We start from the raw sequence: 197,389 nt of genomic DNA, 5'->3' as shown, positions 1-197,389 counted from the left end.
TGCCGGCCGTGGGGAGACCATGCACGAGTCCGTCCGGAACTCCTCAGAGGAAGTCAGGTCAGCGGACCAGAGCCGGGTATGGTCGAACCAGACGCCGGTGCCAAGGGAATCGACGACGGTGGCATACCGCTCTATGAGCCGACCATCGTCGAGGAGGTGCGCATCCCATCGGACGCCCATGGTGGGTCGAGGAGGAAGCGGCACCGAACCGAGCGCCGTCCCGCTGGCATCGAACCGGCTGAGGCGCTGGTTACCGCGGTCATTGACGACGATGATCCCCGAACTGGTGACCACGAAGCCCATGCCGTCCAACAGCTCGCCGGGGCCACCCCCCTTTCTGCCGAAGCTGCGGACTGGCTTTCCGTTGCGATCCAGCAGGTGGAAGCGCTCGTCCTGATAGTCGAAGTGGACAAGCGTGTCACCTGGGAGCATGCCTAGTCCGAAGTTGGCATCGAAGGAGTGCGGACCCTCGGCCTCGCCGCCCACGCGCCATTCTTCCCGAAGGGTCCAGGTCGGCAGTGGGCTAGCACTCGGTGCGCGATCGCCACAAGCAGCGAGCCCTACGAGGCTGGCGAACACGATGAACCAACGGGCTGGGGGCACCGGGGCTCCAGGACGGGCTTCAGTGCTCATTGTGGTCGCAGCGCGGTATCCGGTCGCGACTTGATCAAGCCCATCTTGTCGTCGGGGCCTGCGCGGACCCATACCTCGTCACTGATCGGCCCCACCGAGACCCCGCCGAGAATCCGGCCCACAGAATCCACGCGCACCCGCAGGGGGGTACCGAACACGGCAACTATGAGCGAGTCGCTGCCTCCCCGGCGTACGGTGGATGGGAACGTCCTGCCACTCGTCAGCCAGAAAACCGGTGCGTCGGCCGTCCCGCCATTGGATACCGCCCGACGCGTGAGCAGCTCCTTCAGGGCCAAGGCATTGGGGAACATCGGCAGGACCTCTGCGCTTGCCGCGACACGTTGAACCCCCGCCGCGGATGTCACGATCATCGAGTCGCGCGCTACGGCAATCCGCCTCCACCGAAAGCGAGAGCCGGGCTCGGGGTCATTAGGCGCGTACGTAGTAGACTCGAAAAAGCGCACCGTGTTGCGCGGGCCCAGTATCAGGCGATAGTCAGTGTGGGCGCCCTCCGGCAGATTGTCCAATCGTCCCCTCAACGTATCTCCGATGCGTTCAAAGCGATCGAGAAACATCGTGTCCGACGATCGCGCCTGCACCCGTGCCACCGGCGGAGCGGCTGGTGACATTCCTGGCGGCGGGGGCCCTGGCGGGGGTGGCGCCGGCGGCGCGGGCGCGGCACCCCGCCGGACAATGTGGATGCCACGCTCGGGGACGGCCTGGCAGGACGCGGCGTCGCTGACGGTTGCCAGGAGCATCAACCCGATTGTGACACCGGCCGCGAGTGGGGTTCGCGTGGCGGGCATGAGGCGTCCTCCAACGATGGTAGCAGAGTAGACGAGGGCTCCGGAGAACTGGGTCAACGGCTACGCTGCACAGGGGACGATATGCCACTCGGGGCTGCTCCGACGTGGCCCGCTGGCTGGAAACTATCTGACCAGCGCCTTTGGCAGCACGGCGCTGTAAACCTCAGAAGCCGATGCCGCACTGAGATAGATCCTGCCCCGCGAGAGATCGGGGGCAATCCGCCACACGTCCTTAGCTCCGGCGAAGACCAGATCCGCAAAGACTCTGCCACTGGAATCAGCGACGAGGACACGCGCATCGGCGTCGGGCGGGTTCCTGAGCAGTGCCCACGCCATGCCGCCGGCAACTCAGACATCTGCGAAGTAGAGCAACGGGTGAAACCGGGGAGGCTGCGACTCCTCCTGATTCCGCCTTCGATACTCCTCGAGAATGGGCGCGGCGGCAGAATCCGCCAGGCGCACCACCGCCTTCCGTTTGCCGGTGCGTTCGTAGACTGCGAGTTCCGGAACAGATGCGAAGGCCAGCCAGTAGAGCGAGTCCGCGGTCATTGCCGCAGGACATCATTGGCGTAGTAGGTTGGCACTTTGGACTGCGCAGCCAGCTGCCGGAACGTGCCGAGGTCGTACTCGCGGTTGAATGCCGCCAGGGGCTCACTAATGGTATGCGCCACCGCTCCTGACGGCGTCAGAACCCGGAGGAGCGTCCCCTCGGCGCCTGCGGTCGGAGCCAGGATGCCGCCGTCGGGATTCATGGCGACTCGCCCCAGTCCGATCCATCTGGAGCCGGGCTCGAGCCCAGGGCCCTTTCCATCGTCGAGGGAACGCTCGTGCGGCCATTCCCGACGTTCAGGGTGAGCAGCGTGTCACCGACGAGCTGAAGGCCGAGCGGGGTGAGCAACTGACCTGGCCCCTTCCCCGGTTCCCCGATCCGCCGCACTAGGGCGCCAGTGGAGGGTCGATCACCATGATCGAGGAGGGCAAGAACGGCAAGTTGCCCAGAGGGCAGCATGACCATGTCTGCCGGCCGGAACAACAGGCCATCATCGGCGCTTGCGACCGTGCTCGACCACGAGACGGTGGGACACTTGATCAACCTTTGGAGCACTCCTGGTACAGGACGAGCGCCAAGGGCGAGGACGAGGCTGACGGGAGGCGAAGCTGGATCATGGGATTCTCCCCCTCGAATGGTGATCGAACGACGTGCGTTTCGGCGGCAGGGGGCTTCTTAGGGCGCGACACTGCCGCGGTTCGGTGCAACACTTGTCCAGCCGCTCCCCGATTCCACCACCGGCCAGATCTCACCGCTCGCGGCGAGTTCAGCTGCCCGCTTCCGGTTGAGTCGTTTCATCACGGCGAGCGTCCCACCATACAACAGTACGCCTTCGAGGGCCGCCGCCAGCGGAGCAGCCCACCACACGCCGCCTTCCGAAATCGCGAGCACGACACCAGCGCCGACCGACAGGATGGCGAGTCCCCCCCCAGCACCAGCCCGGGCGCGGGCCGTTGCCGACTCGTGGAGTGCTCCTGCACCCCCCCGGAAGCCTTCAAGGCCAAGGGGCAGGCCCCTGGCCGGGCTCCGGGCGCGTAGAGTGGCCCCCCCCCCGCGCCCGGCCGGCGCCGCCCCGCAATGCGTCGCCTGCCTACCCCGGTTCGGACCAACGCGAAGGCCGCGAGTCCGAGGGGACGCCCCACCCGACCCTCGCGACAAGGGGAGAGCTGCAGGCGACTGAAGGAGAGGCTCCTCCCGGGGCCCGGGGCGGGGCCGCGCGCACCCCCGGCCCGCGCGCCGGCGGCCCCCCCCCCGCAAAGGCTACTGGGCGCGTGCCGGACCGCCAGGCCCCTACCGCAGCAAACGCCTGTTAGGGTGCAATCGACTTTGGGGTGTCAGTGCCGGCCGGTAGCGCCCCGCGTCTCGCGACCCGTTGGATACCAAGTCCTGTCACACCGCCAATGACGGAAAACAGCGCTGCGCCAATGGCGAGGTCGCCGACCGAGATGCCCGGCATCGATCGTCTGGCAACAACCGCCACGAGGAGAAAGACCAGCGCGCCGCCAATCCCGCCGAATCCGATGGCACGTCGTGCCCGGAGCTCCGCGCCGTTGGGGTCGGGTCGCCAGAGGCCAAGGACGACACCGAACGCCGCCCCCGCGATCAAGCCATAGAAGCCGAAGAGGCCGAAGACCGGCATCGGCGACCAGGCGCCCACTCCCCGGCCAGAGGCAATGGCCCCAATCAGGTTGAGGACCACTCCGACGAGCCCCCAGCAGGCCGCGGAGATCAGGGCGAGCTGGAACACTGCGCGAAGGCGTCGGGAAGTGCTCATTGGATACCTCGTGATGGCACCCTGACGGCGTGCGGTTCCGCGGCGGGGCCCATCGCGGCCACCGTGTACCTTCGCTACTTCACCCCAAGCCAGTAACTCACCTTCAGCGCCAGGAAGTTGTCTCCGTCCGCGCCGATCGCATCAAACAGCCGTCCCGCACTGACCACCGTGCCGTAGGGGGTGAACTGCTGGCGGTTGTTCTGCCAGATGACAAACGCCGTGCTCCCCGGTTGCCACTCCCAGCGAAGCACCAGGTTCGAGCGGAAGGAGAGCCGGTTGAAATCGAGATTCGGGAGGGCGAAGCTCTGCGCGCCATCCGTCACGGTATACGAGCTGTCCGGATTGCGGACAATCCCCGTCCCGGATCCTGCCGCACCATACTCCCGAAGCAGTCGGCTCCTTGGTGCAGCGAGCTCGCCAAACGTCGAGTACTTGCCGCTCGCCGCGAAGGGCTCGGCGTACGCCTCGACGGTGAAGTTGGCGGTGATGGCGTAGTTGAGCCGGAACCGCGCCGAGAGTTGGCTCCGCTCGACGGTCGCGAAGGTGTAGCGGCTGCCGAAGGTCGCCGCCGAGCCGCCGCTCCTGGTGGTGACGTACTGCCGGGTGTCCATGGAGCTCGTGTAGGTCGGGTCGACGGACGCCTGCCAGCGCGCGCCAGGCCGCACCGACAACGTCGAGCGCGCGCTCCACGACCAGCCACCGAGTTCGTCGTCGGTGTGGCCAAGGTTCACGCTCCAGGTCACCGGAATGTTCGGACGGCTATTGAAGCCGCTCGTGATACTCCACGAGTTGGGGGTTCCCATCAGCGGACCGCCGCGGGTGAGCACATCGCTCGTGGAGCGGAGACTGTAGGAGAGGTTGAGGGAGGCCCGCGTGAAATTGTTGAAGGTGAGGTTGGAGCTGAGGCTGGCGTTGGAGTACTGGCGCACCCCGCCGAAGTTCCATCCCGACCGCGTGGCCAGATTGAGCATGTAAAAGCGGTATGCCTTCTTCGGCCTGGCATTGCGCACGCCGAAATCCGCGTTGAAATCGATGTCGTCGGCCGTCTGCATCCGCCCCAGATCGTTGATCTCGAAGCCGGGTGATCGGGCGAGTAGCTGGATGCCCCAGAACGAATAGCCCGCGTTCTTGTCGTGACGGAGCGAGGCGGTATAGCCACTGAGCGAGGTGCGACCCGGGGTGTACCGGATGTGATCCTGGTCCGGCCGCTGGAAGAAGTGCGCGCTGCCGCGCTGCAACCGCGCGATGGCGGTCGAATCGCCCTGGACGTAGCTGCCCCCGAGAAAGCCCGTGAGCTCGTACTTCCCTTGCTGGGTCCGGAGCTTGAAGTCGAGGCCACCGCTGAAGGCGTCGCGAGCGAGGATGTCCTGCAGGCCACCGCGTTCGTCGACGAAATGATGCGCGTGGGTGAGATTGATCCCGGCATTCGACTGCTGCTTCCCGAAGTCCTGCTGCATCCGGACCACGGCAAACGCACTCGCCGGTTCGACGGCGACGGCATCGGAGCGCTCGGGGAGGGAATCGTAGGAGCGCGCCTGTTCCGTCGGTGTCACTGCCGCGAGCATGCCGATCGAGAGCCCCGGTGTGAGCCGCCCAGTGACCTTCGCGGCCGAGAGAATGGTGGTGTTGCTCGGCTGATCGACGAAGTCGCCGCTGGTCGTTCCTCGCGGCGGTGCGCCGATGCGGCGACTGTAGAAATAGACTGGCCGGTTGATGAAGTTCTGGGCCAGCCCGGTGAGCGCCTCCGCCCCTTCGGTGAAGAACGGTCGCCGCTCGGTGAAGACCGTCTCGAAGGCGGAGAGATTCACGTCCGCCGGATCGGCCTCGACCTGACCGAAGTCGGGGAGCACGGTGGCATTCAGTGTCAGGTTGGGACCCAGCCCCATCTTGAGATCGCCCCCCACGCGCCCGGATGCCTTCTCCTCGAAGGGATTCCGGGGGTTCACATTGGCGCGGTATGTCAGCCCGCCGGTGACGTAGGGGAGCAGCTCCAGGCGCCGTGCCACGGGAATCCCGCTGATCCCCTCGAGCTGCCCGAACTTCGAGAAGAACCCTGCCACGTTCCGGGGGATCAGGACCCAGCTGTTCTTCTCGTTCTTGTCGGGCATGTTCCGCGTGAGCTGCAGCCCCCAGATCTGATTATCACCCTGGTTGAAGCGCAACTGTGAAAACGGGATCCGCATCTCGGCAGACCACCCCTGGTCGTCCACCCGAGCGTGGGCGCTCCAGACCGGCTCGTACTGCGCTTCGCGCCCACCCTCCTGGTCCTGCGGGTGGTACCAGTCGCCGCGCACGCCGCCGGAGTTGACCGAGAAGGAGTACCCGGTCTGGCGGTCGTGGTACGGGTCGAGCGACACCGTGAAGACTTCGGCGTCGCTCTCGGAGTCGCGCCGACTAATCGAACGGCGAATCGCGTGGGCGTCCGGCAGGTGCATCCGCGCAGCGATGTCGAGCGCGTCGTCGTCATAGAGGATGCGGACCTGGGTCCCCACGCTCGGCGCCTTGCCCTCGTCGGGGTCCCGCTGCACGAAATCCGAAATGACCGTCGCTCCGGCCCAGGCGGCATCGTCGAGCAGGCCATCGATCTGTGGTGCCTGGCCCGTGAGTCGCGAGGCGCGGGTGGACTTGGGCGGCGATTGTGCGACGAGCACGTGCGCCGGCGCCATCGTCAGGATGGCGACCAGGGCGGATCGCGTGATGGCTGGATGGATGGTCAGATCCCGCTCAACAGGTGAAAGGCATGCTTCGCGTGGGCTTCCCAAGGATGTGGGCAGTGGTCACAGGGGGCAAGAGTGACTGATGTCAGCCCTCGGCGGACCCAGCCAGGTAGCTGATCGCGCTGTCCCTATTGGCGAACTTGGCGGCGACCATTCGACCATCAGCATGCTCGATGACAACGGTCACCGCGATGGCACCGGATTGCGCCCTCGCTGCACCGCGGGGGTGTGCACCCGCCGAGCTCCCGCGCGAGCGCACCACCTCGGCCCGAAGGATCGCGGGTGTGACGCCGGCGGCGAGCAGCGTTTGGGCGGCGATCCCCTTCTCTTCGCGGAGAAGGCCGAGGAGGAGGTGCTCGGTGCCGATGTAGGTATATCCGAGTTCACGGGCCTCGACCATCGCGAGTTCCAACGATTTCTTGGCGCGCGAGGTGTAGGGCAACTCGGTGTCGGCGATGACGCTTCGACCAGGCGTCAGCCCTGCCAGCAGGTTGGTCCGAAGGTCAGGAATCGAGACCGGGAGGGCCTCGAGCGCCGCCAGGCCGCGGCCGCCGACGCGGAGCAGGCCGAGCAGCAGGTGCTCGGGGCCGACGTACTCGTGGCCGAGGAGGCCTGCCTCCTCACGGGCATACTGGAGTCCATGCCGAACACGGTCGGTGAAGTTGAATCCGTCCAAGGGAACCCCCTAGCGCTTTCAGAGATTTATGTGCACCTGCCAACGTCGGATGCTTCGGCGCCTGTCGCGCCCGGTTCACGAGCGGGCGCGGCGCCCCCAGGGGCGAGGTCGGCCCCTGAAGGAGGGAGCCTCGGTCCCCCCCCCCGCCCCCCCACCCCCCCCCCCCGGCCCAAGCCCCCCCCCCTTCTCAAACACCCGGCCCCCCGCCTCGGGCGACCTCCCTCCTGGGCCTTAACAGCCTCCCGCACCATCTCGATCGTGATCCCGTGGCGGGCGAGCGCTTCGGCGGCGACCCCGTGTCGTTCTCGCAGCAGACCCAACAGGAGGCAGGTCGCTGTCACTGAGGCCGTATTGAGATCCCGTGCTTCCACGATCGCGCATTCGATCACGTCATTGATCCGATGGGTGTGCGGCAGTTCCGGTACGTCCTCGACTGCCAGGGTACGATCGGCGGACTGCTCTTGGGGCGAGAGGCCGAGCATGGTCAGCGTCGTACTGCGCACCTGGCCAGGCTCCATACCTACACGACTGAATGTGGTGACAAGATCGGCCTCCGGAACGTCCAAGAGGGCCAGCAACACGTGCTCGGTCCCGATGATACCGTGTCGAAGCTCGGCCGCTCGCGGCCGGCCTGGGAGAGCACTCGCTGTGCTCCCCCCGTGAAGTGGACATCGGCCATGCTGCCTCCTCGAGGAATGTTGGTCGCGGTTTACTGCCCTGCGGGACCACTAAGTCCGTAGATCACCACCGTCCGCTTCGCTGTTCCGAACTTCATCCGTCCTGCCACGTAGTCTGACCCGATATCGATCGGCTGGAAGGCCGTCGGCATGGTGACGTCGCTGATCCATCTCCCTGCCGGGTTGAACACCGACCACTTGGTCGGAACGATGGGGTCATCCACGAATGAGCCGGCGCTGATCGCGTCATCGAGATGCGCCTCCCGGACCCACAGATTCCCGTCTCGGGCGACCAGACACTGAGCGAAGGCCGGCAGCGCGTCGGCCCACGGCTGCTCGCGCACCCGCTGAACTCTCTTGAGCGAGTCGGCGCCGCGGGTCGTCACCCAGATCCTGCTCCACTCGACGACCCAGCGCTCCCAATCGCTGTCGGTCACGGCCGTCGGCTTCCACGACCTTCGGACGATCGCTTCCAACTGACCGCGTTCCGAGTAGGCGCGAAACGCGTACTCGGTGCCGAACCCATGGTAGAAGCGCCCCGATCCGGCACACACCGCGCTGATCGGACTGAGCCACACCGCAAAGGGGCTGCTGTCGACTGTCTCGAACGTGATGTACGGCATGGGACCGAGGTCTCGGATCACGGCACCATCGCGGTCCACCAGCATGAGGGCGGTGGAGTCAACGAACTGCGTTCCGGCCGGGTGAGGCTTCGGCCTTGGCAGCATGAAGAATGCACCGCCGCCATTGCTGAGCGTGCCGACGTTGAAGCCACCCTGTCGCGTTGTTGCCGGTGGGTCGCGAGCTGGCGGAGCGAGTCGCCCGTGATGGCGATCCGTCCCGTGTAGTCGAAGTGACGGACTGCGATGGTATCGCCGCTCAGCAGCGCGAGCCCGTGATCGTCGCCGCCCACCGCGTGCGGGTCCCGCTCTCGGCGAGCGCATGCAGGAGTTTTCCGGGCATCAAAAAGCCGGAATTCTGGAGCCTGCTTTGCCGCCACGATGATCCGCCCATCCTTGAGCCGAAGGACGCTGGCCACCCCGCCGAAGTCATAGTCCGGGCGACCATCAGGCATGAAGGAGAGAATCGGAGCCTTCGAGAGCTGCATACTGCGTGTGCCGCTCAGCAGAGGGGCGGTGTTCTCCACAATGCGCACGCCGGCACTGTCGCGTACGGACTGCGCAGCGGCCTTGCACGAGCCCGCCCGAGGAGAGCAGGGTGAACGCCATCGTCACGGGACTGGCGGGCGCTGGGCATTGTCTCCCCTACCCGGTGGAAGTGCGTGAGCATAGGACGACTGGAACTAGCGTCCGTGTGATCGCTACGTGAGCCACCATCCAGAAGACACAACCCACAGTGAGCACCGGAACACCATGGGCACGTCAACGAATGACGCTACGTTCCTGGCATTGCGACGCAATGTCCCTTCGATGACAGCCAGGTATCACCTGAAGACAGTGACGCCTCACGGCGTGCGATGCTGCGGAGGGCGTGCCAAGGCGCGCGCGGGCCTTCGTAGTGCTACGGCGCGTGGGCCGAGGCGTCTGGGCCCGACCGCAGTAAACGCTTGTTCTGTGGCGGACTACCCGTGAGTGGCAGACCAAGCCTCGCGACCAGTCTCCGACTGACCGCCGGATAAGCAGGCGGCCGGGTCGGTCTTTGTCCGGGCCCTCGCCAACCGTCCAGCCAACGGGGAGCGCATACTCCTTCAGCCAGCGTTCCAACTCGGCCACCGGAAGCTCCAATTGGTCGGCCTCCGTCTCAAAGAGAATGACGTCGGTCGGCGTCCAACCAAAATGCGTCGCAGCCTCGATGAGGCACTGCAGTTGGTTCGCGAGACCGTGTCTGGCGCGAGCAAGGTGGTCGTCCTTGAGTGCGTGAATACCCCACGACCCGATCATGCCGGGTTCGGCGAGTGGGGCGACCATGAGCGGTTTCCGAGCCTCGGCAAGTAAAGTGCGCGCCATCGGCCAGCCGGCACGTCGCCCTTCCGGGACGAACACCCACTCCCGAGGGGAGGACGGCGGGTCCCTCGGCTGCTGAACAAACCTGATGACCTGAAGAGTCAACTCAGCACACAAGTCCATAGTGCCACACGCCTCTTTATGGGGACGTTGTTGAACGCTCGGCGCCGGACTGCGAATAGCCACCTGACGCCGTGCGTTTCTGCGGCGAGGCCAGGTGAGGCCGCCGCGTACCTCAATGTAGATCAGGCGCCCGCCGGCCGAGCCGCCATCGCCTCGTCCGCAGCAAACGATGGTTATGCCGCTCCTACCCCAGCAAAGTGCCCTACCGTCAGAATTGCCTCTGAATACATGAAGCCAGAAGTGAACCAATCGTCCCCAGGACGATTGCCGCCACACCCGAGACCAATATCGCGATCAGCGGATGGCTGCGCACCCAATCAGCGGGCTGGAGTTGACCCGGTGCCGTGGAGACCGCACCATTTGCGACGGAGGCTTTACCCACGGCACAACCCGAGTAACCCGAGGAGGTCCGCCTGCAACTAATGGCCCTGGTCCGCGTAGGTCGGACCCCGGAGTCGCTGGCCAATGAGTTTGAGCCGAGTGCCGAGGCGATTCGCATTTGGCTCGAGCAGGCCGACCTCGACAGTGGCCGCCGGACCGACGGCCTGACGACCGACGAGTCGGCCGAGCTGGTGCGCCGGGGTCGCGAACAAACCAGGTCACAATCGAGCGCGAGATCCTTTGAAGAGCCGCGGCCTGGTGATACTGGCGCTCCCTGCGGTCGCCGCACGGCATACCGGCACGATATCCAGCATGTCGACGGATTCGTGAGGGATCACCAGGCCACGTATTCGGTGGCGACGATGTGTCGCCTCTTCCAGGTCTCCCCGAGCGGCTTCTATGCGTGGCGCGAGCGGCCGCCCTCGCGGCGCGCGCAGCGCGACGCGGCACTCCTACAGCACCTACGGACCTTTCACGCGCGCTCCGATGGCACGTACGGCCACCTGTGGGACATCGCCATCCATCTCGGCCAGAAGCGCGTGGCGAGCGTGATGAAGCAGGGCAGGCGCAGGCGGCGTGACATCCCAACCCGCCACCACTCCGCGAAAGCGGGTCAACTCCCATCTCACGTGCTATCTTCGCGCACCCAGAAGGTTGTGAACAACCACTGAAGGCACCCCGTCTCCATCATGTGTCGTACCGAGTACGTAATCTTTTCCAATATCCTTCGGGCTAAATCTCGCTGGCATGCTAACGTCTCCCAGCCAAACCCCGGTGCTGTCAAATACGCTCCACAAACTTGGAACCAGCGGAAGCGAGTTCAGCGCCCCGGCGCCCGCAGCGTCCCAGTCACGCACAAAGTTCTCGACGTCAGATTTGGTCACAGCAACCGGGCTCCAAGCACGGCGGATCACGTGCAGAAGTGCGCCGTGAGCCGAGTACACTCGGATGGTGTATTCAGAGCCGAATCCGACGTAGAAACGGGCTCCGTCGCTAGCGAAGACAGCGGTGGGCCCGAACCAGACCGGCTGTGGCATTCCATCCTTCGCCCCTAGTTCCATTCCCGGAACTCTGCCGAACGACGCCCTGAGCGTGTTGCTACCATCTACAATCGCAACGGTGATTGGAGTCTATCCATCGACTCCCGGTCGCTCTTGCCTGTGGAGGCGACAAGGCGGCGATGCCCCTAAATCCGTTCCCGTTCAAGGCTGTAATTACTCGACGAATTCCGGGTGCATCGAAGTTGCCTGGCGGACTTGCTATCCCAACCCGGCTTAAGTACTTGCCAAAACCAGAAAAGTAGGACAAATCGCCTCCGCTCGACCCAGCGACCAAAGTGTCACCAAGCAGCGTCGCAAAATAATTCAGGTCCTGAAACTCACCTGGCCCGGAGCCACGACGACCAACCGACTTCAGGAACTTACCTTCGGCATCAAAAAACCGGAGCGATCGACTCTCCCCCTCTGCGACCACCGTGACGCCGTCCCTCAGCCGTGCCGCACCCACGATTCGGCTGAATTCATAGACTTCGCCCTCCTGACCCCCAATAGTCAAGATCGGGTCAGGCGATAGGCGGATACGACTTCGTCCCTCCCAAGTGGGCCGCAAATTCGGAATTGTGCGGGGTGATTGCGACACCGTAGGAAACACGACACACAAGTGATCCCGTGAGTAGCATTGGGACCGCCAACACCTTAATGGTAAGCATATTTCATAGTCTCTGGGTGAAGACCTGCAACATAGCCAATCGTCACTCGTCAACCGTCAACCGTCAACCGGGACGGCTATTCGGATTGATCTGGATATTTATCCGGCATATCCAAAGAACGAGTCGTTAGCTCCTCAGCTTTCGTCTCACCGACCGGGCAGGGACACCACGGTGCAGGGTAGCTTGGCCAGCGACTTGGCCTCGGCCACACTCACAACCACGAGTTTGCCGTGTCCGCGCGGACAAGCGGTCGGCTGGACTCTACGCCGCCCTTGCCTGCCCTGCCTCAACCCTGATCGGTAGCTGATTGTCGACACTGCAGTGCCGTTGACACAACTACTTTCGCATACTGAACGGGACGGGACGCCGGAGTTCAGCACTTCTACATGTCACCGACTGTTGTCTGCGCTGCGAGCAAAGCCGTCAGACGATCAGCCTGGCCCTTTGGGATTCTAGTGTGAAATACCACGTCACCCGACTGAGCTACAATCTGAATAGCACTTCTGCCAACATCTACTCGCAACGTGGGATCTCGTTCGAGTGCGTCCATCCATGCCTCGTCGGTCCCAATCTTCAGCGCCTCCTTCGCTACCCGAACCGACAAACCAGTGACAGTGTACGCGAGGTGAACGCAACCGTTCGGAGCACACTTGCCGTGATGCTCGCCCTGCGCATCGTTCGTGACAAACCAATTAAAGTCGGTATGAGTTCCAACTGGACAACCGTTGTTGCCATTGCCGATTTCACACGTGAAGCAACGGCCGTCCCCTTCCCCCTCAGACTGAGAGGACTGTTGCGCCGATAGCACTTGCGGAGACGCGCCCAACAGAAAGAACATCACCAGCCCTGGCACAATCGCTCGGAATACCATGACTACCCCCTTATCTACGTAAAAGGTCGATGCGCCACACAGTCACGACCGGCGTCCCGTCCGCTCGTTCATCATACGATGTCAAATATCCACGGCCAGCCATCCCTGCAACCATGAACGGCATTGTGTCGACCGCAACGACTCGCCGTCTACGTAAAGTCGATTACCTCAACTACAGTGTGAAATCGATCTTTGGGCGCTGCGGCCTTCCCACCAGCGGCAACCGGTCGCCACGTTGGTGAGGGAATTAGAGTCGCGACCCACACGCTGTCGCGATTCGATTCCCATACTGCTTGGGCAATAGTAGATGGCCGAATCGATGAATAGCCGCCACTCGGCTCCCGGTCAGGGGCAGACTCAGCTAGCCACGGGGCGGTCCGCACGAAAACCTCCACAAGTTGTCGGGCCGAATCATAGACCTCCAGTCGTGCCGACTGCGGATGCAACACCAAGAGGCCGCCGCCCGGACGACCAGAGACTAGCCGCGACATCTTCCAGGACTCGCTCATTGAAAACAGTTCATCCCCACCAAACCGGGCTAGCAGTTGCCCCGAGGCGCCATATTCCTGCAAGGGAATTCCGGCCCCCTTCGCATCCATCAAGGTACGGTTCGTGACGAGATTGCCATTCTCAAGAAGCGTTGCTCCGCCCAGCGTCGGACCGCTTCCGGAGAACGGGAGCTCGATCATTTCGCCACTGGCTTTCACGATCGTCCGCCGGTTGAGCAATGGATCAAGCACTTGGATCGTACCCAGCGCCCCTTCAAGGAGAGTGCATCCTGAAACTCACCTGGACCGGCCCCTTTCCGTCCGAGCCTTTCGATGAATCTGCCGCCGAGTCGAATCGGAATGGATTCGCTCCGCCTGGTCGGACAGGACGATCGACCCGTTAGTCAACCTCAAGGCGGAAGGCGGATAGCCGGAGAGATTACCATGCTTTCCGTCGATTGTCGTTACGATCATCCATCCAATCGAGCACTGACGGCACGAGGCGCGGGGATCTATTGATGCTTGAGACGTGAGACGCCCAGACAGACTTAAGAGCAACATTATCGATGATACTGAGGTCGACCGCATGCATAGCTCCTATGGCAGTTCACGACCGTTGGACGGCTTGCCATCTTTGACGGCGTCTGCAAGCAACCGCTCGCTACTGAGTGCCCGCAAGAACGCAACGAGATCGCGCGACTCTTCGGCAGAGAGGCGCAACGGTTTCATCGTGACATCCCGATTGGGGTTAGGATTCCCCCCGAACATAGAACGCGACAACATCCTCGAGGCTTTCCAGGCTCCCGTCGTGCATGTACGGGGCGGTTAGCGCCACGTTTCGCAAACTGGGTGTGCGAAACGCGCCCCAATCGCGTGGGACGCCGGTGACCAGATATCGGCCCAAGTCCCGCATCTCGCCTGCAGAATAGCCAACCCCGAGATTGTGGAACCGATGGTCGAAGAAGGGAGCTCGCCCTTCATCCACGTTCGAGGTAAGGGTAGGGACATGGCAGCCGCTACAATTGGTCTTGGGGCCGCGGAACACCTCCCAGCCCCGTCGTTCTTCTGCAGTAAGAGCAGTGGAATCGCCGCCAAACCAAAATCTGTCGAATCGCGAGTCGCTGTAAATCAGCGTGCGCTGGAAGGCGGCAAGGGCATCAGCGAAACCAGCAAGATCAGGGGCGCGCCCGAATACTTGACGGAACATCTCGACGTACTCCCGGTCGGTCGCGATTCGCAATAGTGCCGCATGGATGGGCATACCCATATCCCCATCCTCTTGGAACACGCCCAAGACCTGTTCTTCCAATGTTGCGCGACTACCATCCCAATTGAAGGAGAGCGCCAGCCCTATATTGGCCAACGAAGGAGTGTTTCTGATTCGTGCCTCTTCACCTATCCCAAAGCTAAGCTTTCTGGGTTCAGCGAAGCCATGTGACGGTTGATGGCATGATGCGCAGCTTATCGAGCTATCGCGTGACAATCTGCGATCGAAAAACAATCGACGCCCAAGCTCCTCGCGCCCAGCCACGAGGTGGGCCGATCGTTCGACCCGAATTGGCGGCTCAGCGCGCGAGATGGCTAGGCGCCCGACGATCACCAAAGGAAGCAATACGCTTACCATGCCTCGGATCATGGGAACCGAACCTGGAGGACGGAGCCCCCGAGTGCAGGGACAGTGTGATGGAAGCTAGAATCTGGTGTCAGGAGCGTGGAGGCCGAGGCGCATCCTCTCGGCACGCGCGGGAAGCAAGGAGCATTAGACCGGTCGGTCAGCACCCGAATATCCTTCCTTGATCCTCACTTGGTGCACCCTGGGACGCGACGGCGTAGTCCCCAGTGTCCTCGCTGGCGCCTCGATCTCCTGAGTCAGCCCGAACACGATCCTCGCGAGATGGCTTGATCGCAGAAGCTCGTTTACACTTGGTTGGTTGTTGCGCATCGGAAACACGAACACCGTGGCGTCTGCCGGGACCGCCTGCGTGCGATTCCCCGCGAGATCTTCACCCTCGGTCCGTATCCACACATTCGCGCCGCTTGGAAACGGGCCCAGGACGGCCCACGTCAGGACCGACGCGATGGCCTCTCGACGGTCCATCGCATGAACTGTCCGATGCCACGTCCTGCCGGAATCGATGGAAACTTCGGTCCGTACGCTGCCTTCATCGATTGCGGTGTGCTCATCCCCAACCGTGACCCGGACCCCCAACGTCCGGTCGTTGAAGAAGATGACCAGGCGATAGTTTGAAAGGAGCGGGGGCGTTACATCACTTGTGAAACCATTCCGCATGGTCAATCACGGAGCCATCACGTCGGCAACCAGGGTCACACTGATGTTGACGAAGCTCCTCGAGTAAGACGATCGAGGAACAACGACTGCAATTGCTTTACCACGGTATCGCCTGGCTGGAGGACACCGAAGTGCCTGACTTGGCAAACCGTGGATTCGCCAGCCGAAGGCTGGCGAGAAGTCTGGTACGCCAAGACGCTTGCAACCCGCGGCCGCTGTTGTTCACGAACCTCAAGGCCTACAAACACAGTGTCGCCTTCGTACTTCCGGAGGGCGCCAAACTAATCGCACCCGAACATTGTTCGATAGGTCAGCGTCTCCGTTGATCGGTTCCAAAGCCACCCGAATCGCGAAGGCCTTCCCTTCCCGTTGAAGTCGATCGACCAATCGAGTAGTGAATGAGTCTTGAGGGATTTGCAGGACCACCCCGACGCCCCCCCCAGTGGAATAGGCCGGAATCACAGGCCTGGCGATTTCGGCAGGCACAGGAACTTCATGCTCGCCCAAATCGCTTGACACCCAGAGCCTAATCTTCGCGACACCAGGAACACTGCCTAGGTTTAGAACTCGAACCCACTCCCGCCCAAGCACCGCGCGCCCGTTCCCTGTCATCAGCAATGGCGAGGTCCGGGGTCAGTTGCGTCGGGCTGACATTCGTACTCCAGACAATGTGGGCCGTGTCCGGCCGCCAACCATCCAAGGCACGGTTGCTAGCAATAGGCATTGTAGGAACAACCCGAATGCAGTTGACAAGCCACCAGAACTCACCATCGAGCAACCCCTAGCGAACTGCGCGAGCTCTGATAGCTCTCCGCCGGAGTACCAGCGCGTGAGTCATCTGAGGTCTCATCCATGAAATCGGGGTGTGCCATGTCGCTCTCCGATTGAACAGCCCATGCCGTCCCGCGTCGACCGCATCGGTTACCGCTCAGACAACAGCAACGATACCGTCCCCCATAATTTCGTCAACTAGGACAAATGCTAGTCAATTGCTAGGAAGGCCCATCGGCGGCCTTCGCGCCGATGCGTGCAAAGAACTCCTGCCATTTGGGGCGCTCCCAACGACCAATCCCGACGATCTTGCGGAGCTTCCGATGTGGTAGTCGACGGTTCTGACATCGATGTGAAGTGCCTTGGCGATCTCATTCCGGTTCAGTCCGTGCGCCAAGAACTCGAGAATCCGCAACGCGACGATTGGCAGGTCGTGGTTCGCGGCACGCGGGGAACGGCGTGGCGGCGGATGCAGATCACGCCCCATGTAGGTTTCCCCCTTCGCAACAGCATCGACGGCGTCGAATACCTCCGCGAAGTCGGAGCGTTTGCCCAGAAAGCCATGGGCCCCGCCCTCAAGCATCGCCTGGCCCAGGAACCACTCGTCAATCGCGGTCACGATGATGACACGCACGGCGGGCTGCATTCCGTACCACCGCGGCAGATATTGGTTTACGGATCCTTCGGTACCCCAACTCAGGTCGAGAATTGCGACGTCGAATCCGCCACGACGAAATGCCGCGTCCACCTCGGCGATGGTGGATCCGCCCGGGACGACGTCGTAGACATCGGCGAGCGAGCGCTCCAACGCCTCGCGGAACATGCGGTGATCATCGGCAACTAGGACGCGGAGGCGATCAGGCACGGCGACTCCCAGGGTGAGGGGTGAAGGGGTATTGCAACCCACCCCGAAACACGCCCACAACCCGCCACCCCCGCCACCCGCCCCAAGCGAGCCGGCGCCGGCGTCGATAGTTCACTGGTCACTGATTACTGGCTTCCCTCTCCTCTCCGCCGGCAATCGCACAGGTCGTCGCCCGAGGCGACAGGCGTCGGACGCAGCAAATGCTTGTTGGACAGTGCCTCGGTACTGATGTCAGCTATCCCTGGATCCATTGAGATAGCTGGTCGCGCTGCCCCGATCGGCAAACTTGGCGGCGATCATTCGACCATCAGCATGCTCGAGCACCACGGTCACCGAGACGGCACCAGATCGCGCCGCTGCGCCACCGGAGTTTGCGTCCGCCGAGGTCCCGCGCGAGCGTACCACCTCGGCCCGAAGGATCGCGGGCGTGACGCCGGCCGCGATCAGCGTTTGCGCGGCGAGCCCCTTCTTCGCGGAGCAGGCCGAGGAGGAGGTGCTCGGTGCCGATGTAGGTATATCCGAGTTCCCGGCCCGACCATCGCGAATTCCAACGACTTCTTGGCGCGAGGTGTACGGCAAGTCGGGGCGGTGATGACGCTTCGACCTGGGGTCAGCGCGGCCAGCAGGTTGGTCCGGAAGGTCAGGGATGGAGACCGGGAGGGCCTCGAGCGCCGCCAGGCCTGCGTCCGCCGACGGAGCAGACCGAGCAGCAGGTGCTCGGGGCCGACGTACTCGTGGCCGAGGAGACCAGCTTCCTCACGGGCCAACTGGAGTCCATGCCGGACACGGTCGGTGAAGTTGAATCCATTTTCCAAGGGAACCCCTCGCGTTGCCAGGGATGGTGTACCGCCCTACCACTTCTCCATGCGCACGTCCGCCAGCACACCCGACAGGTCGTTGAACAGCAGCGACGTCGGCTTCGCCGGCATCGGTGGAAGGGCGATCTCGGTGAGCGGCCCCTGCACCTTCACGCGGAGCCGCGCCACCCCCCCGCCCTCCAGCTCGATCTTGATCGGCACGTACGCCAGGAACGTCTCCGACACGTTCTGCTGCTTCACCCGGAGCTTCACCACGTACTTCCCCGCCTCGCCCGGAGCGGCACTCCATGCCACCCGGTACTCGGGGATCGCGGTCGTGGTGAGCCACTGATCGAAGAACCAGTCGAGCGGACTCCCTGCATGCTGCTCGGCGATCCGCCGGAAGTCGTCGGTCGAGGCGGCGCGCCCCTTGTAGGTCTGGAAATAGTCGCGCATCGTGGCCTCGAACTTCTCCTCCTTCATGGTGCGGAGGTCGAGCATGAGGATCCGAAGCATGTGCAGCGCCCACGCGCCCTTCTGGTACACCACCAGGCCGTACTCCGAGCCGTCCGCCGCCGTCGCGGTCCGATAGCCCAGGCCGACCGGGCCGACCTCACCCTGCCGTGCGCGAAGGTCGGTCTTCCAGAGATCGAGTTGATCGAAGTAGTACTTGCTCTTCTTCAGTGCGATCTGCGTGTACCAGAGCCCGGAGAAGTTGGAAAAGCCCTCGCTCAGCCACTGGTCGCGGTAGCTGGCGAAGTCGACCCCAATCCCCCACCACTGGTGTGCCACCTCGTGGGCGCGGAAGAACTGGTTGAAGTCGCCGCTCGCTCCCTCGTCATCCGCAAAGGTGGAGTAGCTCAGGTGGATCAGGCCGGGAAAGGCCTCGCCATGCCCGTAGGGGATGATCGTCGCATACAATCGCTTATGGTCGGTCTCCCCGAACACCGCCGTGAAGAACTCTGCCGCCTGGGAGACGTCCTGGCCGACCGATTCCTTGGCCTTCGCCATCGAGCGCATCCCGAACGAACGCAGCGCCTGGTCGGAGTGGAGCACGACGACCTCGGGACGCTTCCCGTTGCTGGGGACGACGTGGTCCTCGAAGAAGCCGAGGTTGAACGAGACATTGCGCATCGGGCGGTCACTCACCCAGTGCGTGGTGAGGGACTTGTTGGCGACCGAGGAATCCCGGAGCACGCCCGCCGCGGCGAAGCGGTACGACTCGGGGGTGTGAAAGGTCAGGTCGAAGTTGGCCCGCTGGCGATTGTCGAGGGGCCGCGGGTACCACTGCGACGATGCCTTGAGGAAGAAGAAGTCGCCGTAGCGATCGATCAGGTCGCCGCCATACACCAGGCGGACGGTCGTCGACCCACCGGCCGGGAGTGGCTCCGGCAGACGGAGCCAGAGCAGCGTGCCGTCCTTCGCCTTCTGGAGCGCCAACGCTCGGCCGTCGGGCAGGACGGCCGAGTCGACCGCGATCTTGGGCGCGAGGTAGAACGGCAGCCAGGGACCGACCGCCTCGCTGGCGGTGATCTTCATGCTGGTGATGGCCGAGAAGCGCGCCTCGCCCATGCCGGTCCGGGCAATGGTCGCATCGATGCGATAGTCGGGCGCGGCGTAGGGCGCGTTCACGTCCGAGCCGTCGGTCGGCACCGGCGCCGGGCCGAACTGGGCGGCACTCTCGGTGGTACGCAGCCACCCCACTCGGCGCGCCTTGGTGAGGAGTCGCACCGGCTCGGTGCTGAAGGGATCGATCTGCAGCATCACCGGGTTGCCGCCATCCCGGTCGATGTGGGCGTAGAAGGCGCCGGCCTCGTTGTTGTTGAGGAGCGGCAGCATCAACTCGGGGCTGAAGCTCTCGTCCTCCGGCGGCCTGATGAACGCCAAGGCGTCGTTGGCGAGCCGCGCAGCCGCCAGCACCGGCGGCTGCGGCCCGAACTTCACGCTGCGTTCCAGCTCGGCGAGGGTCGAGTCGGTGAAGAGGAGGAAGACGCGCTTGATCTTCGCATTGACGGTGGAGTCACCGACCAGCCGATCGAGCTGGCCGCGCTCGATGGCGGTGGGTGCGGTGAACCGGAACGATCCCGTGCCCACGAACATCGCGGCGACCACGCGGCCGTTCACCGGCCTGGCGAGCGAGAGGGTCCCGCTCTCCAGCGTGATCGTCCCGGTGCCCCGGGTGAGGACCAGGTTGGTGACGGTGGCGCCGCGTGCCGGGTCGGGCTCGAGGTCGAGCAGGGTCTTGAACAGGGCGCGGGGCGTGTCGGCTGGGCCCTGGGCGGCCAGCGGACCGCAGGCCAGCGAGAGGAGCGCAAGTGAGAGTGAGAAGTGATGCATCAGTGCGCCTTGTCAGGGAGATGATGTGGTACTTCGCGTCAGGCCCCGACCGTAGCATAGGCCTGTTAGCCGGGGCGCAGGACAACGCTACGGCGTCCAGGCCCAATTGGACCTGAAGACACGCTTAACACGCGGGAAGGCAGTCCAGCTGCGTTCTTCCCACATGCTCCTCCCGTCAGGGCTCTCCTTACCCTCTTTGGCGAGTTGATCATAGACCTCCCCGCTTATGTACGAATGATATGGGCTGGACCGAATCGCACTGAGCTTGGCTGCCACATTCGGGCAACGTCCTACCCACACGAGGTCGTTGTTTCCTCGGATGCCCGCCCGAACGGCCAGAACGCTACTCGTGTCCACTCCCGTGCAATGAACGAGTTTGTAGCTGCCGTTTGCCAGAGAGGAGTACTTCGCCAGCAGCTTGGGTTTGAGCAAATTAAGAAACGCCCAGTTGATCTTGAGAGCGGCCTTAACCGCAGACGTATTCTTGTAGTTGCCAACGAAGATCCCCATCACCCTATCCCCGTCAAAGCTGCGTATTGATCCGCCCTCGTGGCGGAGAATGCGCGTACTCATGGCGAGGAAGGCACGAAAGACCTTGGCGGCCACCCGTGCGTCGTAGTCCATCGCAAGCTCAGTAGAATCAGCAAGGTCCGCGTACGCGATGGTGGCATCAAGCTTCACCCCACCCCAGTAAGGGCCACATCTGTGGTCTCGGGCACCACCTGCCCGTCACGTAGGTTCCACTTCTGGTTGAGAATTTCTTCCATTTCAACGGCAAGCTCATCCTTGAATGCCACTCACTACCTCACCACGGCATCCGCCGCCCGGTTGGCGACAACAAAGGACGCCAGTGTGATAAGCCAGGGCACTATCGACCATGCCGTGAACAGAAACGCAGTCTTGAGGTGGTCAAACTTCTGGGTCAGGATCTGCGAATTCAACCACACCTGACCCAGTGTATCGCTCAGGACAGCCGTGCGGTTCTGGCTCTTGTACGCCTCAATGAACTTGCCCTCGGTCCTCGCGGCTATTTCTCGAAAGTAGATCAACGACTCTCGCCCACCATCAAGTTGCGGGAAGGACGCACGATAGAGGTGCCAGAGACTCGCTGCAAGCAACAACAGTGGTATCGCGGCGAAGAGGAGTCTTGCCTCCCAAAGTGCCAGTCTCGGTGTCTTGGTCGCTAGGAATGCGAGCATGGCAAGGTCCACACCTAACAAGACTGAAATCTTTGCGTCAACTCGTGCGAAAAACGCCATCACAAAGTTGAGCTGCTCTCTTGCGAGAGAGTGTCGACTTCTGTTTCGTCCATACCCCCTACACATCCTAGGGAAACCCGCTCATTCGTGTAAAAACCCTGTACTTCTATCGCGGCGCGCTCGCCGCGCAGCTGCAGCAAGTGCCTAGTAGGCTGCGCTTCCCTCGCACTACTTTGTTGGCGCATCCCAATGCGGCGGAACAAGAGTCTGGCTAATTGCGGGATGACACTGAACAGACGAAACGAGCAATTGCTCCAGTCTTGCAATCATGATCGCTAGAACGTGGCGGAACTGCTTGGATGCGATTCCGGACCCTGCCATCGTTGCTGCATCCTGGTTAAAGCGGTCATAGGGCAAGAAGGGAGCAGCCAGCTCTCGAATGCGGTCCCGATGCGGAGGCTGGTCGAGAGATCCCTTCGCTGCTTCGTGAGCGAATGTGTTTCGTATCTTACGAACCAAGTGCAGGGCACGAGCATAGTGGTCGTCGATGAGTCCCAGACGATAGACTAGGTGGATGCGAGAGCTAAACGTGCTGAGTCCACCGCTATTCTCAAGAAGGTCATCAACAGAACTGGTGCAAGGCGCAAGTACTCGCTGCAAAACTTGAAAGAGTACCAAGTCAAGCTTAGCTGCTCCGACGATCACTGCAGCACGGTCGCTTTCCGGCTGAAATCTGCAATGAATTCTTTCAATGCATCCATGTCCGGCTTGCCCTGCGCAAGCTCGCGGCCGACCATAGTCTCCCTCCGTTTTTGTCCGCCGTACGTGCAATGGGCCGGCAGCCCGTGCGGCCCAATCCTCCACGAACGGTAGCCCCTACAGGCTAAGACGGGAACCGGTGGCGGTTTCCCACGCCAAGCCACCGGGTCCTCGCCCGGCGCCCCAGAATCGCTCCGCCGATCGCGACCTAGCGCCTCCTCCCCTCCCCCATGCCCAGAGGTCGCCGCCCCGGGTCGGGACGGGCTGCCACAAGGGCTGCAGCCGGCCAATCCGACCCTCACAACACGACCCTCCACACTGTACCCGAGAACGACTACCTGTCAGTGAGCAGGAGTCCTATGGAGCACTTTCAGGGGGGAATTGGGGTTGGGGGACTGCCCATCGGAGACGAGGGTGGCGGGGGTGGTGCATTCCGAGCGCGAGGCCGGAGGAGGCGACTGTGCGCGTCACACGCAGGGTCTCGGGATGCGGAACACTTGCCAGCACAGCGCCCGGGGAAGCGCCGCGCAGAGCGTACCAACCCTCGGCGCCGCCTCGAAGAGTCAGGCTACCGGGGTGCGACCAACTCGTACACCACCAGATGATCCGCCCCGTCCTTGTCGGTGCGCCACAGCAGGACGCCGCCGGCAGTGAACGCGATCGCCGGGGAGTCCGCTGGCAAGATCAGGCGCCCGAGCAGCTTCCCAGCGGTGTCGAAGGCGGTGTAGATGTGCGGCTCGGTGCGGCGCTTTCGGAAGCTCTCGACCCAGAGTCGCCCGGTCGGATCGACGGCAATGCTCGCGGTTGTTGGCCAGAGAGGCGGCCGCGGGGCGAGCCGATCCTGGTCCGCATTGTAGGCCTTGTTCGCAGCACTGTTGCCCGCACGAGGGGAAACTGCCGGCGTGAGCGCCATCTTCTCGGCCGAGGTGAGCTCCTCGATCGGATCGGCGCTGCGAATCCGGTGGGTCAGCGTCCCCTCAGCGGTGTACACCCGAACTTCGTGCACCCGTGGATCGCTGAGGAAGAGCTTGGTGCCCTGCGCCACGACGGTGGAGAAGCTGGGGAGGAAGCGGTCGGGGGTGGACTGCCAGAAGGGCCCGAGGGTTTGGGTCGTCTTGCCGTCGAGCCGGCGGCGGACCAACTGCATGTAGCGATCGCCACCCACACTCGGCGCGGCGGTGACCAGCACGAAGGTGCCGTCGTCGAAGCATCCTCCACCCCAGGGAAGGTCCGCGCGGCCGACGGCGACGCTGCGCACGATCCGCGCATTGGGGGCGACGACGGTCACGCGGCCGTTGATGGGATCGTTGACGACGAGGGTGTCGCCTCTGGTCCGGCAGATCCCAGTGATCTGCTGGAACTCACTGGGGCCCCCGCCCTTCCGGCCGACGACGGCGAGTTGCCGCCCTCCAGGGTTGAAGAAGCGGATGCGCGATTCATCGATCACCGCCCACCGGCCGTCCGAGAGGCGGACGCCGTTGAGGTAGCCCCCATTCGGGGAAAACTCGTCGTCGGGCGAGGCCTTGAGGCCCCCGAGATCCAGGGTTGGCTTGGCCGCGAGGGTGAAGGCGATGGGGGCCGACCGGCGGGCGACGTTGTCGACGATCCGGACGCCGTCGACCAGTCGGCCGCCGGGGCCCTGTGCCGCCACCCCGCCAACCGCGCCCACCACGAGGATGGCAGGCCAGACGCTACCGGACAGCAAACACATTGGAAAACACGGTGTCTTCGGCGCCGATGCGCAAACGGAAGTTGCCGGTGGTGGTCGGGGTCGAGAAAATGAATGTGTAGGCGGCCCCATTCGCCAGGAGAAAGTCCGGCTGCGCGCAGTCGCTCCCTCGGCGCGGGACCTCAGTCCACCCAGCGTCTGTTTGCCGCTCAGTTTGGACGTAGCACGAGATGGCTCCGACATGGATCGGGGCCCCGCTGTGGTTCACCAACTGCGCACTCGCCCCGGAGCTGACGGCGAGATCCTTGGGCACGAGGATGAAGACCGACTGGGCCGAGCTCCCGGTTGGTGAGTCGCTGCATGCTACGCACAGGGCAGCCAGAAGACTAGCAGAGATACTCTTGAGCAGGTCCATGGTCCCTCCCAACGGTGGTGCGGCGCACTGGCGCCAGGCTCCATGTCACTTGCCGTACCCTCCGCCAAGAACAGCTCGAGAGGGCGCTCTGCTCGACAATTGATTGGCGTACCAGCCCTGGACGATCTGTCGCGAGCATCTCAGCGACCCAGACACGCAGGATGGCTAAGCGGGGGCCGATGCACATGCCCCATGCCCCATGGCACTGTGATCGCTCGCTAACTCACCGACGGAGTCGGCTGAGTCGGCAACATGCCCCTAAGTTCCGCCGACACCTGCAGCCCATAAATCTCTACAAGTGGTGCGAGTTGAAAGCCCGTCGACTTACGGAGTTCAGCGAGAGCGTCTCGAAATTCGCACCATGCTGGGTCGCGCTCGTCGCAGCTTAGGCAGCGCAAATCATAGCGTTCGACTCGGTCATAGAATACGAGGATGGTCTTATTGAATGCCGCCAGGACCTGGTCGAGCGGCGTTCCAACAACCTCGACACGCAAGGCAACAATGCTTGCGCGGAGTTGCCCCAGTGATTCGAGCACGCGACCAGGACAATCCGCATCGAAGCGCACCCAAAAGAGGCGTTTGTCCTCAAGGACATCGAATAGCCGCTTCGCAACCCCCGGCGCGACTGCCTGGGCCTGAAGCAGACGAATGCTCCGCGCGTACCCCCTTGCTACAAACCTCAGCGATGAAAAGTTCATGGTCCGCTCGCCAACGCAGCAGCAGCTCAGCGGGATACCTTACCTCGTCCTTGTCAACAAGGTCCCCGCACTCGCGGCATAACCACACTCCGTTGGCGACTCCCTTTCGCTGTGAGGGCTCCTGTGCCACGTCGTAGCGAGGTCCGCCAGGCGCGGCAGCATGAATGTGCGCTGCATGCCCGGTGGTCAATGCCTTCTCTGGGTCCGAATGAGGCCCTGTGGTGAGTTTCCGGCAGGCAGGGTTCGAGCACAAATGCGCCGCTCGGTTCGCAAGTGTCCGCTTCACGCGCACTGCAAAATTATCGCGAGTAGACATCGGCCAGACCCTCCCACGCGCGCACGGCTAGAGTTCCTGCGGCATAGCCACAAGCGCGCAGCCGCTAGCCTGGCGACAATTGCAACGTCCATTTCATTTCACGAATGAAACCGAGCAGACTCGTCGTCGGTACGCCGTAGTGGAGGCAGACATTCGGGATCTTCGGCTTGTCCGCAGTGCCGGCTGCCTTCTCACCTGTAACCACAGTCGCATTTCGCACTCCGTGCAAGAGCGATCACAAGGGATCCGCAATCGATCTATTCTTTCTCGTGTCAACGAGACGGGGAAACTCCGCGAGGATCTCCGCCACGGCGATCTGCTGCGCGGTGTCCAGCGGAACAATCAGACCTTTGACACCCTTGACCCACTTGCTAAGGCTGTCGTCCTTCTTGAGGACCTCCCGGAGTACTTCGTCCGGACAGACAATCGTACCTGTCGCCGCTAGGTCGGAAAGTCTCTCCCACATCGTGGGAACAACATCGACAGGATAGTGCCGATTCCACCCGTCCAACAACGCGCTTGTGTCAAGGCAATAGACCGGCACTAGACCGGAACCTCATGCTTAGAGACGAGGGCGGCTCGAACCTTCTCGAGTTCCCCCATCTTGACACCCAAGTAGTCAGAAAGATCGCTCCCCGTAATGCGCTCCTCATCATACGCATCAAGGACGAGCCGACTGTATCGCCGGCCGTTCCAGGCAATCACTTTGCGGAAATGCGGCACGGGGGATTGCTTCTTGCGGGTGACCAGAGAGTCGTATTCTGCGAGAAAGTCACGCCGCATAGCTTCGTAAAAGGCTGGCGTCGTCCTTCCTGCCAGGAGCACTGCTCGAAGTAGTACTTCCCGGCTTACCGAGTACCTATTCGCGAGATTCTCGAGTTGATCCGCAGACCACTCTGGTCCCGTGTGGCGCCGCACTTCAGGCTCAACGAGTAGGTAATCCGCCGGCACGAGGGCCGCGCCTGCAACCCTATTACAGTACACCTCTATCGCGTCCGACGGTCCATTCTGGCCTGTTTGCTCGTGGAGGTCACACAGCCCGGTCGAACGCAATACGAGGTGGGCGAGTTCGTGGAACAGAGTGAACACCCGGCCGCGAGGCGACTCCTGCGTATTCAGTAAAATGAACGGAAGTGGCTCGTGAAATTCCGAATATCCTCGAGCCTCGCTCGTCTTGACACCTGTGACTTGGAACACAAGCACCCCGACCCGCTCAACAGCCGCCTTCCATCCGTTCAGCGCATCATACGGCTGCGCCCAGGCGAATTGGTCTGCCATCGAGATGCCCAACCATTCCCGGAGCGCCGCTGCCACGACTGCTGCCGGCGCCGTACGCTCCGCCGCGAGACTAACCCCGGGGGCACGTTCATCCAGCTCCCGCAAGAGCTCGACTGCGACCTCCCTCCTCTGTCGAGCACGACGAATCTCGAACATCAGCTGGGGTGAGGGTTGCCCTGGTTTCTGTGCCCGCAACCCGCCTGAAGTCCCGCATGGCTTCGAACTTCTTGGGCGCGGTTGGTAGAAAGAAGACCGCGAGAGGACGCCTGTACACCTCCGCCGCCTTTCGAAGTTGTGCGACTGTTGGATGGACCTCGCCTGCCTCCCACTCCGCAAGTTGATCCAAGTCTATCCGCAAACGACGCGCAGCGTCGGCCATCCCGAGCCCTGAGCCTCTCGGCCCCAGACTAGGACTTCTGGCGTCGCCAACGCATCCACAGAACGAGACATCGGACTCCAGGGGAAGGGCACTCCGCTCAATTAAAAACCCAATGATCTGCGCCGAACACCGCCGACTTCTCCATCAAGGGCCGGCTACTCCGGCTCGTTCCCTCTTGAAGCAGCTGCAGGTGGGCCGACGCGAGCGCTGGCTAGCTCGCCGGAGGTCATCCGTCTCGTACTGACGGCGCGAAGGTCGTCGCGAGGTGTTCCATCTCATAGACAATACGGAGCAGCTGTGCCGTAAAGGTGAGGGTGCCCTCGGCACGCATGCGATCTGGGCTTTGCAGGCGGTGCTGGGAATCGTTGCCATGATCCTTGATCAATCTGATCCACCCCGCATCGGGGAGTGACGTAACCGCTTTGCTCGAGGTACTCCAGGTACGAAGCGAACGTCTGGCCCTCTTTCGCTCCCTTGTCGACAGCAATGTGCATGAGCAGCTTTCGGCACATTGCCTCAGCCGCTGTGTTAGCGTTTACCGACAAACATCGCCGTGCCTCGCCGTATGCGGCCTCCACGTCTGACGGAAGGCCACGGAGCGGAGGGCCGAACGCTACCCCCGGGAAGATCTCACCGCGGCCAGTAGCCACCGATCCTTCATGGCATTTCGAGCATTGAAGAAACTTCAACAGCCGGCCGATCCCGTCGCCCACGGTTGCAATGACCGCGCTGGACACCTCAGCCCCGCAATATGCGCATGTGAAGGGTTCCCAAGACTCGGCCGATGAGCCGTCCGGCCTACTAAACACCTTGTGCCCAAATCTCAGACTCATGACTCCTCGACCTCTTGGTAGTGACCCCTGCGCGGTTCTGGGGCGGAGCGCATAAAGGTCCGCGCTGGCCCTCGGAAGGCTGCAGGGCCCGGGCCAAGGCAGTTGACCCTCACGGAAGAAAAGGCGACTGAGATGGCCCGACCTAGCGCAGACGCTCATCCAAATAGTGGATCAGGGAGCGGGCCGCATTTATCGCAAGCATCGCTTCTGCTGGTTCGAGCACAGCGGGATTCGGATGCGCACCACTTGCTTGATTGCGGAGAGTCCCGAGCGCGTCAAGAATCGTGGCAAGAGCCGAGAGAATCCGTCGCGAATCGGCTCCGCGTACTCCTAAGCCTTGCAAGTTCGGGTGTGCTTCGCGCAAGCTCTTGAAGAGTTCGGTCGGGGACGCTGTCTGGCTGGCAGAGGCGCCTTCCCGCTCGAGCGCCGCCCTTAGATAGCCATGAACCGCAGTATGGACGCGATCGAACGCATGCTCTGGCCCGCGCCCCCGGAGCAACAGCTCCGCGTCGGCCAGCGAGCGCTCGACTGCCTCTGAGGTCACTTGAGGGCGATGGAACTGCTACCGGAAGGGGACCTTCCTCTGTGTCGAGCTCCATCACGACGAACCGGACGTATGTACCAAGCTCGCTGATCGTCTCGGCTATTGCTTTGAACGGTTGCTCTATGGTCTTGTCGTTTTGAAGCTCACTCAACGAAACGTACTGCTCCAACGTGGCCGTCAATCGGAGGACCGCAAACTCATCCTTGAAGTAGTTAGTACCACTCAGTAGATCGAAGGGATATTGATCGAGAGCCGTTGCCGCCTTCATCTGCCGACGCGCGACCAGTAGCCGCGAGGTTGAGGCCCTCAGTTTCTTCCAGTCATCCGGACTAAGCGCATCACCAAGCACCTCTGTCAAAGAGGCTCCACCGCCGTGGTACAAATAGATCATACGGGACTCATGAGTTGGGCCAGCCAATGTGTGTTGGACGCGCAGTCATCGCGCCCCAATCCCTAAGGAACGGTACCCCCGACCGACCCCGACCGGAACCGTGGCGGATTTTCCAGTCACGTAGGCCCTGGCCCTCTGCCCCAAGGAGCCACTCCAACACACCAGGACGAGACCCCCTCCAAGCCGCCTCCCCACCTGGGAACACAAAAAGGGCGCAAAGATCAGCCCTCGATCCCCGCGCCCCGCCTCTACCCCACCCCCGACTCTCCCCCTAATGCGGCTCCCGCACCGACCTGACCCGCCTCGGATGCACCCGCTCGATCAGCTCATGCACCGCCCGCCCCCGGTGCGAAACCTTCCCCTTCGCCTCCCGCGTCGCCTGGCCGAAGCTCATCCCCAGGTCATCACTCCAGAAGAGCGGATCGTACCCGAACCCCCCATCGCCCTCGGGAGCACGCAGGATCCGCCCCTCGGTGACCCCGGCCACCACCAGCGACGTCCCCTCCGCCGGCTCCGCCCACGGCCACTCCGCACCCGCCGGCCGGTGCAACACCAGCACACACCGATACCGCGCCGACCGCGCCGCGTCCGGCACATCCCTGAGCGCCGTCAGAAGCGCCGCGTTGTTCGCCGCCGTCACCAGATGATCAGGGCCATCCATCCCGGCAAAGCGCTTGGAGTAGACCCCCGGCCCACCCTCAAGCGCATCCACTTCCAGCCCGCTATCATCAGCTAGCGTGACCACGCCGCTCCGCGCCGCAAACCACTCGGCCTTGAGCGCCGCGTTCTCCGCGAAGGTGTGCGCCACCTCCAACACGTCCTCGTCCGGATGCTCCGCCAGCCCGCACTGATCCGGCGACCTGACATCCACCCCCAACGGCCCCAGCAGCCCCCGGAACTCGGCCACCTTCCCCACGTTCCGAGAGGCCACCAGGAGGACCGTCACAGGCCGAGCGCCGTCCGCTGCAGCGCGAAGAGCTCGTTCATGCCGCCCTGCGCCAGGTCCAGCAACCGGTCCAGCGCCGCCCGATCAAAGGTCCCGTGCTCGCCCGTCCCCTGCACCTCGACAAAGTCATGCGGCGCCAGCATCACGACGTTCGCATCCACCTCGGCGTCACGATCTTCCAGGTACGCCAGGTCGAGCCGCTGCTCGCCAGCCACCGTCCCGACCGACACCGCCGCCACCAACCGCCCGAACGGCGACGGCTGACCGGTCTTCTCCGACAGCCAGGTGCAGGCATCGTGCAGCGCCACGCACGCACCGGTGATCGAGGCGCAGCGCGTCCCGCCATCGGCGGTGAGGACGTCGCAGTCGACCTTGATGGTGTACTCGCCAAAGGCGAAGGTCCCCATCGCCGCGCGCAGCGACCGGCCAATCAGGCGCTGGATTTCATGCGTGCGCCCGCCGGGGCCGTTCCGCTCACGCGAGGTCCGCTCCGCCGTGGCGCGCGGCAACATGGAATACTCGGCCGTGACCCACCCCTGCCCGCTCCCCTTCTTGAACGGCGGGACGCCCGTCTCGACGGAAGCGGTGCAATGCACCAGCGTGCCGCCCATCCGCACCAGGCAGGAGCCCTCGGCGTACGGGTTGGCGCGGCGCTCAAGAACGGTGGGACGAAGCTGGTTGGGCTGACGACCATCAGGGCGTGACACGAAGGCGCTCCACAAGGCGGGTAGTCGAACGATCCGGCAACAACGGAATGATCACGACACGACCACCGCGCGCACGCACGGTGTCCGCACCAACAACGGTATCAGGGCTGTAGTCGCCGCCCTTCACCAGGACGTCGGGCTGCAATGCGGCAATGAGCTGCGCAGGAGTGTCCTCGTCGAAGAGGACCACGCAGTCCACACAGGCGAGCGCGGCCAGGACCCGGGCGCGGTCGGCAGCAGGGACGATTGGCCGCTCATGCCCCTTGTCGAGCCGGCGCACCGAGGCATCGGTGTTGACGCCGACGATCAGTGCATCGCCCAGGGCGCGCGCCGACTCGAGGACGTGAATGTGGCCGGCATGGAGGAGGTCGAAGACGCCGTTGGTGAAGACCACCTGCCCCGTGGCTCCCTGGCGCCAGCGTGCGGCGTCGCCCTGGGAGCGCAGCTTTGTGGCGGTATCGGCCAGCGAGCTCAGGGCTCGCCCCCGACGATCTTCGGCGCAAACTTGAACACCTTCTCGCCATACAGCGGCAGCGTCACGCGCTCGGTGTACTTTGACCGAGATCACGACGCCACCCGAGGGATCGAGTCGCTTGACGATGATCTTCTTGGCGTCGGGCGGGAGGCCGATGGTGTCGGCCACGGCGCGGAGGCGCGTCAGGATCTGCGCGTCGGTGAGCGTCGTGCTGAAGCGTGCCGCGGAGGTCATCTCGTCGCGGAACTGCTCGTAGCGAAACCACGGCCGCCCAAGTGCGATGCCGACGTAGACCGCCGTGCCGATGATGAGCAGCGTGACCAGGCAGCCGAGGGTGCTGCCACCGCGACGCGCGGCTACCATCGGGACTGCGCCTTGTCGACGATCGAGTTCACCAGAAACTCCAGCGCCTTCTTGCGGCCGTCGGCCTCGCGGCCCGGTTCGTAGTCGCCCCGTGCACTGAGGCTGCGTTCCTGGAAGATCATCCGCCCGTCCTTGTTGGCGACCATTTCGATCGCGATGGTGACGGAGAGTTGCCGCCGGGTGACCTGGACACTGCCACCGGTGCCGGTGCCGGAAAAGGAGGTCGGCTCGTCGGGCTCGTAGTTCGTGATCCGTCCGCGGACCACGAGGTCGGCCTTCGCCTCGGTGGCCGCGCGGAGTCCGAGGCGCCGCTCGACGGCTTCGCGAATAGCGGCGTTGACCTGCTGGCCAAGCGTCGCGTCCGACGTCTCGTTGTCGAAGGGGAGCACCGCCACGGTCTTGATCTCCGCCGGCAAGCCGCCGCCGGAGCGGAAGCCGAAGCTGCAGCCCGCGAGGGTCAGCGCCAGAACGATGAGACTAGAGCGAATCGCGCGGTGCATCCCAGATCTCCGCCGAAAACGACCCCGGCTTCGTCACCCGCGTAAATGTCAGATCGAGTCGCGCTGGCCCACTGGGGACGTCCAGTCGCGACTTGAGGAGCACGCCATCCGGACCGAAGGTGGTGGTCACGATCCCGATCCGCTTCCCCGCTTGCCGCACCTCGGCCATCAACCGCAGGCCGTCGCGACTGCGCAGGTAATCCACAGTATCGGCGCCACTGATGTAGCGCCAAGCAGTGACCTTCTCATCCCGCAGGCCACGGAGGTCGACCACCCCGGCAGGGGGACGCGCCCGGCCCAACATGGCCCAGAGGAGCGGATAGCTCGGCACCAGCTTGTCGACCTGATCCTTGGGCTGGACCCACTGCGCCGAGTCGCCGATGACGACCGCCGCGCCGCGCCCTGCGCCGAGCGGGCCGCGGAAGTCGAAGCGGAGGGAGTCGGCGCCGGCCACCGAGGCGCTCCCCTGCCCCTTGGCGGCGGCGGAGCGCTTGTCGGTGAAGACGAAGCGGAAGCGGATCTCCTGGTTGCCCCCGGGCTGCGTTTCGGCCGCCCAGCGGCGCGCCTCGACGTCCGTGAGGGCACCCATACCAGATGGGGCGAGGGCACCAGGGGCGCCGCCACAGGCGGTCAGCAGGAGCAGCGGGAGGAAGCGGAGTCGTTGCATTGCCCGCAAGTTCGCCCCGGAGCGGGAGGGACTCAACCCTCCCTCATCGATGGATGCTGCGAATGACGTCGCCCTGGGTGACCCGCAGGAGGGCCGCGTAGCTCCCGGCGACCTTGCCGAAGATGGTGTAGCGCCCGTCCAGGTGCGGCTGCGGCGAGACATTGATGAACCACTGGCTGCCCCCGGTCTCGGGGCCGGAGAGGGCCATCCCCGCCATCGGGACGTCGTAGCGACGGCGGTTGAACTCGTCGCGAATGGCCCACCCCGGCCCCCCGCTCCCGGTCCCGCTCCGATCGCCGTCCTGGATGACGAAGTTCGGGACGACACGGTGCCACCGATTGCCGTCGAACCACCGCCGGTCCACCAGGCGGAGGAAGTTGGCGACCGTGAGCGGCGCCTCGCGCCCGAGCAGCTCGAGGTCGATGGTGCCGCGACCGTCGAGCTCGACCGTCACGTGCGGATTCTCCTTGGCGAGGACCAGGGTCCGGACGATCACCCGGTACTCCTCGAGGCTACGCCCCGTGACGACCGGCAGCGCTGGCCCCCAACGCTCCGCGAGCGCCGGCCAGCTGCGTGCCGCGTCGCGCCGCAGCAGCATCTCGGCGGGCGGCGTGAAGAAGTCGCGGCGGCTCGGGTCGCCGAGCTGCTGCAGCACATCGGGCACGCGGCGCGCGAGCCCCGCCATGGTGGCAAGCACCGCCTGCTGGGCATCGCGTTCGACGTCGGCCGCCCCGAGGCGCCACGCCGCGAGGAGGAGGTCGAGGTCTTCCACGCGCGCATTGGCGCCGAGGACGCCGGCGGCGGTGGCACGCACTTCGGGCGCGGCACTCCGGAGACGCTCACGGGCGGCCGCGACGACGGTGGAGTCGGTGCGCGGACGTGCGCTCCGCCACGCTCCCAACGCGGCGGCCTGGACCCGCGCATCGGCATCCTGCAGGCCGGCCTGGAAGACGGCGTTGCCGGTGCTGCTGATGCTGCCCCATCCCTCGTAGGCGGCCATCCGCTCGCGGACGTCCTGCGAGGCCTGCCAGACGGCGGCGCGCTTGGCGAAGCGGGCGGTGTCGGCGCGGGCAAGCGCCGAGAAGGCGACGCGACGCATCGCCCAGGAGGCACCCTGCTTGTCGAAGAGGCCATCGAGCGCGGCCATCGCGGCCTCGCCGCGCAGCTCGCCGAGCGCGGTGGTGGCCTGCACGCGGACGTTGAAATCGGCATCGGTGAGGAGGCGAAGGACGCCGGTCACTTCGGCGGAATCGCGCCAGCTGCCGAGCGCCTGCAGGGCGCTGATCTTCACGCCGGGGGAGGCGTCCTGGAGGGCGCGGCGCAGTTCGCCGAGCACGGTGGCCGCGGGGAGTCCGGCGCTGTCGGCGTAGGCCTTCGTGTAGGAACGGAGCGCGGCCTCGCGAATGAGGGCCATCTTGTCCCGCGCCGAGCGGAGCAGGCCGTTGCCGGCCGTCGGCGCCTTGAGCCGTGCGAGGGTGTAGGTGGCGCGCCAGCGGAGGTCGTCATTCGGATTGGTGAGGAACGGCAACATCGCCGCGACGGGCGCCTGAGCCGCGAGCTTCCACGATTCGAGCAACGCCGTCGGCAGCAGAAGGTCTCGCCGTGCGGCCGGCAGCGAGGTACGGCCCCCGATGATCTCGGTGAGCATCCCAACGGCCGCACTGCCGCCGGAGCGGGCCAACGCGGCGGAGGCCTCGCCGGCGGCGGCTGCATCGAGGGAGTCGGGTTGACGGAGTCGGGCGATGATCGCCGCGGCGTTGTTGCTGTCGGCCAGGAGGCCGAGTGCGAAGAAGGCGTCGGCGACGACGTTCTGGTCGCGATCGCCGAGCGCTTCGACGATGAGCGGTGCGCCGCGACGATCGCCGATGCGGCCAACCGCGACCACCGCGGTGCGGCGCACCAGCGGGTCCGGATGGCCGATGGCGCGTGCCATCGCGGTGAGGTCGAGTTGCCGGCGGTCCTCCGCCATCAACAGCGGGGCGAGCGCCTCGACCAGCGCAGGGTCCTGGGCGGTGAGCGGTGCGGCCAGCAGCGCGAGGCCAGTGGCAGCGAGCAGGAGCGGGGAGAGTCGCATCAGAGGCGCACCGGGTCAGGAATGGGTTGCAACCGTTCGGCGATGCCCTCAGGGAGGCGGCCGAAGGCGAAGGTGTCGTCCATCACCAGCATGGCGGTGCTGCCGGTCGCCAGGAGCTCGCCGGTTTCGTCGTGTTCGACGGCGTAGCCGAAGGTGACGCGCCGGGAGGCCCGCTCGCGCACCCAGGTGCGCACCCGGACCGGGTCGTCGTAGCGCGCCGCTCGGCGGTAGCGGATGGTGAGCTCACCGACCATCAGGCGGAAGCCGAGGGTCTCCAGGTCGCGATACGAGAGCCCCGTCTGCCGGAGATGCTCGGTCCGCGCGACGTCGAACCAGACCAGATACCGGGCATGGTAGACCACGCCCATCTGGTCGGTCTCGGAGTAATCGACCCGGCGGCGGATGGTGGTGATTCCGGCGCCATCGGTTGCAACGGTCGGCTGCATCGTCCACCTTTCGCGCCGTGACAGCGCACCGTGTGGTAGTGGTCGGGGATGCCCACCTTGGGGCGGCCCCCGTGGCGGACGAGGAGGCGATGCTCGCCTTCCTCGACGCCGTCCCGTCGCTGGGTGACGCGTTGCTCGTCACCGGCGACCTCTTCGACTTCTGGTTCACCTGGCGCCGAGTGATCCCGCGGCAGGCGATCCGCACCACCGCCGCCCTGGTCCATCTGGCCCGACGCTTCCCGGTGATGATGGTCGGCGGCAATCACGACCGCTGGGGCAGCACCTTCTGGGACCAGGAAGCGGGGCTCCGCTTTGACGCGCATCGGCTCGAATGCGACGTGGCCGGCCAGCGCGTCCTGATGGTCCACGGCGACGGGCTGCATCAGGAGCACTTCCGCGCCAACGTGCTCAACCGGCTGATCAACTCGCCGACCATCATCCGTGCCGTCGCGACGCTGCCGGCCTCGCTCACCTTCTGGGCCGCCGACCGGTTGCAGCACAACCCGACGTACGCCGCCGCCCATCCGGAAATCAGCGACGCGGCGATGGCTCGGCAGCGCGGGATCGCCGAGGGGCTGCTGTCCGCGGACCCGGGACTCGCGGCGGTGGTCATGGGGCACACCCACCGCGCGGCGGCCCACGAAGTCTCGCCGGGCCGGTGGTACCTGAATCCGGGCGCGTGGCTCGATGGACACGCCTACGGCATCCTCGATGCCGACGGCGCCACGCTGCATCGGTTCAGCTAGGCCGGTCGTTCCCCAACGCGGCGAGCTCGATCGCCTCGAGCGGCTCCCCCACAAAGATCGACCCCACCCTCGCAAAGCGCGCCACGTCGTCGGTCGCCGCCCAGCGGTGATGCACGGCCGTTCCCGGCGGCGCCTCCAATTCCTTGGCATGCAGCACGCTGGCCAGCTCGCGGGCCGTCTCCTGCGCGCTGTCGATCCGGACCACGTCGGGCCCGAGCACGTCGCCGATGAGGCCGCTGAGCATCGGGTAGTGCGTGCACCCCAGGACGATGGTGTCGACCCCGGCCGCACGCAGCGGCGCCAGGTACTCCTCGGCCACCAACCGCGTGGCGGGATGGTCGAACCACCCCTCCTCCACCAACGGCACGAAGAGCGGACACGCCTGCTCCACCACGGCCAGCTCAGGACGGACACGGTGCAGCGCCCGACGATACGCGCCGGAGAGGATGGTGCCGGCGGTGCCGATGACCCCAACGGTGCCGCCACGGCTTGCGTTCGCCGCCGCGCGCGCACCGGGCTCGATCACGCCGATGACCGGGACGGTGGCGATGGCGCGCAACTCGTCGAGGGCATGGGCGGTGGCGGTGTTGCAGGCGACCACGACGGCCTTCACCTGATGCTGCTCGAGCCAGGCGAGGATCTCGCGGGCGTAGCGGCGGACGGTGTCCGGCGACTTCGAGCCGTAGGGGACGCGCGCGGTGTCGCCGAGGTAGAGCGTCGATTCGTTCGGGAGCAGCGCGTGGATGGCGCGCACGACGGTGAGGCCGCCGATGCCGGAATCGAAGACGCCGATCGGTGCGCTGTTCATCGCGGGATCGGCAGGGTGATGCCGAGGCCACGACGGCCGCCGGGGAGGACGCGCGCCTGCAGCTCGCCGGGGAAGTCGTAGAGGTTCGCCGAGACGTAGGCTTCCATCCCGGCGAAGAGGTGGTTCACCGCGATCAGGAAGAGCCAGTCGCCGCGTTCGGCGCGCTTCTGTTCCAGTCGCTCCGAGCCGGTGCGGTCCAGGTAGCGCATCTCGTGATTGGCCTTCAGCGCCATCGCGACCGCCACCCCTTCGAAGGCGACGAACAATCCGCCGCTCAACTTCCGATCAAGCGCTGCCTGGCCCCAGCCGGGGACGAGCAGCGACCGCGCGAAGTAGCCGAGCGGCGACGGGCGGGAGCGGATCGGCAGCGAGTCGGGACGCGCCTGCGCGGCGAGCGGCCCCGCGAGGAGCAGCAGCGCCGCGGCCAGCGGCCCGATGCGCACCATCAGGCGCTGGATCAGGCGACCGCCACGAGTTCGATCTCGACGCGGACATCGCGCGGGAGGCCGGCCGCGGCGACGGTGCTGCGCGCCGGGCGATGGTCGCCAAAGTGCGCCGCATAGACGGCGTTCATCGGGGCGAACTCCGCCATGTCACGCAGGAAGACGGTGGTCTTCACGACGTTCTTGAACGACATCCCCGCGGCGGCGAGGACGGCACCGAGGTTCTTGAAGACCTGCTCGGTCTGCTCGGTCACGCCACCCGGCACGATCTCCATCGACACCGGGTCGAGGGCGATCTGCCCCGCGGTGTAGAGCATCCCGTTGACGAGGATGGCCTGCGAGTAGGGGCCGATGGCGGCGGGGGCACCAGAAGTCGTGATAATCTGCATCAGGATGCTCGAGGTAAGGTTGGTCTTGGGGAAACGATGATCGATGATCGATGATCGATGATCGATAGTCAGGTGTCGATGATCGATGATCGATGATCGATTGTCGATGGTCGGTTGTCGAGGCTCGATGATCGATAGCGGCTTTATCGATCATCGATCATCGATCATCGATCATCCTGTTCGTCAGGCCAAAACAACCTGATTGCATTGGCCGTGGTGCCAGCAGCGATCTCTTCGTAGGTCGTGCCGCGTACTTCCGCGAGGGCTCGTGCGACGGCAGGCACATAACTCGGCTCGTTGCGCTTGCCGCGGTGTGGCACGGGCGCCAGGTACGGTGCGTCGGTCTCGATCAGCAGCCGGTCGCTGGCGACGGCCCGCATGGCGTCCTGCTGCGTCCACGTCTTGAAGGTCACCATGCCGCTGAAGGAAAAGTACCACCCCGCCTCGAGGCCGGCGTCCCGCAGGACGGGGCCGCTCGAGAAGGAGTGCAGCACCACGGTGGCGTCGGCCTGGTTCCGCAGGATGGCGACGACATCGGCATCGGCCTCGCGGGCGTGGATGACGACGGGCATTCCTGCGGCCGTGGCCAGCGCCAATTGCTCCGCGAAGACGTCCTGCTGCACGCTGCGGGGGGCGTGGTCGTAGTGGTAGTCGAGCCCCATCTCGCCGGCGGCCCGGACGAGCGGGTGCTGCCAGGCGGCCTGGAGGCGAGTACGGAGCTCGGGCGTCCAGCGACCTGCGTCGTGCGGGTGGCATCCTGTTGCCACGACCAGGCCGGGATGCCGAACCGCCCAGCCGAGGGTTTCCTCGAGCTGGGCGGTGACGGATTCAATGACCATGGCACGGGAGACGCCGGCGGCGCCCATCCGCTCCACCACCGCGTCGCGGTCGGCCGCGAAGGCCGGGTCCGCGAGGTGGCAGTGGGTATCCACCAGCATCAGGGTCAGACCTGAGGAACCGTGCTGCGGACCGTCTTGGGCTTGACCTTGACGCCGCGGCCGTCGACGCCGGGCCACTTCTGCTCGATCATGCGCAGCAGCGGGGCGGCGATGAAGATCGACGAGAAGGTGCCGGTGAAGACGCCGAAGAACATCACCAACGCGAACGGCCGGATGACCTCGCCAGCGAAGATCGTCAGCGCCAGCAGCGTCGACAGCGTGGTGACGTGGGTCAGGACAGACCGCGGCAGCGTCTCGTTGATCGAGCGGTTGAGGACCTCGACCAACTGGTTCCGGCGGTACTTGTGCAGGTTCTCGCGGACACGGTCGAAGATGATGATGGTGTCGTTCAGCGAGTAGCCGACCATCGACAGCACGGCGGCGACGACGACGAGCGAGAGCTCGATCCGCGCCACCGCGATGAAGCAGATGGTCAGGATGATGTCGTGGGCCGTGGCGAGGACGGCCGCGAGCCCGAAGCGCCACTCGAAGCGGTACGCCAGGTAGGCCAGCACGCCGAGGAAGGAGAGCATGATCGCCATGAGCGCCTGCGTCTTGAGCTCGGCGCCGACCTTCGGCGAGACCGCCTCACCGCTGCCCGGCGTGAAGCCACCGGCGCCGACGACGGCCTCGATCGCGGCGTTGACGGCCTTCGTCGTGGCCTGGGTGTCGTCGGTCTTGGAGCCTTCGACGGCGGTCCGAGCACGAACGGCGTACTCATTGTCGCCACCGAAACGCTGGATCTCGGCGCCCTTCAGGCCGGCGGCGTCGAGGCCGGCGCGGAGCTTCTCGACGTCGACCGGGGCCGTGGTCTTGAACTGGACCAGGGTGCCGCCGGTGAACTCGATCGACTGGTGAATCCCGAAGCCGAGGAGGGCCGCGAGTCCGACCACGAACAGCACGGCAGTCACGATGTAGGCCTGCCGGCGGTGCGCGATGAAGTCGTACTTGGCGTCTGCAAAGAAGCGAATCATGGTCAGATGCTCAGCGTGGTGGCGTGGGGCTTCCGGTCGAGCCAGACGAGGAAGAACGTCTTGGTGACGAAGATCGCGGTGATCATGGAGGCGATGATGCCCATGATCAGCGTGACCGCGAAGCCCTTGACCGGGCCGGTACCGAACTGGAAGAGGAACGCGGCGGTCAGGACGGTCGAGACGTTCGAGTCGATGATGGCGGGCATCGCGTGCCGGAAGCCTTCCTCGACCGCGACGCGCACCGTCCGCCCGGCGATCAGTTCCTCTCGAATGCGCTCGAAGATCAGCACGTTGGCGTCGACGGCGATACCGACCGAGAGCACGATGCCGGCGAGGCCGGGCAAGGTGAGGGTCGCGTCAATCATCGACAACGCGGCCAGCGTGAACAGGATGTAGAGGGCCAAGGCCAGCACGGCGAGCGCCCCGGACATCCGGTAGTAGCCGACCATGATCAGGATGACGAAGAGGGTGCCGACCAGGCCGGCGACGATGCCGCCCTTGACCGAGTCCTCACCGAGCGAGGCGCCGACGGTGCGCTCTTCCACGATCTTGAGCGTGAACGGCAGCGCGCCGGCCTTCAGCGTGAGCGCGAGGTCCTGCGCCTCCGCGATGGTGCGGCCCGACAGCTCGATCTGACCGCGACGGTCGATGCGGCTGTTGATGACCGGCGGTGCGCCCTGCACCTTGCCGTCGAGGACGATCGCCATGAAGTCGCCGATGTGCCGGCTCGTTTCCTGGCCGAAGCGCCGCCCGCCCGCGCGGTCGAGGTCGAAGACCACGATCGGCTTGTTGGATGTCGGGTCGATCTGCGGCGTCGCATTCACGAGCGAGGTGCCGGTGAGGATCGGCTTGGTCTCGAGCGCGTACAACGCGCGCATCGGCTCGAGGCCGCCGGTCGCCGACTGGTCCCACTTCAACTCGATGCCACGCGGAAGGACGCGCTGGACCTCGGGGATACGAAGCAGCGAGTCGACCCGAGCCACCGACGCTTCCGGCACCAGATAGGTCCCCGGCGCCGTGGCGCCTGCCGAGGCGCCGGAGATGATCAGCGCCTGCAGGATCGGTCCGCCCGCCTTGACGGTGTCGACCGCCGGCTTCGTGGTGTCACCCGTCGCCGCGGCACCCTTCGTCGCACTGTCGGCCTTGGCGCCGCTGTCGGCCGGGAGCTTGGTGCCCGAGTCGCCGGCGAGCAGCGCGTCGATCCCCTTCGCCGCCGTCGGGGCGCCCGCGGCCGGCTTGACGCCGAGCTGGGCGAGCACCCGATCCATGGCGGGGAGGGCGGCGTCGAGCGCGCCCGTCTTGTCCGTCATGCGGAATTCGAGGAAGGCGTTCTGCTGGACGATGCCCTTGGCGCGTTCCGGGTCCTTGATGCCGGCGAGCTCGACGACGATCCGCGAGGAGCCAACCTTCTGGATCACCGGCTCGGTCACGCCGAACTCGTCGATGCGCTTCCGGAGGACGGTGAGGGCAAGGTCGATGTCCTTGGAGACATCGGCCGAGACCTGCGTCGACTGGTCAAGCTCGAGACCAAGGTGCATCCCGCCCTGGAGGTCCAGGCCGCGCTTCAGCGGGACGCGCTTGACCTGCACGTCCTGCATCGCGCCGGTGGCGCTGCGCTCGCGCACGGTGACGGTGCGCGGGATGAGGGCGATGATCGAGCCGATGACGAGCACGGCGATCAGGATCATGCGATTGCGAATGGTTGCGAACATCGTCACTCGGACGCCCGTAAGGGCGCTTCAAGGTCCGGGTGCGCCACGGCCAGCATGGTCCGGGCGCGGTGCGAATCCACCTCCAATTGCTGCCGGAGGCTTGCCACCGAATCGAATCGGCGGATGTCACGGAGCAGCGCGACCCACTGGACGCTGATGCTCCGATCGTACAGGACCCCCTCGAACCCGAAGAGGTGGGCCTCCAGGAGGCGGCGGCCGTCGTCGAACGTCGGCCGGTGTCCCTGGTTCATCATGCCGCCGAACCGGCCGGCGGGTGTCTCGACCACCACGGCGTAGACGCCGTCGGGTGGCAACAACTTGCGAGCCTCGATTGCGAGGTTGCAGGTCGGGAAGCCGAGCTCACGCCCACGCCTCTCGCCGCGCTGCACCACCCCTTCAACCGTGTACAGCCGGCCAAGCATCCTGGCCGCTGCGCCGAGGTCGCCACCGGTGACTGCCCGGCGAATCGCGGTGCTCGACACCGGCAGTCCGTCGGGGAGCCGCACCGGCGCCACCACATCCACCGGAAAGCCTCGTGACGCACCCAACGCTTGCAGCGTCGCCACATCGCCCTGCCGGCCTCGGCCGAAGCCGTGGTCATGCCCAATCACCAACTCGCGCAGGTCACAGCGCGGCAGCAACACCTGATCGACAAAGTCCGCCGGATCGAGGGCCGCCATCGCCCGGTCGAACCGCAACGTCATCACCCGATCGATCCCGCTGGTGGCGAGGGCGGCGAGCCGTTCCGTCGTCGTGGTCAAGAGTGCGGGCGCTGCATCCGGATTCACCACTTCGAGCGGATGCGGCTCGAAGGTCACCAGCATGCTGCGCCGCCCACTGCTCACCGCCCTGCGATGGATCTCGGCCAGCACCGCGTGGTGTCCACGGTGCACGCCATCGAAGGTGCCAACCGTCACCACGCTCCCCGTCATGCCGCAGGCTCCAGCACGACCTCGGGTTGCCACCGACCATTCACCGCCCCAGCCACCGCGAGCAGCCGACCATCCTCGGCGAGGAGTGCGGCATGCCCCTCCTGCGCGTCCTGCTGCGGCACCGACCGGCCGAAGCCGACATCCCGCGCGGCCGCTGCATCGAGCCGGACCTGCGGCAGCATCGCCACCATCTCGACCGGGCTGCGCAACGCCTCCAACGAGATCTCCTCCGGCGTCACGGCATCGGCCACCGAAAAGGGACCGATCGAGGTCCGTCGCAGCGTGGCGCAGTGGGCCGGCAATCCGACACGGCTCCCCAGGTCCCTCGCCAACGCCCGGATGTAGGTCCCGCGGCCCACCGTCGCGTGCATCGTCAGCATCGGCGGCGTCCATTCCCCGAGTGTCAGGCGATGCACCATGACATCGACCGGCGCGAGATCGACCGTCTCCCCGGCGCGCGCCAGCACGTACGCGCGGGTGCCACCCACATGTTTCGCCGAATAGGCCGGCGGTCGCTGCGACTGCACCCCTTCGAGCGACGCCGCGGCCTGTTCCAGCGCCTCGCGCGTCGGCCAGGCGTCGGGCTCGACCGTCACGGTCGGCGTGCCGGCGGAGTCGTCGGTGTCGGTGCCGATGCCGAAGCGGATCGTGGCCTCATACCCCTTCTCGCCGGCTTCGACGAAGCGCGCGAGTCGGGTGGCCCGTCCGATCAGCACCACCAGCAGTCCCGTGGCGAAGGGATCGAGCGTGCCGGCGTGGCCGACACTGCGCGTTCCCAACTGTCGCCGTACCGCCGCCACGACATCGTGCGAGGTCCAGCCCACCGGCTTGTCAATGAGCATCCCCCCGATCAGGAGGCCTCCTCCTCGCGCTTCAGGCCCGCCAGGAGGCGATCGATCTCCAGCGCGTGCTCGAACCCGCGATCCAGCACGAAGTGCAACTCGGGCGTGATGCGAGTGGTCAGCGCCTTCGCGACAAAGCCGCGCAGGAACCCCGCCGCTCGCTGCAACCCTTCCACGGCGGCCTCACGCTCCGCCGGTTCGCCGTGCGGCACCACCCGGACCGTCGCATGCGACAGGTCGCGAGTGACTTCCACCGCACTGACGGTCACCATCCCCACGCGGGGATCGCGCACCTCGCCGCGCAACAGCGCCTCGGCGAGCACCGCCCGGATCGTCTCACCCACCTGCTCCGGGCGCCGCGAATTCCCCTTCCCTGCCATGGCCTAGTCCTGTGCAGCCGAGGCCGCGAGCGTGCGCTTGACCTCTTCGGTCCGGAACGCCTCGATCACGTCGCCGACCTTCACGTCGTTGAAGTTCTCGATGCCGATACCGCACTCGAGGCCTTCACGGACTTCCTTGGCGTCGTCCTTGAACCGCTTGAGCGAGCCGAGGTTGCCGGTGTAGACCACCGAGCCGTCGCGGAGGAGACGCACCCGCGCGGTGCGCGGAATGATGCCGCTCCGGACCATGCAGCCGGCGATGGTGCCGACGCGCGTGACCTTGAACACCTCGCGCACTTCGGCTTCGCCGAGGATGGTTTCCTTCTCTTCCGGCTTGAGCAGCCCTTCGAGCGCGTTCTTCACGTCCTCGACGGCCTCGTAGATGATCCGGTACGTCCGGATGTCCACGCCCTCGCGTTCCGCCGCCGAGCGCGCATTGGCGTCGGGACGGACGTGGAAGCCGAGGATGATGGCGCCCGAGGCCTTCGCGAGCAGCACGTCGGATTCGGAGATCTGGCCGACGCCGCGGTGGACGATGTCCACGCGCACTTCGTTGGTGCCGAGCTGCGCGAGCGAGTCGGCGAGTGCTTCCGCCGGGCCGCCCTGGTCGGCCTTGATGATGATCCGCAGCTGCGAGACGGCGCCTTCCTTCAGCGCGCGCGAGATATCCTCGAGCGTGCCGCCGCGCGCCGAGCGCCGGTTCTGCGCCTCGCGCTCGAGCCGCTGCCGCTTCTGCGCGATGTCACGCGCCTCGACGGCGTCGGTCATGGCGATGAAGGTGTCACCGGCGGCCGGCACGCCCTCGAAGCCGAGGACCTGCACCGGGATCGACGGCCCGGCCGACTTCACGGCCTTGCCACGCTCGTCGTACAGCGCGCGGACACGACCCGAGTACTTGCCGCAGATGAAGTTCTCGCCGACGCGAAGGGTGCCCTTCTGGACCAGGATGGTCGCGAGGGGGCCCTTGCCGGCGTCGAGCGTCGCTTCGATGACGGTGCCGTGCGCCTTGGCATCGGCATTGGCCTTGAGCTCGAGGATTTCGGCCTGGAGGAGCAGCTGCTCCAGCAGTTCCTGGATCCCGGTGCCCTTCTTGGCCGAGATCATCGAGTGCAGGGTGGTGCCACCGAACTCTTCGAGCACCACGCTGTGCTGCAAGAGGTCCTGCTTGACCTTGCCGGGGTTTGCCGCCGGGAGGTCGATCTTGTTGATCGCGACGACGATCGGCACGCCGGCATTCTTGGCGTGCGAGATGGCTTCGATCGTCTGCGGCATCACCTGGTCATCGGCTGCCACGACGAGGACGACGATGTCCGTCACCTGCGCGCCACGGGCTCTCATCGTGGTGAAGGCCTGGTGGCCCGGGGTGTCGAGGAAGGTGATCGACTTGCCACCCATTTCGATCTGGTAGGCACCGATGTGCTGCGTGATGCCACCGGCCTCGCCGGCGGCGACGTTGGCCTTCCGGATGTAGTCGAGCAACGACGTCTTGCCGTGGTCGACGTGACCCATGATGGTGACGACCGGCGGACGCGGGGAGAGGGTGCCCTCTTCCTCCACCTCTTCCTCGACGACCTCGGCGTGATACTCCTCTTCGCGCACGGCCTGGAAGCCGAACTCGGAGGCGATCAGTTCGATCTGGTCGAAGTCGAGCCGCTGGTTCACCGTGACCATCAGGCCGAGTTCCTTGAAGGCGAACGCGACGATCTGGTTGGCCGGCACCTTCATCGCCTCGGCGAGCTCGCTCACCGAGATGAATTCGTTGACGCGGATGATCGTCTTCTCGCGCTCCTTCTCCTCGGCCGCGCGCGACGCGATGATGTCGCGGTACGACGGCTCGTCGGAGCGGATCTTCCGGCGCGGCGCGGGACCCTTCATCCCGTGCAGCGTCTTCAGGATGTTGGCTTGCACCTGATCCTGATCGACGAAGCTCTTCTTCCCCTTCTTGCCCGGCCCCTTCTTGCGGCCACCACCCGGCTGCGCGTCAGGCCCGAAGGTGCGCGGTGCGGTCGAACCGGCGTTGCCGACCTGCGTCGGGATCGCGCCGCTGCCACCACCGCCACCACTGCCGCCACGACCCTGCGACGGATTGCTCGACGAGAAGACCGGGCGCGGACGGCCACCAGGACCGCTCTGCCCACCCGATGAATGCCCACCGGACGAATGGCCGCTCCCCGGCGCCGGGCGCTGCACGCGCGGCGGGATGAACGGCTTGGCCGGTCCACCGGCCGACGTGCCACTGGCGGCAGGCGGCGGCGTGGTCGGGCGCGACGGCTGGGGCCGCGGCGGCATCGGCGGAAGCGGCGGACGCACGACGGCGGCCACGGGAGCCACCGGCTCGGCGGCAGGCGCGGCATCGGCGGCAACGGCCGGCTCAGCCGATTCGGCGGACTCGACGGCGCGGGGCTCGACGACGGTCGGCTCCGGCTCCGGCGGCGCGGGCGGCAGATCCTTGAAGAGCAGCTTGGCGCGCTCCTCGAGCGAGAGCACCGGCTTCGCCTCGGCGACCGGAACCTCGAGGACGAGCGGCTCGAGATCGAGCAGGCCACCGCGTGCGGCGACTTCCTCGGCCTCCTCGGCGGCCTTGGCCTCGGCCTCGGCGACTTCGGCGGCGGTGCGGCGACGGCGAACCGGCTTGGCGTCTGCCGGCGTCGGGGCAGGCGCGGCCTCGGCCACCTTGCGACGCCCCTTCTTCGGGGCCGGCGCTTCGGCTGCCTTCCGCTTTTCCCGCTCCCAACGCACTCGCGCCGCCGCCACCTGGTCCGGCTCCAACGCCGACAAGTGACTGCGCACGAAGATGTTCATCTCGCGCAACATTCCCATCACCTGCTCAACGGGAACGCCAAACTCCGCGGCGAGGTCGTGCACTCTGCTCTTGACCACTCCCTACCCTCCGTCAGGTCCTGTCACGGGTCGCGATTCACGGCGAGGATTCCCGCCGCCAGCGCCCGATCCTGCACTCCCACCACCATCGTCGCGGGGCGTCCCAGCCGTGCCCCGAGCGAGTCGGCATCGGGCCCCACCAGAACCGGGACGCTGATGCCTTTGGCCAACCGTACCACCTTGTCCTGCACCCGCTGCGTGGCGTCCGATGCCACCACCACCAGCAGGCACTCGCGCCGCTGCAACAGGGCGCGTGTCCCATCCACGCCAATGCTCACGCCGCCACCGCGCACTCCCAGGCCGATGAGGCCGAGGAGACGCGCCGCTGCGTCAGGCGGGAGGGGCGTCACCCTCGGGCTCGTCCTCGGTGAGATCGGTCACGAAGCGGAGCAACTCTTCCGCCGTGCCACCGGTCATCCCGGGGATCTTCGCGATGTCCTCGGCCTCGAGGTCGATCACGTCGTTCAGCGTGGTGTAGCCGGCCTGATCGAGAATCGCGACCAGTTCGGGCGAGAGCCCTTCCAGCTGCGCCAGCGGGACGCGCGTCTCCGCTTCCTCGTCCGTCGAGGCGAGCGCGAACAACGGCCCTTCGCCACCGCGCTCCAACCACTCGCGGCTCGAATAGAGATCGATCTTCCAGCCGGTCAGTTCCGAGGCGAGCCGCACGTTCTGCCCGTTGCGGCCGATCGCCAGCGAGAGCTGGTCCTCGTCGACCACGGCCTGGATCGTCTTGGTGGCCGGATCGGAGAACACCTTCGCCACGCGGGCCGGCGCGAGCGCCAACCGGGCAAAGCGTTCCGGATCGGGCGACCAGGGGACGATGTCGATGCGTTCGCCGCCGAGTTCGTTCACGACGGCCTGCACGCGCGACCCCTTGAGGCCGACGCAGGCACCCACCGGATCGATGGCGTCGTCACGCGAGATGACGGCGACCTTGGTGCGGCTGCCGACTTCGCGGGCGATGCCGCGGATTTCCACGATCTGCTGCTGGATTTCCGGGACCTCGAGCTTGAACAGCGCCTTCACGAAGAGCGGGTCGCCACGCGAGAGAATCAGCCGCGGCCCCTTCGGGGTCTCCTCGAGGCGCTTGAGCACCGCGCGGATCGTGTCGCCCTGGCTGAACTGCTCGCGGTGATTCTGCTCGCGATACGGGACGATGGCTTCGGCTTCGCGGAAGCGATTCAGCATGATCACGAACTTGCCGCGCTCGACCTGCTGGATCTCGCCCGAGAGCAACTCGCCGACCTTGTTGGCGAATTCGTCGCGGATGCGATTGCGCTCGCCTTCGCGGACGCGCTGGATGATGCGCTGCTTCGCGGCCTGCACGGCGAGACGGCCGAAGGCCTCGAACGGCACCTCTTCCTCGAGGACGTCGCCGACCTGGAAGTCGGGATCCTCGAATTGCGCCTCTTCGAGCGAGACCTGCGCGCTCGCGTCTTCGACCACGTCGGACACCTGGCGGAGCCGGATGACGGAGAGGGTCCCCTGCAGTTCGTCCACGTTCAGCTCGAAGCGAACGTTGGGACCGTACTTCTTCATCAGGGCCGCATGAATGCCATCACGCAACAGATCGAGCAGTTCCGATCGATCGAGCTGCTTGCTGCTGGACAGTTCACGAAAGGCCGACAGCATCTCGGCGGACGTCGCCATCAGGGTTCTCCTGCTTCCCGGTTGCCTTGCCTGGACCAATCGTACACGAGGGTCGCATCGCGAATCGCCTCGAGCGCGAGGGTGGCGGTCTCGCCCCCCATGTCCAGCGTCACGTGTAATGCATCGGGCACCGCCACGATCCGCGCCTTGCGGACGCCGGGCACCCCCATCGCCTTGAGGCGCACCTCGCGCCCCACGTACCGCTGCCAGTGCTCGGGGAAACGGACGGGCCGTTCGATCCCCGGCGATGACACTTCCAGTTCCCACTGCGGACCAACCGCGCCGGCGGCCTCGAGCGCCGCTTCCAGCGTCCGCGAGACGAGCTGACAATCGCTGCTGGTGACGCCGTGGCCCGGGCGTCCACCACCGGGGACGTCCATGCGAATCCGGACGACTCGTTTCGACGTCGATCCGCCCACTCGCACATCCACCAACTCGAAGCCGAGTCCGGCGATCGTCTCGCGCAGCACGTCGGTCGTGAGGAGGGGTGGCGTCACCGTCGCATCCGAAGGTGGGGGTAAAGAAAAATGTCGGGGGATACCCGACACATCGCCAACTGCACGAAAGTCCCCCCAGCACCCAAAACTACCCCCTCAGACGGGGCCCCGGCAAGGGGACGGGAGCCCCAGATACGCCACCATCCGGCCGTCCGTGCCGCCGCTCCCCCGGTGGGAAAAGAAGGCGTCCCGCTGGGCCGAGGAGCAGTGTCCGCTGGCCGTGGCCTCCCCCACCCCGAGCGCCCTGGCCTGCTCGAGGAGGACCGCCCGGAGGTCGAGGTGCCAGGGCCCCGGCCCCTCGGCCACCAGCCCCACCCCGGTGACCACCTCGGCCCCGACCTCGTAACAGGGGCCGGAGATCGCCACCCCGGCGTGCATGACCACCTCGGGGGGCTCCACTCCGGCGTGGCCGTGGAGCAGCTGGAGGCCATTGGCGAGGATCCCGGCCGCCGTCCCCCGCCAGCCGGCATGGAGGAGGGCGATTGCCCCCTTGGCCGGGGCCACGAGGTAGATCGGGACGCAGTCGGCCACGGTCACCAACAGGGCGAGACCCCGACGAGCGGTGGCATGGCCATCCGCTCCCTCGTGGATGGTCCAGCCGCCGGCCGTGGCCCCGTGCCAGAGGACGTGGTCGCCGTGGACCTGGTGGGCCATCACCATGGACGGGGTGTCGGTCAGGGAGGCGCGGAAGGCCCGCCAGCGCCCCATGACCTCGCCGACCGGCTGGTCGGTCCAGAGGCCCAGGTCGAAGGGGGTGGTGGGATCGTCGCCGCGGCCGGTGATGCCGGCGACGACGCCGAAGCGCTCCCGCCACCCCGGGACCTCCCACCGTGGGACGTCACCGGGGAGGCGGCGCTCGTCAGCCCTCGACACGCTCGAGGTCGGCTCCGAGGGCAATGAGGCGCTTGTCGATGTTCTCGTAGCCGCGCTCGACCTGCCCGATGTTGTGGATGTAGCTCTCGCCATCGGCGGCGAGGGCCGCCAGCACCATCGCCATCCCGGCGCGGATGTCGGGCGACTCCACCTTGCCGCCCCGGAGCGCCGACGGGCCGCTGATCACGGCGCGGTGCGGATCGCAGAGGACGATGCGCGCGCCCATGCCGATCAGCTTGTCGACGAAGAAGAGCCGGGACTCGAACATCTTCTCGTGCATCAGGATCATCCCTTCGCACTGCGTCGCGGCGACCAGCGCGATCGACATCACGTCGGCCGGGAAGGCAGGCCAGGGGCCGTCTTCGAGCTTGGGGACGTGACCACCCAGATCGGGGCGGACGCGGCGCTCCTGGCCGGAATCGACGATGAGCTGGTCGCCGACGATCCGCGGCCGGATGCCGAGGCGATCGAAGCCGAGCAACATCGAGCGGAGATCGTCGGGGCGAACGCCGTCGATCGTGATCTGCCCGTTGGTCACGGCGGCGAGGCCGATGAACGAGCCGATCTCGATGTGGTCGGGGCCGATGGCGTAGGTGCAGCCGCCGAGCGGCTTGCCACCTTCGATGACGTAGGTGTTGCTGCCGATCCCCTCGATGTGGGCGCCCATCGCCACGAGCACCAGCGCCGTGTCCTGCACGTGCGGCTCGGAGGCGGCGTTCCGGAGCGTGGTCCGCCCCTTGGCGGCTACCGCTGCCATCAGCGCGTTCTCGGTGCCGGTGACGCTCGGTTCGTCGAGGAAGATGTCGGCACCGATCAGCTGCTTCGCCTCGATCTCGAAGCGATCGCCGACGGTCACCAACGCGCCCAGCCGCTCGAGGGCGAGGAAGTGGGTGTCCACGCGACGACGCCCAATGACGTCTCCCCCCGGCGGAGGAAGGGTGACGGCGCCGAAGCGGGCCAGGAGCGGGCCGGCAAGCAGGATCGACGCGCGGATCCGCGTGCAGAGGACCGGGTCGAGTGGCTTCGGCTTCACCGCACGCGTATCGACGGTGACGGCGTTGGGGCCGGTCCAGTTGACCGACGCCCCGAGGTCGACGAGCAGCTCGAGCAGCGTCTCGACGTCCCGGATGCGCGGGATGTTCTGGAGATGGACCGGACCGTCCGCCAGCAGGGTGGCGGCGATGACCGGCAGGGCGGCGTTCTTGTTGCCAGCAGGGCGGATCGTCCCGGCCAAGGGACGTCCACCGCGAACTACAAATCGAGGGGCCATGCGGAAACCTCGTCGGGAAGACGGGAGCACCGCAAGCGGCGCCGGACGAGCGAATTACCTTTGGGGAGAATCTCCCCGGACTGGAGCGCCATCTTATGCCCACGTGGGTCGGACCAACCGTCGCCCTGTCCCTGCTGGTGATCGCCCTCTGCTTCCTGGGGATCGCGATTGCCGCCCTCTTTGCCCTCCGTGAAGGCGTCGAGCGCGGGCAGTCTCTCGCCAAGGAACTGGGCGAGCTCCGCCGCGACCTGTCGCCGCTCCTTCAAGCCTTTGGCCGGCTGGGGAAGGAAGGCGCCGACGTCCTCGACCTCGCCAAGGAAGAGGTGCGGGAAATCGTCTATACGACGCGCCGCTTCCGGAAGGATGTCGAGAAGGGGATGCAGCGGACCCAGCGCCGACTCGCCGACTTCGAGGCGGTGGTCGAAGTGGTGCAGGAGGAGGTCGAGGAGACGGCGCTTGATCTCACGACCGCGCTCCGCACGGTGCGCACTGGCACCGGGATGATCGGGCAGTTGCGACGGCTGGTCCTGCCCTCGCGCCGGGGCCGCCGATGAAGTTCGCCGTGGCGTTCGCGCTGGTCGCGCTCGCCGCCCTGCTCTTCCCCGAGATGTTGCACGCCTGGACCCCGGGGACGCATATCGTCCTCGGTGAGCGGATCCTCGGTTCCTTGGAGCTGCTGCCGAGGGCGATTGCCGACCTGCTGCGCGCCTTCCCGTACGACTACCTCTATGGCAACATCGCGGCCGATACCACGATGGCGAAGAAATTCGCCCCCGCCGATCGGCACTGCCACGCCTGGCATGTCGGGATGGAGGTGCGCGACCTCGCCGACTCCGACGCGCTGCGCGCCTTCGGCCTCGGCTACATGTCGCACCTCGCCGCCGACGTGGTGGCGCACAACCACTATGTGCCGCGGCAGCTGGTGGTCACCAGCAGCACGCGATCGATGGGGCACACCTACTGGGAAAGTCGAGCGGAGACGGTGCTGGGCGAGGCGGTGCCGAAGGCGGCGCGCGAACTGATCCGGCTCGACCACGGCGCGGCCGACCAGCACCTCGAGCGGATTCTTTCGCCGACGATCTTCTCGGTCTCGACCAATCGGAAGCTGTTCCGCGGGATGGTGCGCGTCGCGAACTCCCGGACGTGGCAGTTCGGGATGCAGGTGGCGAGCGACCAGAGTCGATGGGAACTGTCGGAGGAGTTGATCGGCGCCAACCTGGATCAGGCCACAGCCAATATCCGCTCGGTCCTCCGTGACGAGGCGTCGGACGTGCTGCGGCTCGACCCGAATGGCGAGGGCGCGATCCTGCGGAGCAAGGACGTGCGGCGCGAGGCGCTGGTCGGGCGGGGCCGTCGCGACCGCGAGTGGCTGTCGGCGCTCGCCGACGCACAGTTCGGCTTGCCCGCGCTCGCGGCGGGCAAGGTCGTGGTCGACCCGCCGCGGCTCAAGGACTAGCTGCGGCGACTGAGCGCAGCGACCCCGGCGACGACGCGCGCAACTTCCTCTGATGTGGTGTAGCAAGCGGCACCAATCCGAACCATCCCCTCCACTTCCAGCCCCAGACGCCGCGCCACCGTGGTGGCGTAGAAGTCGCCATTCGACACGAAGCAGCCGTGATCGACGAGCCCGCGCGCGACGTCCTCCGACGACTTCCCTGCCACCGTGAACGCGATCGTCGCGGTGCGCGGCGTGCCCGGCGGTGGACCGAGGCGCTTCACGCCGGAGATGTCTCCCAACCCATCCCACAACTGCTGGAAGAGATCGCGCTCGCGGCGGTGGAGCAGGTCGTAGCTGCGCACCAGGCGTGAGCGGAGGTTCCCCTCGCCACCACCGAGCGACGCAATCCACTGCACCGCGGCTGCGGCGCCGACGATCCCTTCGTGGTTCTGCGTGCCGGTCTCGAGGCGCTCCGGGGCTGTGTCGGGCGCCGGCTCGAGCTTCGGCACGTCGATCGTGCTCAGCACCGGATGGCGGCCCCACAACACGCCGACATGCGGGCCGTAGAACTTGTACGAGCTGCAGGCGAAGAAGTCCGCCCCAATCGACTTCGGATCGGGAAGGTGATGCGGCGAGTAGTGCACGCCATCGACGTAGACGAGTGCGCCGGCGTTCTTGGCCAGCTTGGTCGCCGCCGCCACGTCGGAGATGGTGCCGAGCGCATTCGAGGCGGCACCGATCGCCAGCAGCTTGGTGCGCTCGGTGAGCAGCCCCGGCAGCAAGTCGAGGCGCAGCTGCCACGTCTCGACGTCGAGCGGCAGCATCTTCAGCACCAGGCCGCGTTCCTTCGCGACCGCCTGCCACGGCGCGAGGTTGGCGTGGTGGTCGAGCTCGGTGACGATGATCTCGTCGCCGGCGTTCCAGCCGCGCGCGAGGGCACGCGCCACATGGAAGGTGATCGTCGTCATGTTGTTGCCGAAGACGATCTCGTTCTCCGCCCCGCCGAAGAAGGCGGCGTAGGTACGACGCGCCTCCAGCAGCAACGCGTCCGTCTCCACCGACGTCGGATACGCCCAGTGGGTGTTGGCGTTGTGGTGCAGCAGGTAGTCGCGGATCGCGTCGGCCACGGCGAGCGGCACCTGGGTGCCGCCAGGACCGTCGAAGTAGGCCACCGGATGGCCAGCGTGCTGGCGCTCCAGCGCCGGGAACTGCGCGCGAATCTGCTCGACCGTCAGCGCGGCGCTCATTCGGCGAGCTTCGCGGTGAGGATCGGCTGGATCCCCTTCGGGTCGGCCTTCCCCTGGCTGCGCTTCATGACTTGCCCCACGAAGAAGCCGATCAACTTGGCGTCACCACCCTTGTAGCGCGCCACTTCCCCAGGGTGCGCCGCGATGACCTCGGCGACCCACCCCTCCAACGCGCCGGTGTCGCGAACCTGCACCAGCCCGAGACGGTCGGCGACGGCGCGCGGTGCGTCGTCGTTGCCGACCAGTTCCGCGAAGATCCGCTTCGCCGCCTGCAACGACACCGTCCCGTCGGCGACCAGCAGCACCAGCGAGGCAAGCCGATCCGGAGCGATGGCGAAGTGACCCTGTTCGTTCCACCCCGACATCGCCTCGCCGAGGACCCAGTTGGAGGCGGTCTTGGGGTCGACCCCCGCAGCGACCGTCCCCTCAAAGTACGCTGATACTTGGGGCTCCTGGATCAGCGTGCGCGCGTCATACTCCGACAGCCCCAGCACCTCCTGGTAGCGCGCCTTGCGCGCCGCCGGAAGCTCCGGAAGGGCCACCCGTTGCGCCTCGATCCACGCCGGCGTGAGCACCAGCGGCGGCAGGTCGGGATCGGGGAAGTAGCGATAGTCGTGACTGTCTTCCTTGGAACGAAGCGGCTTCACCTCGCCGGTGGCGGCGTTGAAGGTCAGCGTCACCTGCGTGACCGCCTCGCCCCGCTCCAGCATCGCGATCTGGCGAATGCGCTCCGCCTCGAGCGCGCGCTCGACGTTGGCGAAGGAATTCATGTTCTTCACTTCGGTCTTGGTGCCGAGCGGATCGCCGGGGCGACGCACCGAGAGGTTCGCGTCGACGCGGAGCGAGCCCTTCTCCATCGAGCATTCGGAGACGCCGGCATAGATGAGCAGCTGGCGCACCGTGGTCAGATACGCGCGCGCCTCGCCCGGCGAGCGCATGTCGGGCCCGCTCACGATCTCGGCGAGCGGCGTCCCCGCGCGGTTGAGGTCGACGGCGGTCTGCCCGGGGATGCGGTCGTGCAGCGACTTCCCCGCGTCCTCCTCTAGGTGGAGGCGCGTGATCGAGATGGCGATCGAACCGCGTTCGGGCGACTCGATCATGACCGAGCCGTGCTCGGCCAGCGGCTTGTCGAACTGCGAGATCTGATAGCCCTTCGGCAGGTCGGGATAGAAGTAGTTCTTGCGCGCGAAAATGCTGCGCTCACGAATGGCGCAGCCCAGCGCCAGCGCGCCGACGGTGCCGAGGCGCACCGCCTCGGCGTTCGGCACCGGCAGCGCGCCCGGGAGGCCGAGGCACACCGGGCAGACGTTGGTGTTCGGCGCATCGCCGTAACTCGTCGGGCAGCCGCAGAACATCTTCGAGCGAGTGGAGGGCTGCACGTGGATTTCGAGCCCGATCACGGTTTCCCAGGTCATCACCGTACCTCCGCCACCGCGTCGGTGGCCCGTTCCAGGACCTCCGCGACGGCGAGCATCGTGGCCTCGTCAAAATCCCGGGCGATCAGCTGGCCGCCGATGGGGAGCCCCTGATCGCGGCCGATCGGCACCGACATCGCCGGGACCCCGGCGAGCGAGGCCGGCGCCACGAAGACGTCGGCCAGATACATCTGCACCGGATCGGCGGTCTTCTCGCCCGCCTTGAACGCCGGTGTCGGCGTGGTCGGCGTGAAGAGCAGGTCGACGCCATCGGCGAAGACGTTGGCGAAATCGTCGGCGATCAGTTTCCGCACCGCCTGCGCGCGCACGTAGTACTGATCGGCGTATCCGGCCGAGAGGACGAAGGTGCCGACGAGGATGCGGCGCCGCACCTCGGGTCCGAAGCCCTCGCCGCGCGTGGCCCGATAGAGGGCGCGGACGTCGCCGCCGGCACCGACATGCCGCGGACCGTAGCGCACGCCGTCGAAGCGCGCGAGGTTGGCCGCGGCCTCGGCCGGGTTGACGATGTAGTAGGTCGGCACGGCGTACTTCGTGTGCGGCAGCGACACCTCGCGGACGGTAGCGCCGAGGGCGCGCAGCGTCGCGATGGCCCGGTCACACGCGGCGCGGACGCCGGCATCGAGGTCGGCCGGGAAATACTCCGTCGGCAAGCCGATCACCACCCCGGTGAGGTCCGCGCGCGCGGCCGGCAGCGCCATTGGCGGCTCGGCATGCGTGGTGGCGTCGCGCGGGTCCTGTCCGGACATTGCCGAGAGGACGCGGGCCGCGTCGTTCACCGTCTTGCCGAAGACGGAGATGCAGTCGAGCGACGAACCGAAGGCCACCAGGCCGAAGCGTGAGACCCGGCCATAGCTCGGCTTCAGGCCGACGACGCCGCAGAAGGCGGCCGGCTGACGGACGGAACCACCGGTCTCCGAGCCCAGCGCGGCGGGGACGACGCCAGCGGCGACCAGCACGGCCGAGCCGCCGCTGGAGCCTCCAGGCACGCGGTCGTGATCGATCGGGTGAAGGACGCGACCATACGCGGAATTCTCGGTGGACGATCCCATCGCGAACTCATCAAGGTTCGCCTTGGCACCGACCAGGGCGCCGGCCGCGCGCAGCCGCGTGATCACCGTCGCCTCGTAGGGCGAGGTGTATCCCGCGAGGATCTTCGAGGCGCAGGTGGTCGGCTCCTCGGTCGTGACGATGTTGTCCTTGATCGCGATCGCCATCCCCGACAGCGGCCCGGCAGGGGCGGCGTCGAGCCGGTCCGCCTCGCGATCGAGGACGTCCTGCGACCAGTGCAGCGTCGCGTTGAGGGGTGCGGCCTCGGCGAGGCGGCGGCCGGTTTCGGCGGCCAGGGTGCGCGCGCTCATTCCTCGGCCATCCCGCCGAGCTTCGGCACCACGAAGAAGCCATCGACGAACGCCGGCGCCATCGCAGCCGGGCCACGCACCATCGGGATCGGCGCCACGACGTCGTCGCGGAGCGTCAATTGGGCAGGGCCCACCGCCACCGTTCCGACGCCCTGAGGAAGCGGCACATCGGCCAGCTGGGCCACGAACTCGACGATCGCCTCGAGCTGCGTGGCGAGCAGCGGCAGATCTTCCTCCGCCACGGCCAGCTCGGCCAGCCGCGCCACATGGCGTACTTCCGACGCCCCGATTGTCATGCGCTCTCCCAGTCGCGCTCGAGGCCGGCAAAGGCGACGAGCAGTTGCTTGGTTCCAATTTCCGGATCATCAAAGGCCACGGACACCTTCAGGTCCTTGCCGCCACCGCTGAGGCCGAGGATGGCGCCTGCCCCGAAGCGGCGATGGCGTACCCGTTCGCCCTTCACGTAGCGCGGCGCGTCCTGGTTGTCGCTCGCCGGCGGCGTATCGACCGGTGCCGGCTCGTCCCAGACGGCGCTCTTCGGCGTGGCGACCTTGGCCGGCGTGGAGGTGCTGCGGCCCCATTTGGCCCCGCCGCCCTGGCTGCTGCCGCTGCGGCCACCACCCCACCCGCCTGACCCCCACGAGGTCTGGCCGAGGCGCCCACCGACGGCGAACGAGGTGCTCTTCTCCTCCACCAACTCCGGCGGCAATTCCTTGAGGAAGCGCGAGGCCATCGCGGGCCGCAATTCCCCACCCCGCCGACGGGCGCGCGCCCAGGTCATGAGGAGGGCATCGCGCGCGCGGGTGATGCCGACATAGCAGAGCCGCCGTTCCTCGTCGAGGCCATCGGGAGACTCGAGGGCACGGCCCGAGGGAAAGAGACCGTCCTCCATCCCCGCCAACACGACCACCGGCCATTCGAGTCCCTTGGCCGTGTGGAGCGTCATCAGGGTAACGCCGTCCTCTCGGCCCGCCGTGGTGTCCACCGCGGACATGAGCGCCGCCTCGGTCAGGAAGCGCTGCAGCGGCGTGCCGGGCTCGTCGTCCTCGCTGATCACCTCGGACCACTCTGCCGCCCCCGCCACCATCGCGCGGACATTCTCCCAGCGATCGGCGCCCTCGAGTCCCTCGGCCATGAGGACCTTCTCGTAGTCGAGCACGCGGATCAACTCTTCCATCACCAGCACCGGGGCCGACTCGCCGACGCGCGTGCGCACGTCATTCACCTGCGCGGCGAACGTCGTGAGTGCCTGGCGCAGATTCGGGCGGAGGCCGTTGATCATCTCGGCGCGCTCGGCGGTGGCCAGCATCGCCAGGTTCCACTGCCGCGCCTGCTCCGCGAGCATGACCAGCGAGGAATCGCCGATGCCGCGCCGGGGCACGCCGACCGCACGCAGGAACGCCTCGTCATCGGAGGGGTTCGCGATCAGGCGCAGGTACGCCAGCAGGTCCTTCACCTCGCGGCGATCGTAGAACGAGATCGAGCCGACGATGCGGTACGGGACGCCGGCACGCCGGAGCGATTCTTCCAGTGCCCGTGACTGGGCGTTGGTCCGATACAGGACGGCGCATTCGACATAGAGCGCGCCGTCCTGCACGCGCTGCTTCAACTCGCGGGCGATCCATTCCGCCTCGTCGCGTTCGTCGGCGGCGGCCAGCACGACGATCGACTCGCCGCCGGGACGGACGGTGCGGAGCGTCTTGCCGAGGCGGCTCCGGTTGCGGGCGATGACGGCATTGGCCGCGTCGAGGATCGGCTTGGTCGAGCGGTAGTTCTCCTCGAGCTTGACCAGGACGGCGTCGCCGAAGTCGGTCTGGAGGAGCTGCATGTTCCGCACGTCCGCACCGCGCCAGCCGTAGATGCTCTGGTCGTCGTCGCCAACGGCGAAGACGTTGCGATGGCCGCTGCCCAGCAGCTTGATGAGCTCGTACTGCACCTTGTTGGTGTCCTGGAACTCGTCGACCAGCAGGAAGTCGAAGCGCTTCCGCCACCGCTCCAGCACGTCCGGATGCTCCCGGAAGAGAGTCAGCGGGTGCAGGATCAGGTCGTCGAAGTCCATCGCATTCGCGAGCTTCAGTGCCCGCTGCAACGCCACGTAGACATCCGCGGCGACCTTGACGGCGGGGTCATGCGGCGCGCTGCGCTCGAGGTCCTGCGCCGTCTGCATGCCGTTCTTGGCGCCGGAGATGATGTTCTGGATCAGCTTCGGCGGGTAGAGCTTCACCGGATGGTTCCGCTCTTCCATCAACCGACGAATCAGGGAGATCTGGTCGTCCTGGTCGTAGATCGAGAAATCGCGCGAGAAGCCGAGCCGGTCACCCTCGCGGCGGAGCAGTCGGGCGGAGAGCGAGTGGAAGGTGCCGATCCAGAGGCCCGCGGGGTCGCGCTCGAGCAGGTCGCCGATGCGATGCTTCATCTCGCCGGCGGCCTTGTTCGTGAAGGTCACCGCGAAGATGCGCTCCGGCGGCACGCCGTGCGATTCGATCAGCGAGGCGATGCGGGCGGTCAGCACGCGCGTCTTCCCCGAGCCCGCACCTGCGAGCACGAGAATCGGGCCGGTGACATGCTCGGCGGCACGGCGCTGCGCCGGATTGAGCCCGCGCAGCAGATCCTTGCCGTCGGTCATGTGATCGGGGTGGCCAACGGAAAGCGCATCAGAAAGGTGGTCCCGTGTTCAGTCGGTTCAAGGGCGAGGACGCCAGCGTGCGCATCCTCGATGACGCGGCGCGCCAGGGCCAGTCCAATGCCCCAGCCGCCCCGCTTGGTGGTGATGCCGGGCTCGAAAATCGTCCGACGCAGTTCGCGCGGGACGCCCGGGCCGTCGTCAATCACGCGCAGGATGGCGTCGGCGCCATCCACTTCGGCGGCGAGGGTGATCGAACCACCGCGGCCCTGCAGGGCGTCGATGGCATTCTTGACCATCGCCTCGAGCGCCCACTCCAACAGGACCGCGTCACCGGCGACGACCGGCCCCGCGCTCGGTGCCCGCACCGACAGCGTGATCGCATTGCTGTGCTTCGGCAGACGCGGTTGAAAATAGCCGGCCACCCGCTCCGAGAGTGCGCCGAGTCCGACCGGATCGCGCCGCGCCGGATTGCCGATGCGCTCGAAGCGTTGGGCCACCCGTTGCAACCGCTCCGCGTCGGCGTCGAGAAACTCGGCGATCTTCGCCGGCGGGAGGCCGGCTCCGCGCAACTGTTCGATCCATCCCTGCAGTGACGTCAGCGGCGTGCCCATTTGGTGGGCCGCCTCGCGCGCCATCGCGACCCAGAGGCGGTCGCGTTGCGCCGTGGTCGCGTTGCGGTAGGCCACGACCGCCACGCTGACCATCACGACCAGCGTCAGCGCCTGCAGCAGTCCAAGCGTGAACAGCATCCGCGTCGCGGGCATCGGGCCGAAATGCAGCGCTCCGAAGCCGGGCGAGATGATCGGCGGATTGAGCGCATCGAGCTCGGCGGCGTAGCTGCGCACGCGCGGGTCGTCGAGCGGCGCCTCGAAGGGGAGGTTCGCGGCGAAGAGCACGCGACCGCTGCTGTCGGTCTGGATCAGTGGCAAGCCGAGATCGCGGACCCGGCCGCCGAGATCGAGCAGCGCGGCGGTCCCGCCATTCGGGTCCGGGTCGTTCAGCCCGCGGAAGACCACCGAGTAGAGCTGTGAGGTGGATTGAGCTTCGCCACGGAAGTGTCGCGCCACGAGGAACGAGACGCCGAGCGAGAGGCCGGCGAGCACGGCGACGAGCAGCACGGCCACGCCCGGGGCGAGCCGACTGAGTCGCCCCTTACGCGCGCGGGACGAGACGGTCGGTCCCGACATAGGGGACCAGCGCGGCCGGGAGCACCACCGAGCCATCGGCCTGCTGGCCGTTTTCGAGGAGCGCGATGATCGTGCGCGGGAACGCGACGCCCGAGGCGTTCAGCGTATGCACGAACTCGGGCTTCGCGCCCGGTGCGGGGCGGTAGCGAATGTTCGCGCGACGGGCCTGGAAGTCCTCGAACGTCGACGCACTGGACGCTTCCAGCCAATTGTCGACGCCGGGCGCCCAGACTTCGAGGTCGAAGGTGCACGCCGAGCCGAAGCCGGTGTCGCCTGCGGCGAGGGCGAGGACGCGGTACGGAATCTCGAGCCGCTGCAGCACCGCCTCGGCGTGCGTGGTCAGCAGCGCATGCTCGCGCGCGCTCTCCTCGGGCTTCACCAACCGGACCAACTCGACCTTGTCGAACTGGTGCACGCGGATCAGGCCGCGCGTGTCCTTGCCGTGCGCGCCGGCCTCACGCCGGAAGCAGGGCGTGTAGGCGGTCATCGCGATCGGCAGGTCGGCGGCGTCGAGGATCTCGTCGCGGTAGATGTTCGTCACCGGCACTTCGGCGGTCGGAATCAGGAAGAGATCATCGGCCGAGGCGTGATAGAGATCTTCCTCGAACTTCGGCAACTGCGCGGTGCCGGTCAGCGACGCCCGATTCACGAGGTACGGCGGCTGCACTTCCAGATAGCCGTGCTCGCGCGTGTGCAGGTCGAGCATGAACGAGGCGAGGCCGCGCACCAGGCGAGCGCCCATCCCGGTGAAGAGCGGGAAGCCCGAGCCAGTGAGCTTGGTACCGCGCGGCAGGTCGAACAGCCCGAGCGCAACGCCGAGGTCCCAGTGGGGCTTCGGGGCGAAGTCGAAGGTCCGCGGCGTGCCCCAGTGGCGCACCACCTGATTGGCTTCTGCACCGCCGCTCGGCACTTCCGCCAGCACGGTATTCGGGATGTTGAGCAGGTGGCCTTCGAGGAGTGCCTCGACGTCGCGCAGATCCGTCTCGAGGACGCGCACCGCGTCGCCGGAGGCCTTGAGCGTCGCGAGCAACTCGTCGGCCGGCTCCTTGGCACGCTTGCGGCGCGCAACCTCTTCGGTCTGGCTGTTGCGCTCGGCCTGGAGCCGCTCGACGCGCGTCACCACTTCGCGGCGCTTCGCGTCGAGGGCAATGACGCGATCCAGCTGCACCAGGGCGTCTTCGTCGAGGCGACGGGCGAGAGACGCCCGCACGCCGTCGGGGTCGTGTCGGAGGCGGCGAAGATCGAGCATCAGATCAATTCCGCGAGTAGCCGGGCTCGAGGTTGCGGTAGCCACAATTCACATTGGCCAGCACCTTGAGATCGACCGTCTTGAGCACGTCGTTGAACGCGAGGACCTGCAACTTGGCGTATTGGGGGACGCCGAGGTAGCAGGTGACGCGGGAGCGCCCGGCGATGACGTCGCCGACCGCGATCGGAATGGTGTCCGTCGAGAGCCAGCCACTCGTCGGCCCGGCCTTGAGGTCATCGAACGCGGTGGTGACCTTCTGCAGCCCTGGGTTGCTGCCCCCTCCGGTGCCGAGTCCGAGCGCCGCGAGCGGCAGCAGGACATTGCCCTTTCCGGGGATGATGTCGTAGGCAAAATCGAAGGCCGACGATTGGTCGGTCCGGATCGGACTGCCCACGGTGATCGAGTAGGCCGCCGGGGTGGTCAGCGCGGCGCCGTTGATGGCCCCGAGCGAGACGGTGTCGACGATGTTCGCGGTGGCCGCATCGCCGAGCTCTGTTTCACTGCAGGCGGCTGCGGCGACGAGCGCCAGAAGGAGCAAGGGACGAGGACTCATGGCAGAAGGTTAGACCGCTCGCGGGAGCGCGGCAACCCGCGATCATTGCTTGACTTCCGCGCCTCGGCGGCCCTAGCTTCGCGCCGTCCCTTCCCTTGCCGGAGCGCACCCGTGACGTCGCCCCTTCGATCGGTCCTGCAGGCCCTCGCCGAGCGTCCCGAAGTGGCCGGCGTGGTGGTGGTCAGCGACGAGGGCCTGGTGGTCGATTCGGTCCTTCCCGATGGGGTGGACCGGGAGGCCATTGCGGCGCTCGGTGCCACGGCGCTCCGGTCGTTGGTCGGCCTGGGGCACGCGGCCGGCGTCGGGATGCCCACGGAAGTCGTGGTGGATGCCGCAGGCGGGGCGCTGGTCCTGCTGCGGCTCTCGGGAAGCACCGCCTCGCTGGTGGTCCTCGCGGCCGACCAGGGAGACCTCGGGACCCTGTTGTACGAACTGCGGCGCCACGGCCCCGCGCTCGCTTCCCTGGCCTGAGGTCGACTATGCAATGGGCCGTCCTCCTCGCCGGCGGGTCCGGGACCCGGTTCTGGCCGCTCTCCTCCCCGGCCCGCCCGAAGCAGTTGCTGCCGCTGGCTGGCGTGCGCTCAACGGCCGAGGAAGCGATTGACCGGCTGACCGGGTTCATCCCGCCCGAACGGATCCTGGTGGTCACCGGTCGGTCGCTGGCGGCGGCGCTCCAGGCCAAGCTCCCGGTCCCGGTTGAGAACTACCTGATCGAGCCGCGGGCGGCGTCCACGGCCCCGGCGCTGGTCTGGGCGACGATCGAAGCCGCGCGGCGCGACCCCGACGCCGAAGTCATCTCGATGCACGCCGACTGGACCATCCGCGACCCCGCCGCCTTTGTGGCCAGTGCCGCCACGGCGCTCGAGACGGCGACGCGGCACGCCCGCCTGGTGACGGTCGGCGTGGTCCCCTCCCGGCCCGAGACCGGCTTCGGCTACATCGTGCCGGGGGCCCGGCTCGACAGTGCGGCGCGCGCAGTCGACCGCTTCCAGGAGAAGCCCGATGCCGCCACCGCCCTCGATCTGATGGCCAATGGCGCCCTCTGGAACAGTGGGCTCTTCGCCTGGCGTGCCGCCGACCTGCGCCGCGAGGTGATGCTGCACACCAACGAGATCGCCCCGTGGCTGCCCGCCCTCGACGCCGGCGATGTCGCCGGCTTCTTTGCCGGCGTGCGCGATGTCTCGATCGACGTCGGCGTCTTCGAGCGCTCCGCGGCGGTCGCGGTCGTGTCGGGCGACTTCGCGTGGGACGACATCGGCACCTGGGAGGCGATGGCCCGGGTCCGCCCGCGCGATCGCCAGGGGAACGTCGTGCATGGCCCCGTGACGCTCGTCGACTGCAGTGATTGCATCGTCTGGAATGATGGGCCGCCGATGGTCCTTTCGGGCGTGCGCGAGCTGGTGGTCGTGCACGCCAATCAGCGGACGCTGGTACTCGACCGCGCCCGCGCGCCGCAACTCAAGCAAACCCTCGACGCCCTCCCTGCCGAGGTGCGTGATCTGGAGTGACATGACGCTGTATCTGCTCGATCCGATCCAACCTGGCGCCGCGTGGGCGCCGTATGCCGGTGCACTTCCTCTTGGTGAACTCCGTGCGGGCGCCTGGCGACTGCACGAACGGTGGCGTCGCGCCCTCGGCGGACCGGTCGCCGGCCACATCGCGCCGCACGCCGCCGGCCCCCGCCCGACCGGGGCCATTCCGATCGTGGCCGCGACCGCCGTGACCGGCCCGGCGTGGGTCGTCGACAGCACCTTCTCTCCGAAGCTGCCGATGCGCGCGGTCGGTGGGGCGAAGCGTCTGCTGAGCGGCGGACGTGCCGTGGCGTGGCGCCTCGACGCTGGCGAGCAGTGGAGCGGACCGCACAACGACGGCGACGGGATCGTGATCGAGGGCCTGGTGCTGCGTGGCGCCTTCGATCTCATCACCGCGCTCGAGCAGCAGCTCTTCAACGATCTCCTCGGCAGCCTCGACGGGAAGAGCGATCCGATCCCCGACGGCGTGATCGTCTTCGGGAATCCGGGCGCCATCGCGCTGCGTGGTGCCGTGCTCGAACCCGGCGTGATCCTCGACGCGCGCAAGGGAGCGATCATCCTTGAGCGTGGCGTCGAAGTCCGCGCCGGGACCCGCATCGAGGGTCCCGCGCTGGTCGACCACGACACCTTCCTGCTCGGCGGTCAGCTGCGGCAGGTCAGCGTCGGCCCCCATTGCCGCATCCATGGCGAGATCAGCGCCACCGTCTTCCAGGGCTACGCGAACAAGAGCCACGACGGCTTCCTGGGCCACAGCGTGGTCGGCGAATGGGTCAACCTCGGTGCCGGCACGATCACGTCGAACCTGAAGAACACCTACGGACCGATTCGGCTCGACATCGGCGCGGAGCGGGTCGAAACCGGGCGCACGAATCTCGGTACGCTGTTTGGGACCATGCCAAGACGGCGATCGGGACGTTGATGCCGACGGGGGCGGTGGTGGGCACCGGTGCCAACCTCTTCGGACCGCCGCGGGCGCCGAAGTGGGTGCCGCCCTTTGCGTGGGGCGGCGACAGCGCCGAGAAGCTCGCGCTGGACGCGTTCATCGCGACGGCGGGGCGGATCCTGCCCCGCCGCCAGGTCGCCGTCGATGCCGCGATGGAGGCGTCACTCCGTGGGCTGCATGCGCGTCTCGCCCGCGACTGATCGGTCGGCGCCGTCCGGATCGTGACCGACCGGCCGCCGGTCGCCGAGCTGGTGGTCCTTGGCTCGGGCTCCAAGGGCAACGCCTTCGCCCTCGTGCACGACGGCGCCATCCTCCTGCTCGAGGCGGGCTACTCGCTGCGGGAGCTGGACCGGCGACTCGCCGACGCTGGCCTGGATGCGTCGGCGCTCGTCGGCGTGGCGATCACGCACGAGCATGGCGACCACGCCGCCAGTGCCACCAAGCTGGCGCGTCGCCACGACATCCCGTTGCTCGCCTCCTTCGGCACCTTCCACGCGCTCGCGCGGGGCGGTGACCCGTGCCACTACCTCCCGATCGGTTCGCGCGGCGTCGCGACGGTCGGGCCGTTCACGGTGGCGGCGTGTCCCACCTCGCACGATGCCGCGGAACCGGTCGCGCTGGCGGTCACGCTGCCGGACGGCACCTCGCTTGGCATGGCCACCGACCTCGGACGGCCGACGCAGGCGGTGCGGCTTTTCCTTCGTGAGCGGCACTGCCTGGTGCTGGAGTCGAATCACGACGAAGCGCTGCTGCGCGCCAGCGGCTACCCGGCCGTGGTGCAGGACCGGATCGCGGGGCCCAGTGGGCACCTCGGCAACCACGACGCGGCGCAGCTGCTGATCGAACTGCACCACGACGAACTCCACACCGTGGTGCTCGCGCACCTGAGCCAGCGCTGCAACAATCCCGAGACGGCGCGCGGAAGCGTCGAACCCCGCCTGCGAGAGGCGGGGTTCGTCGGGGAGTTGTGGCTGGCCGAGCAGGAGGGCCCGATGGCGCCGGTCGGCGTGCACGGCCCGGTGCAGCGCACCCTCTTCCGCTAGCGCCTCACCCTTCGGCCAGCAGCTGGGCGCGCAGTGCGGCCAGCGCCTCGGGTGACTCCGTCGCCGCCGGGAACTTCAGGGGCAAGGCTTCGAGGGTGCGAATCAGCACCTCGGAGATCAGCAGGCGCGCATTCTTCTTCCCGTCGGCCGGGATCGCATACCACGGTGCCTCGTCGGTCGTCGTCTCGGCGATCGTTTCGGCGTAGGCGTGCTGATACTCGTCCCAGTGTCCGCGCTCGCGCACGTCGCCCGCGGAGAACTTCCACTGCTTCTCGGGGTCGTCGATGCGCTCGAGGAAGCGCGTGCGCTGCTCCTCTTTCGAGAGGTGCAGGAAGAACTTCACGATCCGCGTGCCGTTGCGGACCAGGTGCTGTTCGAAGTGGCGGATCGAGCGGTAGCGCTGCGTCCAGATGTCGTCGGCGGAGCGGATCGTCTCCGGGAGCGGTTGGCGGGCCAGGATGTCGCTGTGCACGCGGACCACGAGGGTCTCCTCGTAGTACGAGCGATTGAAGAGGCCGATCCGACCGCGCTCCGGGAGGCGGCGCGCGGCACGCCAGAGAAAATCGTGATCGAGCTCCTCGACTGATGGCGCCTTGAACGAAAAGACCTGACAACCCTGCGGGTTCACGCCGCTCATCACGTGCTTGATGGCACCATCCTTCCCGGCGGCGTCCATCGCCTGGAAGATGACCAACAGGGCATGGCGATCATCGGCGTAGAGGAGATTCTGCAGGTGGCGCAGTCGCTTGGTGCGCGCCTCCAGGAGCTCCTCGTACTCGTCCTTGTCCGCATAGAGGTCGGCCACCTTCGTGGGCAGCGCGGCGAGGTCCAGCGGCTGGTCGGGACGGACGCGGAAGGCGTCGACGTCGAAGGTGGACTCACGCTTCGGCATGCAGCACCATGCTCAACCCGTCGACGGGCGCGAGGGCCTGTTCGATCACGACGCGCACGGCCGCCTGCTCCGCAGCCGGGACCGCGACGATCCGCTTGTGGCCGATCGTCGTTCCGCGGGCGAGCGCGGTCCACGCCCCGTTGGCTGCCTGCCCTTCAATCCGCCAGGCGGCGACATGCTGCCCCGCGGCGATCTGTTCCTGCAGCGTCACGAAGGCGACCCGCCGCGGCGACGCGAGTTCGACCCGAAGCTCGCCGGTGGCGCCGCTCATCGCGCTGAGCCGCGTGCGGCGACTGGTGGCGATCGGCGCGCCGAATCGCGAGTCGAGTGCGCGACGCATTCCTGCGAGGCGCGCCACGTCGACGTCGTGCAACAGCCCGTCGCGAGTCGGCGGGACGTTGAGCAGCAGCTTCGAGTTGCGACCGACCGACGTGACGTAGATGTCGACGAGGTTGTCGACGCTGCGCACCTTGGCGTCGTCGGCGGCGTGATAGAACCATCCCGGGCGGATCGAGGTGTCGGTCTCGCCCGGACGCCAGACGCTGCCGTTCGGGTCGCCCTGCTGGAGCATGCGGGTCACGCCCTCACCACTGACACCAGGCGCGGAGACGACACGCGGGTCCACCATCGACCAGTTGGTCTCCCCCGCAGTGCCCGCTTCGTTGCCGATCCAGCGGATGTCGGGGCCGGCGTCGGAGAAGATCACCGCCTGCGGCTGGAGGCGCTTCACCTCGCCCCAATAGCGCGGCCAGTCATAGATCTGCTTCTTGCCGTTCGGTCCCTCGCCATTGGCGCCGTCGAACCAGACTTCATCGACCCGACCGTAGCGCGTCAGCAGTTCGCGCAGCTGGGTGAGGTAGAAGTCGTGATAGCCGTCGGAGCCGTACACGGCGGCATTGCGGTCCCACGGGGAGAGGTAGAGACCCAGGCGCAGTCCGTCGGCGCGGCAGGCGTCGGCCACTTCGCGCACGACATCGCCCGAGCCGCCCCGAAACGGCGACGACTTCACGGAGTGCGCGGTGGTGGCTGTCGGCCAGAGGCAGAAGCCGTCGTGATGCTTGGCGGTGAGGATCACCATCTTGAAGCCGGCCGCCTTCGCGGTCCGCGTCCACTGCCGGGCGTCGAACGCGGTGGGGTTGAAGATCGATGGCGATTCCTTGCCATCGCCCCACTCGCGATCGGTGAAGGTGTTCACGCCGAAGTGCGCAAAGAGCGCGAGCTCGTCTCGATGCCACTGCAACTGATCGACGCTCGGCACCGGACGGACGGCGCCAGCCGGCCAGCGGAGGTGGCGCGCCACCAGCGCGGAGGCGCCCACGGCAAGGAAGTCGCGACGAGGGAGGAGGAACGAAGAGGACATCGGCGATCCGCAGGAGAAGGAGATCGTTGAAGGTAGCGCCAGCCGCGAGGTGGCGGGAAGGCGGGGACCGCACCACCTTTGGGGACTGCCCCACCACTTCCCGCGGAGTCGTTCATGATGGCTTGTCCCTCGCCCCGCCTGGCGGCGGCGCTGCTCCTCGTCCCGGCCCTCCTCCCGGCCCAGTCCGCGGGCCGCGCGTTCACCCCCGCGGACTGGTACTGCGTGACTCAGCTGAGTGCCCCGGCTCGCTCGCCGGATGGCAAGTCGGTGGCCTTCACGGTCACCACCGTCAACGAGGCGGGCAACAAGCGCCATAGCGAAGTGTGGCTGCAGTCGGTCAGCGGTGGCGCCGCTCGGCGGCTCACCTCGCCCGGGTACGAGAGCAGCGCGCCGCGCTGGTCGGAGGACGGCAAGACGCTGAACTTCACCTCGACACGGCCGGGTGGCCGCGGCACCAACTGGGCGCTGCGCGTCGACGAGGTGGGTGAGGCCTTTCAACCGAGCGCGACGCCAGCCGCCGCGGCGCCCGCCGGCAGCCAGCCGACGGACAAGCGATTCCGCATCACGTCGGGCGACAGCGCGAGTGGTGGCGCAGGTGGCGGGCGAGGCGGCGGTGGCCGGGGCGGCGGCGGTGGTGGTTTCCCTGGCGGCGTTCCGGGAGCCGCGCCCGCCACTGGTCCGTATGCGGCCATGGCACCGTTGGCGCGCCCGTCGGCGTCCGCCATCACCGCCCCGGTCGATCCGGCGCGTTTCGACGGCATGCACTTCACCGACAGTCGCTACAAGGCGAACGGCAACGGCTTCGTGGCCAGCACGGGCCGCGCCGGCGCGGGTGGTCCTGGTGGGGCACCGGCAGACACCGGCGCCGCGGCACGAGCCCGGCCGGCAGCGCAACTCTTCCTGCAGCGCCCAGGCGGCGAACGGATCCGCCTGACCAACGCGGCGTATTCGCACCGCACCCCCGTCGTCTCGCCGAACGGCGAGTGGATCGTCTTCTCGGCGGACGCCAAGCTGCGGGCGGACTCGGTCGTGACGCGCGAGCGCGACTCGCTGGCGAAGCTCCCGTTCTCGCGGAAGCGTGACGAGGCCGACCGCGATGCGACCGACCTCTTCATGCTCCCGGTGGCCGCCTGCGAGGCCCACACTGCGGCGTGCGTCCCGACGCGGATCGAGTACTTCGGCGATGAAGCCGGCGCCACCTGGTCGCCCGACTCGAAGCAGCTCGCGTTCAGCGGGCGGCGCGGCCGCTATCAGAGCCAGCGGCTGTATGTATTGGCAGCTGGCACCACCAAGCCGGTCGATGTGCTCGGCAGCTGGAAGTACGAACCCGGCAACTTCACCTGGTGGGGCGACGGCACGATCCGGATGGAGACGGAGGTCGGCGGCAGCAGCGGCCTCTATGCGGTGAATCCGGCCACGAAGGAGATCCGCACCATCCTCGGCGGACGGCGCCGGATCTCGGGCATCCAGTATGACTCGGCGCGGACCACGTTGACGTACATCAGCACCGACCACACGCACCCGACGGAGCTCTACACCGCGGACATCGAGGGCCGGAACGAGCGCAAGCTCACGACCTTCAACGACGCCCTCAACAAGGAGGTCGCCTGGTCCGAGGTGGAGTTCTTCACCTACCGCTCGGTGGACAACCTCGAGATCGAAGCCTGGTTGATGAAGCCGTACGGCTACCAGCCCGGCAAGAAGTACCCCGTGGTGCTGTACATCCACGGCGGCCCGCACTCGGCCTATGGCGACGGCTGGTTTGACGAGTTCCAGAATCTTGCCGGTGCCGGGATGTTCGTCCTCTTCACCAACCCGCGCGGCTCGACCGGCACCAACACCGCCTTCACCCACGCCTCGCGCGGCGACTGGGGCGGCAAGGATTATCAGGACATCATGAAGGCGGTCGACATCGTCTCGGTGCGCCCCGATGTTGACTCGATGCGGATGGGTGTCAGCGGCGGTTCCTACGGCGGCTTCATGACGGCCTGGATCACGACCAAGACCACGCGCTTCAAGGCCGCCGAGGCCGATCGGATGATCAGCGACTGGAACGCGTGGTGGGGCACCACTGACGTGCAGTCGCTGACCAACGACGAGTTCTTCGGCAAGCCGTGGGAGAATCAGGTGATGTACGACACGCTGTCACCGATTCGCTTCGTCAAGCGGGTGAAGACGCCGACGCTGATCGTGCAGTCCGAAGAGGATCACCGGACGCCGATGGCGACGGCCGACATGTGGTACATGGCGCTCAAGACGCTCAATGTCCCGGCCGAGTTCGTTCGCTACCCGCGCTCGAACCACGACCTGTCGCGGACCGGTGAACCGTGGCTGCTGGTCGATCGGCTCGGGCGGCTTCGGCAGTGGTTCGGCCACTGGCTGGCGGAGGGCGGCCCGCCGGTGGCGGCGGCCCCCAAGGCGGCCGCTCCCTGACGTGCGACGGGGCGCCACGCTCGCGCGTGGCGCCCCGTTTTCCCTGCGACCCTACTCCGGGCTCAGCCGCCAGCGTCGGGGTCGCCGGGAATCTTGACCCCGGCGGCGCGCGGCGTGGCCGGACCGACCTTCTTGAGCGTGACCGATTTGGTCAGGTCACCGCCCGAGAGGGTGATCGCCGTCGTCGACTGCTTCAGCTTGTAGATCTCCCACTCTCCACCCAGCGCGATCCAGATCTTGCCGTCCTTCACCCGCCAGCGGACCGTCTCCTTCCCCCAGCTCGCGCTGGAATCGGCGCGGATGATCACCTCGCGCGGACCGTTCTTGACGTCCGTCCCGGCGTCGACGCGCCAGGTCCCCGTGATGTCCGGGGCGGGCTTCTGGGCTGCCACCGAAGCGGGGGCCAAAGCGAGAACGGCAAGCGTGGCGACACGGATCAGCACGGGCAGACTCCTGAAGGTCGGGTGGTTCGACGACACTGAATGATACTCTGGGACCGGGGGTGGTACTCGGGTGCCCCGGCCGCGCTAGCTTTCAGACGGTTTTCCATTCTCCCCTCACACACCGACACCACCATGCCGCTCTCCCTGCTGCCCCGGCGCTGGTTCCTGGCCCTCGTCCTCTTGCTGCCCGTCGGTCCGGTTGTGGCACAGACCCCCGCCGCCACCCGGAAGTCGATCACCCCCGCCGACTACGCCCGGTTCGAGACCTTCGGCGGCGATGCGATCGCCCCCGATGGGAAGTGGTATGCGTACCGGCTGACGAAGCCCGACGCCGACGGCGAGCTGCACTACCGCCGCATCGATCAGGACGACACCGACCGGGTGGTGGCGCTGGGGATCTCGCCCGCGTTCAGCCGGGACAGCCGGTACCTCGCCTGGACGGTCGAGGCGTCCATCAAGGAGCGCGAAAAGCTGACGCGCGAGAAGAAGCCGATCCGTAACGGGCTTGCCGTCGTCACGCTCGCCACCGGGGCACAGCGGAACTATGAAGCCGTCCGCCTGTTCACCTTGGCCCCGAACGCGCGGTACGTCGCGATGCTCGGCTATGCGCCCACAGAGATCAAGGGCAAGGGCGCCACGCTCCGCGTCGTCGAGCTCGCCACCGGAACGGAAATGTCGTTCCAGGACGTCGGTGAGTATCGCTGGAGCGACGAGGGCAGCCTGCTCGCGATGACCATCACGACCGGGACGACGACGGCGAACGGCGTACAACTGTATGACCCAGCCTCGGGCCGCGTCCGTGCGCTGGAGCATTCCTCGTCGGGCTATCGGGTGCTCACCTTCCGCAAGGGATCCTCGGACCTGGTCTTCTTCCGATCCGTGGCGCCGGCGGGAACCGAGACGCCCGGTGAGTCGGTGATCGCCTGGCGCTCGCTGGCGACGACGCCGACGCGCGTGGTCCTCGACAGCACCAACGCGGCGCTCGGGAAGACGATCGATGTCGTGGACCAGACCGTCCCGCGATGGTCCCTCGACGGGCAGCGCGTGGTGATCAGCACGCGACCGCGGCCAGCCAAGGCCGACTCCGCGGCGAAGCCCGGCGCCACCACCGACTCCGCCTCCACGGTGCAGATCTGGCACACCGCCGACGTGCAGCTCTTCCCCGCCCAGCAGAGCCGGTTGGCGGCCGACGCGAAGCGCGGCCTGCCCGCCGTCTGGCACCTGCCGACCGGCACGCTGACACGCGTCGGCGTCGACCCGGTCGACACGCCCACCCTGCTGGAAGGGTGGCGCCACGCGGTCGAGAAGCCGGCTGCGAAGTACGCGTGGGGCACGATGTTCGGCCGACGCTACCACGACGTGATCGTGACCGACCTCGCCACCGGCCAGCGGACGACGGCGCTGGAGAAGGTGCGCTACAGCTATGAGAGCGGCGACGGGCGCTTCCTGCTCTGGTTCGACGGCAAGGACTTCTGGAGCCACGAACTCGCCACCGGACGGCGCACCAACCTCACCGCCGGGCTGGCCACGTCGTTCGCGAACACGGAGTCGGACTCGCCGACCGACCTCCCCCCGTCCTACGGCGTGGGTGGGTGGCTCACCGGCGATCGGGCGGTCCTCCTCTACGACCGATACGATGTCTGGCGCATCGCGCCGGACGGCAGCAACCGGGTGCGGTTGACCGACGGACAGGCGGACCGGATCATCCATCGCGTGCAGCGGATCGAGTTCGATGCCCCGACCATCGATGCGACCAAGCCGCTCTACGTCACGCTGCTCGGCGAACGCGACAAGCGGATGGGGTGGACGCGCCTGAGCCCGGGCGGCGCCGCGCAGCGATTGATCTACGTGGACAAGAGCCTCCGGCAATTCCGGAAGGCCGACAGCAGCGCAACGTTCCTCTATCGCGCCGAGGATCGCGCCGATTCGCCGGACGTTTTCGTCACCGGCAGCGACTTCACCTCGCCGCGCCAGATCACCCGTACCAACGCCTTCCTCGGCGAGTATGCCTGGACCCGGGAGGAACTGCTGTCGTTCACGAGCGAAGGGGGGCGGCCGCTGCAGGGGATCCTGCTCTACCCCGCCAACTATGACGCATCGAAGAAGTATCCGATGATCGTCTACACCTACGAGCGGCTCTCCGACGAACTGCACAGCTGGGTTTCGCCGAGCGAGCGCTCGTACTACAACCAGACGGCGTGGACGCTCGAGGGCTACTTCGTCCTGATGCCGGACATTGTCTTTACCGCGCGCGAGCCTGGCGTCAGCACGATCCAGTCAGTGCGCGCCGCCGTGAAGGCGGTGACCGATCGGGGGCTGGTCGATCCGAAGCGCGTTGGGCAGGTCGGCCACTCCTGGGGCGGGTACGAAGCGGCGTATCTCGGGACACATGGTGGCGACTTCCTGGCGACCACGATTGCGGGGGCGAGCATCACCGACCTCGTCTCGTTCATGGGGCAGATCCACTGGGCCAGCGGGACGGCGGAGTCGGACCACTTCGAGACCGGTCAGGCGCGCATGGAGGTGCCGTATTGGGAGGACCGTGCGGCCCACCAGCGAAACTCGGCGCTGGAGCGCGTCGACCAGATGACCATTCCCATGCTGATGGCACATGGCAACAAGGACGGGACGGTGGAGTTCTTCCAGGCGACGGAGTTCTTCAACTTTGCCCGCCGGGCCGGGAAGCAGGTCGTGTTGCTGGTCTACGACGGCGAGGACCACGGCTTCTCGAAGAAGGCCAACCAGATCGACTACCAACGCCGCATCCTGGAGTGGTTCGGCCACTGGTTGAAGGGCGATCCCGCCCCGGCTTGGATCACGGCGGGCATCAAGGCGGCCGATGCCGCCGCCGAGATCAAGCGGGTCGCGGAAAAGCGTGGCACTCCCTAAGGGCGGCGGGTCGGCGCGGGCCTTGACACGCGGGGGGGAAACCGTCTCCCCCATTGCCTAATGGTTCCTCCCCACTACAATACGCGCCATCTATGGACATCTTCGTCTCACGCCAGCCGCTCTTCGACCGGCAACGCCACGTCGTAGCCTACGACCTTCACTATCGCACCGGTCGCCTGCAAGCGGTCGGCGGGAATCCCGACGAGATCGCCCGGAAGATGGTCAACAACACGATGCTCGGCTTCGGGCTCGACACCCTGATCGGCGGGCTACCGGGAATTTTCCCGGGCTCCCGGCAGTTCCTGGTCGAGGACCAGTACCAGGTCCTTCCGGCCAAGCAGACCATCATCATGCTCCCCCGCAGCGTCCCGGGCGACCCGGACGTCGTGGAGGCGTGCCTGCGGGCCATCGCCGCCGGCTACCAGCTGGCCCTGGCGGCGTTCGACCCCGCCAATGGCCACGAGCGGCTGCTTCCCCACATGCGCTATGTGAAGGCCTCGTGGCTGGCCACGCCGGTCGAGCAACGCCAGGCGCTGCTGGCGCACGCCCCGCGGCACAATCTCCAGGTCGTCATGGAGCATGTCGGGGACTACGCCGCGTTCGGTGCCGCCACGATCGAGGGGGCCCACCTCTTTCAGGGCTCCTTCTTCTGCGAACCGGAGCTGCTGACCGAGAAGGACATCGCCGTCTCCGGCATCCGCATGGCGCAGTTGGTGGCCGAGGTGAACCGCCCCGAGCTCGACGTCGATGAGCTGGAGAAGCTGATCAAGAGTGAGGTCGCGCTGTCGTTGAAGTTGCTGCGCTACCTGAACAGCGCGGGGCTGGGATGGCGTCATGAAGTCACGACGATCGGTCAGGCCCTCCGCGTGCTTGGCCAGCGGCCGACGCGCAAGTGGGCCTCGCTCGTCGCGATGACGATGGCGGGCGACCACAAGCCGAAGGAGCTGATGCAGACCTCGTTGCTCCGCGCGCAGCTCTGCGAGGAGATCGGGGCGATGGTGCTGGGCGATTCCCGTCGCCCGGAGCTCTTCCTGGTCGGGTTGTTGTCGACACTCGATGCCCTGCTCGACCGTCCGATGCCGATCCTCCTCGAGCAGATGAAGCTCGGCAAGGAGCTCACCGCGACGCTGCTCGGCGATCCGACGCCGCTGCAGGCCTGCCTCGAGCTGACCATCGCCTATGACCAGGGCGACTGGAACAAGGTCGACACGCTGTGCGCGCAGCTTGGCCTGGACCCGACGATTCTTCCGGTGGCGTACCACCGCACCGTCTCGTGGGTCGGCGAGGTCATGCAGGCCGCCTAGTCGGTGCCGGACGAGGCTGTCATACACGAATCACCTCCGCGCCGACGTGGCCCGGAGGTGATTTTCGTTTCAACCTCGCCGGCTCAGCGGCTGAGGCTCTTCTCGCGGATCGCCTTGAACTCGGTGCCCGCCTTCCACGCTGGCCACTCGGTGCCATCGGCCACGCGGCGTCCCACGGCGTACAGCAGCCCGAGGTCGGCGATGGCCCCGCTCAGGTCCCACGCCGGATCGACTTCGTCGGCCGGCTTGTGATAGGCCCGCGCGGTGTAGTCATCGCGCTTCTCCTTCGAGTAGCCCTCGGGCTTGCCGATGTACTTCGTCCCGGGATCGAGGTAGAGCGCCGGCACGCCGCGCTTGGCGAACTCGAAATGGTCGGAGCGGTAGAAGAATCCTTTCGACGGCTCCGGATCGGGGGCGAGGGTGCGGCCCGCCGTGGTGGCCGCGTCGGCGAGGAGATCCTCGAGCGTGGTGCTCCCGCTGCCGACCACCACGAGATCGGTGGTCGGCCCCCAGGTGTTGAGCACGTCGATGTTGATGTTGGCGAGGGTCTTCTCGAGCGGATAGAGCGGGTTGTTGGCGTACCACTTGGAGCCGAGCAATCCCTGCTCCTCGCCAGTGACGGCGACGAAGAGGATCGACCGCTTCGCTCCGCCCCCAGCCTTGAAGGCACGCGCCAGCTCGAGTAGCGCGGCGGTGCAGGAGGCATTGTCGCGCGCGCCATTGTAGATGGAATCGCCGTCGACCACTTCACCGATACCGAAGTGATCCCAGTGCCCGGTGTACACGACGTATTCATCACGCAGCGTCGCGTCGGTCCCGGGCAACTTGGCGACGACGTTCGCCGAGCGGACGTCGCGGATCTCCTGGGTAATGCTGAAGGCTGCCGTGGCCGGGATGGGAACCGGCGCGAAGTCGCGCGTGACGGCGAGCGCCTTCAGGTGGGCAAAGTCTTGCCCGGCAGCGGCGAAGAGCGCCCGCGCGCTGGCTGAGGTGATCCACCCCTCGACGGCGACCCGCCCCGCGTTGCCGTCGGCACTCCGCGTGTCCATCCGTTCGCCGCTCCAGCCGCCGCGGACCACTTCCCAGGGATAGCCGGCGGGACCGTCCTCGTGCACCAGGAGCACCGCGGCGGCCCCCTTTTCGGTGGCGATCTCGTACTTGTAGGTCCATCGCCCGTAGTAGGTCATCGCGTCGCCGCGGAACAGCTTCGCGTCGAGTGCGCTGGAGTCGGCGGCATCGGGCACGGCGGGGTCATTCACCAGCATGACGACCGTCTTGCCGCGCACGTCCACGCCCTTGTAGTCGTCCCACCCGAATTCCGGCGCCACCACCCCGTAGCCGACGAAGACCACGTCGCTCGCCGCCACGTTGACGGCCGGTACGACGCGGCGCGAGACGGCGACGTAGTCATCGCGCCAGCGCATCGGGAAGGGCCGGCCGGACACGGTGATGGTCGCTTCCGGTGTGCCGCGGATCCCCACCATGTCGACCGACTGCACCCAGCTGCCGTCGGGATTGCCGGGCTCGAGGCCGGCGGCCTTGAACTGGGCGGTCAGGAAGGCGACGGTGCGCTCCTCCCCGAGGGTACCCGGCGCGCGGCCGAGCAGCGAGTCGTCTGCGAGGACGCGGATGTCGGCGAGCAGTCGCTCGGCCGAGAGATCCAGGGCGGGCTCGCCCTTGGGGGCGCAGGCCCCGAGCAGGGCGACCAGTGGCAGCAGACGACGCATGGGGACTCCAGTAGGCGGGGGAGGATGGCGCCGCAATTAATCACGGCGGTCGGTCCTGCGCCAAACACGCCCTGGTTGGCGTGCGCGCGGCCGGTCCTTGCGACGTCTACCAGCCGTTCACCCACGCCTCGATCGTGCCCCGCGTCCCTCGCCGCAGGACTGCCATGCTCTGGACCATCCTCGTCGCCGTCGGTAGCACCGCCCTCGTGGTGGTCGTGGCCATGAACTTCCTGACTTCCGAGAAGCAGCTCGAGCGGACCGTCGAGCACCGACATGGTGTGCGCGATCCGCAGTTCGAGCGGGAAATGTCCGCGGTGCTGGGTCCGACGATCGTGCCGGGCAATCAGGTCCAGCACCTGCGAAACGGCGACGAGATCTTTCCGGCGATGCTGGGCGCGATCGCAGTCGCTCGCGAAACGATCACCTTCGAGACCTTCATCTACTGGAGCGGGGAGATCGGCACGCGCTTCGCCGACGCCCTGGTGGAGCGGGCGCAGGCCGGCGTCGCGGTGCACGTGACCATCGACTGGGTCGGCAGCCAGCGGATGGACGCCGCCCTCCTGGCGCGCATGGAGAGCGCCGGTGTCCGCCTCCATCGCTACCGTCCACTCCACTGGTACAACCTGGGCCGGATGAACAACCGCACCCACCGGAAGTTGCTGGTGATCGATGGCCGGGTCGGCTTCACTGGCGGCGTCGGCATCGCGGACTGCTGGTCCGGCAACGCGGAGAGTCCCGAGCATTGGCGCGACAGTCACTACCGGGTCGAAGGGCCGGTGGTCGCACAGCTGCAGGCGGCGTACACCGACAACTGGATCAAGATGACGGGGGAGGTGCTGACCGGTGCGGCCTACTTCCCTGCCCTCGCTTCGGCCGGAGAGGTGCCTGCCCAGATGTTCCTGGCGTCACCCGCCGGCGGCGGCGAGAGCATGCACTTGATGTACCTGATGACGATCGCCGCCGCGGAACGGTCGATTGACCTCGCCGCCGCCTATTTCGTCCCCGACACCCTGCTGCTGCGGGCCTTCTTGGAAGCCCGTCGCCGGGGCGTGGCGATCCGGTTGCTTGTGCCGGGCCCGCACATCGATTCGGCGGCCGTGCGGACGTCGAGCAAGCGCGAATGGGGACCGCTGCTCGAGGCCGGCGTGCAGATCTGCGAGTACCAGCCGACGATGCTCCACACGAAGCTCTTCATCGTCGACCGCCACCTGGTGTCGGTCGGGTCCACCAACGCGGACCTGCGATCGTTCCAGCTCAACGACGAGGCGTCGCTGAACCTCTACCACGAGCCCTTCGCCGAGGCGATGACGGCGGTGTTCGAGGACGACCTGCAGCGCGCCGCCCCCTACACGCTGGCGATGTGGCAACATCGGCCATGGCGGGAGCGGCTGATGGAACTGGTGCTGCTGCCGTTCAAGTCGCAGCTCTGAGCGCGCGCCCGCGGGGGTGCGTGTGCCAACGGCCACCCCGAGGGGTGGCCGTTCGCACATCATTCGGAGAGATCGTAGGGGCGAGGCAGGCCTCGCCCTTACACTGCCTGCGTGGGTCGGAGGCGTAGGGGCGAGGCATGCCTCGCCCGTACGATATCCGCGTGGGTCGGAGGCTAGTACATCCCGCCCATGCCGCCGCCGCCACCACCGGCCGGCGCGGAGCCCTTCTCTTCCTTCCGCTCGACGATCACGCACTCGGTGGTCAGGAGCAGCGCGGCGATCGAGGCGGCGTTCTGCAACGCCGTCCGGGTCACCTTGGTCGGGTCGATGACGCCGGCCTTGACCAGGTCCTCGTACTCGTCCGTCGCGGCGTTGTAGCCAAACGCCTTCTCCTTCGACTCCTTGACGCGCGCCACGACGATCGACCCTTCGACGCCGGCATTCGCGGCGATCGCACGGATCGGCTCTTCGATGGCCCGGCGAATGATGTTCACGCCGATCTTCTCGTCGCCCTTGGCCTTGACGCCATCGAGCACCGACTGGGCGCGCAGCAGGGCGACACCGCCGCCCGGCACGATCCCTTCCTCGACGGCCGCGCGGGTCGCGTGGAGCGCGTCCTCGACACGGGCCTTCTTCTCCTTCATCTCGGTCTCGGTCGCGGCGCCGACATGGATCACGGCGACACCACCGGCCAGCTTCGCGAGGCGCTCCTGGAGCTTCTCCCGATCGTAGTCCGAGGTGCTCTTGTCGATCGCGGCACGGATCTCGGCGATGCGGCCCTGGATCGCGCCGTCTTCGCCCTTGCCGTCGATGATCGTGGTGTTGTCCTTGTCGATCACCACGCGCTTCGCCTGACCCAGCTCGTTCAGCGTCGCGTTCTCGAGCTTGAAGCCGACTTCCTCCGAGATCACCTGCCCGTTGGTCAGGATGGCGATGTCACGGAGCATCTCCTTGCGGCGATCGCCGAAGCCCGGCGCCTTGACGGCCGAGACCTTGAGCGTGCCACGGAGCTTGTTCACGACGATCGTGGCGAGGGCCTCGCCCTCGATGTCCTCGGCGATGATGAGGAGCGGCTTGCCCGTCTGCGCGACCTTCTCGAGCACCGGAAGGAGCTCCTTCATCGCGGAGATCTTCTTGTCGTGGATCAGGATGTACGGGGCGTCGAGCGACGCTTCCATCGCTTCCGGATCGGTCACGAAGTACGGCGAGAGGTAGCCGCGGTCGAACTGCATGCCGTCGACCGTCTCCAGCGTGGTCTCGAGGCCCTTCGCCTCCTCGACCGTGATGACGCCTTCCTTGCCGACCTTCTCCATCGCCTCGGCGATCAGCTTGCCGATCTCGGGATCGTTGTTCGCCGAGATGGTGCCGACCTGCGCGATGTCCTTCTTGCCGCTGGTCGGCACCGACATCGACTTCAACTCGGCGACGAGGGCCTCAACGGCCTTGTCGATGCCGCGCTTCAGTTCCATCGGGTTCGCACCGGCGGTGACGTTCTTCAGCCCTTCGCGGAAGATCGCCTGCGCCAGGACGGTCGCGGTGGTGGTGCCGTCGCCGGCGAGGTCGGAGGTCTTGGTCGCGACTTCCTTCACCATCTGCGCGCCCATGTTCTCGATCGGATCGGCCAGCTCGATCTCCTTCGCCACCGAGACGCCGTCCTTGGTGACGGTCGGCGAGCCGAACTTCTTGTCGATCACGACGTTCCGGCCCTTGGGGCCGAGGGTCACCTTCACCGCCTCGGCGAGGGCGTCGACGCCCTTCTTGAGCTTGGCGCGGGCGTCCACGTCGAACATCAATTCCTTTGCAGCCATTGCAGAATTCTCCCTTCGGTGTGAACGGTCAGCCGAGCTTCGCGAGGACGTCCGAGGCCTTGAGGATCATCACCTCGGCCCCGTCGATGGTGAACGGGGTGCCGCTGTACTTCCCGTACAGCACCGTGTCGCCGACCTTGAGGTCGACCGGCACGCGCTCGCCCTTCTCATAACGCCCCGGCCCGACGGCGATGATCTCGCCCTGGGTCGGCTTTTCCTTGGCCGTGTCGGGGATGTACAGCCCGCCACGCATCGTCTCCGCCTCTTCGGTCGGCTTGATCACCACTCGATCTTCGAGCGGGGTAATCGCAAGCTTGCTCTTCGCCATGTCCTGCACCTCCAACGTGAACGGATCTCGGTAAGTAACAGCAAGGCAACAACTTGGCACTCATGCATGCAGACTGCCAACAACCCGCGAAAGCTAGCGGCGAACCCGCCGCTGTCAACCGTGCGGAGAGGGTTGGCAATCGGCGTGCCTGAGTGCTAAGCCAGAATGGCAGACAGCGAGAGGTCGTAAGTCGTAAGTCGTAGGTCGTAGGTCCACCGAAGGCCGGCATCCCGATGCGGGGGCCGGCCTTCACGACTTACGACCTACGACTCACGACCTACGACTCCCGACCCCAACTACTCGACGATCCGCCGCACCCCCATCCACCGCTTCAGCCACCACCGTCCGTCGGGATCGTCCTCGGCCAGGCGCGAGAGCCGGACCCCCTTGGAGGCGGAATGGATGAAGCGCCCTTCCCCGACGTAGAGGCCGACGTGGGTGACCTGGTCGCCCTTCTCGGCGAAGGTCAGGATGTCGCCGGGGAGGAGAGCGTCGAGGTCGGTCCGGATGGCGATCCCCGCCTTGGCCTGCGAGGCCGGAGGTGCGCGGGATCCGCACGCCCTGGCTCTCGTAGGCGAAGTAGATCAGCCCGCTGCAGTCGAAGCCGCCGCTGCCGTCGCCGCTGCCACCCCAGACGTAGGGCTGACCCATCTCCTCGAGCGCGGTGGTGACCACGGCGCCAAGGAGGCGCGCCTTGAACTCGGGAATGCCGGCGGAGCGGAGCGCGTCCGCGGTGGCGCGCGGCACCCAGAGGCCGGCGGTCTCCGGACGGCGAGGGGCCACGGTCCGGCGGCGGTACCCGATGGTCACGCCGACCTCGAAGCCGTCCCGGCCGGGAATCGTGAGGTTCCGCCAGCGCCCTTCGGCGGCGACGCGGGCCTCGCCGATGTTGAGCAGGGTGAGACGGGCGCCGATGGAGCCGGAGGTCCAGACGCGCTTCTGGTCTGCCATCCCGAGGCCCACCGCGGCCCCGAGAAAGACGGAGGGCAGCGATCGGGAGGCGGCGAAGATGGTGACGTCGCCACCGACGCCGAGGAGTTCTCCGTCGCCCGGGCGCGCGCCGGGGAGCACCTGCCCCGAGAAATCGAGCCCGAGCGGGCCGATCAGGTCGTGCTGGACGGTCAGCCGCCAGGTGGCCTCGTCGGGGGAGCCGGCCAGCATCCGCCCCGCCGTGAGGAAGACTCCGTCCTGGGCGGCGAGTGGTGCCGCCGCGAGCGTGAGGCTCACGAGCAGGTGGCGAATCATGGCACTCCCGGCTGCTCGGCGGTCCCAAGCATGGCGTCGACTTCGGCCTCGAGCGGCACGCCCTCGGGCGTGACGGCGAGCGCCTCCTGGAGGACCGGAGAGCCCTTCAACAACCGAATCCAGAGCCAGAGCCCGACCGCCGCGGAGGTGAGCCCGGCGAGGGTCACCAGGGCCATGGCGACGGTCGTGGAAACGACCGGGGCGACCATCGCCATGATGGTCGCCCCAAGAAACGCGGCAAGAGTGAGCACCAGCGGCGTCAGCAGCCAGCCCGCCAAGCGGACCACCACGCGGACGACGCGGCGCATCATGGCCGTTCCGTCAGCGCTTCGAGGCGCCGAAGCCGCTGATCCAGGTGGCGAGCGTCAGCGCGGGCAGGACCGCGATGGCGAAGGTCGGCACGTTGAACGACGCCCCCGGGAAGTGGAGCGCCGCCGCGGCGGCCCCGCACAGCGCCGTCAACACCGCCACCAACCCGATGGCGCCGCCGATGGAGGAGGTCCCGTTCTTGTTCGCCTGATTCGCGAGGATCCACGCACCCATCCAGGAGAGGTAGCAGCCAACCATCCACCACGTCGGGTGGTACCACCAATTCGACCCGCCACCGATTTCATGCCACCGATTGGTGTAGGTCCCCAGCGGCTGCAGGACGGCCACATCGATCAGCATGAACGCCAGCGCCGCACCAAGTCCGATGCCCGCGGCCCCGGCAATCCCCTCGATCGTGCGGGGGCGCGTGCGTGTCGCCGGATAGATCATGGTGACGACGGTACCGATCGCGACCACCACACCGGTGAGGGCGTGATCGGCCGTGCCGGTGAGCGCCCTGTTGATGAGCGACACGGCGAAGACGCACACCGACTGCACCACGCCGAGGACGATCGAGGCGCGGACGATGTTCGAAACGTCGGTGGAGTCGCTGCTATGATCGAGCGAAACGGCGGTGGCCATCAATCAATCTCCGGGAGGGTGTCCAGACCGCGTCGAAAATAGCGGCGCTGGCAGGGCCGAGCCAAGGGGGACGACGTCACACCGCCCACGCCACCAGGACGGCGATGTCGGTCAGTGCCCACGCCGCGAGGGCGTGGTACATGCCGCGCTGGTGCTCCGTGGTGCTCCAACCCCGCCCCCTGAGATACCACGGACCGAGCACGACGATCCATGCGGCCCCCGCCAGCCCCAGGAGCCCCCAGCGGAGCCATCCCTCGCGTCCGCCCCACCCGGAGGCCCAGGCAGCCCCTGCGAGCATCCCGAAGGTGATCCCCACCCCGAGGAGCGCGACCACGAGTGACCGGCCGACGCCGAGCCGAAGGGCCAGCGTCCGATCGCCCCGTTCCCGGTCGACATCCATCTGGTAGAGCTGGGTAAGCGGATAGAACGCGGCGAAGAGCGCCCCGAAGGCGACGAAGATGATCGAGGCCGCCGGGGTCAGCGGACGGCCGGACAACGCCCATCCGGCATAGGGGGAGATGGTGCCGAAGCCGATCAGGTTGATGAGCCAGTCCACCCCACCCACTGCCTTCAAACGGATCGGCGGCACCGAGTAGAGGACGGACATGATCAGGCAGGCCAGGTAGGCCCACCGGAATCCCGTCGGGGCAGCCCAGGTGGCGAGGGCGCCGGCCAGCATGAGCGCCATCGCGACCACGGCGAGCCCGGCAGGGACCGGCGGCGGCTGCCGCAGATAGGCGACGTCGTCGTCGTCGCGATCGAAGGCGGAATTGAGGGCCAGGGTGCCGCCGTTGAGCGCGACGACCCAGGCCAGCAGGCCGATGGTCGCGAGGCGATCCGGCGCCGTGAAGCCGGTGGCGAGAAACCAGCCGAGGGCAGTGTGCGCCGCCATGATCGGCCACTCGGCCGGTCGCAGGTGCAGCACATACGGCAGCAGCGGTCCGAGCACCCGCCCGGCAACGCGCCGCGCCGGGGTGGCCGTCAGCGAGTCGCCGCCCGACATCGCGCGAGGCGCGGCCGCACTCACGCAAGCAGTCCGAGGGCATCGGCCGCGACCAGAATGCCGTGCAGCGTCAGGTCGGGTTCCACACGACCGATCGAGGTCGTGAGTGGCGCCACCAGCGCGGCCAGGCCGCCGGTCGCGATCACCTGCGGCGTCGCCGTCGTCGGCCACTCGGCCCGGATCCGCCGGATCATCCCGTCGACCGCATCCGCCGTTCCGAAGAGGACACCGCCGCGGATGTGTTCGTCGGTCCGCCGGCCAATCGCGCGAGTTGGCGGAACGAGCTCGGTGGCGGTCAACTTCGCCGCCTTCCGCACCAACTGCTCCGCCGAGGTGCGCAGCCCCGGCATGATCGACCCGCCGATGAAACGGCGATCGGCGGTGACACAGTCGAAGGTGGTGGCGGTGCCGAAATCGACGACGATGCTGTCACCGGGATGGCGGTCCAATGCGGCCAGGACGTTGGCGATGCGGTCCGGGCCGACGGCGAGCGGTTCATCGACGTCGAGGATCACGGGAAGATTGGCCCTCGCCTCGACCAGGCCGATGCGCGGCGTGTAGGTGGCGGCGATGGCGGTGACGAGCGGCGAGGTCACCGCCGGCGCCACCGAGGCGAGGCAGGCCGCGCTGACGTCGGCCGGACTGTGTCCGGTGCGTCGAAGACAGGCATCGAGTGCCATCGCCCACTCATCGGGTGTCCGGTCGGCGACAGTGGTCAGTCGCCACTGCCCGAGCAGGGTTCGACCACCGAAGAGGCCGACGGTGACTTCCGTGTTGCCGATATCGAGGGCAAGCAGCATGAATGGAATCTCGCGTCAGGCGGGATCGAGGACCAGCCCGGCGAGGACAGGACGGGCCTGCCCTCCCGGATCGCGGACCAGCAAGGAACCATCGGCGGCGATGCCGATCACCACCCCGGCGACCGGCGCGCGCGCGCGGCGGCCGGCCAGCGCGTCGCGCCGGAGGAAGGCCGCCAACTCCGGATCCGTCAGCGGACCGGCGTAACCCGACACCCGGGTCACCGCCGGGAGCACGCGTTCGAGCAACTCGTCCGGTTCGGCGCCTGGCACCCACTCGTCGCATCGGGCGGCCTGCCCACTCAGCGTCGCTGGCAGCGGATTGCAGACGTTCACGCCGACTCCGACGACGACCCAGCGGCACTCGGCGCCGGACCACGACGCCTCACAGAGGACGCCAGCCACTTTGCGACCCTCGGCCTGCAGATCGTTGGGCCATTTGACCTGCAGGGTCGGCATCGCGGGCCAGGTGGCCTCGATCGCCTCGGCGATGGCGAGCCCCACCCGAAGCGACAGGGCGGCGAAGGCGTCGGCCCGCGCTGGACGGGCGATGACGGAGAGCCACAGGCCGCCGCGCTGGGATTCCCAGGGGCGGCCGCGCGATCCCCGGCCCACATGCTGGCGCTCCGCGACGAAGGCCGAGCCGTGCGGCGCTCCGGCGAGCGCCGCGGCGTGGGCCAGTTCCATCGTGCTGTCGACGGAGGCAAGACGTGTCAGCATCGCCGACCGTTCACCCGCCGCGGCGCGCGAGGACGAACAGCAACCCCAGGCCGAAGACGATCCGATACCAGGCGAAGACCGTGAAGCTGTGCCGCTCGACGTAGCGGAGGAATCCGCGGATCACCACCAACGCCGAGACGAATGACACCACCAGTCCCACGGCGAACATCGGCGCGTCGGCCATCGTGAAGAGCTGCCAGCTCTTGGCGAGGTCGAGGGTCGCCGCGCCGATGATGGTCGGAATCGCCAGGAGGAACGAGAACTCGGTGGCCGCGGCGCGCGAGAGGCCGAAGGCGTAGCCGCCGAGGATGGTGGTCGCGGCGCGCGACGTGCCGGGGATGATCGCCAACACCTGGGCGAAGCCGATCCCCAGCGCCTGACGCGGCGTCACCTCGGCGAGCGTCGGCGCCGTCACCGTCGGCCGTCGCCATTCCAACAGCAACATCACGACGCCGCCCACGACGAGCGCCCACGCCACGACCGTCGTCGAGAAGAGATTCGCCTTGATCCAGTGGATGAGGAGCACTCCGGCCACCGCGGCCGGGATGAAGCCGAGGAGCAGCTTCCCCACCAGGTTGCGTTCCGGCCCGACGCGCATCATCCGTGTGACGAGGGAGAGCAAGGTGGCGCGATAGTGCCAGATGACGGCGAGGATGGCACCGACCTGGATCACGACTTCAAACGTGGCGGCCCGTTCGCCAGTGAAGTGCAACAGGTCACCGACGACAATGAGGTGCCCGGTCGAGGACACCGGCAGGAACTCGGTGATCCCCTCGACGAGGCCGAGGATCAGGGCGATCAGCAGCGGGCCGAGGGTCATCGACCCGCCAGCACGCGACCGTAGAGTGCCTCGTACTGCGGCACCACGATGTCCGACGAGAAGGTCGCGGCGCGGGCGAGGGCCGCCGCGCGAATCTTGGCGTAGCGCACCGGATCCTTGAGCAGCTCGATGGCGCGCCGGGCCATCGCCTCGACCGAGCCGGCCGGCTCGAGGATGCCGTCGACGCCATCGGTGATCACCTCGGGGAGGCCGCCAGTGCGTGCGGCCACGACCGGGGTGCCGCACGCCATCGCCTCGAGCGCGGCGAGGCCGAAGGACTCGGTCTGCGACGGCAGGAGAAAGAGGTCGGCGGCGGCCAGCAGCGGGGCGACGGTGTCGAGGCGCCCGAGGAACCGGACATCGGCGGCGACGCCGAGTTCGCGCGCCTCGTGCTCGGCGTCGGCGCGATCGGGGCCGTCACCCACCATGAGCAGCGTCGCCGGCATCGCCTTCCGCACCCGCGCGAAGATCCGCACCACGTCCTTGACCCGTTTCACTTCGCGGAAGTTGGAGACGTGCAGCAGCAGGCGTTCGTCGCCCGGTGCCAGCGAGTCGCGCGAGGCCGCGGCCTCGGGGCGGTACTCCAGCAGGTTGATGAAATTCGGGATGACATCGAGGTCGCAGGAGACGCAGCCGAACGCGCGGTAGGTCTCATCACGCAGAAACTCCGAGACCGCCGTGACGCGATCGGAACGCTCGATCGAGAACTTGGTGATGGCGTAGAACGACGCCTCCTGCCCCACCAGCGTGATGTCGGTGCCGTGGAGCGTGGTGATCACCTTGAGGTCACGTTCGCCGCGCAGCATCTCGCGCGCGAGGAACGCCGTGGTCGCATGCGGGATCGCGTAGTGGACGTGCAACAAGTCGAGATTTTCCTGCAACGCCACTTCATACTGCCGCGAGGCGAGCGCCAGCGTGTACGGGTAGTGCTCGAAGAGCGGATACCGACTCATCGCGGTGTCGACTTCGTGGAAATAGGCGCGCTCGACATAGCCGCGCAGCCGGAACGGCGAATCGTAGGTGATGAAGTGCACTTCATGACCGCGCCGGGCCAGGTCGAGGCCAAGTTCCGTCGCCACGGCGCCGGAACCGCCGTAGGTCGGATAGCAGGTGATGCCGATCTTCATGCGCTCTGCTGCTCCCACGCTGCCGCAATGGTCGCGGCGAGCTGCTCAGGGGGACGGGTGGCGTCCAGCACCAGGACGTCGCCGTGAAGTTGATGACGAAACCAGGTTTCCTGCCGCTTGGCGTACTGTCGCGTCGCGGTGGCAATCGACGAGACCAGGAGGTCGCGTGGCAGGCGGCCCTGCAGGACCGCCACGGCTTCCCGCACGCCAATGCCATCCATCCCGGGACCTTCGATCGGCGCGCCGTCGGCCAGCACCGCCGCGACCTCCTCGAGCAGGCCGCGCTCCAGCATCGCCGTCGTGCGCGCCAGGATTCGCTGATGCAGGAGGTGGCGGGGGGCGGTGAGCCGCACCGTCCACGGCGTCACGACGCCCTGCGCCTTCGCGGCGGCCTGCCACCACGACAGCGGTTGCCCGGTGAGGAGCGCGATCTCGATCGCCCGGGCCGCCCGATGCCGCCCCCCTTCCCCGCGATAGCCGCGATCGAGCCGTCCGGCCCAGCGCACCAGGGAGGCGTTGTCCATCCGGTCGATCGCCAGACCAAGTGCCTCGCGAGCGCGCGGATCGATCGACGGCTCGGCGAAGAGTCCGTCCACCAACGCCCGCACATACAGCCCGGTGCCGCCCACCACGACCGGGAGCTTGCCGGCGGCGCGGATCGTCTCGACGGCGGCGGCCGCGTCGAGCGCAAAGCGTCCTGCGCTGTACCGCTCCCCGGGCCGCACCACGTCGACCAGGTGATGCGGGACGCGATCGCGTTCCTTGCGGGTGGCCTTCGCCGTGGCGATGTCGAGACCCCGATAGATCTGTCGCGAATCGGCCGAGATCACTTCCATGGGCCAATGGGCGGCGAGCGCCAGGGCGATGGCGGTCTTGCCGACGCCCGTCGGGCCGACGAGAATCGGCGTCCTAGCGTCGCCCAAAGCGTCGCTCCAGTTCTTCGCGCGGCAGTTGCACGATCGTCGAGCGGCCGTGCACGTCGTGCGGTGGCAACTCGCAGGCGAACAGCCGCATGAGCAGCTCGCGCATCGAGCGATCGTCCAGCCGCTGCCCGGCCTTCACCGCGGCGCGGCAGGCGTAGGTGGCGGCAAAGCGCTCGAGGCGGTTGGCCCAGCCGCCAAAGCGTCCGCGGGCCAGGTCGGCCACCATCTCACGAAAGCAGGCCACCGCATCAAAGCGCGGATGCGGATTGGGCACGCCGTGCACGGCGACGGCACGGCCCCCGAACGGCTCCACCTCGAAGCCGATGCGGCGGAGCACGTCGTCGTGACTGGCGACCACATCGAGTTCCTCGTCGGTCAGCTCGATCGTGATCGGGAGCAGCAGTCGCTGCGATGGCATTCCGGTCCCCTGCAACTGATCCAGCACCTCTTCGTACAGGACGCGTTCGTGCGCCGAGTGCTGATCGACGATGACCAACCCCTCGGGCGACTCGTAGCAGAGATAGGTATCGGCCAACTGCAGCAACGGCGCCTGCCAGCCGATCGTCTCGGCGTGGTGCGGCGCCGCATCAACCGTGGCAGCGTCGCCGGTGAGCGGGGCGAACAGATCGGCGGGGAGCTCGTCGGCCAGGGGCACCCCCATTGGGCGCGGGGCCGGCAAGGCACCGGGCATCGGGGCCTCGCCGAGCTGCGCCGACGCCCCCAACGCCTGCAGGGCATCGCGCACCGCTTCCTCGACGGCGCGTTCGACGCCGATCCGGTCGCGAAAGCGCACCTCCAGCTTCGCCGGATGGACGTTGACGTCCACTTCGGCGGGATCGACGCCGATGTCGAGGAAGAGTGAGGGCCGATCGCCCGGATGGATCGCGGAGCGGTAGCCCGCCTCCGCCGCACGCACGAGGAAATGATCGCGGAAGGGTCGACCGTTGACGAAGAGCTGCGTGCGTCGGCCGGTGGGCTGCGCATCGGCGGGGCGCTGCGTGAACCCCTCGACGCGCACCCCGCCCACGGCGTAGCTGACCGGCAGGAGCGTCCGGGCCAATTCCGCGCCCCAGACCGCCGCCAGTCGTTCCTCGCGCGCTTGTGCGGCGGGGACGATCAACCGCGGCCGACCATCGAGCATCAATTCGAAGCCGACGTCGGGATGGGCCAGGGCCAGGGTCGCCACCGTATCCCAGACCGCCCGCGATTCACTCGCCGCGGAGCGGAGAAATTTCCGGCGCGCAGGGGTGTTGTAGAAGATCGTGCGGGCGGTCACGGTGGTGCCGCGCTGCCGGGGCTGCTCGCGCAGCTGGTCGACTCGACCGCCGTTGACCGTGACCTCCACCCCGTCGCCATCGGTGGTGGCGGTGTGCAGGGCGAATCGACTCACGGAGGCGATCGCCGGAATCGCCTCGCCACGGAAGCCGAAGGTGGCGATCCCGACGAGATCCTCGGGGGAACGGATTTTCGAGGTGGCATGACGATCGAGGGCAAGCAGCGCATCGTCGCGCGACATGCCGGTGCCGTCGTCGGCCACTTCGATCACGGTCTTGCCCCCATTCTCGACCGAGACGCGGACGTGCCGCGCCTCGGCGTCGAGGGCGTTCTCGACCAGTTCCTTCACCACCGACGCTGGGCGCTCCACCACCTCGCCGGCCGCGATCTGATTCGCGACGGCGTCAGGGAGGAGGGCGATGCGTCGCGTCGTGCCGATGCTCATCCCCTCAATCTAGCGTCGCGAGTGGCGCGATCGCCTCCTCGGGGAGCCAGCCACGCCCACCCTCCGGCGTCGCCACCAGTAGCCACTTCCCGTCACGCTTCTCCACCTCCACCAACGCCCAGGCCGAGGCCTGCGCGAGCGCCGGGGCCGCCGGATGCGGCGAGACACGCAGGGCGATCGCCTCGCGCACCAACGCGACGGGTGCCACTTCCCGACGCCAGCGGAAGAGAGCCAGGGCGCCACAGCTGAGCGACACGAGCAGGACGACGCGAGCCGCCCGGCGGCGTCGGCCAGATCTGCCGAGCAGCCACGAGACCGCTACGCCGAGCACGGCGAGGAGGACGCACTCGTCACGTGACACCGGGATCGTCGGCACGAGCCGCTGCATGCTGGCGGGCAGCGTGCTCGCATCGCGCCAGGCCTGTCGGGCCACCTTGTCGCGTGGGGCGAGCGAGAGGGCACGCCACCAGGCGGCCACCGCACCGACGTCATCGCCAGCCTGCCACCGGGCCGACCCAAGGTCGCGCCAGCTCCCGGCGGCCCGGGGCTCGGCAATGGTCTGCGCCTCGAAGCGCCGTGCTGCCCCGCGGAAGTCCCCCGCGCGGTAGCGACTGACCGGATCGGTGGCCTGCCCCACCAGCGGTGCCGCAGCGACGAAGCAAAGCACCAACAGCGTCGTCGCGCGCCGCAGCCTGCTGAGCACCGCGGAGACAGCAGCCGGGGGCTCCGGCGCGGCTCCCCCAACGGGCCCGTACCGTCGCCGCCCCGTGGCGGCGAGCCAGCGACGAATCTGCTCGGCCTCCGGGCGCGGCACGCCGCGATGGCGGAGTGCGGCGACGACACGATCCGAACTCGCCTCGATCGGCGTGCCGAGCAATCGATACAACTCCCGTTCCGGATCGCCGATCGGCTGGACGACGGCGATCGCAGCTCGAGGCCGGCGTCGCCGCCACCAGAGGGCCAGCAGCACGCCAGGCGTAACCAACGCGACCCACATCGCTGCCTTGGTGCGCACCACCTGCGTCGCCAGCGGAATTTCTTCCTCGCCGGTGACGGCGAGTGGCGTCCTATCGCCGGTCCGACCGGCGCTCGTGAAGACCGGCAGCGCGAACGCCGACGCCGCGACGACCCGCACACTGACGGTGCTGGGGTCGAACGTCGGGTACCGCACCGCCGGAAGCGTCACGACCCCTTCGCTGTCGGCAACGATGGTGAATCGGAACCGCTTCTCGCCGCCGCGATCGCCGGCGATGATCGTGGTCCGCTCTTCCGTCCGCTCCGGGTAGACGCGCAAACCGCTGGGCCAGGCGATGCTGGGCGTCGGCCAGAGCGTGACGTTGCCGGTCCCGTTGGCGACGAGTTCGACCTGTGCCGGCGTGCCGGCCCGCAATCCATCGGGGGGGCCGCGCCAGACGAGGCGAAGGTTCCGTGTCGTCGGCCCACCGGCGACCAGAGTGGCCACGGCGGCGGGAATCGGGCGCACCTGCAGCGTCGCGGTGCGCGAGGTGAGGCTCTTGCGCTCTTCCGGGGCGAAGTAGGACGCCGAGGCCGGCACCGCGTAGGAGAGCAGCGCCGGCGGGGAGACGATGCGCCCCGGGCCGAAGGGGAAGATCGTCTGATGCATCACGAAGAGATCGTAGACCTCGCCCCGCGCGCGGCGGGTCTCGACCAGGATCGGCAGGGACTGCGACTGCACACTCCACAGTCCGCTGAGTGACGGCCCTCGGAGGGTCGGCGGCCGGCGGAGCCGATCGCGCAGTTCGCGCGGAAACCACGCGGCCGTCACCAGTTCGACTTGCTCGCCCACCCACGCGGTGTCCTTCGAGAAGCGCACGGCGATCGACACGCCACCGGCCGCCGGTGGGCAGCGGAAAGCGGCCGAGCATGTCGCGCGCACGCGGCGAAAGCGCCGTGGTATCCTGCACGACGAGTGCGGCCAGGAGCGCGAGTGCGATCACCAGTCGGGTCCCAGCGGCGGTTGACCACGTCGCTGCCGCTTGGCCTGCGCCATGCGCGTCTCACGCTCGGCGCGCTCCATCGCGGAGAGCACCTGCTCGGCGTCGGCCTTGCTCATGCCGCCGGGCGTGGGCGGCGCCTGTTGCGGTTGCTGCGGCTTCGGCGGCGGCTTCTTGTAGTCGCCGCCACCCCCGCTCTGCGGCGGTGGCGGTGGCGGCATCAAGCGTCTCGCCAGCTCGTAGTTGAACTTCGCGTCGGCGTCTCCGGGTGCGAGCTGCAACGCGGACTGCAGCTGCCGGCTCGCCGCGACGAGCAGTGAGTCGCGTCCCTTCGTCTCGCGCCGCGCGCGCGTCAGGTACGCCGTCCCGAGGTTGTAGAGCGCGCGCCGCCGGAGATCGGGGTCAAGCGACAGCGACGCGCGCCGCAAGGCATCCTGCGCTGCCACCATGTCGCCCGCCACCAGCGCGGCCGTGCCGGCATTGAACCACGCCGAGTCGGTGCCGAGTTTTTTCGCCTCGGCGGCGAACGCCTCGCGCGCCTTGGCCGTGTCGCCTCGCTGCAGCAATTGGCCGCCGGCCGACGGTCGCTGGGCGCTCGCGGTGCCGATACCCACGGCGAGCAGCAACCCCACCAACGCCGCACTGCGTCGGGTCAACGTGTGCCCCAGGAGTCCCACCGCCGCGACCAGCGCGAAGAGCCAGGCGCGGGGGATGAGGTCGTCGGCGCTGCGGTCTTCCGCGGGCGCGCGGGCGAGTCGGTCGAGCACGCGACGGACCTCGCCCGACGGATCCGGGGCATCGGCCGGGACGACGATGCCCCGTGCGCCCGTCGCGGCCGCCTTCAGTAGATCATCACGGCGCACCGTGATCACCTCCTGTCCGTCGGCATCCTTGTGCCACGTCCCATCCGGATCGGGAATGCGCGCACCGGTCGAGCCCCCCACCGGCACCAGGACGAGGGTGATGCCGGCGCGCTGCAACGATTCCCCCACCGAGGTCAGTGCCTCGGCCCCCTCGAACGACTCGCCGTCGCTGAACACCACCACTGCCTTGTCGCCGCCCTGCGTCGCGGCCTTCAAGACGTCGGCGGCCTGACTGATGGCCGCGCCGAGCCCCGAGCCGCCTTCGCTGGCAACTTCCGGGTCGAGGGCATCCAGTTGGAGCGCGAGCGCACTCTGATCGAGCGTCAGGGGCGAGAGCAAGTAGCCGCGCGCTGCGAAGGCGACCAAGGCGAGTCGGTCCCCCTCGAGATCCTGCACCAGCCGCCGGGCGATCCCCACGGCGCGCGTCAGCCGATCGGGCTTCACGTCCTGCGCGAGCATCGATCGCGAGATGTCCATCACGACCACAACGTTGAGGGCGCGCGATTCGGTGGCCTGAGAGGCCCGTCCCCACCGCGGCCCCGCGAGCCCGAGCGCCGCCACCAGGGCGATCAGACCCAGCACCAACGTGGAGTGGCTCCCCATCGCGGCCGCCTGGCGGCCGAGTTGCGCCGACCATCCCGCGGCAGCGCGAAGCCGACGCCGCCGAGCCTGCCACGCCGCCGCCGCCACGAGCAGCACGACGAAGGGTACCACCACGAGCCACTTCGGCAGTTCGAACCTCACGGGACACGCACCGCGATGGTGCCACTCAACAGCAATTCGATCGCGAGGAAGGCGAGCCGAGGGCCAGAAACGGTCGAGTGCGCTCGTCACGTCGGGTGTAGCGGACCACGTCGACCGGCGTCCGCTCGAGCTGGTCGATCTGCTTGAAGATGCGGCCCAGCGAGGCGGCATCCTTGGCACGGAAGTATTGCCCCCCGGTTTCCTTGGCGATCTCGGTCAGCAGCACTTCGTCGATCTTGACCGGCAGCACTTCGTAGCGGAAACCATTCAGTCCGCGGCCGGTGGGAATCCGGGCCTCACCCTCGGTCCCGACGCCGACGGTGTAGACCTTGATGCCGAACGCCTGCGCCGTCTTCGCGGCGGTGCGCGGGTCGATGATGCCCCGATTGTTTTCGCCGTCGGTGAGGAGGAGGATGACCTTCTCCTCTCCCGGCAACTTGCGGAGCCGTGCGACCGCCGTCGCCAACCCGGAGCCGATGGCGGTGCCATCCTCGAGCAGTCCGACCTCGAGGTTGCCGATCGCCTGCTCCAGGGTGGCGTAGTCGACCGTCACCGGCACCTGGGTGAGCGCCTCACCGGCGAAGGTCACCAGGCCGATGCGATCGGCCGTGCGCCCGCGCACGAATGCCGTCGCCTGTCGCTTGGCGACTTCCAGCCGATTCGCCGGCGCAAAGTCCTCTGCCAGCATCGAACTGGAGACGTCGATCGCCAGCACGATGGCGAGTCCTTCGGCGTTGATGACGGTCCGGTCGCCGCGCCGATACGGACCGGCTGCCGCGATCACCAGGGCAACGCAGGCCAGCCCACGAAAAAGTGGCGGCAGCCAGAGTCGCCACTTGCCGCGCGCCGGCACCAGAAATGGGGCCAGATCGGAGACGACCGCGGCAGCGGGCCGCAGCCGAGTCCGTCGCCACCACCACCACGGCAGGGCGAGCAGCAGGAGGAGCACGAGCGGTCGGGTCACGCCGATCACTGGGCCCCTCCCGCGAGCAACATCATCCCCGACGCCGCCAAGGCGTGCAGGTCACCATCGGCCTCAGGGGCGTAGCGCAGGGTGGCCACCGCGGCACACCAGTCGGCCGCCTCGGGACGATCGCGCAGGGCCGCTTCCAGGTGCAGCACGGCGAGTCGACTCTCCCCGGCGGCGATCCATCCTGCCAGTCGCGCCGCGTCGACCGGCGGCACGGCGGGCGGCGCGATCGCCGGTGCCGCAGGGCCACGGCGACGACGATGCCACCACGCCAGAAGCCCGACCACGAGCAGCAGCGGGAGCGCAATGGCCCAGGGAAGAAACGTGCGATCGGCGCGTGCCACCCACGGGCGCGCCTGCTTTGGTGCCACCTGCGCCGCCGGCCGGCCAGTCGGCAGCACCGAGGCGATGTTGAGTGGCACGCGGGCATCGGGGAGCGTGTCGATCCCGCCATCGAGCCGCACGACAATGGCACCCGGAATGGTGAGGGTGTTCTGCCCGGGTGCCCACACGGTCACCCGATAGGCGATGCGCACCGAATCGCCTTCGCGCGTCACACTGGGTGGACCGAGCAGCGTCGCCATGGTCGTGTCCGTCGGCGCTTGGGGCTGGACCAGGGCGCCGGCGGGCACGGCGACCCGCTGCACGATCGTCGTGGTGTCGCCAACGGTGAGGCGACGAGGTTGCTGTCTCATCGCCGCCGTCCCTGACGGCCAAAGGCGGCGCGCAACACCGGCAGATACTCGCCATCCGTCCGGATCACGACCTCGCGCACGCCGGCCGCCGAGAGGGCCGCACTGCGGCGCATCCGCTGCCGCTGCGCCATCGCTTCCGCCCGCTTCCGCGTGGTGGCGTCGCCGCTGTCGAAGAGGACGGTGCCACCACGCTCGGCGCCGACGAGCTGCACCCAGCCACCGGTAGGCAGCGCCGTCTCGCGGGCATCGTCGAGTGCGATCGCCGTGACCTCATGACGCGCCGAGAGGCCCTTGAGTGGTGCTTCCCATCCCGGCGCCAGGAAGTCGGAGACGATCACGACCAGCGCCCGTCGACGGAGCAATGCCCCGGCGGCGCGGATCGCCCCCGCCAGATCGGTTTCGCCGGGTTGCGTCTCGAGGGCGAAGAGTCGCTGCACGATCGCGTAGGCGTGTCGCCGACCACGCCCCGGCGGGATGACCGGCCCGACGGTATCGCCGAAGGCGAGCAGGCCAACCCGATCCTGCTGCTGCGCGGCGACGAGCGCGAGCATCGCCGCGACCTCGACGGCCCGCGCCGACTTCGGCTCGGGATCGCCGACGGTGGTCGATGCCGACCGGTCGACGACGAGCAGCAGCGTGAGTTCACGCGTCTCGGTGTAGAGCTTGACGTAGGGGAGCCCGGTGCGGGCGAGGAGGTTCCAATCGAGATGGCGGACGTCGTCGCCCTCGGCGTACGGGCGCACATCGGTGAACTCCATCCCGGTCCCGCGGAACACGGAGCGCACCTCCCCGCCGAGGAGGGCCTCCGTCGCACGCCGGCCCCGGAGGGCGAGCGTGCGGACCTGCTTCAGCAGCGCGGGCGGGAGGAATCCGGCCACGTCACGGCACCGGCACCGCGGCGAGGACCTGTCGGATCACCGCGTCGGTATCCACGCCCTCGGCCTCGGCATCAAAGGTGAGGACGATGCGATGCCGCATCACGTCGGGAGCGAGCGCCTGGATATCCTCGGGCATCACGAAGTCGCGGCCGCGGAGGAAGGCATGGGCGCGCGCCGTCTGCGCCAGCGCAATCGAGGCGCGGGGTGACGCACCGTAGGCGATCATCGGCGCCAGTGCCCCAAGACCGATCGTCGCCGGCTCGCGCGTCGCGCGCACCAGATCGACGATGTAGTCCGCGAGCCGGGCGTCGAGATGAATGTCCTCGATGGCATGCCGCGCGGCCATCACCTGGGCCGGCTCGGCCAGGCGCTGCACGTCGATCGCCCCCGAGGCGCTCATCCGCATCAACACCTCGCGCTCCTCGGTCCGCGAGGGATAGCCGACGCGGATCTTGAGGAGGAAGCGGTCGAGCTGCGCTTCGGGGAGTGGGTAGGTCCCCTCGCTCTCGATCGGGTTCTGCGTCGCGAGCACGAGGAACGGCTCGGGGAGCGGATAGGAGTTGCCGCCGATGGTGACCTGGCGCTCCTGCATCGCCTCAAGGAGCGCCGACTGGACCTTCGCGGGGGCGCGGTTGATCTCGTCGGCCAGGACGATCTGCGCGAAGATCGGACCCTGGCGAACCGTGAACGCCGAGCGCTGTGCCTCGTAGATCATGGTGCCGACGACGTCCGCGGGGAGCAGGTCCGGCGTGAACTGGATTCGCGAGAATGACGAGTGGATCACGTCGGCGAGCGTGCGCACCGTCAGCGTCTTCGCGAGCCCGGGGACACCTTCGAGCAGCACGTGCCCGCCGGTCAGCAATCCGATCAGGAGCCGCTCGACCATCAGATCCTGCCCGACCACCCGCTTCCGCACTTCGGCCAGGACGGCCTGTACCGGAAAGGTCACTCAGTCCTCCTCAGGCGTCATGCCGATCGCGCGGTAGATCCCGCGCTCCTCCGCCGGCGTCAGCGGGCGCCACTCGCCGGGGGCGAGATCGCCGAGCCGGACCGGGCCGTAGGCCACGCGCGCCAGCCGGTCCACCTTGCCGCCCATCGCCTCGACCCAGCGGCGGACGATCCGGTTGCGGCCTTCGCTGAGCGTCACCTCAAGGACGCTGCGACCCTCCTTCCCTGCACGCACGCGGACGCGCGACGGCTGCACCACGCGCTGATCGACCGTGATGCGCTCGCTCGCCTTCTGCTCGAATTCGGCGGTGCCGAGGCCATGCACGAGGGCGATGTAGCTACGCGGCACCCGGTACTTCGGGTGCGTCAGCCGATGGACCGCGTCGCCGTCGGTCGTCAACAACAGCAACCCGGTCGTCGCGACGTCGAGTCGGCCGACATAGGTCATCCCCGCGCTGTCCGGCAGCAGGTCGAAGACGGTCTTGCGTCCCTGTTCGTCGTCGGCGGTGGTGACCACGCCGATCGGCTTGTGAAAGGCGATCCACCGTTTCACGGCGAGCGTGATCACGGTCCGACCCACGGTGACGCGATCCTTTCCCGGCGTGACCGAACTGCCGAGCGAGGCCGTCTTTCCGTTGACCTTCACCTTCCCGTCGGTGATGAGCACTTCGGCCTGGCGGCGCGAGGCGACGCCGGCCCGGGCCAGGTACCGCTGCAACCGCATCGGTTCCGTGCTCATCCCTCTTCCACGGACGCGAGGGCACCAGCCTCATCGGGGGATGGCTCGGCACGATGCGGCTGGAGGGCGATCGTCAGCTCCTCCGCGCGCGGGAGGTCGGCAAGGTCGTTCAAGCCGAGCAGCTCGAGGAAGAGCGGCGTGGTGCCGTACAGCAACGGCCGGCCGAGGCTCTCGCTGCGGCCGACGACCTCGATGAGCCCGCGCTCCTGCAGCGTGCGGAGCACGCCGCCGGCGTTGACGCCGCGAATCTCCTCGATCTCGGCGCGCCCGACCGGCTGGCGATAGGAGATCGTCGCGAGCGTTTCCAGCGTCGCCGCCGACAGCCGCGGCTGCCGCTGCATCGCCTGCGCGCGCTCGACGGCCGCGGCGAAGGTGGCGCGCGTCAGGATCTGGTAGCCGCCGGCGAGTTCGACCACCTCGATGCTGTGGCCATCGAAGTCGTAGTGTTCGCGCAGCTGGTCCAGCGCGGTGCGGACCTCGGCAGGCGAGGACTCCGGCTCCAGGCCCTCGAGTTCATCGAGGGTGAGGGGCCGGTTCGCCGCGAAGAGCGCGGCCTCAAGCAGTTGCGACAGCGGGTTCAGCGAGCTCACGGGCCACCACCAACGGTGCGAAGGGAAGATCCTGGCGGATGCGGAGCAGTCCGCGCTTGGCCAGTTCCAGGATTGCAAGCAAGGTGGACAGGACTTCCACGATGCTCGGCGTCGGGCCGAAGGCCCGGCGCCAGTCGAATTCCTCGTGCTCGGCGAGCAACGCCTCGATCCGGATCACCGCCGATTCGACGTCGAGCGGACGCGCGACGACGCTGTGCATCTGCGGCGACGGGATCTGCATGATGACGCGTTCGACCGCGACGAGGAGATCGAGCAGGTCGAGCGTGATCGGCAACGGCGGCAACGAGGCCGGCGGCGGCGGGATGAAGCCGCGCGAGAAGCGCAACGCGCGTCGCTCGGCCTGCCGCGCCATCCAGAGGGCGATCTCCTTGATCTGCTGATACTCGAGGAGCCGGCGCACCAGCTCGGCGCGCGGGTCCTCCCAGCCCTCTTCGTCGCCATGGCGCGGCAACAGCAGCTGCGCCTTCAGGCGGATCAGCCGGCCCGCCATCTCGAGGTAATCCGCCGCCTGATTCAACCCGAGGGCGTGGATCACCTTCAGGAACTGGTCGGCGATCCGGGCGACGGGGATGTCGGCAATGTCGATCTGCTCCTCGCGCACCAGGTGCAGGAGGAGGTCGAGCGGGCCGGTGAAGCCGTCGAGGTCGACGACGAAGCCCGTGTCCGGGGCCGCATCGTCAGCCAGCGAGCCGAGAGAGAGCGTCATCGCTGAAAGATGTTCCACCCCTCGCCGACGGCGAAGGGGACAGAATAGTGAAGCAGCTGATAGTAGCCCCACGACGCCGGCTGCATCAGGAATGTCAGTGCGCTGGGCAGCAGGAACAGAAAGCCGAAGAGGATCAGGAAGCCGAAGCGATCGAGTTGCCGGTAGCGCGCGCCGAGCGCGGGCGGGAGGGCATGATAGAAGATGCGCGATCCATCGAGCGGCGGAATCGGAATCAGGTTGAAGACCGCCAGCATCAGGTTGAGGCGCATTCCCCAGGAGAGCATCCGCTGGGCCGCATCGACGGTGGACGTTCCCGCCCCACCGAGGAGTTCGTGGATGGCGCCGAGCCCGATGAAGAGGAGGGCGCAGCCGATCGCGATCACGAAGTTGGTGACGACGCCGGCGCTCGAGACGATCAGGTCGCCGCGACGGTAGTTCCGGAAGTTCCGCGGGGTGATCGGCACCGGCCGCGCCCCGCCGAAGGTGAACTGCCCGGACGAGAGGATCCAGAGCCCGATCGGCATCAGGATCGTCATCACCGGGTCGATATGCGGGAGCGGATTGAAGGTCAGCCGCCCGAGCTTGTAGGCCGTGTCGTCGCCCTGGCGGAGCGCCGCCCAGCCGTGAGCCACCTCATGCGCCACCAGGGCGAAGAGGAGCATCGGAAGGGCAAGGAGCAGGTCACCGAGCAGGAGGCAATCCTTGGGGAGAAGAGGGCGTAAGGTAGCGCGGGACGGGGGGTTGGGTCAAAGCGGGGTTGGCTGCTCCCCTTGCCCGCCCGGGGTCGCTCGGCTATTCTGCTAGGCTAGCCGGGCGACCACTGTGCCCGGGATCCAGGAACCGAGTTGCCATTTTCAGGGGAAGCCCGTGCCGCGCATCAAGTCCGCCAAGAAGCGCATGCGTCAGACGAAGGTCCGCACCGCCGCGAACAAGACCCAGCGGAGCGCGTTGCGCACGGCGGTCAAGAAGGCCCGCGCCGCGACCACGCCGGCCGAAGCCGCCGAAGCGCTGAAGGGCGCCGAGTCCGCGCTCGACCGCGCCGGCCGGAAGAACCTGGTGCACCGGAACACCGCCGCCCGGACCAAGAGCCGGCTGGCCAAGGCCGCGAACAAGGTCGCCAAGGCCTAGTCCGCTCCGCCCTGGTACTGCAAACCCCCGCCCGGCATCGCGCCTGGCGGGGGTTCGTCTTTGGGCCCCTATCCGATCGGGCCGGACCGACACCACCCGACCATCGAGTTCCGACCCCCCGATCCGCTGCCGCCCTGACAGCGTCGGGGACCAAACCCGCCATCGGTTGACGAACCAGATCCCTCCCGGCTCGCGGCCGAAGTCGAGCACCCCGCCAATGCCGCCGGGCGTGACGCCCGCGAGGGCCGCGGGGAGGTACGCGAACCGGAATCGGAGCTGGCGCGGCGCCAAGTCAGCCGCGTTCACCACGAGTTCCCCCGCGATGTCCCCCACCTGGGAGCGCCGTCGCGGCGCGAAGCGGAGGATCAGGGAATCGGCCGACGCCGCGGGCCGGTCCAGGGAGAAGCAGTGGGTCTCCAGGAACCATGGCGAGAAGAGCACGGTGGGGTCGGGGCCGTACAGGGTCCAACTCCCCTGTCCGTTCTCCCAGCGCTCCACTGCGAAGCCGAGGCGCTTCAGCGAGTCGACGGAGAGACTGTGCACGGGCCAGCTGGTAATCGGCCGGTGCAGCGTATCGGCGATCGTGTCCAGCGTTCGCGAGGGGTTGGCACGACGCTGCCGCGCCGTGACACCACGCATCGTGCGCTCGATGACCTGCGTCTCGAAGGTGATTTCGCCGTGCGCGACCGCCTGCTCGACCACCGTCAGCGCGCCGCCGAAGGCCGTGAGGAGCTCGCCGAAGTCGGCGCGATCCGTGCCGGCATTTACACAACTCGCGCCGGCGAACTTGACCACATCCGGCAACGTGAAGAGCTGTCGCTCGAGCGACAGGTCGGGGAGGGTGCGAACGGCGAGCTCGACGTCGACCGCCTCGCGACTCCCCGGCCGGAAACCGATGGCGCGCATCGTCAGCCGATAGCGTCCGCCGGTGGAGAGGGGCACGAGGAAACCGCCGGTCGCCGACGTGACGACCCGCTTGGTGAGATAGCCATCAGCGTCGCGGACCTCGACGATCGCACCGGACACCGGGCGGCCGTTTCCTGCCTCGACGACCTTCCCGCGAATCGCCTGTGCCGGCAAGCCGATCGCGGCGCCCACCAGGAGGGCGCCGAGCAGGGCGAGCCGGCGGCGAGTCGTCACCCCACGTTCAGTTCCGCACCACACTTCTAGCAGTACCACTCGGCGGCCGTGTTCATCGCGCCGCATTCGCTGCAGCGCAGGGTCCGCCCCGACGTGACCACCGTCGGCTCGGGTGGCGGGCCAGAGACCACGATGTCCTCGTCGAACATCGGTCGAGGCGACACGGCGGGGGCGGGGGTCGGCGTCGGGACAGTTCGCGCCGGCTCGGCCACAGGGGTGAAGCGCGCCGGGATCTCGGCCGGCATGCCGAACGACGGGATGACCCGTTCCTGCTCCGGCGGCATCCCGGTGCCCGGCCGGAAGGAGAGCGGACCGCGGTCTGAGGCGACCGGCGCCTCCGGCACGACATCCTCATCGACCAACTCGACGGCTTCCTCGGTCAACTCACCCGGATCGTCGAAGATCGCCAGCAACTGCTCGTCGATGTGATCATCAACCAATTCGACCTCGTCGAGGTCGACGGCCTCCTGCACCACCTCCGCCGGGCTAGGGGCGGCGGCGCGCACCGGCTCGACCCCCATCGACGTCGCCGACGCGGTGACGCCACTCGTCTCGACCGGGCGGGCGGGCGCAATGATCAGCGAGAGCACCTCTTCCAGCCTGCCCGCCCGTTCGGCGACCACGTCGAGCGCCTGTTCATGCCGGGCGACATCGGCGGCATGCCGATTCCGCTCCGTCTCGAAGAAGCTCTGGTCGTACTCCCCGACGAGATGGCGCAGCTGCGCCTCCGCCAGCGCCTCGTTGGCCGCGTTGGCGCGGTCCGCATGCGACTCCTGCTCGGCCCGGTCTTCCGCGAGCTTCGCGGCGATGGCGTCGCCGTGACCCTGCAGGCGCTCGATGACGCCGTTCAACCGACCCTGGTAGTCCTGGCGCACGCGATCCCGCACGGCAGGGGGAACGCTGGAGCCCGCCGCGTCGATTCGCGCGAGCCACCCCGTGACGGCATCGCGCTCGGCGAGGAGCACTTCAACATCGGCAAGGTTTGGCTGCTTCATCATGGGACGCCGGGGGTTGCAGGTGATTCGTGAAAACTAGTGCTGGCCCGGGATTCCGGAAACGGGACGCTCGGTGGAAGTATCGACCGCTGCCGGCCGACCGCGAGGTCGTCCGGGCCGGCGGGCGACGGCATCACTGCCCCGTGAACACCACTCGGCCACCGACCACGGTCCGCTTGACCACCCCGGGCATCGTCTCGCCTGCCCAGGGTGTGTTGCGCGACCGCGAGCGGATACGGGCCGGGTCGACGACCCAGCTTGCGGTCGGGTCGAAGGCGACGATGTCGGCGACGCCACCGATGCGCAGGGTGCCCCCGGGCAGATGCCAGAGGCGCGCGGGGGCACAGCTCATCCGCTCGATCAACGTCCCCAGCGAGAGCACGCCACCGTTGACCAGTTCCCGGAGGCCAAGCGAGAGCGCCGTCTCGAGGCCGATGATCCCATTGGGCGCATCATCGAACTCGCGCTCCTTGGCATCATAGGTGTGCGGCGCGTGGTCGGTCGCGATGCAGTCGATCGTGCCATCGGCGAGTGCGGCCCGGATGGCGGCGCGATCGGCGTCCTCGCGGAGCGGCGGGTTCATCTTCGCGTTGGTGTCATAGTCGCCGACGCGCTCGTGGGTCAGCGTGTAATGATGCGGCGCCGCCTCGGCGGTGACCGACAGCCCCTGCTCCTTGGCGCGACGAATGAGGTCGACCGAACCGCGCGTGCTCATGTGACAGAGGTGGACGTGCCCCCCCGTCAGCGCCGCGAGGATGCAGTCGCGCGCCACGTGGATTTCCTCGGCGGCCGCGGGGATTCCCTTGAGGCCGAGCCGAGTGGAGATGATCCCCTCGTGCATCGCGCCGCCGTGCGCCAACGGCGTGTCCTCGCAGTGATCGGCCACCGGAATGCCGAAGGTGCGCGCGTACTCGAGTGCGGTGCGCATCAACTGCGACGACATCACCGGATGTCCGTCGTCACTCACGGCGACGGCGCCGGCGGCGACCATCTCGCCGAATTCGGCGAGCCGCTCGCCCTTCTGCCCGACGGAGATGCAGCCGATCGGAAAGACTCGCGCGAGCCCAGCGGCCTCGCCGCGCGACTTCACGAAGCCGACGGCCGACTGGTTGTCGATCACCGGATCGGTGTTGGGCATGGCGCAGATGCCGGTGAAGCCACCGGCCACCGCGCTGGCGGCACCGGTCGCGATCGTCTCGCGATCCTCCTGCCCCGGTTCGCGCAGGTGCACGTGGACATCGATCAGCCCGGGGGCGATGACCCACCCGCCGGCCTCGACGACCTGGGCACCATCGGGCGACCCGATGTCGCGTCCGATGGCGGCGATGCGCCCATCGACGACGAGCAGATGGGTGACCTCATCGAGGCCCTGGGACGGATCCACGACGCGACCGCCGCGGAAGAGAATCGGAGCGGTCATGCGGCCTCGCCCCCGCCGGCGCCCCAATCAGGGGAGCCACCGGCGAGCAGGTAGAGCACGGCCATCCGGACGGCGACGCCGTTGGTGACCTGCGGAAGGATGACGGAGTGGGCGCCGTCGGCAACGTCGGAGTCGATCTCGACGCCGCGATTCATCGGGCCCGGATGAAGGATCAGCAGGTCCTTCGGCGCGCGCGCGAGCTTCTCGCTGGTGACGCCGAAGACCCGGTTGTATTCGCGGAGCGAGGGAATGAAGCCGGAGGTCATCCGTTCCAGCTGCAGGCGCAGGACGTTGAGCGCGTCGGCCCACTCGATCGCTTCCTCGATGCGCCGGAAGACGCGGACGCCAAGCGCCTCCACATCGCGCGGGAGGAGCGTGGCTGGCCCGCAGACCGCGACCTCGGCGCCGAGGCGCGTGAGACCCCAGATGTTGCTGCGCGCCACCCGCGAATGCAGGACGTCGCCGACGATGCAGACCTTGAGGCCATCGATGCGACCAAAGCGATCCCGCAAGGTGAGCAGGTCGAGCAGTCCCTGCGTCGGATGCTCGTGCATGCCGTCGCCGGCGTTGATCACGTTGGAGCGGATGCGGTCGCCGAGGAACTTCGCGGCGCCGGATGCACTGTGACGGATGACGACCATATCGATCCGCATCGCCTCGAGGTTGCGCGCGGTGTCGACCAGCGTCTCGCCCTTGGAGACCGAGGAGCCCGACGCGGCGACGTTCACGGTGTCAGCCGAGAGGCGCTTCTCGGCGAACTCGAACGAAATGCGCGTCCGCGTCGACGCCTCGAAGAAGAGGTTGACGATGGTCTTGCCGCGCAGCGCCGGCACCTTCTTGATCTGCCGTTCCGACACTTCCTTGAACGGCTCGGCGGTGTCGAGGATGGCGGTGATCTGCTCACGCGTCAGATGTTCGAGCCCGACGAGGTCCTTCCCCAGCAGCGAGGTCGTCATGCCGACCCTCCGCGCACGAGCTCGACCCCGTCGCTGCCGTCCCGCTCCTGCACCGAGACCTTCACATGGTCCTGTGCGGTCGTCGTGACCGTGACACCGACGACGTCGGCGGCGATCGGCAACTCGCGCCCGCCGCGATCGACCAGCACCGCGAGCAGGATGCGCCTGGGCCGACCGAAGTCGGCGATCTCGTCGAGGGCCGCCCGGATGGTGCGGCCGGTGTAGAGCACATCGTCGACGATCACGACGGTGGCGCCGTCGATGGCCTGCGGCAGCCGCGTCTCGTGCACCACCGGGCGCTGCCCGATCGCCTGCAGGTCGTCACGATAGAGGGTGATGCCGAGCGACCCGCGGAGCAGCGGACGATGGAGCTGGGCTTCGAGGAGGGGGGCGAGGCGCTCGGCGAGTTCGACGCCACGGCGCTGGATGCCGATGAGAGCGACGCTCGGGGCGTCGGCGGTCCGTTCGACCAGTTCCGAGGCCATCCGCGCAAGCGCACGTCCCATGGCCGGGGCGTCGAGGAGGCGAGTGGTTGTGGGCATCGGAAACGGAATCTAATGCGAGGGGATGGCAGCGAGAAACGCGGCGGACACCCGGCCTGCATTCACCCGCGGGTGGCGACGCCGCGCAACTGGCGTTCGTGGAGCCGCGAGAGCGTCAACTGCGCCAGGATGGCACCCACCAGCGCGAGGAACATGTCCCACTGCGTGTCCCAGGGATCGCCCTGCGTGCCGAGGAATTCGTCGGCCCCCTGCCCCAGTGCCAAGGCGGCCCACCATTCCACCAACTCGTAGCACGCCGAGAGCGCCAGGCAGGTGGCAACGACCAGGAAGGCGAGCCAGCGCCCGGCGGGGAGCGGGATCCGTCGCCGGAAGATTTCCCGGGCCGCCATCGCGGGGATGAAGCCCTGCGCCAGGTGGCCGAGCCGATCATACGGATTCCGCTGCCAGCCGAGGAGTTCCTGCGCCCAGAACCCGACGGGGACACGCGCGTAACTCCAGTGCCCGCCGACGATCAGGATCAGGGCATGGATCAGGATGAGGCGATAGAGCAGTGGCGTCAGTGGAAAGCGGCTGGCCGTGACGAGCAGCAGCGGGACGACGAGCAGAATCGGGAAGATTTCCAACCACCACGTGGTCCGATCGAATGGCGCGATGCCCGAAAGCACCAATGCGATGGCCCCCACGGCGAGCAGAAGCAGCCCCTCGCGGCGGCCGATCGTGCTGATCTGGTCAGGCATCGACCGCGCGTTCCAATGCGGCGAGTTCTCCGGCGCGGGCTGCCGGCATCCAGGCATGCATGCCGATGGCGATCAGCCCGGCCTCGGCGAAGAGCCGCCGATAGGTACTGGCGCGTCGCGGCTGGAAACCGTGATGGTCGCCTTCGCTGGCGTCATCGCGCGTGAAGGTCGGCAGGAACGCCACGCCACCAATCAGCGGCACCATCGCCGCGAGGGCGCGCCGCAAGACCGGTGTCGGGAGATAGTGGAGGACGTCGGCCGCGACGACGAGGTCGAACGGGCCGTCGAGTCCAAGCTCGTCGAGCGTCTCAATCGAGCCGAGCCGGAGGTTCCGGCGACGGCCATATCGTGCGACCGCCCACGCGCTGCTGTCGACGCCAGCGTAGCGCGCATGCGGCCGGAGGCGGTGCAGGAGCGGTTGCCACCGCCCCTCCCCCGCCCCCGCATCGAGCACCGACCGAATCGGTCGGCAGAGCAACTGTTCGGTGACCGCCACCGCGAAGGTCACCTGACGAACCAGGTCGGCCCGTGACCCAACGCTGTGCGCGGGGTCACGGTACCACCGATCGAAGTACGCCTGGTCGTAGCGCTTCGGCACGACTACTTGCGCCGACCGCCACCACCCTCGTCGTGATCATCGTCGTCCTGTCCCTGCAGCTGGAACGGGTTGCCGCTGAACATGCTGGCACTGCGCTCCACGCGAAGCACCTGCTTGGAGACGGTCCCACCGACGCGGACGATCACGAGATAGTCGCCCGGCTGTGCGGCGCCGCCGCGGCCACCGAAGCCGCCGCCGCCGCCACCGCCGACGCCTGGCGCGGCACCTGGGAGGGTGACCAGACCGGCCACCGTGCGGGCGAGGGCACCGTCGGCCCCGGCCGCCTGCGCCAGCAGACCGGCGGCACCACCTGCGCCACCGCCGCCGCCACCACCACCACCGCCGCCGCCACCGCCGCCCTCACCCGGGCGCTCGACCCAGGCCGGCGCCCCACCACCGCCCGCGCCGCCGCGGCCACCACCGCCGCCGGGGGCGCCACCGCCGCCCCTGCCCGCGCCCACCGGCACCGGGAATTGCCCCGGCCGGATTCTCGACCAGCTTGCGCACCCGCGCGAGGGCGGCCGTGTCTGTCCCTGCCTTCTTCAGCGAATCGAAGACGGTATTCCGGCGCTTGATCGTCAGCAGCGAGTCCCGACGCTGTGACGGCGTCTGCGCCCGCGGCGCCGCCGGCGGCGGCGTGACCTGGAAGCCCCAGTTGACGCGGTGCAGTCCGGCGGCGCCAGGCCCGGTGAGGCGGCTGACCGTGTCGCCCGCCGCGTTCACGATGAGAATCGCCGCCGACGAGGCCGCCGCCGACGCGGACACGCGGTAGGTGATCTCGGCACCGTAGGCGGGGGAGTTGGCGCGGAAGATCGCCTGCCCGGTCGACTCGCCGTTCAGCGGGGCCTGGGTGTACTGCACCGCCGTCTTCGGCTTGAATTGCGCAACGGCCAACGCCACCACGCTATCGCTCATCTGCGGGATCGGGGTGACATCGACGATCCAGATGGAGCGGCCGTGGGTGCCGGCGATCAGTTCGCGGTCCCGCGGATGGATCTTGAGATCATGCACCGGCACGGTGGGCAGGCCGTTCATGAACTTCTGCCACGACCCGCCCTTGTTCAGCGACAGGTACGCCCCGACGTCCGTGCCGACATACAGCACGTTCGGATTGGCCGGGTCCTCGCGCACGACGTGCGCGAAGTCGACCCCACCGGTCGGCAGGTTCGCCACGATCGACTTGAAGGTCTTGCCGTAGTCGCGGGTCATGTAGACGTACGGCGTGAAGTCGCCCGTGCGGTGCCCGTCGAAGGTGATGTACATCGTGTTGGTGTCGGCATACGACGGTTCGATGCGCGAGACGTAGGTCCCGGCCGGCACGCCCGGGAAGCGGCCCGTGAGCTCTTCCCACGAGGCGCCGTCGTTCCGCGTGAGCCAGACTCGGCCGTCATCGGTGCCGGCGTACAGCAGCCCCGGCCGCACATACGACTCGGCCAGCGAGACGATCGTCCCGAACGTCTCGGCGCCGGTGGCGTCGGTCGTGATGCCGCCGGTCGTCCGCGTCGACACCCGGATCTTCATCGTGTCGGCGTAGCTCAGGTCCGGCGAGATCGGATACATGTCGTCGCCGCGCTCGACCGACTTCATCACCCGGTTCGAACCGGCGTAGAAGGTCTTGTTGTTGTGCGGCGAGAGGAAGAACGGCGTGTTCCAGTTCCAGCGCAGCGTCAGCGCGGCCGAATCGGCGGCGATCATCGCCGTGATGTCGGCGATCCGCTTCTTCGTCGCGGGGGTGGCGGCCGTCGGGCTCTCTTCCAGCACGGCGATGGTGTCACGCCATGCATTGGCCCGCGCACGCCAGGTCGGCTTGGGGAGGTTCGAGCTCTCACCAGTGGCGAGGTTGGTGCGGCTCATCGCACCGCCCTGGGACTCGCCGTAGATCACGTTCGGATCGGTCGGATCCTGCGCGGTGACGAAGCCGTCGCCGCCGTTGTACGTGAACCACATCGAGTTGGTGATCGCGCCCTGCTGCCGGCGGCTCGGGCCGCACCACGAGCCGTTGTCCTGCATGCCGCCGCAGACGTTGTACGGCGTCGCGAAGTCGAACGAGACGGCATAGAACTGGCCGATCGCAAACGAGTTCGGGAACCACCAGTTGCCACCCTTGTCGAACGTGATCCCGATCCCGCCGTCGTTGCCGACGATGATCCGGTTCTCGTCATTCGGGTCGAGCCACATGGCGTGGTGGTCGACGTGGAGGCCGACCGTGGTCTGCCGCACCGTCTTGCCGCCGTCGGTCGAGAAGTTGACCGGCGTCGAGGACCAGTACACCCGATCCGGATTCTTGACGTCGACGCGGACCTGCGAGTAGTAGAACGGCCGGACGTTGTTCGACGCCATGAAGGTCCAGGTGGAACCGCCATCCGCCGAGCGGTACAGGCCGGACTTACGGGTGGCCGGCGTGCCGACGCCGCTCTTCCCCTTCGGGTTCGCGGCGCTGTCCGCCTCGACCAGCGCATACATGATCTTCGCATTGCTCGGTGCGATCGCCAGGCCGATGCGGCCCTTCATCGTCTCGGGGAAGCCGCCACCCTTGACCTCGGTCCAGGTCTCGCCGGCGTCGGTGCTCTTCCAGAGCGCGCTGCCGGGGCCGCCGCTCTTGAGGAAGTACGGTCCGCGCACGCGTTCGTAGCTGGAGGCAAAGAGGACGTTCGGATTGGTCGGGTCCATCACCAGGTCGACGAAGCCCGCCTTGTCGCTGATGAACTTCACCAGCCGCCACGTGGCGCCGCCGTCGGTCGTCTTGTAGAGGCCGCGATCCGGATTGCTGTTCCAGATGGCGCCCAGCGCCGCGACGTACACGATCTGCGGATTGGTCGGGTGCACGATGATGCGGGCAATCGTCTGCGTCTTCTCGAGGCCCATCAGCTTCCAGGTGAGCCCACCATCCATCGACTTGTAGATGCCCTGCCCCGGCGACACCGAGTTGCGGGAGTCATCCTCGCCCGTGCCGGCCCAAATCTGCATCGTGTCACTCGGCGCGATCGCCAGATCGCCCATCGAGACCACGCGCTCATTCGTGAAGAGCGGGCGGAAGGTCACGCCGCCATTCGTCGTCTTCCAGATGCCACCTGCCGCCGCGGCGACAAAGAAGGTGCGCGACGGTGACGGAATTCCCTCGACGTCGGTGACCCGGCCCTGCATGTTGGCCGGGCCGATCTCACGCCAGCGAAAGGCGTTGAGCGTGGCGGAGTCGAGTGGGGTGGAGAGCTGGGCAGACAGGGGGGGCACGGCGCCGAGGAGCAGGCACGTGGCGGCAGCGCGGACGTAGGCACGTCGCATCAGGCGGACTCGTTGGTGGAGGAAAAGCCGGGGGAAGCCGGTCACCCCTTTTACGGGGGGGTCGCCCCAAAGGTTGATGCAAGAACGCCCCCTTGGGAAGGGGGCGTTCCACTGCGGGCGGCCGGCGTGCGGCTCAGCGCGGGTCGGTCAGACTCCGGAGCGTCATCGCCCGAGCCACCACTTCCTGCTGCCCGACACGGGGGAGGCCCATCTTGGCGTTCGGGTCCTTCATGTCAGGGCGCGCCGCCACCATGGCGCGATAGGCGGAGTCTGCAGTGGCGGACCAGGCGACCGTCAGCGAATCGCCATGCAGCGCCAGCACGGGATAGGCGGCGGCGGTTTCGCCATCACTCACGGTGTGTCGCGGCCCGAAGCCCGTCCCGCCGTCGGCTGACGCGCGGAGCAGAATCGCGGGGCGCCCGCTCTTGCCGTCGTCCCAGCCGACCACCACCGTCCCCCCCGCAGAGAGTGCGAGCTGGACGTGGGCGGGGGCCGACTGCTGCGCCGTGTCGATCGGGAGTGCGCGCCACGTGGCGCCGTGGTCAGCCGAGCGGGCATACCAGACGCCGGCCGCCCCGGGCTTGCCAGTCCACCAGGCAATGTGGACGACGCCGTCGTTCCCGACCCGCATCGAGGGGCCGGCATGCGGACAGCCGTCGAAGACCCAGCCATCATCCCGCGGCTTCACCGGCTCCGCCCAGGTGGCTCCGCCATCGCGCGAGGCGATCACGGCGATGTCGCGCACGTTGCCGTCGAAGATCTTGCGCCACGCGGCGTAGAGCGTGCCATCGGCGTCGAGTGCCAGCGCCGTCCGGCAGCACGGGCACGTCGGCGCCTCGTGAATTGCCCGAGCGGCGTCCCAGGTGCGCCCGCCATCCACCGAGGACCGCAGCCAAACCGCCGACGCGCCGCGCACATTGCTCAGCCACGCGGCATAGACGCGCCCATCGGGACCCGCGAGCAAGGAGTGGAAATTGTGCGACCCGAAGGCCTCGCCCTCATTCACCGAAAGCGGAACGCTCCACGTGGCCCCGGCGTCGTCGCTCCGCGCGAACCGGAGCGCGCTCTTCGGGAAGCGACCCTCGCCCTCCTTGCCGACCGTGTAGAGTGCGTAGACCACACCCGCCCCTCCGGAGGCGACGACCGGTGGCGCTTCCCCGTGGGGTTCGATCCCGCCCAGCGAATCCACCAGCGAGGAGGTGATCACGCCGCGAGGGCCCTCGCTGCGCAGATGCAAGACGCCTTCACTCCCGCCTCCCTCCGCCGCGACCCAGGAGAGCAGCTTTGTCCCGTCGTCGGCGACCGCGAACATCGGGGTCGCCCCGTTGGCCGTGGCCGCCGAGACGACCACCGGGGGCGGTGCGTCCAGCGACTGCGCGCGCTCGCCGCCCGCGCAGCCGGTCGCCGCGAGGAGCAACAGCAGGCCCCGCCCCCGGCCGCTCATCGCTGCCCCAACGCGTGCAGCGTCACGCCCGCGGCGAGATAGCGGCCAGCGCCCGCCGAATAGAAGCGGCCATTGGCGGCGTTCAGGGTGGTGTTCGCGATGTAGCGCGCATCGAAGAGATTCTCGACATTCACGAAGAGCGTCTGCCCGTTCAGCTTCCAGGTGGCGCTCACGTGGACCAATCCCCAGCTGTCCACTTGTCCGAACGGCACCTGCGCAATCGCGGGGTTCGGTCCGAAGCCGCGGACATACAGCGTCCCGGATTCGGTATTGGCGTTGTCGACGAAGAGCCGGCTCTGCCACTCGCCGGTCAGCCCAAGCTGCACCCCGGCCACGGGACGCATCCGCAACTCGGCGGCGAAACGGTGCCGCGGCACGCCGGGAAGCGCCTTCCCTGCGAAGTCCGTCACCACCGGCTGGCCATTCGAACCGGTCACCGTTCCCGAGAAGTCCCGCAGCAGGAAATCGGAGTAGGTGTAGGACGCGCCGAGGTCGATGGCATTCGAGAGGTAGCCGGTGGCCGCGAGCTCGACGCCGGTGTGTCGGGAGCGCCCGGCGTTGTCGTAGACGGTGACGCTCTGGTTGGTGCCGGCAACGACCGTGTTGCGCGGGAGGATCTCGCCGGTGATCTCCTGGCGGTAGATCGACGCATCGACGAAGAGGCGACGGCCGACCAGCGACTTCACGCCAACCTCGTAGTTCCAGAGTCGCTTCGGACCGAGATCCGGATTGAAGCCGGCAGCCGGGTCGGCCGTGGCCGTGATCTCGCCGAGCGTGGGCACATCGAAGCCGCGCGCCACCGAGGCGTACATCGAGGCCTCGCCCCCGAGGCGGTAGGAGAGCGTTCCCTTTGGCGAGACCTGGGTGAAATGCGGTGCGGCCGACTTCGCTGGCGCGAGGTAGTCCGTGACCCCGTATTCCACCCGATCCCAGCGCCCGCCGAGCGTGAACGAGACCGCCGGGGCGATCCGCCCCTCGAGCTGGCCGAAGGCGCCGAGATTGGGCACCTCATTGCGCTGCCCGACGGTCTGCGCGCCCCGGCTTCCGGCAACGTTCGCGAAGCGATCCGACGAGCCATACAGCACGTCGTAGTCGGCGCCCGTCGTGAGCCGCCAGCCCAGGTCCGGAGTGGAGAGCGGCACGGCGATGCGCGCGCCCGCCTGCGCCCGATGCAGGTTCTGGTCGATCACCTGGAAGATCGGGTGGTCGAGTTCACGCCCGCCGTAGAAGCCGTAGGCTGCGACCGTGGCGTCACGCCCGCCGATCGTCACGCCCTGGTCCACCTTGAGCCCCGCGCGCCACCGCACATCGCGGCGGCCGTACTTGTTGGTGACCGTCGCCGGCTCGGCGGCGAACGGCGTCGTCGCGAACTCGTTCTTGGTGAGCGCCCCGGGGATCGTCATGTCGAGATCCGACGTGCTGGCCTCGAGCGTCACGCGGGTGCGCGCGGCCGCCTGCCAATCACCACGCAGATTGAGCCGCTTCATCAGGTTCGTGTTGTTGATGCGGAAGCCATCGCTTTCGGTCCAGGTCCCGGAGAGGTACCCGCCGAGCCTGTCATCCTTGGTTGCTGCGCCGACGGTTCCATCGTACTTGCGGAAGCCGAAGGAGCCCCCGCTCGCGCGTACCGTGACGCCGCGCGCTTCCTCGGGCGACCGCGAGATCACGTTGACCACGCCGCCCGCCGCCGTCCCGCCGTACAGCGCGGAGGCCGGCCCGCGGACCACCTCGGCCTGACGTGCCGTGGCGAGTTCGATGATGTCGAGCCGAGTCTGGCCATCGGGTTCGGTGACCGGGACGCCATCAACCACGACCGCCACGCCGCGCACCCCGAAGGTGGTGCGCACGCCGAACCACGAATCGAGAGGTTGACGTCATCGAGGCCGAAGCCGGGAGGTGGCCTGCACGCCCGGCGTCAGTCGCAACACCTCGTGGAGTCCGGCGGTCCGCCCGGACTGGATAGTGGTCTCGTCGGCGACACTCACGGCCACGGGGACTTCCGCCAACGAGCGACGGTCGCGGGTGGCGCTGACCACAATCGGGGTCAGCGTCGTCGCGGCTTCGGCCATGGTGACATCCAGCTGCACCGTGGTCGCGGCCACCACCGTGGTGGCGCGCTTCACCGGGCGGTACCCGGTACGCCGGGCCGGGACCGCGGCCGGTCCGACGGGCAGCTGCTCCAACCGCCACCGGCCGGCTCCGTCAGTGGTGGCCGCGCGGTTGCGCACGGAAACCTGGACGTCGGCGATCGGGCGCGCGGTCGCGCTGTCGCGAACGACACCGGCGAGCCCGCCGGTGGATTGGGCCGCGACCGGGGCGGCTGTTGCCACCGCCAGCAGGGCGATCAGGGAATTCAGGGGGAAACGCATCACGCAACTCCTCTCAAGTGGCGCACCGGGGCGCGGCGCACCAACACGCACAACGTGAAGGCACCCGCCCCCCGGATGGGGGCAGGTGTCGGGACACGATGGGGCGGAAACGCCCCCCTAAGCGCTGGGAGGTGCGGTGGTTGGGGGGAGTCGATCCACCGGCCGCGCGGGCACGGTGGATTCAATCGCCGGCCAGCTGGCGCGCACTGCCGGCTGCGCCTCAGTGGCGACGACGACAATCTGCGCCTGCGGCGCGGCGACGAGCGCGGGCGTGTGACAGCTGCCGAGGCAGTCGCACGTCCCTGGGGAGTGGTCGTGTCCGTCCGCCGGCGGCGTCTCGCCGGGGCAGCGGCGTGCGAGGTCTGATGCGCGTGCGGATGCCCGGCCATCTCCACCGCCGCCCCACCCTGTTCCGGGAGCAGCGGCCGGCGCAAAGACGGCCGCCGGGCAGGGATGCAGGCGCGCCAGCAGCTGCCCCCCGACACCGGGTGAGAGCAGGAGCAGCAGAGCGGAAAGTCCGCGGAGGGGGCCGCGCGTCGTGATCACGCCGGGGAAACTAATTCCGTGTCGGTCGGTCGGGGATGGGCGGGTGGTCGACGGCTGATCCGGGCCGCGAGCAGGCCGATCAGGACGAGCGCAAACGCGATCGGGGTCGAGGTGTCCAGCTTCACGAGCCAGAGGTAGTGCAAGACCCCGAGCACCGCCGCGATGTAGACCGCCTTGTGCAGCGTGTTCCAGCGCTTGCCGAGGCGACGAATCGCCCAGGCGCTGGAGGTGAGCGCCAGCGCGAGGAGGATGAGGAAGGCGGAGAAACCGACCGTGATGTAGGGGCGCTTGAGAATGTCGTAGTAGATCTCGCCCCAGAGCAGCGACTGGTCGAACACCAGGTAGCAGCCCATGTGCGCCACTGCATAGGCGAAGGCCCAGAGTCCGATCGGTTTGCGGAGCCGGACCAGGGGATTGATCCCGGTGACCTTTCGGAGGGGTGTGACGGCGAGCGAGAGCAGCAACAGGACGAGGGTCGTCGTTCCCGTGAAATGCTCCAGCTTCTCGGCGGGGTTGGCGCCAAGATCAATGGCGGTGATCCCGAGGAGGCCGAGGCCCAGGTAGATCCCGGGGCCGAGGCCACCGATGATCACGGCCGGGCGGACGACCCGGCCGATCCACTGCGAGGCGGTCATCCGCTCAGTAGAGCTTGCGGGGATCCATCCCGGCATACATCGACGCCACCTGCGCGGCGTAGCCGTTGAACGGCAGCGTCGGTTGCCTGAGGAACTCACCGATCCGCCGCTCGCGCGCCTGACTCCAGCGCGGGTGGTCGACCGCGGGATTCACGTTGGCGAAGAAGCCGTACTCGTCGGGCGCCAGCAGCTGCCAGCTGTTGCGGGGTTGCTGCTCCACGAAGCGGATCTTGACGATCGACTTGCCGCCCTTGAAGCCGTACTTCCACGGCACCACGAGCCGGAGCGGGGCGCCGTTCTGGTTCATCAACGACTTGCCGTAGATGCCGGTGGCGAGGAGCGTCAGCGGGTTGCGCGCTTCGTCGAGCCGCAGTCCTTCGACATAGGGCCACGGCATGATGTCGCTCTTCTGCAACGGCATCTGCGTGGTGTCATAGAGCGTGTGGAATTCGACGTACTTCGCCTTCGGCCCCGGCTCGAGCTTGGCGATGAGGTCCTTGAGCTGGATCCCGTTCCAGGGAATGACCATCGACCATGCTTCGACGCAGCGATGGCGATAGGTACGGTCCACGACGGGAATTCCCTTCAGCAGGACATCGAGGTCGTAGGTCCCGGGCTTCTTGACATCGCCCTCGACCACGACGGACCACGGACGAGGACGCAGGGTGTGCGCGTTCTCGGCCGGATCTTCCTTCCCGGTCCCGAACTCGTAGAAGTTGTTGTAGGTGGTGATGTCCTTGTACGAGGTCGGCTTGAGATCCCCGCCCTGCTGCCACCGACGGCCCAGCGCCGCCACGTGACCGGGGGTGATCGCCACGGCCGCGAGTCCGACTGAGGCCAACCACTCCCGTCGGGAGAGGTAGAGCGATTCGTCGGTGATCTCGGCGGTGCGAATGTCGGGGGACGGCGGATCAGCACGGGCAGGGCTCCGGGGGAGGGGTTCACAGATCCTACGCCCGAGAGGCGACTTCGGTTCCCACAGCGGACAGGGAGGGATTCGAACCCTCGAGACGGCGTAAACCGCCTAAACGCGTTCCAGGCGTTCCTCTTCAACCACTCGAGCACCTGTCCAGGCGCAGGCAACGGCCCTGCGCGGGGCGGAAAGTAGCCGGGGGACGGCACTTGAGCCAACCGGGCCGCCCCCCGAGGATACCTAGTGGCCGCCCGCCGCTGCCGGACCAGGGTTGCCGACGCGGAGCATCCCGACCGCTCCCTTGGTGGCATCGGCGAACGCGTGGCTGACGAATGGGTAGATCCCCGGTTCCGTCAGTCGCGCCTCGAAGATCACCCCACCACCGACCGGGACGTTGAAGGTCTGCACACCTTCCAGCGGCAGGCCAAAGCCGCCGACACGCACCCGATCGAAGATCCCGCCGACCACGTGGAAGGCCGAGCCGCGATTCGGACCGGCGTTCACCACGTAGAAGCGGACCAGCTCGCCTGGCGCGACGGCCAGCGGGTGGGCGGCGTACTGTCCCGCGACACCGTTGAAGACCACGTGGTCGGGCGTCAGGTCGAGCAGCTGCCCCCAGTCGAGTGCATGCAACGAGTCCGGTCCCGTTGCGGGAGTCAAGTAGAACTCACTCTGCACGAGGACGAACTCGCGTGCGGCAGGCAGCGGCCGAGCGGGGTCCACCACGATCGCGCCGTACATCCCGTTGGCGATATGCGCCGCCACCGGTGCCGTGCCGCAGTGGTACATGAAGGCGCCAGGCACACGGGCCACAAACTGGAAGGTGAGAGAATCTCCAGGATTCACGTTCACGTACGCCCGGCTGGGTGCGATCTCGGCGGCGTGGAAGTCCATCGAGTGCGGAATTGGCGCACGATTCACGATGGTGAAATCCACGGTGTCACCAACCGTGACGCGGACCACTGGCCCCGGCACCACCGAGTCGAAAGCCCAACCGTCGTAGACGACGCCGGGGGCAATCACGTGGCGCATGTGCGAGGTGGTCATCCGCACGGCGTGTCGGCGCGCCGTGCTCCGCGGCGGGGCGTCAGCGGCGCGGTGCAACGGGACGGCCGGGTCGTTCACCTTCGCCTCGCCGTGCGACATGGGCGCCGGGGAAGCGCCGGTCGGTGCGGTCCGCGAATCCGTCGGTGGAGTTTCGGCCGGTCGCTCAGCGGTCTTGCCGCCGCATCCAGCGAGGAGCAAGGCGAGCAGCAGTGTGCGCGAAGGCATGGTGGGCTCCGGGTGGGGGGAGAACGGAAGGTAACGCGATGCATCGGCTGGCCCAGTGAGGAAGAATGCGATACCCTTCCCCTCATTCCAACGATGGACCCTCTTCCCTCCGCTCCCGGGACCCCGATGCGTCGCCGCCCTTCCCTGCTCCCGCTGATTGCATTCCTTGCCGCCTGCGCCGGCCATTCGACCACGCCGGGCGTCGCGCAGGCTCCGCGCAACGTGGCCGTGATCCCGCCGGCCCATCCTGGCTGCACGCCGCTGCCGGCGCTCGACTCGGTCGGCCTGCTGCGCGACGTCTTCCGGCTCGCGGCCGATTCGATGCGCGGCCGCGCGCTGGGCTCCCTCGAAGGGGCCAAGGCCCGGGACTATCTCGCCTCGCGCTTCGACGCGCTGGGCATCGCGACGCTGCCCCCGGGGCGGTTGCACCGAGTGCCCGTGATCGCCGCGCCGCGCAACAACAACATCGACCATGCGTTCAATGTTGTTGGCGTGATCCGCGGCACGGCGTTTCCGGACCAGTACATCGTCGTGACCGCCCACTACGATCATGTCGGCATGGGGCGCGCCATCGACGGGGACTCGCTCTACAACGGCGCCGATGACAATGCCTCCGGGGCCGCCGGGCTGGTCGCGCTCGCGGCACACTTTCGGAAGTCTCCACCGAAGCACTCGATCGTGCTGGCCGCGGTCGACGGCGAAGAGCGCGGCATGCCCGGGAGCCGCGGCTTCGTCGATGCCCCGACAGTGCCGCTGGAGAAGATCCTCGTGAACGTGAACATGGACATGGTGGGTCGCAACGCGAAGGGCGAGGTCTACGCCTCCGGCCCGGGCAAGTACCCGCAGCTGCTGCCGCTGGTGAAGGCGACCGCTGCCTGCTCACCAGTCACCACGCTGATCGGTCACGACACGCCAGCGGCCGGTCCGGGCAACGACTGGACGAATCAGTCCGACCAGGGATCGTTCCACCGGAAGGGGATTCCGTTCGTCTACTTCGGCGTCGAGGATCACCCCGACTATCACAAGCCGAGCGACACGCCGGAGCGACTGATGCCGGGGTTCTATGTCGGCGTGATCCGCACCGTCGCGGATTTCATTCGTCGCTTCGACGAGGCGCGCCGGTGGCGCGGGTGGCGACGACCCCGTGAGCTGATTCGGTGGCGCGCTGCGCATGATGGGGAGAGCCCTTCTCTCCCCATCAGGAGTCGACCCCATGCGCTGCATTCGCTTCCCTCTGGCCATCGCGCTGCTCGCCGCCCTGAGCGCCTGCGGCGGTGGCTCCGAGCCCACCACCCCACCTGCCACCACCGGCAGCCTCACCGTCCAGGTGGTGGGGCTGACCGGAGGCGGCACCCCGTCGCTGCAGGTCACCGGTCCCAGCGGATTCGCCACCACCTTGACGTCGGCGCAGACGCTGACCGGCCTCGCGCCGGGCAGTTACACCGTCACCGCCCCCGCGGTGGCGGGGACACTCTACGCGTTCAGCGGCCCCGCCACCGCCCCGACCGCCCAAGTCACGGCAGGCGCCACCGCGAGCGTCACGGTCACCTACACGGCCTCCTCCGGCGCGCTCAACCTCGTCATCGAGGGACTGCCGGGCGGCGTCCTTCCGACCGTGCAGCTCACCGGCCCCGGCGGCTTCACGCAGAACCTCACCGCCTCGGCAACCCTCCCCAACCTGGTCCCGGGGAGCTACACGATCACTGCGCCGTTGACCGCCGATCTCGGTGTCGGCTACATGGCCGTCAGTGGACCGACCGAGGTCAGCGCCGGCGCGACGGCGACCCGCACCCTCACCTATTCACTGGCGGTGAATGCGCGGATCAGCACGGACCGCACCGATGACTCGGGGCTGCCGCAGGTCAAGTTCCTCTACGCCCTTCCCTCGGATGCGGCCGATCGTGGCTTCGACACCGATCGCACCATTCACCGGACGGTCTCGTCGTGGCAGCGGTGGTTTGCCGGCCAGGCGAATGGCCGGCGTTTCCGCTTCGACACCTTCCAGGGCGCACTCGATATCGCCTTCGTTCGGCTGGCCCGCACCGAGGCACAGTACGCCGGCTACGGCATCACCATGCGCGATTCGCTGGAGAAGGACCTCGCCGCGCTCGGCTTCAACAGCGCCACCAAGGCGTATGCGGTGTACTTCGATGGCGTCAACACGACCGCGTGCGGCAGTGCGCCGCGTCCCCCGGCGCTGCCGGGGCGGATCGCCGGCCTCTACCTGAAGGGCACGCCGCCGGGGGCCGCGGGCTGCGCGACCAATGCCTTCGCCACCTCGCCCACCGCAGCCCCGGGGTACCTCGAGTTCGTCATGGTGCACGAGATCCTCCACATCCTCGGCGTCGTCGATGCCGCCGCGCCGAACCACGCCTTCGATGGCCATGTCGGCAACGACCCGCGCGACTTGATGTACGCCGGGGTTCAGCCGTGGGCACCCTCGCTGCTCGACGCCACGCGCACCAACTACTTCAACACGACCTCGCTGGGCGGGTTGATCAACCTCGCCCTGTCGCCCTACCTGGTCGTGCCCTGATCCGTTGAACCGCATGCGCCCGGAGGGAGCCGCCGACGTCGGCGCCCCTCCGGGCTTGTGTTGTTCGCGACCGGGGAGGCAACTTCGGGGTTCCCCACACAGTGCACCCCACCCTGCCCGAGGCGCCCGCATGCGCTCTTTCCGTTCCGTGACCTTCGCCGCCGGCCTCTCCCTGGCCGTCGCCCTCCCCGTCGCCGCGCAGGAGGTCACCGCGGCCGACTATGCCCGTGCCGAGCGCTTCCTGGCCGCCGCGACCACCCCGCTGGTGACTGGTGGCGCCGGTCGCGCCACCTGGCTGAGCGGTGACCGGTTCTGGTACCGCAAGGCGACCGGCACCAAGGGGGAGTTTTTCCTGGTGACGCCCGCCTCGAAGAAGGCGGTGCCGCTGTTCGACCATGCCGCCGTGGCGGCCCAGCTGAGCAGCGTCACCAAGACGACGATCTCGGCCGACGCCCTCCCGTTCCAGACCCTCGACCTGTCGGCCGACGAGAAGACCGTCACGGTGGCGGCGGCCGGACGGCGTTGGGCGTGTGACCGCGCCGGGAAGGCATGTGCCGATGCCGGTGTCGCGACGGGTGGTGGCGCGGCGGGTGGCTTCGGCGGGCGCGGTGGTGGTGGCGGGCGCGGCGGCGCGGGCGGACTCAGCGTCACCTCGCCGGACAGCAGCAAGGCAGTCTTCATTCGCGACTGGAACCTCTGGGTCCGTGATGTCGCGAGCGGGAAGGAGACCGCGCTGACCACCGACGGCAAGCCGAACTATGGCTACGCCACCGACAATGCCGGCTGGAGCACCAGCGACCGAGCGGTGGTCCTCTGGTCACCGGACTCGAAGAAGATCGCGACCTTCCAGCAGGACCAGCGGAAGGTGAGCGACATGTACCTGGTCAGTGTGGTGGTCGGCCCGCCGCAGCTCCGGCGTGGAAGTACCCGCTCCCGGGCGACAGCGTGGTGACGATGATCGAGCGGGTGGTGATCGACGTGCCGAGCGCCACGGTCACGCGGCTGAAGATGGCCCCGGACCAGCACCGTTCGACCCTCGGTGACAATCTCTCGATGAACGACATGAAGTTCTCGCCCAACGGCAGTGAGTTGGCGTTTGCCTCAGTCTCGCGCGATCACAAGCAGGTGTGGGTGCGGCTGGCGAACACCACCACCGGCGCGGTCAAGGAGGTGATGCAGGAGACGTCGCCGACGCAGTTCGAATCGCGGAGCGGCTGGCGGGTCTGGTGGGCGACGCGGGAGATCCTCTGGTACTCGCAGCGCGAGGACTGGGCACGGCTGTACCTCTACAACCTCGACAACGGCCAGCTGAAGCGGACCGCCACGAACTGCGCCTGCAACGTGTCGGCGATCGTCCGCGAGGATGAGCCGACGCGCACCGTCTGGTTCACCGGGCTCGGCGGCGACCCGAAGGGCGATCCGTACTTCCGGCACCTCTATCGAGTGAACATCGACAAGGATCCGATCGTCGCGCTGACTCCCGAAGACTTCGAGCACGATGCGCAGCTCTCGCCGAGCGGCAAGTACGTCATTTCGACGCACTCCACCCCGGACACGCCACCGGTGACGGTGCTGCGCGACGCCACCGGCAGGATCCTGCAGGAGCTTGGCCGCACCGACGTCTCGAAGCTCACGGCCACCGGCTGGACGCCGCCGATGCGGATCACGATGAAGGGCCGCGACGGCACGACCGACATCTACGGCGTCCTCTTCCGGCCGAGCACCTTCGACCCGGCGAAGAAGTACCCGATCATCAACCAGATCTACCCCGGGCCGCAGACCGGCAGCATGGGATCGCGCGCCTTCTCGGCCGCCCGCGGTGACGCCGCCGCGCTCGCCGAGCTCGGCTTCGTCGTGGTGCAGATCGACGGCATGGGCACGCCGAACCGGAAGAAGTCGTTCATGGATGCCTACTACGGCAAGATGGGCGACAACACCCTGCCCGATCAGGTGGCGGGGATGAAGGAACTGGCCGCGCGTTTCCCGTGGATCGACCTCACGCGCGTCGGCATCTGGGGCCATTCGGGCGGCGGCTTCGCCACGGCCGACGCGATGTTCCGCTATCCGGACTTCTTCCATGTCGGCATCGCGGAATCGGGCAATCACGACAATCGCGTCTACGAGGACGACTGGGGCGAGCGCTATCAGGGGCTGCTGACGAAGAACGCCAACGGCACCGACAACTACACGGCCGAAGCGAACCAGACGCTCGTCAAGAACCTGAAGGGGAAGCTGCTGCTGGCGCACGGAACCAGCGACAACAACGTGCCGCCCAACAACACCTGGCTGGTCGTCGACGAGCTGATCAAGGCCAACAAGGACTTCGACCTGCTCATGTTCCCCAACGCCGGCCACGGCTTCGGCGCCGCCAGCAACTACATGATGCGGCGCCGGTGGGACTACTTCGTCACCCACCTGCTGCACGCCACCCCGCCGCGGGAGTATCAGATCGGCGCTGGCGGGCGCTGAGCCCTCGGCAGGGCCGCGCCGCTGAGGGGCCAGGATACACTGATCCCCGGGAGCCGATGACTGGCTGCCCGGGGATCGGTGTATTCAGCGCAACGTGCGGCTGTGCGACCCACCCTTCTCCGCGTCGACGGTCACCGTGAACGGCCCGCCGCCGCGGACGATCCACTTGACGGTCACCACCGAGTTGCCCGGGATGTTGCTCAACTCGAGGCGAGCCGGGGACTTGGGCTGTTCGATCGAGGCGCCGGTGTTCGGATTGATGACCCGGTAGCCCGTGAGCACGGTGCCCCCCGTCAGCGTGACGTAGTCTGGGCGCGAGATCCGATTCTCGACATCCTGCTGCGTGTGCGTCGGCACCAGACGACGGTTCGCCACGATGGCGGTGACCTCCGTGAGGCCGTTGCCGAGCGCGCGGGTGGTAATGGTGTCCACTTCGACCTGTGGCATCTGCCAGGCCTGATAGAGCGAGAACGCCATGTTGCGATGCGCTTCGGCCTGCATCAGGAAGCCGGGTTCGGTGCGACCGAAGTTCTTCTTCATCCCGCCGATCTCGACCATGCCATACTGCGGATGGTTGAAGCCCTTCCAGGGGACGAAGGCATCGCCGAACAGCAGCAGCCGGTCGAACTCGTAGTCGGTCCGGTCATACCGGTTGGTGCTGGTCTCCGCCTTCTCGAACAGCTTGAAGCTGGTCCAGAGTTCGTTGGAAAAGGTCACGACGCCCCGGGCCCCATAGAACCAGTCAAGCTCGCCGCCCCAGACGATGTAGAGATCCTTCCAGACGATCATGTAGCGATAGCCCGGGAGAATGCGCTCGCCGGTCCGCCCGATCTGGTCGAAGACGGCCACGTCCTGCGGGCGGAACTCGTCCTGCGGCGACCCCGGCCCGCGGAGGATCATCCCGCCGTTGTTGTGGTAGCTCTGCGCGCCGGCAATGTTCGGATGCGCCAGTGCGAACTCGATCACGGCACGGGTCTCCGGGAGCGAGGTCGGATAGAAGTCCGCGCCGCCCTGCACGTACTGCGGCTGCCAGCGCCACGGCCAGTTGCGGTTCGGGTCATACCCGCCGACCGCGTCCTCGTTGATCTGCCCGTCGCCGTCGTTGTCGAGCCCTTCGCCACCGAGCAGGTCCCATTGGCCACGCTGCCCGGGCAGCACCGGGATCAGGATGCGCGGGTCTTCGGGGCTCTCGATGAAGCGACCGTTCGGGTTGCGCCGCCGCATCTGGGTGATGTGGCCGTCGCCGTCGAGGTCGTCGAGCTGGTCCTCATCCACCTTGCCGTCGCCGTCGTTGTCGCGCGGCACCAACCCGGTGCGCGGCGAGGAGGCGGTGTTGGCCTGCTTGATGAAGTGCTCGCGACCGTCGGGGTTGATGGTCGGGACGATGTAGAGCGTCCGCGTCGCCAGCAGTGAATCGACCCAGGCGTTCTGGCCCTGCATCTCGCAGAGATACCAGGCCGTGTAGAGCGAGAACTCGGTGCCCTGGACTTCGTTCGAGTGGATGTTGCCGTCGATGTACATCGCCGGCTTCTTGTCGGGGTCGCCCTTGGTGAAGTCGGTCACCGTCAGCAGCCACATCTCGCGGCCCTGGAAGCTCTTGCCGATCGAGGAGAGGCGGCAGGTATTCGGGTGGGCCGCTTGCAGCCGCCGGCCGATTTCGCCGATGGCGGCATGGTCGTAGAAGCGATCCCAGTTGAGGATCACCTTCGGTGCCTTGGGAGAACCGGCTGCGGCGAGTGAGCCGAGCGCGGCGGGAGCCTGTTGCGCAGAGGCCGGCGCGGCCACCACGACGAGCAACGCCAGCGTGGCGAGGGAACGCGTGAGCATCGTCGGCCTCACCGAAGGGAGATGGTCTGGGTGGCACTGCCGCTGACCGGCGACCCGACCGTCAGCTGCAGCGTGGTGCCGCGAGGGGCGGCGATGGTCCACTCGAGCGTGGTGGTACGCCCGGCGCCCTCGAGGGCACCGAGCAGCTGCACCGCGTTGCCGCTCAGGATGGTCATCCCCTGCCCCGTCAGGTCGACGCGCACGCCGCGCGGATTGCGCATCCGCGCGCCGAGCGCCGTGGTGGTCGGGAGGGCGCCGTCGTTGGCGACCTCCACCGCAACGCGCCAGACCCCGTCACCCACGGCCTCCACGCGCGCTGCGCGCAACGCCACCCGTGGCAGCATCCCGGCGAGTTCGCGAACGAACCGTTCCTGCCGCGCCAGCGTCGAGTCGAGCTGGGCGCCGGCCGGTGGATTGAGGAGGGCGCCCGGCTTCCAGCCGCCCACTTCGACCACGCCGCGTTCGCCCGGCAGGGTCACCGTCGTCCACGGCACGTAGGCGCTGATGCCCTGGGAGTCGAACCAGCGGAGGGCGTTGCGATCGTCGCTGTTGCCATCCGTCGCGGCGGCCCGGGCTGACGTGTCCCGCGGCGCATCGGGCACCCACCAGCCGCGCGACCCGACTGCCCACTTCCCGAAGACGTAGTAGAGCGAGCTGAGCAGATCGCCCGCGCTTGGTGCCGACGCCGGCCCCTTGGTGAGTCCGGTGCTGCGCTGGAAGCGACGCCCCAGTTCGGCGAAGGTCGCCTGATCGGCGCGGAGAATGGAGTTCAACTGACCACCGGCGCTGGTCCCCTCGGGGGCACGCACGCCAGCCTCGTTGGCGATCCCCATCGACGGGCGATTCTCCCAGGGCCGCAGCAGGTTCTCCTGCGGGCCGAGCACATACACGGCGGCAATCTCCTGATGCGCGACGAGGAACTCGGCCAGGCCGCGGGCCTCGGGCGCCGACATGGAGTGCAGCCCGGCGTTCGCGCCGTGATGCAGATAGTTGTACGGGAAGTTGCGATTGACGTCGGTACCGCCCGGCGCGTCCTCATTGAGGCGCCCGTCACCGTCGTCGTCCTTTCCCTCGATGCCCAGCAGGCGGAAGCGGCCCACCTCGCCCTTCGCGGGATCGGCGCGCCGCATCAACAGGGGCTGGGTCTCGTCGACCAGCCACTCGCCGTTCGGGTCCGCCACCCGCATCACGGTGATCACGCCGTCACCATTCACGTCGTCCGGCGCGTCTTCGTCGATGCGCTGATCACGGTCGTCATCGTAGGCGAGACCGTTGCCGACCCGCTCGGTGAGCGGCCGGGCGAACGACGCCTCGGCGGCGTCCGGATTGAGCCGGGGGACGAACCAGATCGTGGTGCGGTCGAGCAGCGCCGTGACGGCCGCGTCCCGACCGTACGCGGCGAGGAGTCGCTCAGCCGTGGCCACGGCGATCTCGGAGCCCACCAGATGCGAGCCTGCGGCATTCGCCACAACCAGCAGCGCGGGCCGGGTCGCCACGTCGGCACCCGCGCCGATCCGCAGCGCCTGCACGGCGCGGCCGCCCGGGGAGGTGGCGAGCACCGTCACCTCGGCACGACCACGATGCGTGGTCACGAGAGTCTGGAGAGACGAGGAGAGCGCCTGATGCGTGCGCCACTGCGCAGGCATGGGGGCGACAAGCACGACGGCAAGGGCCGTCGCAAGGACTGCGCGCATGGACACCTCTGGGAGGCAGGGCACTGCGGGAGTGAACCCGCGAAGTCTAACCCGCGCCTCCCGGAGGTCGCTAGCCGATGACCTGCAGCGTGGTGCTGGTGCGCCCGGAGCGGATGAAGAGCTTGGCGTGGAGGATCGAGGTGGCCGCGTCCCAGTAGTACCGGTCGCCCGAGCCGTTCACCACCTCGGCGAGCGAGGCGGCGGCCGGTAGCGGGGTGCTGGTCCCGAAGTCGCGCACCACCGAGAACGGAATCCCGGCCTGGTACGGAATGGCCACCTGAATCCAGTCGCCTACGTCGCCGCGCTGCAGCGTGAGCTTCAACCGCCTCGGAATGGCGGTGACCCAGGCCAACTCGAAGCGTCGGCCCATCGGCACCGACATCCGCACCGTCTTGAGATTGCCGGGGACGCCAACCAGCGAGACGGTGGCGGCATCGTCACGCCGCAGCGACATCGGCGCGACGGGTTCATTCCCCTCGCTGTCGATGTTGAGGCCGAGGAAGCGGTTGGCACACTGCCAGGCGTTCCACTCGACGCGCTTGACGCAGCCTGGGGAGACGAGCAGCGGGACGTCGGCAATGACGGTCATCCCCGGTGTGCCGGTGAGGCCGCCATCGATATCGCGGAAGAGCGCGGACTTATCGCCGTCCTTGTCGGCCTGGGCCGGCTCAAGGTACGCACCGTTGGCATTCACCAAGCGGAGCGCCGTCCCGAAGTTCAACTGCGAGATCGGGAAGCCATTGCGGCGATTGTAGCCGAGTGCGCTCGCCGGTCGCGTCGGCGTGGTGACGAAGTTGGCGAAGGTGACGTTGGTCGCGCCCACCGTGCCGTCGTAGAACTCGTAGCCCCGGATCGGGAAACTGGCGTTCGGCGAGGGCGTGACGTTGCCGGACTCGCCGACCACCAGCGAATTCTCGAAGAAGGTCTCCGACGAGGCGAACGTCGCCCCGATCAGATTGTCGGCGAGGACGGCGTTGTCGAGGCGCTGCGACGAGCCACGCAGCCAGACGGCCCGCGAGGTGTGCTTCCACGCGGAGAAGTTCCGGAAGGTCGCCACCACGGGTGCCCCGTTGCTCACCGCGCCGGCGCGCGGGTTGAACGAGGTTGTCTCCGTCGTGCCGTCCGGCTTCGGTCCATCGTCGACGTTGAGGCCAGGGCGGCGGTTCGAGTGCGCCACGTTGTCACTGAATTCGGCGAGCGGCGTGTTGCGGGGCCGATCGGGCTGCCCCGTGGAGAAACCGGTGGGAGCCGCCGGCAGCGCGTACCAGAAGCCGAAGCCGACCGAGCCGGCCGCGACATTCCGCCGGACGGTGTTGTCGGGGTTCGTCAGCCAGAAGGTGGCCGGGTTCGCATCCGAGGCGAGGATGCGGACGTTCGCCGCCGGCGTGCGCGCCGAGAGTCCGAGGTTCCCCTCGATCGTGTTGCCGGTCTCGGCGCCGTCCTCGAGGAAGTAACCGTGCCCGAGGTGGTCGTAGCAGACGTTGCGCTGGGCCACCGCGCGATCGGTGCCGTGGATGGTCAGGCAGCGATTGAAGGTGTGCCAGATGGCCACGTCGCGGATGTACTGCCCGGTGACGTCGCCTGCCATGTGCCAGTGCAACGGATAGTGGCCCACCAGGCCGCTCTGCCCCATCGAGGTGAAGCTGGCGCCCTCGATGCGCGCGGTGCCGCCTGAGAAGATGATCAAGTGGCCACCGAACCCGTTGCTCGAGCTCGAGTCACCCTGCACCGTGATGTTGCGGGTCAGCAGGCCCACTTCGGCCCGCTCATCGACGCTCCGCCCGGCGACCTGCTGCACCGTGCCCCAGTGCTCGTGCCGAAGCGCGCGGTCCAGCGTCACGCTCGTCGGCGTGGCAGCCGTCACCACCGCCTCTTCGGCCTCGGCGGGATCGAAGTCGGTCGACGCCACCACGACCCGGTCACCGATCCGCCAATTCGTGGGCTCGAGGAGCGAGAGGGTGGTCGCGCCCGGAGGCGCGGTCGCTGCCAATCGGGTCCAGCCGAGGCGCTGCTCGCCGTGGATATCGAGCGTGCCGCCGGGAAAGACCGCCAGCACCTTGCTGCCCAGTGCGGTAACCACGCCGTCGGGGACCCCGGTCAGCGTGAGGGTGAATCGCCTGGTGTAGGGCGCGGCCTCAGTACCGATCCGGAACGTGCCGCGGACGTGCACCTCGTGCGCGGTGAGTTGGATGTCTCGCCCAGGCGCCACCACCAATGCGCCGAGGATGGTGAGCCGATTGAGGCGCGGCGGGGAGACATCGAGTTCGACGGTGTCGCCGACGGGAATCGTGACATCCGCACCCGCGACCGGCATGAGGCCGGGGGCCCAGGTCAGCGAATCGGACCAGTGGCCGCGGGCCGCCGCGGGTGGTGGCGGGGGCAGCACGGGGGTCGTCGGCGTTTCCGGTTCCGGCGCGCACGCGAGCAGCAACGCCGGCAGCACGAACCACGGGGCGAGGCGCACAGGGACTCCGACATGGTGGGGGTTGTTCGCAGTATCGGTTGACCGGCCCGGGCGCGAAAGGGCTAGGCGATCACTCGCCGGATGAAGCCGCGGACCCCGAGTCGGGTGAGCCCCGCGCCGAGGAGCGCCAGCATCACCGCCGTGACGACCGGGGAGAGGTGCGGGACGTCCGGCGTGAGGGCGATCCGCAGCCCCTCGGTCATGTACACCAGCGGGTTGACCAGCACCACGGCTTGCAGCCACGGTATCGCGTGGAGCGCGGCCCACGGGTAGTAGACGCAGCCCAGGAAGGTCATTGGCGTCAGCACCACGGCGAACATCAATCCGATCTGCTGCGGCCGGATCGCGGTGCCGAGGAAGAGGCCGAGGGCGGCGGCGGTCCAGCTCGCCAGCAGCAGCATCGCGATCAACATCGGCCAGCTCGCGACCCGCACGTGCACTTCGGTCGCGGGGAGGACCAAGAGGATCGGGAAGATCGCCGCCCCGGCGAGGATGCCCTGGAAGGCACCGAAGGCCACCTTCGCCAACGGGACCGTGCCCAGTGGAATCGGGGCCAGCACGCGGTCCTCGATCTCCCGGGTTGCGCCGAGTTCCACGCTCAATGGCAACGCCACTGCGGAGATCGCCGTGAACATCATCGCGACGGCCACCAGCCCGGGGACCAGCACCGTCGCGAAGGAACCCGCCGCCGCAGCGGTCGGCATCGACTGGCCGCTCTTCGGCAACACGTAGGTGAAGACGAAGACGGTGAGCAGCGGATTGGCGACGACCCGGAGGATGAACGGGAAGAGCTCGCGCCGCAGCACGGCGAGGTCGCGCGACCAGAGGCCGAGGACCGACGCGAAGGTGCCGCCAGGTGTACTACTCACGGAGATCGCGTCCGGTCAGTCCGATGAAGACGGTCTCGAGCGACGGCTCGACCACCTTGAGGTCCGTCAAGCCGAAGGCCGCGACCGCGGCGACCACGCGAGGCACTCCCGCGCCGTCCGGCTCGACCAGTATCCGCAGCCCCGCGTCGGTGGGGTGGACTTCGCGCACCCCGGCCACCGCGGCCACCACGCGCTGCGCCTCGTCGCGCGATCCCGCAAAGTGGACATCGACCACGGCGTTGCCGCCAGCCTCCTGCTTCAACGAGGTTGGCGTCCCCTCGGCGAGGAGTCGACCATGGTCGACGACGGCGAGCCGATCGCAGAGCTGGTCGGCCTCCTCCATGTAGTGCGTGGTGAGCACCACCGTGATCCCTTCGGTGATCAGACCTCGCACCAGATCCCACAGGGCCAGGCGGCTTTGCGGATCGAGGCCGGCGGTGGGCTCGTCGAGGAAGAGGACACTGGGGCGGTGCGCGATCGCGCGGGCAAGCTGGACGCGCTGTGCGAGGCCACCCGAAAGTGTCATCGGCATGGCATCGGCACGATCGGCGATACGAAAGCGCTCCAACAGCTCGGCCGTCCGGCGCTTCGCCTCGGCATGCCCGACGCCGAAATAGCGGCAATGGAAGTAGATGTTCTGGGAGACACTGCAGGAGCGGTCCAGTGTCAGCGCCTGCGCGGCGACGCCGATGGCTCGGCGAACGGCCACGGCGTCATCGACGACCGAGCGGCCTGCGACGGTGGCGGTGCCGCCACTCGGGCGGACGCGGGTGGTGCAGATCCCGATCGTGGTGGTCTTCCCCGCGCCATTCGGGCCGAGGATGCCATAGATCGAGCCGGCAGGGACGTCGAGGGAGATGCCGTCGAGTGCTGGGGTCGTGGAACCGGGGTAGGTCTTTCGCAGCTCGACGAGCTGGACCGCGCTGGTCATCGAACGGGACGGCGGCGCATTCCCCAGACGCCGGCCCACACCATGCCGACCGCGACGAAGAGGACCCCGGGTGCAACCGGCGGGGCCGGCTGCACGATGTTGCAGAGGCCGGTCAGGATGCACGCCTCGGGAAGCGAGCCCTGCGTGGCGAGGAGCAGCGGAAGGACCATACCGAAGGATAGCACCCCGAGGGGAAAGCCGGAGGGGCGCCCCCGGGATTGGGAGCGCCCCTCGGGCGAATCGACGGACAGGGAGGGATTCGAACCCTCGAAACCGTTGCCGGTTTGCCGGTTTTCGAGACCGGTTCCTTCAACCACTCGGACACCTGTCCTGGATTCCGGTGCCGGAGGCACAGGAGCACGACAAAATGGCCGGAAGCGGGCCGCCGATCAAGAGGGGCGGCCCTGGGCCTGGTCAGCGGCCGAGCAGCCCCGAGGCATCGGAGTAGTTCCGCAGGGGCACGGAGAAGGCCACTCGCCCGCTCCGTGCCCACTGGAGCACGATCCGCACGGAATCGCCGGCCGCATAGCCGTGCGTCGCCTCCGTGAGCATGATGTGCGCACCACCCCCGCCCAGCACCTCCGTGGCACCGCCCGCCACGGGCAGGGCCGTCAGGTCCACCATCCGGCCGTCGAGCGTCGTGTGCAGCGTGGCGAGGCCGTCGGGGCTCTCCACGGCGATCAGCGTGTCGGCCACGGCGGCAGAGGCGCGGAACCCAATCGTCGAACTTCGGCTCGAGGCGAGCCCCCAGGCGACTCCGTCACGGATGGTGACATCCCCCACCGCGGCACTCGCCCCGGTGACCTCGGGGGCCCGCCGACAGCCGGGCAGGAGCACACTGGCCATCGCCACGACAGTCCATCCAGCCTTCATCGGGTGCTCCGAACAATGGGGGCCATCAGAATCGACCCGTTGGTTGCCGTCATCCATGCCACGTCACCATCTCCCTGCCCCAGCAGCCCGAGCATCTCCCGCTGCTGCGCCGGGGTCCAGTTGCGAATTCTCGCCGCCGAGCCTGGCGGGATCTGCGCCACGATGCGGGCACCGAACAGCCACGCGTCGGAGACGACCGGGATGGCCGGACCCACCACCACGACGGCGCGTCCGGCCAATCCGCCGGGCACCGCGGCGTCTCCGGCCCGACGCAACCGTTCGAAGCGCGCGGTGTCCTCTGTTGCGCGCTTCATCAGTTCCGGGACGTAGATCGCCCCGCGCAGCACCGCAGACACGAGTCCAACCCAGCTCAGCACCAGGACGACCTCCGACCGAAACGGCCGGGCTGATGTGGCGATCCCCGGCGCGCGCCACCACCAGAGGCAACCCATCGACGTCAGCAGGACGAACGGCGCGATCAGTCGCGGTTCGGCGTGCACCACGATGAACTGCGCCACGCCAGCGAGGCCGAGCACCACCAGCAGCACCGCCATCCGTTGCTCCCGCCAGCCCCTGCCCAGCAGGCCGCGGCTCCTGCTGAGGAGTGCCACAGGGAACAAGACAAAGAGCAGCAGTTGCGGGGTCCAGAGCGAGATCACCGCCCAGCCCTGTCGACTCCAGTAGCCGACCAGGTCGAAGAGGTCGAGCGGTGCGCGGTTGATGCTGCCGACCTCGGCCTGCCACGCCGTCGGATCGGACCACGGTGCATACGTCCATTGCGTATTGCTGAAGTCCGCCACGGTGACCAGTTCGCCGTCGGCGAGACGGAGCCCACCGTAGCGCGCATGGGCGCCGGAGTGTTCGTCGGGTGTCCGCGAGTCGCACCGTTCGAGATACCAGCAGGCGTTGAAGGCACCCGCGCTGCCGAGCGTCGGCCGACCGGACTTGAGCGAGAGCGGCACCACCCACAGCGCCATCACCACAAGCGCCACACCACCTGCGCGGACAAGGGTGCGGCGCATCGCACGATCCCCGGCGATCGCCAGGATCGCCACGGTGACGAGCAGCCAGGGCCAACTGCTGGTCTTGGTCAGGAAGATCACCCCGAACCACGCCCCCAGCGCGTACCATCGGCTGCCCGCGCCACGGAGCAACTCACCGCCCAATCCGAGGACCGCCCCAATCAGCAGCAGATCGGGTGTCACGGCGTCGAGTCGTGGGGTCCGCGCCGACGCGAGCAGGAAGGCCGCAAAGAGGGCGCGCGCGACGATCGGGTCGCCGTGCACTCGGGCCATTCGCCAGAGCAGCGCCACGATGCCAAGTGCGATACCGACATTCAGAAAATGCACCTGCCCCAGGAGCGTTGCACCGGTCGCGCCCGTCGCGGTGCCGAGCACCGCGAGGAGCAGCGGGTAGAGTGGACTCCAGTAGCCCTGGACGGCGCCGGACCAATCACCAGCCGAGAACCGGGCCGCGATGTCGAGATAGGAGACGCCGTCGGGGTTGAGCGCCGTGCGACTGGTCCATCCGAGCACGATGCAGAGCGCCGCGCAGACGGCGGCGATCAGCGCGATCTCGAGTCGGGTCGCGACCGACGACGTGGAGGCGACCCGTGGCACCGTCATCCGGCGGCCACCGCCGCCGGCGGCGATGCGTCGACCGAGAGCACGGCTTCGAGCAGTTGGCCACCTTCGGTGCGAACGAGCACGCGAGCGGCGGCGTCCGTGTCAGGCTCGGCGTTCTCTGTCGAGGCGTTGGCGCTGAAGGTCCAGCCCCGCTGCGAGAGGGCATGCGCCACTCGGGCCGCGGCGGGGGTGGCCACGGCATGGAGCAACTTGTCGGCGGCGCCTTCGTCGGCCCCATCGGGTGCGGCCAGGGCGGTCACGTCCGCGGCCGTCATGCGCAACACCAGCGCCACGGATTCGCTCCCGCCCACGCGGGTCAGCGAGACGCGGACGCTCACGAGCTCTCCGGTGGGGCCGTCACCTGCCTCGACGAGCGACGATTCCTGGCCTGTCAGGATACCGAGCGACTGTCGACAGGCCACACCGAGGTCGGCGCCCACCGCCGCGAGATGCTTGGTGAGCTGACCGCCGTCGTCGCGCAGCCCGGCGATCAACGACTCCAGCGACGCGAGCAGCTTCTGCGGCACGTGCGTCCGTTGGACGATCGCATCGAAGGCGTCGCCACCTTCGGTCACGGCGTGATCGGTCAGCAGCACCACTTTGCTGGCCCCGCTGGCGCGGAGCGTCCGAGCGATGACCACTTCGGAGGGCATGGCGAGGCCCTGTCCGAGGAGGACAAGCAGCGGCGGCGCAGCGATCGCGGAGGCAAAGGCCGCGGCGGCCGGGAGATCGTCGACGATCGCAAACCGGCTCCCCAGGGCGGCACGGACGACGGCACCATACCCGGGCTCGCGGTCAATCAGCATCAGCGAGTCGCGGGTCGTGCTCGCCGCCGTGGGCGCGGCGCGCCGTGCCTCGACGCGGCCGAGCAACTCATCGAATCGTTGGCCGGCGGTGGCGGGATCGAGCGGCTTGAGGAGATAGTCCTCGATGCCGAGGTCGACCATGCGGAGCACCAGCGCCTTGTCGGAGATGGCCGACACGGCCACGACCGGCAATTCCCGGTAGGCCGCCGAGCCGCGAAGCGCTTCGAGCAAGCCGAGCCCGTCGAGGTACGGCATGGTGACATCGGTGATCACGAGGTCGGGGCGTTCTGCCTCGACGGCTGCCAGTGCGGCGACGCCATTGTCGGCTTCGGTGATCTCGACATGGGGGTGACGCGATGCGAGGCGGACGACCAGCCGCCGCATGGTGGGATCATCATCAACGACCAGAACCTTCACGACGCCTCCGAGGGGAACGACGGCCAGCACCGGCCGCTGTTCAGGTTATCGGCCCGATGGCCACGGGCTTCACTGGCGACTTGGGCGCGTGGCCGCGAGCAGATGCCACGCCGGTTGGGCAGCATCCGCCGCGAGGTCTCGCGGGTCGAGGCCCAGCAAGGCGAGAATCGTCGGGCCGACCTGTGATTGCGTGGTGGGGATGGTGGTCACGACGCCGCGCGGCGCCACCCCTGCCCCGACGGCGAAGACCCAGATGTGCTCCGCACCCGCGACATCCTTGCCGTGCGATGTCCAGTCGGCCGGCGTCCGGCCCCGCCCATGGTCGGTCGTGAGCACCAGCGCCGTCCGCCCGCGAAGCACCGGATCCGCCTGGATGGTATGCCACAACTCCCGCAGCATCGCATCGGCCTCGTGCATCGCCGCGAGGTAGCGGTCATACCGGCGCGCATGCGCATCCTCGTCGGTCTCGCCATGCCCGATGTGGAGCAGTCGGGGATGGTACCGGACGAGGTAGTCGGCGGCGAGGGCATGGGTGAAGCCGTCGAGGCGCATGGCGACGTCGGGATAAATGATCCGACGCTGCAGCGGCTCGATCACCGCTCCGGCCCCAACGCGGGACTCCGGTGGCAGCGGCTCGAACGAGGCGCTCACGACTACGGCTTCCGGTCGGTTCGAGACCAGCCGCCCCTGCACGGCCCATGAGGTGAAGGCAGCGACATCGGTGTGCTTCGTCGCCAGCCGGTCACGCACGACATCGAAGATGGTCCGGTGGGCGTAGCGGCGATCGTCGTTGGAGGTGACGTCGGGCTGCGCCTTCCCGGTGAACAGCTCCTGATAGCCAGGTGCGGAAAACTTGAGACCGTTGGTGATGGTGGTCGGCGCCCCATCGAGTCTGCCGACGAGGGCACCTTGGGGCACCAGCGAATCCCAGAAGAACGGCATCAGCACCCGGCGACGCTCGGCCACCGAGCCGCGCCAGAAGCGACCCCGGGTGGCCGTGGTATCGACGATGCCGGAGGCCTTCTTGTCGAAGAGGACGAGGGAGTCGGCGCCGCCGAAGAGGTCCTCGGGTCGCACGCCATCAAGCGTGATGAAGATGACGTGATTGGCCGGACGCTGGGCCGCCACCGGGGCGGCTGCCAGCCCGAGGGCGAGGAGCAGAGCAAGGCGCTTCACTCAGCGACGATCCTGGAAGAAGTGCCGAAGAATATCACCGCAGGCTTCGGCGAGCACCCCGCCCCGCACCTCGGGGTGGTGGTTCAGGCGCGGATGGCGCAGCAGGTCGTGCACCGAACCGGCCATCCCCGCCTTGTCGTCCCACGCCCCGAAGACCACCCGACCGACCTTGGCGAGGATGATCGCACCGGCACACTGAGCACACGGCTCAAGGGTGACGTACAGGGTGGCATCGGGAAGTCGATCACTCCCCAATGCGCCGAGTGCCTCGCGAATGGCGAGGCACTCGGCGTGGGCCGTCGGATCGCCGGACGCCACGGTCCGGTTGTGCGCGGCGGCGAGCACCCGATCGCCCACGCAGACCACGGCGCCGACCGGGACCTCGCCTGCCGCCGCGGCCGCTGCGGCCTGCGCGAGCGCCAGCCGCATCCCCGCGAGGTCGAGGGCGGAGGGTGGCGCTTCACCCACTCGCGGCCGAGACCCGCTCGAAGGTGAGTTGCTCGCCCACCACGGTGACGCGGATGATGTCGCCCTCCTCGTAGGAGCCCGCGAGCAACTCCATCGCGATCGGGTTCTGCAGCTCGCGCTGAATGACCCGCTTGAGCGGACGCGCGCCGTAGAGCGGATCGTACCCCGCGTCCCCGATCCACGACATCGCCTCCGGGGTCACGTCGAGCACCATCCCCTTGCCGGCGATCAGCGCGCGCAACTTCCCCAGCTGCAGTGCCACGATCTGATCGAGATCCTCGCGCGTCAGCGGATGGAAGACGATCACGTCATCCACGCGGTTGAGGAATTCGGGACGGAAGTGCGCCCGCAACTCCTCGAGCACCTTGGACTCGATCTCGAGCCACTCCACCGGATCCGGCTCCCGCACGGCGGTGATGAAGCGCCCGCCCAGATTGCTTGTCATGATGATGACGGTGTTCCGGAAATCCACCACCCGTCCCTGGGAGTCGGTCAGCCGGCCATCGTCCAGCACCTGCAGCAGCAGATTGAAGACGTCGGGATGCGCCTTCTCGATTTCATCGAACAGCAGGACGGAATACGGCCGCCGCCGCACCGCCTCGGTCAGCTGGCCGCCCTCTTCGTAGCCGACGTACCCTGGGGGTGCCCCGATCATCCGCGAGACGGCGTGCTTCTCCATGTACTCCGACATGTCGAGCCGCACCATCGCCCGTTCATCGTCGAAGAGGAACTCGGCGAGCGCCCGCGCCGTCTCCGTCTTGCCGACACCGGTCGGGCCGAGGAAGATGAAGGAGCCGGTCGGGCGCGCGGTGTCCTGCAGTCCCGCCCGGGCCCTCCGCACGGCATTCGATACCGCGGCAATCGCCTCGGGCTGTCCGACGACCCGTCGGGCCAGCTCGGCCTCGAGGCGGGTCAGCCGCGCCCGATCGGATTCCAGCATCTTGGTGACCGGAATCCCCGTCCACTTGGCGACGACCGATGCGATGTCCTCGGTGTCCACCTCCTCGCGGAGGTAGCGCGCCCCCTGCGAGGCATCGCCGAGCTTCGCCTCCTCAACGGTGAGTGCGCGCTCCAGCTCGGGAATGCGCCCGTAGCGGAGCTCACCGGCCTTCTGGAGATCGCCACTGCGCGTGGCCTGGTCCACCTCGGCGCGCAGCTGCTCCACTTCGGCCTTCTTCTTCTGGATCTTCTCGATGGCAGACTTTTCGGACTGCCACTGCGCCTTCATGCCGGCACTCTTCTCCCGCTGCTCGGCGATCTCCTGCTCGAGGATCGACCGACGCTCGATGGACGCCTTGTCCTTCTCGCGCAGGAGCGATTGCCGCTCGATCTCGAGCTGCAGCACGCGCCGCTCGACCTCGTCGATCTCCTGCGGCAGCGAGTCGATCTCCATGCGGAGCCGTGCGGCGGCCTCGTCGATCAGGTCGATCGCCTTGTCCGGCAGGAAGCGGTCGCCGATGTAGCGACTGGAGAGGGTGGCCGCCGCGATCAGGGCGTTGTCGGTGATCCGGACGCCATGGTGGACCTCGTACTTCTCCTTGAGGCCGCGGAGGATGGCGATGGTGTCCTCCACGCTCGGCTCGCCGACGTAGACCGGCTGGAAGCGCCGCTCGAGCGCGGCGTCCTTCTCGACGTGCAGGCGGTACTCGTCGAGCGTCGTGGCGCCGACCACGTGCAACTCGCCGCGCGCCAGCGCCGGCTTGAGCAGGTTGGAGGCGTCGACCGCACCCTCCGCTTTCCCGGCGCCCACCAGGGTGTGCAGTTCGTCGATGAAGACGATGTAGCGCCCCTCGGCGTCGGTCAATTCCTTGACCACCGCCTTGAGGCGCTCCTCGAATTCGCCGCGGTACTTCGCGCCCGCGAGCAGCAGCCCGATGTCGAGCGCCACGACCTCGCGATTGCGGAGCGAGTCAGGGACGTCGCCATTGACGATCCGCTGCGCCAGCCCTTCGACGATCGCCGTCTTGCCGACGCCGGGCTCGCCGATGAGGACGGGGTTGTTCTTGGTCCGCCGCGATAGCACCTGCATCACGCGCCGTACTTCCTCGTCGCGACCGATCACGGGATCGAGTTTTCCGTCCCGTGCCGATTGGGTGAGGTTGCGGGTGAAGCGTTCGAGCGCCTGATACTTCTCTTCCGGCGTCTGGTCGGTCACGCGATGCGACCCGCGCAGCTGGGCGAGCGCGTCGCGCAACTGCTTCGCGGTCAACCCGGCGTCCTCGAGCAGGCGGCGCGCGGTGGTGCCCTTCTCCTCGGTCAGCGCCAACAGCAGATGCTCGGTGGAGACGTAGTCGTCACCGAACTCCTTGCTGAGCTTCTCGGCGCGATCGAAGAGCTTCGACAGGCCACGATCGATCGTCGGCTGAGTGTCGCCACCCTCCTGCTTCGGGAAGGTGGCGACCTCGGCCTCGACCAGATTGCTGAGGCGGGACACCGTCACCCCGGCCTTGCGGAGGAGCGGCGGCACGATGCCATCGTCCTGGGCCAGCAGCACGGCGAGCAGGTGCGCGTCATTCACGACCGGGTTGCCGCGCTTGCCGGCATGCTCGATCGCGTCCCGCACCGCTTCCTGCGCCTTCACGGTCAATCGTTCTGGTCTCAGCATCGGACATCCCTCCTGGGCTCTCGTGGAAGATGGCAAGGGACGCGCCGCGCCGCACCTGCCGGAATGGCCGAACCGAGACTCCCTAGGTATCGGTGTATGCCTGAAACGCCGCGAGGGACGCACAGGCGTCCCTCACGGTTGGGTCACGATCAGCTTTCTGGTGCGTGGAGCCCGGTCATCCACGGCAAGCTGGAGGTAGTAGATCCCGGGCGGCGCAACGCGCGTCCCGCCATCGATGGTGCCGTCCCACACCGCCACGTAGGCCCCGCATCGCAACGGACTGTTGTCGAGCGGAGTGGTTCGCCGTCCCCGCAACCGCAACGCGGCCACCGGATTGGCAAGCACATTGTAGACCTTCACGCTGACGCGTGGAATGTGATCCTTGCGGCAGACCTCCGCATCGATGGCAAACGGAACGAGCGCCGCCGGAAGGACGGGGTTGGGGCGCGGTTCCTCGAGCGAGATCACGGGCCGATCGGACGACCGTTGGGCAACGGCTGGCCTGGTCACCACCCCGAGGAGCATCGCCACGACCACCGACCAGAGCAGTCGGCGCATGGAAACTCCTTCAGGCAACACACAATGGTGGGTTCGAACAGGCCTCCGTCGGGTGACGGTTCGGGAATGGAACAGCTGAATAGTGCCACCTCGGGGCCTCCCGGGCCACTATCCCGTGCGCCGCCACGCCTCCAGGGCGGGAAGCTCCCCATCGGCCAGGTGGTGCCCGACCCAGCGGGCCAGCAGCCGTCGATGGGCAGCCGCGTGGGGGGCATCCAGGACCGGAAGGTCGGCGCCCGGGGTCAGCAGGGCCACCACGGCGGCCCGGTCCTCCCCGGCCAGCCGCGCGGCACCTGCCCCACGGGCGCAGGCCGCGCAGAGGAAGCCACCATCACCGAGCGAGAAGGCGACGGCCCCCTCGGGAAGGTCGGCGCCGTCGCGAGCGCAGTGCTCGAGGGCCGGCCCCAGCCCGAGGTCCCCGATCAGCCGCCAGAGCGCCCGCAGACCCACCACCTCGACGGCATCCAGGGGCGCGAGCTCGATGAGCGCCACCGCCTGCCGGATTTCATCGAAGAGGGGGGGATTGCCGATCGGCGGCACGAAGCGCACTGCCAACTCGGCCAGGGCGGACGCCGCGTGGAACCGACCCATGTCGTTCGCCAGGCCGCCATGCCACCCTGTCAGGTCGAAGGCGACCATGGTGTGGAGGTCACCACTCCGCGACTGGAGCAGGTGGGCCTGACCTTCGCTGAGGAGTTGGAGGGAGGCGCCGAATCGGCTCTTGGGGCGCAGCGCCCCTTTCGCGATCGCGCTGAGCATCCCGAGGTCGCGCGTGAGCAGCCGAACGATGCGCGACGTTTCCCCGTATCGAATCGACCCGAGGACGATCGCTGGGGTGATGGTGGGGGAGCCCGCCACCGGCTCAGTTCAGCGGTGGGAAGAGGTCGGCCTGGATCTCGGTGATAGCGGCGGCCACCGGACAGACGCCGGTGGCGATGGTGCGGCGTTCGACCAGGTCGGAGCCGAAGACGCGCACTCGGCCGGCGCCGCCGGCGACAGTGCAACTCCCCGCTTCGACCACGTAGCTGCGGCCCAGGCCGTCGCTGGCGAGGCCGCGCGGCTGCAGCAATGGAATTCCCGATCCTGCGCCGCGCTCGAGCTCCCGCGTCCGCGTGTTGAAGACCATCAGTCCCTCAGCCGCGCTCGCGATCAGGAGGCGATCGCCACCATCCGAGACCATGTAGGTCGGTGCCACACCGAGACCTCCATACGAGGCCACTTCGCGCTGACGGACCGGATCGACCGCCGAGAGGCGACCCTCGACCGTGCCACCGTTGCCGGCGTTGAGCACATAGAGGAGGCCGTCGCTGGACGTGACGGCGGCGACCGCGTTGCCCGGACCGATGAGCGGGATGGAGTCGAGCGGATTCTTCCCGCGCTCGAACGGGGCAAGCCAGCTGGCGTTGTTGGCGCAGCTGACCTGGACCGGATAACAGCCGAGTCGGTTGCCGTTGACGAAGAAGACGCGGCCGCGTGCCATGCCGAAGGCCTGCGGCCCCTGCGTCAGTCCATTGATCTGCTCCGCCGCACCCGCGGTGGTGAATCGGGTCACCAGATTGGCGACCGGCGAGGCGGCGTAGCCATCCCCTTCCTCGGAGAAGGCAATCGACGCGATCGGCGAGTTGTCGCCAAGCGAGGTGACGATCTGGGCAACGACCTGGTGCGTGACGAGATCGACGATCAGAATCAGGCCGCCCGCGTTCATGCCGACGGCGGCCTTGGTCCCCCGCACCGCCAGAGTGGTCGGGGATCCCACCGTGGTGCCCAGCGGAATGGTGACCGTGGTGGCCGTCGAATCGACAGCCACCAGCCTGAGGGCGCGCTCCTGCTGATCGAGCACCACCAGGACCTCGGTGGGGAGCGACGTCGGCCCCGTGGTCGCCGCGCACGCGCCGAGGCAACTCGCAAGCAACAGGGTGGCAGGCCGAAAGCGCATGGTCACATTCCTCATGACATCAATAGCGGAGCTGGGCCCCCACAAAGAGGGTGCGCCCGCGACCGGGGAAACCGACCACCTGATCGTAGGCCGCATCGAACAGGTTTTCGCCCCGGAAGGTAAGTGCGGCGCCGGGAGAACCTGCCCCTGCGCGCCGGACCGGGAGCTCAAGGGAGAGGTCCACGGTGGTGTAGGAGGGTAATGCGGTCCGGGTCGCGGGGAAATCCCGGTAATCGACGTCGTCCCGCTCCCCGACGTAGGTCAGGCTGCCACCCAGGGTCACCCCGGCCCGCTGCAGCGTCGCGGTGACCCCGCCACTCGTCGGCGGGCGGCGGAGCAGCCGCGCGCCCTGCTGGAAGGTCAGGGACGATGCCGAGCCACTGTCGGAGACTTCCGTGGCGAGCCGGGTCCAGTGCCCGCGGAGGGTGAGCCCTCCCTCGGCCCGGACCACCATCGAGGCCTCGATGCCTCGACTCCGTGCCGCGCCAAGGTTCACATACGTCGGCTGCCCCGGTGCGGCGCCCACGTACTGGATCAGCTGCCGGAAGCGCTGGTCAAAGGCGGTGACCTCGATCGTCGCGCGACCGCTCAGCTGTTGGGCCACCGCGACCTCTGCATTCCGGGTCCGCTCGGGTGCCAGCCCAGGATTGCCAACTTCATAGGGATCGGTGGCGAACAGTTCGGCAAAGGTCGGTGCCTTGAAGGCCGTGCCCACTGCGCCCCACACGCGAGTCCCTGCACGGAGCTGCCAGGAGGCACCAGCGCGCCACGTGGAGAAGCTCCCGAACGCGGAGTTGTCGTCGAGGCGCGACCCCAGCTGGATCGAGACATTTCGGTGCGGTGTTGCCAGCATCTGGGCATACGCGTGACGAGTGCTCCGGTCGGCTGCGAAATCGGTCGCCTCGTCGAATGCGCCACTCCCATAGTTCTGCCGAGTGCGGCCAGTGGAGGTGATCTCCTCCCGCTCCACGCCGCCACCGATCGACAGCGTCGCCTGCGGCAGCCGACGCCAATCAAGGCGTGCGTCGATCCCTCGCCGCCACGTGACTGCGCTGCGATCGCTGTCGAAGCCATACCCGAGGGTGTCCGCCGGGGTATCGGAACGATTGGTGGCGCCGGCGCGGAGTCGCGACGCGAATCCTTGCAGCGTCCCGGTGAGGAGTTGACCGAGCGGGGCACTCGCCTCGGCGCCGAGGGAGAGGCGCCGCTCCGTGGTGCGCTGATTCCGATCGACGGGGACCCCGGCAAAGTCGGTGGGATACCCGGCCGAGACATCGCCACCCCGTGCGGTCAGCGCCACGGTGCCGCCGTTGCTGGCACGCCAATCGAGCCGCGCCGACCCGACCCGATTGTCATAGCGGCTGTTGAACGGATAGATGCCGTCACTCGCGAACCGTGATCCCGACAGCGAGAGGCCGGTCTGCGCACCGCCACCCGCAATGCGCGCGTTCCAGTCGCGCGCGCCGAACGTCCCGCCGCGCACCCCGAGCGACCCACTGCGCCGTGCCGACCCGTGGCGCGTGAAGAGCTGGATGACGCCGCTCATCGCATCGGCACCGTAGAGCACCGAGACGGGCCCGCGTACCACTTCGATCCGGTCGATGTCGTCGGTCGTGAGATCGGCGAGGTTGAGCGATCCGCCGGGCGCGTTGAGCGGCACCCCGTCGAGGAGCACCTTGACGTAGTCGCTCTCGCCGCCGCGCAGAAAGAGCGACGTGACCGCGCCGTACGAGCCGTTCTGCACGATCGCGACGCCGGGGACCTCACGCAGGGCATCCTGCACCAGGCGCACGCCGCGCGCGCGCAGATCGTCACCACGCAGGACGGTCGTCGCCGCCGCGACGGGCGCCGCGGTCGGCAGCCGTGTCGCGGTGACGACCAGATCGGCCAACGCGGCGGTGTCACGCACCACGCGCTGGGCACTCGCCGTCGACACGGCGACCAGACAGCCGAACAGGCCGGAGAACGCCCGGCACACCAGAGACTTCATGGAGCAGGATCCTCTCGCAAAGGGGGAAGCGCCCGGCCGCTCTCGGCGGCTTCGGCGCGTCGCAATGGGACGACTTGCGGGGCACCGTCGCACCACGAGGTGACGGCGACCGGCCAGCCGAAGACGGCGGAGACCACGTCCTCGCGCAGGACCTCGGGCGGCCGACCCTCGGCGACCGTGCGTCCACGGTCGAGGAGGATCAGGCGATCGGCGAAGCGGGCGGCGAGGTTGAGTTGGTGTGTGATGACGAGCACGCCGAGCCCTTCGGTGGCGAGTCGGCGGAGCAATTCGAACAGTTCCATTTCGTGCCCGACGTCGAGGGCGGCGGTCGGCTCGTCGAGCAGGAGCAGCCGCGGCGAGGCGACGAGCGCGCGCGCCACGCGCACCCGCTGCCATTCGCCGCCGGACAGCGTGTCGACTCGACGGTCTTCGAGTCCCGAGACGTCGCAGCGGCGGAGCGTCGCGGCGACGGCGGCATGATCGGCGTCCGCCACCGGCGCCACCGGGCCGAGCCGCGACCAGCGGCCGAGCAGCACGGACTCCAGCACGGTGAGCGGAAAGGTCGACTCCTCGCGCTGCGGCAACGCGCCGACCACTTCGGCCAGCTCGCGTCGCGACCAGGTCGCGATGGCGCGGCCGTCGAGGTCGACCGTTCCCGCGTGCAGCGGCAGCAGCCCCAGCAAGGCACGCAGCAAGGTCGACTTGCCGCTCCCATTGGGACCGACCACGCCGACGATTTCGCCGGGCTGCAGCGTCAGCGAGACGGCGTCGAGTGCCGCCGTGGCGACGCCAGGATATCGGACGGTGAGCGCATCGGCCTGGAGCTTCATGCCAGACTCCGTCGCAACAACACCGCGAAGAGCGGCACGCCGACCAGCGCCGTGATCACGCCGACCGGCAGTTCCGCCGGCCGCACGACGGTCCGCGCCACGGCATCGGCCAGCACGGTGAAGGCGCCGCCGGCGAGAAAGACGGCGGGCAACAAGCGCCGGTGCAACGGGCCGACCAGGCCGCGGAGGGCGTGCGGCACCACCAGCCCCACGAAGCCGATCGTCCCGGCGACACTGACCGTGGTCGCCGTCAGGATCGAAGTGGTGAGGATGACCAGGCGCCTCGTGCGATCGACATCGGCGCCCAGCATCGCCGCCGTGTCCTCGCCGAGGGCCAGGAGATCGAGCGCACGAGCAAGCCACCAGAGCAGGCCGAGCAGAGGGGTCGCGATCACCGCGAAGCGGAGCACCGCGTCCCACGACGCGCCGGCAAAGCCACCGAAGAGCCAGACCGTCGCCGCGCGGAAGGCGAAGGGATCGGCCACGGCGAGGAGTGCGGTGGTGACGGCGCCGGCGAAGGCGGACACCACCACACCGGCAAGGAGGAGGACTCGCGGATCGAGGCGACGCCCGGCCACGGCGGTGATGCGATAGACGAGGGCGACGGCCGAGAGCGCGCCGATCGTGGCACTGGCGGACACACTCCAGCCGGCCGGCAGGCCCGCCACCACGCCGATCACCGCGCCGAGCGCCGCGCCACCCGAGAGGCCGAGGAGCCACGGTTCGGCGAGGGGATTCCGCACCATCGCCTGCAGTGCGGCGCCACAGGCCGCGAGCGTGCCGCCGACGCCGAACGCCAGCACGATGCGCGGCAAGCGCAGCGACCGGATGATGGCACCGTCCTGCCCCGCCCCGTCCCGAAGTGCGGCCAGGACCGTGCCTGGTGCGAGGAGGACCGGGCCGACGAAGAGCGCCGCCACCATCACGCCGAGCGCACTCACCGCGAGTGCGGGGAGGGCGTGGCGCAAACGGTGAGCGGCGCGTGGAGTCACGAAAAGGCCCGTCTCCGACATGGGGTCGAGGACGGGCGGGACGTGAGACGCAGATGGGCGCGGACGCACGGCTCCGCGGACTTCCACGACCACGCCACCATCCCCTCCCCCGAGGGTTTATTGGTGGCGCGAACGGAGAGGTCTCCTGGCTCCGGGCTCGTCGTTCGCCTTCCCGGGGGTACTACCCCAGTGGCGCAATGAACGACGTCTTACTGCTGCCCGTTACAGTGGCGGGGCCGCGCCGGCATTTCACCGGACTTCCGAGCTGCCCCATTCGCTGGTCTTCAATTGTGCCTCAAACTACCGTCGCGGAATCAGGGCGGCAAGAGCGTGCGCACCTGCTCCTTCAATGCGGCGCGCGCTGACTGATACTGGTGCCATTCCGCAGCGTCGTGAGCCGCTTCACCCCCTGCATGCGCGGCATCAAGCCGGGCAATGGCGTCGAGGAGTTCGTCGACGGGTGACGAAACCGTCGCGGTGACCGCAGACGGCCGCCGTGGCCGGGTCGCGCGGCGTCCACTCAGCAGTGCCATCACGATGAGCCCCACGGCGAAACACCCCGCCACGGCCTCGGCTACCCAGCCTGGCAGCTGTCCATCGCCGCCAAAGCGCAGCTGGATCGCCCCGGGAGCCACCATGGCGCCGGTCCATCGCGTGTAGTGGCGGCCGTCGACCGTGGTCGTATCGGCGCGCGCGAGCGGTGCGCCCGCCGTCGCGGCCGCCTCTTCGAGCAGGACATTGACGACCGGTGTCCCCTCGGCCCACGGCACGCTGAGCGCGCGCGTCGCCGGTGGAATCTGATAGTGCACCAGCAGCTGTCGTTGCCCGGGTGGCACCGCTGCATGCAGCTCGAGCGTGTCGCCGTGGAACTGCACCGCCTCCTCTGCGAAGTCGGACTCGCCCAGCACGAGGTTGACCGCGGTCTTCGGCATCAGGAAGCGCCACGAAGCAGCGGAGAGGTCCGGTGGCACGCGCGTCTGGTAGCCGTCGTTCGCCAGGATGAGCAGGTCCACGGCGCTGCGGGTACCGTCGGCGGCCGGAGCGCTGATCACGAGATGACGCGCGGCCAGCGCAATCGGCGCCGAGGAGGCGCTGTCGGACACCACCAGCGTGACGAGTGAGTCTCGCTGGCCATGCGCGCTGCCGATCGGCGTGGAGAAGTACTGCACACCATCCCAGCGCGACGAGATCAGCAGGATGGCGGTGGTGTCTGCCGGTTGGGCAAAGCGAAACCGGCCGTCCGCCCCGACGCGCAGCGAGTCGACTGGCCCCTGCTTGCTTGGCGTGACGTAGTGCAGCACGACCATCGCACCGGCGGCGGCGACGGTGTCGCCGGGTGCGGCGACACGCACGACGCGGCCAGCCACCATCCCTCCGGGGCCAGCCGCGCCGATGGCCATCGCCACGAGGGCGCTGGCAAGCAGTGACATCACCTGCTCAGGTGCCCGCGTCCCAGCTGGCGAGGTAGTGCTGCTGCTCGGCGGTGAGCGTGTCGAAGGCGGCACCCATCGCAGCCATCTTCAGCGTCGCAATCTGGATGTCGACGGCCGGCGGCAGCTTGTGCACTTCGTTGCCGAGCTTCCCAGCCTGCAGCACCAGATACTCGGCGGCAAGCGCCTGGTTTGCGAACGACATGTCCATCACCGAGGCGGGGTGGCCTTCGGCGGCGGCGAGGTTGATCAGGCGGCCTTCGCCGAGCACCAGGATCCGCTTGCCGTTCACCACGAACTCCTCGACGAAGTCGCGGACATGGCTGCGGCTGGTGGCGAGCCCGGCCAGCGACTCCAGGTCGAGTTCGACGTTGAAGTGCCCGGAGTTGGCGACGATCGCGCCGTCCTTCATCGCGGCGAAGTGTTCGCCGCGGATCACGTGAATGTTGCCGGTCAGGGTGCAGAAGAGGTCGCCGAGCGGCGCCGCCTGCGCCATCGGCATCACCTCGAAGCCGTCCATCTTGGCCTCGAGCGCCGCCACCGGATCGATCTCGGTCACCACCACCGTGGCGCCGGCGCCGCGGGCGCGCATCGCAAAGCCGCGACCGCACCAGCCGTAGCCGGCCACCACGACCGTGCTGCCCGCGAGCAGCATGTTGGTCGCGCGGATGATGCCGTCGAGAGTCGACTGGCCGGTGCCGTACCGGTTGTCGAACATGTGCTTGGTGCGCGAGTCGTTGACTGCGAGGATCGGGAAGCGGAGGATCCCTTCCTTCGCCATCGCCTTGAGGCGGATGACGCCGGTGGTGGTCTCCTCGGTCGAGCCCTTCACGCGGCCAACCATCGCGAGCCGCTCCTCGGGCGAAAGGGCCTCGACCATCGCCTTGATCGGCGGCGCGAGGTCGTCGAGGCGACCCAGCGCGACCATCATCAACGCACCGACGAGGTCGGCGCCGTCGTCCTGGGTCAGGTCCGGCCCGAACGCGAGCGCCTGCGCCAGATGGGTGTAGTAGGTCTCGTGGTCCTCGCCCTTGATGGCGTAGACGTGCACGCCATGGTCGCGGACGAGGTGGGCCGCGACGTCATCCTGAGTCGACAGCGGATTCGACGCGCAGAGCGCGATCTCCGCACCGGCGGCCCGCAGGGTGATCATCAGGTTCGCCGTTTCGGTCGTGACGTGCAGGCAGCAGGAGAGCTTGCGGCCGGCGAGCGGACGTTCGGTGGCGAAGCGCGCACGGATCTGCCGCAACACCGGCATCGAGCGCTCGGCCCATTCGGTGCGGCGCTTCCCCTCGTCGGCGAGGGAGAGGTCCTTGATGTCGTGCGGGGCGTCAATGGCAATGCTGGTCATGGTGGTCCTCACGCCTTGACGGCGGTTCGAAGCTCGCGGACCCGGTCGGTCCGCTCCCAGGTGAAGCGCTCGACGCGCTGCGGACGGTGGCCGGCATCTTCGTAGAACCCCTTTTCGTAGGGGCGGCCGAAGTGGCCATAGGCGGCGGTCGCGGAATAGATCGGTTGGCGCAGCTTGAGGTCGGCAATGAGCACGGCCGGGCGCAGGTCGAAGACCTCGCGCACCGCGCGCTCGAGCACCTCATCGGCCACGACACCCGTACCGAAGGAATTCACGAAGACGGAGACCGGGCGCGCGACGCCGATGGCGTAGGCGACCTGCACCTCGCAGCGCCGGGCCAGCTTGGCCGCGACCAGGTTCTTCGCGACATGGCGCACGGCGTAGGCCGCCGAGCGGTCGACCTTCGTCGGGTCCTTGCCGCTGAACGCGCCGCCGCCATGGCGGGCCATCCCGCCGTAGGTGTCGACGATGATCTTGCGGCCGGTGAGGCCGGCGTCACCGTGCGGGCCGCCGATGACGAAGCGACCGGTCGGGTTGACGAGGAACTTGGTCTTGCTGCTGTCGAAGCCGAACTCCTCGAGCACCGGGACAATCACGTCCTCGACCATGGCGCCCTGAATCGTCTTCTGCGACAGCGAGCGATTGCCGACCTTGTCCGCATGCTGCGTCGAGAGCACGACCGTCTTCACGCCGATCGGCCGGTCGCCCTCGTACTCGACCGAGACCTGCGTCTTGCCGTCCGGCCGGAGCCAGCCATGCCGGGGCATCCCCTTCCCGCCCCGGCGCACGGCCGCCAGCCGCTCCGCCAACCGGTGCGACAGGACGATCGGCAACGGCATCAACTGCTCGGTCTCGTCCGAGGCGTAGCCGAACATCATCCCCTGGTCGCCGGCGCCCTGGTCGTCGGGGCCCTTGCCGTCGACGCCCTGTGCGATGTCGGGCGACTGCCGGTCGATCGACGAGAGGACGGCGCAGGTCCGGTAATCAAAGCCGAACTGCGAGTCGGTGTAGCCGATGCGCTCGATCGTGGCGCGCACGATGTCGGCGATGTGGACGTAGGCCGAGGTGGTGATCTCGCCGGCCACCACGGCCATGCCGGTGGTGACCAGCGTTTCACAGGCCACCCGCGCCGCGGCATCGCGAGCGAGAATGGCATCGAGTACGGCGTCGGAAATCTGGTCGGCGACCTTGTCGGGGTGCCCTTCCGTGACCGATTCGGACGTGAAGATGTGGCGTGCGGCCGATGACATCGGGCCTCGCGAATGAAGTGAAGACCTCATGGGGAACGCGGCAAGCTAGTGCCCGTCGACGGGTGCGGCAACGCGCCGGCCGGGTCGACGAGCCGGAGATCCAAATGGCGACCCACGGCCTCCCGAAGGATCGTCTCGACGGCGGCGGTGGTCGTCGCCGCGGCGGCCGCCTCGGCCGCCTCCCGCGCCGCCGCCATTGGCATGCTCCGGACCACCCACTTCACCAGCGGGATCGAGGGCGGGGCAATCGACAGCCGATCATAGCCGAGGCCGAGGAGCAGGACGGCCGAGATCGGATCAGAGGCCATCTCGCCGCAGACCGACGAGGGGATCCCGGCGGCGGCGGCGGCGAGACGCACCTGCCGCAGGGCCCGCACGACGGCCGGATGGAGCGGCGAGAAGCGGGCCGCCAGCCGGGCGTTGCCCCGGTCGACGGCGAGCGTGTACTGGGTGAGATCGTTGCTGCCGACGCTGAGGAACGCCGAGACCTGGGCGAACTCCGCCGCCAACGTGACGGCGGCCGGCGTCTCGATCATCACACCGACCGGCACATCCGCGGCGGCGCGAATGCCGTCCCGACGCAACGATTCGGCCTCTTCGGCCAGGATGGCCCGTGTCTCCAGCACCTCATCGAGCGAGATGACCAGCGGCAACATCAGCCAGAGGTCGCGATCGGCGGCGGCGCGCAGGATCGCCCGCAACTGCGGCCGGAACAGCCCCGGCTCGTCGAGGCAGACACGGATCGAGCGCCAGCCGAGGAAGGGGTTGGCCTCCTGCGGCGAGGCGAAGGCGGCGGGAAACTTGTCGCCCCCCAGGTCATAGCTCCGCACCACGACGGGCTGCCCGGCAAAGGCGGCACCAACCCGGCGGTAGTACTCGGTCTGCTCATCCTCGGTCGGGAGGGTGGCACGGCCGGAGACCAGGAACTCGGTGCGCAGCAACCCGACCCCTTCGGCACCATGGCGCAGTGCCGGCTCGACTTCCTCGGGGAGGTCAACGTTGCCCTGCAACTTGATGCGGACCCCATCCGGTGTCTCGGCCGGCGACGACGCGATCCCCTCGAGTTGCAGCTCGAGCTTGTGCCGTCGCGAGGTCTGCAGCCGGGCCACCTCGAGTTCGTCATGGGTGGGATCGATGATGATCACGCCGCTCTGGCCGTCGAGCAGGACGATCGCCCCCTCGGCGATGCGGTCGAGGGCGCGCGGCACCCCCATCACGGCGGGAATCCCCAGCGAGTGCGCCAGGATCGCCGCGTGCGAGGTGCGCGTGCCCTCTTCGCAGATGAAGCCGACGACGTGCTCGCGATCGAACTGTACCGTCAGCCCCGGCGACAGCTCGCGCGCGAGGATCACGACCTGCTGGTCGATCTCACCCAGCCACGCCTCATCGGTGGCACGACCCAGCAGATGGGCCAGCATCCGGAGCTGGATGGCGTTGAGGTCGGCGAGGCGATCGCGCAGCATCGCCTGGCGTGACCCCTGCCAGGCGTTGCGCAGTTCGAGCGCCTTGAACTCGTAGGCCGTCTCGGCCGAGAGGTTGTTCTTGCGAATCAGCGTTTCGACACTGGCGATGAAGGTCGGGTCCTGCACCATCATCATCTGTGCATCGAAGATGCGCGCCTCTTCGGGGCCGGCGCGCACGGCGGTCCGATCCCGCAACTGGGCGAGCTGCCCCAGCACGGCGGCGACCGCCTCGTGCAGCCGCGCGATCTCCGCGTCGTGCTGCTCCGGCGGGACATTGCGATCCGGCACTTCCGGAAACGACCAGCGCACCGCGACGACCGGGGCGAAGGCCACCCCGGGTGAGACGCCGACCCCGCGAAGCACGCGCTCGCTCATCGTTCCCCGAAGCCGTCGGCGATGAGGGCGAGCACGGCCGTCATGGCGGCCTCCTCGTCGGGGCCGGTCGTGCGCACCTGCACCACCGCGCCACACTCGGCGGCCAGCATCATCACGCCCATGATGCTCTTGCCGTTCACGGACTGGCCCTGACACGACAGCTCGATTTCGGCCCCGAAGGTCGCGGCGAGACGCACGACCTGGGCAGCAGGTCGAGCGTGCATCCCCAGCGGATTCACGATCACGGCCTCGCGTTCAATCACCGGAAACCTCCGACGACGAGGAGCGCGACTGCCACAAGCGCCAGACCGAGGCGGAGCCCGGTGACGCGGGACCGAGTCCCGGGCGCAATCGCGAGGAGCGCACCGACCACGCCGATCGAGGCGATGGCCAGCGTATGGGAGATGGTGACTTCACGGAGCAGGTACATGCCGGCCACCGGAATGCCGAGTCCGACGGCAAAGGCGGCGAGGCGCTGGGCATCATCGGCGCGGGCAGGCAGCCACGAGCGCTGCAACGCCCCGCCGACGCCGAGTCCCTCGCGCATGCCGAGATCGAGGCCCCAGACGGTCAGGGCGAGCCGCAGGATGTTGTGGGCGATGACCGCCACCAGCACGGCATAGCCACCGAGCCATGGCGTCGCAGCCAGGGCGAACCCGATCAACGCCGGCACCTCGCCGGCCCAGATGAGCTGATCGCCCATCGCGCCGAGCGGGCCGGAGAGCGCGGTGCGCAGTCGGATGATCGTCTCGCCGGGGACGTGGTCCCGCTCGGCGCGCACCACCGCACCGACCGCGACACCGGCGAGATACGGATGCGAGTTGAAGAACTCGGCCGACCGGGCCACCGCGGCGCGACGCACCTCGGGTGGTTCATCGGCGAGGTAGTGACGCAGCAGCGGCGTCGCGGCGTGACCGACGCCGATCCCCGACATCCGCTCATAGGTCCACGCGGCCTGTACGCCGAGCAGTCGGATGACGGCCTGCTGACGCGGGGTCATCGTCCGAGCACCAGCAGGAGTCCGGTCGCCAGGCCGACCGCAAGCCAGCGGCGACGCGCGCCGGCGCCACCACTACGCAATGCGCCGCCAAGCGACGCGGCAATCCCGCCCGCGACCGTCGCCATGCCGACGAGCCCCATCCGCGGGAACGCATCCCAGGGGAAGGCCAAGGCGAGGGAGATCACGCCGAGGCCGACGGCCCCGAGGAAGACGCCGCGAAGGCCGTCGCGCGCGAGCCCGTTGCGCTGCAATTCCCAGATCGCGCGCGCATCGCCTGCGGCCACCCGTTCCAGGCGACGGTGGATCGACTTCGCCGTGCGCCGACGATGCACGTGGAGGGTCCAGCCACCGAGAATCGCCAACGGCAACCCGAGCAGCCCGGCCACCGCCAGCGTCGGGGCGGCGGGGGTCAACGCGGCGGCGGCGGCGGCGGTGACGGCGGCGGCTCCATAGTCGGGATAGCGCGCGGCGCCGATCGGCAGCACGTCCAACGCATACAACTCCAGCACCGCCCCAACCAGCAGTCCGGCCGTGGTGTCCCCTGCCAGCATCCCGGCGACCGTGCCCGCCACCAGCGGTCGGGCCAGCAGCCCCTGCGGCATGGAGACGAGATCCACAGTGACGAGGATGCTCCAGAGCGAGAGGACGAGGGCGAGGGTCCAGCTCACAGGAAGTCCGCCAACGGGACCGGTGGCGAGGTCGGCAGATCCTGCGCCGTGATGGCCGCGCCATCGCTGGCGAGCCGTTTGAGGATCGCCGTGTCGGCGTCGTCGAGATAGAGGTAACGCAGCCGCTCGGCGCGATCGGCGCGATGATGAATGCCGCCGAGGTTGATGCGATGGGCGACGACCGGTTCGGCGTCGTGCAGCGCCGCCATCGTCGTGAGGTCGCCCGTCAGCAGGATGCCGGCGCGCGGGTCCGCGGCCCAACCCGCGAGGGAGGCGGTGGCCTCGGCGGTGCTCGCAAAGATGATCTCGACCCCTTCCGGGACGGCCATGCGGTAGAGGTCCTGCTCCCAGGTGCTGGCCCGGACGCCGTTGTCGACCAGCACGATGAAGCGCGCGGCGAGCGGTCGGCCCCAGCCGATCACGACCTGCCCATGCACCAGGCGGTCATCGACGCGGAGCAGGACCAGCGCCATCAGCGAGCGGCCACCGCACGGGCTCCGACTTCGGCCACATGGGCCGCCACGTCATCGACCGCACCTTCGCGATGGAAGACAAACTCCAGCAGCATCGCCAGGTTGACCCCGGTGACCACGCGAACCCCCGACATCGTCTGCAACTGCCGCATCGCGGCAAAGAGGCAGGAGCCGCTCGGCATGTCGATGAAGACCAGTGCCGGGCCGCCGTCCACCGCCGCGACGATGCGTGCCTCGAGCGCGCCGCGGTCGCAGTCGGTGTTCGACACGGCCACCAGCCCCGTCTCGACGCCGGCGATCTGCTCCACCGCGCCCAACATGGCCTGGGCGAGTTGCCCGTGACCGACGATGACTCCCCGCAGCATGGTCATTCGAAGTCGTCCCGCAGGTATTCGCGCACTCCGCGCTTTTCCCGCATCTTCTTGATGAGGCGCTCATTGAAGGCGGCGGCAACGTCCACCCCGCTGTAGCGCAGCAAATGCATCATCGCCACGACCTCGGCGATCACCGTGATGTTCTTTCCCGGGTTCAACGGCACGATCACCTTCGGGATCGGCACATCGAGCACGACTTGCGTGTCGCGCTGCAGGCCGGTCCGGTCGGCGCCCTGCGCCGTCTCCCAGTCTTCCAGCTGCACGATCACTTCGATCCGCTTCTGCTGCCGGACCGAGCGCGCGCCGAAGAGTGCGGGGATGTCGATCAACCCGACGCCGCGGATCTCCATGTGGTGCGCCGCCAACTCGTGGCCCTGCCCGAGGAGAACGTCGGTACCCCGCCGGGTGACCTTCACCACATCGTCCGCGACGAGACGATGGCCGCGCTCGACGAGGTCGAGCACGCATTCGCTCTTGCCGATGCCGGACCGACCGACGAAGAGGAGGCCGACCCCGTAGACGTCCGAGAGCGAGCCGTGCAACGTGGTGCGCGGCGCAAACGCATCTTCGAGCATCGGCTTGATGCGCTTGTAGAACTCGGCGGTCTTGAGACGCGTGCGGAGGACCGGCACGTGGCGACCGCGGGCCAGGTCGAGCATCGGCTCCGGCGGGTCCATTCCCTTGGTGATGAAGACACACGGGAGGTCGTACTGAAAGAACCCTTCAAGCGCCGATGTCCTGACCTCGGCCGTGAGGGAGGCGAGATAGCTGATCTCGGTCTCGCCGAGCACGTGCAGCCGGTCCGGCATGAAGCGGCCGTGGTAGCCTGCCAGCGCCAGGCCGGGCGAGGCGATCTCGGCATCCGGCACCAGGCGGTCCAGGCCGAGCTCGCCCGTCAGCGGCTCCAGTTGGAGCGTGTCGCCGGCGGCCAGGAAATCACGGAAGCGCATCGTTCCCCCTCAGGCCACGAATGACGGCGGCGGCACCCGCCCTGCCACGAGATCCAGCAAGTGTTGCTCCACCTGGTCGGCGGCCGACTCCCAGGTCAGCTGCTCGGCGTGTCGACGCGCGGCGGCGCCGAGGGTGGCGACCAACGCCGGATCGTCGGCGAGTCGGCACATCGCCGTGGCCATCGCCGACACATCACCGTGCGGGACCAGGAGGCCGGTGATGCCATCGCGCACCGAATCGCGGAGTCCCGGCGAGTCGGAGGCCAGCGATGGAGTGCCGCAGGCAGCCGCCTCCATCACGGTGATGCCCCATCCCTCCTTGGGGGAAGGAAACACGTTCGCCACAGCCCCCCGCAAGAGCGACAGCTTGGTGGCCTCGTCGACAAAGCCGCGGAAGCGGACGGCGTCGCCGAGTCCGAGGGTTTGGGCGAGGGCCTCGAGCCGCGGACGATCGTCGCCACTCCCCGCGATATCGAGCGAGAGGTCGGGCCGATGGCGCCGGGCTTCGACCAGCGCCCGCAGCAGCAGCTCGACCCCCTTGTAGCGCTTGATCCGCCCCACATAGACGAAGCGCGGTGGCGCAGTTCGTTCCCCAGACGGTGCGGGGGTGAAGCGCACCGAATCGACGCCCGGGTAGACCACCGCAATCCGTTCGCGCGGGACCCCGCGAGCGACGAGGTCGTCCCTGGTGGAGTCCGAAATGGCGTGGAACCACGCGCGACGATAGAGCCGGGGGATCGGACGCTCCGCCAACCACACCATGGCCGCCATCGGCCAACTCACTTCCTGGAATGCCGTGGTGCCGAAGAGATGCGGGACAAGGGTGTAGATGGGGAGATCGGTCAGGGTCGCCGTGAAGAGCGGCAGCTTGTTGACATCATCGACCACGACATCGGCCGGTTCCGTGCGCAGCGCCTGCTTCACCGCCCCGCGGCCGACGAGCGCGAAGCTGTGCCGGTCGCCATGCCGGTGCACTTCGATGCCATCCACCGTCTCCACGGCTGCGGCGCCATCGAAGCCGGAGCAGACCAACCGGACCCGATGCCCCCGCGCCGCCAACCGCGAGAAGAGCTCGAAGAGATGGATCTCCGCCCCGCCCGCGTGCGGATTCCGCAGGTCCTGCCAGTTCACGAGGAGGATGTTCACGGCCGATGGCCCTACAACCGACCCAAGTCGCGAGCCACCCGGTCCAGCACCCCGTTGATGAACGAGGGCGCCTTCGGGCCAGCGAAGCGGTGGGCCAGCCAGATCGACTCGTCCAGCACCACCTTCGGCGGCACCACGCCGAGCATCAATTCATGAATCCCCAGCCGCAGGATGTTGCGCTCGACCGAGGCGATGCGGTCGAAGCGCCAATGCTCCGTCGCGCGCGCGGCGACCTTGTCGATCGCGTCGCGCTGCAGCATCACGCCCTCGACGATTGCCACCGCTTCCTCGTGCAGTGCGGGCTCGGGGCCGGTCAGTCGTGCCAGCCCGCTCGACGCGGCGTTCTGGTCGCCGTCGCCCACGGTCTCGAGGACATAGAGGAGTTGCAGGGCACGGGCACGGCGCTTCGTTTCTGGTCGCAGCATCACTCGCTATCCGGTTCGAGTTCGAGCTGCATCAACAGATCTGCCGCGCGCAGTGCTGCTTCGGCCGCTTCCTGCCCCTTGTTGCCGGCCGCGCCACCCGCGCGCGCAACCGCCTCGTCCATCGTGTCGCAGGTCAGCAGCCCGAAGCCGACGGGCACGAGGGTCTCCGTCGCCGCCCGCGACAACGCCGCGGCCGTCTCGCCGGCGACGAAGTCGAAGTGCGGCGTCTCGCCCCGGACGACCGCGCCCAGCGCAACGACCGCCGAGTACCGTCCACTGTGCGCCGCCGCCATCGCGGTGACCCCGAGTTCGAATGCCCCACTGACCCAGAGGGTGTCGACGTCCTCGTCGGCGATGCCGGCTTCGAGGCAGGTCGTGCGCGCCCCGTCAAGCAGGCGGGAAGTCACCCGCTCGTGATAGCGAGAGACGATGATCGCCACCCGCCCGATCGCGTGCAGGCGTCCAGTGTATTCGGGCATCAGCTCTCTCCCAGATAATGGCCCAGCTTGTCGCGCTTGGTCTCGAGATAGGCGCGGTTCTCGTCGGTCGTGTCCGCCACCAGCGGAACCCGCCCCACGATCTCCAGCCCGTAACCGTCGAGCGCGACCAGCTTCCGGGGATTGTTGGTCATGATCCGCAACGTCGAGAGGCCCAGGTCGCGGAGGATCTGCGCGCCAATGCCGAAGTCGCGCTGGTCCGGCTTGAAGCCGAGGCGTTCGTTGGCCTGCACCGTGTCGTCGCCCTCGTCCTGCAGGGCATAGGCGCGGATCTTGTTCAACAGCCCGATTCCCCGCCCTTCCTGATCGAGGTAGACGATCACCCCCGCCCCCTCGGCGACGATCTTCGCCATCGCGCGGTGCAGCTGCACGCCGCAGTCGCAGCGGAGCGAATGGAAGACGTCGCCGGTCAGGCACTTGGAGTGCATCCGCACCAGGACATTCTCCTTCCCCTCGACATCGCCATGCACCAGCGCGACGTGCTCGGCGTCATCCACCGCATTGCGGTAGCCGATGACCCGCCACTCCCCCGATTCCGTCGGCAACCGCGCCTCGGCAAGCCGCTCGACGAGCTGCTCAGTCCGCAGGCGGTACGCCACCAGTTCGGCGACCGAGACCAGCGTGAGCCCATGCGCGTCGCAGAGCTCGCGCAGCTGTGGCAGCCGCGACATCGTGCCGTCGTCGCTGAGGATCTCGCAGATCACGCCAGCCGGACGGAAGCCGGCGAGCCGCGCGAGGTCCACACTCGCCTCGGTGTGCCCGACACGCTGGAGCACGCCGCCGGGCCGAGCCCGGAGCGGCGGAATGTGGCCCGGACGGCGGAGATCACCCGGCTGCGTGGCCGGATCGATCGCCACGCGGATCGTGGTGGCCCGGTCGGCGGCCGAGATGCCGGTGGTCACGCCGAAGCGCCGCGCCGCGTCGATCGTCACCGTGAAGGCCGTCGACATCGACTCGGTGTTGTTCTCGACCATCTGCGTCAATGCCAGTCGGTCGCAGTCGGCCGGATCGAGCGCCAGGCAGATCCACCCGCGGCCGTACTGCAGCATGAAGTTGATATGCTCGGGGGTGATGGTCTCCGCCGCGCAGACGAAGTCGCCTTCGTTCTCGCGATCCTCGTCGTCGACCACCACGATCAGCTTGCCGGCCTTGAGGTCGGCAATGGCCTGCTCGATCGGCGCAAAGGGGCTCATCCAGCCTCCCCACTGCGCCATGCGCCACCCAGCTCACGGACGTACTTCCCCACCGTATCTCCTTCCAACTGAACGCGATCACCGGGTCGGCGGTCGCCGAGCGTGGTGTGCTCCAAGGTAAACGGAATGATCGAGAGCTGGATCGTGCCGGGTGCGGGGATCGCGTTGACCGTCAGCGAGACGCCATCCACCGTGATCGAGCCGAGTGGAATCGACACGTTCGCGACCACGGGCGGGACGGCGACGTCGATCAGCCAGGCATCCTCGCGCTGGACCACCGCGGTGATGGTGCCGACGCCATCGACGTGCCCCTGCACCAGATGGCCACCGAGGCGGTCGCCGACGCGCAGGGCGCGTTCGAGGTTCACACGACGCCCGGCGACGTAATCGCCGATTGCGGTCCGGTCGAGCGAGGTCACCACGACATGTACGGCAAAGTGGCCGGGCTCAGCTCGGGTCACGGTGAGGCAGGCGCCGTCGACAGCGATGCTCTCGCCGAGGACGACGTCATCCCACGGCGCGCGAATGACGAGGTCGCGACCGCCGTCCTGCGCGGTCACCGCCTCCACCACTCCCACCGCCGTGATCAATCCGGTGAACATCTATGGCTCCAGCACGAGGAGGGCATCGCCCTCGCTCGACAACATCGAGTAACGGTTGACGCGCCACCGCCGGGCGGTCGTGATGGCCGGCTGCCCCAGCCCCTGCCAGGCGCGGATGCCATCGCCCAGCCAGAGCGGACACTGCACCTGATAGATCCGGTCGACGAGGTCGGCCTCAAGCAGCGCGCCAGCGAGCCGGCCCCCACCCTCGACCAGCAGTGAATCGACACCCACCAGCCGCATCGCCGTGAGCGCCTCGCCGAGGGTCTCCGCGGCCAGCAACATCGCCCCGGCGTCGACCAGCCGCGTCGTCCGTTCCGGAGCCGCCTCGGCGCCGACGACCACCAACACGGGTACGCTGGCGGCATCGTGAAAGATCCGCTCGGTGCCGGTCAGCGTGCCGCTCCGGTCGAAGAGGACTCGCATCGGCGCCACGCGCGGCGTGACGTCCCCGCGGACGGTGAGGAGCGCATCGTCGCGGATGGCGGTGTGCGCGCCCACGGCGATGCCGCCGAAGCCAGCCCGCAGGTGGTGGACCCAGCCACGGGCCGCGTCGCCGGAGAGCCAGCGTGACGAACCCGCCGCATCGGCAATGCAGCCATCCATGGAGACGGCGAGCTTCACCGCCACCCACGCTCGGTCGCTGCTCGAGTGCGAATGATGGAAGCGAGCATTGAGGAAGCGCTCTTCGGCTTCCTCGATGCCCACGTCGACTCGCACACCGGCGGCCTGCAACCGCTCGAGGCCACCAGACGCCACCGGATTCGGATCGCGCGAGGCGATGACGACCCGCGCGATCCCCGCCGCGAGGATGCCCTCAACGCAGGGCGGCTGCTTGCCGTGGTGGTTGCACGGCTCCAACGAGACGTACAGCGTGGCGCCGCGTGCCCGCTCCCCTGCCTCGGCGAGCGCCACCGCCTCGGCGTGCGCCGCGCCGTACTCCGCGTGCCATCCTTCGCCGACGACGGCATCACCCTGCACCACCAGCGCGCCGACCAGCGGGTTTGGGTGCACCCGCCCCCAGCCGCGCTCGGCCAGCTCGATCGCCTGGCGCATCCAGTGGCGATCATCCGGGCTCGAGGCGGGACGCACGACGGCGTCGGCGGTCATGAGTACGGTCCGTTCAGTCGGCGAAGACGACGCGGGTCGGGCCGGCGCGGACGCTGCCGCACACCCACGTCGGCACGCCGGCGGCGGTCGCCGTCTGACGCACTGCATCGACCGACGCGGCAGGCACCGCCGCGATCATCCCGACGCCCAAATTGAAGACGTCGCGCATCTCGGCGAGATCCACCCGGCCGCCTTTCGCGATCACGCGGCAGAGCAGCGGCCACTCCCACGACCGCGGATCGACCACGGCCTCGCATCCCTCGGGGAGGACGCGGACGAGATTGCCCGCGATGCCGCCACCAGTGATGTGGGCCAGTCCGTGGATCTGCGGCAGCGCCGGCTTGATCGCTGCGACGTAGCTGCGATGCACCGCCAGCAGCGCATCGGCCACCGTCACGTCGCCACCGGGGAGCGTTGCGTCGAGCGCGAGCCCCATCACGTCGAGGAGCACGCGCCGTGCGAGGGTGTAGCCGTTGGTGTGCAGGCCGCTCGCCTCGTAGGCAATCAGCACGTCGCCCGGCACGATCGCCGCGCCGTGCATCGCCTGGTCCTCCTCGACGACGCCGATGATCGTCCCGGCGAGGTCGAAGGTCTTCTCGGCGTAGAGGCCGGGCATCGCTGCGGTCTCGCCGCCGGCGAGCGCCATCCCGTGGGCCTGGCAGCCGCGGGCGATCCCCTCGACCACGCCGGCGATCATCTCGACCGGCAGCCGGTGCCCGGCGATGTAGTCCATGAAGGCGATCGGCTGCGCGCCGTGCACGAGGATGTCGTTCACCGAATGGTTGACAAGATCCTCGCCGACGGTGTCGAAGCGGCCGGCCTGCATCGCCACCAGCACCTTGGTGCCGACGCCGTCGGTGCTCATCACCAGCACGGGCGAGCGCATCCCGACGGGGATCCGCACCATGCCCCCGAAGGCGCCGACCGCACCCACCGAGAGCGGCGTGCGCGTCGCGGCGACGAGCTCGCCGATGCGCGCCTTGGCGATCTCGGCCTGCGACAGGTCGACGCCGGCCGCGGCGTACTGCGACTGCGGCGTGGTCATCCGACCCGCTCCGCGCGCGGGATGTTGGTCAGGTCGACGAAGTGGCGCACGCGCTCCTCAAGCTGCGCGGGCGACACGCCCTCGAAGCCCTTCACGTCGAAGCCGGAGACCGAGTACGACCCCATCGCCGCGCCGTACACCATCGCGCGGCGGAGGTGATCGGTGTCGGTCGCATCCTCGCGCGCGAGGTAGCCCATGAAGCCGCCCGCGAAGGCGTCGCCCGCGCCGGTCGGATCGAAGACTTCCTCGAGCGGATAGGCCGGAATGTGGAAGGTGCGGCCCGGCTCGATCAGCAGCGCGCCGAACTCGCCCTGCTTGATGACCACGCGCTTCGGACCGCGATCGAGGATCCAGCGGCCGGCGCGGTGGATGTTCCAGTCACCGGAGAGCTCGCGCGCCTCGGAGTCGTTGACCATCAGCATGTCGACGCGCTTCAGCAGCTGCATCAGCGTGTCGCGCTTCGACTGGATCCAGTAGTTCATCGTGTCGCAGGCGACGAGCTTCGGCGCGGTGACCTGGTCGAGCACGGAGAGCTGCAGCTCGGGGTCGATGTTGCCGAGGAAGACGTACTTCGCGGCTTCGGCACCGGCGGGGAGCTTCGGCCGGAAGTCGGCAAAGACGCCGAGGCGCGTCTCGAGCGTCTCGCGGCTCTGCAGGTCGTAGGAGTACTTCCCCTTCCAGCGGAACGACTCGCCCGGCACCTGCTCGACGCCCGACCAGTCGATGCCGCGCGGTGCGAGGCGCTCCAGCTCGGCGACCGGGTAATCCTCGCCGACGATGCCGACCACGCGCACCGGATGGAGGAGCGACGCGGCCACCGCGAAGTGGACCGCACTGCCACCGAGGGCATCGGCCGTCTCCCCGAACGGGGTGAAGACGGAGTCGAGTGCCACGCTGCCAACGACGAGAAGCGTCATCCGATTACATCCGGTCGGGAGCCGAGATCCCGAGGAGAGAGAGGCCGTTCGCGAGCACCTGGCGCGCGGCACGGGCAAGGAGGAGGCGGGCCTGCATGATCGGCTCGGGTTCGCCGATCACGCGGCAGCCGTGATACCAGCCATGGGTGGTGCGGGCCAGCTCGTCGAGATAGGTCGTGACCCGGTGCGGCTGCGCATCGCGCGCCGCGCGGCTGACCGCCTCGGGGAAGGCCGTGAGCTTCTTGAGGAGTTCGCGGTCGCCGTCTTCGAGCACCGCGACATCCAGCGACCCCTGCACCGCCTCGGGGGCGAAGCCGGCGTTCCGGAGGATGCCGCTCATCCGGGCGTGCGCCATCTGGACGTAGAAGACCGGGTTCTCGTCGGTGCGCGCCTTGGCGAGCTCGATGTCGAAGACCAGGTGCGAGTCGCCGCGGCGCATCAGGAACCAGTAGCGCGCGGCGTCGACACCGACTTCCTCGTAGAGGTCGCGCAGGGTGACGAACTCCCCCGAGCGCTTCGACATCTTCACCTCTTCCTCGCCGCGCACGACCTTCACCAACTGCACCACTTCCACACTCAGCCAGCCGGCGGGCACGCCGAGCGCCGTGAGGGCGCCCTGCATCCGCGGGATGTAGCCGTGGTGGTCGGCGCCCCAGACGTCGATCGCCGCGTCGAAGCCGCGCGCGACCTTGTCGAGGTGGTAGGCGATGTCGGGAACGAAGTAGGTGTACGACCCATCCTGCTTCCGGAGGACGCGATCCTTCTCGTCGCCGAACGACGAGGTGCGGAACCAGAGTGCCCCGTCCTGCTCGTATGACAGCCCCGCTTCGGCAATGCGCTTCAGCCCGGCCTCGACCGCACCGGCATCGTAGAGCGCCTGCTCCGAGGCGGTCACGTCGAAGCGGACGCCGAAGGTCGCCAGGGTGTCGTCCTGCTCGGCGCGCTGCATCTGGAGCGCGGCGGCACGGCAGCGGGCGACCCCTTCCTCGGTCGGGAGGTCCGCAAAGGCGCGCCCCTCCTTCTCGAGCAGCGTGGCGGCATTCTCCGAGAGGTACTCGCCGTGGTAGCCACCCTCGGGGATGGTCGCCTCGCGACCGACCGCCTGCTGCACCCGCGCCCAGAGCGATTCGGCGAGTCGGCCGATCTGCACGCCGGCGTCGTTGATGTAGAACTCGCGGGTCACCTCGTGACCGGTCCACTCGAGCAGCGCGGCGATGCCGTCGCCCAGCGCCGCGCCGCGACCATGCCCCACGTGCAGCGGGCCGGTCGGGTTCGCGGAGACGAATTCCACATTCACGCGGCGGCCGGCGCCGGTGTTCGAGCGGCCGTAGCCGGCGACTTCCGAGAGGATGCGGGCGTGATCGGCCGAGAGGGTGTCGGCGGCGAGGCGGAAGTTGATGAAGCCGGGGCCGGCGATCTCGACGGCCTGCACGGCGGACGTCGGCAGGGCGAGCGCCGCGACGACGCGGTCGGCCATCGCCCGCGGATTGCTCCGCTCGCGCTTGGCGAGTTGCATCGCGAGGTTGGTCGAGAGGTCGCCGTGCGACGGATCGCGCGGCCGTTCCAGCGAGTACTCGAGGTCGGGCGCGCCGAACTCCGCCGCGACGCGCGCAAGCGCTTCCCGCAGCAGGTCGCTCACGACGCGCTCGGCGTGGTCTTGGCCGCCGGCTTCGGCGCCTCGACCTTCGGGGCGGCCGCTTCCTTGGCCGGTGCGCTCTCGGACTTCTCGCTCTTCTCGGCCTTCGGCGCGGCACCCTCGGCCGGCGGATCCTTCCGCGCGCCCTTCCCGTCCTTGCCGTAATCGGTGATGTAGAAACCACTGCCCTTGAAGATCAGGCCCGAGCCACCAGAAATCTGCCGGCTCGCCTTGGCCCCGCATTCAGGACACTTGGTGAGCGGCTTGTCGGACATCTTCTGGATGCGTTCGAAGGCATGGCCCTCGTCGCAGCGGTATTCGTAGGTCGGCATGGTACTCCAGCTGTGGGCTAAACCAATGCAACCTCGAAAGATAGACGGCGGGCGGGCCGGTCTCAAGTTGAGTGGCCTGGTCATCGTGCCGTCGATACCCTCTTGGTTACCGCCCAGAGGCTCGAATCCGTCCTGACCCGGGCGGCCCGACTAGTGTGCGGCTGCGGGTGACCCCCTCCGCAGGTTCCGTCCAGCGCATCGGCCATGAATGGCAATGACCACCGGGCAGTCGGTGGTCATCGTGTGGGAAAACAAATCAGGACGTCTGTGGACAAACGGTATAACTCACTATTCCTGATCTCGTTGCTGAACAGATATCAAGTCATCTCACAGTCGCGGCACGGCCAGCAGCTCCAGATGAGCAAGCACTCCGTTGTCCACACGGTGCCCTCCATCGAAGCCATGCAGCCGCGCCGGACACCCCGCAGCAACCAGCTTATCCACATCCGCGGCGACCGCTTCAGGTGCCACCCACTTGTCGCGGTTTCCCACAATCATCTCGATCGGGGCCCCCTGCACCGCTCGGCTGAGCGCCAGCGGATCGACCTCGGGGGCGACTGTCCCGCCCCAGCAGACCAGCCGAGCCACGGGCCGAACGCCTCGGGCCACCCACCGACTCGCCGCCGCCACGCCCTGCGAGAAGCCGTGGACCTCGAGCCGAGGAATCTGGCCGATGACCTCCTCGACCACCCGGTCCAGGTACCCCTGCTGATCCTCCAACTCGTGGTCGCGGTCCTCCCGTGTCATCCACGACGCGCCCACTGTCCGGATACCATTCCGCTCCTGGTAGAAGCGAGAGAGCCCCTCAGGCGCCACCAGGACGCGTCCGGGCCGCTCGGCGGCCTCGAACCAGTGCAGGATGCCCTGCGCCATCATCCCGTAGCCGTGGAGGATCAGCCACGCCTCGGTGGCGGTGGCCGGGTCGCCCACCACGCCAATACGCGCGTGCCTGGGGACAACGAGCGAGCGGTATTCGGGGGGCACTAGAGCTCCAGCGCGCGGCGAACGGCGTCGGCCGAACCGAGGCCGGTCCGGAGGCGGACCAGCTCGAGGCGGGCGAGCTCGAGGGCGTCGCTGATCTGCACCTGCCGCTGGCGGGTCGCCTCGAGGTGGGTGGCGAGTTCCTGACGGAGCTCCTCACGGCGCGCCGCCACGGCGCCCTCCGCCTTGCCAGCACCCTCACCGGCCTCGGCGATCGCCGCCACCAGGTCATTCTCCCGCTGCCGCAGCGCCGGGAGTTCCTCGGCGAGCTTCGCCATTCGCGGCGCAGCGTCACCGAGCCCCTGCCGGAGCGCCTTGGGCAGCGCCGCGAGAGCGGTGGCATGTCCGGCACCGGTCACGCGGGCCGAGCCTGCCGCCCCGGTCGAGCCGAGGGTGACGTCGCCGCCACCGGGCATCCGATAGCCGGCGATCCGGAAGACGAGGCGACCAAGCGGGCCGCGCCAGAAGAGCCCCTGCAGCTTCAGGAACGGATTCGGCTTCAGCGGATCGGAGGCGAGCATGGTGACGCCGAGGCCGAAGGCGATCGCGGCCGACAGAGCGATCACGAGGCCAGGCATGGTGACCTGCCACATCAATGGCCGGTCGACCGGACGGAATCGCATATACGTGCGGACCAGCCAGGTCGCCACCGGAGCCCACGCCAGCGAGAAGATCGCGATCTGGATGCGGCGCTTTCGGCGCTGCATTTCGTCGGGCATCGAGCGGATGGCGTCGCGGGTGAGCGTCTCCTCGGCGATCAGCGCCCCGGAGGCGGCGTAGACGTCGCGATAGCGGAAGCCCTGGCGGAGCAGCATCCGGACGCGGCCCCCCGCCTGCACGACGAGGCCCCAGACTGCCGCGAGGGTGACCACGCCGACGAGGAAGATGTCGCCGTCGTTGCGGGCGTTGCTGGCGCGGTCCACGACGAGAACCGTCACCATGGTCAGCGCACCGATGGCAAAGACCGAGGCGCCGAAGCGCTGCAGGAAGACGCGGACCTGCGGCGCGACTTCCGGTGCGGTGCGGCGCATCCCGTCGAGGGCCGCGGCAAGCGACTCGCCGTCGGGCCAGCGATCCTCCGGAGCCTTGGCGAGGCAGCGATCGATCGCCTCGACCAGCTCGGCCGGCGCATCGGGGCGGAAGGCACCCACGGAGGGCGGCGCCTGCGTCAGGTGCATCGCGAGCAACGAGGTCGGTGTCGATCCCTCGAACGGCAGCCGCCCAGTCAGGGCAAAGAAGCCGACGATGCCGAGGGAGTAGAGGTCGCTGCGGCCATCGAGGACGTCACCGGCTGCCTGCTCCGGGCTCATGAAGTGCGGCGTGCCGACGACTTCGCCGACGCGCGTGAGCCCATCGGCTGGGGCCGCGGTGGTGCTACGCGCGATGCCGAAGTCGGTGACCAGCGCGCGCTGCGTGGCACGCTCGATCAGGATGTTGTCGGGCTTGACGTCGCGATGGACCACCCCGCGTCCGTGCGCATACGACAGGGCCCACGCCACTTCCTGCAGCAGCCGCACCGCCTCCTGCACCGGAACAGGGCCGGCGCGCCGGACACGCGCACCGAGCGACTCGCCGTCGACGAAGCCCATGACGAAGGCGAGCATCCCGCCGCGTTCTTCGACGGCGTGCACCGGGACGATGTGCGGGTGCGAGAACGACGCCGCCATCCGCGTCTCGCGGAGGAAGCGCTCGCGGAGGTCGTGATGCGCCGCGAGCTCGGGCGGCAGCACCTTGATCGCCACCGACCGATGCAGGTGCGCGTCGCGCGCGAGCCAGACGGCGCCCATCCCGCCGCGCCCCAGCTCCCGATCGAGAACGTAGTCGTCGCCGAGCGCCTGCTGCAGCTCGGTGGCCAGGTCGGCCATCAGCCGTGCCCGGGCCGGTAGACACCCCAGACGCCGCGGAGCGCGTCGCTGATCTCACCGATCGACGCGCGGGCCCGCACCGCCGCGATGATCGGGGGCATCAGCGAGTCAGTCGTGCCGGCCACATGCGCCACCTCGGCGAGCGCGGACTGCACGGCCGCCGCATCACGCGCCGCCTTGACGGCAGCGAGCTTGGCGCCTTGCTCCGCCGCGAGTGCACCGAAGTCGGGCGTCGGGATGACCGGCGGGGCCGAGTCATCGGTGAAGCGGTTCACGCCGACCACCGTCTGCTCGCCGGATTCTTGCGCCTGCTGCTGTGCCCAGGCGCTCTCGGCGATCGCCTCCTGGAAGTAGCCCTGCTCGACCGCCACCGCCGCGCCACCGAGTTCGTCCACCTGCTCGATCAAGGCGCGCGCCTCGGCCTCGATCCGGTCGGTAAGCCCCTCGACATACCAGCTGCCGGCGAGCGGATCGACGCTGCCGGTCATCCCGCTCTCGAAGGCGAGGATCTGCTGGGTGCGCAGCGCAAGGGTCGCCGACTCCCGCGTCGGCAAGGCCAGCGCCTCGTCGTAGCCATTGGTGTGCAGCGACTGCGTCCCGCCGAGCACGGCGGCCAGCCCCTGCACCGTCACGCGGACGATGTTGTTCAGCGGCTGCTGCGCCTGCAGCGTGACGCCGCCGGTCTGGGTGTGGAAGCGGAGCCGGGCCGATTGATCGTCGGCGCCGAAGCGCTCGCGCATGAGCCGCGCAAAGAGGCGCCGTGCCGCACGGAACTTGGCGATCTCTTCGAAGAGATCGTTGTGCGCCGCAAAGAAGAACGACAGCCGCGGTCCGAACGCCGAGAGTGGCACGCCGGCCGCGATGCCGCGACGGACGTACTCCAGGGCGTTGCTCAGCGTGAAGGCGACTTCCTGTACCGCCGTCGCGCCGGCCTCGCGCATGTGGTAGCCGGAGATCGAGATCGGGTTGAAGTTCATCCGCTCGTCGGCGACGTAGCGAAAGATGTCGGTGATCAAGCGGAGCGACGGTTCGGCCGGGTAGATGTACGTCCCGCGCGCGATGTACTCCTTGAGGATGTCGTTCTGGATCGTGCCGCCGAGCTGCGCGCGCGTGACGCCCTGCTCCTCGCCGACGACGATGTACATCGCCAGGAGGATCGCCGCCGTGGCGTTGATCGTCATCGACGTCGTGACACGATCGAGCGGGATCTCGGCGAAGAGGAGCTTCAGGTCCTCGACGGTGTCGATCGCCACGCCGACGCGGCCCACCTCGCCCATCGCCATCGGATGGTCGGAGTCGTAGCCCATCTGCGTCGGGAGGTCGAACGCCGTCGAGAGTCCGGTCTGACCGGCATCGAGCAACGCGCGGAAGCGGAGGTTCGTGGCCGAGGCGGTGCCGAAGCCGGCGTACTGCCGCATGGTCCAGGGCCGCTTGGTGTACATCTCACCGTAGACGCCGCGCGTGAACGGGAATTTCCCTGGCTCACCCACGTCCTGCACCGGATCACCAGTCCAATCGGCCGGTCGCGCCACCAGCGGCGCCTCCACGCGGAGCCGATCGGTCACGCGATGCCCTCGGCCTCGGCGACGACCATGTTGACATACTCGACGTCCGCGGCGCCCCCAATCACGAGCGGGATGCGTTCATGCAGCGCCGTCGGCACGATGTCGAGGATCCGCCGCCGACCATCGCTCGCAGCGCCACCGGCCGCCTCGGCGAGGAACGCCATCGGCGCGCACTCGTACAGCAGCCGCAGCTTGCCGTTGGGATTCTTGGTGTCGCCCGGATAGAGGAAGATGCCGCCGGCGATCAGGTTGCGATGGAAGTCGGCGACGAGGGCGCCGATGTAGCGGGAGTTCTTCCCTTTGAGCCGGGCCGGATCGTCGCCCTTGAAGCCACGCACCGCGCGCTGCACACCCTTCGACCACCGGGGAAAGTTCGACTCGTTGACGCTGTAGTACTTGCCCGTCCGCGGGGTGGTGATGTCGGCATGCGAGAGCAGGAACTCGCCGATCGTCGGGTCGTAGGTGAAGCCGTGCACGCCATGCCCCGCCGAGTAGACCATCATCACGCTTGAGCCATACATGACGTAGCCGGCAGCCACGATCTTGTTGCCCGGCTGCAGCACGTCGCAGAGTTGCCCCGGCCCGGAGGTGGTCACCCGGCGATAGATCGAGAAGATCGTTCCCACGGCGGCGTTGACGTCGATGTTGGCGGAGCCGTCGAGCGGATCGAAGAGCACCGCATACTTGCCGGCGGGAACGCCATCCGGAATGGCGATCAACTCCTCGTCTTCCTCCGAGGCCATCGCGCAGACGCGCCCGGTATGGTTGAGCGCATTCTTCATCGTCTCGTTGGCATAGACGTCGAGCTTCTGCTGCTCCTCGTCCTGCACATTGATCGAGCCGGCGGCACCGAGGATGTTCACCAGTCCGGCACGGCGGATTTGCGCGCCGATCAGCTTGGCCGCCAGGGCAACGTCGTAGAGGAGATTGGTGAGTTCCCCGGTGGCATCGGGGTGCTCACGCTCCTGATCGAGGATGAAGCGCTCGAGGGTGGTGACCTGGGTATTTGGGAGCACGGCGTCTCCTGGGGCCGGCGCGACGGCCGGCGGTGTACGTCGCGGGAGCCGAAGCACCCCGCACGGTGAATTCATGGCCGTCGGTCTCGACGGTGATGTGGCCTTCCCGGTCGGTCCGCCAGATCCGTGCCCCGGCGTGCTGCAGCCGGCTCATCGCCTCGGGGGTGGGGTGGCCATAGCGGTTCTGGCCCACGCTCACCACGGCGACCTGCGGACGAGCCTCGGCAAGAAAGTCGGCCGACGAGGCGGTCCGGGAGCCGTGATGCCCCACTTTCAGGACGTCCACCGCGTCGACGGTCCCGGCGAAGGCGCGCTCGGCGACGATGCCGGCGTCCCCCATCAGCAGCGCCCGAAAGTCGCGCCAACGGACCTCGAGGACGGCGGAATCCTCATTGAGGTCCTCGCCGGCGCTGGCCCAGACTCGCGGCGGATGCACCAGCCGGAAGGTGACCCCGTCCAGCTGGAACTGCTCCCCCGCGACCACCGGATGCCAGCGAACACCGCGGCGAGCGATCGTTTCGAGCCAGCCGAAATAGGCCGCTTCCTCGAATGACTCTCCCGGATCCAGTGCGACCCCGACCGGCACCGCGTCGGTGACTGCGGCCGCCCCGCCGACGTGATCCCGATGGGCGTGGGAGAGAAGGATTGCCTCGAGTCGCGTGATGCGGAGACGGCGGAGCAGCGGCACCAGCACCTTCGTCCCGGCATTCCAGCGAGCGTCGGCGGGGCCCGCGTCGACCAGGATCCAGTGCCCCGCCGGGGTGCGAATCAGCGCGGCATCGCCCTGCCCCACATCCACGAAAACTAACGCGAGATGGCCGTCTCCGATGGCCCGTGGACCGCCGATCCCCGAGAGGAGCGTTATCCACATCGCGGCAACCCCTCCCCACGCGAGACGGCGCCCGGCCTCCCGTGCCGTCGCCCGCCCCGCCACCGCCCACGCCGCCAAGCCCATCGCCACGAGCCACGGCAGCGCGGCCCTGACGCCCGCAGCGCCCGCCACGCCCGCGCCGGGGGCATTCGAGCCCACCGCGGCAACCCATTGCAGTGCCGCGAGCAGCACCCCACCCGAGGCGGCGAACGCGGCGGCCATCGCGGGCAGGAACGGCTGCAGGACCAGCGACGCAAGCAGCGCCGGAACCAGGAGGGCCGCCAGCGGCACCGCCACGAGATTCAAGAGAATGCTGATCGGCGCGACCTGGCCGAAGACCATGGCGGTGAGCGGCGCGGTGGTGAGCATCGCCCCGATCGATCCGACCAGCGAGCGCACCAGGGGATGCTCCGAGATGGCGCGATCGCTCCACCGGGTCGCGACCGTCACGCCGAGCAGCGCCGTTACCGAGAGCCACGCCCCGACCGAGATGAGGGCGGCAGGGTCGAGCACCAGGACGAGGAAGGCACTGAGCGCCAAGAGGGCACTTGGCGCCACCTGCCGCTGACGCCATCGGCACCACGCCAGCATGACGCCAAGGAGCGCGGCGCGCGCGGCCGGTGCCGGCCAACCCAGGAACGCGGCATAGCCCACGGCCACGGCGGCGGCCACGAACTCGGCCGGGTGTCGCCGAACGCCGAGGAGGTGGAGCGCCAACAGCACCCAGCCCGCGAGCAATCCGACGTGGAATCCGGAGATGGCGAGGATGTGCACCAGCCCGGCGGCGGTGAACGCCTGCTGGACTTCCTGATCGATCTCGCCGCGCCAGCCCACGAGCAGTGCCTCCACCATCGGCGCCCTCGAGCCATACAGCGCCTCGGTCGTCGCGGCAATCCAGTTGCGCGCGGCTGCCAGCACGCCGGGTTGGCCCCAGCGACGCTCGATGCGCCGAACCACCAACAGGCCACCGCCGAAGCCGAGCGGCTGCTGACGCGGCAACCACCGCGCGGTGACCGCGACGAACTCTCCCGCGCGAGGCGCGCTGTTCCGCGGCCATCGAGCCATCACCTCGCCACGGCAGCGTCCAGGGAGCTCCACGCGGCCGCTCCCCTTCCCCGGATCGATCAGTCGGAGGACCAACCGCGATTCACCCAAGGGCAGTTGCGCCACGCAGCGAGCCGGTCGGGCCGCCAGCTCGCCCTGTGCCGCGAGGACACCCCCCAGTACCGCGAGCGCAACGACCGCCCCCTGCCCGCGGCGGAGGATGTACGCCGCCACCGCGAGGACCATGACAACGAGACGAGGGTCGGAAAAACGAGCGAGGCCGGTCACCAGACCGGCCCCGAAGGCGAACAGCAGGAGGAGGGCACCGCGCGGCGGGCTCATCCCGGGCTGGCGGTCACCGGTCGTTCGCGCGGGACGCGGGCCACCTGACGCAGCGCCTCGATGACCTGCACCTCGATCGTCGTCCGATGCTGCGCCGTGTCGAGCGCGACCTCAGTCACCGCCTTGCCAGCGGAGGTCACGACGTACTTCGGCTGCAGCCGGTTGAGCGCAAAGACGACCACGTCCTCCCGGTGATTCGGGGTATCGAGGAAGCCGGGGACCAGCCCCTTGAGGCGATCGTAGGCTTCGTGCACGTGGTGTTCCATCACGTTCAGGATCATAGCACCGCCAGAGCAGGTTGGGCGAGCGCCGCCGTGAAGGTGGAGCCCGTCGTGCCGGTGAGTCGTACCTGGTGGTACGTCCCGATCGAGGAGACCGGCAGATCCACCAGGACCATCGCGTTGTGGCGCGTGCGGCCGAGCATCAGGTCGCCGCGCTTTGCAGGCCGCTCCACCAGGACCTCGTGCCGCTCGCCGACGCGCCCGGCGTTGCGACGGCGCGTCTGTGCGCGCGCGGTGGCGATCAATCGGTCGAGCCGTTCCGAGGCCACCGCATCGGGGACGTGGTCCTTGATCTTCTCCGCCGGCGTCCCTTCGCGCACCGAATACTTGAAGGTGTAGGCGTCGTCGAAGCCGGCCTCTTCCACGATCGACAGCGTCTCCGCAAAATCTTCCTCGCGCTCACCCGGGAAGCCGACGATGATGTCGGTCGAGAAGGTGATCGTCGGGATCGCGGCACGCAGCTCGCCGACGACTTCCAGATAGCGCTCCCGCGTGTAGCGGCGCAGCATCCGCTTCAGCGTCGCGTTCGAGCCACTCTGCACCGGCAGGTGCACATGCTCGCAGACGGCCGGGGTCGTCGCCATCGCCTCGATCACGCGCGGCGTGAAGTCGGTCGGGTACGGCGACGTGAAGCGCAGCCGGCGAATGCCGTCCACCGCTCCGATAGCCCGGAGCAGATCGGCGAAGTCCCGAGTGCCGTCGTGGTACGAGTTGACGGTCTGCCCGAGCAACGTCACCTCGGACACGCCCTCGCCCGCCAACCGCTGTACTTCGGACACCACGTCGGCCAGCTGGCGGCTCCGCTCGGGGCCGCGCGTCGTCGGCACGATGCAGAAGGTGCAGCGGTAGTCGCAGCCTCGCTGCACGGTCACATAGGCCGTCGGGCCGGGCTCACGGACCTGCGGGATATCCTCGTAATGCTCCCACCCACGGTACTCCACATCGGCCCGCCGCTGACCGGCCGCCGCGTGGCTCAGCAACTCCGGGAGGTTCCGGTACGCGTCCGGGCCGACCACGAGGTCCACCGCGGGCACCTGTTCCAGAAGGATCGGTCCGAGGCGCTGCGCCATGCAGCCCACCACCCCGAGGATCACCCCGGGGTGCTTGTGCCGCTGGAGCTCCCCGACCCGGCCAATGACCCGCTGCTCGGCGTTGTCGCGCACGGCACAGGTGTTGACCAGCATGACGTCGGCGCCCTCGGGCTGGGTCGCCTGGACATAGCCCTCACGCGCGAGGACACCGAACATCAGCTCAGTGTCCGCCACGTTCATCTGGCAGCCGTAGGTCTCGATCCACACCTGCTTCATGGGCGCGGCGTCCGGCTCAGGTGCCCGGCCGGACGGAAATGCCAAGGGTGAACTGCCACCCGGTCTCGGTGTAGTTCGCGCCCTGCTTCCGACGGACCCGCTCCAGCGCGAGGTCGATGCCGCCCAGGTCCCGCGCGAAGCGGACCCCGCTGCCGATCGAGACGCCGAACTCACTCGGCGTCCCGTTCGCGCTGGTGAGGAAGGGGAGGTCGGCATAGCGCACGCCAAGCCGGAGCGGCTTGTTCGTCGGACGGCGCAGGTTCGAGTAGAGCTCCACGCCGCCGGAAAATTCGCGGGTGTCCCGGGCGCCGATCGCGCCGGCCGCCACGAGGCCGCTGTCGGCGCGGGACCAGTCGCGCACCATCGCCTGACCGGCCACCACGAGGCGTCGCGACAGTTGCAGGCGCACGCCCCCCGTGAGCTGCATCGGCATCGAGACTTCGCCACTCGGCGTGGAGTCCCGGTGGATGGTCATCCGACCGTCCCGACGAATCGAACCGGCCACGGCGATCCGTGACGTCGGCTGCAGGAGGAAGCCGGCCGACAGCCCGATCGCCTGATAGGAGAGCTCGGCCTTCTCTTCGAGTGCCGCGTAGTCGGGATCATCCCAGACCCGACGCGCCGACATCCGGTTCGAGCCGGTCAGGAAATGCAGCCCACCACCGACACTGAGCTTCGGTGACAGGGCATACCCTACGGCAATCCGGAGATCCGCGATGCCGCCCCGCGACGTCAGCGTGTCGGTCACGCCGACCGGGATTCCGCGCGGCGACGCCTGACCGACCGACACCAAGGTGAAGTCGCGGTCGGTGAACATCGAATAGGAGACGCCCACGACGAACCGTGTCTTCGGAATCGGTCCGCCGATGAGCACCTGCGGGAAGCGCGTGTCGCGCCCGCTCGCCGTGCCCGCCGGATTGACCGAGGTCCGCGCACTGTTCGACATCGTGAAGACGGCGGTCGTCAACGAGAGGGTCGAGAGCGAGGCCGGGTTGAGGCTTGACTCACCATCAAAGAGCCCGAGCGCCCCACCGCCGCCGAGGACGCGCGCGGACGACGACCGTCCGGGCAGACCGAGCCCGCGAACGCCGAACTCCGACGACTGGGCCGCCAGCGGCGTGGCGACGAGGGCCACGGAAGCGACGAGCAGCAGCGAATGACCACGCATCGTCAGAAGCCCTCGAAGGCGAAGCTGCGCCGATAGGTGATGCGAAGCGTCGGTGCGCCACTGACCGACCGCGACGAACGGAACGCCGGCGCGAGAAAGGTCGCGCCCTCCTCACCGATCTCGAGGCGCAACACCGACGGCAACGCGTCGGTTCCCTGCCAGAGCCGCACCAACGACGCGACCTCGAGGGTCACCTCCGTCTGGCCCGTCAGCAGGAATTGCCCAATGAAGAGATCCGCGGCGACCGGGGACTTCGGCCCAAGCAACGCGAGCACCGGGCGCGCCAGGATCGTGGCCGTGTCGGCCGGGATGCCGAACATCGGTTGATCCGCCGTGAGCTGCAGCGTCGCCCGGATGATGGTGACCGAGTCGCGCAATGCCGGAGGCAGCGCAAAGCGGATGAAGCTCCGTGCCACCGGGTAGCCGCCGACGGCCAGCAACCCCGGGGTCGGGGCCGAGATACCGCTCCGCACGGTGAAGTTGGTCGACGGCAAGCGGGTGAAGATCTGACTCCGGAGCGTGGTGTCGGCGACATCGACCCGAGTGTACCAGGTCACCACCGGGCCCTGATTGCCGGACGCCGACGTACCGACGCGAATGCCGGTGGCGTTGGTCGAGCGCACGCGCACACCAACCTGCAGCCGGCCGCTGTCGGCGGGTGTGAAGTCCACCTTGGCGAGCGTCGCGCCGGAAAGGACAACGCGCATCGCCCCCGTCCGGAGCGCGGAGTTCAACTCGAACTCAGCCAGGAGCTTGTCGGGGGTCATCGCGGCATCGATCGCACCGATCGACGTCGAGGAATCGATGGAGAGCGGGAGGCGATACAACTCGACCGCTCCGCTCACGACCGTGCTGTCACTCGCCTGCAGGTAGAGCGAGACGGCGGCGGAATCGACCGTGAAGGCGCGAGCGGTGTCCTTGACGAACACCGAGTCCCCGCGCGACTGGAAGGCGATGAGGCCGCGCGAGACGCCGTAGGCGCCGCCGTTCGCCACCAGCAACGAGAGCAACGACGATTCGCCCACATAGCCGGAGTAGGAGGTATCCAGCCCGACCGTGGCCGTCAGAATGGTGTCGCGGAAATCCGCGATGCCACCGGGACAGAGATTGGGGCAGTTCACTGGCGTGGTGAGCTTCTCGGTGCAGGCCGTGGCCAGCAGGGCCACCGCCGCCAGGGAGAGGAGGCGTGAGGTCACTCGAGCACGTCCCCGGTGAAGGCGGCAGGCAACAGGTCGCGAATGGTCCACTCCTTGGTCTCGGCTCCAGCACAACTGATGACGGATAGGGCCGGCCCGAACTCGGCCAGCACCTGACGACAGGCCCCGCAGGGGGCGATCGGGTGCGGGGCGTCGCTCACCAGCAGCAACCGCACGAACTTCCGTGCTCCCGACGAGACCGCCGCCGCCATCGCGCTGCGTTCGGCGCAGATGGTCAGCCCGTACGATGCGTTTTCGACATTCGCCCCGACGAAGATTGCCCCGTCGGCGGTTTCGAGCGCTGCCCCGACATGGAAGCCGGAGTATGGCGCGTACGCCCGCTCCCGCCCTCCCTCGGCCGCTGCCCGCAGCTCCGTCAGCTCCACACACGCTCCAGGAAGGACGTGCCGGCCTCGAGGGGGCGCACCCCCAGAAACTCCGCGATGGTCTGCCCCACATCGGCGAAGGTCCCCAGCTCACCCAGCGCCACCGGACGCACCCGCGGACCCAGCGCCAGCACCGGCACGCACTCCCGCGCATGGTCGGTCGACGGGGTGGTGGGGTCGTTCCCGTGGTCGGCGGTGAAGATAATCAGATCCTCCTCCCGAACCTGCTTCAGGAGCCGGGGAATCCACCGATCCAGCTCGATCAGGCCCTTTTGAAACCCTGCCACGTCGTTCCGATGACCCCAGCTCTGGTCGAACTCGATCACGTTGGCGAAGAGCAGCCCCCGGCGCATGGCCAGGAGGCCCCCTTCGATCAGGGCATAGGCGTCCGCGTTTGTGGGGGTGTGGATCGAGGTGATCCCCCGCCCTGCGAAGAGATCGTCCACCTTCCCCACCCCGACCACCGGCAGGTGCGCCTCAGCCAGGCGGTCGAGGAGGGTGGGCCCGGTTGGCTGCCGCGAGAAGTCCTTCCGATTCGCGGTCCGCTGCCATGCCCCCGGGGTCCCCCGGAACGGCCGGGCGATGACCCGGGAGACGCCATGGGGGTCGACCAAGAGCTCCCGGGCGATCTGGCAGGCGGCATAGAGTTCGGTGAGCGGCACCACCTCTTCGTGGGCCGCGACCTGGAAGACCGAGTCCGCCGAGGTGTACACGATCCAATGGCCCGAGGCGACGTGCTCCGCGCCGAGCTCATCGAGGATGACCGTCCCGGAGGCTGGGCGGTTGCCGAGGACGCCACGGCCCGTCTGCGCGGAAAACTCGGCGAGCAACTCCGCCGGAAAGCCGTGCGGATAGGTTGGGAACGGCACGGGCAGCTGCACGCCACACAGTTCCCAGTGGCCGGTGGTGCTGTCCTTCCCGGCACTGTTCGGTTGCGCCACGCCGCGCGCGGCCGTCGGCGTGGCCACCTTCGCGATGCCGCTGTCGCCGCAGTCGCCGAAGCCGAGCGCCTCGAGATTCGGCAACCGGAGATTGCCGGCCGCGCGCATCACGTTGCCGAGCGTGGCACTCCCGAGATCGCCATACGCCTCGGTGTCGTGCGCGGTCCCGACGCCGAGGCCATCGAGTACGATCAGGGCGGCACGGCGACTCACGTCTTGGCCGTCGCGAAGCGAAAGCGCAGCGCGGTCAGCGCCTGTTCCATCAGCTTCGCTTCGTCGGCGTCGAGATTGCCGCGCGTCCGCTCCTCAAGGGCACCGAGCGTGTCGATCAACGCCTTGGCGAACTGGCGCGCATCGTTGGCACCAGCGTCGGCGGCGCCGGGAGGAAGCTGACCGTCCATCGCCGCGTTGGCCTGACCGGCGAGGCCGAGGATGAGAGAGGCGAAGTGCTGGTTCATGACGACCTGTGGTAGCGGCGCGGGAGGCGTGCCCCGAGCCCGGTGAGTAGTTCGTACGCGATCGTTCCACCCAGGGCGGCTTGCTCGTCGAGCGAGACCAGACCGCCAAAGAGGGTCGCCACATCCCCCAGCGACACTGGCAAGTCGCCGGCATCGACCATCAGGTGATCCATCGTGACTCGCCCGACGATCCGAAGCCGTTGTCCCAACAACTCCACCGCGCCGCCGTTCGAGAGGCGGCGATGCATCCCGTCCGCGTACCCGATGGCGATCGTCGCGACCGTCGTCGGATTGGCGGCGCGCCAGGTCGCCTCGTAGGAGACGGTGCCGCCAGCGGGCAATCGCCGAACACCGACAACGCGGGCGCGGACCGCCGCAACCGGCACGGCATCGAGCCCGGAGAGGCGCCCGCCATAGAGATGGATGCCTGGCCGGGTCAGATCGGCGGCGTAGGACGGACCGGCACCCCCGGCGGCCGAGTTGGCGGCATGCACCAGCGGCGGGCGGCGGCCGAGGGTGGTGATCGCCTGCTGCAAGCGGCGCCACTGGTCGGCGGTCGCCAGGTCATCCCGCTCGGCCGAGTGGAAGTGGGTATAGACTCCCTCCCATCCAGCAGCTGAGGCAAGCAGATTACGCGCTTCCATGAGCTGCGTGACATCGTCCCACCGCAGGCCGGACCGCGACATTCCGGTATCGACCTCGAGATGAAAGGGACGATCGCCGAGCGCGAGCCAGGCGCGGAGCCCCTCGAGGTTGCCGATCGTCGGACGCGCGGCCACCGAGGCAGTCGCCTCGGCCAGGTCAGGTAGCATCGGCGAGCAGATCAGGATCGGCCGGAGAACCCCGTTGACATGGAGTTCGCGCGCCTCGTCGATGGTCGCCACGCCGTAGCCCCAGGGCTCCACCTCGGCGAGGGCACGGGCCACGGCCACGGCGCCGAGGCCGTAGCCATCGGCCTTGACCATCGGCAGCATCGGGACGCCGGTGCGCGCCGCAAACGAGCGGGCGTTCCGGACCACGGCATCGAGATCGACGTCCACCCAGGCCCGGGCGGTATCGGGGGTCACGGGATTATGCACCATCGGAGACTAGGACTCCCGGAGAACGGATGCAAGACGAATCGGCCCTCGGCAGGGCGGTGGCGATGGTGGCGGACCTGCGCGAGCGGTGTCCCTGGGACCGGGTCCAGACCCGGCAGACGCTGCGCCCCTACCTGATCGAGGAAGCGCACGAACTCGCGGCCGCCCTCAGCAGCGACCAGCCCGCCGCCATCCGCGAGGAAGTCGCCGACCTGATGCTCCATCTCGCCTGGCAACTCGTGCTCGGCGCGGAGACCGGGGAATTTAGCCCGGACGACATCGCCGACGATCTGGTCGCCAAGATGCAGCGTCGCCACCCCCACCTCTTCGACCTCGGGGAGCGGGAGCGCTGGGAAACGCTCAAGGCCCGGGAGCGGCCGACCAGCCGCGGCACCCTCGGCGGCCTCCCGACCACGCTCCCCGAACTGCTGATGGCCTACCGGCTGCAGGAGCGCGCCGCCGGGGTCGGCTTCGATTGGCCCGACACCCGCGGCCCGCTGCAGAAGGTCGCCGAGGAGCTTGCCGAAGTGGAGGCCGAGTTGGTGATCGGTGCCGACGACCCGACGTCGCTGACCGACGAGATCGGCGATCTCCTCTTCGCGGTCGTCAATCTGGCCCGCAAGGCCGGCGTCCAACCGGGGATCGCCCTCGACCGCGCCAACGCCAAGTTCCGCCGCCGCTTCGAAGCGATCGAGACGATCGCCGCCGAGCGGCAGGTGGTGCTCGGCGACGCGACGCTGGAGGAACTGGATGTGATTTGGGATGAGGTGAAGCGAAACGAGGGATGATCGATGATCGATCATCGATGATCGATCATCCCTTTTGTTCTTACGGGTAGAGTCTGTGAATCTGCCTCGGAAACGCGATCGCCTCGCGAATGTGCGGAATCCCGCAGATCCAGGCGACCGTGCGCTCGAGGCCGAGGCCGAAGCCGCTGTGCACGAAGCCGCCGTACTTCCGGAGGTCGAGGTACCAGCCGTAGGAGGCCGGGTCGAGTCCCTGATCCTTGATCCGCTGCAGCAGCTTGTCGTAGTCCCCTTCCCGCTCTGACCCGCCGATGATCTCGCCGTAGCCTTCCGGGGCGAGGCAGTCGTTGTTGAGGACCGTGCGCGGGTCGTCCGGATTCTCCTTCATGTAGAACGCCTTCACTTCCTTCGGATAGTTCATCACGAAGAGCGGCTTGTCGTACGCCTTGGCGAGCGCGGTCTCGTCGTCGGCGCCGAGGTCGGTGCCCCACTGGATGTCGGAGCCCTGGGCCTGCAGCGTGGCGATGGCCTCGCTGTAGGTGATCCGCGGGAACGGCCCGGTCACCTTTTCCAGGGGTGCGAGGTCGCGCTCCAATTCCTTGAGCTCTTCCTTGCGGCGTTCGAGCGCGCGTTCGACCAGGTACGAGACGAAGTCTTCCTGCAGCTGCATGTTGGCGTTCGAGTCGTTGAAGGCGACTTCCGGCTCGATCATCCAGAATTCGGTCAGGTGCCGGCGCGTCTTGCTCTTCTCGGCGCGGAAGGTCGGGCCGAAGGTGTAGATCTTCCCGTGCGCCGCGGCGGCCGCCTCACCATAGAGCTGGCCGGTCTGCGCCAGGTAGGCCTGGCCGAGATCGAAGTACTCGGTCGCGAAGAGCTCGCCCGCCTGCTCACCGATCGAGCCGGTGAGGATCGGGGTGTCGACGCGAATGAAGCCGCGCGCGTAGTAGAAGTCGTGGATCGCCTGCTCGATCTCGTGGCGCACGCGCGCAATCGCGACCTGCTTCTTGCTGCGGAGCCAGAGATGCCGATGCTCGAAGAGGAAGGCGGTGCCATGCTCCTTTGGCGAGATCGGATACTCGACGCTCGGCGCGGTGACCACCACGTCGCTCGCCGTGAGCTCGTAACCGCCGGGCGCGCGCGCGTCCTCGCGCACGGTGCCGGTGACGGTGATGCAGGCCTCCTGCGTCAGCGTCGCGAAGCGCTCCCATGCCCCGTCGACCACCTCGTTCTTCGGGAAGACCGTCTGGAGATTGCCGGTACCATCGCGCATCACGCAGAAGGCGATCTTGCCCGACGAACGGGTGGTGACGACCCAGCCCGGCACCGAGACGACGGCGCCGACGTGCTGGGACAACTCGGAGATGCGGACGAAAGACATGCGGAGGACCGGGGAACGGGAGAGACGTCAGTGACCTGTGACCAGTAACCTGTAACCTGTAACCTGTAACCGGTAACCCGGACGCGCGGCCCGCCGACTGGGCACGGGTCACAGGTCACGGGTTACTGGTCACGGCTTCCTGGGTGAAACGTAAAACGGAACAGCATTCTTCGCCCTCACCGCTCCCGTGGCCACCATGGGAAGAACGCCGGTGTTCGGCGGATGTACTCCCGATACCCGGGCTTGGCGTCGACGAGCGCCGATTCCAGCAGGGTCACCCCGGAGACCTTCAGGAGCAGCAGCGTCATGAGGATCGGGGAGATGATGGTCCACCAGAGCCCCGCTGAGGCCGCGAAGCACCAGAAGCCCCACCACTGGAGGGCGTCGCCGAAGTAGTTCGGGTGGCGGGTATAGCGCCAGAAGCCGGTATCGAGCACCTGGCCCCGGTTGGCCGAGTCGGCCTTGAAGCGAGCGAGCTGCCAGTCACCGCCAGCCTCGAAGGCGAAGCCCACCGCCCAGAGCAGGGTGCCGAGGGCCCGTCCCCACGCGGCCCCGGGCATCGCCGTCGCCGCGAGCGGGAGGCCGATCAGGAGCATCAGTGCCCCCTGCAGCACGAAGACGGTGAACAGGCTCTGCCACCACCACCGGGCGCCGTTCCGGGCGCGCATGGCGGCATAGCGCGGGTCCTCCCCGTGCCCCCAGTTGCGATGGGTGATGTGCCACGTCAGCCTGATCCCCCAGATCACCACCAGCGCCGCGAAGAGTCGGTCGACGGTGCCACCGACTTCCCCGGCAAACGCCGTGTGGTGGTGAACCAGCAACACGAAGCCCAGCCCCCACACCCGGTCCACCAGCGAACTGTCTCGGCGCACGAGCGACGCCACCCAGCAGAGCACCACGAGCGCGGCGATGAGTGGCGTGGCGGACACCGTCAGGAGATAGACGTCACGTGGCGACATCGGGCCCTCCGCTCGGCAGCGCCAGGTCATCGAGGATGGCGGCGAGCCGCTCCGCCTCGCGCCACTCATGCTCGAGGAGCTTCAGCTCGCCTTCCAGCGCGCGCCGCTCGGTCTCCTCGTGCGAGGCCATTTCGAGGGCCAGCCGAATTTCCGCTGGCACGTCCGCCACCGGAAACTGTCCCCTGGTCCCGAGGCGCAACGGCCGTCCGGTGACATAGCCGATGAGCGTCGCCGGATCGTCGGAGGTCCGCTCGAGCAGTCGGGTCGCCTCTTGCACCTCACCCGCCGACGGCAGGCGACTCTCGATTGTCGGCAGCACCCTCGCGAGCCCCTCGTAGAGCTTGTCGCCACGGAAGAAGCCGACGGCGGGGTGATCTCGGATGGACGTGATGGCGAGGGGATCGTCGCCGAGCACGACGTCCAGTTCGCTTCGGTAGGGCACTTCGAGCCGCCACTGGTCGTCCTCGCGGGTCAAGACGGAGCGCACCATCGCCAGCGCGCGGACGCGCAGGAGGTTGCCGGTCCACGGATCGCGCACGAGACGCACGGCGCTCACCGCGTGGCGCGGGCCGATCGCTCCCTCGAGGAAGGGGATGGCGATCAGCGTGCCGACCATCGTGGCCACATCGGAGATCCACGCCGCCACGCCGGTGTGCTCGCGCTGCGTGCCGAACGGGAGCGCACGCCGTCGGCGGCGGAGCAGTTCGCGGCCGTACCGCCACGCCGCGAACTCGGGGCGGAGCGCCTCGCCGATCCGCACCAGTTCGGTGCCGTCGGGCATGCGCGCCATCCCGATCGTCCCGGTGGAGAAGCGAACGCGGGTGTCGCGAAAGCAGCGCTCGCACTCATCGATCGCCTCGAGCCGATTGTCGAAGGGCACAAGGTTCCACCGCGCACAGCCGGGGCAGACCACCCAGAGGCGCCCCTTGGCGGGATCGAACGCCAGGCGCCGCCCCACGGGGAGCGTCTCGAGGACGGCGTTCGTCCCCAACGAGTCGGCACAGAGGAGGCAGGTGGAGTACATGGCTTGGGTGGGGATTTTCGAATATTGGGACTGCGGATGGCGGGAAGATGACAGTTGGGTGACAGAAGTCGATGATCGATCATCGATCATCGATCATCGATCATTCCTTCCGCCGGGCCAGCTCCTCATCCACGCTCTCCGGCACCGCCAGCGAGTCGCTGATCTTGGCCAGCCGATCCGCCTCCTTCCACTGCCACTCGAGCAGACGCAGTTCGCCGGCGAGGGCGAGGCGCTCCGAGCTCTCGTTGAGGGCGATCTCGGCGGCGAGGCGCCATTCGGACGGGGTCTTGGCGAGCAGCTGTGAGCCGCTGCCGTCCATGACTGGCGAGAAGGGCCCGGCGATGACGCCCGCGCTGTCCCCCTGTCGCTCCACCAACTCCACGGCGTCGCGGATGGTGCGTTGGGTGCCGCCCCAGTGATTGAGGCGCACCAGCACACCAGCGAGCAACTGTTCCGCTTCCGGGCCCGTGAATTCAATCTCCTGCGATCCGGCCTTCCGGAGCTTGCGACTCATGCTGGACTCTTCCATCACCTTGGTGCGGATCAGCCACTCGTTGTTTGGACGGCGGACGAGGCGCGCCTTCGACGCGAGCATGTCGGAGAGCTCGATCGGTGGGCCGTCGGCGCGCGGCACGCGTACCGTGACGCGGCGATTCACCACAAAGAGGTTGTAGTAGTTCGGGAGCTGGCCGAGCATGCCGAAGGAGACGCCAAGCGCGACTCCCCCCGAGACCACCGCGATCCCTGCTGCGGCGACGCCGCCGGCGATCAGGAAGTTGCGGCGCCGGCGCCGACCGAACGAGTCGCCGTAGCGCCAGCCCGCGAACTCGGGCCGCTGCGCCTCGCCGATCCGCACCAGTTCCAACCCCTCCTTGACGCGTGCCAGCCCGATGTTGTCGGTCGAGTAGCGCATCGTCGTGCTGCGGAAGAGGCGCTCGCAATCGTCGATGGTCTCGAGCCGCGAGTCGAACGGGACCAGGTTCCACTTGGCACAATGTCGGCACACGACCCACAACCGCCCCTCCGCCGCATCAAACGCAATGCGCCGGCCGATCGGCAGGGTCTCGAGGACGTCGTTGGTGCCGAGGTCCTTGGTGCAGAAGAGGCAGGTGGAATAGATGGGAGCTACTCCCCGGTGGTCGATGATCGATCATCGATCATCGATGATCGATGGGCTGCTTGGCGCCTGGCGAGATCAGTGTCCACCGACTCCGGCACCGCCAGCGCATCGCTGATCTTCGCCAGCTCCTCCGCCTGCCGCCATTCGCGCTCCAGAAGAGTAAGCTCCCCTTCGAGCCACTGGCGCTCGATGTCCTCGTTCATCCAGAGTTCGAGGGCCATGCGGTCGCCAGCGTTGAGCTTGTCGAGCACGAGGTATGGGGCGGTGTAGTTCGACCAATGCTTCGGGGCGCCGGAAGCCAGGGACGTCCGTGAGTGAGTAGGTACGCCGGCGCAGCCACGCCGAGAGGTCCCCGTGATTCTCCGCGAGGATCCGACTCCCTTCCTGCAGCTGGGACCGTCCGCCAACCAGCAGGTTGAGGCCGGCGACAGCCCGACGCCCCACCGACTGCAAGTCAGCGCCCCGGTATGAGAGGACGAAGTCCCCCTTCTTCAGGTGCTTCGGATGCGGCAGGTCGAGCGACGGCGTGCCGTCTTCCCAGGAAATCGTGGCGTGCTTCAGGTGACTGCGATCGAGTCGCACCGTCTCGCGCGCGGCGGGATCGGGATCGGGGAGCAGGAATCTGGCCTGGCGATTCAGCCCGGCATCCCAGCCTGCCTTCACGAGCTGATAGCTGAGATAGCCACCGCTGGCCGCCGCAAAGCCGAAGGCGCTCAACGCCGCGATCGCCCCCATGCCGGCCGCCACCCCCGCGGCCCCGAGCAGAAAGGCGTTCCGTCGCCTCCGCCGGTACTGCTCCCCGTACCGCCACCCCGCAAATTCCGGCCGCTGCGCTTGGCCGATCCGCACCAACTCAAGCCCATCCTTCGCACGCGCGAGCCCGATGTTGTCCGTCGAGTAGCGTGTCGGCGTGTCGCGGAAGAGCCGCTCGCAGGCGTCGATGCTCTCGAGCCGCTCTCGAACGGCACCAGGTTCCACTTGGCGCAGTGCCGGCACACCACCCAGAGCCGCCCCTGGGCCGCATCAAAGGCGAGCCGCCGCCCGATGGGCAGCGTCTCGATCACCTCGTTGGTGCCGAGGTCCTTGGTGCAGAAGAGGCAGGTGGAGTACACTGGGAGTCGTTGAGCCGTTGGTCGTTGGTTGTTAGGGTCGTACGTCGTAGGTCGTAGGTCGTAAGTCGTGGGTCGTAGGAGTTATGTCATCCTGAGCGAAGCAGCCCGCAGGGCTGCGCAGTCGAAGGACCTGCGTGCTCGCGAATGCACTTACCCCTTATCGCTTCTCGCTTCTCGCTTCTCGCCTACTCCAGCGCTAGCCCATCGGCGATCTTCGCGAGTTGCTCCGCCTGACGCCACTCGCGCTCGAGGAGATTCAGCTCCCCTTCCAGGTAGGTGCGCTCAGCGGACTCGGCGAAGTACATCTCGAAGGCCAGCCGGTGTTCCGCAGGCAGGGTGGCGACGTGCAACATTGGATCCCCATAACCATACCAGTGCATGCCGCCCGAGCGGGCGAGTGGCGCCTTCCCTTCACTGCTGATTTCCCAGCGCATCTCCCGCCGCCGAGCAGGATCGAGCCAGGAGGAGAGATCACCACGGTGGGCACCAAGCAGTTCGGCGGCCCCAGTGAGGGACCGCGGGCCGCCGCTCAGCGCATTGATGCCGGCCATGATCCGCCGTCCCACCCGTGACACTTCATCGCCACGCCATTCCAGGGCGGTCTGTTTCACCCCATACAGGGATGTGGCACGAAGGAGGGGTCCGTCCTCGCGCATCACTAGCTTCGTTGTCGCAAGAGACTCTGAGGCGATTGATCGGCGACGGCCAGACGACGGGTCCGCTACGATCACACGCATGCGCTGTCGGAGCACGCCGCCGACCATGATCTGGGCGATTCCAGTACCCGCCAGTAGTCCCACGCCACTGAAGGCTCCGAGCGCCACGTAGCCTCCTGCGGCGATACCCACCGCTCCGGCAGCAAGCAGGAAGTTCCGCCGGCGGCGGAGTCGCATCGCCTCGCCGTACCGCCACCCCGCGAACTCGGGCCGCATCGCCGGTCCGATCCGGACGAGCTCCAAACCCTCCTTCACCCGCGCCAGCCCGATGTTGTCGGTCGAGTAGCGTGTCGGCGTGTCGCGGAAGAGCCGCTCGCACCCGTCGATGCTCTCGAGCCGCGACTCAAAGGGCACCAGGTTCCACTTGGCGCAGTGCCGGCACACCACCCAGAGCCTGCCCTGGGCCGCATCAAAGGCGAGCCGCCGCCCGATGGGCAGCGTCTCGACGACCTCGTTGGTGCCGAGGTCCTTGGTGCAGAAGAGGCAAGTGGAGTACATGGAGAGTCGTTAGTCGTTGGTCGTTAGGTCGATCGCTTCAGCCGCGCATGTCAATGCGCGGCCCGTGATGAACTGAATCCTCACGCCGGCTCCGCCGGCGCCGCGCATTGACATGCGCGGCTGAAGAGGACTTCTCGCCGTCATCCCACCCTAAACAACGTCTCCCCCCTCGGATACCTGGTCACCACCCGATCCTTGAGCGCCTGATGCTCGCGGCGGTCGAGCGTCGGGTCGGCGTCGAGGATCGTGCGCGCGAGCGCGCGTGCCTCGGTCAGGAGATCAGTGTCGTCCGGGAAGCGCGCCACCTTGAAATCGACGCCGCCCGACTGGCGCGCGCCGAGCAGGTCGCCCTGGCGGCGCTCCAGAAGGTCCAGCTCGGCGATCGCGAAGCCGTCGTCGGTCTTCGAGAAGGCGCGCAGCCGCTCCGGCACATCCTCGCCGACCGTCAGCAGGATGCAGTGCGAGTCGCCGGTACCCCGCCCCACGCGACCGCGGAGCTGGTGCAGCTGCGCCAGGCCGAAGCGCTCCGGATGCTCAATGACCATCACCGTCGCATTCGCGACGTCGATGCCGACCTCGATCACCGTCGTGGCCACCAGCACGCCGATCTTCCCGTCGCGGAAGTCGCGCATCACCTGGTCGCGCTCCGGCGCCTTGAGCCGGCCGTGCACCAGGCCGACGGTCACGTCGGGCCACTGCGCCGTGAGCGACGTCGCCATCGTCTGCGCCGCGCGGAGGTCGGCCTTCTCCGACTCCTCGATCACCGGGAGGACGATGTAGACCTGCCCGCCCTTGAGTGCCGTCTCGCGCAGGAACTCGAAGACCCGCCGCCGCTGCGACGGCGTGCGGACGGCCGTGCGGATGGTGCCGCGCCCGGGCGGCCGCTCCTTGAGCAACGAGGCGTCGAGGTCGCCATAGCGCGTCAGCGCGAGTGAGCGCGGGATCGGGGTGGCGGTGAGCAGCAGGACGTCCGGCGCCTCCCCCTTCCCCATCAGCGCCGCGCGCTGCTCCACCCCGAAGCGGTGCTGCTCGTCGATCACCACCAGGCCGAGGCGCTGGAAGGCCACCGACTCCTGCACCAGCGCGTGGGTGCCGACCACCAACTTGGTGGCGCCGGTCCGGAGGCGCGTGTGGGCCGCCTTCTTCTCTGCCGCGCTCAGGCGCCCCAGCAGCAGCTCCGGCACGAGGCCGAGCGGCGCGAGGAGTGTGGTGAGCGTGCGGTAGTGCTGCTCCGCGAGGAGCTCCGTCGGCGCCATCAGCGCCGCCTGACAGTCGTTCTCCAGCGCCAGCAGCATGGCGAAGAGCGCGACGACCGTCTTGCCGGTGCCGACATCGCCCATCACGAGGCGGTGCATCCGCTCCTCGTGGGTCATGTCCTCGAAGATCTCGCGGATCGCCTTCTTCTGGTCGCCGGTGAGCGGCCAGGGGAGCGCCTCCCGCAGCTGCGACGTGAAGGTCTTGTGCAGCGTGAAGGTCTGGCCACGCTGGCCATGGCGCGCCACGTGCCGGGCACGTGCCAGCATCAGCTGCAAGTCGAGCAGCTCGTCGAGCGCCAGCCGCCGCCGTCCCGACTCCGCCTCCGCCATCGTCGTCGGCCGATGCACTGCCCGCAACGCATCGGCCAATGACGGCAATGCAAAGCGGTCCCTGAGCGTCGGGTCGAGGACGTCCGGCACCAACGGCGACAGCGTGTCGAGGTGCGTCTCCATCAGCGCGCGGATCTGCTTGTGCGAGAGCCCTTCGGTGGCCGGGTAGACGGGGAGGATCCGCCCGGCTGCCGCTGGATCGTCGGCGTCGCCGAGGATCACCAGCTCGCGCGGCGCCATCTGCCGGCCGTGATAGAAGCGGATCGGCCCGGCCACGAGGATCAGCTGCCCCACCGCCAGCGTCCGGTCGAGAAAGGCCTGTCCCGGCCAGGCACACTCCAGCAGTCCGCTGGCGTCCTTCAGCACCGCGTGGAAGACGCGCAGCCCCTTCCGAGTTGGCAGGACTCCCTTGCTCACCACCGTGCCGATGCAGGCCACGTCATCACCCACCCGCGCCTGTGCCAGCGGGGTGGTGGTCGAGGCGTCGATGTAGCGATGGGGCAAGTGATGGAGCAGGTCGTGCACCGACACCACGCCCAGCCGTGCAAAGGCGTCGGCGCGCTTCTCGCCGATGCCCTTGAGGAACTGGATGGGTGTGTCGAGGCGGAGTTGGGCCATCTGCGAAGATAAGAGGGATGGTGGAATCCGGTGATCCGTGACCGGTAACCAGTGACCGGTAACCAGGGGCACTGGTCACTGGCACTGGTCACTGGTCACTGGTCACTGGTCACTGGTCACTGGGCACAGTGTCAGCTCTCGATGATCACCCGCACGTCCGCATCCAGATCTCCTTCAGCCTCGTCGCGCGTCAGCCACGACACCGCAAAGAAGGTGGCCATCGCCAGGATCAGGGAGAGTCCCGAGACCGTGACGCCGGCGGGAAAGGTGTAGGCCTTGGCCCAGGCGAGGGTCTCGAAGAGGAGGGTGGTCACCAGGCCGACGCCAATCGAGGCGAGTGCCCCCTTTCGGGTGGCCCCTGGCCAATTGAGTCCGATCGCGAGTGCCGGGACGAGGGTCGAGGCAAAGAGTCCCCAGCCGAAGACGCCGAGGAGCGCGACGGCCTGGCCACTGCCGAGGGCAAGCAGCGTGGCGAGGAGGGCCAGCGCGAGTGTCGCGATGCGGCCACCCCGCAGTTCGTTGGTGGTGCGACGCCCGAATGCCACGGGAAGATCGTGGGTGATCGCGGCCGCGCCGACACTGAAGAAGGAATTGACGGTACTCATGATCGCAGCGGCGACGCCGCTGAAGACGAGCCCGGCAAGCCACGGCGCCGTGTACCGAAGCAGAAAGGTCGGCGTCGCGTCGTCGCCCTTCGCCAAGGGTGGGACATCACCACGGAGGACCGCGGCCTTGATCGCCACCCCGACGCCAAAGTAGAGGAGCAGCGTCACGACCATCGCCCCGGTCATCAGCAGCGGGAACCAGCGCAACCGGCGCGGATCGCGCAGCATGTAGTACTTGTGGATCACGTGGGGTTGACCCAGCGTGCCAAGGGCGAAGACGAAGAAGAAGGAGAGCGCCGCCAGCGGGGTGAACTTCCCCCACGGCCCCAGCAGGATCGGCTCGTGCGCCAGGATGGTGCGCGAGATCTCCCCCAGCCCGCCGCCACTCGCCATTGCCGCAGCAAAGACGAGCGTCGAGGCCAGCGCCATGATCGCGCCTTGAAAAAGATCGGTATAGATGCCCGCCAGGATGCCGCCCGCCGCCGAGTATGCGACCACGACCGCCGCGCCGATCACGATCCCCGCCGGAAGGCCCGTGTGGAAGATGGCGTCGACGATGAGCCCGAGCGCGAGCAGATTGGTCGCGAGATAGCCGACCGTCGCGACCAGGATGGCCACGGCCGACAGCCCCTGCGCCGCCCTCGAGCGATAGCGCGCGCCGATGGCGTCGGGCACCGTCATCAGGCCGCGCACCTCCCCGAGCAATCGCATCCGGCTGCCGAGCATCCAGGCACTGAGCGCGCCGGTGATGGCGGCCGGGAGGACAATGAAAAGCGCGCCGTTGCCGACGCTGTAGATCAGCCCCGGGCCGCCAATGAAGGCGAATCCCGACAGCGTGGCGGCCATCGACGCAATCGCCAACGGCCAGAGGCCGATCCCTTTTCCGGCGATGAAGAAGTCGGTCGCCGTGCGGGTGCGCCGTGCGGCCCACACCCCGATCAACAGGCAGATCCCGAGGTACCCGATCGCGACGGGGATGATCACGGCGGTGGCACCCGGCCCGGGGCGACTCGCGCGCACTCGCGCCGGAGCGCCTCGAGGCGCGCGGCATCGAGTCCGACATCGCGGAAGTCACGGGCGAACGCCCACGGCAGGAAGAGGATCGGCACGAGCCCGACCCCGTAGATGATGATCGCCGCACGGCGCGGCAGTCCGAGCAGCAACGCCTCCTCGGCACCAGTGGCCGGCAGCAACAAGGCCGAACCGAACGCGACGAGCAGCAGGAGACCGAGTGCCGTCGCCACCACGACCAAACGCGTGCTGTTGCGACCGCGTCGCAGCGTGCCGAGGAGCAAGGTCCCTGGCACCAGCAGGACCACGCCCATCACCATCGCCCAACTGGCCCAGCGTGGCGCGCCGCCTGGCAGCCACGCGGCACCATAGGCGACCAAGACCGCGGCCGTCCCCGCCACGAGCATGGCGAGGACGGCCGGAGGGGTGCGCCACGGCGTCGGGCGCCGCTCAGTCAAAGAGCGTCTCCGCCCAGGCCCGTGGATCGAACGGAGCGAAGTCATCCACCGTCTCGCCGGTCCCCACGAAGCGGATCGGCACATTCAGCTCTCGGCGGAGCGCCACGATCGCACCACCGCGCGCGGTCCCGTCGAGCTTGGTGATGACGAGCCCGGTCGGCGACACGACCTTCCCGAAGAGCTTCCCCTGCTGCACGGCGTTCTGCCCCACGGTGCCATCGAGCACGAGGAAGACCTCATGCGGTGCGCCCGGGAGCTTCTTCGCCACGACGCGCACCACCTTGCCAAGCTCGGCCATCAGGCCGTCCTGCGTATGCAGGCGACCCGCGGTGTCGATCACCACCACGTCGACATTCCGGGCGATCGCGGCCTCGACGGCGTCATACGCCACCGCGGCCGGGTCACCACCCGATGCGCCCGAGACGCACTCGATGCCGAGCCGCGCGGCCCACGTCTCGAGCTGTGCGACCGCACCGGCACGGTAGGTATCTGCCGCCCCGAGGAGCACCTTCTTTCCCTCGCGCTGGAGCCGACGCGCGAGCTTCGCCACCGAGGTGGTCTTCCCGACGCCATTCACGCCGACCACCAGCACGACGGTCGGTCCGCTGGCGGGCGCGTCAAGTCGCGCGGGGTCGGAGGGACCGGCGAGCATCGCGCCCAGCTGCGTCACGACCGCCTCGCGCAACTGCACGTCGGTCTTCAACTTCCCCTTGCGAACCTCACCCTCGAGGAAGGCGACGAGTTCGAGGGTGGCGGGAACGCCGAAGTCGGCCTCGATCAGCACGCGTTCCATCTGCTCGAGATCGTCGGCATTCAGCCCGCGCGCGAGCGCCCCCACATCGGTAAGGGCGAGCCGCTTGATCCGTTGCCAAAGTCCGAGCTTTTCCCCGAGTCGTGCCATCATCCCATCCTGAACATGTGATGCCGAATCCTAGCGCATGCCGAGTCGGCGGCGGAGGAGCCACTCCGCTCCGAAGGCGATGACGATCAGCAGGAAGAGCCCGGGCCACTCACGGGCACCGCGTCCGGTCGAGGCCACCGCGACCGTCGCCTGCCGCTCCGTGAGGGTCACTGGCGCCGGGACGAGTTCGTCCGCGTACGGTTCCACGCCGAAATCGCCGCTGCCACCGCCATCGGCCACGAGATAGCGATAGCGACCGACCGGCAACGGCAATGACGCCTCGCCGCTGGCATCGAAGCGCAAGGTATCCGTCCTGCTCCGCGCCGAATCGGTGAGCGTGATCGCGACGGGGGCGGGCGCTCCTCCTCCGACCCATCGGAAGCGCACCGGCCTCCCGCGTTGGGTCACCAGGGCGATCGGCCGAATGGCGGCACTCACTGAATCGGGCGTCGCCAGCAACCATGCCGCCGCATCGGCCACCAGGGCACGCCAGACCTGTTCCGACACGCCGCCACGAAAGCCCCACCGGAAGAGGCCATCGGCGCCGAAGGTGACGGTGCGGCCATCGGTCCCGTGCCGCCCCCCGATCACGGGAACTTCGCTGCCGCGCCGCGCGAGTCGCGCCGTGGCGCCGACCCATGCCGACGTGGCCTCGGCGTTGAGGGGCGTCACGGCGACGGCAGGCGGCAGGGAATCGGCATCGCCTCCGGCAAAGCCGCCGGCGACCGGTGAGGAGGCGCTCGGCGCGAGGTACCAATCTCCCGCCATCGCGGCGACGGGCCAGAGCAGCCGTGCGCGTCCGCCGCGGCGCCAGGGTTCGACATCCCCGCGCACGGCGAGCAGATCCGCGGCGCGGGCAGCCGCCTGAACCTCGGCGGCCGGAACGCGGCGAAGATCATCCATTCGGCGCCACTGCCCAGGCTGCAACTGGGCGTAGCCCCGAACGGGAGACTCGGTGACATCGCGCAGCGCACGATACAGGAAGCGCGCATCCCAGTCCGGCACACTCGCCAGCACCACCACCCCCGGTGATGGGGTGACGCGGACAGCCCACCAACGGAGATCATCGCCGGCTTCCGCATCGGCGGCACCGACGCGACGGATCTCCAGCCACCGCAGCCCACGCTCGACGAAGGCATGGCCATCGCGAGGTCAACGACGCCGCGCCCGGTGGTGCCAAGTCGGATCGTTGCGGCTTGCAGCAATTGCGCGCCGTCGCGGATCTCGATGCGCGTGCTGTCGGGTGCCGCACCCACTCGGCGGGCTTCGATGCGCAGATGCAGGGAATCGCCGGCGGCCAGCCGCTCGGGGCCACGGACCTCGACCAGGGCCACATCGTCCCCCGAGGCGCGCGGGAAGAGCTGCACCGTGGTTGCGGCGAGCAACTCCGTCGGCAGCGCCTCGGCGTCACCGATTTCGCCATCGGTCACAACCGTCACCGGCCGGCCGCTCGCGAGGGCCGCGGGCAGCGCCGCACCAAGGACGCTCCGCCCACCGGCCTCGCCAGGCGCGAGTTCACCGAAGGCGACTGTGTCGCCTAGCGCGGCTGCCGCCACGCGAGCCGCCGACGCCTGGCCGCGTTGCGCGAGCATCGAGATCGAATGGTCGAGCAGGATCAGCGGCCGCTGGGTGAGCAGCCGGGCGGCAAGTGTCGGATTGAGGAGGAGAAGCACCAGCAGGGCGGCGCCGAGTGTCCGGCAGCCCGCCGCCGCCATGGCGAGCGGCTGCGCCGTGCGACCGCGATAGCTCCACCAGGCCAGTGCGCCACCGGCCACCAGGGCCACGACGATGGCGGGGAGCGTGGCCACCGCGATCAGCTCGCCAGGGCGGCGAGCGCCTCGGCGAGGGTGAAGCGTCCCTCGTAGATCGCGCGACCGGTGATGGCCCCCGCGAGTCCCGCGCGTGCCACGGCCTGCAGATCGGCGATCGAGGCCACGCCGCCGCTCACGATCACCCGCGGGCCCTTGGCCTGCAGCGCGAGCGCTTCGTCGAGATTCGGCCCGCTCAGCATGCCGTCGCGGGCAATGTCGGTGTGGATCACGGTGCGCACGCCCTGCCCGGCAACGCGCTCGGCGAGCTCGGTCGCGCGGACTGCGGATGTCTCGACCCAGCCGCGCACCGCCACGCGGCCATCGCGCGCATCGATCCCGACCGCCACGCGGTCGCCACCGATTGCGCGGACCACGGCATCGACGAGCGCTGGCTGATCGACGGCCGCCGTGCCAATCACGACGCGCGAGACGCCGAGCTGCACGACGGCCTCCGCACGCGCGACCTCGCGAATGCCACCGCCGAGCTGGACCTGGAGCTGGTCGCCGAAACGGCGCACGATCTCCGCGATGGCGGCATCGTTGTCGCCGTCACCGAAGGCACGATTGAGGTCGACGATGTGGAGCCAACGGGCGCCGGCCAGGACGAACTGTTCCGCCTGGGCCACGGGGTCGTGACCATAGACGGTTTCGCGAGCGGCTTCCCCCTGCGCGAGGCGAACGACTTGTCCGCCGCGCAGGTCAATGGCGGGATAGAGGTCCATCAAACGGTGGGAGAGACTACTCGGCGAGGCCGCGAGCGGGCGGCGAGGCGAGCGACGGGCCGAGGAGCAGGCGCAGGCGATCGCGCTCCTGACGGAACGCCACGAGATCGCCCTTCGGCAGCGGTGCACCTGTTTCCATCTTGACGCTGCGCGGGTCACGCGCCGTCCCGTTGACGCGGAACTCGTAGTGCAGGTGCGGGCCGCTCGAGAGGCCGGACGAGCCAACGTTCCCGATGATGTCGCCCTGGCCCACCCGAGCCCCCGGCCGCGCCTTGACGCTGATCGAGGAGAGGTGGGCGTAGCGGGTGGTGATGCCGTTGCGGTGGCGAATCTCGACCAGGCGACCGTAGCCGCCCGCCCAGCCCGCGCGAACGATCTGACCTTCGGAGGCCGCGCGCACCGGGGTGCCGCTGTTGGCCGCGTAGTCGATCCCCTCGTGCCGGCGGAAGACCCCAAGCACGGGGTGGAAGCGCCCGCGGGAGAGTCCGCTGGAGACGTAGCGGAAATCGACCGGTGCGGCGAGGAAGGCGCGCTTGAGCGCATTGCCCTCGCCATCGTAGAACGCGTTCTGGCCGCCATTGCGGTAGTTGAACGCGGCGATCGCCTTGCCCCCGACGCTCAGCTCGCCGGCGAGGATCCGCCCGAAGCGCGTCTCGCCGTCTTCGGAGGTCCGCCGCTCGACCACCGCCGTGAAGCGATCGCCCACCTGGATGTCCCGCGAGAAGTCGACGGAGTACGAGAAGACCTCGGCCAGCGCGTACACGACGTTGGCCCGCTCCTGTCGATCGAGCGTCGCATCGCTGACTTCGTCATCGATGGCGTTGAACAGATTCGAGGTGATCGTCGCCGCGAGGCGAATGGTGTCAGTGCTCCAGTAGACTGCGACCGCGTTGCCGCGCCACTCGCCGTTGGCGGTCCGGATGAACTGCACCCGCTGCTCCGGCGAGGCGCGGAATTCCACCTGCGTCGCCTCGTCGGCGGCACCACCGCGGCGCACCGAGAAGACTTGCCCGGCACGGAAGCGGCGCGGGTCGAAACGGAGCGCGCTGGCCAGCGCCGACAGATCCAGCCCGGTCACGCCATGGCGCGCGAGCAGCGCCCCGACGGTTTCCCCACGCTGCAGCGTGTCGCTCACCGTATGGTACGGATCGGACACGACGATCGGGCCCGCCGTCGGCACGTCGGAGAGCCGCTGCCACGGATACTCGCCACGCGACACGATCAGCGCGGCCGCAGCGAGCACGGCCGCCGCCAGGGGAAATCGGGGAATCTGAAAACGCATCAATCCATTTGCCGCCTGATAAAGGTCGGAATTTCCATATCGGACACATCGGGTGTCGCCGGCTTCGGCGGTTGCACCGGACGAACGAACGGCTGCTGCACCGGCGGCGTCCTCGGCGCGGCGGCCGCGGGCTGCTGGGCGGCCGGCGTTGCCGGCTGACTCGCTGCGGCCGGCGGCGTCGTACCCGTCTGCCGGCGCGGTGAGAAGGGCAGCACCTGCGGATTCGCGTTCCGCTCCACCACCGGCTCGCCCGTGACGGCCCGGTCGAAGCCCGTCGCGATCACCGTCACGCGGATCTCGCCATTGCAGCGCGAGTCGTTCCCGGCACCGAAGATGATCTGCGCATCGTCGCCCACGGCGTCGTGGATGATGCCGCTGATCTGCGTCGCCTCGCCGAGGGTGAGGTCGTCGCCGCCGATGATGTTGATCAGGACGCCGCTCGCGCCGTTGATCGAAACGTTGTCGAGCAGTGGCGACGAGATCGCCTGCTGCGCCGCCTCCAGTGCCCGATTCTCGCCGGTCGCCACGCCGGTGCCCATGAGCGCCGCGCCGCCGTTCTGCATCACCGTCCGCACGTCCGCGAAATCTACGTTGATGATGCCGGTACTGGTGATCAGGGAGGCGATGCCGCGCGTTGCATTCAGCAACACTTCATCGGCCTTCTTGAGGGCGTCCTGGAAGGGGATCCCCTTCCCGACGACCGCCAGCAACCGCTCATTCGGTACGACAATCATCGTGTCAACGTTTCGCCGGAGCTCGGTGATCCCCATTTCGGCCTGCTTCATCCGCTTCCGCCCCTCGAAGAGGAACGGCTTGGTGACGATGCCGACGGTGAGGGCGCCGATGTCCTTGGCAATCTGTGCAATAATCGGGGCAGCCCCGGTGCCGGTGCCACCGCCCATGCCGCAGGTGACGAACACCAGGTCCGCCCCCTGAAGATGCTCGAGGACCTCGTCCCGATTCTCCTCGATCGCCTGGCGCCCGATTTCCGGGCGGGCGCCCGCTCCAAGGCCGCGCGTCAGCTTCTTGCCGATCTGCACCTTGATGTCGGACCGCGAGGCCGCGAGGGCCTGGGCGTCGGTATTGACCGAAATGAACTGCACGCCGCTGAGGGCCTCGGCGATCATGCGATTGACGGCATTTCCGCCACCACCGCCGACCCCGACCACCTTCATCCGCGCATTTTGCGCTGACTGTTCTTCGAGCTCGAAGATCATCCCGTCCGCCATGCCGCACCCCCCCGAGGGTCGGTCAGAAGAAATCCTGCAGCCAGCGTCGCACTGGCTCGAGCACTCGACCGACGGCAGGCGATGACTTGCCCCCGGCGCCGAAGCCCCCACCCATCGCCACCTGTCGTGCACCCCACAGAGCCAATCCGACCGGGACCGCGAGTCCCGGCGATGCCACTCGATCCACCAACCCACGCAATTGGTCCGCTGGGACCCCGATCCGTACCGGCGCGGCGAAGACGTCCCGCGTCAGCTCGACGATCCCCGGCGCCGCTGCCCCACCGCCCGTCACCACCACCCCGCACGGCAACCCGGCCATCGCCCACCCGGCGCGGGTCACTTCGTCGTAGGCCAGCTCCAGGACCTCCTGGAGCCGGGCGTGCATGATGTGGGCAATCAACTGGCGCTTCACCTGCCGGGGCCCCTGCCCCCCCGTCAGGACGACTTCCACGACTTCGTTCTCCGGGATCAGCGGCTCGTAGGCCGCGCCCCACTTTTCCTTGATTCGCTCCGCCTCCGCCTGGGTCACGCCGAGGCCGTGGACCAGGTCTGACGTCAGGTGCCCCCCCGCAAAACGGAGGGAGGCGGTGTGGCGGAGCTTCCCACCCTGAAAGATGGCGACAGAGGTACTCCCTCCGCCAAGGTCCACCAGAACTGACCCCATTTCCCGCTCCTCGGGGGTCAGGACCGCCAACGAGGCCGCGAGCGGCTCCACCACGACTTCCCCGACGTTCCAGCCCGCCTTTTCGATGGCCTTGCGCTGGTGGGCCAAGGCGCTGGCGCGGGCCGTGAGGATGTAGACCTCCGCCTCGACCCGCTCGCCGGCCATCCCGATCGGGTCGGCGTAGCCGGCCTGGCCGTCCACGAGATAGTCGTGCGGGATGGCGTGGAGCAGTTCCTGGTCGTGGCCGAACGAGACCGAGGAGGCGACGTCGTTCACGCGGGCCAGGTCGGAGGTCCGGACTTCGCTGCCCGTGATGCTGGCGACGCCGTGGGAGATCCGCTGGGCGATCTGTTCCCCGCCTGCCCCGACGTAGACCGTGCCGACCTCGAGCCCGGCGATCCGTTCCGCGTCGGTCATCGCCTTGGTCACCGCCCGGACCGTCTCCTCGAAGTCGCGAATGACACCGCGTCGCACGCCGGTCGACCGTTCGCTGCCGACGCCCAGGATGCGGAGCCCCCAGGAGCGGGAGTCGCCGGTCACTTCGCCGATGATGGCGGTGATCTTGGTGCTGCCGAGGTCGACGGCGGCGACCAGCCGTTGCACGGCGACGGTGCTCACGACGTACCCCACTTCACGAAGGCGCGATCGGTGAAGCGGGCATCGAGCTCCTGCCACGGGCGATTGGCGGTGGTCAACCAGGCGCGAACCGCCGTGACGCCGCGGATCGTTTCGAGCGAGGCACCGGGGCGAATGCGCACGCGATGCGGGCCATCTTCGAGCAGGACATCGCCGCCATCGCGGCGGGCCGACTCGATCTGCCCATACCACTCAGGATCGGCTCGAAGCACGGCCGACAGCAGGGCCGCCGTCGCCGAGTCGCGCTCGGCCACGGGGAGCGACGTCGGCGCCCGGGTGGGGTCAAACGGAAGAATGCGGCCACGTCGATCCATCAGCACCAGCTTCTCCTCTTGCATCACGAGCGCCACCGGCAATTCCTCCAACACCAACAGCGAGAGTGTCCCCGGCAGGCGACGTTCGATCGAGGCGGCCGCGACGCCGGGAATCGCAGAAGCGTTCTGTCGCACGGGCGCCAGCGGATCGACGATGCTGGCCGTCTTCGGCAAGGCGAGGCGCGCAACCACGTCGCGCTCGTCGAGGAATCGCAAGCCGGTGACCTCGATGTGCCGGACGCGGAAATACTCGAGCCGGCGCATGGCCCTCGGCACGCCAATCCAGAGGGCCACCGCGGTCACGGCGCCCAGGGCGACGATCAGTGCCCGTTGCCGTGTCGTCACGCGCCCTCGCGCAGTCGGCGCACGTCGGCACCGACCAGGGTGATGTCGCCTGCCCCGAGCGTGAGGAGGACGTCGCCCTCACGCAGCATCGACGCGATCTCCTGGACGAGGTCGTTGCGCACCGGCGCATAGCAGACGACGGCCCCCGCCGCGATGGCGGCGTCGGCGACGATATGCCCGCTCACGCCGTCGACCGGTGCCTCGCGCGCGCCGTAGACGTCGGTCACCACGACGAGGTCGGCCGCGGCCAGCGCCTGACCCATCGCCGCCCCGTGGGACGCGGTGCGCGAGTAGAGGTGCGGCTGGAACGCGGCGACCAGGCGGTGCCGCGGGAAGGCCTGCCGCGCCGCCGCGAGGGTGGCGACGAGCTCCGTCGGATGATGCGCGTAGTCGTCGACATAGGTCACGCCGTGCGACTCGCCCTGACGATCGAAGCGCCGACCGACGCCGGTGAATCGGCCGAGCGCGGCAATTGCGCCGGCGAGGTCGACCCCAAGCGCGAACGCCACGCCCAGGGCAGCACCGGCGTTCCGAAGATTGTGCAGGCCGGGCACATGCAGGGCGAGCACGCGCTGGCTGCCGTCCGGAAAGGTGACGTCGGCAATGGTGCCATCGGGCCCGGCGCTTCGAGGCACGAGGCGGAGATCGGCACCCTCCTCGAGACCGAAGCGCCAGACCTTGTCGCCGAGCGCCGCCGCGAGACGATCGCTGCCGACGTCGGCGGTGCCGATCAGCACCCGATCGGCGCGGCCCGCGAAGGTCGCGTAGGCTGCTTCCATCGCCTCGACACTGCCGTAACACTCGAGGTGATCGGCCTCGACATTGTTCACCACCGCGATGGTGGGCTGCAACGTGAGAAATGCCTGATCGTACTCGTCGGCCTCGACCACGAAGAGGTCGTTGCCATCGAGCAGCGCGTTGCCACCCCAGGTCGAGACGCGGCCACCCGCGAGCCCGGACGGATGCGTACCACCCCCGCGCAGCGCCTCGGTCGTCATCACGGTGGTGGTCGTCTTCCCATGGGTGCCAGCGAGGGCGACGAGGGTGGTGCCGTTGACCAGCTCGGCCAGTGCCTCCTTCCGCTGCACCACCGGAATGCCGGCGGCACGCGCGGCCACGATTTCCGGATGCTGCTGGGAAGCGGCGGCCGTCACGACCAACGCGCGGATGCCGGCAAGGTGGGCCGGATCGGGATGGTCAAATGCCTCGGCACCGGCCGCGCGCAGATCGGCAAATGCCGCCGTCTCGGTGTCGCAGCCCGTCACCGCCACGCCGCGGCGGCGAGCGGCAAGCGCGAGGGCGCTCATCCCCGCGCCACTGAGGCCGAGGAAGTGCACGGGACGGGGATCGGAGGGGTCAAACAGGGCGGCCACCCGCGCAAGATAAGAGCGGGCGGAAGGGGGGCAAAGCGGTGACTATCCCTCGGCGTGGTCCGCGGGGGCGTCCGCCCCGTCGTAGAGCTTCTTCGCCGTCCATGGGACCGCCGGTGCGCTCCAGAACGGATCGGCCGGGGGCAGGCCAAGCGGGAGCAGACCGGTCGCCGCCAGGTAGCAGGAGCCGGTCGAGATGTAGCTCTCGCCGAGCGACGGCTGGTGCCCAGCCAGGCCAATCGTCAGCCAGCCGTCCCGCGTGAAGGTGCCCGGGGCCTCCATCGTCCGGCCGATCACCGCCGTCATCCCGCCACGCACCTGCGCCGGCGTCACCCCCGTGGGGAGTTCATGGCGCAGCGCGACCTGGCCGAGCAGCTGCAGCGCTCCGCAGCGATAGGCGATCGATCGGCCAATCGGCGGCAAGGTTCCCTCAGGCGAGATCAGTCGTTCCTGGATTGCCGCGTAGCGCTGAGCCCGCGTG

At 68.2% G+C, this 197,389-nt stretch carries 182 protein-coding genes, 2 tRNA genes, 3 pseudogenes and 1 riboswitch (1 of these 188 only partly in view); of the genes and pseudogenes, 19 read left to right on the top strand and 168 right to left on the bottom strand.

What is annotated here, in order from left to right:
• The 11 genes from IPG05_12695 to IPG05_12645 all read right to left on the bottom strand — a co-directional run.
• Positions 1-432: hypothetical protein (locus IPG05_12695; GenBank protein ID MBK6495935.1), on the bottom strand; the 432-nt coding region annotated here is incomplete at its 3' end.
• 197 nt (positions 433-629) lie between these two features.
• The gene (locus IPG05_12690) at positions 630-1,208 is read right to left on the bottom strand and encodes a hypothetical protein (GenBank protein MBK6495934.1); all 579 of its coding nucleotides are present in this window, start codon (positions 1,206-1,208) and stop codon (positions 630-632) included.
• A 579-nt stretch (positions 1,209-1,787) separates the two neighbouring features.
• On the bottom strand, positions 1,788-1,988 hold the full coding sequence (locus IPG05_12685; GenBank protein ID MBK6495933.1) for a hypothetical protein: 201 nt from the start codon (positions 1,986-1,988) through the stop codon (positions 1,788-1,790).
• Positions 1,985-2,191, bottom strand: coding sequence for a hypothetical protein (locus tag IPG05_12680; protein ID MBK6495932.1), 207 nt, complete (start codon positions 2,189-2,191; stop codon positions 1,985-1,987). The genes IPG05_12685 and IPG05_12680 overlap by 4 nt, the downstream gene beginning before the upstream one ends.
• 473 nt (positions 2,192-2,664) lie before the next feature.
• Positions 2,665-2,880, bottom strand: coding sequence for a hypothetical protein (locus tag IPG05_12675; protein ID MBK6495931.1), 216 nt, complete (start codon positions 2,878-2,880; stop codon positions 2,665-2,667).
• 418 nt (positions 2,881-3,298) lie between these two features.
• Positions 3,299-3,763, bottom strand: coding sequence for a hypothetical protein (locus IPG05_12670; protein MBK6495930.1), 465 nt, complete (start codon positions 3,761-3,763; stop codon positions 3,299-3,301).
• 74 nt (positions 3,764-3,837) lie between these two features.
• Complete coding sequence (locus IPG05_12665; GenBank protein ID MBK6495929.1) at positions 3,838-6,429, bottom strand: carbohydrate binding family 9 domain-containing protein; 2,592 nt, start codon at positions 6,427-6,429, stop codon at positions 3,838-3,840.
• Positions 6,430-6,565: 136 nt separating this feature from the next.
• Positions 6,566-7,156, bottom strand: a complete 591-nt coding sequence (locus IPG05_12660) for a hypothetical protein (protein ID MBK6495928.1) — start codon at positions 7,154-7,156, stop codon at positions 6,566-6,568.
• A 26-nt stretch (positions 7,157-7,182) separates the two neighbouring features.
• A complete protein-coding gene (locus tag IPG05_12655) occupies positions 7,183-7,737 on the bottom strand; it encodes a hypothetical protein (GenBank protein ID MBK6495927.1) in 555 nt (184 codons plus the stop codon).
• A 128-nt stretch (positions 7,738-7,865) separates the two neighbouring features.
• Complete coding sequence (locus IPG05_12650; protein ID MBK6495926.1) at positions 7,866-8,456, bottom strand: hypothetical protein; 591 nt, start codon at positions 8,454-8,456, stop codon at positions 7,866-7,868.
• A gap of 17 nt (positions 8,457-8,473) precedes the next feature.
• On the bottom strand, positions 8,474-8,989 hold the full coding sequence (locus IPG05_12645) for a hypothetical protein (protein ID MBK6495925.1): 516 nt from the start codon (positions 8,987-8,989) through the stop codon (positions 8,474-8,476).
• Positions 8,990-9,629: 640 nt separating this feature from the next.
• Here IPG05_12645 and IPG05_12640 point away from each other — a divergent pair.
• Both IPG05_12640 and IPG05_12635 read left to right on the top strand, forming a co-directional pair.
• Complete coding sequence (locus IPG05_12640; protein ID MBK6495924.1) at positions 9,630-9,788, top strand: hypothetical protein; 159 nt, start codon at positions 9,630-9,632, stop codon at positions 9,786-9,788.
• Between the two features lie 554 nt (positions 9,789-10,342).
• Positions 10,343-10,972 carry a hypothetical protein gene (locus IPG05_12635; protein MBK6495923.1) on the top strand — a complete coding sequence of 210 codons (630 nt, stop codon included), beginning with the start codon at positions 10,343-10,345 and terminating at the stop codon, positions 10,970-10,972.
• Positions 10,973-13,029: 2,057 nt separating this feature from the next.
• Here the strand turns inward: IPG05_12635 and IPG05_12630 are convergent.
• From IPG05_12630 to IPG05_12530, 21 genes and pseudogenes are all read right to left on the bottom strand, one after another.
• Positions 13,030-13,620 carry a hypothetical protein gene (locus tag IPG05_12630; GenBank protein MBK6495922.1) on the bottom strand — a complete coding sequence of 197 codons (591 nt, stop codon included), beginning with the start codon at positions 13,618-13,620 and terminating at the stop codon, positions 13,030-13,032.
• A gap of 496 nt (positions 13,621-14,116) precedes the next feature.
• Complete coding sequence (locus IPG05_12625; GenBank protein ID MBK6495921.1) at positions 14,117-15,004, bottom strand: cytochrome-c peroxidase; 888 nt, start codon at positions 15,002-15,004, stop codon at positions 14,117-14,119.
• 1,639 nt (positions 15,005-16,643) lie between these two features.
• Positions 16,644-17,294 carry a response regulator transcription factor gene (locus tag IPG05_12620; protein ID MBK6495920.1) on the bottom strand — a complete coding sequence of 217 codons (651 nt, stop codon included), beginning with the start codon at positions 17,292-17,294 and terminating at the stop codon, positions 16,644-16,646.
• Positions 17,295-17,745: 451 nt separating this feature from the next.
• A pseudogene (locus tag IPG05_12615) lies at positions 17,746-17,802 on the bottom strand (hypothetical protein).
• A gap of 343 nt (positions 17,803-18,145) precedes the next feature.
• Entirely contained in the window at positions 18,146-20,428 is a 2,283-nt protein-coding gene (locus tag IPG05_12610) for a hypothetical protein (protein ID MBK6495919.1), read from the bottom strand.
• An 87-nt stretch (positions 20,429-20,515) separates the two neighbouring features.
• A complete protein-coding gene (locus IPG05_12605; protein MBK6495918.1) occupies positions 20,516-21,109 on the bottom strand; it encodes an adenylate/guanylate cyclase domain-containing protein in 594 nt (197 codons plus the stop codon).
• Positions 21,110-21,228: 119 nt separating this feature from the next.
• Positions 21,229-21,627, bottom strand: a complete 399-nt coding sequence (locus tag IPG05_12600; protein MBK6495917.1) for a hypothetical protein — start codon at positions 21,625-21,627, stop codon at positions 21,229-21,231.
• 228 nt (positions 21,628-21,855) lie between these two features.
• Positions 21,856-22,332, bottom strand: a complete 477-nt coding sequence (locus tag IPG05_12595) for a hypothetical protein (GenBank protein MBK6495916.1) — start codon at positions 22,330-22,332, stop codon at positions 21,856-21,858.
• Positions 22,333-22,954: 622 nt separating this feature from the next.
• Positions 22,955-24,091 carry a hypothetical protein gene (locus tag IPG05_12590; protein MBK6495915.1) on the bottom strand — a complete coding sequence of 379 codons (1,137 nt, stop codon included), beginning with the start codon at positions 24,089-24,091 and terminating at the stop codon, positions 22,955-22,957.
• Between the two features lie 1,457 nt (positions 24,092-25,548).
• Complete coding sequence (locus tag IPG05_12585) at positions 25,549-25,704, bottom strand: DUF4411 family protein (protein ID MBK6495914.1); 156 nt, start codon at positions 25,702-25,704, stop codon at positions 25,549-25,551.
• A 15-nt stretch (positions 25,705-25,719) separates the two neighbouring features.
• Complete coding sequence (locus IPG05_12580; protein ID MBK6495913.1) at positions 25,720-26,028, bottom strand: DUF4411 family protein; 309 nt, start codon at positions 26,026-26,028, stop codon at positions 25,720-25,722.
• Positions 26,028-26,918 carry an ImmA/IrrE family metallo-endopeptidase gene (locus IPG05_12575; protein MBK6495912.1) on the bottom strand — a complete coding sequence of 297 codons (891 nt, stop codon included), beginning with the start codon at positions 26,916-26,918 and terminating at the stop codon, positions 26,028-26,030. Before IPG05_12575 ends, IPG05_12580 begins: the two co-directional genes overlap by 1 nt.
• On the bottom strand, positions 26,851-27,141 hold the full coding sequence (locus tag IPG05_12570; protein ID MBK6495911.1) for a helix-turn-helix transcriptional regulator: 291 nt from the start codon (positions 27,139-27,141) through the stop codon (positions 26,851-26,853). The genes IPG05_12575 and IPG05_12570 overlap by 68 nt, the downstream gene beginning before the upstream one ends.
• A 975-nt stretch (positions 27,142-28,116) precedes the next feature.
• Positions 28,117-28,518 (bottom strand): abortive infection family protein, encoded by a 402-nt coding sequence (locus IPG05_12565; protein ID MBK6495910.1) that lies wholly within the window; start codon positions 28,516-28,518, stop codon positions 28,117-28,119.
• 662 nt (positions 28,519-29,180) lie between these two features.
• Positions 29,181-29,855: a non-canonical purine NTP pyrophosphatase gene (locus IPG05_12560; GenBank protein ID MBK6495909.1), complete on the bottom strand. Its 675-nt coding sequence runs from the start codon at positions 29,853-29,855 to the stop codon at positions 29,181-29,183.
• Positions 29,852-30,562: a ribonuclease PH gene (rph, locus tag IPG05_12555; GenBank protein MBK6495908.1), complete on the bottom strand. Its 711-nt coding sequence runs from the start codon at positions 30,560-30,562 to the stop codon at positions 29,852-29,854. Before rph ends, IPG05_12560 begins: the two co-directional genes overlap by 4 nt.
• Positions 30,549-31,400, bottom strand: a complete 852-nt coding sequence (gene rfaE2 / locus IPG05_12550; protein MBK6495907.1) for a D-glycero-beta-D-manno-heptose 1-phosphate adenylyltransferase — start codon at positions 31,398-31,400, stop codon at positions 30,549-30,551. Before rfaE2 ends, rph begins: the two co-directional genes overlap by 14 nt.
• A complete protein-coding gene (locus tag IPG05_12545) occupies positions 31,394-31,900 on the bottom strand; it encodes a DUF4136 domain-containing protein (GenBank protein ID MBK6495906.1) in 507 nt (168 codons plus the stop codon). The genes rfaE2 and IPG05_12545 overlap by 7 nt, the downstream gene beginning before the upstream one ends.
• Positions 31,878-32,567, bottom strand: coding sequence for a hypothetical protein (locus tag IPG05_12540; protein MBK6495905.1), 690 nt, complete (start codon positions 32,565-32,567; stop codon positions 31,878-31,880). Before IPG05_12540 ends, IPG05_12545 begins: the two co-directional genes overlap by 23 nt.
• Positions 32,568-32,610: 43 nt before the next feature.
• Positions 32,611-34,641 (bottom strand): peptidylprolyl isomerase, encoded by a 2,031-nt coding sequence (locus IPG05_12535; protein ID MBK6495904.1) that lies wholly within the window; start codon positions 34,639-34,641, stop codon positions 32,611-32,613.
• A complete protein-coding gene (locus tag IPG05_12530; protein MBK6495903.1) occupies positions 34,641-35,087 on the bottom strand; it encodes an acyl-CoA thioesterase in 447 nt (148 codons plus the stop codon). The genes IPG05_12535 and IPG05_12530 overlap by 1 nt, the downstream gene beginning before the upstream one ends.
• Positions 35,088-35,104: 17 nt before the next feature.
• Between IPG05_12530 and IPG05_12525 the strand changes: the two genes are divergently transcribed.
• Complete coding sequence (locus tag IPG05_12525) at positions 35,105-35,833, top strand: metallophosphoesterase (GenBank protein ID MBK6495902.1); 729 nt, start codon at positions 35,105-35,107, stop codon at positions 35,831-35,833.
• Here the strand turns inward: IPG05_12525 and IPG05_12520 are convergent.
• From IPG05_12520 to murA, 15 genes are all read right to left on the bottom strand, one after another.
• The gene (locus tag IPG05_12520) at positions 35,826-36,641 is read right to left on the bottom strand and encodes a glutamate racemase (protein ID MBK6495901.1); all 816 of its coding nucleotides are present in this window, start codon (positions 36,639-36,641) and stop codon (positions 35,826-35,828) included. The two genes, IPG05_12525 and IPG05_12520, sit on opposite strands and share 8 nt — an antisense overlap.
• On the bottom strand, positions 36,638-37,087 hold the full coding sequence (locus tag IPG05_12515; protein ID MBK6495900.1) for a hypothetical protein: 450 nt from the start codon (positions 37,085-37,087) through the stop codon (positions 36,638-36,640). Before IPG05_12515 ends, IPG05_12520 begins: the two co-directional genes overlap by 4 nt.
• 11 nt (positions 37,088-37,098) lie before the next feature.
• Complete coding sequence (locus IPG05_12510; GenBank protein MBK6495899.1) at positions 37,099-37,473, bottom strand: RidA family protein; 375 nt, start codon at positions 37,471-37,473, stop codon at positions 37,099-37,101.
• Between the two features lie 164 nt (positions 37,474-37,637).
• On the bottom strand, positions 37,638-38,411 hold the full coding sequence (locus IPG05_12505; protein ID MBK6495898.1) for a TatD family hydrolase: 774 nt from the start codon (positions 38,409-38,411) through the stop codon (positions 37,638-37,640).
• 5 nt (positions 38,412-38,416) lie between these two features.
• Complete coding sequence (gene secF / locus IPG05_12500) at positions 38,417-39,385, bottom strand: protein translocase subunit SecF (GenBank protein MBK6495897.1); 969 nt, start codon at positions 39,383-39,385, stop codon at positions 38,417-38,419.
• A gap of 2 nt (positions 39,386-39,387) precedes the next feature.
• On the bottom strand, positions 39,388-41,097 hold the full coding sequence (gene secD, locus IPG05_12495) for a protein translocase subunit SecD (protein ID MBK6495896.1): 1,710 nt from the start codon (positions 41,095-41,097) through the stop codon (positions 39,388-39,390).
• 2 nt (positions 41,098-41,099) lie between these two features.
• Positions 41,100-42,029: a bifunctional riboflavin kinase/FAD synthetase gene (locus IPG05_12490; GenBank protein MBK6495895.1), complete on the bottom strand. Its 930-nt coding sequence runs from the start codon at positions 42,027-42,029 to the stop codon at positions 41,100-41,102.
• Positions 42,026-42,871, bottom strand: coding sequence for a tRNA pseudouridine(55) synthase TruB (gene truB / locus IPG05_12485; protein ID MBK6495894.1), 846 nt, complete (start codon positions 42,869-42,871; stop codon positions 42,026-42,028). The genes IPG05_12490 and truB overlap by 4 nt, the downstream gene beginning before the upstream one ends.
• Positions 42,872-42,879: 8 nt before the next feature.
• Positions 42,880-43,251, bottom strand: coding sequence for a 30S ribosome-binding factor RbfA (gene rbfA / locus IPG05_12480; protein ID MBK6495893.1), 372 nt, complete (start codon positions 43,249-43,251; stop codon positions 42,880-42,882).
• 3 nt (positions 43,252-43,254) lie between these two features.
• Positions 43,255-46,131, bottom strand: coding sequence for a translation initiation factor IF-2 (gene infB / locus IPG05_12475; protein ID MBK6495892.1), 2,877 nt, complete (start codon positions 46,129-46,131; stop codon positions 43,255-43,257).
• A 23-nt stretch (positions 46,132-46,154) separates the two neighbouring features.
• A complete protein-coding gene (locus IPG05_12470; GenBank protein MBK6495891.1) occupies positions 46,155-46,481 on the bottom strand; it encodes a ribosomal L7Ae/L30e/S12e/Gadd45 family protein in 327 nt (108 codons plus the stop codon).
• On the bottom strand, positions 46,462-47,781 hold the full coding sequence (gene nusA, locus IPG05_12465) for a transcription termination factor NusA (protein MBK6495890.1): 1,320 nt from the start codon (positions 47,779-47,781) through the stop codon (positions 46,462-46,464). The genes IPG05_12470 and nusA overlap by 20 nt, the downstream gene beginning before the upstream one ends.
• On the bottom strand, positions 47,781-48,278 hold the full coding sequence (locus IPG05_12460) for a hypothetical protein (protein MBK6495889.1): 498 nt from the start codon (positions 48,276-48,278) through the stop codon (positions 47,781-47,783). The genes nusA and IPG05_12460 overlap by 1 nt, the downstream gene beginning before the upstream one ends.
• A 96-nt stretch (positions 48,279-48,374) precedes the next feature.
• The gene (locus IPG05_12455) at positions 48,375-49,151 is read right to left on the bottom strand and encodes a polyphenol oxidase family protein (GenBank protein ID MBK6495888.1); all 777 of its coding nucleotides are present in this window, start codon (positions 49,149-49,151) and stop codon (positions 48,375-48,377) included.
• Positions 49,138-50,421, bottom strand: a complete 1,284-nt coding sequence (murA, locus tag IPG05_12450) for a UDP-N-acetylglucosamine 1-carboxyvinyltransferase (protein MBK6495887.1) — start codon at positions 50,419-50,421, stop codon at positions 49,138-49,140. The genes IPG05_12455 and murA overlap by 14 nt, the downstream gene beginning before the upstream one ends.
• 95 nt (positions 50,422-50,516) lie before the next feature.
• Between murA and IPG05_12445 the strand changes: the two genes are divergently transcribed.
• Complete coding sequence (locus IPG05_12445) at positions 50,517-50,975, top strand: hypothetical protein (protein MBK6495886.1); 459 nt, start codon at positions 50,517-50,519, stop codon at positions 50,973-50,975.
• The gene (locus IPG05_12440) at positions 50,972-51,877 is read left to right on the top strand and encodes a zinc dependent phospholipase C family protein (protein MBK6495885.1); all 906 of its coding nucleotides are present in this window, start codon (positions 50,972-50,974) and stop codon (positions 51,875-51,877) included. Before IPG05_12445 ends, IPG05_12440 begins: the two co-directional genes overlap by 4 nt.
• Here IPG05_12440 and IPG05_12435 read toward each other — a convergent pair.
• Genes IPG05_12435 through IPG05_12400 form a run of 8 tightly spaced genes read right to left on the bottom strand, consistent with a single transcriptional unit; the run spans position 51,874 to position 61,515 of the window.
• A complete protein-coding gene (locus IPG05_12435; protein ID MBK6495884.1) occupies positions 51,874-53,106 on the bottom strand; it encodes a cysteine desulfurase-like protein in 1,233 nt (410 codons plus the stop codon). The two genes, IPG05_12440 and IPG05_12435, sit on opposite strands and share 4 nt — an antisense overlap.
• The gene (gatB, locus tag IPG05_12430; GenBank protein ID MBK6495883.1) at positions 53,103-54,521 is read right to left on the bottom strand and encodes an Asp-tRNA(Asn)/Glu-tRNA(Gln) amidotransferase subunit GatB; all 1,419 of its coding nucleotides are present in this window, start codon (positions 54,519-54,521) and stop codon (positions 53,103-53,105) included. Before gatB ends, IPG05_12435 begins: the two co-directional genes overlap by 4 nt.
• A complete protein-coding gene (gene gatA / locus IPG05_12425; protein MBK6495882.1) occupies positions 54,521-55,900 on the bottom strand; it encodes an Asp-tRNA(Asn)/Glu-tRNA(Gln) amidotransferase subunit GatA in 1,380 nt (459 codons plus the stop codon). Before gatA ends, gatB begins: the two co-directional genes overlap by 1 nt.
• A complete protein-coding gene (locus IPG05_12420; GenBank protein MBK6495881.1) occupies positions 55,897-56,196 on the bottom strand; it encodes an aspartyl/glutamyl-tRNA amidotransferase subunit C in 300 nt (99 codons plus the stop codon). Before IPG05_12420 ends, gatA begins: the two co-directional genes overlap by 4 nt.
• Complete coding sequence (locus IPG05_12415) at positions 56,193-58,526, bottom strand: UvrD-helicase domain-containing protein (protein ID MBK6495880.1); 2,334 nt, start codon at positions 58,524-58,526, stop codon at positions 56,193-56,195. Before IPG05_12415 ends, IPG05_12420 begins: the two co-directional genes overlap by 4 nt.
• Entirely contained in the window at positions 58,523-59,650 is a 1,128-nt protein-coding gene (locus IPG05_12410; protein MBK6495879.1) for a HAMP domain-containing histidine kinase, read from the bottom strand. Before IPG05_12410 ends, IPG05_12415 begins: the two co-directional genes overlap by 4 nt.
• A 28-nt stretch (positions 59,651-59,678) precedes the next feature.
• Positions 59,679-60,962 carry a serine--tRNA ligase gene (serS, locus tag IPG05_12405; protein ID MBK6495878.1) on the bottom strand — a complete coding sequence of 428 codons (1,284 nt, stop codon included), beginning with the start codon at positions 60,960-60,962 and terminating at the stop codon, positions 59,679-59,681.
• Positions 60,963-60,966: 4 nt separating this feature from the next.
• Entirely contained in the window at positions 60,967-61,515 is a 549-nt protein-coding gene (locus IPG05_12400) for a hypothetical protein (protein ID MBK6495877.1), read from the bottom strand.
• A 111-nt stretch (positions 61,516-61,626) separates the two neighbouring features.
• Between IPG05_12400 and IPG05_12395 the strand changes: the two genes are divergently transcribed.
• Genes IPG05_12395 through IPG05_12375 form a run of 5 tightly spaced genes read left to right on the top strand, consistent with a single transcriptional unit; the run spans position 61,627 to position 65,033 of the window.
• The gene (locus tag IPG05_12395; GenBank protein ID MBK6495876.1) at positions 61,627-61,986 is read left to right on the top strand and encodes a roadblock/LC7 domain-containing protein; all 360 of its coding nucleotides are present in this window, start codon (positions 61,627-61,629) and stop codon (positions 61,984-61,986) included.
• 8 nt (positions 61,987-61,994) lie between these two features.
• On the top strand, positions 61,995-63,023 hold the full coding sequence (locus IPG05_12390) for a mannose-1-phosphate guanylyltransferase (GenBank protein MBK6495875.1): 1,029 nt from the start codon (positions 61,995-61,997) through the stop codon (positions 63,021-63,023).
• A gap of 1 nt (position 63,024) precedes the next feature.
• Positions 63,025-63,966 carry a hypothetical protein gene (locus IPG05_12385; protein ID MBK6495874.1) on the top strand — a complete coding sequence of 314 codons (942 nt, stop codon included), beginning with the start codon at positions 63,025-63,027 and terminating at the stop codon, positions 63,964-63,966.
• Positions 63,966-64,190 carry a hypothetical protein gene (locus IPG05_12380; GenBank protein MBK6495873.1) on the top strand — a complete coding sequence of 75 codons (225 nt, stop codon included), beginning with the start codon at positions 63,966-63,968 and terminating at the stop codon, positions 64,188-64,190. Before IPG05_12385 ends, IPG05_12380 begins: the two co-directional genes overlap by 1 nt.
• A 21-nt stretch (positions 64,191-64,211) precedes the next feature.
• Entirely contained in the window at positions 64,212-65,033 is an 822-nt protein-coding gene (locus tag IPG05_12375; GenBank protein ID MBK6495872.1) for an MBL fold metallo-hydrolase, read from the top strand.
• Between the two features lie 4 nt (positions 65,034-65,037).
• On the opposite strand, the gene IPG05_12370 is transcribed toward IPG05_12375, so the two are convergent.
• The gene (locus IPG05_12370) at positions 65,038-65,925 is read right to left on the bottom strand and encodes a polyphosphate kinase 2 family protein (protein MBK6495871.1); all 888 of its coding nucleotides are present in this window, start codon (positions 65,923-65,925) and stop codon (positions 65,038-65,040) included.
• The gene (locus tag IPG05_12365; protein MBK6495870.1) at positions 65,912-67,285 is read right to left on the bottom strand and encodes an alpha-L-fucosidase; all 1,374 of its coding nucleotides are present in this window, start codon (positions 67,283-67,285) and stop codon (positions 65,912-65,914) included. The genes IPG05_12370 and IPG05_12365 overlap by 14 nt, the downstream gene beginning before the upstream one ends.
• 114 nt (positions 67,286-67,399) lie before the next feature.
• Between IPG05_12365 and IPG05_12360 the strand changes: the two genes are divergently transcribed.
• Positions 67,400-69,718 carry a S9 family peptidase gene (locus IPG05_12360; GenBank protein MBK6495869.1) on the top strand — a complete coding sequence of 773 codons (2,319 nt, stop codon included), beginning with the start codon at positions 67,400-67,402 and terminating at the stop codon, positions 69,716-69,718.
• Between the two features lie 62 nt (positions 69,719-69,780).
• Here the strand turns inward: IPG05_12360 and IPG05_12355 are convergent, their stop codons facing one another.
• A complete protein-coding gene (locus IPG05_12355) occupies positions 69,781-70,161 on the bottom strand; it encodes a hypothetical protein (GenBank protein MBK6495868.1) in 381 nt (126 codons plus the stop codon).
• Positions 70,162-70,293: 132 nt separating this feature from the next.
• Between IPG05_12355 and IPG05_12350 the strand changes: the two genes are divergently transcribed.
• Complete coding sequence (locus IPG05_12350; protein MBK6495867.1) at positions 70,294-73,050, top strand: S9 family peptidase; 2,757 nt, start codon at positions 70,294-70,296, stop codon at positions 73,048-73,050.
• A 92-nt stretch (positions 73,051-73,142) separates the two neighbouring features.
• A complete protein-coding gene (locus tag IPG05_12345; GenBank protein ID MBK6495866.1) occupies positions 73,143-74,354 on the top strand; it encodes an HDOD domain-containing protein in 1,212 nt (403 codons plus the stop codon).
• Positions 74,355-74,437: 83 nt separating this feature from the next.
• Here IPG05_12345 and IPG05_12340 read toward each other — a convergent pair whose 3' ends face one another.
• Positions 74,438-76,081: a M28 family peptidase gene (locus IPG05_12340; GenBank protein MBK6495865.1), complete on the bottom strand. Its 1,644-nt coding sequence runs from the start codon at positions 76,079-76,081 to the stop codon at positions 74,438-74,440.
• A 164-nt stretch (positions 76,082-76,245) separates the two neighbouring features.
• Here IPG05_12340 and IPG05_12335 point away from each other — a divergent pair, with 164 nt between their 5' ends.
• Complete coding sequence (locus tag IPG05_12335; protein MBK6495864.1) at positions 76,246-77,511, top strand: cardiolipin synthase B; 1,266 nt, start codon at positions 76,246-76,248, stop codon at positions 77,509-77,511.
• A gap of 173 nt (positions 77,512-77,684) precedes the next feature.
• Here the strand turns inward: IPG05_12335 and groL are convergent, their stop codons facing one another.
• The 23 genes and pseudogenes from groL to IPG05_12220 all read right to left on the bottom strand — a co-directional run bounded on the left by groL (position 77,685) and on the right by IPG05_12220 (position 98,724).
• Complete coding sequence (gene groL, locus IPG05_12330) at positions 77,685-79,319, bottom strand: chaperonin GroEL (protein MBK6495863.1); 1,635 nt, start codon at positions 79,317-79,319, stop codon at positions 77,685-77,687.
• A gap of 28 nt (positions 79,320-79,347) precedes the next feature.
• Positions 79,348-79,647, bottom strand: a complete 300-nt coding sequence (locus IPG05_12325) for a co-chaperone GroES (protein MBK6495862.1) — start codon at positions 79,645-79,647, stop codon at positions 79,348-79,350.
• A gap of 296 nt (positions 79,648-79,943) precedes the next feature.
• On the bottom strand, positions 79,944-80,162 hold the full coding sequence (locus tag IPG05_12320) for a C40 family peptidase (protein MBK6495861.1): 219 nt from the start codon (positions 80,160-80,162) through the stop codon (positions 79,944-79,946).
• A 22-nt stretch (positions 80,163-80,184) separates the two neighbouring features.
• Positions 80,185-80,808 (bottom strand): annotated as a pseudogene (locus tag IPG05_12315) (C40 family peptidase).
• A gap of 80 nt (positions 80,809-80,888) precedes the next feature.
• Positions 80,889-81,203, bottom strand: a complete 315-nt coding sequence (locus IPG05_12310; protein MBK6495860.1) for a hypothetical protein — start codon at positions 81,201-81,203, stop codon at positions 80,889-80,891.
• A 10-nt stretch (positions 81,204-81,213) separates the two neighbouring features.
• A complete protein-coding gene (locus IPG05_12305; protein MBK6495859.1) occupies positions 81,214-81,843 on the bottom strand; it encodes a hypothetical protein in 630 nt (209 codons plus the stop codon).
• A gap of 76 nt (positions 81,844-81,919) precedes the next feature.
• Positions 81,920-82,870 carry a UbiA prenyltransferase family protein gene (locus IPG05_12300; GenBank protein MBK6495858.1) on the bottom strand — a complete coding sequence of 317 codons (951 nt, stop codon included), beginning with the start codon at positions 82,868-82,870 and terminating at the stop codon, positions 81,920-81,922.
• Positions 82,867-83,646, bottom strand: coding sequence for a type III pantothenate kinase (locus tag IPG05_12295; GenBank protein MBK6495857.1), 780 nt, complete (start codon positions 83,644-83,646; stop codon positions 82,867-82,869). The genes IPG05_12300 and IPG05_12295 overlap by 4 nt, the downstream gene beginning before the upstream one ends.
• 15 nt (positions 83,647-83,661) lie before the next feature.
• Complete coding sequence (locus IPG05_12290; protein ID MBK6495856.1) at positions 83,662-84,363, bottom strand: biotin--[acetyl-CoA-carboxylase] ligase; 702 nt, start codon at positions 84,361-84,363, stop codon at positions 83,662-83,664.
• Positions 84,364-84,373: 10 nt separating this feature from the next.
• Positions 84,374-85,183 carry an undecaprenyl-diphosphate phosphatase gene (locus IPG05_12285; GenBank protein ID MBK6495855.1) on the bottom strand — a complete coding sequence of 270 codons (810 nt, stop codon included), beginning with the start codon at positions 85,181-85,183 and terminating at the stop codon, positions 84,374-84,376.
• Entirely contained in the window at positions 85,180-86,310 is a 1,131-nt protein-coding gene (gene bshA / locus IPG05_12280; GenBank protein MBK6495854.1) for an N-acetyl-alpha-D-glucosaminyl L-malate synthase BshA, read from the bottom strand. The genes IPG05_12285 and bshA overlap by 4 nt, the downstream gene beginning before the upstream one ends.
• Positions 86,307-87,233 carry a tRNA (adenosine(37)-N6)-dimethylallyltransferase MiaA gene (gene miaA, locus IPG05_12275; GenBank protein ID MBK6495853.1) on the bottom strand — a complete coding sequence of 309 codons (927 nt, stop codon included), beginning with the start codon at positions 87,231-87,233 and terminating at the stop codon, positions 86,307-86,309. The genes bshA and miaA overlap by 4 nt, the downstream gene beginning before the upstream one ends.
• Positions 87,220-88,953 carry a DNA mismatch repair endonuclease MutL gene (gene mutL, locus IPG05_12270; GenBank protein MBK6495852.1) on the bottom strand — a complete coding sequence of 578 codons (1,734 nt, stop codon included), beginning with the start codon at positions 88,951-88,953 and terminating at the stop codon, positions 87,220-87,222. Before mutL ends, miaA begins: the two co-directional genes overlap by 14 nt.
• Before the next feature lie 4 nt (positions 88,954-88,957).
• Positions 88,958-90,850, bottom strand: coding sequence for a BatD family protein (locus IPG05_12265; GenBank protein ID MBK6495851.1), 1,893 nt, complete (start codon positions 90,848-90,850; stop codon positions 88,958-88,960).
• Positions 90,851-90,907: 57 nt separating this feature from the next.
• Positions 90,908-92,515 carry a VWA domain-containing protein gene (locus IPG05_12260; protein MBK6495850.1) on the bottom strand — a complete coding sequence of 536 codons (1,608 nt, stop codon included), beginning with the start codon at positions 92,513-92,515 and terminating at the stop codon, positions 90,908-90,910.
• A gap of 25 nt (positions 92,516-92,540) precedes the next feature.
• Positions 92,541-93,479 carry a VWA domain-containing protein gene (locus tag IPG05_12255; protein ID MBK6495849.1) on the bottom strand — a complete coding sequence of 313 codons (939 nt, stop codon included), beginning with the start codon at positions 93,477-93,479 and terminating at the stop codon, positions 92,541-92,543.
• Between the two features lie 5 nt (positions 93,480-93,484).
• A complete protein-coding gene (locus IPG05_12250; protein MBK6495848.1) occupies positions 93,485-94,180 on the bottom strand; it encodes a hypothetical protein in 696 nt (231 codons plus the stop codon).
• Positions 94,177-95,058, bottom strand: coding sequence for a DUF58 domain-containing protein (locus IPG05_12245; protein MBK6495847.1), 882 nt, complete (start codon positions 95,056-95,058; stop codon positions 94,177-94,179). The genes IPG05_12250 and IPG05_12245 overlap by 4 nt, the downstream gene beginning before the upstream one ends.
• A gap of 1 nt (position 95,059) precedes the next feature.
• Positions 95,060-95,944, bottom strand: coding sequence for a MoxR family ATPase (locus IPG05_12240; GenBank protein MBK6495846.1), 885 nt, complete (start codon positions 95,942-95,944; stop codon positions 95,060-95,062).
• A gap of 63 nt (positions 95,945-96,007) precedes the next feature.
• Complete coding sequence (locus IPG05_12235) at positions 96,008-96,745, bottom strand: rRNA pseudouridine synthase (GenBank protein MBK6495845.1); 738 nt, start codon at positions 96,743-96,745, stop codon at positions 96,008-96,010.
• Entirely contained in the window at positions 96,742-97,335 is a 594-nt protein-coding gene (gene scpB, locus IPG05_12230; protein ID MBK6495844.1) for an SMC-Scp complex subunit ScpB, read from the bottom strand. The genes IPG05_12235 and scpB overlap by 4 nt, the downstream gene beginning before the upstream one ends.
• Positions 97,301-98,062: a segregation/condensation protein A gene (locus IPG05_12225; GenBank protein MBK6495843.1), complete on the bottom strand. Its 762-nt coding sequence runs from the start codon at positions 98,060-98,062 to the stop codon at positions 97,301-97,303. Before IPG05_12225 ends, scpB begins: the two co-directional genes overlap by 35 nt.
• The gene (locus IPG05_12220) at positions 98,059-98,724 is read right to left on the bottom strand and encodes a site-2 protease family protein (GenBank protein MBK6495842.1); all 666 of its coding nucleotides are present in this window, start codon (positions 98,722-98,724) and stop codon (positions 98,059-98,061) included. The genes IPG05_12225 and IPG05_12220 overlap by 4 nt, the downstream gene beginning before the upstream one ends.
• A gap of 205 nt (positions 98,725-98,929) precedes the next feature.
• Here IPG05_12220 and rpsT point away from each other — a divergent pair, with 205 nt between their 5' ends.
• The gene (gene rpsT, locus IPG05_12215; GenBank protein ID MBK6495841.1) at positions 98,930-99,190 is read left to right on the top strand and encodes a 30S ribosomal protein S20; all 261 of its coding nucleotides are present in this window, start codon (positions 98,930-98,932) and stop codon (positions 99,188-99,190) included.
• A gap of 1,166 nt (positions 99,191-100,356) precedes the next feature.
• Here rpsT and IPG05_12210 read toward each other — a convergent pair.
• The 16 genes from IPG05_12210 to IPG05_12135 form a co-directional block, all read right to left on the bottom strand.
• Complete coding sequence (locus IPG05_12210) at positions 100,357-101,325, bottom strand: hypothetical protein (GenBank protein ID MBK6495840.1); 969 nt, start codon at positions 101,323-101,325, stop codon at positions 100,357-100,359.
• Positions 101,326-101,458: 133 nt separating this feature from the next.
• A complete protein-coding gene (locus tag IPG05_12205) occupies positions 101,459-102,745 on the bottom strand; it encodes a dihydroorotase (protein MBK6495839.1) in 1,287 nt (428 codons plus the stop codon).
• Positions 102,742-103,701, bottom strand: coding sequence for an aspartate carbamoyltransferase catalytic subunit (locus tag IPG05_12200; protein MBK6495838.1), 960 nt, complete (start codon positions 103,699-103,701; stop codon positions 102,742-102,744). Before IPG05_12200 ends, IPG05_12205 begins: the two co-directional genes overlap by 4 nt.
• Positions 103,698-104,243, bottom strand: a complete 546-nt coding sequence (gene pyrR / locus IPG05_12195; protein ID MBK6495837.1) for a bifunctional pyr operon transcriptional regulator/uracil phosphoribosyltransferase PyrR — start codon at positions 104,241-104,243, stop codon at positions 103,698-103,700. The genes IPG05_12200 and pyrR overlap by 4 nt, the downstream gene beginning before the upstream one ends.
• A gap of 62 nt (positions 104,244-104,305) precedes the next feature.
• The gene (locus IPG05_12190; protein ID MBK6495836.1) at positions 104,306-104,941 is read right to left on the bottom strand and encodes a DUF2238 domain-containing protein; all 636 of its coding nucleotides are present in this window, start codon (positions 104,939-104,941) and stop codon (positions 104,306-104,308) included.
• Positions 104,934-105,539, bottom strand: coding sequence for a class I SAM-dependent methyltransferase (locus IPG05_12185; protein MBK6495835.1), 606 nt, complete (start codon positions 105,537-105,539; stop codon positions 104,934-104,936). Before IPG05_12185 ends, IPG05_12190 begins: the two co-directional genes overlap by 8 nt.
• Before the next feature lie 2 nt (positions 105,540-105,541).
• Complete coding sequence (locus tag IPG05_12180) at positions 105,542-106,000, bottom strand: hypothetical protein (GenBank protein MBK6495834.1); 459 nt, start codon at positions 105,998-106,000, stop codon at positions 105,542-105,544.
• On the bottom strand, positions 105,900-108,821 hold the full coding sequence (locus IPG05_12175) for a hypothetical protein (GenBank protein ID MBK6495833.1): 2,922 nt from the start codon (positions 108,819-108,821) through the stop codon (positions 105,900-105,902). Before IPG05_12175 ends, IPG05_12180 begins: the two co-directional genes overlap by 101 nt.
• A 133-nt stretch (positions 108,822-108,954) precedes the next feature.
• On the bottom strand, positions 108,955-110,265 hold the full coding sequence (locus IPG05_12170) for an exo-alpha-sialidase (protein MBK6495832.1): 1,311 nt from the start codon (positions 110,263-110,265) through the stop codon (positions 108,955-108,957).
• Entirely contained in the window at positions 110,262-112,112 is a 1,851-nt protein-coding gene (locus IPG05_12165) for a TonB-dependent receptor (GenBank protein ID MBK6495831.1), read from the bottom strand. The genes IPG05_12170 and IPG05_12165 overlap by 4 nt, the downstream gene beginning before the upstream one ends.
• A 27-nt stretch (positions 112,113-112,139) precedes the next feature.
• Positions 112,140-112,634 (bottom strand): carboxypeptidase regulatory-like domain-containing protein, encoded by a 495-nt coding sequence (locus tag IPG05_12160; protein MBK6495830.1) that lies wholly within the window; start codon positions 112,632-112,634, stop codon positions 112,140-112,142.
• Between the two features lie 117 nt (positions 112,635-112,751).
• Entirely contained in the window at positions 112,752-113,180 is a 429-nt protein-coding gene (locus tag IPG05_12155; GenBank protein MBK6495829.1) for a hypothetical protein, read from the bottom strand.
• Positions 113,177-113,815: a sulfoxide reductase heme-binding subunit YedZ gene (locus tag IPG05_12150; GenBank protein ID MBK6495828.1), complete on the bottom strand. Its 639-nt coding sequence runs from the start codon at positions 113,813-113,815 to the stop codon at positions 113,177-113,179. The genes IPG05_12155 and IPG05_12150 overlap by 4 nt, the downstream gene beginning before the upstream one ends.
• Before the next feature lie 4 nt (positions 113,816-113,819).
• The gene (gene msrP, locus IPG05_12145; protein MBK6495827.1) at positions 113,820-114,764 is read right to left on the bottom strand and encodes a protein-methionine-sulfoxide reductase catalytic subunit MsrP; all 945 of its coding nucleotides are present in this window, start codon (positions 114,762-114,764) and stop codon (positions 113,820-113,822) included.
• A 33-nt stretch (positions 114,765-114,797) separates the two neighbouring features.
• Positions 114,798-114,886: transfer RNA gene (locus tag IPG05_12140), tRNA-Ser, on the bottom strand.
• Positions 114,887-114,968: 82 nt separating this feature from the next.
• On the bottom strand, positions 114,969-116,000 hold the full coding sequence (locus tag IPG05_12135) for a multicopper oxidase domain-containing protein (GenBank protein MBK6495826.1): 1,032 nt from the start codon (positions 115,998-116,000) through the stop codon (positions 114,969-114,971).
• Positions 116,001-116,126: 126 nt separating this feature from the next.
• Here IPG05_12135 and IPG05_12130 point away from each other — a divergent pair, with 126 nt between their 5' ends.
• From IPG05_12130 to IPG05_12120, 3 genes and pseudogenes are all read left to right on the top strand, one after another.
• Positions 116,127-117,845 carry a M28 family peptidase gene (locus tag IPG05_12130; protein MBK6495825.1) on the top strand — a complete coding sequence of 573 codons (1,719 nt, stop codon included), beginning with the start codon at positions 116,127-116,129 and terminating at the stop codon, positions 117,843-117,845.
• Entirely contained in the window at positions 117,739-118,536 is a 798-nt protein-coding gene (locus tag IPG05_12125; protein MBK6495824.1) for a hypothetical protein, read from the top strand. Before IPG05_12130 ends, IPG05_12125 begins: the two co-directional genes overlap by 107 nt.
• 130 nt (positions 118,537-118,666) lie before the next feature.
• Positions 118,667-121,005 (top strand): annotated as a pseudogene (locus tag IPG05_12120) (DPP IV N-terminal domain-containing protein).
• 84 nt (positions 121,006-121,089) lie between these two features.
• On the opposite strand, the gene IPG05_12115 reads toward IPG05_12120, so the two are convergent.
• The 51 genes from IPG05_12115 to alr form a co-directional block, all read right to left on the bottom strand.
• Positions 121,090-122,832: a peptidase M14 gene (locus tag IPG05_12115; GenBank protein ID MBK6495823.1), complete on the bottom strand. Its 1,743-nt coding sequence runs from the start codon at positions 122,830-122,832 to the stop codon at positions 121,090-121,092.
• Positions 122,833-122,840: 8 nt separating this feature from the next.
• A complete protein-coding gene (locus tag IPG05_12110; GenBank protein MBK6495822.1) occupies positions 122,841-124,526 on the bottom strand; it encodes a hypothetical protein in 1,686 nt (561 codons plus the stop codon).
• Between the two features lie 70 nt (positions 124,527-124,596).
• Positions 124,597-126,990, bottom strand: coding sequence for a transmembrane domain-containing protein (locus IPG05_12105; protein ID MBK6495821.1), 2,394 nt, complete (start codon positions 126,988-126,990; stop codon positions 124,597-124,599).
• A gap of 62 nt (positions 126,991-127,052) precedes the next feature.
• Positions 127,053-127,859 (bottom strand): ABC transporter permease, encoded by an 807-nt coding sequence (locus tag IPG05_12100; protein ID MBK6495820.1) that lies wholly within the window; start codon positions 127,857-127,859, stop codon positions 127,053-127,055.
• Positions 127,852-128,790: an ABC transporter ATP-binding protein gene (locus tag IPG05_12095; GenBank protein MBK6495819.1), complete on the bottom strand. Its 939-nt coding sequence runs from the start codon at positions 128,788-128,790 to the stop codon at positions 127,852-127,854. Before IPG05_12095 ends, IPG05_12100 begins: the two co-directional genes overlap by 8 nt.
• A complete protein-coding gene (locus IPG05_12090; GenBank protein ID MBK6495818.1) occupies positions 128,787-128,960 on the bottom strand; it encodes a hypothetical protein in 174 nt (57 codons plus the stop codon). Before IPG05_12090 ends, IPG05_12095 begins: the two co-directional genes overlap by 4 nt.
• Positions 128,961-129,034: 74 nt before the next feature.
• Positions 129,035-129,121, bottom strand: a tRNA-Ser gene (locus IPG05_12085).
• A gap of 83 nt (positions 129,122-129,204) precedes the next feature.
• Positions 129,205-129,663: a copper chaperone PCu(A)C gene (locus IPG05_12080; GenBank protein MBK6495817.1), complete on the bottom strand. Its 459-nt coding sequence runs from the start codon at positions 129,661-129,663 to the stop codon at positions 129,205-129,207.
• The gene (locus IPG05_12075) at positions 129,660-131,288 is read right to left on the bottom strand and encodes a hypothetical protein (protein MBK6495816.1); all 1,629 of its coding nucleotides are present in this window, start codon (positions 131,286-131,288) and stop codon (positions 129,660-129,662) included. The genes IPG05_12080 and IPG05_12075 overlap by 4 nt, the downstream gene beginning before the upstream one ends.
• Positions 131,285-132,511: a response regulator gene (locus IPG05_12070; GenBank protein ID MBK6495815.1), complete on the bottom strand. Its 1,227-nt coding sequence runs from the start codon at positions 132,509-132,511 to the stop codon at positions 131,285-131,287. The genes IPG05_12075 and IPG05_12070 overlap by 4 nt, the downstream gene beginning before the upstream one ends.
• A 69-nt stretch (positions 132,512-132,580) precedes the next feature.
• On the bottom strand, positions 132,581-133,687 hold the full coding sequence (locus tag IPG05_12065; protein ID MBK6495814.1) for a hypothetical protein: 1,107 nt from the start codon (positions 133,685-133,687) through the stop codon (positions 132,581-132,583).
• Positions 133,688-134,116, bottom strand: coding sequence for a nucleoside deaminase (locus tag IPG05_12060; protein MBK6495813.1), 429 nt, complete (start codon positions 134,114-134,116; stop codon positions 133,688-133,690).
• A gap of 31 nt (positions 134,117-134,147) precedes the next feature.
• A complete protein-coding gene (gene clpB, locus IPG05_12055) occupies positions 134,148-136,757 on the bottom strand; it encodes an ATP-dependent chaperone ClpB (GenBank protein ID MBK6495812.1) in 2,610 nt (869 codons plus the stop codon).
• 135 nt (positions 136,758-136,892) lie between these two features.
• Positions 136,893-137,318, bottom strand: coding sequence for a hypothetical protein (locus IPG05_12050; GenBank protein ID MBK6495811.1), 426 nt, complete (start codon positions 137,316-137,318; stop codon positions 136,893-136,895).
• Positions 137,319-137,426: 108 nt separating this feature from the next.
• Entirely contained in the window at positions 137,427-138,176 is a 750-nt protein-coding gene (gene recO, locus IPG05_12045; protein MBK6495810.1) for a DNA repair protein RecO, read from the bottom strand.
• Between the two features lie 4 nt (positions 138,177-138,180).
• Positions 138,181-139,254 (bottom strand): hypothetical protein, encoded by a 1,074-nt coding sequence (locus IPG05_12040; GenBank protein MBK6495809.1) that lies wholly within the window; start codon positions 139,252-139,254, stop codon positions 138,181-138,183.
• A gap of 19 nt (positions 139,255-139,273) precedes the next feature.
• Positions 139,274-141,244, bottom strand: a complete 1,971-nt coding sequence (locus tag IPG05_12035) for a TonB-dependent receptor (protein ID MBK6495808.1) — start codon at positions 141,242-141,244, stop codon at positions 139,274-139,276.
• Positions 141,241-142,074: an ABC transporter ATP-binding protein gene (locus IPG05_12030; GenBank protein MBK6495807.1), complete on the bottom strand. Its 834-nt coding sequence runs from the start codon at positions 142,072-142,074 to the stop codon at positions 141,241-141,243. Before IPG05_12030 ends, IPG05_12035 begins: the two co-directional genes overlap by 4 nt.
• Positions 142,071-143,066 (bottom strand): iron ABC transporter permease, encoded by a 996-nt coding sequence (locus tag IPG05_12025; GenBank protein MBK6495806.1) that lies wholly within the window; start codon positions 143,064-143,066, stop codon positions 142,071-142,073. Before IPG05_12025 ends, IPG05_12030 begins: the two co-directional genes overlap by 4 nt.
• 118 nt (positions 143,067-143,184) lie before the next feature.
• Positions 143,185-143,368, bottom strand: a riboswitch (cobalamin riboswitch).
• Positions 143,369-143,380: 12 nt separating this feature from the next.
• Entirely contained in the window at positions 143,381-144,496 is a 1,116-nt protein-coding gene (locus IPG05_12020) for a hypothetical protein (GenBank protein ID MBK6495805.1), read from the bottom strand.
• Positions 144,497-144,503: 7 nt separating this feature from the next.
• Positions 144,504-145,847: an adenosylhomocysteinase gene (gene ahcY / locus IPG05_12015; protein MBK6495804.1), complete on the bottom strand. Its 1,344-nt coding sequence runs from the start codon at positions 145,845-145,847 to the stop codon at positions 144,504-144,506.
• An 8-nt stretch (positions 145,848-145,855) separates the two neighbouring features.
• The gene (locus IPG05_12010; protein ID MBK6495803.1) at positions 145,856-147,097 is read right to left on the bottom strand and encodes a methionine adenosyltransferase; all 1,242 of its coding nucleotides are present in this window, start codon (positions 147,095-147,097) and stop codon (positions 145,856-145,858) included.
• A gap of 26 nt (positions 147,098-147,123) precedes the next feature.
• On the bottom strand, positions 147,124-148,935 hold the full coding sequence (gene ptsP / locus IPG05_12005; GenBank protein MBK6495802.1) for a phosphoenolpyruvate--protein phosphotransferase: 1,812 nt from the start codon (positions 148,933-148,935) through the stop codon (positions 147,124-147,126).
• Positions 148,932-149,198, bottom strand: a complete 267-nt coding sequence (locus IPG05_12000) for an HPr family phosphocarrier protein (GenBank protein ID MBK6495801.1) — start codon at positions 149,196-149,198, stop codon at positions 148,932-148,934. Before IPG05_12000 ends, ptsP begins: the two co-directional genes overlap by 4 nt.
• Positions 149,195-149,935, bottom strand: coding sequence for a PTS system mannose/fructose/sorbose family transporter subunit IID (locus IPG05_11995; protein MBK6495800.1), 741 nt, complete (start codon positions 149,933-149,935; stop codon positions 149,195-149,197). Before IPG05_11995 ends, IPG05_12000 begins: the two co-directional genes overlap by 4 nt.
• Entirely contained in the window at positions 149,932-150,603 is a 672-nt protein-coding gene (locus IPG05_11990) for a PTS sugar transporter subunit IIC (protein ID MBK6495799.1), read from the bottom strand. The genes IPG05_11995 and IPG05_11990 overlap by 4 nt, the downstream gene beginning before the upstream one ends.
• The gene (locus IPG05_11985) at positions 150,600-151,076 is read right to left on the bottom strand and encodes a PTS sugar transporter subunit IIB (GenBank protein MBK6495798.1); all 477 of its coding nucleotides are present in this window, start codon (positions 151,074-151,076) and stop codon (positions 150,600-150,602) included. The genes IPG05_11990 and IPG05_11985 overlap by 4 nt, the downstream gene beginning before the upstream one ends.
• Positions 151,076-151,447: a hypothetical protein gene (locus IPG05_11980; GenBank protein ID MBK6495797.1), complete on the bottom strand. Its 372-nt coding sequence runs from the start codon at positions 151,445-151,447 to the stop codon at positions 151,076-151,078. Before IPG05_11980 ends, IPG05_11985 begins: the two co-directional genes overlap by 1 nt.
• A complete protein-coding gene (gene hprK, locus IPG05_11975) occupies positions 151,444-152,400 on the bottom strand; it encodes an HPr(Ser) kinase/phosphatase (protein ID MBK6495796.1) in 957 nt (318 codons plus the stop codon). Before hprK ends, IPG05_11980 begins: the two co-directional genes overlap by 4 nt.
• Positions 152,401-152,409: 9 nt before the next feature.
• Positions 152,410-153,546: a glycosyltransferase family 4 protein gene (locus IPG05_11970; GenBank protein MBK6495795.1), complete on the bottom strand. Its 1,137-nt coding sequence runs from the start codon at positions 153,544-153,546 to the stop codon at positions 152,410-152,412.
• An 11-nt stretch (positions 153,547-153,557) separates the two neighbouring features.
• A complete protein-coding gene (gene nusB / locus IPG05_11965) occupies positions 153,558-153,971 on the bottom strand; it encodes a transcription antitermination factor NusB (protein MBK6495794.1) in 414 nt (137 codons plus the stop codon).
• Positions 153,971-154,453, bottom strand: coding sequence for a 6,7-dimethyl-8-ribityllumazine synthase (locus tag IPG05_11960; protein MBK6495793.1), 483 nt, complete (start codon positions 154,451-154,453; stop codon positions 153,971-153,973). The genes nusB and IPG05_11960 overlap by 1 nt, the downstream gene beginning before the upstream one ends.
• Entirely contained in the window at positions 154,450-155,661 is a 1,212-nt protein-coding gene (locus IPG05_11955) for a bifunctional 3,4-dihydroxy-2-butanone-4-phosphate synthase/GTP cyclohydrolase II (protein MBK6495792.1), read from the bottom strand. The genes IPG05_11960 and IPG05_11955 overlap by 4 nt, the downstream gene beginning before the upstream one ends.
• Positions 155,658-156,263, bottom strand: coding sequence for a riboflavin synthase (locus IPG05_11950; protein MBK6495791.1), 606 nt, complete (start codon positions 156,261-156,263; stop codon positions 155,658-155,660). The genes IPG05_11955 and IPG05_11950 overlap by 4 nt, the downstream gene beginning before the upstream one ends.
• On the bottom strand, positions 156,264-157,373 hold the full coding sequence (ribD, locus tag IPG05_11945; protein ID MBK6495790.1) for a bifunctional diaminohydroxyphosphoribosylaminopyrimidine deaminase/5-amino-6-(5-phosphoribosylamino)uracil reductase RibD: 1,110 nt from the start codon (positions 157,371-157,373) through the stop codon (positions 156,264-156,266). It abuts the gene before it with no gap.
• A 13-nt stretch (positions 157,374-157,386) separates the two neighbouring features.
• Positions 157,387-158,418 (bottom strand): phosphoribosylformylglycinamidine cyclo-ligase, encoded by a 1,032-nt coding sequence (locus IPG05_11940; protein ID MBK6495789.1) that lies wholly within the window; start codon positions 158,416-158,418, stop codon positions 157,387-157,389.
• Positions 158,415-159,335, bottom strand: coding sequence for a sugar kinase (locus tag IPG05_11935; GenBank protein MBK6495788.1), 921 nt, complete (start codon positions 159,333-159,335; stop codon positions 158,415-158,417). Before IPG05_11935 ends, IPG05_11940 begins: the two co-directional genes overlap by 4 nt.
• Positions 159,336-159,339: 4 nt before the next feature.
• Positions 159,340-160,974: an arginine--tRNA ligase gene (locus IPG05_11930; GenBank protein MBK6495787.1), complete on the bottom strand. Its 1,635-nt coding sequence runs from the start codon at positions 160,972-160,974 to the stop codon at positions 159,340-159,342.
• Positions 160,971-161,303, bottom strand: a complete 333-nt coding sequence (locus tag IPG05_11925) for a zinc ribbon domain-containing protein (GenBank protein MBK6495786.1) — start codon at positions 161,301-161,303, stop codon at positions 160,971-160,973. The genes IPG05_11930 and IPG05_11925 overlap by 4 nt, the downstream gene beginning before the upstream one ends.
• 327 nt (positions 161,304-161,630) lie before the next feature.
• On the bottom strand, positions 161,631-162,287 hold the full coding sequence (locus tag IPG05_11920) for an esterase (protein MBK6495785.1): 657 nt from the start codon (positions 162,285-162,287) through the stop codon (positions 161,631-161,633).
• Positions 162,287-164,149, bottom strand: a complete 1,863-nt coding sequence (locus tag IPG05_11915) for a serine/threonine protein kinase (GenBank protein ID MBK6495784.1) — start codon at positions 164,147-164,149, stop codon at positions 162,287-162,289. Before IPG05_11915 ends, IPG05_11920 begins: the two co-directional genes overlap by 1 nt.
• Positions 164,149-165,714: a methylmalonyl-CoA mutase gene (locus IPG05_11910; protein MBK6495783.1), complete on the bottom strand. Its 1,566-nt coding sequence runs from the start codon at positions 165,712-165,714 to the stop codon at positions 164,149-164,151. The genes IPG05_11915 and IPG05_11910 overlap by 1 nt, the downstream gene beginning before the upstream one ends.
• A complete protein-coding gene (gene fbp / locus IPG05_11905; protein ID MBK6495782.1) occupies positions 165,711-166,805 on the bottom strand; it encodes a class 1 fructose-bisphosphatase in 1,095 nt (364 codons plus the stop codon). Before fbp ends, IPG05_11910 begins: the two co-directional genes overlap by 4 nt.
• 2,178 nt (positions 166,806-168,983) lie before the next feature.
• On the bottom strand, positions 168,984-169,268 hold the full coding sequence (locus IPG05_11900; GenBank protein MBK6495781.1) for a late competence development ComFB family protein: 285 nt from the start codon (positions 169,266-169,268) through the stop codon (positions 168,984-168,986).
• Entirely contained in the window at positions 169,265-170,575 is a 1,311-nt protein-coding gene (gene miaB / locus IPG05_11895) for a tRNA (N6-isopentenyl adenosine(37)-C2)-methylthiotransferase MiaB (GenBank protein MBK6495780.1), read from the bottom strand. The genes IPG05_11900 and miaB overlap by 4 nt, the downstream gene beginning before the upstream one ends.
• 16 nt (positions 170,576-170,591) lie before the next feature.
• On the bottom strand, positions 170,592-171,743 hold the full coding sequence (locus tag IPG05_11890) for a hypothetical protein (protein MBK6495779.1): 1,152 nt from the start codon (positions 171,741-171,743) through the stop codon (positions 170,592-170,594).
• Positions 171,744-171,745: 2 nt separating this feature from the next.
• Positions 171,746-172,939 (bottom strand): hypothetical protein, encoded by a 1,194-nt coding sequence (locus tag IPG05_11885; GenBank protein MBK6495778.1) that lies wholly within the window; start codon positions 172,937-172,939, stop codon positions 171,746-171,748.
• On the bottom strand, positions 172,936-173,319 hold the full coding sequence (locus tag IPG05_11880) for a cytidine deaminase (protein MBK6495777.1): 384 nt from the start codon (positions 173,317-173,319) through the stop codon (positions 172,936-172,938). The genes IPG05_11885 and IPG05_11880 overlap by 4 nt, the downstream gene beginning before the upstream one ends.
• A complete protein-coding gene (locus IPG05_11875; protein ID MBK6495776.1) occupies positions 173,316-174,479 on the bottom strand; it encodes a phosphopentomutase in 1,164 nt (387 codons plus the stop codon). The genes IPG05_11880 and IPG05_11875 overlap by 4 nt, the downstream gene beginning before the upstream one ends.
• Complete coding sequence (locus IPG05_11870) at positions 174,476-174,724, bottom strand: DUF1844 domain-containing protein (protein MBK6495775.1); 249 nt, start codon at positions 174,722-174,724, stop codon at positions 174,476-174,478. The genes IPG05_11875 and IPG05_11870 overlap by 4 nt, the downstream gene beginning before the upstream one ends.
• On the bottom strand, positions 174,721-175,806 hold the full coding sequence (gene alr / locus IPG05_11865) for an alanine racemase (GenBank protein ID MBK6495774.1): 1,086 nt from the start codon (positions 175,804-175,806) through the stop codon (positions 174,721-174,723). Before alr ends, IPG05_11870 begins: the two co-directional genes overlap by 4 nt.
• Positions 175,807-175,832: 26 nt before the next feature.
• Between alr and mazG the strand changes: the two genes are divergently transcribed.
• Positions 175,833-176,591: a nucleoside triphosphate pyrophosphohydrolase gene (gene mazG, locus IPG05_11860; protein MBK6495773.1), complete on the top strand. Its 759-nt coding sequence runs from the start codon at positions 175,833-175,835 to the stop codon at positions 176,589-176,591.
• 40 nt (positions 176,592-176,631) lie between these two features.
• On the opposite strand, the gene asnS is transcribed toward mazG, so the two are convergent.
• From asnS to IPG05_11765, 19 genes are all read right to left on the bottom strand, one after another.
• The gene (gene asnS / locus IPG05_11855) at positions 176,632-177,927 is read right to left on the bottom strand and encodes an asparagine--tRNA ligase (GenBank protein ID MBK6495772.1); all 1,296 of its coding nucleotides are present in this window, start codon (positions 177,925-177,927) and stop codon (positions 176,632-176,634) included.
• A 176-nt stretch (positions 177,928-178,103) separates the two neighbouring features.
• Positions 178,104-178,886 carry a DUF1295 domain-containing protein gene (locus tag IPG05_11850; protein ID MBK6495771.1) on the bottom strand — a complete coding sequence of 261 codons (783 nt, stop codon included), beginning with the start codon at positions 178,884-178,886 and terminating at the stop codon, positions 178,104-178,106.
• Entirely contained in the window at positions 178,873-179,910 is a 1,038-nt protein-coding gene (locus IPG05_11845; protein MBK6495770.1) for a hypothetical protein, read from the bottom strand. The genes IPG05_11850 and IPG05_11845 overlap by 14 nt, the downstream gene beginning before the upstream one ends.
• Positions 179,911-180,010: 100 nt before the next feature.
• Complete coding sequence (locus IPG05_11840) at positions 180,011-180,916, bottom strand: hypothetical protein (GenBank protein ID MBK6495769.1); 906 nt, start codon at positions 180,914-180,916, stop codon at positions 180,011-180,013.
• Between the two features lie 189 nt (positions 180,917-181,105).
• Positions 181,106-182,008 (bottom strand): hypothetical protein, encoded by a 903-nt coding sequence (locus IPG05_11835; protein MBK6495768.1) that lies wholly within the window; start codon positions 182,006-182,008, stop codon positions 181,106-181,108.
• A gap of 319 nt (positions 182,009-182,327) precedes the next feature.
• Positions 182,328-183,356, bottom strand: coding sequence for a hypothetical protein (locus IPG05_11830; GenBank protein MBK6495767.1), 1,029 nt, complete (start codon positions 183,354-183,356; stop codon positions 182,328-182,330).
• A gap of 140 nt (positions 183,357-183,496) precedes the next feature.
• On the bottom strand, positions 183,497-185,560 hold the full coding sequence (recG, locus tag IPG05_11825; protein ID MBK6495766.1) for an ATP-dependent DNA helicase RecG: 2,064 nt from the start codon (positions 185,558-185,560) through the stop codon (positions 183,497-183,499).
• Positions 185,561-185,691: 131 nt separating this feature from the next.
• Entirely contained in the window at positions 185,692-187,149 is a 1,458-nt protein-coding gene (locus IPG05_11820; GenBank protein MBK6495765.1) for a hypothetical protein, read from the bottom strand.
• Positions 187,146-187,634: a hypothetical protein gene (locus IPG05_11815; protein ID MBK6495764.1), complete on the bottom strand. Its 489-nt coding sequence runs from the start codon at positions 187,632-187,634 to the stop codon at positions 187,146-187,148. Before IPG05_11815 ends, IPG05_11820 begins: the two co-directional genes overlap by 4 nt.
• Positions 187,627-188,538 carry a signal recognition particle-docking protein FtsY gene (ftsY, locus tag IPG05_11810; GenBank protein ID MBK6495763.1) on the bottom strand — a complete coding sequence of 304 codons (912 nt, stop codon included), beginning with the start codon at positions 188,536-188,538 and terminating at the stop codon, positions 187,627-187,629. The genes IPG05_11815 and ftsY overlap by 8 nt, the downstream gene beginning before the upstream one ends.
• A 27-nt stretch (positions 188,539-188,565) precedes the next feature.
• A complete protein-coding gene (locus IPG05_11805) occupies positions 188,566-189,207 on the bottom strand; it encodes a hypothetical protein (GenBank protein MBK6495762.1) in 642 nt (213 codons plus the stop codon).
• Positions 189,204-190,343 (bottom strand): hypothetical protein, encoded by a 1,140-nt coding sequence (locus IPG05_11800; protein MBK6495761.1) that lies wholly within the window; start codon positions 190,341-190,343, stop codon positions 189,204-189,206. The genes IPG05_11805 and IPG05_11800 overlap by 4 nt, the downstream gene beginning before the upstream one ends.
• 5 nt (positions 190,344-190,348) lie before the next feature.
• Positions 190,349-191,068: a 1-(5-phosphoribosyl)-5-[(5-phosphoribosylamino)methylideneamino]imidazole-4-carboxamide isomerase gene (gene hisA, locus IPG05_11795; protein ID MBK6495760.1), complete on the bottom strand. Its 720-nt coding sequence runs from the start codon at positions 191,066-191,068 to the stop codon at positions 190,349-190,351.
• Between the two features lie 16 nt (positions 191,069-191,084).
• The gene (locus IPG05_11790; protein ID MBK6495759.1) at positions 191,085-192,350 is read right to left on the bottom strand and encodes a M23 family metallopeptidase; all 1,266 of its coding nucleotides are present in this window, start codon (positions 192,348-192,350) and stop codon (positions 191,085-191,087) included.
• Positions 192,350-193,567, bottom strand: coding sequence for a cell division protein FtsZ (ftsZ, locus tag IPG05_11785; protein ID MBK6495758.1), 1,218 nt, complete (start codon positions 193,565-193,567; stop codon positions 192,350-192,352). Before ftsZ ends, IPG05_11790 begins: the two co-directional genes overlap by 1 nt.
• 34 nt (positions 193,568-193,601) lie before the next feature.
• Positions 193,602-194,861 (bottom strand): cell division protein FtsA, encoded by a 1,260-nt coding sequence (gene ftsA, locus IPG05_11780; protein MBK6495757.1) that lies wholly within the window; start codon positions 194,859-194,861, stop codon positions 193,602-193,604.
• The gene (locus IPG05_11775) at positions 194,858-195,538 is read right to left on the bottom strand and encodes an FtsQ-type POTRA domain-containing protein (GenBank protein MBK6495756.1); all 681 of its coding nucleotides are present in this window, start codon (positions 195,536-195,538) and stop codon (positions 194,858-194,860) included. The genes ftsA and IPG05_11775 overlap by 4 nt, the downstream gene beginning before the upstream one ends.
• Entirely contained in the window at positions 195,535-196,911 is a 1,377-nt protein-coding gene (gene murC, locus IPG05_11770) for a UDP-N-acetylmuramate--L-alanine ligase (GenBank protein MBK6495755.1), read from the bottom strand. The genes IPG05_11775 and murC overlap by 4 nt, the downstream gene beginning before the upstream one ends.
• Before the next feature lie 42 nt (positions 196,912-196,953).
• On the bottom strand, positions 196,954-197,389 hold the end of the coding sequence (locus tag IPG05_11765; protein ID MBK6495754.1) for a DUF2264 domain-containing protein. 815 nt of this gene lie beyond the right edge of the window; only the last 436 of its 1,251 coding nucleotides appear in the window; its start codon lies beyond the right edge, outside the window; the stop codon is at positions 196,954-196,956.

The sequence above is a fragment of the Gemmatimonadota bacterium genome (assembly GCA_016704275.1).
Taxonomy (GTDB): Bacteria; Gemmatimonadota; Gemmatimonadetes; order Gemmatimonadales; family GWC2-71-9; genus Palsa-1233.
Note: the sequence above shows the minus strand (reverse complement) of the source record. Positions and strands in the feature narration are given on the sequence as shown.

Bases quoted from the DNA above. Each gene is read 5' to 3' on its own strand.
- rfaE2 (MBK6495907.1), bottom strand. From the start codon at position 31,400: ATGGTAGCCGCGCGTCGCGGTGGCAGCACCCTCGGCTGCCTGGTCACG.
- IPG05_12640 (MBK6495924.1), top strand. From the start codon at position 9,630: ATGCGTCGCAGCCTCGATGAGGCACTGCAGTTGGTTCGCGAGACCGTG.
- IPG05_11790 (MBK6495759.1), bottom strand. From the start codon at position 192,350: ATGCGTTTTCAGATTCCCCGATTTCCCCTGGCGGCGGCCGTGCTCGCT.
- IPG05_11845 (MBK6495770.1), bottom strand. From the start codon at position 179,910: ATGTACTCCACCTGCCTCCTCTGTGCCGACTCGTTGGGGACGAACGCC.
- IPG05_12170 (MBK6495832.1), bottom strand. From the start codon at position 110,265: ATGAGCGGCCGGGGGCGGGGCCTGCTGTTGCTCCTCGCGGCGACCGGC.
- ahcY (MBK6495804.1), bottom strand. From the start codon at position 145,847: ATGACCAGCATTGCCATTGACGCCCCGCACGACATCAAGGACCTCTCC.
- IPG05_12680 (MBK6495932.1), bottom strand. From the start codon at position 2,191: ATGAATCCCGACGGCGGCATCCTGGCTCCGACCGCAGGCGCCGAGGGG.
- IPG05_12030 (MBK6495807.1), bottom strand. From the start codon at position 142,074: ATGAAGCTCCAGGCCGATGCGCTCACCGTCCGATATCCTGGCGTCGCC.
- IPG05_12130 (MBK6495825.1), top strand. From the start codon at position 116,127: ATGCGTCGCCGCCCTTCCCTGCTCCCGCTGATTGCATTCCTTGCCGCC.
- IPG05_12650 (MBK6495926.1), bottom strand. From the start codon at position 8,456: ATGCCGTACATCACGTTCGAGACAGTCGACAGCAGCCCCTTTGCGGTG.
- IPG05_12050 (MBK6495811.1), bottom strand. From the start codon at position 137,318: ATGCGCCGACTGCTCTGGTCGGTGGTCGTGGCGATGCTCCTCGGGGTG.
- groL (MBK6495863.1), bottom strand. From the start codon at position 79,319: ATGGCTGCAAAGGAATTGATGTTCGACGTGGACGCCCGCGCCAAGCTC.
- IPG05_12210 (MBK6495840.1), bottom strand. From the start codon at position 101,325: ATGAAGCAGCCAAACCTTGCCGATGTTGAAGTGCTCCTCGCCGAGCGC.
- IPG05_12325 (MBK6495862.1), bottom strand. From the start codon at position 79,647: ATGGCGAAGAGCAAGCTTGCGATTACCCCGCTCGAAGATCGAGTGGTG.
- IPG05_12240 (MBK6495846.1), bottom strand. From the start codon at position 95,944: ATGGTCGAGCGGCTCCTGATCGGATTGCTGACCGGCGGGCACGTGCTG.
- IPG05_12190 (MBK6495836.1), bottom strand. From the start codon at position 104,941: ATGCCTGACCAGATCAGCACGATCGGCCGCCGCGAGGGGCTGCTTCTG.
- murA (MBK6495887.1), bottom strand. From the start codon at position 50,421: ATGGCCCCTCGATTTGTAGTTCGCGGTGGACGTCCCTTGGCCGGGACG.
- IPG05_12075 (MBK6495816.1), bottom strand. From the start codon at position 131,288: ATGACGGTGCCACGGGTCGCCTCCACGTCGTCGGTCGCGACCCGACTC.
- IPG05_12010 (MBK6495803.1), bottom strand. From the start codon at position 147,097: ATGTCATCGGCCGCACGCCACATCTTCACGTCCGAATCGGTCACGGAA.
- IPG05_12205 (MBK6495839.1), bottom strand. From the start codon at position 102,745: ATGACCGCTCCGATTCTCTTCCGCGGCGGTCGCGTCGTGGATCCGTCC.
- IPG05_12115 (MBK6495823.1), bottom strand. From the start codon at position 122,832: ATGCTCACGCGTTCCCTCGCCACGCTGGCGTTGCTCGTCGTGGTGGCC.
- IPG05_12440 (MBK6495885.1), top strand. From the start codon at position 50,972: ATGAAGTTCGCCGTGGCGTTCGCGCTGGTCGCGCTCGCCGCCCTGCTC.
- IPG05_12420 (MBK6495881.1), bottom strand. From the start codon at position 56,196: ATGACAATCGGGGCGTCGGAAGTACGCCATGTGGCGCGGCTGGCCGAG.
- IPG05_12080 (MBK6495817.1), bottom strand. From the start codon at position 129,663: ATGAAGGCTGGATGGACTGTCGTGGCGATGGCCAGTGTGCTCCTGCCC.
- IPG05_12160 (MBK6495830.1), bottom strand. From the start codon at position 112,634: ATGCGTTTCCCCCTGAATTCCCTGATCGCCCTGCTGGCGGTGGCAACA.
- IPG05_12200 (MBK6495838.1), bottom strand. From the start codon at position 103,701: ATGACGACCTCGCTGCTGGGGAAGGACCTCGTCGGGCTCGAACATCTG.
- IPG05_12380 (MBK6495873.1), top strand. From the start codon at position 63,966: ATGCCGACGGGGGCGGTGGTGGGCACCGGTGCCAACCTCTTCGGACCG.
- IPG05_12690 (MBK6495934.1), bottom strand. From the start codon at position 1,208: ATGTTTCTCGATCGCTTTGAACGCATCGGAGATACGTTGAGGGGACGA.
- IPG05_12125 (MBK6495824.1), top strand. From the start codon at position 117,739: ATGGCCGTCAGTGGACCGACCGAGGTCAGCGCCGGCGCGACGGCGACC.
- IPG05_12535 (MBK6495904.1), bottom strand. From the start codon at position 34,641: ATGCGACTCTCCCCGCTCCTGCTCGCTGCCACTGGCCTCGCGCTGCTG.
- IPG05_11935 (MBK6495788.1), bottom strand. From the start codon at position 159,335: ATGACGCTTCTCGTCGTTGGCAGCGTGGCACTCGACTCCGTCTTCACC.
- ptsP (MBK6495802.1), bottom strand. From the start codon at position 148,935: ATGAGCGAGCGCGTGCTTCGCGGGGTCGGCGTCTCACCCGGGGTGGCC.
- IPG05_12385 (MBK6495874.1), top strand. From the start codon at position 63,025: ATGACGCTGTATCTGCTCGATCCGATCCAACCTGGCGCCGCGTGGGCG.
- secF (MBK6495897.1), bottom strand. From the start codon at position 39,385: ATGATTCGCTTCTTTGCAGACGCCAAGTACGACTTCATCGCGCACCGC.
- nusA (MBK6495890.1), bottom strand. From the start codon at position 47,781: ATGGCGACGTCCGCCGAGATGCTGTCGGCCTTTCGTGAACTGTCCAGC.
- IPG05_11890 (MBK6495779.1), bottom strand. From the start codon at position 171,743: ATGCGTGGTCATTCGCTGCTGCTCGTCGCTTCCGTGGCCCTCGTCGCC.
- ftsY (MBK6495763.1), bottom strand. From the start codon at position 188,538: ATGATGGCACGACTCGGGGAAAAGCTCGGACTTTGGCAACGGATCAAG.
- IPG05_12035 (MBK6495808.1), bottom strand. From the start codon at position 141,244: ATGAAGTCTCTGGTGTGCCGGGCGTTCTCCGGCCTGTTCGGCTGTCTG.
- IPG05_11950 (MBK6495791.1), bottom strand. From the start codon at position 156,263: ATGTTCACCGGATTGATCACGGCGGTGGGAGTGGTGGAGGCGGTGACC.
- IPG05_11925 (MBK6495786.1), bottom strand. From the start codon at position 161,303: ATGCCGACCTACGAATACCGCTGCGACGAGGGCCATGCCTTCGAACGC.
- IPG05_12095 (MBK6495819.1), bottom strand. From the start codon at position 128,790: ATGACCAGCGCGGTCCAGCTCGTCGAGCTGCGAAAGACCTACCCCGGT.
- IPG05_12625 (MBK6495921.1), bottom strand. From the start codon at position 15,004: ATGATCCGAGGCATGGTAAGCGTATTGCTTCCTTTGGTGATCGTCGGG.
- hisA (MBK6495760.1), bottom strand. From the start codon at position 191,068: ATGGACCTCTATCCCGCCATTGACCTGCGCGGCGGACAAGTCGTTCGC.
- IPG05_12670 (MBK6495930.1), bottom strand. From the start codon at position 3,763: ATGAGCACTTCCCGACGCCTTCGCGCAGTGTTCCAGCTCGCCCTGATC.
- bshA (MBK6495854.1), bottom strand. From the start codon at position 86,310: ATGAAGATCGGCATCACCTGCTATCCGACCTACGGCGGTTCCGGCGCC.
- IPG05_11870 (MBK6495775.1), bottom strand. From the start codon at position 174,724: ATGAACCAGCACTTCGCCTCTCTCATCCTCGGCCTCGCCGGTCAGGCC.
- IPG05_12290 (MBK6495856.1), bottom strand. From the start codon at position 84,363: ATGCTGACACGTCTTGCCTCCGTCGACAGCACGATGGAACTGGCCCAC.
- mutL (MBK6495852.1), bottom strand. From the start codon at position 88,953: ATGAGCATCGGCACGACGCGACGCATCGCCCTCCTCCCTGACGCCGTC.
- IPG05_12090 (MBK6495818.1), bottom strand. From the start codon at position 128,960: ATGGTCCTTCCGCTGCTCCTCGCCACGCAGGGCTCGCTTCCCGAGGCG.
- IPG05_12635 (MBK6495923.1), top strand. From the start codon at position 10,343: ATGGCCCTGGTCCGCGTAGGTCGGACCCCGGAGTCGCTGGCCAATGAG.
- IPG05_11915 (MBK6495784.1), bottom strand. From the start codon at position 164,149: ATGGCCGACCTGGCCACCGAGCTGCAGCAGGCGCTCGGCGACGACTAC.
- ribD (MBK6495790.1), bottom strand. From the start codon at position 157,373: ATGACCGCCGACGCCGTCGTGCGTCCCGCCTCGAGCCCGGATGATCGC.
- IPG05_12225 (MBK6495843.1), bottom strand. From the start codon at position 98,062: ATGACGCTCTCTCTCGGCTCGCTGGCTGACGATGCGGCCCCGGACACG.
- miaB (MBK6495780.1), bottom strand. From the start codon at position 170,575: ATGAAGCAGGTGTGGATCGAGACCTACGGCTGCCAGATGAACGTGGCG.
- IPG05_12435 (MBK6495884.1), bottom strand. From the start codon at position 53,106: ATGAGCGCCGCGCTGACGGTCGAGCAGATTCGCGCGCAGTTCCCGGCG.
- IPG05_12365 (MBK6495870.1), bottom strand. From the start codon at position 67,285: ATGTCCTCTTCGTTCCTCCTCCCTCGTCGCGACTTCCTTGCCGTGGGC.
- IPG05_11955 (MBK6495792.1), bottom strand. From the start codon at position 155,661: ATGAGCCCCTTTGCGCCGATCGAGCAGGCCATTGCCGACCTCAAGGCC.
- IPG05_12505 (MBK6495898.1), bottom strand. From the start codon at position 38,411: ATGCTGGTGGATACCCACTGCCACCTCGCGGACCCGGCCTTCGCGGCC.
- recG (MBK6495766.1), bottom strand. From the start codon at position 185,560: ATGGCCCAACTCCGCCTCGACACACCCATCCAGTTCCTCAAGGGCATC.
- IPG05_12110 (MBK6495822.1), bottom strand. From the start codon at position 124,526: ATGCGCGCAGTCCTTGCGACGGCCCTTGCCGTCGTGCTTGTCGCCCCC.
- serS (MBK6495878.1), bottom strand. From the start codon at position 60,962: ATGCTCGATCTTCGCCGCCTCCGACACGACCCCGACGGCGTGCGGGCG.
- IPG05_12250 (MBK6495848.1), bottom strand. From the start codon at position 94,180: ATGAGACAGCAACCTCGTCGCCTCACCGTTGGCGACACCACGACGATC.
- IPG05_12020 (MBK6495805.1), bottom strand. From the start codon at position 144,496: ATGTCACTGCTTGCCAGCGCCCTCGTGGCGATGGCCATCGGCGCGGCT.
- IPG05_12345 (MBK6495866.1), top strand. From the start codon at position 73,143: ATGGACATCTTCGTCTCACGCCAGCCGCTCTTCGACCGGCAACGCCAC.
- IPG05_11900 (MBK6495781.1), bottom strand. From the start codon at position 169,268: ATGATCCTGAACGTGATGGAACACCACGTGCACGAAGCCTACGATCGC.
- gatA (MBK6495882.1), bottom strand. From the start codon at position 55,900: ATGAGCGCGCGCACCCTGGCCGCCGAAACCGGCCGCCGCCTCGCCGAG.
- IPG05_12310 (MBK6495860.1), bottom strand. From the start codon at position 81,203: ATGATGCGCCGCGTCGTCCGCGTGGTGGTCCGCTTGGCGGGCTGGCTG.
- IPG05_11980 (MBK6495797.1), bottom strand. From the start codon at position 151,447: ATGACCATGCTGCGGGGAGTCATCGTCGGTCACGGGCAACTCGCCCAG.
- secD (MBK6495896.1), bottom strand. From the start codon at position 41,097: ATGTTCGCAACCATTCGCAATCGCATGATCCTGATCGCCGTGCTCGTC.
- truB (MBK6495894.1), bottom strand. From the start codon at position 42,871: ATGCTCATTGACAAGCCGGTGGGCTGGACCTCGCACGATGTCGTGGCG.
- IPG05_11940 (MBK6495789.1), bottom strand. From the start codon at position 158,418: ATGACCACGCCGCAGTCGCAGTACGCCGCGGCCGGCGTCGACCTGTCG.
- IPG05_12540 (MBK6495905.1), bottom strand. From the start codon at position 32,567: ATGCAACGACTCCGCTTCCTCCCGCTGCTCCTGCTGACCGCCTGTGGC.
- IPG05_12370 (MBK6495871.1), bottom strand. From the start codon at position 65,925: ATGCCGAAGCGTGAGTCCACCTTCGACGTCGACGCCTTCCGCGTCCGT.
- IPG05_12340 (MBK6495865.1), bottom strand. From the start codon at position 76,081: ATGCGTCGTCTGCTGCCACTGGTCGCCCTGCTCGGGGCCTGCGCCCCC.
- asnS (MBK6495772.1), bottom strand. From the start codon at position 177,927: ATGTCTTTCGTCCGCATCTCCGAGTTGTCCCAGCACGTCGGCGCCGTC.
- nusB (MBK6495794.1), bottom strand. From the start codon at position 153,971: ATGCTGCGACCAGAAACGAAGCGCCGTGCCCGTGCCCTGCAACTCCTC.
- IPG05_11995 (MBK6495800.1), bottom strand. From the start codon at position 149,935: ATGACCCCGCGTCAGCAGGCCGTCATCCGACTGCTCGGCGTACAGGCC.
- IPG05_12235 (MBK6495845.1), bottom strand. From the start codon at position 96,745: ATGAGCACGGAACCGATGCGGTTGCAGCGGTACCTGGCCCGGGCCGGC.
- IPG05_11850 (MBK6495771.1), bottom strand. From the start codon at position 178,886: ATGTCGCCACGTGACGTCTATCTCCTGACGGTGTCCGCCACGCCACTC.
- IPG05_12060 (MBK6495813.1), bottom strand. From the start codon at position 134,116: ATGCGGCTGGCGCTCGCGCAGGCCGCAGCGGCCGCGGCGGCAGGCGAG.
- IPG05_12390 (MBK6495875.1), top strand. From the start codon at position 61,995: ATGCAATGGGCCGTCCTCCTCGCCGGCGGGTCCGGGACCCGGTTCTGG.
- IPG05_12665 (MBK6495929.1), bottom strand. From the start codon at position 6,429: ATGGCGCCGGCGCACGTGCTCGTCGCACAATCGCCGCCCAAGTCCACC.
- IPG05_12400 (MBK6495877.1), bottom strand. From the start codon at position 61,515: ATGAGTCCTCGTCCCTTGCTCCTTCTGGCGCTCGTCGCCGCAGCCGCC.
- IPG05_12305 (MBK6495859.1), bottom strand. From the start codon at position 81,843: ATGGCCACCGCCGTTTCGCTCGATCATAGCAGCGACTCCACCGACGTT.
- IPG05_12360 (MBK6495869.1), top strand. From the start codon at position 67,400: ATGATGGCTTGTCCCTCGCCCCGCCTGGCGGCGGCGCTGCTCCTCGTC.
- IPG05_12295 (MBK6495857.1), bottom strand. From the start codon at position 83,646: ATGCTGCTTGCCCTCGATATCGGCAACACGGAAGTCACCGTCGGCCTC.
- IPG05_12415 (MBK6495880.1), bottom strand. From the start codon at position 58,526: ATGACCGACGGCAAGGATCTGCTGCGCGGGCTCAATCCGGCGCAGCGC.
- gatB (MBK6495883.1), bottom strand. From the start codon at position 54,521: ATGACCTGGGAAACCGTGATCGGGCTCGAAATCCACGTGCAGCCCTCC.
- IPG05_12685 (MBK6495933.1), bottom strand. From the start codon at position 1,988: ATGACCGCGGACTCGCTCTACTGGCTGGCCTTCGCATCTGTTCCGGAA.
- IPG05_12570 (MBK6495911.1), bottom strand. From the start codon at position 27,141: ATGGCCGACGCTGCGCGTCGTTTGCGGATAGACTTGGATCAACTTGCG.
- IPG05_12610 (MBK6495919.1), bottom strand. From the start codon at position 20,428: ATGCATCACTTCTCACTCTCACTTGCGCTCCTCTCGCTGGCCTGCGGT.
- IPG05_12515 (MBK6495900.1), bottom strand. From the start codon at position 37,087: ATGGTGCGCATCGGGCCGCTGGCCGCGGCGCTGCTGCTCCTCGCGGGG.
- IPG05_12445 (MBK6495886.1), top strand. From the start codon at position 50,517: ATGCCCACGTGGGTCGGACCAACCGTCGCCCTGTCCCTGCTGGTGATC.
- IPG05_11830 (MBK6495767.1), bottom strand. From the start codon at position 183,356: ATGTACTCCACTTGCCTCTTCTGCACCAAGGACCTCGGCACCAACGAG.
- IPG05_12335 (MBK6495864.1), top strand. From the start codon at position 76,246: ATGCTCTGGACCATCCTCGTCGCCGTCGGTAGCACCGCCCTCGTGGTG.
- IPG05_12490 (MBK6495895.1), bottom strand. From the start codon at position 42,029: ATGACGGGGAGCGTGGTGACGGTTGGCACCTTCGATGGCGTGCACCGT.
- rbfA (MBK6495893.1), bottom strand. From the start codon at position 43,251: ATGGCAGGGAAGGGGAATTCGCGGCGCCCGGAGCAGGTGGGTGAGACG.
- ftsZ (MBK6495758.1), bottom strand. From the start codon at position 193,567: ATGATCTTCGAGCTCGAAGAACAGTCAGCGCAAAATGCGCGGATGAAG.
- alr (MBK6495774.1), bottom strand. From the start codon at position 175,806: ATGGTGCATAATCCCGTGACCCCCGATACCGCCCGGGCCTGGGTGGAC.
- IPG05_12545 (MBK6495906.1), bottom strand. From the start codon at position 31,900: ATGCACCGCGCGATTCGCTCTAGTCTCATCGTTCTGGCGCTGACCCTC.
- IPG05_11985 (MBK6495798.1), bottom strand. From the start codon at position 151,076: ATGGCGCTGGTCCTGCTCCGCGTCGATGACCGCCTGGTGCATGGGCAG.
- IPG05_12520 (MBK6495901.1), bottom strand. From the start codon at position 36,641: ATGAACAGCGCACCGATCGGCGTCTTCGATTCCGGCATCGGCGGCCTC.
- hprK (MBK6495796.1), bottom strand. From the start codon at position 152,400: ATGCGCTTCCGTGATTTCCTGGCCGCCGGCGACACGCTCCAACTGGAG.
- IPG05_12220 (MBK6495842.1), bottom strand. From the start codon at position 98,724: ATGCTCCTCTTCGCCCTGGTGGCGCATGAGGTGGCTCACGGCTGGGCG.
- IPG05_12150 (MBK6495828.1), bottom strand. From the start codon at position 113,815: ATGACCGCCTCGCAGTGGATCGGCCGGGTCGTCCGCCCGGCCGTGATC.
- IPG05_12510 (MBK6495899.1), bottom strand. From the start codon at position 37,473: ATGCAGATTATCACGACTTCTGGTGCCCCCGCCGCCATCGGCCCCTAC.
- IPG05_12350 (MBK6495867.1), top strand. From the start codon at position 70,294: ATGCCGCTCTCCCTGCTGCCCCGGCGCTGGTTCCTGGCCCTCGTCCTC.
- IPG05_12040 (MBK6495809.1), bottom strand. From the start codon at position 139,254: ATGCGCTTTCGGCCTGCCACCCTGTTGCTTGCGAGTTGCCTCGGCGCG.
- fbp (MBK6495782.1), bottom strand. From the start codon at position 166,805: ATGAATTCACCGTGCGGGGTGCTTCGGCTCCCGCGACGTACACCGCCG.
- pyrR (MBK6495837.1), bottom strand. From the start codon at position 104,243: ATGCCCACAACCACTCGCCTCCTCGACGCCCCGGCCATGGGACGTGCG.
- IPG05_12575 (MBK6495912.1), bottom strand. From the start codon at position 26,918: ATGTTCGAGATTCGTCGTGCTCGACAGAGGAGGGAGGTCGCAGTCGAG.
- IPG05_12530 (MBK6495903.1), bottom strand. From the start codon at position 35,087: ATGCAGCCGACCGTTGCAACCGATGGCGCCGGAATCACCACCATCCGC.
- IPG05_12135 (MBK6495826.1), bottom strand. From the start codon at position 116,000: ATGCCTTCGCGCACACTGCTGCTCGCCTTGCTCCTCGCTGGATGCGGC.
- IPG05_12175 (MBK6495833.1), bottom strand. From the start codon at position 108,821: ATGCGACGTGCCTACGTCCGCGCTGCCGCCACGTGCCTGCTCCTCGGC.
- IPG05_12600 (MBK6495917.1), bottom strand. From the start codon at position 21,627: ATGCTCGCATTCCTAGCGACCAAGACACCGAGACTGGCACTTTGGGAG.
- mazG (MBK6495773.1), top strand. From the start codon at position 175,833: ATGCAAGACGAATCGGCCCTCGGCAGGGCGGTGGCGATGGTGGCGGAC.
- IPG05_12285 (MBK6495855.1), bottom strand. From the start codon at position 85,183: ATGACCCTCGGCCCGCTGCTGATCGCCCTGATCCTCGGCCTCGTCGAG.